This window comes from Paenibacillus sp. NPDC057934 (genome assembly GCF_042887565.1).
GTDB lineage: Bacteria > Bacillota > Bacilli > Paenibacillales > Paenibacillaceae > Paenibacillus_AQ.
In genome coordinates this window covers 230434-461119 of record NZ_JBHVPB010000002.1, presented here as the reverse complement: position 1 = coordinate 461119, position 230686 = coordinate 230434, and the positions used below count along the sequence as shown (strand labels likewise).

Genomic DNA, 230686 nt, shown 5'->3' with positions numbered 1-230686 from the left:
ATGAATGAAGAAGTTTTTGATAAAATCATAATTGATATAGATAAGAGAATAATAAAAAGAAACATAAATCCATTATACTTACAATTTTATTCTGGAGAGCAAAATGGGATTTCCATAATGGAATCACCGATAGCTCCCAAGAATAAAGTGATATTAGGAAAGGAGTATTCTTACTCTTATAAAATTTTAGATTTAAATCATATGATTACTAATGATATCCGAGCAGAATTGATTTACCTTGATGAAATAAGGAACTTTATAGAAATAGTGAATGTGAAAGTTAATCCTGACATATATACAGAAGAGCAAATAAAGGAAGAGTATAAAGGTAAAGTGGATGAAGAAAAATTAAACGGACTAAAGATTTATGAAATCCAATGTACATATATCATAAAGAAACAAGGGAGTATAGTTTTTCAACCGGAAATAAAACTTTTTTTTGATAAATACGCACACAGTTTAGCACCCTTAGAACCAATCAGTTTTTTCAATTTTGTCGATGCACAATAGAATATAAGATTGGAGAGACAAGCTAATGACTGTAAAAAAACGGTTAACTATATTCTTAATATTTTTAGTCTTATTAACAGGTTGTAAAGGAACTAGCTCCGATGTTTCAAGTGATACAGAAGTACCAAATGATAAAGAGTATAATTTGATGATTACTAATAACAGTCCATTATTTTTGAAAAGTGTAGTTGTAACTGTTGATGAAAAAAATAACAATCCGATTAATTCTTTAATTGATAGTAATATCAACCTTGGAGAGGCCGCGAAGTTCAGTATTAATAATGGAAAACATGCGTTTAAGATTACACTTAATCCAAAAAAAAATTACTCAGTAAGTAAAGAATTTCGCGAAGAATTTGAAAAAGACAAAGTTGTTGAGTATCAAGTGAAAATTGAAGAAAACGAAGTAATTATTAAAAAAAAGGATAATTAACAACTCAGCTTTGGCAGAGCAAGAATTGAACGAACTGACAATCCAGTTCGTTCTTTTAATATCAAACCCATACGGTGCATAACTCGTTCATGCGGCTTTTCACTCAAAAACAAACCTTACTCGCTGATCCCCACTCCACTTTTCTCTCACCTGATCATAATCAATATCAACATCATTATAGATGATGTCCTGATATTGATTAGCCAGCTCGGGATGGTGTTTATGGATGAAGCTCTCCAAGGTTATCGCAGGTTTGGTGTCTTTTTTTAATCTGACCCTATCCAGGAATACCGGTATGTCTTTATCTAAAGCATTCATCATTAACTCCACATTAGTGATTCCAGGCAAAATCGGAGTAATAAATGCCCAGACACGAATTCCCATTCGATGTAACTCATTTGCTGTATGTATATTGCTTAATAGCCTATAGTCATCTATTGCCTTCAATTGCTGGAGATTAGATAGCCCTAAGAGCAGAGTGAACTTGTCACCCATCGCTTTTATGACATCGAGGTCTCTATAAATCAGCTTGGATCCAGACTTCGTTGTCACCATACACTTTACGTTTAGCTTGCCTAATTCGATTAGACATTTTCTGGTTAATTGATATTTCCGGTCAATCTCCATATAGGGATCACTTTTGCTCCCCAGATACACCGTCTCTTCTTTATTCCAGTTCTTCAGCTCAACGTGGAGAATATCAGGAATATTGAGTTTAACCTTTAAATCAACATTCCACTCTTCATCTTCTAACTGGAAACAGTATGGACAAACCAACTGTACATCCATCATAAGGATCAATAATCGGAACTGTTCCCCCGTCAGGCGGATATTCATATGTCATTGCATCGCTAACAAGTATTTCTTTAAGTATTTCCCCATCCTCATCAATCCATTTATAGGAAAATGGTACATCTATTCCTGAAAAAAAATATAGACTTATATTACCTTATTTGTTATGATTTTGAATAAGGTCTTTGTAAAAACACCTATACAAATTACACATCCCTGGATCACAATGATCCAGGGATTTTCTCTAAAAAGATCATCATACTCGCCTTCCCGCTGGAGAATTATGATGGATTATGAGTAGGCCTTCCGTACCCTTGCTGGGTTGATATTTCCTGCATGCCGTCCATCTGCTGTCCATCTTCCATGGCCATTGTATGGGTCGTCGAAGATTCGTGCAATGGAGTTCAGGCCACCAAATCCACAGGCATGCAATGCATTGGTTATCGTCATCCAGGCTCAGAGAACCGTGATTTGTCCAAGTCGGTTCTGCAAGAAAAAAATACCCAAACAGCTTCAATTCGTAGGAATTGGAACGGTTTGGGTTATTTCTATTGCAACAGTTGCTTAAAAAAGAAACTTTAAGATTGCAGCGAGCTTATCCGCAGTATTTTTTCATAACATGCGTATATTTGATTATCCACTGGTTTAAAAGGCAAAATGATGTCTCCTCTATGCTCAAAGCCCCTTTTCGTATAGAACTTTAAGGCAGCCTCGTTCTTAGAAAATACATCAAGCCGAATCCCATCATAATGTCCTTGCACAGCCGTTTCCTCAAAAAAATCCAGCACTCTCTTCCCTAACCCTTTTCCTTGAATCAGCGGATTAATAAACAAAGCATGCAAGAGGAGATATTTACCCTTCTCATACCGCCACTTCACCTCTCCCCACTCGGGCATCGCATGTTCGTCCAGTACAAATGATCCTGCTATTTCGTCCTCATGTTCAATTACGTACAGTTCTCTATGATTTAGTTTCTCCAAAAAATAGGCTGTATTAGGATACTGATCATTCCATTGGTATATCCCCTTCTGTTCCAGATCACGTTTACATACAGACAATATCTGTTCTATTTGCTCTAAATCCTCAGTAATAGCCTCTCTAATCTCTACTCCATTGGTTGTCATTTACATGCTCTCACTTTCTCGCTTAGTCTGTATATGGAAGAACCTCTACTGTTTCAATAATAGGTTGTGTCTCTATAGAGACATTTCCCGCCACGGCTCTGGAGATCATACAGGACTCTTCTGCCTTATGTGCCAGCAGCTCTGCCTTGCTCAGTTCAGCCTCTGTTGCATCGCCCTTGAGGACAATTCGTGGTTTGTGTACGATCCGTTCGTACGTAAACACGTTATTCGTTACATCTACAATCGCTTCAGACTCCAGTGTCAAATCCTGTGGTGTAATATTCGCACGCTCAAGCATCGCTGCCAGAGTAATCAGATAACAGGTAGATGCTGCTCCCAAAAGCATTTCGTCAGGATTAGTACCCGTTCCCGGACCTCCCATCTCCTGCGGAATCGAAATGATTGTTTTTAACCCGCCTGCATCAATATGTCCTTCACTGTTACGCCCACCATTCCAGACCGCTTTCAGATGAAAAGGATGCTTCATCTCATTCATTCCTTTCGATAATCTCCGATTTAGACCCGGATACATTCTATAGCTTATTTATTCAAAGTGCAAACCAACTGCTCGTTTACGCCCAGATCGCATAATAGCTTTTGCAACGCTGCTGAAATACTACCTCACGCAGAAGTACTAGGTTTAATAAGGATTAGAACTGAATTTAATCGAGACATAAAAAAGGCTGCCTCAATGAGACAGCCCTTTGTTGTGATTTAGAATACTTTTGTCGTCCACGATTCGCAGTTCCACGTTTCCGTCACGATATCTTGATAAAATTCAGGTTCGTGGGAAATCAGCAAAATGCTTCCCTTATACGCTTGAAGTGCACGCTTCAACTCGTCCTTCGCATCCACATCCAAGTGGTTGGTAGGCTCGTCAAATACGAGTAGATTCGACTCGCGGTTAATCAGCTTGCACAAACGGACTTTAGCTTTCTCTCCGCCGCTTAGGACCGCTATCTTGCTTTCAATATGATTGGTCGTCAGACCACATTTAGCCAGAGCCGCCCGAATTTCAAACTGTGTGTAGGACGGGAACTCGTTCCAAATTTCTTCAATGCAGGTGTTGTAGTTCGCTTCCTTTATTTCCTGCTCGAAATAACCAATGTCTAGAAGGTCTCCAAGCTTGGCGGAACCTGAAATCGCTGGAATTTGGCCGAGAATGCTGCGCAGCAGCGTGGTTTTACCGATTCCGTTCGAGCCGACAAGCGCGATTTTTTGTCCACGCTCCATACTCAGGTTCAAAGGTCTGGACAGCGGTGAGTCGTAGCCGATTACGAGATCCTTTGTTTCAAAAATCATCTTGCCCGAAGTGCGTCCGGACTTGAAGTTGAATTGCGGTTTCGGTTTCTCCTTGGAGAGTTCGATAACATCCATCTTATCCAGCTTCTTCTGCCGGGACATCGCCATATTCCGGGTAGCTACGCTGGCCTTGTTCCGGGCAACGAAGTCCTTCAAGTCCGCAATTTCCTGCTGCTGGCGTTTAAAAGCAGATTCAAGCTGTTGCTTTTTCGCCTCATATACTTGCTGGAAGTAATCGTAATCGCCCACATAACGCGACAACGTCTGATTTTCCATATGATAAATCAAGTTGATAACGCTGTTCAGGAACGGTATATCATGGGAAATCAGGATGAAGGCATTCTCGTATTCCTGCAAATACCGCTTCAGCCATACGATGTGCTGCTCGTCAAGATAGTTGGTAGGCTCGTCAAGCAACAGAATGTCCGGTTTCTCCAGCAGCAGCTTGGCTAGCAGCACCTTGGTCCGTTGACCACCACTGAGATCATGGACGTCCTTGTCCAAACCGATGTCTGTAAGTCCCAGCCCACGAGCCGTTTCATCGATTTTGGCATCGATCATATAAAAATCCTGGTTCGTTAACGTATCCTGAATCGTTCCGACATCTTCCAGCAGCTGTTCCAGTTCCTCCGGGGACACGTCGCCCATTCTGCCGTACATGTCGTTCATCTCTTGCTCCATATCGAATAGATATTGGAACGCCCCGCGCAGAACGTCGCGCATAGTCTGTCCTTTTGTAAGCACAGCGTGCTGATCCAAATAGCCCGACCGCATACGTCTGGCCCATTCGACTTTACCTTCGTCCGGCTGAAGTTTGCCGGTGATAATGTTCATGAAGGTGGATTTACCTTCGCCATTGGCACCAATTAGACCGATATGCTCGCCCTTCAGCAGGCGGAAGGATACATCCGTGAAAATTGCACGATCTCCAAACCCGTGACTTAATTTTTCTACATTTAATATACTCATGAATTAACACCTTTTCCTTTATACTGTATACTCGTCATATTATAAAGGTTATAGCGCCGCAACTCCATACAGATATTAAAAATTAAACAAAGAACCTGTATATTTTTACATCCAAGTCCATGGATCTCGGCATTTATTGGCGGTTTATCTTGATAATCCGTACAGCTCTTTAACCGGTAGTGGTGGAATCTTCGTCATTTTTATATTCTAAAATATCGCCAGGCTGGCACTCTAAAGCTTTACAAATCGCTTCTAATGTGGATAATCGGATCGCTTTTGCCTTTCCGTTTTTCAATATAGAGAGGTTAGCCATTGTGATTCCCACCCTCTCGGAAAGTTCGGTTACGCTCATCTTTCTCTTCGCCAACATCACATCAACATTGATTATAATTGCCATTGTTTTCACCTCAGACTGTCAAATCGTTTTCAGATTTTATAGCTATAGCTTCTTTTAAAAGCCTTTGGAGAACAGCAGCAAACACAGCAATCACCATCGAGGCAAAAATTATGATTACTCCAATCGCTGGCACTCCCGGGGGATCCACTTTCTGCGCGATAAGATAGAACAGGGGCAAGCCAAGCACATACAAACCACTGATTGTGATTGCACAGTATTTTATTTTGTTTAACACGCTTACGGATAACTCAGAGAACGCTTCATTCTTGTCAATATAGCCCAAAAGCTTCAAAGCTTGATACAGCGCAATGTAAAAAGGAATCGCCGATCCATAAAAAACGAAAAAGAAAAGATATTTGATATACGCTATATCCGGATACAGCTCAGCTGCAAAATCCCCGAACTTAGGCAGCAAAAAGATGCACAAAGCAAGAACTGGAATTGCAATTAGAATCACCGCTATCTTTAAAAAAAGTGTTGTTCCAAGTTTCATACAAGTCCCTCACTTATCATTGAATTTATTTAGACTTTAACATGCAATTTATCGTTTTACAATAAATACTTTCTGATTTTAGATATATTTTTATTGCTTTAATTAAAAAATAAAGACAACCGTGTAAGGTTGCCTTTAGAAATATTCATGAGCTGAACGTTCGCCAGCCTAAGCAGATACTTAGAAACTAAAACTTATAGTACCAAAAAATCTCCTTTTCATTAGCTGTAGAGAAATTTGAGTAGAGCATACTATCCACTCCGCCGATGATAAAATTGTTTCTTGCATAAAAATCACAAGCAGACACATTGATATCTTGCGTTTCAAGCATAAGACCCATCAGGCCATTTTGCTTCGCTCACGCTATAGATTTTTCTAATTACTTGGTTCCAATCCCTTGATGCCGCCATGCCTTGATACCCCAATATCCTCAACAAGAACATATTCGTTCCAATTAGCATAAAGTCTAAATCATTGCTCTTTACTTTTAATCGTAAAGCTGCGGACCTTCATCCATTTGCCCCCAACCATCTCATCGATTGTTCCTTTTTTTGTTCTGACACAAAATTTATGCTCAGTCCCTCTGTCGAAGCCCGTGGCCTCATACAACAAATCATCACCGGCTTGTCCTTTATAATATACCTGCTTCAATCCGAGTCTGTTTAACAACTCCAGCTTTACACTTTCAATATAGTTACGTGAATATTCCTTTGACATCATGATCCTCCTGAGAATTCTTTTTCTATGTTTCTGTAATAAATTACTTCAAGCAAATGTATGTCATTTGTTACTAACTCATAATTTTAACTTATTATAATTAATATGAGCAATATATAAGTTTCGATAAGGTAGAGTTTCCTGAACACAAAGAAATACCCCGCCATCATTGGTAGGGTAGTATACTTACATCGGCCTTAAGTAGGCGTTCGCCAGCTTATTCATGGCTTCAGACCTAAAGAAGATAGAAATTATCATTTCGGACTTTAATTCTATTCGCTGCTTTCTACACCCTACAATCAAATTTAGTATATGGGATTATGCTCTGAAGTTAGTCGACGACCACTTTGTTCCGTAATGTGATAAAAAAAATAAAAAGGCACTCAGCAGAACATTTACAATAACCATTGTTGAGGGAGCAGTATGTAGAATAAAGTATCTAAAAAAGTATTCCTCAGCAAAAGGAATTGCAATTAATAAAACGATTATATAAACTCTTCTCCTTGTGCTCTGGTAAGAGTTTAAGAGGATAAAATCTTTGGAGTATGCAATTCTCCATTCCCTCCATTTAGGTAAAATGCATAAAATCCCAAGCAGGATACCTCCTACCAACCATCGATAATCCTTTATATCAAGGAAATCCAACGTTCTGACTTTTAACAAAGGCATTAAAAATGGAATAACATAAAGGGATCTTCGAATAACAAAAAAGGTTTTCTCGTAGGGGGGTAATATAACCATCTTGCATTTCCAATAAGTAATATAGTAACCAACCAAAAGAATAAGATATCAAGATATTCATAGCCAGCAACAAACGATAATATCAAAATAAAAAATACACTTAACCATTGAAGTAACTCATTTATTTTCATGTAATTGTTTGAACTAATTTTTATCACCCATTTTGAACATGATGTTATAGCAAGGTAAATGTCACCTTCTCATTTACCTTGTTATCTACATTACTTAAAGAAGTTCATGCGCCAGAGCAGCTGGAATTTGCACTTTAACTGCTTTAGGTTTTTGATACTTTTTCATATTGTCACCTCCTTCGATCTGATTATTCATAGTCAAGCAAAAAGCCTTGGCTATCTTAATTGGAGACCTTACTTTAATACGTTAATGCAAGTTGAACAATCGGGAATATTCAATATACTAATCCATTAATTCTAAAAAAACCACTACATAATTTGTATTTTAATGTCTCATTATGTATTAATATCCCATTTTTTTCACTATTTTTTTGTTTATTCGGATATTATTATAACGACCGCTTCTTACAAAATATCTCTCTGCACTTTAAGGCGATGCTGGATGACAGAGATGTCTATATTTAATTTTGTAATATAAAATGATTACTAGAAAAATAAAGAGCCCTTAGTCCCATTTGATTAGGACTAAAGACTCTTTAAATGTTATATTGTACTGTCTAATTGGCAGGTGCGAAGCTCTGTAATCCGTAACCATACGGGAACAATGGATTGCCGTAGTTCGTGGGTACCGACTGATTGTTATTAATATAACTGCGAATCTCGGCGCGCTCCGCTTCAGTTGCCCCTAGGTCATAAGGAATATCCCATTTTTCGAGCTGATTGCTAACATCATCGGTTCCAACCTGACTAATCGAACGAGGAAGCTGGAAGGGAAGCTTGCCGGTTGGCAGATAATCGCCGAAAAGTAACTCAGATGTTGCCAAGCCTCCACCGTTCCCTGGCCGATACACAACCAAGACAGCTGCACATTTGTCTAAGATATCTGTCAAGACATAGGGCCTTGGCATCACAACTACAGCGACAACAGGAATTCCTTTGTTATGAAATTTTTCAATCTCGGCAATCTGATCTGCAGGAAGCGTTGGCCGTTTATCCGGCCATTCTGTTCCGTGAGTATAACTTCTTTCGCCAATCACTACAACAGCAGCTTTGGCTTGATTGGCATCATTCAGAACGACGTTGACACCCGTCCCCGCTCTGTCTTTGATGCCCTGGTAATAGCTTTTTGCCGCGGGGTTATCATGATATATCGATTGCCAGATCACATTGGCGATATTATCTTTTGCCATATCGTCACTGGTCGCACGCGGGCCTGCTACAACGAGTGTGTCTCCATTATTCACTTTCAGCGGAAGAATGCCGTTGTTCTTCAGCAGTGTAAGCGATTGGCGCGCGGCATCATTAACAATATTGTTGCTTTCAGTGCTATGCCATATGGTCGTTGGATAATCGGGGTCACCATAAGGATTTTCGAACAGACCCAATTTGAACTTGAGCTCCAGCACTCTGCGCACCGCTTCATCGAGCCGTGTCCAGCCTACCGCACTAACGAGTTCATTAAAATCAGTTCCCGAGGCGACCGCTCCTCCCATCACATCGCTGCCCGCCCGAATACTGTTGACTGAAATATCTGTTGCTGCAGCCAACCAGTCAGTCATGACTACCCCATTGAATCCGATCACGTTTCGCAAATAGTCCAAAGTGGGTTTGCTGGTCCCTGCCCCTTCTCCGCTTGGATCGAGATACGGCGCGTTACCATAACCTGGCATCACAGTCGACGGATTGGCATCCATTGCAGCATACCAGGGCTTCATGTGCCATTTAATAGTCGTGCTATCATATACAATAGATTGTTCCCCGCCGGCACCTTGACTTGGCCAATGCTTGACGGATATCATCATAGATTTTGGATTCACCTCAGGACCTCCCTGCATACCAGCAATCATCGCACGCATCATGGCGGCTGAATACTCCGCATTCTCACCGGTACCTTCCTGAACACGCGGATACAGTACCTTGGTGTTGACCTCAGCGATTGGAGATAGTGTACCTGTGAATCCCCAAGCTTTGTGCTCTCTGCGCTGTAAATCTCCGACCTTCCAGGCCGTATTCAAGTTCCGGGTAGCCGCAAGCCCTATTCCTGTAGGAAAAACTGTTTGCCAGCCTTGAATTTTGTCACCAGTAAAGGCAATAGGAATCCCAAGCCGCTGCGTATTCGCTACTTTGATTTGCGCTTTGGTGATGAAATCGGTGGTGCCGTAAGAGAAGACAAAACCCGCTTGCTCATTAAGCCCGTCTAACGATTCCGGCGAAAAGAACAGTTGATTTATTTTCTCCTCATGGGTCATTCGTGACATCAGATCATCTACGCGCACGGAAATCGGATTATGCCAGTCTTCATAAGGTTCGATGGAACCATTCTTATTCAAATCCCGAATTCCACCAATAAGGTTCACCCCATCAGCTACTTGCTCCATGTAGGGAAGATACACGCTGAACTGTCCGATACTGGACTGACTTCTGTCTCCATTCCCTGCTATGGCGACTACGTACCATTTATAGGTCCAGCGATCCACTAAGGATGGAGCATTAACGTGCGTCTCTGTGACCTCTGCAACTTTCGTGTAACGATCCAAAAGATTTCCCGAGGCATTCCAGTCATAGTCTGTTCTTGAAAGATTCACCCATACCTCATACTTCACTGCTCCGGCCTTCGCTTCCCACGTTAGAGAGGGTGTTCTGGTATTGGTGATCATCTGACCGTTAACCGGCGCTAATACCTTGAATGCAGAAATTGTATAGCTTGCAGTTGCGACTTCCGAGTCCCTCATTTCCGGATGAGTGGCTATTGCTTTAATCGTAGAGGTTGATGTCACAGGGATAGGCCCTGTGTAGGTAGTCGATGCTGCATTAGGGGTTGATCCATCTGTTGTATATTTGATGGTGGCACCTGCGGTTGCACTGCTTAGAGTCACATTTTGTGCCGATGTGTAGGTACCTGATGCAGGAGTAAAGGCTGGTGCTGCCACCTTAGCCGGTAAAGGCGCCGTTTGACCATATACTTCGAATTCAAACAAGGAATATCCATACGGCGTATTCCGCTCTGTGCCGTTCATTTTTACATAACGAGCCACTACAGGATCAAAGGTGATGTTTTCTATATTTCCTGTTCCTTTGGCCTGGGCATGCACCTCCGTCCAAACGTTTTCATTGGTTGAAACCTGAATGGTATAAGCTTTTGCACTTGCCGCTTCCCAATGCAGCTTAGCGCCCGTTACCGTGTGGTTCTCCCCAAGATCTACATAAATCCACTGCGGATCTTCGAATTTAGATTCCCAGCGTGTATCAGGGTTGCCGTCAAATGCGTTACGAGCTGTGTTACCTCCGATGTCCGTGAACGCCACCGCCCTTTTGTTTAATGCAACGTTCACTGGAGCTGAATGGATAGTATATATAGCAGTCGAGACTGCTGAATCCGCCAAGCCCGGCTTGGTCGCAATGGCTTTGATTGTTGTCGACTTCGTCACCTGGATAGGTACGGTATAGGTTGTGGATGCTGCATTAGGAATGGAACCATCCACTGTATACCTGATAATGGCTCCTGGCGTTGAACTCGTAATCGTCACATTTTGCGCCGATGTGTAGGTTCCTGAATTCGGTGTAAACACAGGGATTGCTGTGGTCACCCGGTCTGTGATATCGACATTAACCGCTGAGTTGGCATGTACCGTGAAGGTTAATGGATTGCCTTGTAGCGGATTGCCACTCTGGTCGGTTGTTCTGAATTGCACCTGCTTTTGCTCTACCATGTAATTTACGCCAATGGTTACCGTGGCTCCAACTTTGTATTTCATGGTTTGATTAATCGCGGTGTTCTGTGATTTCAAGGTCGTCACCTGATTCAAGTCCCCTGGGCTGAGGCCCATCTCCAGATACTGCACATAGGGGCCTGTAACCGGAATATTCACCTCGGTCTGATCTGCGTTGACGGTATACGTGGCAGTTGACACCACCGAGTTGGTCATTCCTGATTTGGTGGCAATCGCTCTGAGCGTGGTTGTTGAAGATACATGAATTGGCCCTGTGTAGGTCGGGGATTCACCAGTAGGGGTGGAGCCGTCCGTCGTATATTTGATAACAGCGCCTGGCGTGCTACTGGCAAGGGTTACATTTTGCGCAGATGTGTAGGTACCAGCCGCTGGAGTAAAGGTTGGCGCTGCCACTTGCTCCGAAGGTGCTGCCGATGTAAAGCTAAGCCAGTTCAAATTCCATCCGTTCGTGACTGCATAGACGCGTAAAATCTGAACACCGGCCGACAAATTTACCGATGCAGCTACCGTCTCCCAATTTTGGTATCCCCCCGTATTGGGAACGGTTACCGTTGCCAGATTCGTGTCACCCTTTTGAAGCTGCAACTGTGTTCCCGTATAGGGACTGGCTAATCTAAACTCCACAGTATAGACTCCTGATCTCGGAACGTTGACCTCGTAGTCCATCCAATCCCCGCCATCTACATAGGCCACATTTAAGCCACCTTCAGAAGATTCTTCCGTCTGAATGCCACTCATCGCAGAGAAATTTTCCGCTTCAATCCTTCCAGGGTCATCAGGTGCTGCTATGGTAGGACCAACGCTTGAGAACATACTTACGATCAGGATCGAAATCAATAAAATAAACATGATTTTCTTTTTCAACATACACTCATTACCTCCAATTCGATTTTCTTAGTGGCAGGTAAAAGTCGTCATGTCAAAGTCCTAAGCTGATCCCTCAATACTGTCGTCGTTCGATTACTTCACGTATAAGTTGCTAGGAATTATTCGAAGCCGACAGTTTATTAAGCGCTTTCAATGGATTAGAGCAAATTATACAATCAAATCCACCAACTCCTTTCCATACAAAATAACAACACAAATCTACACAAAATCTTGGTAGTCGCGTGAAATGCTTTACCTTTAGAAGTTGTATGAAATGTGGTGGTCAACTCTGTTGGATATAAGCGGCAAATAATGAGTGTTGAAAAGAGAAACCAGTTTGATCTGGTTGATACAACAAAGGGGGCAAACTTAATCATCGGTCGTTAAGGGGTTCATTCGTTATGTAAAGCAAAGTACATTGCCCATTCGCATATACAATAAATTATATAACATTTAATGGTAAATATGATTTTTCAAAATTATAATTCTAACTAACTCTGTTCCATCTATATGTACATCTCATCAATGAGAGATACGTAGGAACACCCTAAAATCTGATTCCTGATCCCAGCCATCTGCAAGTGGTAAAGCCAGCTAAAAGGCGGAAATCAGGAACCATACTCTTCAGGAGAACTATTTAAATTATGTGCGGCGCATATAAGCGCGGACGGTAACCGGAACGAAAATGGCCACAATGACTGCGGCGCCGACTAGGGAATAGACAAGATCGCTGCCCACGGTTCCATGGTTGACCAGATTGCGGACGGCGGTGACTAGATGCGAAATCGGATTGATCTTAACAAACCATTGGAGCCAATTCGGCATGGTATCGACCGGTACGAAGGCATTCGAGAGAAACGTGAGTGGAAATAGGACGATCATCGAAATCCCTTGTACACTGGAAGCAGTACGTGCAATCACGCCGAAGAAGGCAAATATCCAGCTAATTGCCCACGAACATGCAATGACAAGAAGTCCAGCAAGTGCAACGTATCCAAGGCCACCCTCTGGCCGGAAGCCCATAATATAGCCCATGACAAAAGTGAGTACAGTCGCTATGGTATACCGAACCGTATCCGCGAGCAGAGCTCCGGCGAGCGGAGCGATCCGGGAGATCGGTAGTGATTTAAATCGGTCGAACACGCCTTTTTCCATGTCCTCACGTAACTGTACGCCAGTGACGATGGAGGTCGTAATCACGGTCTGAACAAGGATGCCGGGGATGATGACGGGCAAATAACTCACTACATCTCCTGAAATAGCCCCGCCAAAGATATAAGTGAACATTAGGGTGAAAATGATGGGTTGAAGCGTAACATCAAACAGTTGTTCAGGGGTGCGCCGGATTTTAAGCAGCCCCCTGTAGGCCATAGTCAACGAATTGCGTACCGACTGACCGAAGCTGGTATGGTTTTTTAATTGGCGCTCTGCACCTGGTTTTATTAAAGTACTCACGCTGTTACCCCCTTGGTATTCTTCGATTGTTCTGACGCAAGTTGTGCGTCCTCCTTCACTCCATCGCCTGTCAGAGTCAGGAAAACTTCGTCAAGTGTTGGTTTCTGTACACTCATCTCTGATAGTGGAATCCCCGTCTCGCGGAGAGCAAGCAGCAGGTCGGTGACCCGGTCAACGTTCCCCATTGGGGCAGTGATTTCCCCTGCTTCCACCGATATATTAGTACGAACCTTAAGCACCTGTTCAACAGTCTGACGGGCATTTTTCAAATCCTGCGTATTCTGAACCTTTAAATGCAGCGATGAAGTACCAACGGATGCTTTCAGTTCATCTACGGTACCTTCGGCGACGACATGCCCTTTGTCAATAACCGCAATCCGGTCAGCAAGCTGATCCGCTTCTTCCAGGTACTGCGTAGTTAACAATACCGTAGATCCAGTGCTTACGAGCCGCTGAATGGTGTCCCACATCTGATTACGCGTCCGCGGATCAAGACCAGTTGTTGGTTCATCCAGGAAAATGAGCGGCGGCTGAGCAATGAGGCTTGCCGCTAAATCCAGACGGCGGCGCATACCGCCGGAGAAATTTTTAAGGGGACGTTTCGCCGCTTCGCTTAGTCCAAATTCCTCTAGAAGTTCTGCAGATTTTTGCCGTGCTTCGGCCCGCCCCAATCCAAGGAGTCTGGAGAAGATCACCAGATTCTCGATCGCGCTGAGTGACTCATCAACGGACGCATATTGACCGGTCACACCAATTAATTGACGCACAATCTGAGGCTCCTTAACCACATCATGTCCAAAGACACGCGCTGAACCCCCATCCGGCCGCAATAACGTTGCCAGCATGCGAATTACGGTTGTCTTCCCTGCCCCGTTCGGACCTAGCACACCATAGATCATCCCGGTACCTACATTCAGATCCACACCATCAACAGCACGGTTGCTTCCATACGTTTTGACAAGTCCTTGTGCTTCGATAGCCCAGTTACTCTTGTCATGTGCTGCTTTCGCTTTTTGAAATTGATTCACGTTCTACTCCTCCTGAACAATAGATTATATACGGATGGTAACCCACGTTTATAAACTGAATTTAAACTCGTAACATAATGATTCAAAATAACCATCACACTACGTCAATAGCGCTTTCTCACGATTTATTAAAACAAAAATCCGATCCTTGTGGATCGGACTGGAGATGTATCCTTTAATCATTCTTTAGATCTGCTCAAGCCTTTTTTCGCTGCAATATGTTTCGTTGCATATGCTTTTCCCTTGATTCACTTCTGAAAATGAAAAAGACGCTAACCAGATAGATTACATCCGTTAACGTCTTCATCGGTCAAGTTTAAAATAAACATTATCCAGCTCATCAAAGCTTAGGAGCTTATGTCAGTTGCACGTAAGGAAGCCAATACGAGCTTAACGATATGGTCTGCGGTCACTCCAGAGTCATAGTTTGTGTTCTCTAGCAGGCTGCTATGCGCGGTATGAATCTTGAATGAAAGAGCGGCTCCAATGACAAACATCAGCGTATGATCCAGTGAATCGAAGTGGAAGAAGCCTTCATTGCGACCCCGCTCCAGCAGTTCCCGTACCTTCTTCCATACTGGTTGGACATAGATACGCACGATATCAGCACGTGGAGAGGTGAGTTCAATTTCCTGCTTGATGATGTTGCTCAGTTCTGAGTCCTCTAGCCCGAAGAAAATAATCTCCCGGATCAGCAGTGTCAGCCCCTCTACAGGATGACTCAAGAGATCGCCACTGTCCTTTATCCGATTCCCTGAAAAAAACTGTTCAAATATAGCGCGCAGCAAATTCTCCTTGCCGCCAAAATAATAAGAGACGAGCGCCACGTTCGCTCCTGCTTCCTCGCAAATTTGTCTGACACTGGTACCGTCATAGCCTTGTCGCGCAAATAATTTCTTGGCTGCTAGCAGGATGCGCAGCTTCATGTCGGGATCAGCTGTAGTCATGATTCAATCAATCTCCTCGCATGATCATATAGAACCTATTATGGATGCTCTATTACGGATAGGCAAGTTTCTCACAGAGACCTTTTATTCAACAGGAACCGCGACAGGTGCTACCGCACGCTCAGTTTGTTTGCGAAGTCCTGTCACAGCCAGGCTCACGAAAAACGAAGCTGCGAGGATCGCCACCAGCAAGAGAACGTCAGAGGCAACGCTTGGACCTCCGAACAATAGATTCATCAAGCCGTCCACGGCATACGTCGCTGGCAGATAGTGACCTAACCCTTGGTAAAATTCATTTAGTAATTCCCTTGGAACCATCGCCCCTGAGGAAACTAGTTGCAACGACAATAAAGTCATATTGAACAGCATTCCAGCCATACCGAAAACGATCAAGAACATCTGAGCGAAGAACATAAAGGTCAGAAGGAATAATGCTTGGAACAACCAGACGGAAATAAAGCCTCCTGCATGCTGGCCCCCCAGCCCGGCGATCAATGATGATCCGATCAAAGAGACGACGACTGCGGAACTAACGTTAATGACGACTCTAGCACCAAACTTGCTCCATTTTGAAATGCCAGATCCAATCATATCCGTCGCCTGCTGAAAATTCATCCCCATGATCATGGCGCCAACGAACGAGGCGAGCACCATCATCATCGGCACCATCTGGTTATTCATACCCTGAACAGGGTTGGTAAATGTCACATTGGAATTGACTTTATCTACGACGCCTTGTGCGATACCCTGCGCTTGAGCTGCCGGCACATTTGCCTGCTTCAGTACAGCTTCCGTTCCTTGAATCGTAACTTGCTTACCCACGGTTGCTGTAATTTGAGCTGCGACGCTCTGCATCACACTCTTAATCATCATTGGATTGGATTCATTGATCGTGTAACGAAGCTCTGCTTGTTGCCCCTGGCTTTGGAGTTGTTGAGAGAAATCTGCAGGCACCTGCAGTACCATCTGCACCTCGCGCCGTTCCAGACTTCCTTTCGCCTCTTCCAAACTCATCCCTGTTACCATATGAAACGGAAGGGACGCTGCGAGCTGTTCGCTGATCTTTGCACCAGCCCCTGGGTCTTCATTGACTATTGCAATCGATAGTTTAGTCGTATTCTCATTAATTCCTTTGTAACCCGTCATCCAGATGATGCTAAAAATAACTTGAAACATCAGTAGCATCACAACTCCGACGATGGTCGCCGGTTTCTTCAGATAAGCTTTTAAAGCATTAAGCATAAGTATCTCTCCTTTTTTGTAACACGACCAAATCAAATGATTGTTTAAATTAAACGTTTGTTTTATTCTAGATCGACCTTTACCCGCTGTCAACTATTTAATAATAAACACAGGACAAAGCAGGTAAATAAATCCATTAGGATGAACTAGTGATCCGGTAACATCTCTTCCAATAACACAATATCTTCTCCTCGCTGTTGCCTCATTTGAATATTTTCTTTGCCCCAAGAACACATGACATCAACGATTTTATTGGCAGTCACACCATATTCCGTGAGGCTATACTCAACTTTTGGCGGCATCTGCTGATATACGTGTCGGCTTACAAGTCCATCCTTTTCAAGCTCACGAAGCTGCTGGATCAGAACCTTTTGTGAAATGCCGTGAATATTCCGCTGTAATTCGCTTGTTCTCTTCACACCAGACATTAACAAGCATATGATCAGAGCTTTCCACTTACCGCCGATGATTTCAAGTGTGGCCTCTATGCCCAGATTGTATTGTTTCATATCAATAACCTCTCATTCATGACAACTGATAAATTTGCTAAAACTTTATTTTCGCATACATCTTTTTTCGAGTCCAGTACTTACTTTGAAGTAACCCTCTTACTTCATTGTGTGTATTTTCTTTTTTTAAAGCCTACAACATAATGAAGATATTCAAAAAATGAGGTAAGACACCAGAGGCTGCACTCTTTGATATGGGCCTGAGAAAGGAATTTTCATAATGAAAACACTAGTGATTATAGCACACCCGAACCTTGATAATTCAAGGGTAAACCAGAGATGGAAAAAAGAACTGCTGCAATATCCAAACGATATTACCATTCATGAGATTTACAAAGAGTATCCTGACTGGAACATTGATGTTCCTAAAGAACAAAAGTTATTAGAAGCACATAACCACGTGATCTTTCAATTTCCCTTGTATTGGTACAGTTATCCGTCGTTATTGAAAAAGTGGTTTGATGATGTGTTTACTTATGGATGGGCTTATGGTTCAAACGGTAACAAGCTTAATGGGAAAAAGATGGGGCTTGCCATGTCCATCGGTGATAAAAAAGAAAATTATGTGCCAGAAGGCTCTGTTTCTTTTACCGTGGATGAAGTGACTGCGCCTTTCAAAGCCAGTACAAAACATGTGGGCGCAGTAGCACTCCCCTACTTTGCTGTCTTCGGGGCTTCATTTCAAGCAAGCGACGAAGAGATCAATAACAGTGCGGCAGAATATATCAACTACATCTTTAAGTATAACAATGACACCGACTGGGTCCAATAAATAAAGCAGCGACAGAACAAGACTTGACAAATTAAGTCTTAGACTGTCGCTGTTGTTGTTCAATTATCGTTTCCCATAAATAAATTACTGAACATGTATTTCCGATTTGATATCATTTTGACTTAAAAATCTCATTAAATCATTACTCAGCTGCACAATCTCATTGTTAGCACTGTTCGCATAATCCGGCAACATCATATCCCTAACCATTTTAGTTCGTAGCCATGTCATAAAGAAAAGATCCAACAATAAGTTTGGAATTTTAAGCATCATTTTAAGCATTGGCGGATCAATTGAGACGCCGGCTTTTTGTATTGCCCTTAGATACGCTTTTAAAGTGACTGTTATTTTGCGTGCCGTCTTTCTGGTTCTGGCTGTTTTTGTGTCAATGATCTTATTCTCTGAATGCAAAAAGCTCAACATGGCAATGTCTGATACGGAATGTGTGATTAGATACGCTTGCATATCCTTTTTAATAACGTAAGGAAGCTTTGCTGTTTTAAATAATTTTGCGAGGTTTTCAATGCGTTCTGTCACTACCCCATTAATTTCTCCAAATGCAGTTGCCGCTATAAACTTTGGCAGAAATCGAGCATGCAATACGCCATCTTTAATCTGTCCGCCGAAGCCGGGAAATGCTGGTAAAAGTCTATCCCCTACGATATCCAGCCACGAAGAAAATCCAATTGAATTATTAGTCATCGTAACTGTATTTTTGCTTTGATTATCTTTTAGCGCTAACAACGCTGATTCGGACCGATCATAACGAACGGTAACGAAAATAAAATCGTATACATCGTCATTTTCGAGCGTCTCAATGACATTCACTTGTATCGACCTAACTGTACCTTTTTCTATATATTGCAGGCCATTTTCTTTTAATGATTTATATCTATTAGAATGTGCAAACAGGCTAACGTCAAACCCTGCTTCAATAAGCTTTATTGCGTACATGCTCCCGATGACACCTGCACCAAAAATTAAAATTCTATCTTGTTTCGTTGACATTAATACCACCCCTACTTATTAACATTTCCTTTTGATTATCCGACAACATGTTGTATGATGTGATTATAAATCTTCATTATTCCTTGATCAACCATCAGTTTTTTATGATTTGTCGGATGATATTCTTATTCGCTAATAGGAGGGAAACATGAAAAAGCAACCCCAAATCACGGAGATAACAAGACAAAAGTTTGTAGATGTTTTTTGTGAGTTATATAGCCAAAAGCCGATTGAGAAGATTTCGGTTCAGGAAATTGCGAATAAGTCAGGATATAACCGCAGCACCTTTTATCAATACTTTACTGACATGTACGAATTGTTAGACGCTGTTGAAAATGACTTATTGAATGAGATGAAAAAAGAATTGGCGAATAAAGAGCTATCGATGCATACGGTTCAAGATACGCTCTTTTGTCTGGATAAAAGAGAACATCTCCTGGTTCTTAATGCCCTTTTAGGTGATTATGGAAGTGCCCATTTTTTAAAACGCTTAAAAAATGAAATCACGTTGGAGCAATTAGAATTAAACGTTCCGCAAAACCATTCCTTAACGCCATACTTCGTTGAGTTTTACCTGACAACTTCTCTTTCTTTATTTCGTCTTTGGCTCCAGCGTCAACAGGATTTATCGTCAGAAGAATTTTTCAAGCTAGTGGAGAACCTACATTCAAGAGGGATTACACCCTATTTTAAAGAGTGAGTCTGTCATTCAAACCAAATCCATATGTTGAATAACAATTTAAACAAAAACCCACTCCTTTGTTAACGGAAGTGGGTTTTTGAAGGGACTTGCCTTTTATTACACTATCATTCATCGTTAGTTCAACAGGCTACCAACTGTGTAACCTACCAATGAAATCAACAATTGTTTGTTTTCATCTCATAATCCAAAATGCTCACGAACTAATTTAAACTGTTCTTCAACACTCATTTCGGGTGTTCTTTCCAGTGTTTTGATGCCATTTCGAATGCAAGCGCTTTTTACGTCATGTGAAAATCTCACCATGTTTTTATTACCATTTGCGATTGTTGCCGCTGGATTTGATGTAAGATTAATAACATCCAAAATCATCTTATGGTCTTCTCTAAAGAAATATAGCCTTTCTATTTCTTCGTCAGAAGTATAGAGGCAAATCATTCTTTCTTTTGGAATAAAGGGTAATATACGCTCGGGCATAATTCCTAAGTCTATAATGATTGGTTTATCAGTGGGCATTTTTAATAAATCCGTAACAAAAAATTCGATCATCTCTTCGACAATTTGAAAAAGCCAATGAACATGTTCATCATTAGGTTTATTGAACCATTTATCCCAATCTAAACCCGAATGAGGATACTGTAAGGCAGGGTATTCAACTGGATTTGTGAATGGTCTGTACTTCATCACGTTATCTTCCAGTGTTTGAAATCCTAACTCTTTAACAAATTTCTTTGTCATTGTGGACTTCCCTGCACAACAACCACCATTTAACCAATATACATGCTTTAATTGTTCCTTCAAATAATTATCATTTATTTTCATTGTAATCCTCCTCAATTTTTTTAATATTGAGGGAGGTGACGGATTCTTATTGGTTTTCTGTAGCTGTAAAACCACATAGCAAATTCCCCTTTCAGTATCTTAATCTATCGTATTCGACATATTTTGGTTAATTCCTTCCTTCTCGTTATCCTGTGCCGTTATTTTCACTTCAAATCTATTCGGGAGGATGGTTCTCTCCAGCAACTACTCTTTCACAGCCCCAACCACAATCCCCGTTACAAAATAACGTTGCAGGAACGGATATACGAGTAGTATAGGCAGCGCACTGATAAAGATCTGCGAAGCCCGAATGGTACGTTGTGACAGATTGGCAACCGCTGACGGATCGAGCTTTGACATATCTGCCTGAACGATGATCGTCTGCATAAAGGTGGCCAGCGGCAATTTGTCAGAATCTCTAATATAGATGATACCGTCAAAATATGAGTTCCAATGCCCGACCATCAGGAATAGAGAAACCGTGGCGATAACGGGTAAGGATACCGGTAAATATATGCTCATAAAGGTCTTAAAGTGTCCTGCCCCATCAATAAATGCAGCTTCCTCAAGCTCCTTAGGAACAGTCCGGAAGAAATTAAGCAGTAGAATGATGTTAAATACTGCAACTAAGCCCGGCAGAATCAGTGCCAGCAGAGAGTTCATCAGTCCAAGCTTTAGAATAAGGATGTAGCCTGGAATCAGTCCACCGCTGAATAGCATCGTCACGACAAAATACCAAAGGTAGATATTCCGCGCACGGAAGACCCGTGTCTCCTTGGAGAGCGCATAAGCTGCAATTGTATTGACCACCAGTGCAAGTCCTGTTCCAAGTACGGTCCGTTCCACAGACACCCACAAGGAGGAGAGGAAATTGGCGTTATTGAACGTCTTGGCATAGGCCTCCAAGGTAAATCCAATCGGCCAGAAGGTGACCAATCCGGCATTAGCAGGTGCCGAGGCGCTAAGTGATACCATGAGCAAGTGATACAAAGGTAATAAGCAGAGTACAGCAAGGATCGTTAAGAACACGTTATTAAATATGCTGAATATGCGATATGGGATTGTTTTATGATACATTCGTTCTCATCCTTTCTAGAAGATTCGGTACCCTGCAAACCTATAGGCCAGTCGGTAAGAAATCACGATTAAGATTAAGCTGATCACCGATTTGAATAGATTCACTGCGGTAGCGAAGCTGAACTGCCCGCTAAGAAGGCCTTCCCTGTACACAAAGGTATCAATGATATCCCCTTGCTGATAGATCAACGGACTGTAGAGGTTAAACACCTGATCGAAGTTAGCGTTGAGCACATTGCCTAGAGCCAGAGTCGCGATCACGATCGCAATTGGAATCAGCGCAGGTATGGTAATATACATCGTCTGCTTCCAGCGCCCCGCTCCATCCACTTCAGCAGCTTCATAGAGTGACGGACTAATCCCGGATAATGCCGCCAGGAAGATGATCGTGTTAAAGCCAAACTCCTTCCAGACATCACTCGCAATAATCGTAAACCTGAACCAATTTCCATCCCCTAGGAAGAAAATCGGCTTGATGCCGAATACAGATGATATGAACTGATTAATGAGACCTGTCTGGGCCAGAATATCGATCAGAATGCCTGACAGTGTAACCCAAGACAAGAAGTGTGGAAGATACACGAGCGTTTGGATGGTTCTTTTGAGCGCCATCTTCCGTACCTCGTTCAATAATAAGGCGAAGATAAAGGGAATAATCAGGTTCATCACAATTTTGGAACAGGCAAAAAACAGCGTATTCCACGTGATTTGCAGGAAATAATCATTTTCCCACATGTACCTGAAATGCTTCAGTCCGACCCACTCCGAATTAAAAAAACCTAGTGCAGGTTTATACTCTTGAAACGCCATGAGAATTCCAGACATCGGAATATAAGAAAAAATAAACACCATAATGACCGCTGGCAATACCATCAAATGGAGAATCCATGACTGGTTAAAGCCCTTTTTTCTTTTTCTATTCGGCTTACTCCGGGTGTTCGCCTGCGGTATCGAGTTGACCTCCATATTAGCCTCCATAGCGCTCTCCTGTTCCCAAAAAAATATTTTGTGTGTAATGGGGATCTCTGCTATAAATAGTATCAGGCCTTTCTCAGGTCTGACTATATAACATTGTTAGGCTTGATATGGTTTTATTAGGGCATCATCTGGAGGAGTCATACATGAATATATGGAAGCGCTTTACACTACTAAAGGAACAGGCACGGTCCCGGTTTAGCCTCTTTGCCAAAATCAATTGTCTGATCATTGTCTTGTTCATCCCGATTATTATCGTGTACACCTATTCGAACAACGTCACATTCGATGTCGTTAGCAAAGAGTTGCAGGTCTCCAATACTAAACAGCTCACCTTTCTATCCAGTCAAATCGATTCTAGAATAAATCAGATGATGGATTTCAGTCTTATTCTTTCGAGAGATCCCAATGTCAGGGCATTCAATGGTTTGAATATTTGGGATGATCGTTATGATCAGATGCAGACCCGCTATGTCATTCAGGAGAAAATGGTACTGCAGTCCGGGGTGACCGATATTTGGCCCACCAGATACGCTGTGCATTCACAGCAGAATAAAGATGTCATCGCCAACTACAATCGTTCGACTGGATATGATGAGAATTACTTAAAGAGTAATATGAGTGGAAAATGGACCTATGGTGATCAAGGGGGAGAGTCACAAAATAAGCTGCAATCCTTTTACTGGTTCTTCACGGATTCCTTGGCCCAGCCGGGGATGTTGACGGGCAGCAATCTGGTGATTGAAGCCAGCTTCAGTTATGAGAACATTCAGAACATGCTGGATAAGTACAAGGAAGGTGGACAAGGCGATCCCTTCTTTTATCATAAGGGCAATTTACCCATTCTGAATCGTAGTGCAGACAAGCAGCTATCAGAAGAACTCATTCGTTATCTGGATAGTCACTCTCCTGAGAATACAACCCAAGATGTAGTGAAGCTGAATGGGAAGAACTATCTAGTCAGCTCAGTGAAATCTTCTTATCTGGATTGGCATTTAGTAGATGTGGTCCCACTCTATCAAATTCTTCAGCCGATTTCATTCAGCCGAGACTTGTTCTATATCTCGATGATTTTGTTGTTTGTAGTGGGCATTTCGGCTTCGATTTTACTATACAGAAACGTGCAGTCTCCTATCAAAAAGCTGATTCAAGGCTTACGGCGCGTGCAGCGCGGTGACTATTCCGTGCGTCTTCATAGCAAGGATCAGAATGAGTTCTCATTTCTGTTCCATCGGTTTAATGATATGTCACATCAAATTCAAGACCTGATAGAGAATGTGTTCAATGAAAAGATTAGGGCCAGAGAAGCTACGCTAAAGCAGCTACAAGCGCAGATCAATCCGCATTTTCTCTATAACTGCCTTGGTTATATTATCAATATGGCCCAGATGAAAGAGCAGGAAGCCGTCATCTCTATGGCTTATAACTTAAGTGCGTACTATCGCTATACTACCCGAATGGAACGGGAGACCGCTTCTCTGAATGATGAAATCAAATTACTCGTCAATTACTTGGATATCCAAAAGCTGCGCAATGGCAGAATAGATTACCATATTGATATCCCTGAGCCTATGCTTAGCCAGTCTGTGCCACGCTTAATGCTGCAGCCGATTGTGGAGAATTCGGTCATTCATGGAGTGGCGAAGTCCTATTCATCGGGTGAGATCCGAATTACCGGCGAGCGTGCGAACGGTTTCTGCAAAATTTACGTTGATGACGATGGACCCGGCCTGAACCCGGAGCAGCTAGAAGCTTTGAATCGGAAAATGCAGCAGCCGCTGCAAGAGGAAATGGGCTGTGGACTCTGGAATACGAATCAGCGGATCATTCACCTGTTCGGCAATCAATCCTGTCTTATATTTGGCCCCTCCCCTCTCGGAGGATTCCGCACAGAGATCATCTGGGAAATTCCAACTGATCAAGAAAATACTAATTATTTAAGATGACCAAAAGAAAATAACAAACGCGAGAAGGAACGAAGGGGGAAGTTTGGAACTGGAGGAGCGTAGCGTTCGTCTTTGTCGATAGATTTCAACCGCTAGAAGCGGTTTTAAATAAGAAATCTGGGGACAACAGCGACCGGAAGTCCAAACATTCCACCGTAGTGACGATAGAGCCTTACGTTAGGAGCTTAAGTTCGTCTTATATAACAAACCATCAAGGAGACTAACAACATGCAGATGATCATCGTAGACGATGAAGCCCACTGGGTAGATAACCTTTCCATGACCAAACCCTGGCATACGCTGGGGATTGAACAGGTGCATAAAGCCTATTCGGCGCATGAAGCCCTAGAAATTATCGATACCCACCCCATAGATATTGTGATCTCGGATATACAAATGCCGGAAATGACAGGAATTGAACTGATCGAGCGGATCAAAATACGTGATAAAAAAATAAAATGCATTATTTTATCCGGCCATTCCGAATTTGATTATGCCAAAAAAGCACTCCAGTTCGAGGCCGTTGATTACTTACTCAAACCACCCACTGACGATGAATTGATGGGCGCAGTGAAGACTGCCATTGATCAATTAAACACCGAATGGGAGCTTGTAAGCTCCCTTACACGAACTCAGTTTACCCTTCGGGAAAATCTGCCGCTGTTACGCGGTCGACTGCTCCTGGATGCCCTACAAGGACATCGATTCCAAGCCGGCGAATGGGAACGAAAGCTTGTGAATTACGGGTTGCCCTTCCACGCCGGGGATTGCGCGTTAATGCTTGTACGAATGGAAGAAGAGTTTGGACAATACAACAACAACGACCAAACCTTGATCGAATATGCCATTATCAATATGGCGGAAGAGATACTGGGCGAATTTATGGAAGTCTGGGGCGTTAAGGAGGAGCACGGCTATCTGGTGTTTCTGCTGCAGCTGAAAGAAAAAGGAGCCGACATCGGAAAAGAAACCATACTAGAGAAACTTTCCGTGCAACTTCAGTATAAGGTCAAGCAGTTTTTGAAGGGTTCCCTCTCCATTGTTATCACTGAGTGGTTCCCTTTCCCTGAGCAGCTGTCCAATCGTTTCCGTCAGGCTACGGGTTATTTCCGGCAAATTGTCGGCGACGAGCGCGAATTCGTAATGCGGGTTAGTGATGTCGAACCATCCACAGTGCATGGTCCCTTGGACGCGCTCTATACCCCGCCCTCTTTGATTCATTTGCTGGAAAGCGGGCAGTGGGATACTGCAGAAGAGAAATTACTTGCGGTCTGCGCGGAGCTGGATGAGAAATGGTCTGAATCCTGGGAACATTGTATGGAGGCTGGATTTTTGATTACGGCTTCGTTCACGAATCTCGCCCACCGTAATGGACTTACCCTGGCTAACTTAATGGGGAGCGATATCGAGGGACTGCGAAGCGGGGATGCTTTTACCACAATTAGTAAACTTAGAAAATGGTCACTCACTGCCCTTGGCAAACTGCAAGAAAGCACATCCAACGATATCAAAGACATACGTTCAGAGTATGTGAAGAAAATCCAGGATTTTACCGATAAAAATCTCCATCTTGATGTTTCCTTGCGGGTACTGGCTGACCATGTTAATCTCCATCCGACCCATTTGTCTAAAATTTATAAGATCGAAACGGGCGAGGGCATCAGCGATTATATCTCACGCCTGCGCATGGATCGTGCCTGTCACAAGCTGAAGACGACCTCCAAGAAAGTGTATGAAATCAGCATGGAGATTGGATATATGGACCCTGCTTATTTTATCAAAGTGTTCAAACGGCAGTTTGGGGTTACGCCGCAGGAGTACAGAGACAATAATAAATAGCATGATAGAGTCCTATCGAAACTAAAAAACTCATATAGATGCCATCCCCGACAACTTGTTAAAGTTACACTTGTAAAGATCATACACAGTAGGGGGAATTGAAGAATGATCAAATTCAACAAAATGTGGTCGATGCTCACAGTCACTGCACTTATCACACTCACAGCCTGTGGCAGTGGCGGAACTTCGAATGAAAACGCTAAATCAGGCAATGCCACTACAAGTTCATCCGAAGCAGATGCTGCTTTTGAAAAAGGTAAATACGATCCACCTATCGAGTTCAGCTCGGTGTTGATGCCGAAGAAATATGTGCAAGGGGATACCAAAGAAAACAACGTTCACGACCGCTGGATGCTGGAGACGCTGGGCATGAAGCATAAAGATACCTGGTACCCTGCCAATGACGATCAATACAGACAAAAGCTGCAGCTGGCCATTGCATCTGGTGAGAAGCTGCCTGATTTCGTGGCTGTACCAACCAACGCGGTATTGACCAATCAGCTGATTGATTCCGGTCAGTTCATTGCTATTGATGAGCTGTTTGACAAATACGCCAATAAAATTCTAAAAGACCATGCGGCAGCGCATCCTGAACTGTGGTACCCGTTCACCAAGAACGGTAAGAAATACAATATGCCGATCCTTGAATATACAGATAATGACGACACGTTGCTGTGGCTGCGCGAAGATTGGATGGAAAAGTTGCATCTTGAAGCGCCCAAAACCATCGCCGATCTTGAGAATATCATGGACAAATTTAAGAACGAAAACCCTGACGGTCTAGCGCCTAAAGATGTTTTCCCACTTGCGATTTCTTTGAAAAATAACACAAACACCTGGATGGGCCAACTCGACTGGTTATTCGGTGCTTACGGTACGATTGAAGAACAATGGAATAAAGATGCCGACGGCAATCTAGAATACGGTTCCATTAATCCTGGTGCTAAACAGGCTTTAGCGAAGCTTAGTGAATGGATGGATAAAGGCTATATTCATACGGATTCCGCACTGTGGGATGAAGGTAAATCTGCGGAGAGCTGGACAAAAGGCGCTGCAGGAATCCTGCCAGGCGCGAACTGGGTGCCGGACTGGCCTGCTCCCGATCTTTTGAAGAATGTCCCTAGCGCGAAGATTAAAGCTTATCCCGTTCCAGCCGGTCCAGACGGATTCATTGGTACGAAGTGGCAGAACTCCGGCGTCAACGCCAGTATCATGATTAACAAGGATGCCAAGCATCCTGAAGCGATTTTCTTATACTATAATTATTTACTTGATAATTTAGCTAACCCTGCAGCAGGCAGTGAATTCGAATATGGCTTTGCTAAGGGTTACGATTGGGACATCATTGATGGACAACCGACCAGCGATAAAGAGAAGATTAAAGACTTTTCCAACGAGTTCCCCTTCTTGACTGGCCCGGCGCGGATTCCTGATCTGTACATGAAGACACTAGTTAAACTTGCTGATGGCGTAACACCAGAAACGCCTTATGAAAAACAAATGGCGGAGTTCCGCAAACCGGAAAACTGGGCAGCCGCCAAAGTGGTGATGTCGCAATTAGATGTTCGCAAGCAAAACTACTTCACAGGTGCTGCGACACCAACGATGGTCTCCAAATGGAACCTGCTTCGTCAGTCCGAAATGGAAACGTTCAACAAAATTATTTACGGTAAATTGCCAGTGGATGCCTTCGACCAATTCGTAACCAATTGGAAGGCTAATGGCGGTGACCAGATCACCAAAGAAGTGAACGAATGGTTCAAGTCCGTATCGAGTAAGTAATTGCTAATTTGTACATGGGGCAAAGTGGTCATTGCGGAAAAGGTTTGGACTTTCGGCCGCTGTTGTCTCCAGATTTCTTCAGATTGTACCGCATTCGCGGATAAAATCCGGAGACAAAGGCGGACGCTGTCGCTCCTACAGTTCCAAACTTCTCCTCCATTCCCTCCACCTAATATTAAATTATTTCAATCTATATAAAAGCCAGAGCGAATTCGCTCCGGCTTGTTTTATTTCATGTAATCTTAATTCGCATCTCAAGACTGAGAAGGTTAATACTAACCCGTAAATTCTTGAACCCACTCTTTGTTATAGTAGCCAATTCCAATTTCGGTGAAGCTGCTATTCAGGATGTTCGCACGATGACCAGGACTGTTCATCCATTGGTTCATCACTTCCTCCGCGCTTGTCTGGCCGTTGGCGATATTCTCCCCTGCTGAATTATAGGTGATCCCAAATGCCTTCATCATGTCAAATGGGGAGCCATACGTCGGAGATTGATGGTCAAAATAATTGTTGTCGTACATATCCTGCGCCTTGGCCAAAGCCATTTTCGAAAGCGCACTGTTTAAGTTAAGGGATTTCAATCCTGCTTTCGTTCGTTCTTGGTTTACCAGATCCAGCACTTGCTGCACAAATTGGGATGAATCGCCGGATGCTTCCGGATTGGCAGACTGCTGTGGGTTAGTTGACTTCCCTGGGTAAGCCGACTGCTGTGGACTAGCGGACTGCCCTGGATAGGCGGACGGTTCCGGATTAGTGGCCGATTGCGGATAAGCAGTCTGCTCCGGTGTTCTCTCTGTCGGTGTATTGTTGCCTAATAGTCCACCCAGCAAATCCGAAACATCACCAGGTACTTGTGCTTGTTTAGCTCTAAGGATTGAATCCTTTGGAGCATCTGTTGAAATGGAAGAAGCTTGAGTTAAGGTTGACGCGGAAGCACCATGACGAGCACGAGTCTCAACTTTCGTTTGTTTAGTTGTGATTTGCTTGTCAGCCGAATGATTATTCGAACAAGCCGTAACGAGTACTAGTGCTGCAATTACAATCAACGGTTTTATAACAATCCCTCCTGAATGGTCAAAGTAGTGACGTTATTCAGTAAAGTTTTTGTTTAGTTCCCTTGATTTATTCATGACTTACCTTAATCAGATTACATTATCAGCGGCTGCTTTAAGCAAGCTTTTCCAGCGCCTTACGGATCGCTTGCTTTTCTTTTTTAAGCACAGCGGTATCCAACGCCTGTTCTAACAAGTTGCGGACCTGCTGTGCCTCCACATCACTATTGAACAGTACGTAATCCTCCGGCAAGATGGATAAGGCCGAAATGACGATCTGACGCTGTACATCCTTGGCGCTGAGCCAGTGCACGATGTCGGATACGGATGGCTGCGAATGGACATACAACGTATCCCAACCACTATAAGGAAAAGACACCTTATCCTCCATCCACTCCAGCACCCTGCGGCTACCAAAAGGCTGAAGCACCGAGTTCGCTTCATAACCACTCAGCTTATTCTGTTTCGCAGATGCGTCCAACATTTCCAAGACTCGTTTAAGTCCCTCACCTTCCGGCAGACAGCGTGCAGAAAGATAAGCACGAATAGAGTGGCTCACATTAACCGCTGGAGCTTCCGACCACAATGATCGCACCAAATCAGCTGCGTTCTCCTTAAGAATATCACCTGCACAGCACATTAAAGCATCTATTTGATTGAGATCTTCCTCTGCCTTGGCTCGCTTCAACCAGGCTCGTAGCACTTCCTCTCCATCATAGCGGGCAAAGGCTGCTCCCACCTTCTTGTCCACCCCGTTCATCTCTGTATAGGTGATGAGTAGCGAAAGTTCCTCCTGGGCCTGTTCCAATGTAAGCGTTAGGTATTGATGCAGCCATGCCTTCCAGCGCCTGCTATTCTCGCTCTCCAGGTCCAAGCCGAATTCCCCGCAAAAATACGGATACTGCCATTCCTCCGCTCCGACACAACCCAGCTCTGTTACCCGGTCTACAAAAGCCGTCATGGTTGGCGCAAGGAGCCGGAATTCTGCCGTCTCATGTGCCCAATGCACAACGGAAGTTCCGGAAGGGCTGCTCAGGTCCAACAGTAATTCATCCCCGTTTCCGGCCACATGAAAGGTAAGATACCGCCGTTGCGCCTCCATTTCCTCATCGGCAAAATCGGAGAAACAAAGCTGATCTGTACCCCAGCCTATTTCTCCACTCACATCAAAAGGTTTAATCGTCTCACATGGCAAGCTCCAGTATACTAATACTTTGCCGGAGCCATCCATCAGCAGTGAACGGAACTCCTCAGGTAGCTGGATTCTGAGCCGGGATTCAACTTCAGCAATTTCCTGCTCTTGTGCAGGGGGATCAATGGAAATAAAGGTGCTTGCCCCCTTCAGCTCCAGAGCCTGAACAAGCCACAGCCATCGCCGTTTCCAGCTGTCCATTTTCTGTTTCATTACACTTGCTGCCTCCCTGCCTATGTTCTACTTATAACATCAACTAGCTGTCCATCTCCTTACAACTAAACGTGGTTCACCAAATGGGCTATTTCCTTAACTCTTTCCATTGTAATTCCATCTCTTTGTTCAACTGCAAGGGGATGGTCTGTTTGTTCTAATTCGATTAGCGGAACCGCACCCACTTCTTGTGTATGTACCATGGTCTTCAAAGACAATGTCGATATTGGATATATTGAAAGTTCAGTCGACAACCAGCCGAAATAAGGTTCTTCCGCTTCTCTTCCTTCTACTAGTAATAATTCATTCGATCTGAAAAAATTCTCTTCACTAAGAGACACCCATACACTCCAAATAAACTTTTCATCACAATCCACTATTGGGATTTCAATATGTCCTCTAATAAAGAAATGCTGTTCATCAATTACGCAAAAATCACCAGTTAATTCTGTTCTTTGCTCTTCTGGTACCAAATTAAAGTAATGTGGTGCTTCAATTCCATAACATAATGGAAGTTCACTTAATTCGTTGTCACAGTGAGGACATTTCATAGTTTTGCTCCTTATGATCAATATCTATTTCACTTCTGCAAGTAGTTCTGACATCATCTCATAATTCATAGCGCCCCGCACCTTCTCACGAACGACTCCATCAGCATCGAGTACATAAGTTGTTGGGTAAGCCACGATTTGATAAGTTTGCATAAGTTCCCCGTCTTCATCCAATACAATCGGGAAAGTAAGTTTCTGCTCTTGAACAAATGGCTGGACATCTCCAAGCGCCTTTTCCGTTAAGGTCATATTCACACCGAGGATGACTACATCTTCCGATTCATAATTCTCATAAATGCTCTGCATATGCGGCATCTCTACCCGGCAGGGAGGGCACCATGTAGCCCAGAAGTTGAGCATTACTCTTTTCCCCTTGTAATCTGATAACCGCACTGGATTCCCACTCAAATCTTGCAAAGAGAAATCAGGAGCTACTTGCCCTATCTCAATTCCAACATCACGACTTTCCTCTTCCGAGCTTACACTTTGCAACGGCTGCTGAGAAGACTTATTAAAGTATTCATATCCCCCATATAGTACTAATCCAATGATAAAGATGATAGCAATGACGTTTTTTTTCATTTTAACTGCCTCCCGTCTATTAAAAAGTAATATCCCATAAAGTATATTTAGCCAGCCAAGCACTCAGCTTTTGCAGCTGCCCTGTGAACAGGAGAAGTCCCATTCCTAGGAGCAGTACCCCATTCACCTTCGATAAAAGAGGCATCCATTTATTCATTTTTTTCAGCACTTTCATAGAGTAAGTTAGCATCCAGGAAATCAGCAGAAACGGTATACCGAGACCAAGGGAATAGACTGCTAACATGGCTATACCGCTCCATAATGTATCAGATGAGCCGGCCATAAGTAGGATCGAGGATAAGGCCAGTCCAACGCATGGGCTCCAACCTGCTCCGAATGCAAATCCAGTAAGTAAAGAACGAATGGCTCCACGGCTTTGCCCCCCTTTGGAATCCCAGGTTTTTCCAGACATTAGAAAGGACAGATTGAGCAAGCCCATCATTTGCAGACCAAAAATAATAATGAATAAGCCGCTTATTTTCTGAACCAGCTCTCGTTGCTGAGCAAAAAATTGGCCGATAAAGCTTGCCGAAGCGCCCATGGCGATAAAAATTAGACTAAACCCCAGAATAAAGAAGAGCGATTGGGAGAACAATCTCCCTCTATGTACCACAAGCTTGCCGTCCTGCAACGAGGAACCTGTCAAATGGGATAGATAAGCAGGAATCAATGGAAAAATGCAGGGAGATAAAAAAGACAACATTCCTGCGGCAAAAGCTACTACAATGGTAATGTGATTCATATCCTCATCCTTTCTCGTTCTTCTCTTGGAAATAGGACCATACGGTTAGTGCTGCGGCTATTGCAATACAAATGATTTGCAGCCGGCTAAATGACAGCAGCCACAACGTACGGTCAGGCAACAGAAACTGAAGAACTACATGTCCAATTAGAAACCAAATAGCATATCCACCCCGGTCACCAAAGCGGGAGGTTCTCCTTGTCAGGAACAGGATCAACATGAACACCCCTGACCATAAAGCGCTGAACTTATCGTAAAAAACAAGCTGATGCCCGGCTATAACCTGCAGGATGGGATAGGCTAACCAACATCCAGAGATGAACCATAGTCCGATATCCATCCATATTTTCACGGGCAAATTATGTTTTCTTGATCGTACCCAAAGGTAAACAATTGCAAGCAGGCTTGCCAGCCACATCCCACGTTTGCCGCCGTCAAAATACAGCAAGCTTATAGGCGTCTCTATAAATTCAATGGGATATAAAAACATAAAACTCCCTTTCCATACCAGCAGCCATATCCAGAATGCATTGCTTGCATAGGAGGTGAAGCGCTCTTGCTCTGGAATATGCCGTAACCGATAATGCAGTACGAGCCACCCGATTACACCAAAAGTCATGTACATCACAAGTCGTCCGTTTATTAATAATGATCCGAGCTGGATATTATCCATATCCTCGGCCCTCCTTTCTCACCTATTCAGTGAAATGATTTTTCAGGTTTTGCTAAGTTTGAGCGGTATCGTGATTGAAAAAGAATGCTTATCCTTGTCTGAAGTCAGCTCTACCTGACCTCCAAGTTTCCCCATTATCTCCTTCACGATAGTTAGACCAAGTCCGCTACCCTGCATCCCTTCTCTACGCTGTCTGGAACCATCGGCTTGGAAAAAACGTTCAAAGACCAACTCCCGCTGCTCCTCTGACAACGACTCCCCCAAATTACATACTGTAATTCGGTAGTCATCTACTTCCACTACTCCTGATATCCAAACCATATGTCCAGAATTATAAGTAATTGCGTTCTGGATCAGATTAGTTAGTACCTGTCGCAAGCCATCCTCATTACTAACAATGACATGTGGTTCAAGAGAAATATCTAATGTGATCCCTTTGCGCTCTAGCTCTAGTTGAAAAGATAGCAAACTACGTGTAATGAACTCGTCGATGGGTATCTCGCTAAAAACCATACTGTCAGCTCCCCTGTCCTCCCAAAGGGATAGTTGGTGAAGCTGCTCCACAAGTCGCGTAATATGCTGCGACTCTTCCAACAGAGATAAATACAATTCCCGGTCTCCCTCAATCACACCATTACTTAACGCCTCTAAATAACCATTCAAATTGCTAAGTGGCGTTCTTAAATCATGTGACACATTGCTGAGCATTACTTTGCGATTCTGTTCCGTTCGCTGCAGGGTTAGGGTCATAGCATTAAAGCGCTTCGTCAATTCCCCAATCTCATCCCCAGCGGATACTTGGATGGGTTCAGGATAGGATCCTTCCATTAACTGACGAGTTGACTCTGTTAATCTTTTCAAAGGAGACAGAATCTTCTTAATAAAGACAAAATGAATAATGGCAGCCACAACAATGGCAAGCACACTTGCCCTAATAAGATAGAACTGCATGGTGCGCTCGAAAAAATCATTTTTGACATCGCCCACAAGCTGATACTTGGCTACCAATACACACGCGAAGTCTTTGACAGATACACCTACTATCCAGATCACAACGAGCATCACCAGCACATTGACCCAAATCAATTTCCAAGCGACATACTGCTTCCATATTTGCAGTTTCTTAATAGGCAACAAAGCGATACCCCATTCCACGTACCGTTTGAAAGAAGGACGGTGTCTGGCAGGATACTTCAATCTTCTCCCGCAGCTTGCCAACATGGACGTCAACCGTACGGTCGATCACAGACTTCTCATCATTAGGATAAAGCTCATTTAATATTTGCTCACGGGACAAGATTTGATTAGGATGCTTCATAAGAAAGTGCAGCAACTTAAATTCATGCTGTGTTAAGGCAATATCGACTCCGTTATACTTTACCTCACATGATTGCGTCTTGATCATCAGCCCCCGGTAACTAATCTTGCTGCAGCGATTGACCATCCGCTTGAGAATCGTATTCACCCGCACAACAACTTCTTGTGGACTGAATGGCTTGATGATGTAATCATCCGCACCCATTTGCAGACCTGCGATCCGTTCGGATTCCGTGATTTTAGCTGTGAGCATCATAATAGGAATATCGCTTTTCTGTTCATTTCGAATCCACCTGCATAATTGTTCACCGCTAAACTTCGGCATCATGAGGTCAGTAATTACGAAACAAGGCTCTTCCTGTTGAAACATCTCTCTGGCTTCTTCCCCGTTCTGAGCCTCCATTACGCTATATCCTTCTTTTTCCAAATATAATCTTAAAAGCTTTCTTATTTTCATATCGTCTTCGACGATTAAGATGTCTTTTTGCACTTTGTTGACCCCTTTCTTTACTATATAAGACGAATAGAAGAAAGGAACAAAAGCGAGAAGGAACGAAGGGGAAGGTTTGGAACTGTAGGAGCGAAGCGTTCGCCTTTGTTGACAGATTTCAACCGCTAGAAGCGGTTTATAAAGAAGAAATCTGGCGACAACAGCGACCGGAAGTCCAAACATTCACCGCAGCGACGTCCGAGCTTTACGTTCTTATGTTAAGTTCGTCTTATATAGTAGTCCATTATACAAGACGAATTTAAAGAAATGTTAAAGATGGATCGAACAGCTGACAATTTATCCTTATACAGAAGAGTGCATAATCGCAGATAAAAAGCAATAATTGCACTTCTTTGGGGCCTTAGTCTTTGAAAAAAAAGGATTGCCTAAGCTCACAGAGATGATATATAGTATTGTGATTATTGCGAAACGTAAGGATGGTAGCGATGTTGAAGAAATTAACGCACGATTTTTTTTACTTAATACTTGGAGCATTTCTGTTTGCCTTAGCAGTCAATGTATTTGTCATTCCCAATGAACTGGGAGAGGGTGGAGTTACTGGTACTTCCATTATCTTGTATTATCTATTTCAATGGTCACCCAGTATAGTCAACTTAGTAATCAATGCTTTATTGCTGATTTTCGGATATCGATTCCTGGATAAGAAGATGATTATTTATACAATTATCGCTGTGTTGCTTCATTCGATGTTCCTCCATCTGACCCACGATTGGAGAATTCAATCTAATGAATTAATAGTGAATGCGATATTTGGCGGCATACTCGTCGGAACAGGTATTGGGCTGATCATTAAGGTCGGCGGCAGTACTGCGGGTACCACTATTCTCGCAAAGATCGCTAATAAATATCTTCATTGGAATATTAGCTACGCCCTGCTATTCTTTGATTTGATCGTTGTATTTGCCTCTTACTTCATTATCGGGACAGAGAAACTTATGGTAACCATTATTATGCTCTATGTCGGTACGAAGGTGATGGACTTTATTATTGAAGGACTGAACCCTAAGAAGGCAGTCACGATTATCTCCAAGCAGCAGGATAGAATCGCTGAGCAGGTCAACCTGGTCATGGACAGAGGCGTAACTGTGCTGCAAGGAAAGGGTTACTATAGCCAGGAGCCCAAAGAAGTACTCTACATTGTCATTAGCAAACAGGAAGTGTCCATGCTCAAGAAAATCGTTGAAAGTGCAGATAAAGACGCCTTCCTAACTATTCATGATGTAAGAGATGTGTTTGGAGAAGGTTTTGTAGAATTGTCTAAGTAAAATGACCTATAGTCCTTTTATCGCCAAGTTATCGCCCATGTCGGGCGCACAAAAAGAAGCCGGCAGTTTCCCTCTTACATGGGAATTGCCGGCTTTGCTATTTTACAATTAGTTATGATTTCGAAGCCTGAAAATACGCGGATTGACCAACAAAGCTGATGATTTCCTCTGCATCTGCGGTAATACGGAAAAACTCCCTTATGGCCGGTTCTGCCTTCATAAATTCAGCTGTGACTTCATCTTGTTCTTCCGGGGTAAGCCCCATTCGCTGGCACCAGCTCTGGAACTCAAAAGGCTTCTGAAAGCAAATCAAAGCATCCAGTTGGAAATGCGTTTGTTCTAATTGCTTAATCCATTCTGATTTGGACAAGGCGCGAACATGACTGCGATCACGCAATCGCTCAACCTCATTATAAAACTCCCCCAAACGACCATCTTCCGGAGATACATTATCAATCAGTTGCAATTTGCCTCCTGGTTTCAAAACTCTGTACGCCTCTCTCAAGAAAGCAGGTACATTAGGGAAATGATGAGCGGCAATTCGACAAGTCACAATATTAAAGCTAGCATCTTCAAAGGGTAACTGCTCCGCATCCCCCTTCACAAATTCTACATTACCGTGACCGTTCCCTTGGATAAACGCCTTAGCTGAATTCAACATCTCTTGCGTTAAGTCCACAGCTGTGACCTGCTTGACAAGTGGGGCAAGCGCATTCGCTACATGGCCTCCTCCTGTCGCAATATCAAGGACAGTCATCTCCTTAGTAGCCTGCGCTGCTGATACCAGTAGGGTCAAATCCTCTCCTTTGGCATGACGAGTACTTGTTACATACTTCTCAGCGTTCTTGCCAAATTGCTGTTGTACGCGTGTCTTCATTTCCTCAGACATACATTAGCTCCCTTCATTAGTTTCATTAGATGAAACTTAATGCCATTAGATAAAACTACTTGATTTTAAATTATCATATTTAATAACAAAAAACAAGCCAGAGCACATGACCCATCATGTTCCGACTTGTTCGGTCAAACTTTTATATAGAGTATTTTCGAATCTCTTCTTTAAATACATTAATAGGTTTTTTATAGTCAATGGGTTTATGTATCGTTCTATTCAGCCATTTGATCCGCTCTTCTTGATCCGCAAATTTATCTTGCGTTACGTCACAATACATTGTTATTTCTTTCATTGTCCCTAAGACACTTCTACTGTTCGTTTTGGAGATGTTCGTTTCGAGTCCCTCTTTCAAATACGACTCTATTCCTTTCTGCTCTATTCCTTCGCTTACTAAGTATGCAAACAGTGTTGAATGAAATTTATCTAATAAAATATTTAACTGCGAAGTTCTAACGCCATCAATGATGATACTTAGCCGACTAAGGTCATTGACAAATATAATGTGTTTTCGTTTATTCAATCGAATAATATTAGCATGCCAACTCAAGAATGGTGAAATATTTTCGTACTCTACAGGTGTAATTTTCATATCTTTCAATAAAGTTTGGGTAAATCTTAAAACAAACATTCTTTTGTTCATTCCTTTCCTTGTTCTTGCACAACTTTCGTCTAACAGTAGTTTTATTATTTATTATTCCCACTCAAATTAAATTTGTACACCTTACCATCTCGTACATATTCGTTTGTAAATAGCAGAGCATTGCCTTCTCGCTTCACAAACTTTAGATTGTCCCCAAAGAAGGGAAGATCATTGTTTTCCGCGAAGTTTTGCTGTTCGGAATCCAGCAGTTCTTTGTAAAGCAACGTTTTGGTCCCTGTTTTACGATCTATTAGTGTGAGGAAACCTTGTTGATTGGGCCGGATCAGTAGAAAATCATCATCCATTCCTTCCACCAAATAGGTGTCAGAAACACCACCCAGCTTGATTAGGTCAAGGGTCTGGGCAACGTTTCCCGTTCCATCTTCGATCAGTCGCAATGTTTTCCCATCAGTTAGCAAGAACTGATTCCCCGCAATTTTGACATTGTTACCATATCGCATAAAGTATCCTACACTTGCTTGGCGAATGACCCCTCCGTCCTTGATAATCAACGTATACCATTTATTATGAATATGAGGTTCCCCGTAAACATCTGTCAAGGTCAGATAAATTAGGCCCTTCGCTGTCTTCTGAAAATCAAACTCCACCATATCGTACAGCTCCGATCCGAGGTTCGCCAGCAGGCGGGTACTCCCGGAAGAATCTGTGACATATAAGCGCCCAACCTTTTTATCTACCTCGTACGTATAACCGCCGAATTGTGCGCTGGCACTGGAAAAGGTCTTTAGTTCTTTTGCCGTATAGATTCTCTTGGCTGCATCCCAGCTGACGGTTTCGCCTTCTAATGACTTCACAAGGAAGTCAGCGGGTACATATAATTGTCCATTGGTTTCAAAAGGGATACCTCCCAGACTGACCAATTTCCCATCTAAGACTCCCGTTTTGCTTCCAATGCGGACGGCTATCTTTTTCCCCCATCCTGTAAACTCCACTCTCTTGTGACCCTGGTCCCACACGCCCCGAAGTCCCGCTGCTTCCCAGTTGCCGGATGAAACATAAGCAATGCCATCCTTAATCAGCGCTGAGCTGGTAGCCTTGCCGCCCCCATCTGTAATGTAGATGAAGTAAGCTGGCGTAGCCGCATTAGTTACTGGAGCCACAAGCAATGACGCGGCAAGAATAGGAGCTAATATCCATTTTTTATCCATGAATTGACGAGCCTCCCGTGTTAGAGAACATTAACCTACGTAATCTTTAGACGCAGACTACTGCGGAAGGTTGCTTGTTTATTCCATTTTTTGATACCTAGTCCATTACCGCCGGGAGGATACATTCCTTAATCAGAGTCCACCGATCAGGGGAATTCAACATAAGTTCCGAAGCAATAGCCACGACCAGATCTTGATCTGGAATGCAGCAAATGACATTGCCGCCATCACCCAGTGCGGAGTAGACAGACACTCCGTCCTCCTCACGCAACCACCATAGATAACCATAATGATGAGCGTTCATCGCTGTTGCATCGTCAATCCATGTCCCTGGAATGATCTGAGTCTGTTCCCAAAGACCACGATTCAGAGGATAGCGGAGAGCAGATGCGCCCCTGCGGAGGAATATTTAAAATCGCCAATACGCCCCTGCTGCCCCAGTATATCCAGCGTATATTTTACCCAGTCAGGTGCCATACACATCTTGTCCAGCGGTTCGTGCCAATCCTGAAAGAGATACGGCGCTGTCATCGTAAGCAAATGTCGGATCGTAATCTCGCTTTTCTGCGTATCTTCAACAGGGGGAACATATTCCGAGAAAAAATCTAGCACCTTCTGATCTACATTGTTAATATAACCTGCATCTATAGCAATGCCGACAAGGGCAGATAGGATGCTTTTTGTTACAGAGGCCACATGATGCTTATGATCACAGCCGTAACCATTAAAATATTTTTCATAGGCGATCTGTCCATGTCTCATAACAACGATGCCGTTAATATTGCTGTATTCGGATTGAATACTTGGTTCAAGCGCCACAAGCCGTTCCCGAAGCTTCGCATACACCGAAGTCAATTCTGAATAGGCTCCTTTGACAATTGCCTTGGCACATAGGCCCCCAGGAAAATCTCTCGTTCCTTTTACAGCCTCTTTTACCGGGATGGCGAACTCTGCATCATTGCCGGCAGGATTGTAGTCCTGGCTGTGATAAATCGTCATGGGGGTACCCAATAAGGTGAGTTGGTCGATAGCTATCTTTTCATAGAGGTGGCTAAAATACGATCCATATCCTAGGGTATACTCCTCCCTACTCATCATTTGACGCGTATAGAGAATATTCATCGACTGGACTTCAACAAGCTGCACTTCAATTCGGTCAAGGTAGGCCAGCATCGGTATTCCATTCTCTACATTTAGAATGTCATTGTTCATTTGCTGAAGTGTGTACTCAAAAGCCTGTATCTTGTTCTCGATCTCTCTTCGCTTGAGATGAAGGGCAGCGCAAAGCTTCTCTTCGTATTGATCCTGCTCAACTTCCAGAAGGGCTCTAATTTCCGCCAGAGAGAAATGATACGATTTCAAGCGGTTAATCAACAGCATCTATTTAAGCTGCTGGATCGAATAATACCGATATCCGTTCTCTGGGTTAACCTCATCCGGGGTTATTAAGCCAATCTCGGCATAATACCGAAGCGTTTTGGTAGAGACTTCGCAAATCTTTGAGAATTCACCAATCGAGAGCATAAGGTCACCTCCGTTATCCCTGTTTTAAATATGTACAGAATGCTGTGAACATCAAAGCTTTGTTCTTCATCCAATATGCACCTTGCCCTAAGGGCAAAGTAAACTTCGACATATACCTTCTCTCATAGTAAAATAATGGAATATCATTTCTGGTCAGACTCTATTAAATGAAAAATAAGGGGGTGTGCCAAAAGAAGAACACCATTTTTTCCACTCTAAAGTCTATGCTATTTACCTTTTATCCGCTATAGATTTTATCGACATCAATAACATAACTTTGCTTTCAGATGGAGATGTAGTTACCGAGATCTCTGGTGTCGAAAATATCACAGTAAATGATAAACATATGATTCCCTTCCAGTTAACAAAGAAATGTTCATTATCAATAAGCATTTCAAACAATGGAATGGTTCCATACTATACACGATTAAATTCACAAATGTGGATGGAGCAAATGTCGAATTTTCAGTACCCGAAACGATAGAAAACATGGCAACACTAATTCAGCAGAAGACCATTAAACAGAAAGCAGACAGTACCATCTACGAGTTCAGTATTGAGATACCTAAGAACTATTTGGCAGAGAAGAAATTGGCCGGATTAAGCTTTGAGTTAAGAGCAGATCAAATCCTTACACATTTAAGAAAAACCATTATCCAATCTTTCATTCCCGTCACTATAGAAGAATTTAATTCGAAGGCACCTTAGAAGGATTGGTCCAGTAATCTATATGACCTCCGTCCAATGAAACTGGCGCCGGACTATCCTCGGTACGCTCTCAGTCCTCAATGACCATGTAACAATAATTATGAAACGAGTAATGCCGCGTATTTCGATTTTTCGTTGAGTAATCGTGCGTTGCTTTGTCCAGGTATATATAATTTCGATAGTTTGCCCGGTCCGCCGCCCCCAACTTCTGGGTGATCACTCTCTCACTGATGATGGTACCCTGATGTGCATCAACCAATCGGATAATCGCCTCTAGGCTTGCCTTTTATCCACATTTATACCTTTCACACTTTACTTTTAAGGAATATCTTATAAGGCATTCCTTATCAGTAAAGGAAAGGGGGATTAACCATGAACTTTCGCAAACAAGCTAAATTATTACAAGGAAAAACCGTGCAGGTGACAACCACCGGGGGTACTTATACTGGGACCCTCTCATCGGTTGGCACAGATTTTCTTATTCTAAGTTCCATTATTAGAGGACGTAGAAGAAGACGCATCATAAGATTGGCAGAGATTATTCTGCTCTCAAGATTATTCGGCTAAAAAACTATTAGATGCAGAAGCATCTCTTAGAGTTTCCTTGTGCGTAATGCGAACTTCGCAAATCTTCAAGAATTCTCCTATCGAGAGCACAAAGGTCACCTCGATTATTCCTCTTTTAAAGATGTACGAAATGCTATATACATCAAAGCTTTGTTCTATATCCACTATGCACCTTGCCCTACGGGCAACGTCAACGGGGAAATGCAGCGAGAATAAAGTCTGGTGCTATCCCTGACAAGCTATCATACTCAGATAAAAAACAAGCCATCCCCTTCAAAATACGGGGATGGCTTGGCTGCTTATACTTCGTTCTTTTGCATTGTCCTCTAGTTTATTCATACAACTCTAACTATACCGCCTCCGCCGATCTCACAGCGCCGCGATCCGATCCTTAATACGCGGGAACAGTCTAAAGGCATTCTCGTAGAACACTTTCTCATGATGTTGCTCCGGCACAAGCCGGCGCACGAATTCCGCATACAGGTCAATCGGCGCGAGCGGCCAGTCGGTTCCGAACAGCATTTTCTCGTAATGATCGGAATACACCAGTGCCCGGCGGAAATGATCCATGAACAGTGGTTCATTCATGAACCGTTCAAAGTGCGGCCGGTCACCGACGACTAAACCGGATAGATCAGCGTAGACGTTAGGATTTTTGGCCACCACCTCGGCGGCGTCCATCACCCACGGATCGCCCAGATGGCAGATCATGAAGTTCACCCCACGCTGCTGGAGTGCCAGTTCATCTACGGTGAGCGGATGTGAATACTTGAGCAAGCCGTTCATCGAATAAGTGTCGCCGGTATGAATCACCACAGGCACTTCATATTTTGCAGCCAGCTCATAGATTGGGCTGTAGATTTTGTCATATACGTAATGGTGATAGTATCCGGCATACAATTTGATTCCTGCTACCTCAGGAGCTTGCAGCCGTGACTCGATCCGATCCAGCTCTTCCAAAGACTGCTTACCGACGAGCATGTTCGGATTAATACCCACGCACTCCATTAGGAATGGTGGTACGGTCTCTTCCAGGTCGAGGGGCATCGGATTGGGGGAACTGGAATCGGGAAAAGCGCCCTTGCTCTGCTCTGTGACACCCATTCCGATACCGAGAATGACATCGTTCTTGTCAAACTCCGCCTTGAGGCCAGCAGCGCTATAATCGACTTTGGACAGATCTTTAGCGGTTTGATGAAAGCTATCAATATCCGACAGATGAATATGAATGTCAATGATCGGCATATTAGTTCTCCTTTGTGTCAGTAGGGCTAGTAAAGGTAATCTTCTGAAGATCCCGGACATCCTCCGGATGCAGAGCCATTCCACCCAAGATCAGGAAAGTCGGCTGTGTCCAAGCGGTTTCTCCATTACGAAGGGAAAGATGATGATTCACACTTTGACCGAACACTTTGTTGTTCACGTACACTGAAGCGTTCTGATTGTCAGAATTATTGACTATATGCAGTAAGTCCTTACGAGAAACCGCACCGATTCGCAAAAGGCCCTTCGAATCAAGACCTGCGCCCAGCTTTCCAACAAGGAATTTCCCTTGCTCGGGAAGCTCCAGCCAACCTTCAGAGAAGACCGGCGAAGGGTGGAAGTAATTAGCGTCTGAGAGTGAATAATTCAGCAGAACCACGCCACTTTCGTTGGTCACGGAATGCAGCACACAGAGAACAGGGACACCGGGCAGCATTAGGTAATGCTGGTGGATCGTAATTCCTCGATTCGCCTCCTGTTTCTCAATCACAGTCGTCAATCGAAGGCCCTTCCAGAGGTTCCCGTGACTATCTGTTCTCTCCACCCAAGCCGCACTTCTCGGCTCCTGTTGTAGGCTAAACCCACCCATGCCAGGAATATCTACGCCGAGTCCACCGTACCAGGGATTCCACCAGGAACGCGGGGCCGCTTCCGGATAAGAACTGTCAAGCCACTCTGCGTTCTGGTACTTCAAGGAATGCACGACGCTCCCAAAACCAGGGGCAGCTGCTATGGTGAGAACTCCATTACTCACCGTGTAAATAGGACCCGCTGGTCCTTCTTCCACTTCGCAAACAACAGCTGTTTCCTTCTGAGGGAACCAGAGAGCTGAACGCGCCTGAACTCGATCCTCTCCACAATAAACGGCACGGACTTTCCAAACGGATTCACGATCACTACTTTCTGTTCCTTCCGCTTCCTCAGGAGAGAATTCAAAACCTGCAGAGCGCAAATCATGTTCTCTGTGCAACTCAATGTCAGCGACTTTCGACTCTGCTTGGCCATCGTTTTGCACATACAGTTCGAGGCTACCAGCAAGTGGAATCATCTTTCTTTCAATGAGTTCTGCATGAAGCTCCCCAGGTGAGAACAGATTTCCGCCTCCCAGCGCCAGTTCGAGATGATCAGCTAACGCGGATACAACCGGCTCATACTGCTTCCGGGCAAAAGAACGGAAATCCGACCACTTCTTGAAGGTGTTCAGAGCAAACACAGTTGTCTTTGTCCGAACGACATCGCCGGCAGGAATTCGGCCCAGATCATGTTCCAGCCCAAGCGGGTATTCCGGGCGCAGCAGCTTCAGTGAAGGGTCCCAGTAGATCCCACTAGCCCCGTTCTCTTCCTTGCTGAACAGCCAGTTCTCCGTAATTTGTGCACTGTCCCAATGACTTGGATCACTAGAGTAGGCATCGCCCATATCTACAAACTGCCCCTGGTAAGGCAGAATGAGTCGTTTGCCGAAGAAACCGAAGTTGGTTTGCAGAAATAGGTTCTCTTCCAGCTCTTGACTGGTGGTGTTGCAGATCTCGTGATGAAATTCAGCGATACCGCTGGCGAACAGTTTGGCTACCGACTTTATTTCAAGGCCAGGGAAAGCTTCCGACTCATAAAGAGTTTCAAGAATTTGACCCTCACCCTCAGGGTAGATCTTCACTTCTTTGGCCTGCTTCTTGGAGAATTCGTCGGCGAACGGCTTACCTAGCTTCGGATAGGGCCACCAGAAGCTATGGTGAGATTCCGGATATTCGATCCAAATGTTATTATCGTTTTTGCTCTGATGCAGGGAGAACGCTCCATTCACGGCAACCCACTGATCCCCATTCTCGCCACCGAAACGGCCATGTGTGCCCTTCATCAAGACAGATAAATTGCTCGTGAAGGATACCGACTGACTATCACCCGGACTTGCCGTCACTTCAACCTCTTGCGAATACAATCCGTATGACCGAAGCGTGAAGGATACCGCAATCGCTGCTTTACCCTTAGCTGGAACCGTGAAGCAGACGTTACGCTCGGCCCATTCTATACTCTCATCTTCCGGCAACTCCAGAGCAAACTCCGCCTCTGAGGCAAAGTTGTTCTCTACATTCAGATACAGCTCACTCGAAATGCCCGGGAACAACGCCTTGGCTGGCTGCGCAATCTTCATCTTGAGCGGGAATTTCGGAGCAATACCGATACGGAATTCGGCCCGCTTGCCCCCAATCAACCACTCACTTCTGACAACCGGATGGGTTTTCTTGTCATTCTGTTCCTCCCTAATCGGGTCAAGTTCGAATTTTCCTTCCACGATAACCGATTCTCCAGGAGCAATGGTATGTGTAGCGTCCAATGCAAATCGGATATTCTTGTCATCCTGGCCCTTGATCTCAATGTCCAACTCAGCAGTTGAGCAGTTCTTGATACGGTATCGAACGTTGTAGGTGGAACCGAATACAAGATCATGATCAGCGATTTCGGTGGAGATTGTATAATCTGGTGTATCAAGAGCAGTTAAACCTCGACCAGTCTTTTCAAATTCTGCTCGCAGGGAGAGTTCTCCCTTGCCCCAAGTGTACTCCATAAAATCGAAGCCTCGTTCCCGGCGGCCATCCGGCTCAACGACGAGCTCACGGGTACTGTCCCCGTACCAGTCCAGCTCCTCAAAATAAGGGGCAAGCGCTTCCGTCTGCAAAATGGTGGGGATGAAGTTCATCAGGTGAACGTAGTCGTCATTTTTTTCCCAGAAGAATCCGCATTTCTTGTACATCGGCACTGCCTTCGTATTGCCCGCCCAAGTGAAGAGGTCCAGCCGCGGCCAACCTGCTTCCACCGTCTTACGAACCGCATTCAAAATCAGATTGCGACCGACCTTGTAACCGTGATAATCGGGTCTTACATTGAGCAGTGGCACATACAGAGCCCCTTCGTCGTGGCGGTAGTGGGCGAAGCTGCAGAAGCCAACAACCTCCCTTCCATCGACGGCGAGGAATGCATGAAGATTGGACGACGTCTCCATCTCCCGGCGCACCGTGTCCTCCGTTCGTTGGTTAGTACCGCCTCCCCAGCTTTCGTTACTGAGATTCCACATCTCAGCAAGTGCCCCTGCGTAAGAAGGATCATATTCGATAATACAGATTTGCTCCGCGGTGGTATTGATTGTCATGCTCTCATCTCCTTACTTCTAACTATGAGTATGTATGGGTAACCCTAAGCTAATCATAACATTAATTGGAAGGGTTTTACGAATTTAACGCTGCATTCGTTAAACATGTAAAAAGCCACAATCAAGTGGCTTTTTACGAAGAAATATCCAGGACTTCTTCCATAGTCCTCTCTTTATCATGTTAATATTTTTATACCTTTTATATCTAGTAATTGAGATAAGAGCTCATCTTCCTTTTTAATTAACCTGGTTAATAAAATCAAAATATTCTCTATGCATTGTTTATTTTTAGTTAATAGATATTTAAGTCCTATATTACGAAGGATCAAGGCCTCTTGTTCGATTTCTTTAAAACCTTGAATTAATTCACTATCTATTTTAAAAATACTACCTAGGATATTTAATCTAAGAATCATTAATTTCTTGTGTTCGTACATAAGATGAAAAGATCTAATATCCATACATTCTTCTCCTAAAGCAAAATAGAATGGAATAAGTTCTAACATAATTCTATAAGCATCCAACCCATAGACATTATTAAACATATTATTTGTCCCTCGTAATACCTGTTCATGTGGACAAATCGATAATTTGTATTCTTTAATTGACTTGATCACATGATGAAGGTCAAAATTATACTGATTCTCTCCCTTCTGAATTAAGCTTACTTTAGACCAATCTCCAGGAGGAACATTTTCAAATCCCAATCTGACCTCTTCAAAACTTGCTTTTTCGAAACTATAGAAACCTTCAAAGAAATCAGCAATAAAAAAACATTGTTCAATTAAACAATATCCATAAATCAATGTCATATGAGGCCTATGTATTGTCTTATAATATGGTCTGTGTTTGGGAATATAGAAACTATCCAATAATGTTATGATATAGGTGTTATTATCAATACAATCCATAAGCGGCTTTAACACATCACTGAACCATCTTGAAAAGGTTGATTTTTGAACTTCTTCAAATTTGGTTATCCTTGATTTATGTATAAATCCATCATCAAGAAAACGTATTAATAATTTATCATTATCCACCACCGCTTTCTGGTCGTGAAAAACTTGAATTAAATTGCTAAATATCCAATTTTCATACGATTCATGCGCACTAATAATAGATAGGGCATGCGCATGTTCTGGCATTACTGCAATAATTGGTTTGTTCACTTCCAATACTTTCATAGGAATGCTCCCTCCTCAATAACCAAACCATTAATTAACTACTATACCTTTATTTATAACTATAAGATATCATATCCACCTAAAAAAATACATATATTAGTTTATATTGGATTTTTTAAAACTAACTAGATGAATATATTATCTGAAATAGTAGAAATTGGTATTTCGGAGGTTAACTCACAAACTTCACGCTATATGATCACTCACCTGACACAACCAAACCATATGCGCAGAACCAGGTCCCCAGTAGTCAATCGCTACTTTATAAGGCTCTCCAAATTTCCGCTTCCATCTCGACTGCGCGCTGCTGTAGCCACTGTCCAGACAAAATTGCTCCGTCCCTTGCGACACCAGATAAGTTATTAACTCCTTAATTAATGCCGAACCCACACCTTGGTCTTGATAGCTTGGCAATACATATAGACTACCCAGTTCGCCCACGTCATCTAGCTGATTATCAGATAATGCACGAATAACCTCCCCACAGGGGGCAAAGGAAATCGTGCCGACGACCGTTTCATTGATTTTAGCAGCAAGAAAATAGATATCTGAATGCTCCGCCAGAGATGCCAGAGCCTTCTGTTGTTTCACTTCAATTTCACTGTGCAGATTATCCGTTAAATGCAGTATTCCTTCTTTTTCAAAAGTGTTTGTGATTGAGGATGTAAAAAGTTCAAATGCAGATTGTATATCTGCTTGCGTAAGCCGATTTATGGTCAGTTGATTATTCTGTGTCACGTTCTAAGACTCCTCTTCATCTGTTTAATTGCATTCAATCGTATCGTTATTACTTATTCGCTCTCATGAATGCCCGATCCTTTTCTTTTAACCGCGGACATTCGTAACAATAACCAAATTCGCCATCCAAGCAATACGCCAGACAGCACGCGGTTTTCATCCTAATTTTAAGATCAGGGATACTAGGGTGCTCAATAAATCTCGGTTTCCTGTTAAGCGGGTTGCTACTTAGTCCGAACGAGCTAGGATCGAGATCTTGTGTTAGCCATTCATATAAATAAACCATTCGATTTCTACTCTCTTCATCAAAGGCTGCAGCCAACGCTTCTTCAAGCTGAGCATATAACGGATTACCGATTTGTCCCCATAAGGCAGTAGCACGGGTTGGGACTAGCTCTGACAGTAGCTGAATTATTGGTGTTACCTGTTCCTTGTAAAAAACATGTAGCGTTCTCTTGTACTCTTCCTTAAGGTCCGCTGCTGAAACGTCGCTAAACTGTGCCTCATTGATTTTAAAGGAAAAAAGAGGATACTGTCCATCTATGTATAATTGTACGGTCAAATTAGACAATGACAAATCCAAAATGACCTCATTGCCTTGATATAGCATGTGCTGCAATGCCCCGCATACCCCCGCAAACCAGCTAACAAAAAAAGCTGCCGTAGCAGCAGGTTCTCTAGCTTTGATAAGCGAGCCATAAGTGTCGATTAGGTGTTGCATATGTTCGGCTATTAATAAATCGCTCGCAGGGATAGTAAGCACGGTGTTCTCAAGCTCATGCAGAGTCAGGGCGAACTTCTCTTCTAACTGTTGAAAATCAACCGTGCCCATTGCATACCCTCCCATGATTAATGTCTATTTTTCAAAAGCATGAATGACATCGTCAATCGCATGATCGTCTGCCAGTGGAGACATGCCCAGACTGAACCATTCTTTGCCTCCCATCATATGTACCTGATTCTTCTTCACTGCGGTCATGTTCTTCCATAAGGAACTGCTGAGCATATCTTCATATCTATTGCGTACTTCTTCGCTGGAATCATCATCTAACTGCAAAATGAGATGGTCGGGATTATATTGCGGTATTTTTTCCAATGAAATAGATAGGCTGATTTCTTCCTGAGGGTATTCTTTAATCGGCTTTAGGCCTAGTGTTTTATGGATGAAGCTACCGCGGTCACTTTTTTCGCCGTAAATTACGATTTCCTTCGCCATGATCATCATGTAGAGCACGGTCTCGTCTCCGGCTAGAGTCTGGAGTTTCTCCTTGGCCTCAGCTTCTTTGGACTGCAAATCTTGAATCACCTTATTTGCTGTTTCTGTTTTGCCGAGAACCTCGCCGATATCCCGCAACTCATCGCGCCAATTATCACGCTGTGGCAACAGCACTGTTGGTGCTATCTTGGAGAGCTGATCATAATCTTTATCGGACCACCATGTAGGAGCAATAATCAGATCCGGCTCTGAGGCCAGAATCGCTTCAAAATTAGGAGCTTGGCCAAGTCCCATCTTCAGCGTATCTTTGAACGGTTCTTTCAAATAAGAAGGGAACTCCGGATGATAATTCTGAACCGCAATCGGTGTAACGCCAAGTGCATATAAAAACTCCGGATATACAACCGAAAGTCCAATAACTCTCTTCGGATCTGTTGGAATCCTTAGGTCCCCCTTTAGAGTTGAAATCACACGTTGTTCATCGGTAGTTGCTTCGCTCTTTTTTTCAGTATTTGCTGTTGTGTTCCCACCCGTGTTCTGTGCTGTATTTCCAGCGTTTACAACATTATCTGCTTTACTCGTTCCGCAAGCCGTAATTAACATGACTAGCATTACGAGGATTAAGCCTGTAATCAAACTGCGTTGTTGCTTCATTCTTCGATGGCCCTCCTGATATTTTGATGGTTGGATGACAATCTCTAATTAAAATTGATTATCATTATCATATATAAGGAGTATAGAGGAAGATGTATTGTCAGCATATTGACGATAGCGACTTTATTTTATGCACGATCCCGCCAAATCTTTAATACTTCATCCAGCAGTAGCTCATGGGTGAACGCCGTATACTCAACCCAAGGATAGGATGGCAGGAATTCTACCTTCTTACTTCTCACGGCCTTGAGATCATTCCAGAGCGTAGTGTTCATGAGTCTCCGCCAGCTTAATTGCGATTGAGTATCCTCATCGACGATCAGCAATAAACGGTCTGGATCTATATCTGCCAGCTCATTCGGCGTTAACTGCTGATCTATCCTCAACAGATCGAGACCTTGCACAGGCGCGACCTGCAAATCATCATAGAATACCGTGCCTAGGCTTCTTTTGCCCAAAACACTGTACCGATCACCGGTGATATTCAGAATGAGGAGACTATCCTCCTTGAATACGTTCTTCACTTGCTCTCTTACAAAAAGGGCCCTTCGGTCATATTTCTCCAGCCATTTCTCCGCTGCTACTGCCTTGTCCATAAATTGTCCAATCAAGCGTAGATGCGTACGCCAATCATTGTCCACCCACGGTACAAAATAGGACGGTGCGATGCCTTTCAACAAGTCCTGCTCCTCCGAAGGGACCAGAATGTCGATACCAATAATAAAATCAGGTTTAGCCTGACGGATTTCCTCTCGCTTGATCGACTGATTTGAGCTTAGCGACAGTAAGGTATTCAACTGATACTTTCGTCTGTAATAATCCGTCCATGGGTGATCGGCTGGTGCGGCATAAGGATTCAGTTGCAGCGCAATCAACTGGCCAATGTTCGGAAAATCGTAGGCCACTACTTTTTCCCTGCTGTTCTTCATAAATGTGGCTGGTGGCACACCTGAGATCTGTTTGAATTTTCGCCGAAAATAAATATCGTCGTGGTAGCCTACATGCCGTGCAATGTCCCGCAGGCGATGCTGCCCACCTGATCTCATCAGCTGCTGCGCCCGTTCTATTCGATACACTGCCAAATAGTCGATTGCGCTGTAGCCGTATCTTTTTTTGAATAAACGCATAAAATGACGGGTGCTAATTCCCGCCACTTTAGCTAAATGATCGATTGTGAGTTCCTGCTGATAATGCTGCTCGATATACTCTTTAACGAATTCTAGCGCTGTCTCTGAGTCGTTGCCCTCTACAGGATGAGCATCCTGCAGGATCGTATGAAGCAATTCCAGAAAAAGGATCTGGGCGCGAAACCGTCTCAGGCAATCTTCATCCTGTATGTTTTGGCAAATCGCATTGCACAACGTATGGACAGAAACCGGTGACGTAACGATAATTTCTCCTTTAGCTGGAAACGGGCTATTCCTCGTAATAATCTGCATGGTGTGCCCTGAATCTCCTTCATCTTCCATAACATCAAATCTGATATGATAGAACCCCCGCTCATCAAGAGTGTTCACTTCCGCTTCCACTAATTGACCTGGCGTACATACATACACGCTGCCTTGTCGAAGCTCGGTGAACTTTCCATCAATGGTTAGCCAACCTTGACCACTTGCCGCCACAAGAATCATATGCGATTCAATAAATTGCAGCCGTAGCTCCCACGGGTTCACTTGATGCTTAATATGCTCCATCTCTCGAAGCTTGAAGCACAGCCCATCCAGTGATGCATAATCTTTCTGTCTAAAGTTGTTATCTACATCAACCAAGCCATTCCACCGCCCTCATCCTAGCTAACCACATTCTAGCTCACAATGTTTATTGTCGCAATTTGCATATGCCAACGCAAAACGATTTGAGCCACCGTCTTCTTGTGATTCCGGGCAATTCTTTTTAATTCTGGATGTTCTAATAACGCTTTATTGCCTTGACCCAGTGGAGCCCAGGCTTCGTGCAGAATCTTATATTTTTTAAGATAATCATGTAGCTCATGCTGCGGAAACTCCGGATGTGTCTCAATCTGATTGATCATCGGTGGAATGTTGGCGTGTTTTATTAATTTCTCAAGATGCTGAATCTCAAAATTCGTAACCCCAATCACTTTGATTTTACCCTCGGTATACAACTCTTCCATCGCCCGCCACGTGCCCAGATAATCTGGTGAGGCAAAATGGATCAAGTACATGTCAAGATAATCCACATTCAGCTTGCTACAGGTTTGTTCAAACGCCCTTTTGGTGGCTTTATAGCCGTGATCGGTGTTCCATACTTTAGAAGTGATAAAAAATTCCGCACGGGGTATCCCGCATTTCTGAATCTCCCTTCCTAAAGCCTGCTCATTCCCATAAATTTTAGCGGTGTCAAAATGCCTGTAGCCTGCACGAATAGCCTCACTGATCGCTGTCTCAAACTCTTGCTCTTTAGTTATTTTGTATACTCCAAAACCTAGTTGAGGGATCTGAACGCCATTCATCGCTTCTATTGTTTTGTTTTCTAATTTCATAATTTACTGCTCCTCTCATTTACGAAAATAATACGTTGAACAAAATATATTAGATATATATTATATTTAGTTAATTCAAAAAAAGAGAAGGTCACCGCTCTCTTAGTCCAATAGATCGGTTAACCTTACTTCTTTCAGTGAACGCTGCATAGCCAGCTCAGCTGTCTGTAGACTAGCAACAATCTTCTGTTTTACTTCGTCAACTTGCTCTCCTTGCAGAGCTACATCTGTGTGGAGTTTGAATAACGCTTTCCCAGGTTCAACCGCTAGAAAAACATCCAGCAACGTCATTTCAGACAGTGGCCTCGCCAGCAGGATGCCCCCTTTTGCCCCTTCCTTGGCAATCGTCAGCTTGGCATTGTTCAAGTTCCGAATGACCTTAACGGTTGTAGGAACTGGAATGTTCAATTGTTCAGAGATCACTTTCGTGGATAAAAAGTTAAAGCAGTCCTCTTCTGCGAGGCTGTGGATATAGAGTAATATTGAAATTCCTTGCGATAAGGCTGTAGAGTATGCCATGTTCCATTCATCCTAACTATGATTTCTTCTGAATAAACTATATATCTTTTATATTTAGATTCCAAGGACAGTCTTTAAAATCCCCCAAAAGAATAACCTGATTCGGCACGAAAAGTATCGTAGCTGAATCAGGTTATTTTTTGTGCGATGCAGAGAACTCCTTTTGCTTGAATTACTGCGTCAGGCGCTCAGATCAACGGGTAGTTAAGGACGATTTGCGGATTAGTATAATACGGCGGTCTAAGCTCGATGACTGGTGCTGGCCATGAATGGTTCGAAGCATAGTGCATATCCACGTATCCATTGTCATGCTGTATAAGCAAATAATACACCTGCGGGCTAAAATAATAAGGGATCATAGGACCTCCTGGCATGCTTTTTTGTTACCAATGTACGTAGGATCTGCTGGATCTGAGCCAGTACTGTGGAGATTTTAAACAATGGGCTGAAATCACCACAAATGCCTATTGCACATAAGATAACCTATGAATTCATTCGGGAGGCAACGATGGACAATAAACAGAAGATGGAGCAATTGGAGCAGTCTCAGCAGTATTTTGCGGATCATTTAAAAACAGAGCCCTACCCTCTGTTCCCCAATTACGGGAGGATCACGAAATATGAAGAAGTGCCGCTCAACATGCCAGAACAACGACAGTTTCGCCAGCCAGGTGTGGAGCGGCTGATGGTGCCCATGCCGCTGGTAGAGAACCCTAATTATAAAGGCAGCGACAAGCTGTTAGATAAGGTTGCCCTCATCACTGGGGGAGATAGTGGCATGGGGGCAGCAGCGGCCATTGCTTTTGCCAAAGAAGGTGCTGATGTTGCAATTTCCTATCTGGATGAACATGAGGATGCGAAGCGAACACAGACAAGAGTTGAACAACTGGGGCGGCGCTGCTTGGTGTTACCGGGAGATTTGAGAGATAAGCAGCATTGCGTAGCCATTGTCGAGCAGACCGTGAGATACTTTGGCAGGCTGGATATTCTATGCAATCATGTCGGCATCCAGTTCCAGCAAAACAGCCTGCTGGATATTACTGATGAACAGTTCGATGACACCTTTAAAGTCAATATTTATTCGCATTTCTATACTACACGAGCTGCGCTGCCGCACTTGAAGCCTGGTAGTTCGATCATTAATACCTCTTCTGTTGTCGCTTACAACGGGGAAACGCTAATGATTGATTATTCAGCTACCAAAGGAGCGAATGTTGGATTCACACGCGCCCTTGCACACAATGTGGCGAAGCAGGGCATTCGGGTTAACGCTATTGCTCCTGGGCCAGTGTGGACGCCACTTATCGCGGCGAGCTTTACCGCAGACAGAGTGGCCTCATTCGCCGCGTCCAATCCAATGCAGCGTCCTGCCCAGCCGTTCGAGGTCGCTCCAACTTTTGTCTATCTGGCTTCGGATGACTCTCGGTTTGTGACCGGACAGGTACTGCATGTGAATGGCGGCCAAGCGACAAGTTCGTAATTTTAATGAAAATCTAAAATAAACGCCGTCTTGTCATCCGTTCGGGATGTTAAAAAAGAATGGAGCGGGATGACTTCCCGTCCATTCTTTCGCTTAGTTTTGTAGATACAACGGATGATTTTTCTCCTCCGCTGTTTGATTTAATGTTCGGTAGCTAGAGCGTCCCACATAGAGTGGGATTTCCACTTTCGTAAGATCAGGCAGCCCATTTTCCAAGAAACAATCCTTGTCCTGATAGGTCTGCACGATTTCCCCTGCGATCCATTCATGATCCCCGTAGGATGTGATATTCATGGTTTTACATTCATAAGCAAAGTATGCCTCTGTTAGCACTGGAATATCTGCTTGGAGACCTTCTTCATAACCGATGTTGAACTTATCGAACTTGTCCATATTTCGCCCACTGAATGTACCAACAGCCTGAATCATCTCTGAGCATCTCGCCGGCATAAAATGCACACCAAAGACACCACTCTGCTCTATCAGCTGATACGTATAGGTCTCCTTGCGAATGGAGATTCCATAGATTCCTGGCGATGATCCTATGTACGTATGCCAGCCGGAGGCCATAATGTTCTGCTGCCCGTTGTAACGTGAGGTGACGATCGCCACCATCCCAGGGTAAGAATACCAACCCGCTTCATTTATCGGTAATCTCATATTAGTGTCCACTTTCCAGGGGAGGATCGACATGAAGGTCTTGGTCCGGTGCTGTGAAGTCCCAACGAGTGAACGTGACCTCAAAGCCTGCACGGGTTGGTGAACAGGTGTAAGGACCGGCCTGATTCCCGGATTCGTATGGAAAACGAGCTACACGAATCGTACGCCATCCGTGATTCTCCGTCCGTGCCCGAATAATCACAGCATCTTTCATAATGGAAGCGCGCAATGTAACCTCTTCCCCAGCCCACTCTGGTACAGCTGCGAGCGACCAGTCGGAATATCCATCGGTTACCACTGCGGATAGCTGGGGAATGCCGTCATTGATTTCGATTCCCGTTTTTATCCATTGCTCTGGACCATGATACAACAATATGCCTGCCTGATCATATAACTCCGTAAAGGAACCGAGTTGAAACGACACCTCTACCGCAGTGTTGTTATCCCACTCCTTCAACAAAGCAGCTCCATCTTCAAATTCAAAACCATATAAAGTCTTTTTCCAGAAGTCCTTTCCCTTCTCAGGTACAACCTTCAGGAATTCTCCTTCTCTTCGGGCAGACTGTGGTGTATTGATCCATGTCCCTGCATCCCAATCCATTCTTTTCGTTTTCATCGTTGAGATCTCCTTGTCTCTTATTATTTTACTTGCGAGTATTATCAAATGCAGTTATCATAAGTAACAAGTCTTTTTAAATCATTTTTAAAAAGATATATAATAATAGAAATATAATGAGAGTGCTGTTAAAAGTCAAGAATAACTTTAGAGCATTCTTTGAATCAGGAGGATCTTATGAACGAAAAGGAAAAAGCAAAAAACGGGTTGTTGTATGATGCGAACTATGATACTGCATTGATGGAGGAACGCACATGGGCTAAGGATCTCTGTCATGATTACAATCATTTACGTCCTTCGAACATGACTGACCGTAAAGCGCTTATTGAGAAGCTGATGGGAAAAACCAGCAAGAGCTTTCATATTGAGCAGCCATTCGTGTGTGATTACGGGTACAACATTGAGATTGGTGAGAATTTTTATGTTAACCATAACTGCGTTATTTTGGATGCAGCCAAAGTAACGTTTGGAGATAACGTATTCATTGCTCCGAACTGCGGCTTCTATACCGCCGGACATCCACTGGATGTTGAGCAGCGTAACCAAGGATTAGAGTATGCCTACCCGATTACCGTAGGTAACAATGTGTGGTTTGGTGGCAATGTTGTGGTCTTGCCGGGTGTAACCATCGGGGACAACACCGTCATTGGAGCGGGCAGTGTAGTCAACCGGGATATCCCTTCAGGCGTAATCGCTGCCGGAAATCCTTGTCGGGTCATCCGATCCATCACTGAAGAAGATACGAAGAAGTATTGGAAAGAGTAATTAAGGCGAATAGTTTTAAAAGAACAAAAAACGCTCACCCTCTCATGCAGAACATGAAGAGGGTGAGCGTTTTGTATGCACAGATACAAATAAATTATGGCTGTGCAGTGGGTCTGATTACGATCTCGTTGACTCCAGTATCCTCAGGTTCATCGATGGCATATGCAATCGCTCTAGCGATACTGTAGGGCGATATAGCTAAATTTGAGATATGCGATGCCATGGCTTGAACCTCTGGACTGTTCACCGTATGGAGCAGTTCCGATTCCGTCATTCCTGGAGCAATGTTCGTGGTGCGGATATGGGAAGTTGGAGACTCCTCTTGACGCAACCCCTCTGTAATGGCTCGAACCGCAAACTTGGTGGCACTATAAACGGATGAAGTGGGACTGATCTCATAACCCGCAACAGATGAAATGTTGATAATGTGCCCTGCTTGCTGCTCTCTCATGACCGGCAGGACTGCTGCAATGCCATACAGTACACCTTTAATGTTCACATCGATCATCTGATCCCATTCGGAGGTTCTCAGTTCATTAAGCCGAGAAACCGGCATCACCCCGGCATTATTAACCAATACATCAATCCGGCCATATTGCTCCAAGGCGAACTGTGCCAGCTTCTGCATATCCTCGGTGGAGACGACATCTGCTTTGAAATAAACAGCTTCCCCACCCGCATTTTTAATTTCTTGCACAATGCCCTGCAGTCGATCTTCTCTTCTAGCAGCCAAGACTACCTTTGCTCCTTTCTCTGCCAACAACCGGGCAGTAGCTTCTCCGATACCGCTGGATGCACCTGTGATGATAACTACCTTGCCTTTAGTATTTCCCATCGGTAATCTCTCCTTATATTGAACAATTGTATTTTATTGAATACTTGTTGATTATTTAACGGCCGTTGAATAATATTATATAGAGAAGAATCATTCATTCAATCGTTAATACAGGCGTTTTTGTACGATATACAACAGGTACCTTGAAATTGTTGATTAACTGGAGGAGATACTAGAAGAATGGAGACCACAACTAAAACAGACCGCCGGATTGTTAGGACAAAAGAAGCCATTAACAAGGCATTTCTGGAGCTTTTTTCCGAAAAAGAACTGGAGCAAATCACCATAAACGATATCGCAGAGCGAGCCAACGTCAATCGGGGAACGATCTATCTGCATTATAGTGACAAATATGATCTGCTGGATAAATGCATAGAGGAGCATTTGCTCCGACTGATCAACTTTTGCAGTACTAATGAATCGGGTCAAGGCATAACATTCCTGGTGACCGACCTGGCCCCTGTATTTCATTATTTTGAAGAAAACTATCTGTTCTTCTCTGCCATGTTTACCAATCATCGAACTTCCGTGTTTCGGGGTCGCCTGCAGCACTTTATGTCTGCCAACCTTAAGGAGAAGCTCGCCAAGCAGAACCTACAATCGGGGATCGACACGGAGCTGAATGCGGAATTTATGGCCTCTGCGTTCATTGGCATTCTGGAATGGTGGATTACGAACGACAGGCCTCATTCATCGCAGTATATGGCTGAGCAAGTCCGCAAACTATATGAGAAGAATGAAATTTTTCCTGTATAAGCACCCTACTGTCAGAACCTTTCCGCATAGTTTCCTCCCCTTAGGGAAAAGATGTAAATGCTTCAACATCTTATTTCTGATAGGAGAACAGCATGCGGAAACGGACCAGCCAGACAATCCCTTCAACCAACCATTCATCACCACATTCCGCCGAAGGTGTGGATTCATCCAGTGATTCATCGTCCCCTGCCATTTCTTCAATCCTGGGAGAGAATTTGAAGACAATAGAAGACTCTTTTGCAAACTGCACCGATTTAAAAATCCTCACTTGGAACTATGGACCGGGGCTGGAGCAAGCGGCCATCTCCGTATATTTCGACACGTTAACCAAATCTACCCTGAACCATTTTGTGAAGGACACGCTGCAAAATCTCGTTCCTCACGAGCTCGGGCCTGCCAGGGCGGTAATCATTGACGATGTCATCGATTTTTTCGAGAACAAGGGCGTGGCTTCCCCATATGTTGAACTTATGGATGATTTTCAGCAAGTCATTAGCGGTATACTGGATGGAAAAGTCGTCATTTTTTTCAACGGCTGGTCCAGAGCAATTGCGTACTATGCTCTTGATGTAGAACAGCGCCAAGCCTCTGAGCCCATCACAGAATCAACTGTACAAGGCCCTCATGTGAGCTTTATAGAAAGTCTGGAACGCAATATCGGGGTCATTCGAAGTCTGATTAAATCTCCCAATCTCAAATTCGAAATGTTCGCATCCGGCGAGCAGGTTCAAAGAACAGTGTCTTATGGTTATCTGAATGGCGTTGTTAAACCTGAGACGTTAACTGAATTTAAACAACGCATTGACGGCATCGTTAAGGAAGAAATTATCGAGGTCTCTTATCTTGAGGAGTGGATCAATGATTCCCTCTACTCCCCTTTTCCGCAGGTTCGATATACGGAACGTCCAGATACTGCTGTTAACGCGCTGCTTGATGGTAAGATCATCGCAATGGTGAACGGGAGCCCCTCGATTCTGATCTGCCCGGGAAATTTTATGGAATTCTTCACCATCAGCGAGGATTACTACTATCGAACGATTTTTTCGTCGTTAATCCGGTTGATCAGGGTCGCTGCCTTCATCATAGCGCTCATGCTGCCCAGCACCTATATTGCACTATCAACCTTCCACTCGGAACTCATTCCTACTGTTCTTCTGCTGGCCATTCTTAACACGCGTGAAGGCATTCCGTTCCCTGCGTTAATTGAAGCGCTCATCATGGAGTTCTTTTTTGAGCTTTTGAGGGAGGCTGGGATTCGATTGCCTAGGCCGATCGGCTCGGCCGTCAGCATCGTCGGCGCACTGGTTATCGGACAAGCAGCCATACAATCGCAGATTGCTTCACCGGTTATGGTGATTGTGGTTGCCCTTACAGGCATCGCCTCTTTCGCGCTTCCTCAATACAATATGGCGATCGCACTGCGGATTCTGCGCTTCCCGTTGATGTTTCTCGCCGCAACATTCGGTGGACTTGGCATTATGGTCGGATTTATCCTGATCTATCTCCACCTGACGACACTACGCTCTTTGGGAGAGCCGTACCTCGACTCAGTGGCTCCGCTAGATCTCAAGAGACTACGCGATGCAATTTTCGTGGTGCCTAGACGTCTATTGGTGCATTCGCCACGGAGTCGGCACTTCTATAAAAAGACTTCGGGAAAGAACAAAATCACGTGAGACGGCTTTCTTCTATCCTACTATCCCTCATTGTACTCAGCCTGACTAGCGGATGCTGGGATAATAACGAGTTGGATGAGTACGGATACGTCCAAGCGATAGCTATAGACCAGAGCGAAGACAAACGCATTGAGATAACGACCCATTTCTATAATCCCTCCAGTAAAATGGCGGCTGGCGATACGGCTAGTGCTGCATCAAAGGGAACTAATATTCGTACCAGCGGAGAGACTTTTTTTGAAGCCATACGAGAGATTCCTGCGAAGTTCGGGAGAAAGGCCAAATGGGATCATATGCGCGTGATTCTTATCGGAGAGCAATTGGCCAGAAGCTTAAGCATCCGGGAAGTCCTTGATTTTTTCTCCAGAGACCATGAACCACGGGGTACGATCCTTCCCCTTATTGCCGAGCAATCAGCCGCCCGATTTTTAAACATTAAGCCGTTTATTGAAAACACCATTGGTCAACAGTATAAAAAGATGGAGACGACCAGCGCTCACTATTCTGCCAAAACCTCTGACATCCCGCTGTATGATCTGGCTATGCAATTGAGCAGCCCTTCCAAAACTTCGGCCATCCCCTACCTGCATAGAAGCAGTTTAGATAATGAGGCCAAAATCTCCGGGGTCGCTTTAATTCAGGATGGTAAAATGGTAGGCCTTCTGGGGGAGCCGGAAACGGAAACGTTCATGATGCTGACGGGCAGTTACAGGTATGGGGTACTGGAATTCTCTTGCATGAATCATGCGAGCAATCAGCCTTACAAAAAAGAAACCCTTGAAGTTCTTACTTTCAGCAGCAAGCTTACACCAACAGTGAAGGACGATAACGTCTTTGTCGACGTAGATGTTGCATTCGAAGGGACGATTGGTGAGCTGCGCTGCTCACACTTAAAGACGACTAAAGATATGAGCCGCTTCGAGCAGACCATTAAAGAGCAGGTTGAGAAGCAACTGGAACATACCCTCACAACCTTCAAGACGAACAAAGTGGATGCACTCGGGATTGGCAATCAGATTTACAGGAGGAATCCTAAGCTCTGGAACCGGCTCGAACCAACTTGGGACCAAAAGCTCGCTCGAATACAATTTAAGACCAATGTCAATGTCAAAGTATTAAGTACCGGTATGAATACAGGTACCATCTTCGGGACAAAGGAGAAATAGAGGTGCCAGGGAAATTCATCACTGTCTTGTTATTAGCTTCCGCTATGATTGCGCATGACCTTCCGAAATTCAGAAAGGCCCGTTCTCGCGATCGGCTTGTATATGGAGCTTTTCTCGTGCCTTTGCTGTATCTGGCATTCATATTTGTAACGGCGAGGTCATGGCCCAATTTAGACATGATCTTCAATGTAATCAGGGGACCGGCCCAGCAGTTCATACACTGGCTAAACCCTGTTAATTCATGAGCTTATAGGATCAGGAGGAACGTATGAGAAAACAAGAACGTGTCAGCTCTTTGCAAATGTCCATGCTGTTCCTCTTCTTCATGACAGGCTCCTCCATCGTCATCGTCCCTGCACCACTCACTAACATTGCCGGCAATGGCGCATGGATCTCTCTTCTGATTGCTTCCGTGCTGGGTATAATTCTGTTATCTGGCATTCTTTACTTAAACCGGCGAGCACCAAATCTGTCACTAGTGGAACAAAGCCGCTCCGTACTGGGCAACCTTCCGACCCTCCTGCTATTGATTCCGTTCACGTGTGTATTATTCTGGAATATAGCGGGGATTGTGCTGGAGATCGGAACCTTCTTCAAGAGTACGATGCTGAAGGAAACCCCTACTTATGCCGTCAATTCGATGTTCTTTGTGACGATTGCTTTAACGGCTTTGGCCGGAATCGAAGTGATCGCACGCATGGCTACTCTTTTCTTCACACTGATGTTTGGCTGCATCGTCCTGGTCTGGATTCTGGTTGCTGGCTTGTATCATCCGGAATACCTGCTCCCTGTGATGCCCGATGGAATCAGACCGATCCTCAATGCTGCCTATGTCGTCTATGGATTTCCCTATTCCGAGCTTATTGTCTTCTCCATGATCTTGCCGTTCGTGAAAAGTGAAGACAAGCCCAGGCTCGGCAAGCATATGTATCTTGCGCTCATTGTCAATGCTATAACGTTGATCGTGTCAGTCCTTAGCAGCATTATGGTATTGGGCCCTCTTTCCGGGGATTTGAAATATTCATTATATCAACTAGCCAGACTGATCTATTTTCAGGAGATTATAGAACGGATTGAGTCTGTTATTGGTTTTGCGCTAATCATCGGTTTTTATTTCAAAGCCTCGATTCTCCTGCTGATCCTAATAAAAACCCTTAAAGACCTTCTGGGGTTGAAAAATGAACGCCTTTTAGCCTTCCCCGTTGCTTTCATTTGCCTGCTGCTCTCTGTAACGACTTACACCAAGGAGGCCGAACTTGAGGAACTCGTTAACCTCACGTGGCCACTGCTCAACAACCTGGCATATGTTCTGCCGTTTCTCCTGATTCTGGGGGGCACGTTCATTCGATTTCATTTGAAAAAGGGCAACAAACAACCGCTATAATGACCACTTGTCCATTCATAGCGAAACCCCCAAGTTCTCGCTTGGGGGTTGGTTTGCTTTTCCTCAATCATTTAGTGGTTTTTAAGCACCCAAGGGCCTATCAGATCTGCTGTATCATTCAGGATGGTTAAATGCTTTTCGCCTGGCACAATCTGTGTTAACGACTGGTCCTTCTCCTGCTTGGCATTGCCTGCAAAATCAACAAGCTTCTGCGGATTCATAATCTCATCGTCTGCCCCAACCCACAAGCCGAAAGGCTTGTCAATTGCCGCAACCTCCTCCGCAGGATGGCGAGGGTTTAATGCCAATGACATATTCACGGTGTTATTTTGCACCAGTCCAATATCTGATTTCAACTGCTCTTCAGAATAATTGTAGCGTACCCCTACAGCATGTCCCTTGAACAATCCACCTGTAAGTCCATTAACGATATAAGCCTTGGTACATACCGTTGCGAAGTTACCATTGCCTTCATACGTTGTCTTCGACCGTAATCCAAAGTCTGGCGCAACGAACACATAGCCGTTCACTAACTGGTGTCCAGGAGAATTAATGTAGTTGATGATTAACCCTGCTCCTGCAGAATGACCACCCAAGAAGACGGGCAAACCGGGAAATTCTTTATGCGCGTTATCAATCAACAGACTCACATCATCGTATACCTGTTGCAGACTCGGCGCATCCCCTCTTGGCCCCCCGGACAGTCCATGTCCCCGAATATCTGGCAGATAAGTCGCTACTTCATACTTCGTGCTAAGTCCTTCTCCGATCGGTTCATAACCTGCCGCACTGTTAGCCCCTGATCCATGATAAAAAATCACCACCGCCTTCGCTTTAACCGGAGCATATTTGCGATAGGCTAACCGCACATGATCACTGGCCTCTGCATACTGGACATGTTCGTTGACCAACCGATTTCCTGTTGTCGATCCGGTTCCCCCTACACCCTCAGAGGATACGTCGGAGACCACATGATCATTAAATTGGCAGGACGAGAGCGGCGTAGCGGCATAAATAACTCCGCCTAGCACCAGTACACAAACTATGGAAAGCAGAATCAACAGTAGCTTTCTAATCCGTTTCATATTTGCTATCTTCCTTTCTAGCCATCTTTTATTATCATTATGTTGAATTTGAGAAATTCTAAACTGAACATAACAGATCAGACCTTAGCAACGGTTGGACGGTTGGACATGAGCGACAAGCTATACACTGATTGTAGCGGAATGCTAATGGTTTAAAGTCCATCCACAGATTGACTTCCCTACTCCACCCGGAGATGGACCAAGGAAGGGTCAGACCGACCTCGATGTAGCATTACATCCGCTTAGCTCCCCATTTATCCATACTAAAAAAGACAGCCTTTAGGCTGTCCTGGAAGCAAAAATATTTAATGGAATCACATAGGCACCTATCTTACATCCCACTAATATAGTGTAGGAAAGAAAGGTGGGAGGCTGATGGGTTACATGAATATTCAAGAGCAATGGGCTATCTTTCTAGCTGCAATCTGCGAACAGGCCTATGCCCAATACACCAACCCGGACGGTTCCTTCGTCGTTCCAGTTAATTATTCGATCGTGGATACGATTCAGGCGAAGTCTATCAGCAATGCCTGGGAACGATTCGGGTTTATTCTGGAATCAGAGCAAGATATTATTATTGCCTTTCGAGGCACCATTTCGACGACCAATTGGATTTCAAATGCCATGGCCACTCAAATAAAACCCACTTTCATTAAGGAAGACTGTCTGACACATCGCGGTTTCACTAACATCTATTCTTCGGCCCGCGAGGGGATTCTCTCTACCCTGGACAGGATGTCACCAGAAAAGACATTATACATTACCGGACACAGCCTCGGCGGAGCATTAGCGACATTGTGTGCTATAGATGTTGCAGCAAACACGAATCACACCAGCCCCAACCTGTTTACATACGGGTCTCCCCGTGTAGGTGATCCTGAGTTCGTGAAAGCTTTTACGAAATATGTGCGAAAAAGCTCCCGCTATGCCAATCTCTTCGATGTCGTTACCTATGCCCCGCCTACCGTCTTCAAGCTGCCCAAACAGGTTAGAAAGTATTACTATCAACATGTTCAGACTCTAGACTCGTTGTCTTTCCAGAACGGTTCCGTGGGGGAAAATCATATTATCAGCAGTTATTTCGCAGAAATCTCCAAGCTCCGACCCCAATTCGCTGGAGAGTTATGTTTGACTAACCCAGGCTTCTGCCCAGTTCCTGAGGTGAAAACAGTGCAGCCGGTAAAGTGATGTGTTTTGTCGTGGAGAACACCGGAGAGTAAAGCTTGACTATTCCTTGAGCCCTAGAAGTTATTCTACAGGCTCGTTTTGCTGTGGATTTCCCCATCAAAGTCAGGTTTCAATCCCCCATTGCTCTGACCTTGAACATAAAAGACAATCCCCAGGTCATAATAAATATCCCCGTTAGCCGGGTCAAGAACTATGGCCTTTTCAAAAGATGCAATAGCTTCATTATTAAACTCAAGTTTATGTAAAAGCTTTGCTTTGTTATAATGCGCCCCGGAATGATCAGGAACGCCTTCGATAGCTTGATCATAGGCTGCTATGGCTTCGTCAAATCTACCTTGCTCTTTTAATACGTTAGCTTTATTGAAATGAGCTGATCCAAATGAAGGGTTTATTTCGGTAGCTTTTCCATAGCATTCTATAGCTTCATCCAACCTGCCCAGGCTCACCAGTGAATTAGCTTTATTGTACAAATAATATGGTTTCGCTAAAATCTCAATAGCTTTATCATAGAAGTCAATGGCCTCATTATGCCGATCCAAATCCGCCAATGCATTGGCGATAAAGGAATACGGAATTGAATGTTCAGGGAATAATTCCACCGCCTGCTGGAAAAACTCGATAGCCCTCTCCGGGTTGCCACCTTCCGCAATAGCCACTCCTTTATCAAGAAGGCTGTGATAGTGTTTGTTCTTAAAATCCATAACTCACTCGCTTTCATCACTTAAATAAGTTTACTCCGCTGATACTCCCTAAGACTACTCGGAATATGCCCTGCCGCCAAAATAACACTGAAGATCAGCATATATACAGAGTGCAAAACCACAGAGGCGCACAGAAAATAAACAATCGGACTAATCGCTAATGGTACAGGAATACCCAGCAGTGGCGAATAGAGTAGTTTATACTCCCTGCCATTCCTAAAGTACCTCTCCCACCCCAAATAGTACAGAAAAATGGACAATCCCATCCCGATCAGTGAAATGATTTCGTACGTTTCTTGTAGATGTATTGTAAAAAATAGGGGGACTAAGATCACCCCAAACCTTCCAATCCCTTCAGCTATCGTAAAGAGGAGGTTCGTATTCTTCTCACTGGGCATATTTCGTGGTTCTAATCTAAAGAAAAGAAGATTGGGCAATAGTATCAGCAGCGGTATCACAAGACTCCACAGATGAAACACAGCTGTCCCTCCCTTTATTCAATTTATTACCATTCTAATGCCGGGGAACGTTATTATTATATGAAGAATTACACATATACTTTTTAGAGGTCGATCCACTTAAAATCAAAAAAAAGCACCTTTGTGATCTACAAAGATGCCCTCTCTCCAATTACTCTTATAGACCTAGAATTTGCTTCTTCTTTGCCTCGAATTCTTCTGGGGTAATAATACCTGAATCCCTAAGCTCAGCGAGCTGCCGCAAATCATCAATCGATCCGCCAGAAGCCGAAGGTGCTGAACGCTTGGTTTGACCTGATTTATAACTTGCGATGTAATCACGGATCTTCTCTGCCGTTTTCATTCTTCCTGGCTGAATGAGTACAACGTTAGCGTCTGCACCTTTCAGGTTATCCTTTTTAGAGGTTTCCAGGTTGGGCGTAATAACTTGCAGATAAGGCACCTTTAAAAATGGCTTAACAATACTGATTGTTACTACGGAATCCAGGGGAATGGTCTTAGTCTGTCCATTCAATTTCTGTACATTACTTGGCTTTATTATGAGGTAATCCTCATATAGTTCAATTGATGATGTACCCCCGCTAATCTGATGCAACATATTATTCACCTCATTTGGAATGATAGCTCTATCTTAGCATATATTCTCAACTTTCTTCTACATTTTTCCTCCTTTATCGACATGCTTCCCTTATCTGGTTCTCACAGCAATGCTATTGAAATTACTACCGTTAGCGCAGTTAGCCTGGAATACTAAAAGACACGGTTGTGCCCTCACCCTGCTTGCTTTGGATCTCCATTCCTTGCCCATAGAGTCGTGTCAGACGGCTATGTGTGTTATACAGCCCGATTCCCCCGCCATCTTTTAGTGTCGGAACCAGTAACTTGGTTATTTGTTCGTCATCCATACCAAGCCCCGTATCTCTGATGCAGAAATCCAGGCTGTCAACTCTCTTCTCGATGACTATGGACACCGTGCCGCCCTTCGCTCGTTTCAATATGCCATGCCGCACCGCGTTTTCCACCAAGGGCTGTACGGTAAGCGGGGGGATCAGCACGCCAAGATCTGCGTCCACTTCCCACTTCACCTTTAGCCGTTCCTCAAAACGCTGCTGCTCGATATACAGGTAATGTTCCACCAGTTGCAGCTCCCGCGACAGCGGCACCAGCTTGCCAGCCGTCAAAGAGTCAAAGCTGATGCGCAGATAAGAAGTGAAGGCTTCGGCAAGATTTTTCATTTTCTCTGTATCAATCTCACTCAGAGCCATAATGGAGTTCAATGAATTAAAGAGAAAATGCGGGTGGATCTGGGCCTGCAAATAGGCAGCCTCCATACGCAAACGGTCGTTGACCGCTTGCTTTAAGGAAGACAGCGACGAGGCGCGATACTTGAGCTCCATTGCATCCACAGGCTTAGTGACATAATCATTAGCTCCGGCAAGAAAACCTGCATAGATGTCTTCTGGCTCCCCGCGTGCGGTCAGCAGAATAATCGGCAGCTCGTACAGCATAAACCGCTGGCGAATAAGGCGTGTCAATTCGTAGCCAGAAATACCTGGCATCATTACATCAGCAATAACTAGATCCCACTGCCCGTGCTGCAGCTTATCCAAGGCTTCCTGTGCCGATAGCGCAGTTTCGATCTCGTAAGAATCGGTGGACAAAATATGAACCAGAACCTTTAAATTGATGTGATCATCATCGACTGCCAGTACACGAATCCGTTGATTCTCTGTCGTAGGAATCCGGACAAGATCAGCGTCATTCATGGCATAGCCGGCTGCTACCATAGCAGGAGTTTCGGTGGCAAACTGAGCTCTGATAGATTCCAGGGAGTCCGAGCTCTGTATCCTGGCAAGTGGAGCAACAGATTGAAGCTTCCCGTCGAACAGGGGTAATGAAAAGCTGAACACACTGCCTTCACCGGGCTGCGATTGCACCCGAAGTTCACTGTCGTGCAGTTCGACCAGTTCCTTGCAGATACTAAGCCCTAGACCGATCCCCCCTCCATCAGAGGCTCCTTGCTCATAGGGCTTGAATACTCGTTGTAACAAGTCTTTATCCATCCCGCGTCCCGTATCCCTGACATAGATCCAGACTTCCCCGTTGACGGTTTCTACCGTCAGTTCAACACTCCCTGCTTCTGTATACTTAATTGCGTTATGCAGCAGGTTAATCAGGATTTGTACCAACCGCTCTTCATCCGCGTAAACGAATGGCAGACCGTCCTGTACATTCATACGTAGTTCAATCTTGGTTCCATCTGTTAAAAAGCGCAGCATATCCATTACACCTGCAGCCAATGTCTGCACCTGAACACCTGTCCGCTGTAGATTAATCCGCTTATCCTGCAATCTCACCACATCCAGAAGATCATTCAGCATATGTGACATCCGGCGGCTTACCATGATCAGTAGCTCCATGTCGCTTTGACTTTGTTCATCCAGCACATTCTTCTTGCGGGTTAGCACGCTCTGCGCAATATTCATAATGCCATGCAATGGCGTACGAAGCTCATGCGACGTATTGGCCAGAAAACGGTCCTTCTGCCTGCCCGCCTCAGCCAATTGTGTATTTAACAACACAACTTCATTAGAGTTATGAAAATATCTTCTAAACCAATAGGCAGAGAAGCTTGTTATCGCAGCAAGCAAATCTATAGGGTAGAACATAAACTGCGAGGCTCCCGCATAATACACAGACCCCCACAGGATATTATTGATAACACTGCATACAGAAAACAAAAGAAATAAGGCACCTTCCGCCCTGTGGATCACCATTTTGAAAAAATAATATGTACTCCAGAATAAAGGCAGGTAATATAGCACCATGAAGTGATCTTGCTCCAGAGAATTGAGCAGCAGCTCATGCGGAGCGAAGAGAATAAAAGAAGTGTAGGAAATCAACAGGAGAATGTAACTGTAAAACAGCCGCCCTCTTCGTTTAACACCAGTAAGCTTTCTCCCCATCATTAAGAGGAAAAAGGCAAACCAGACGTATGCCAAAGCTTTCAGCTTCAGCATCCAAGAGAAGTCAGCATCAATCCACAAAAATAAAAGTCCATTATGATAGACGGCAATTGTCAGTGAGGCAGCCACCATCATCAGGGAGAACAGAATAAACTCTATTTTTCGCATATTCATTAAGTAAATGATCAGTGCATACAACGCATGGAGCAGAAAAATCACACATACAATCAGCTGTAAGCCAGCCGATATCATGAATTTTTGGTTGATGTCTTTCTGTGTACCGAGCTGTACAGACCTGACGATCCCGCCTTTTTGCGGAGATTCATCATTCTTCACTCTAACAAACAGATTCAGCTCGGTTTGATCGCTTTGCATATAGGTCACTAGAAAAGACTTTGTTTCAGATGCCTGCCCCTGTCCTTGTCCTTGATTGGCAAATACACCATACTTCGTAAGCACCTTACCATTGATCTCGATTTCAGAAGCCGTATATATCGATTGAAACCACAGACTAAGCGGCTCAGACATGGGATGATCCAGCAGAATGCGAACATGATAGGTTCCATATCCATAGGCCTTATTATTTACAGATTTAATGGCGTCCTTCCAATTGCCGGGTACCTGTATTTTTTGTCCACGCGATGCTTCGTTGATATTGGAATTCCCTATCCGTTGTCCGGGATAAAAGTCCCACTCCCCTTCTATGGGGAAGGAGCTTGTATCTTCCAGTGTAACGCCCCGCAAATCCAGTAGGCCTTGTTCAACCTTAGGCGGATCGGATATCGACACATGGTCATGCCAGCTCCATCGAATGGCAATCAGTATAAGAATGAACAATATCAAGTAGATCACATGGCTTCGTTTAAAATTGTTCTTTAAAGTTGTCATGAACGCCTCATCCATCAATAAATTCATTGCAAGCGCATACTTCATCTCTATCTTTTCACTAGTTAAACATACTCTACAACCCCGCTCCCCGCAACAAAATAAAACAAGCCATATTATGAAGAATAAAAGAGAACCAATCAAAAATTAGCGGTTGATTTTTCAGTGCAGTAAACGATGTCGATTACAATCTATCAATAAACCTGCTTTGTAGCACTTGCGGTTCCATGTGAAATAATCGGAATTGGTAGGCATTAACTCGACTATGCCCCCTCCACCATGGCGTTCGTCCAGCGGCGACGATTTCACTTCACGATCTCCTACCAATTACTCATGGTTTGTAAGGTGCTTCGCACAGCAGAAAATGGTCAATTTACTTACTTTGTTCCAGCTAACGTATAAAACCGAAGCTGGCTACGTCGACTCTTGATGAACAGTTATACCACTTGGTAAAGGTTTCCTTCCATTCCCAAATGCTAGCGCGTGCAAACAAGACATAAAGATGAAACATGCAACTAGCTCTTTTTTGCCGAAGAGGTCTCTAACCTCCTCAACTGCTAATTTTGGCTTTGACCCCTTTTTTCCGTGCAAAGTGAGGTTTACACATGCACAATAGACGGCAAATGCCACCTTTCATATTGGGAGGTTTTGTTCTTTAATCGAAACGCTTCCATCACATGAGATCTCTTTTTATACATTTCAACTAAATAATGCATAAATTGACCAAATATATGAGATTATTATACATTTCCATATAATAGATGTTATAGTGATCTTGTCAAGAAGAATTGGAAGAATCGAAAGATTCTTGACAAAAATTGATTCATATGTTGTTTCCGCTTTTTGATACATTGAGAGAACCATTATCAGGTGCTTTGGCTCAAATTGGCTAACAATGGTTTTGGTGATCCGAACTCTTTGTTTTACAAAGAAGCAAATCTCTCAATGTAATCACGAACGTATAACATATGCAATCAATTGTGATATGCTGAAAAAAACAATTTCTTTCTTAGCAATTTTGACAATTTCAAGTAGTCTTTCTCTGTCAGCGTTTGCAGCTCAGCAAGATGAAGAGAATATTACCTTTGGTACTTGGTCAAGAGGAGAGATAACACAAGATTCCGTTCCACCTTTTAGTGGAACTATAACAGACTCCTCTGGAAATACTACCACTTTAAGTAGCTCACCGTTTAATAGCCGTAATATTATCTCAAATGAACAAATAGTTAGTACTTCCCCTGGCAATGGTTTAGTGTCAACTAATAATTGGTGGAATGGCAATAACACACTTTACTATGAGTATGTCAATAATAGCTTCACACAAACAAGCTACTCAAACGACCCATACCATTTTTTGGTTGGACAAACGCAAACTTACAATGGCACTTCAAGCAATTCAACGTTGGCTTATACACAAGCAAACACCGTAACTTCAACATGGTCTGTAACTGCTCAAGTCAGCTCTACAGCAGAACTCAAATCCAATTACTTCACAAAACTAAATGTGACATTGGGAGGATCTTATACCACTTCTAATACTACTTCTTCGAGTACCACCATACTTAATTCTATTCAAGCCAGCCCTGGTAAAACGGGTTATATAAAAGCTTATCTACCAGGTGGCTACTCCTACGGCACTGCGAAATATAAGGAATATAACTATTATTCTTCCACGGGGTCCTTTGTCGCAACTGGAAACACTGTTACAACCAATGAAGGCGGATGGGCTCCTCCCTCATCCACTAGTTACACCGTTTTGAACTTCTCAACGGGACAGAATTAATTTTAACAAGTAAACACTAATGAAATGATTAAAAATATTAGTCATTTCATTAGTGTTATTTTCACTAAAGGGTGGTTTTTGTTATGAAGATAAATCGTCTCCCAATTATGGTTCTAGTGTTGCTCATAGCTTTAACCGCTTGTAAAAGCTCTGACAAAGCAAATAAAAGTATGGTGTCCTTAGGAGAGACAAATGAACAGAATCAGCAAGCTTTGCTTACTTATGGGCAATTTGTAAATATGGTAAACTCCGCTAAAGAAAAATTGGTTTTCCAAACCATTCCAATGAAATTAACTAAATCAACTTTGGAAAATCCGTCTATTATAATAGTCAATGGCGATATGTCTTTTGGAAAAAAAAATTATTTATCTTTAAAGAATGAGGTCAAGGATTCTACACAGTATTTTTTAACCTATGAAGATGCTGAAAATGGATATAAACTGACTACGGGATGGATATATACCGAGGTAAACCAAGGCGACAACCTTATATATTTTAAACCAGATGTTGAGGGGAATACAGGAGACTTTAATTCTATACTATCATTTAAAAATGTACTCATACATCTGCAACTTACATATACAAAATCCTCGCCACCATCTTCTGATGATTTTGTCAGGGAAAATGAATCTACACTCAAAGATGTTGTGCATTTTTTAGAGACAGATGTCTCGTACTAAATCATCTTACGTGAAGCAATGAGAAGGAATGAAGGGGGCAGGGCTGTGGAATCGAAGCGCTTGTCTGTAAGGTTAAGGCTTTAGGAGGCAATTCTAATTGCCCCCGCCCTTTCCCGGTTTTCTACCCGTGAAGAGGGGCGTCCTTCCAATTGCCGGGTACCTGTATTTTTTGTCCACGCGATGCTTCGTTGATATTGGAATTCCCTATCCGTTGCCCGGGATAAAAATCCCACTCCCCTTCTATGGGGAAGGAGCTTGTATTTTCCAATGTAACGCCCCGCAAATCCAGTAGGCCTTGTTCAACCTTAGGCGGATCGGGTATCGACACATGGTCATGCCAGCTCCATCGAATGGCAATCAGTATGAGAATGAACAATATCAAGTAGATCACATGGCTTCGTTTAAAATTGTTCTTTAAAGTTGTCATGAACGCCTCATCCATCAATAAATTTATTGCAAGCGCATACTTCATCTCTATCTTTTCACTAGTTAAACATACTCTACAACCCCGCTCCCCGCAACAAAATAAAACAAGCCAAGCACATCATTTACTCATGCTCTGGCTTGTCTTTTTTCAAATAAATATTCAATCCCTTTCTGGTGTCAGTCCAGCTGCAAATATTCTCTAATTCCTGCATGAATAGCAGCAGCAACCGATTGCTGGAAGGCAGAGGTCCACATCATCCCCTCATTCTCCGGGTTCGTCAAATATCCCAGTTCCAATAGTGCTGCAGGCATAGTTGTCTCTCTTAGCACAAAATAACTTGCTTTCTTGACCCCGCGATCCTTAAATCCTGTAGCCTGTGCAACATGCTTGTGAATGACTTCGGCGAATGCCAGAGATTCCTCATGATAATAGAAGGATTCCGTACCAGACACCGCAGAATCATCGAAGGTATTGCCGTGAATGGAGATAAACAGATCGGCGTTCAGCTCATTAGCTAACTTAGGCCTGTACAGTTCCTGAGTAGATATAAATGTATCATCCGTTCGGGTCAGCTCGACCTGTATTTCTGGGTCTTGCTCCAGCACGTCAACAATGGCTTTAGACATGCTTAACGTGAACTCCTTCTCAAAGTGACCATTAACAGCGGTAGCCCCGGGATCTTCGCCCCCATGGCCCGGATCAATTACCACTTTATATACTTTCCCTGGTTTATTAACGGTCTGCCCGATGTCAGTGATTCTCTTGGTATCCATCAATTCCGAACTGGCTGGAGCCTTGGAGTCACTGCCTCTCCCTGTACTTGTTCCAATGGATTCCGTCGCATTACTACTACAAGCAGACAGAATTACTAGTAATAGAAAACTGTATAGGATAAGACCCATTCGATTGCTCATCTTGTCAAGCTCTCTTTCCAGATTGGAGTCTGCTCATTCCCGGCCATCTGTAGTTTCTTCACGGGATTGACAGGATGGCAGCGGTTATAGCAGTTGAAGCTGTATGGCTGGGTGTCTGAACTAATTGTCTGCGTTGTAAATCCGTTCTGAGATAGGAACTTCAGCAGCGCGGGCAAATGCTTGGCCGTCTCCGGCTTGTCATGCATCAGTACAATGGGGATGATACCCGCCGAGATCTGTTTTTGAATCTGATGGATCGTTGTGGAGAGGTATTGACCGTTCGACCAGTCGCTGCTGTCCACGTTCCAATCCCATAATTTGAAACCCTGCTTGTCCAGCGCTATCCGGTACGAATCCATCAGGTAAGGGACACTGCCGTATGGGGTACGGATGATCGTGGAGTGGACACCGGTAAGCTTCTCAAGTGTCCCCTGAGCCTGTGTCATCTCATGGATTGCGGTTTGTGGTGACTGGTAGAACTTATATTTATCATGGGTGACACCATGCAACCCTGCGCCATGATCCTCTGTAACGATTCTTTTGACCATACTTGGCCACTCTTTCATCTTAGGCTCCAACATGAAAAATGTCGCCTGTGCATCATAATTCTGCAGTGTATCCAGAATATTCTTTGTTGCCATGCTAGGACCATCATCAAATGTTAGATAAATAATCTTCTGTCCCGGCTTTTCTTTAGGAGGCTCTGGCACAAGTCGCTGCGGGTTCTGAGGGATCGAGGAAGCATTGGCTTCAGCATCCGCATGATTCGAACTTGAATCTTCTATTGAGGCGGCATTGCCTAGCACAGCTGCTGGTTTAACAGCCGGAGTGTTAATTGATAGATTTTTGCTGCAAGCAGATAAAAGAATCAGGCATAATATAACTATACTAAGAGTGTATTTTCTCATTATTGCGATTCCTCATTTTCATTGTCATGATGTTCTAGGATGTTTACATGCGAATCTTGTCACCCTCCTGCAAGGGTTCACTACTTTCTAGAATGATAGGCTCCTGATCAAACAACCCGCCGGTGACGGCAGATTGCGACGCATTGGCATCATCAACCGTAATGTATACTTTCCGAACATAGAAGGCGTTGCCGAGCGGTCCATCCTTTTGCTCAATGCCAAATACATATTTCTTGCCGCCTTCATCATGAATCGCCGCATTAGGTACGAGCACCACATCCTCCAGCGTTTGGGTCAGATCGACCTGTGCTCCTTCCCCTTCCTTAACAGCAGGGTCTTGAATGGAGAGCAAGAGCTTCTTCATGAGAACGATGGAATTCCCGGTTGTACTTTCCCCGGAATCTGAATTTACAGGGTCACCCTCCTGAATGCTCTCAATCTGCCCCTTTACTTGACGGGCTTCCTTGCCATTCACTTGCACATCCAGTTTATCCCCAGCCTTGAGCTGGGCAACTGTCGGAGCAGGCAGCGATACCTCTAGCGAGAGACCCAAGCTTTGATTAGATATCGTCACATCCGGGCCGCTGGGAGGAAAGCCTTCCCATGCGTTAACCTTGGTTACGATCCCTGCAAAGGGGGCGACCAGCTTCGAATTCTCCTTTAGGCTGTCCTGCAGTTTTTGAACGCGCCGCTGCTGGGTCTCGATATCAATCTCATGGCTTTTATAGGCGTTTGTTGCGTCATTGATTGTTTTTTCATCTCCGCCCTGCATCGCTTCCATTATGGCATATTGTAAACTGCCCGTGGACAGCTTTATTTTGGCAAGACTGCCTTGTTCGTCCTGAATCTGTTGTTTGATGTCCTTGCTGTCATATGTGATCAGCGTCTGCCCTTTTTGGACTACATCGCCTTTCTTGACCGCCACCTTCTTCACTTTCCAGCCAGAGGCGCTGCTTAATGCAGTCTCCGCCTTCCATGTTAATACGCCAGAGCTCTGAAATTCATGACTTAGATCACCACGGCTTACTGTAACCAGCGCTACCTTCGGCAAAGTCAACGACATTAACGTATTACTGAACAAGGTGAATAAGATCAACAGCCCGAGGAACACCCCTGAGATTACAGCGATTGTTTTCTTGCGCCTTGCATATTGCACTTCCAAATGTGATCACCTCATGAATGAACTACCCTTTAATCCCCGATAATTGAATACCTTCAATAAAATACGACTCCGCATATAAAAACAACAACACCATAGGAGCCATATACAATGCCGATGCAGCAAATGCCACACCGCGGGCGCCCTCATTAATGCGTGACAAGTATAGGGACAACGGCTGCTTGAAGACATCTTCTAAAAAGATCAGCGGCTGCTCCACCATGTTCCAGTTGTCCACGAACAGCAGTACCGTCAGGGCCGCTATACCCGGCTTGATAAGCGGAAGCATGATGGAATAGAAAATCCTCAGCTGTCCGGCCCCGTCCATTTTAGCAGCTTCAAGGTACGAATACGGAATATGCAGCATGAATTGCCTCAGCATGAACACACCGAACGCACTGAATATTCCCGGTAAAATAATCGCAGCCGTGCTGTTCATCAGCCCCAGCTTGTCGGCAATAATGTAATTGGGAACCAGCGTCACCTGAAACGGCATCAGCATCGTCATTAAGTACACCACAAACAGCTTTTCCCTCCCCCAGAAGCGGAGCTTAGCAAAGGCATAGGCTGCCAGTGATGCTACAACTACCTGCCCGGTGATAATCGGCAGCACGATAAAGACAGAATTCCAGAACATATGCAGGAATAACGGCTTATGCACCAGCACTTCTCCATATTGGCTCAAAGAAACCCAGTCGGGAATCAGCTTCAGGTTAATAAAACCGTTCTTCTCCCCTGCTGCAATGTTGACCATTTTCCCAATAAGGTGATAATTATAGTCAATTTCGCTCTCCGCCATTAAAGAGTTCGAGAATGTGATCAGGATGGGAAACAGCATAGCCAGGGCGAAAATGCTCATCATCAACGTCAACGCCACTTTGCGAAACAAAACCAATATACCCACGGTCCTTCCTTATTCCATAAAGCTCCGGAAGCGGCGCTCCATCATCAGCATGATGCTGACGAAGAGGAGAATACCGCCAACCATGAGCGTCGCTGCCGCTGTCAGCTTTTGCACATCCAGTGACATGAACATGTTATTCATATAATGCTGAAGCATATAAATGCGGTCATGCGGATAATCGCCAGCAATCAGGTACGTCTCCCGAAACACTTTGAAAGAGTTAATGATCGACATCAGGGTCACGAAAAACATCGTTGGCGTCAAATAGACCCACGTGATGTGCAGCCACTTATGTAGCCCACTCGCACCTTCTATATCCGCAGTCTCGTAGTAATCCTTCGGAATACTTTGCAGGCCTGCGAGAAATAAAATAATGTTGTAGCCGATGTTCTTCCATATATACACCACCACCAGTACCACCATGGACCATTCCGACTTCATCCAATCAATCCGTCCCATGTGCAGATGCTGCAGCCATACATTCAAGGTCCCGTTCCAATCAAACAGGATCTGCCACATCATCACGATTGAGGCTACCGGAACCACCAGCGGCAGTACAAAAGCAGTCTGGAGCCAGTTCCGGATAAACAATCGCCGATTGAGCAAATGTGCAAAGCATAGGGATAGCGCAATAATGAGCGGAACACTTACTCCTGTAAAGAGCAGTGTATTAACAGCCGCCTTGCGGAACGAGCCACTGGATAGCACTGCCTGATAGTTGTCGAAGCCTACAAACGTACCGTCGATCGTACTATCTTGGAAGGAGTAAAGAAGCCCTGTGGCAAACGGAATGAGATAAAATATAGAAAACCCGATCAAGCTAGGTGCCAGAAAAAGCAGCGCAGTCAGCCATTCTTTGCGGAGCAGTTTATTTCCCCTGGTTCCCTCACGCGCTCCTGTCATCTGTCAAGACTCCTCCCCTTGCTGCTAATGCTAATCATTCAGACTGCTACTCGTTCAGATAGGTAGTTACTCTATTCTGAATGAGCTTGGCTACTTCATCAGCCGACTTCTGACCGGTGAAAAAACCCTGTGCCTCTGCGGTGATGATCTCGTCAATCTTAGAGGGCTTGAATTGTAGCGGGTACGTCGCACCGTTCAGGAATTTGTCCAAATCATCAATATCCTGCTGCGTAATCTTGAAGCTCTTGCCTTTCATCGGCCCGATCGGTTGATCAGACAGGATGGACCCTTTCTGAATCAGCGCTTGCGCTTTTTTCACATAAGCAGCTTTATTGAGCGGAAATCCGGTACCGTCAGGTTTACTCTGCATTTCTTCCGAGAGCAGAAACTTCAGGAAATCCCAGGCCTCGGCTTTTACAGCAGAACGTTCATTCAGCCCAATCGTCTGGTAGGTACGGAAGGAACCACCCGGATGCTGCGGATCCACATTTGGACTCAAATAAAGCTTCGAGGTATAGGCATTGCCACCTGGAATGAATTCACTCATTCTGAGCTCCCGGATATAATCGGTTGGCGAGTTGATTTGAGCTGTACTGAACAACGGGAAGCGTGCATCTGTACCGACTACTTTTTCATCGAACAATGTTTTGACCTGTTGAAGCAGGCCCGTAAAGTCGCTGGATACAAAATTGGCAGTCCCCTGCTCCTGATTGATGAAGGTCGCATATCGTTCATTCACAAATTGTGTGGTCATGTACTCTGGCATGCTTCTGCCCAAAGCATATTGATGGTCCTTGTCGGCCCCTTTAGTCATGGCCTTGGCTGTCTTGATGAACTGCTCCCAGTTCCACTTGCGGTCATCGAAGGTCACGCCACTCTTCTTAATGGCATCTTCATCGCCAACCAGGCCGTAGATAAAGAACCCGATCGGCAAGCCATACATTCCACCGTTAACCTTCATCCCGTTCAGGATATTGATGAAATACTGTTCTTTTGTAAAATCAGGGTCATGGTCCATAATGTCGCCCAGATTGGCCAGCATTTTTCTCTTCACATAGTCACCTGACGGCAGCTGGTCCATCTCGATCAAGTCTGGGCCTTGTCCTGAGAGCATCGCAGTCCCCGTGGTCTTCACAAATTTCTCCAGATTCTCTTCCGAATGTGCATCATCCGTCTCAACCGATTTCAGCTCAATCGTAATATTGGGATGCTTGGCTTCATATTTCTTCTTGGCTTCTTTAAAGTAGTCACTTGGGAAAAAGGTAGAGAACACCACGGTTTTCTTCTCCGTAGTGGATGGTGCGCCGGGGCCTCCTGGCTGACCTGATGAGGATGCCAATTGATCCGTTGGCTGCTGCGCCGACTTCACTTCACCACCACCGGCGTCGTTACTATTCCCTGTACTGCTAGCTCCCCCGTTATTTCCATTGGCGCTCCCTGTGTGATTTCCAGTGCCAGCACTGCAAGCAGAGAGGGTTAATACGAACATCGCTGCGAATATCACCAGCATGACTTTTTTCATTAGTTATACTTCCTTCCGGTTTCTTTAATAGTGTTATTAGCTATTGTTGGCTCCCCTTTGCCGGGTACTCTAACAGTATAGAGAGACGATATATCATAAGTGAGATAGAGTTATATAGAAGTTGTAAAGTTTGGAGCACGGGCGAACGCATGCAAAAAAAAGGCTGGTTCCAAGCCATTTTCATGACTTTGAACCAACCTTTTGTACAGATTAACTCTACCGTTTGGAATTATAACTTAGCAGCGCCATAACATCCTTACTGAAGCCTACGACTTCATTGCTGCTGTAATTAATCACGACAGAATACTTCAGCGTCTTGTTATCTTTACTCGTATAATACAACTCCACATTGGAACCCCAACGGGTCAGATCAAGCTGCTGGGTTAACTCAGACAACGGATAACTTCCGTGTTCTTCCACATAACGATCCGCAATATCGAATACCTTTTCTTCCGAATTGCGCGGCATGGCTCTGCTTTCCCGGTAGGATCGCAGAATCTTCAACACATCGCCATCCTTGGCGTTCAATACAATATCATAAGAATCCTCTGGAACCTCCGATGACGTCAATGTCACATAATATAGTCCTCCGGTAATCTCCTGGATATCGCTTGTGAATTGCATGGTTTGCTGCGCCCTGCCTCCATCCATGACCACCGGCCCGGGCACATGGCTAGTCTCTTTCAACAGTTCTTTCAGCTTGTTCTGATCGACGGCCATAATCTCAAACTGCGCATGATCCAAGGTCAGCTTTTTATCCAAAAATTTATTCACCGCTTGTACGCTCAGTGTCTTCACCGCATCCTGGGATAGGACCCCTTCGTACTCGATCTCAGTGTTCTTATGCTCCTGCACTATTTTTTTGACCATCACGGTATCCTTGGGAATACTGTTGAACCAGCTTTGGCATCCTGTCATCAGCACCAGTAAGGCCGAGTACAGCATAATTATCATATATTTTCTCATGAATGTAACTCGCTTTCCGCATCATGGTTAGACGCAAAAACAACTTCCACCGACGTCCCTTGCTGCACATTGCTATTCACCCGAATAACAGCACCGTGTATGCCGGCAACATTTTGACAGATCGCTAGTCCCAGACCTGCGCCGTTATTACTTCTGGTTCTGGATTTATCCCCCATGTAAAAGGGTTCAAATATTTTATCCTGATCCTCCTGAGCAATTCCGATACCCTGATCAATAACAGCAAGAATATAATTCTTGTCCTGCCAATACGCACGCAGTGTAATTGTCTGATCCGGCGAAGAGGCTTTAAGCGCATTATCCACGAGATTAAAAATCAACACCTTGATTAGATCGCGCTCCAGGGGCAGCTCCCCTTTTTCACAATCCAGTACAATCGCCACGCCCTTCTCCTTAGCCATAATCTCTAGCGCGGGCTTTATCTCCGTAATAATCTCACCAAGATCCTGTAGTTCCATCTGAAACTGTTCCTTCTGCAGCAAAATCAAATCCATCAGCTTCAGCGACAGTGACTCCAGCCGCTTCCCTTCGGAATAAATGACATTCAGGCCGTCCACGAACAGCTCTTCGTTGTATTTGGTCGTCCGCAAGAAATTGGCATACCCGATAATCGAGGTCAACGGTGTTTTTAGCTCATGTGTAAAATTATTGATGAACCGTTGTTTTTCCTCGTTGTTACGCTCCAGCTCATTGATTTTATCTTCGACGACCTCCGCCATCTCATTGAAATTAGACCCCAGAATGCCGATCTCATCCCTTGATTTAAGAGTAACACGCTCCGAGAAATCCCCTTGCGCAATAACTTTCGCCGTGCGATTCAAGCGGTCAATGGACCTTGTCAGTCCTCTGCTCACGAAGAGCATTATCACCATAAACAGGAGACAGGCGGCCAGATCGACCTTGGCAAAAAAGCTGTACTGGTCAATACGGTCCTGATATACCGGAGTAACATCCTTCATGTAGGTGAATACATATTTTTTATGATTAATATCTGTAATGTTCGAGGTAAACAGAATCGTCCGGGCATCGATCTCCCGCAAAATATAATGAATGCTGTCATCATCCAGATGGTTCAGTTCGCTTCGTTCCGCAGGCATTAAAAAATCGGAGTTGTTGAACACCTTACGCTGCGAATCATCCGTAATATCCATATAAATGCCCTGATCGCTGTTCTTATCCACAAATTCATTGGCAATCCGCGTCAAGACCGTCTTCTCGTAATCGATCGAGTCATAGATTCGCAAAATCGGCACGATGGCGTCCACGCTGGAATGAATGCTCATGTTCTGGCTTAGGGCCACGTTGATCGCCTGTGTTAGCATCTTGTTGTGACTACGTTCAATAACCATAATGGAAGCGACGTTAAAAATAATAACAAACACGAGGATCGAGAACAGATATATTTTCTGCCAAAACTTCATCCATCAGTCCTCCAGCCGGTACCCGATTTTGTAGATGGTCTTGATCTGCTCCTGCAAACTTAGCTTCTTGCGCAGTGACTTGATATGCATATCGACCGTTCGGGTCTCCCCGTAATAATCGCCACCCCATACTTTATCCAGGAACTGTTCCCGCGTTAGGGCAATATTCTTGTTCTTGAGCAGGACCACCAGCAGATCGAACTCCTTCGGAGTCAGTTCCACAGGTGCTCCCTGGATCACGACTTCTCTTTTATCAAGATCCACTTGAACGTGCTGAAACTCCATCACCCTGTCCTCATGACCATATCTGCGCAGCACCGTCTCTATCCGGGCCAGTAGTTCAATGGCTTCAAAGGGCTTGACCATATAATCATCAGCGCCCAGCTTCAGACCGTTCACTTTATCGTAAACCGAGTTTTTCGCCGTCAAAAATATTACCGGGATGCCGTAAGGCTTGATTCTCTCCATCAGTTCAAACCCGTCCAGATGGGGAATCATCACATCCAGCAATACAAGATCGAACTTTTCCTGCTTGAGCACGTCCAGCGCTGCGAGCCCGTCATACACCTCCGTAGTGGCATAGTTCACGAGATTGAGGTTCATCTTGATTATTTTGGATATATGAACATCGTCTTCAACGATCAGTATCTTCTTATTCATCTGTATCATTCTCCTGAAGAGTTCTATAGTCATAATTCTACCTGATTATATATGATTAAGCCCGCAACCGAAACAACACCCATGGGAAGGATTATGGTAAAATAATGGAAATGGTTCACATTAAGGGAGGTGACTCTTTCAGATGAACAAGAAAACTTTCTTGGGGATTGCGGCGCTTTTGGCTGTTATGGTTATCTTGTCAGCCTATGGTCATAAGCTTGAGCGAGGTAGTGATAATGTAATCTCCTTGCACAAGTTGCATACGTTGGCTCAAAAAGGAGAGCAATTAACGTGGTCGGATTTCGAGAACTACCCTTTTGAAGATATCGGTTCCGGGTTATATATCCGTAAATATGAAGTGGAAGGCGGAAGTCATTTATTGCTTAGCGGTGGAAACATAAATCTTGCTCCAATGAGCATTAATCTGGTCAAGACAAGCGGGGAGCGGATCGACATCCGGTATGAGGAGATTAGAGGTTGATAAAGTTATTCCTTAATAGGAGGTTTGCCTTATGAAACTCAAAAAAATCAGTGTCGTCTTACTTGCTGGTGTATTAACCCTAGGAATCAGTGCTGTTGCCTCTGCTAATGGTATTATTCCTAAAAATTCTGTAAAACAAAAACAAGTTAATACTTTAGACAAAGGGTATAAGTTAGTTAATGGAAATGTTTATGACAAATACGGAAATCTATTGATAGTTATGAAAAATGGATTTACGCCAGATGGCTACACATTATCACCAAATTTCAGTGTAGTTTATGGTGATACTACAATTGAGGATACAGCTTCTTCAAGAGTAGCAGCCACCGGCACTGATATTTTTAACGGTACAAAAGGCGTACCTAAGAACACTAATGAAACTCAGGGTGTTAAAGTTGGTTCCGATTTTTCAATTACAAGTAGTGAGCCTGATCTGTACCTAGAATATTCATCAGGCACAGTGGATCGTGTTAACTTCAGCTTAACCAATATTACGACCGGACAAGTGGTTACATGGTTCTCAAACGTTCAGGCTGGTAAATCTAGAACATTTACAGGAGTTTATAATTCTTCAAGATCTGGGGATACATTTAACGTAAAAGCTACTGGACAGGGAGGTTCTGGCAACGTTACTTTAACTGTGAAAACTGTTCCTCATAGCTAACTGTGATTCATTAAAAAGACGCTCTTGCCGGAGTGTCTTTTTTCTTTTTAGAACAAGCCTAATTAAGGATGCTGTAGCCATAGCTCAATTTCAACGATTTTTTCCGCATATCTTCTAATAGCGGGGAGAGAATAGAATGACTAAATAGGAATCTATAAAATAGACAAAATAATCTTATATATAGCTACTTTGAAAATATATTGATTTAATTCCGCTTCTTATTTAAGATTATAGAAAAAAATCCCTGTTATTCCCTTTAAATGATTTATCTAGGAGGAAATATGAATCGTAAAAACCGAATACCTTAATAGGGGTTGCAACTTTCATAATTGTATATGGAGCTGGTATTCTTATTTTTCAGGCCTTATCTTACACAGGCGGGTTTTTTGCTGAAAAAATCAAGATATGGTAATACTTTATACGTTCTTCACAGTTGTTGCTATTCTGCTTTTTATAGCACTTTGGATCAGAACTGAAAAAAATATCATTATTATTAATACAATTATCGCAGTATCCCTGTTCTTCTTCACCCCAACCATTGTAAACACTTACTACACAGCTTCAGATGATATTCGAATCTTATTCCATTCAGATCACAAAAACGATATACAGGTGGTTGAGAAGACTATTCAAGATCAAAACCTTCCTTTTTCTCTCTACAAAAAAGAAAGTCTTCAAAGTTCAAAACATCACAATTTTCTTGCTATCCTAGTAGTTAAGACCTCATATAGTAAACTTACTACTGAGGAAATATACTCATTTATTGCTAAAATGCCTAAAAATAAAATGTCTATATCGTTTAGTGACAAGATAAGCGGACAAGTAGTCATTGTTGAAACAGTTGAAAACGGAAGCATAACAAATTGTTTTCCAGAAGAAACATGTAGCATTCTTCAAATCTAAGTCCGGCATTTCCTTCTTGCGTAGCACTCACTTCTCTACTGGCCATCAGTAACTCCTTCGGATCCTCGATGTTCTTATCGATCATTCCCCCATCATAAAAGACATTCACATTGTTAGTCCAGTATTAAGCATAGGGAGAATTGACGGCCAGCTTATTGCCCACAATGGCACCACGGAAGGAATCCAGAAGACTCCACTCCTCCGCTGTCAGGTTGTCTGCGGAAAGACCGATGAACGTCCATCCGGCCGTCTTTTATCTGGCTGAACAGGCGAGTCGTCAGATTAGAAGCATCGTCCTTATGGGCCTTTGAGTATGATCTTCTCTTTGTAATCAACACTAGTCATCGAGACTATGAAGAATATCTCATAGTTGCTGTTGATCAGGCGGTGGCGCTTGTCATCGGTGGATGCGACTAGCAGGCCGGTTGGGGATCGATTGCCGTCGGAGAAACGTAGATAATCCAAATTCATATCTCCTTTCGGGAGGAAATTATTCTTTAACAAAATAACCCCCAGCGATCCCTGAGGGTTTAGTGAAAATCAGTTTTGTTTAAAGAAACGATTATATAATTTCCCTGAAATTTCGATCCCTTTCTTGTCCACATACTTGTACATCAAATATGATAGGATAGCCAACAGAGGTATGGATAGAATAATGCTAATGAAGACCGAAATAGAATAAGCCATTCGTTCATTCAATAGGACGAAAATATAACTTGTAAATGAGCCTATAACTATGACATGTATCAGATAAAGAGAGAAAGAAACTTTACCTAAGAAATTAAACACTCGATAAGAAAAAAATTCCTGTAACTTTACTGAATTAAGTAGTACTAACATTACTAGAAGTGCCCCTACAATATGATAGATAATTACTCCTTGTAGGTCTACAACTTTGATGTAATTGTAAATTGAATCATCAACAACTGCTCCCATAGGATAAGAACCTAGATATAATCCCAGAGCCAGCAAAATCATTTTAAACCACCCGAGATTTTTAGAGGTTTTATTAAAATACCCATTGCTATTCAGATCACTCAAAATCATTCCTAGAATAAAGGCCAAGTAGTACGTTTTGAAAAATAAGATAATGATCAGAATATAAAATAAATACCTATTACGTGTTTTACCAAATAAGGACACGAATCCAAATACTAAAAAAGATCCGTACATTTCATAGGTCATTGTCCATAGCACAGTGTTATATTGATCGTTATATTCAAAAATCGCTTCAAATGTTGCATATTTAATTGCGTGCAAGAAAGATTCATCAAAGTTCCAAAAAGTCCCTAGCCACCATTCGGAAAAACTCAATTTTCCAGCTTCGGTGTTAGAGAAAAGAGAACATTTCATTAAGAGAAAAACTAAAAAAACAGTAAAAAATATTGGTACTAATAATCTAAAGTACCTCTTCACTGCGCTGGCCACCAGTGTTTCATTATCTTTGGTTGAAAAAAATTTATAGCTTAATACATATCCACTCAAAACAAAGAAAATGCAAACAGCGAAATTTCCATTGTACAATAAGTTAAGAGGACTTTTTGCAATATCCAATTCAACTGCTTTCGCAGTATGAATTTGGCTAACATCACTGGTATACAACGCAGGATAAAAAGCTACAACAAAGTGGCTAAAAACAACGAATAACGCAGCTAATCCTCTTAGTCCATCTAGGTATTTTATTTTCTGCATACTTCCCTCCCAATTAACACAAGAAGTATTATGCACGAAATCTATTAATTTAACAATTATAAATCAATAGATTCCCATAACGAGAACAACATGAAAATCATGTTCTTTATATCTGTGTAATTTAGAATGCATTTCTGTTTTCACTTTTTCCCAAGGAATTTAACTAGACCTAACAGCTTCTTTCGAAGTAGATGGGATTTGGGCAAACGTATTATCACCGTATATAATGAGCGATGCCATAAGAATAAGCATTTTTCTTCCACCTTCTTTCCCGGGTTTCAATAGAAAACATAATGAAAAGCGGCCAATTATTTTCGCCGTAGGCGGATGCGCTACTTGATACTGTATCCATAGTACAGCCACTTCTGCCTCAGTACGCTCTATCATATTGTCGCCAGACACATACTACCGCGGGATGACACCGTTATACCAGAGATTCGGATTAATATGCCCGCTCCCTCCAGTCCCCAGGATTATTGATCTTCATAATTCCCTCCGCTGACGCTACTCGACTGTCGTCTGGCACTAAGGTTCTATTGTCATCTCCCCAACAAATACGATATGATGACAAAGATTACAAATATATTGGGAGGTAAAATGGAAGATATTATACTGTGGCTAAAATACTTGTTTCTAGGAATTGTTCAAGGGGCAACAGAGCCCATCCCCGTTTCTTCAAGTGGACATCTGATTATCGCACAAAAACTATTAGGATTAAAACAGAACGGATTGTCATTTGAAATCTTGACGAACACGGCTTCACTGATCGCGATTTGCTTTATTTTCCGAAAAGATATTGGAAGACTCATCGGCGGGTTCTTTGGATTCATTCGCACTCGCAAACCAGAATACAAATCGGATTTCCTCTTCTCTGTGTATGTTGTCATCGGCACTGTGCCCGCGGTAATTGTGGCCGCATTGTTCAAAGATCAGATTGAGGAGATTTTCTCCTCCGTGCGCACCGTTTCCATTGCGTTGCTCTTTACAGGTGTTGCTCTGTGGCTGATTCGTAATCTTCGCGGCCGCAAACAAGATGGTGACTTAACAGCGCGGGATGCGGTACTGGTTGGTCTTGCCCAAGCTGTCGCTCTTATTCCTGGCATTAGCCGTTCTGGTGCAACCGTCATCTCCTCCATCGCTGTTGGGATGAAGCAGGAAACCGCATTAAGATTTTCGTTTATGCTCTACATTCCCGTCAGCTTAGGCGGACTGGTGTTGGGTGTATCCGATATTGCCCATGATCCGAACCGCTCAGCGTTGGCTATTCCCTACATCATAGCGTTTTTCACTACGCTAATCGTAACTTATTTCTCGATGCGTTGGTTTATGGGGATTATGGCCAAAGGGAATTTGAAATATTTCTCATATTACTGTTTCGTAGCCGGTATATTATTCCTTATTTTCTTGTGAGTAACTCTCCAACTACAACTTCGACCCTCATGCAGACCCTTGTGATCACAAAGGCCTGCATGAGGGTCGGTTGTTTATAGGCGTGTTTTTTTATAATTGAGATGAGCTGGGTAGCCCATTATTGAGACTGTTTTATCTTTCCAATATGCGCTGCTCTTAATGCGGCATCTTGAATATTTGCATTAGCAATACTATCATAAATCTTCTGAATCTGATCAGTTGTAACTACAGGTGTAGCGGATGTCTGACGAAGTCGATTCATCTTGCGGTCAATAAACTCGGAAAGCTCTGTATCGTACACAATTAATTCATTAGATTCTATTTTTCTTAAATCTGGATCAATACTAAATCGGCAGCGCATCGTAAAAGAAATCATAGATATGTAAGTTAACCCGGGAAATCCTTGCAAGATCAACTCCAGAGCCTTTATGTGTCCATAATTCTGCCTCAAGGGATTGTACATGTTGAATCTGTTGCTTACACGCCAATACTTGTCAGACCGGGTTCCTTTGATCTCTCCATTATAGTTTTTAGTCTCAATGACGAAAAGACCGTATGGGGAAATAACAACATGGTCGATCTGGGAGTACCCTGTCTGGGATTTAGGATTAATGATCATAATATCGCTGATATATTTCGTCTCCTTAGGCAGTTGGTCCAGCTGTATGTTGATCTTATATTCCCCTAGTTCACCTATTCTGGAGGCTTCGATGCTCCGGGCTTTTGACGCGTTTGCCCTTGTGGATACTTTTGGGTTGGATGCCTTCTGTGGGCTAGTCGCTTTACTGGACGGTTTGAACCATTGCTTTAATTTAGTGAACATATCGGGGATCCCTTCTCTTACACATGGTTTAATATGAAAATTATACCACATCATCAAATGTGACAATGCCCATAAGCTTGTTGTCAGGCGTCACCACAGGAACTGCGAGCAGGCCGTATCTTTTAATAATTTCCACAATCTCTGCGCGAGGTGTATCCGGGGATGCCGCGATCAGCTTGGAGCTCATAAGATCCAGAATCAATTGCTCCGCAGAAGCAACGATCAGTTGCCGCAAGGAGGCCACACCCAGCAATCGCTTGTTATGATCCGTAACGTACAGGTAGTAAATTGTCTCCGCATCGCTTGTCATTAATCGCAGATCATTCAATACTTTCATTACTGTATCTGCTCCGTCAATCGTATAGATATCGGTTGTCATTAAGGAACCCGCTGATCCTTTCGGATAGGCCAGCAGATGCTTAATGTCCTCTGCTTCTTCCTTCTCCATGCGATCAAGGAAAAAGTCCGCCTGTTTATGTGACAGCAGACCGAAAAAATCGGTAGCATCATCCGAAGGTAAATCATTCAGCATCTCAACAGCGTACGTTTGATCCAGCTCTTGAATGATGTTCTTTTGCCGCGTCGGCGCCAGTTCACTGAAGATTTCCCCAAACTCAGCAGGCGATAATAAAGTATAGATCCGCTCGCGTCTCTGATGATCCAGGGTGAGGAAGAAATCAGTCTGATCCGAGGGATGCAAATTCAAAAAGTCCTTGCGAAATCCTTCCCGTTCGCCCTCTTTCAGCGCTTGAAGCATGTAATAAGTATATTCCTCACGGAATTTGTATTGATGCAGCTTGAGCATGTTCATTCCCCCTGTTCACTTACAATTGTTCTACTTCTACACTTTGTACATGATCGATCTTCTTAATGAAGTAATAGATTTCCGTGGTGTATTGCTTATCGGGCACAGACAGCGTCAGATCAATCAATTGGCATTGATTATCGAGATCCTTCAGCTTCATATAACGGATTTTGAATTCACGCTTGGCGGACAATGATTCTTGGTCCTTGCCCTCGATCATCTGAATCAATTCGGTCATCCGGTAGTTGGGCTCAACTACAATTTTGACCCCCACATCATGCCGACTCAGCGCTTCTGGACCGAGTGATTTGATCAGCATAGGGATGACATTAACCGCGAGAATCAGCAACATTACGCCGGCAAAAGCTTCTGTATAAAATCCCGCCCCAATAGCAATCCCCAAGCCTGAGGCCGACCAGATCAGCGCTGCAGAAGTCAGGCCGGAAATAACCTCATTGCTTCTGCGAAGAATAACGCCGGCTCCGATAAAACCAACACCGCTTACCACCTGGGCCGCTAGTCTCATCGGGTCCATATTGGGATGGTTCGGACCGCCAAATTTGCTAAATGCCTGATTGGATACAATAGTGATCAGACAGCTGGCAATACAAATTACCATGCTAGGCCGCAAACCCAGTTGTTTGTGCTTGATCTGTCTGTCTATACCAATAAGCATTCCGAACAGCAACGCCAGGCCAAGCTTCATAATCATTTCCAGTTCCATCATCATGATCTTCACTTCCTCATATACGTATTTTTCGGGAAAACAAAAAAGCCCTTCAGTTAAGAAGAGCTTCGAACGGCCATTTGAAATTCACTAGATTTGCATACCAAATAAACCTGTCAGCACGATACTTTCCTTTCGTTAGATGAAACGAAAAGTTCGAACCAACCAGGGACACATGAACGCAGCGCTAGTGAACGGCCAGTCTTTTTTCTTCTTAAAACCAAGTAATGCTCCATATAAACTGCTCCTGAACACCTGCTACTGTCCATGACATATCCCCCCTTTTCATAAATAAAAAACCCTCTAGATCAACTAGAGGGCTGCATAAGCGTAAGCACGCAAAAAAGATTCCGGCTCCCCCTGGTTGAGTTTTGGCACTATACAACGTAAAGAAAGTTCATCATTTCTTAGCTGCCTTATGGAAAGCCTTATGCCGACAATCCCTGTTCTACCCGTAGGCATCTTTCGATGTTCCCGGGCAGCAGCCTGTGTTTGTATAGGAGCCTCGCCTAACGAGGACTATTAGATTACTAGGTGGATTTTACGCTCGCAGGGTCAGGTTGTCAATAGGCATTTCACTATCAAAATAGTAATCACACACGGTGCTACGAACACATACATATATAGCGTACTGTTTCAAAAAAACCTCTTGACTTTAATACATTACAAGGCTTACTATTGCAGAGGAATTGAATATGTCCTCGTTAGGTGAGGCTCCTATATGAACATAGGCCACTGCCCAGAAATATCGAAAGATGCCCATGGGTAGAACAGGGATTGCCGGATTAAGGCTTTTCATAATGTGGCTAAGAGTGTTATCACTCTTTACGTTGTATAGTGCCAAAACTCGACTAGGGGGAATACGCTGTTTTTTTGCGCGTTTTTTTAACCCTCTAGTTCGTTTAGAGGGTTTTTTATTTGATCAAATAAGGGGGGATACCACATGGATGGCAGTCCGAGTTATAGGAGAATCGTTGTAAATCAAATGTTAGTACAGAGAGAGCACCGCGTTCTCTTTACGCTCCAATCATTACACTGCTTCATTCCCTGCGAAAAAAGTATCTCCGCCGGGTTTGTTTAAGTATGCGTTTTTGACATGTGAGTGTAAAAAGAAGCGGTTGATCTAAAGCTCTCTCTGCTATCAGGGAGAGCTTATTTTGCATTTCATACCGCTACAAGCCGCAGACTGTAACTGTTTGCGCAAGGAGGAATTTCACATGTTCAAAAACACAAAAGGTAAAGACCAAATGACTCAAACCATTGCAGAACGTCTCATTCAAGCTTCCATCTCCTCACAAGAGGATCTTATGGAGGATTACAGCACTCATCAGCATGGACTAACAGAAGATGAAGCGAAACGGAGACTGGAGAAATACGGGCAAAATCAGATCGCTCATGACAAAACGCCTGCCTGGTACATCCAACTGCTGGCCTGCTTCAAAAATCCGTTTATTCTGATTCTGCTCTCACTCGCAGCCTTTTCCTATTTTGTCGACAATGATGTTCAAGCCGTTATTATCATCGTTACTATGGTTACTGTTAGTACAATAATCACCTTTACACAGGAATTCCGCTCCTCACGAACCGCTGAGAAACTCAAGGCGATGGTCAAAACGACCGCCACAGTCACCCGTAAATCAGAGCAGAAAGATATTAATATGGAGTTGCTAGTCCCCGGCGACATTATTCATCTTTCAGCAGGCGATATGGTTCCGGCGGATGTAAGACTGATTGCTTCAAAAGATTTGCATGTTGGTGAATCCGCCCTAACCGGTGAAGCCATGCCAGTGGAGAAGCTTGACATCCTTCCTCGTGGATCTATTTCTCAGTCACGTAAGCAAAATAAACCTCTGAATGCGCTGGAACTTAGAAACATGTGTTACATGGGCACCAATGTCATCAGTGGTACTGCTTCAGCTGTGGTAGTAGCAACAGGTTCCGACACTTATTTTGGCTCCATGGCTGGCACACTGCTTGGCAAATCACCTCTTACCAGCTTTGATAAAGGTGTGAAAAGCATTACTTTTGTGCTGATCCGCTTTATGCTGATCATGGTGCCGATAATCTTTGTGGTTAATGGCTTCACCAAGGGAGATTGGTGGGAAGCCTTGCTGTTCGGTCTCTCTGTTGCCGTTGGCTTGACTCCCGAGATGCTTCCGGTCATTGTAGCCGGCAATCTGGCCAAGGGTGCCGCAACGATGGCCCGCAACAAAGTTGTGGTCAAACGTCTGAATGCTATTCAAAACTTCGGAGCCATGGACATTTTGTGTACCGATAAGACCGGAACGCTAACACAAGACAAGATTATTCTTGAGAAGCATCTTGACGTTCATGGTCAAGAAAACAGCAAGGTACTGGAATATGCCTTCTTGAACAGCTATTATCAAACCGGACTCAAAAACCTACTGGACGTTGCCGTTCTCGAACATGCCGAGCTCACGCCTACACTGGGCGCAGAACAAAACTATCGTAAGGTCGACGAGATCCCCTTCGATTTCAATCGTCGTCGCATGTCTGTAGTTCTTGAAACAACGGACAAAAATCACCTTCTGATCAGCAAGGGTGCAATGGAAGAGATGCTCAGCATTTGTACGCATGTCTCGGATGGAGCTAAAGGCAAAATCCCTCTCACTGCCGAGCTCATTGAGGAAGTTCATGCTCTGGTACAGCAGATGAATGAAGATGGCCTGCGGGTGCTAGCCGTGGCAATTAAGGAAAATGAAGCGAAAGAGGAGCTTTACGGAATCGCTGATGAGCAAGAGCTTACGCTGGTCGGATATCTGGCATTCCTTGATCCACCAAAAGAAACCGCTAAAACCGCCATCCGTGCGCTGAAGGAAAGCGGCGTGGACGTCAAGGTAATTACCGGCGACAACGCTGCCGTAACGCGGAAAGTTTGTAAGGATGTCGGCATCAAGGTTAATGACATTCTGACCGGTAGCTTCATTGATGACATGACGGATGAGCAATTGGGTGCAATCGCTGAGAAAACAACTGTTTTCGCTAAAGTGAATCCTATGCAAAAAGCACGCATCGTACGTGTGCTGAAAAGCAATGGTCATACGGTAGGCTTCATGGGGGACGGCATCAACGATGCCATTTCCCTGAAAGAAGCAGACGTCGGTATTTCTGTCGATACAGCTGTCGATATTGCTAAAGAATCTGCTGATATTATTTTGCTTGAAAAGAGCCTGATGGTGCTGGAGCAAGGTGTCATTCAAGGCCGCATTACCTTCGGCAATATGATTAAATATATTAAGATGACGGCCAGCTCCAACTTTGGCAACATGTTCAGTGTACTCGTAGCCAGCGCGTTCTTGCCGTTCCTGCCCATGCTGCCGATCCATCTGCTGATCCAAAACCTGTTCTATGATGTTTCACAACTCTCCATTCCATGGGACAAGATGGATAAAGAATACCTGCGGAAGCCGCAAAAATGGGATGCTAAATCCGTCAGCAGATTCATGGTGTTTATTGGCCCGATCAGCTCCATTTTCGATATCTCGACCTATGCTTTGATGTGGTATGTCTTCTCGGCAAATTCCGTTGATCATCAAACGCTGTTCCAGTCGGGATGGTTTATCGAAGGCCTGCTCTCGCAGACGCTGATCGTACACATGATTCGCACCGAAAAAATACCATTTATCCAAAGCCGGGCCAGCGCGCCTGTCATCATCTTGACCAGCATCATTATGGTGCTTGGCATCTATCTACCTTTCAGCGGATTCGGCGCCAGCATCGGCCTTCAGCCTCTGCCATTCGCCTACTTCCCTTGGCTGATTGCTACGCTGTTGGCATACTGCGTGGTGACTCAACTCGTTAAGAAATGGTACATTCGTAAGTTCCAAGAGTGGCTGTAAGGAACCAACTTCTATATATATAACTCAAATGCCCCCACAGAAGCTTGAAGCTATCTGTGGGGGCATTTTATTTTACTTAATTTCGAAAGAAATTCGCTTTATTTGTAGACATTCAGCTCAGAGATCGACCACCAGTAATTCGAAGGGCCTGTGAGCTCAATTCTGAAGTATCTAGCCTGCTGCTCCGGGAAGCTCAACTTTTGAACAGCAGTGCTGCCTGTACCAGAAGTGATTTCTGTCCACTCCTTGGCATCTTGGGAAGCATATACCCGATAAGCAGCAGCATAATCGTCTGGTCTGGAAGAAGAGTCCAGTTCAATTTGCTTGAAGCTTGTAATGCTGCCCAGATCTACTTGGAGCCATTGGCCTGCCGCTTGTGGCGCACCAGTGGTCCAGCTTGTATGCTTGTCCGCGTCTAGAATATTCAGCAGACTTGAGTCTCCATAAGTAGAACCTGTAACCGTCCATGCCGCACGATCCAGGACGATCGGAGCGTCATTCTCTGGAGCTTCACTTGGCAAAGCTTGTCGCTTGGCAATTCCGGAATTACGAATTTCAAGATCTGCGATAGACCACCAGTTGCTGGTCTGCCCGGTTTGAAGTATCTTGATGTAACGTGCCGTTTGCTCCGGCAGTGTTATACGTTGATAACCTTCGGTTCCTTTTCTGTTGGCTACAGGCTGGCCCCAATTTACACCATCGTTCGATACATAGATTTGGTAGCCCCGGGCGTAATCCGAATTAGAATGGCCGGAATTCAACAAGAGCGTATTAAAAGTCTGTTTCTGTCCCAGATCAACGCTCAACCACTGTCCATTAGTCTGCTTTTTCCCAGTGCTCCAGCGGGTAGAATTGCTACCGTCTACCAGATTGGCTGTCACCTCTGTACCGTTGCTGGAAGAAGCCGTAATCTTCCATTGGGAACGATCCTCTAGAGGAATGGCTGGAGTCTCCTGCAAGGGTTCTTTTCCTTTATTGAGTTGGGCGGCCGAAATTTCGGATACCGACCACCAATTGCTGGAAGAGTCGTTCAAGGCTACTTTAACATATCTTGCAGTCTGCAGTGGGAAAGACAAAGCCATACTTGGAGCTGTACCCAAGCCGCTAGCTATTGGCTCGCCCCAATCTTCTCCGTCCTCGGAGGCATAAACAACATAACTGTTAGCATAATCACCATAGTTAGTACCTGAGTTAACGAAAAGAGTATCGAATTGTTCCGTTTGTCCCATATCGACTTGAATCCACATCTTGTCGCTTTGAGCCGTACCACTGGACCAACGGGTATCCAGCTTGCCATCGAGCATATTCTCAGGCCCTTCACCGCCTGCACTGTTGGATGCCTTAGCTGTCCAGGCTGAACGGTCGAGGTAACGAACACCAGTACCAGCTTCAGGGCCGGTAAGCTTGGTTACTTTGGTTGGATCTACAGAAACGATGGCAGAAGGATATACGGTTGCCGTGCCCACTTTGCCAGTTGCATTATAGAAGTTGACTGTTTTATCCACTCCAGATGGATTCCACACTTGTGCAGTATACTTCGTTCCGTCGTAGTATACGGTTGCTGCTGGATCATCAGCCCAGATATCAGTGGAACGATTTCCGAGCGTTGCCATGCTATTAACGAACCAATAGGTATTGAATACTTCATTCTTCTGCATATCTTTCGGATTCCATTTTGCCAGAACGGCTTGCGGCTCGCTCAGACTTTGGAATGGCCAAATGAGATGCTGCCAGACGTCCTCAGGTCCGTTGTTGTCAATCACCAGACCATCGTACAGCGCTTTTGCTTTTTCCGGCTCACGGCCATAATAAGTCATCCACTCTGCGGTCGGCAGCCAGTGAATACCGTAAATATGCTGTGGATTTCCAGAGAAGAAGGTTCCATACAAGTAGGAGCTGCCATAGACTTGTCCTACAATGTGATGCGGATAATCCGACAACCAAATGTCTTTATCATAGTTGAACCAGTACTGTTCTACTGCTTTCTCTTCAGTGGTAAAGCCCCAAATTCCCGCATTACGATAAGTGTCGTTGCCGGTAACCTCGCCCCACATATATTCACCAACCCAGCCGAACAGCGACTCTCCGCCGGCTTCGAGGTTGTTACCACTCTTGTTATCGGCATAGCCGCCTGCCCAGGAGTGACCTTCATACGGATCAAAGTTACGGAACCATGGGAAATCACTGTCTGTACGCGAAGGGTTCGCGTAGTCACGGATCAGTGTCTCTACCATCGGACCATAATCGCTTACGAATTCCTTATCAAATTGCCCCAGAACCGCAGATGCAAAGACATAATACCCGTAAGTAAAGTGATGATCCGTTAAGCCTACATTCATACCGAAACCGCTATGGTAAGGCATGAGCGCGCCCCACTCTGGTGAATAGTGGAAGTAGTAGGAATGCTTCGGTTCATCCTCGGAGTACGTATACCAGTCCGTCAGAATCGTTTTGATCCAGCCCAAATAACGATCTCTTCTCTCGGTATCGCCAATCTGGTCACTGATCAACGCTCCGACTGCCAGCGGGTGAAGTTTCTTGCCCTGCCAGTAAGGATCGAGCAGCATCAGGCCTCCGGCCATATCTGCATCCAGCATATCCAAATAAGCGATAAGTTCCGAACGGGAATAGCCAGCACCACTCGGCTCCGCAAATTGCGGCACAATCCCGTTAAATCGATCTGTCGTTGTAAAGACATTGCCCTTATGCACCTTGAGTTCGCCTCGAATGGAAGGATAGGACAAGTCAGTAAGCGGCGAGTTCGTGATCTTCCATTGATGAGGCAACAGTGCTTCAAGCGTCTCGTTAGAGAAACCTGGACGTTTCAACTCGGTTACCGCAGTGAAGCTGGTGTTCACAAGCGCTTGATTTTGATCATAGTTATAGTCTACCTGTGTATCGGTGACAAAAGCATAACCATGCTGATAGTACAAATTCAGGTCGCTTGCGGAAGGCAGTGTAGCGAGAGACAAGTAATCTCCTTCGCCAAGTTTGATCTTCAGCATGCTGCCGATTTTCGTAAATGTCGTGCCCGGAGGAACGAAGACACCATAATTACGGACAAAAGTCTGCGGCTTAGGCGCCTTATCTTTGTTAGTCACAGTAATCCCGATATGATCAGCAGTCCAGCTCTCGCCGTCTTCCACTTCCAGCGGCTGACCCTGGTCATCGAACAGTCCTGTAATTGCCGGTGACTGAAGAATAACGGCGTCCGGGTTCTCGAAAGTGTTGTAAATATAAGGCGAACCTTTGACAAAGGTCGTTTTGATTTTGGCCGTTTCGTCATCACTCAGAATCACACTCGCCGAATAATCACCGTAGCCGGAGATTTTGGTCTTCATATTCGCCGGGCTGATGTTATTGGTACTGAGATAGAGATCCGGATCCCCGTCCGCATTCATCGAGCCGCCATCGCTAGAAGTAAATCCGGCACCTGGATTCAAAATCGCCAAGCCCTGCTTCGTGTAATTGTTCTTAAAAGGAAGCGTAATAAGGCTATTGCTATCGCCCAAATTAGAGATCAGAATACTCTGCCACCAGCCGTTAGACGGGATTGGTGATTGGATATCCGCAGTGCGGTATTTCGGAGATTTTGGCGACAATTGTGTAATATCGTTAATCTCGTAGCTTCCCGCACCTACCTTGACGGCCGATGGAGCCAGAATCTCGGGAATCTCATGTACCGGCTTCACGTCCCCGTCCCGGTATGCATGCACCTCGAATTCAAATAGTGAGTAGCCAAACTCTGTGGAGCGGGCATGCCCGAGCATCCTCACATAACGTGCATCGGCATAAAGATCTATCGTTTCTTTGCCGCCGAAACCATTCATCTGACGGTAGATGGTGGTCCAGTTCTTCGCATCATCGCTTACCTGAATGTCATACGCACGTCCGGAAGCTCCTTCCCAATCCAGAACAACGCTACCGATTTCACTTTTCTGACCCAGATCCACGTAGATCCATTCCGTGTCCGTATGCTTGGAGGACCAGCGTGTATCACGGCTTCCGTCGGTTGCATTATTCTTCAGGTAATCCTTCTCTGGCAAACCTTCCTTGCCCTTCTCAACATTCTCTTCCGAGGAAACCGTTACAGGTTTGTTCAGAGCAATATTGGGTGCAGCAGGCTTGGGAGGCAAGTTGACTCCACCCGTTCCGTATACCTGGAATTCGAAAATCGAAATACCATAGGCTGGCTGTGACCGCTGTGTGCTGTATAAGCGCACATAACGTCCCTTGGCAGAGAAGGACTCATCTGTCTTTGTACTCTGATTATTCTTAGTGGAGTACACAGGTGTCCATGTCTTCTCATCATCAGATACCTGAATTTCAAATGCTTTGGAGTAGGCATTCTCCCAGTCGATGGTGACACGTGAGATCGAAGCGCTTGCCCCAAGGTCTATGTAGATCCACTGCGGGTCCACACCCCAGATACTTTCCCATCTGGAGTCCTTGTCGCCGTCAACAGCCAAATCAGGCGTGTGCGCACCTGATGATGAAGAGGCATATACAGGACGGTTTAATGACATGAGATAATCCGCCTGCTCCGCTTGCTTATGTACCGCTTGTGCTTGCACTAGTTGTGGCTGAAGTTCGAAGGAGCCTGTGACTGCAAGTACACTGATTAATCCTGCACAAACTGCCTTTTTCAAAGTGTTTTTCCTCTTCCTGTGGTACGAATACAACATAACTTCTCTCCTCTATGCTAGTAATATATCCCACCAAAAAAATTATTTGGCTATACTAATATCGGACTCAATTTTTAATTTTTAACCTGCTTTTCAGCGGGTTTTGCGATCTTTCCGTCCCGAAAATTATATGAAAAACCCAGGTATATCAAGCGTTGATAACGCTAACAATAATTGAAAGACACCCCGGGAAAATCCAACATCAGAACTACAAAAACATGCCAAAAGGCCCCAGCCTACCGACAGGTCAATCACGAGAGAGTTCCCCCTAAATTACAGATGCTACTTTCGCCCTCTTTTCGCGTATCTCAGCAACTAAGGCAAAAAGGCTGCTTCCTGTAGCATACAAGGAGGCAGCCTTAGTCAAGTTGTAGGTTTAGTTGAAGCGACTTACTTTTTCAGATAGATTGGAGCGCCGAACGGAGAACCAGCCGCACCGCCATCTACGCTGATTTCAGTTCCCTGGATATAGGAAGAGTCATCGGAGGCCAGGAACAAAGCAACATTAGCAATCTCCTGCGGCTCACCGAGACGGTTAAGCGGGATCGAACGGGACAGGACAGACTCCAGTTGATTCATCCCTTGGGTAGTAGATTGTCCCCAAATCGGTGTGCGAGTGGCTCCTGGGGAAATGGTATTCACGCGAATCCCACGTGGTGACAGTTCGGAGGCCAGCACTCTTGCCATGCTGCCTACTGCCCCTTTGCTGGCTGCGTATGCGGCATATCCAGGACTTCCGGCTGTAGCAAGCACGGAACTATTCAAGATGATGGAAGACCCATCTTTTAGGTGAGGTACAGCCGCTTGAACGGTAAAAAAGACCCCCGTAACGTTAACCTTTAGTACCTCTTCAAAGACGGAGAGTTCGGTCCCACCTGTTGGTGTTTGCGCGGTGATACCGGCGTTAGCGAATACAATATCCAATTGGCCAAATTTCTTCACTGCTGCTGCTACTGCTTGCTCGCCACTTATTGGATCTGCTGCATCCGCCTGAACGGCTAGACTATTCTCACCCAGTTCTGCTGCTGCCGCGTCCAATGTGGCCTGATTACGGCCGGTGATTATAACCTGGGCTCCTTCTGCGATGAATAGTTTTGCCGTAGCCAATCCAATGCCGCTACTTCCACCTGTAATCAATGCTACTTTCCCATCTAATTTACCCATTATTATTCGCTCCTTTGTGTATGTGTAGTTTCAATATGAATACCGATTTTTATTGAGAATGATCATTCTCATATATAGTAAAATTTTTTATATTTTCTTTAGTGCTCACTTTCTCTTGTCTTGCCTCCTCTCAAAATGATATTAACATATCGGGAACGATCGGTAAAGAATTATTTTTACTGTTCGTTCTCAAATAAAAAAAACAGACAATCTATTCAACTTTCGTTGGATAAGACGATCTGTTTTTCTCATATTATTCCTTCAAATTATCCCGCAATAAAACTAGATTACAAATTGCACTCCTGTATATTTCTCGCTCAGCGTCCATAACCCTACGGCCAATTCTGGATCGATTGCCCAAGGGCGCACACCCGAAGGTTCAAGGCTGTCAGCGGGAACGGCTTTTGCTATATCCACATCTTCACAATAGACGCCGCCAAGCCCGTCCAATTGTGTACTTACTGCGCACCATACACTCGTAGCTGCACCTTGCTCAATCGTCTTAAAATGAGCATTTTGTTCATTGGTTAGAGAGCGGCCCTGCTCGTCCTTTACTGGTCTTGGGCCAATTTCTTCAGCAGTCAAATCCCGGCCCAGGCCAGTATCGGGGATCAGTCCCGGATGAACTGAGAAGGCGCGGACACTTCGGGATTTCCCCCGTTTATCGAGTTCCAGCGCAAATAGTATATTAGCACTCTTGGATTGACCATAGGCTTTCCATTTATCGTATTCTCTATGCTCAAAATTGGGATCATCCAGATCAACACTGCCAAGCCGGTGCCCCCGTGAAGAGACAGCGACTACCCGTGCCCCATTCTCCTGTTCTAAGGCTGGCCACAGTCTTGCCGTCAATTGGAAATGTCCAAGATGATTTGTGGAAAACTGCGACTCATATCCGCGGGCATCGCGTCTAAGTGGAGTAGCCATAATGCCTGCACTATTAATAAGGATATGCAAAGGTCTCCCTGTGGCGAGAAATCGCTCGGCAAAAGAGTCAACAGATGCCGGGTCCATCAAATCCATCGTATCCAGCTCTACACCAGGAATACCGCTTAACGCCGCTTGCCCTTTCTCTATGTTTCGCACCGGAACAAGCACGCTGGCGCCAGCATTCGCCAGAATACGGGTCGTCTCAAGTCAATCCCGGAATAGCCGCCCGTTACAATGACGACCTTGCCCTTCAGATCCACATTCCCGATGACCTCCTGCGCAGTCGTAGTGGCACCAAAACCCGACTGAAGGGGCACCTGCGTTATATGTTCACTCATACTCCTCATTCTCCTTTTAATTTAATCCACTCACCGTCTGCAAATTATCCAGCAAAAGGCCTAGTCTTAGCATACAACTTAAACAGCACTTTAAGTCAACAACCATCATTGCAACTAAAAGAGCCTGTAAACAAAGGCCGCAATGGCTTTGGTCTACAGGCTCACCAGAAATAATGCTATTCATACAATTACGGAATTTATTTAACTTCGGTAGCTCCAGTCACTTTACCGTCAATAGCAGCCGATGCTTTTACATCTTCGCTGGCAAAGTACAGATTACCATCAATCGTTGCGGATTCATGTAGGTTAAAGCCTTTGGCTTCTACATATACATCGCCTTTGATCGTACCGCCTTGCACTCTCAAATTCTCACTTTGCACAGTCAGCTTAGGTACTGTAAGTGTATAGTTAGCTGTAATATTGTGATCTGCATCTTGTGCATACAATGCGATTTTGCGGTAGATCTTGCCGTCAGCGGCACCTTTATCACGGAATTCACCAGCTACAACCACATCCTGATCAATAGCTACATCTTTTAAAATAGCAATAATCCAGTTACCATCCTTGCTCACAGCCTTCGTGAATGCTGCACCTTCATTAACGATCGAAGCGGTAGTTACTGCATCGGTTTGTTCAGCAGCCGGTTTATTGGCCGTCTCTTCTTTCGCTCCACAACCCGCCAACAATACAGCCGCTACCCCTGCTACCAACAAGCTTTTCAGAAGTTTCATTTCAATTCCCCCTGTTTCTTATTATGAATTAATTATATATTAAAAATTAATCATAACTACGTGATAAATTTCACAAATGTGTGAATACAAAAATTAAATTATTCTACTATAAAATAGAATCACGAAAACCATAAAGACGGCCATTTCACGCCGCGCTTTATGGTCTATACAGATTGCAACGCCCGGCTGTAATCGTATCAGGGAAAGACAACCTAAGAACAAAGCAACAAATGCTGCAAGGTCGTTAGCTTATAGCTTAACGGACCTCACGGCGTCTTGTTTTTGCGTGTTGACGGTCAGTTGAAAAATATCCGGACGGTTGTAGTGCCCCACCACATCCAGATCAAACCGGCTCTGTACCACTTGCGACAGATCCAGCGTTGCATATAGTATGCCTTCTTCATCATACAGAGGTTCTGTTACATACTCGCCAAGCGGACCGACAATGGCACTTCCACCTCGGCTAAGAATCTCGGCATCTTCCTTGAGGTCTTGATGACCAGCGAGATCGGCAGGATAAGAAGCTTTAGTAGCGAATTGATTGCAGGAGATGACATAGCAGCGGCCTTCGCAAGCAATATGCCGAATCGTAGACTGCCACGTCTCCCGCGCATCTGCAGTAGGAGCGATGTATATATCAATACCCTGTGCATACATGGACATGCGGGCTAGCGGCATATAGTTCTCCCAACAGATCAATCCGCCGATTCTGCCAAAAGGGGTATCTATGACGGGCAGGGTGCTACCGTCCCCTACTCCCCATAAGAGCCGTTCGGAGCCCGTAGGTACAAGCTTGCGGTGCTTGCCCAGCAGTTCTCCATCTGGTCCGATGTAAATCATGGAGTTATACAAGGTGCTCCGACTGAACTCGTGATCCCGCTCTACCGCACCAATCACCAGATACACACCCAATTCCCGGGCCAGATCGCAGAGAACTTGCGTGTCAGGACCTGGAATGTCAATGGAGCTGGCCCAGTATCGTTCCCAGTTCTTCCTGCCGTCTACTGTCCGGCTGCCCACTCTTGCGCCGAAGCTCAAGCCGCGCGGGTAACCCGGAATGAAAACCTCGGGATAGACGATCAGCTTAGCTCCTTGGGCGGCAGCTTCCTTGGCTGTTACAGCAATCTTGTCCATCGCCGATGCTTTATCGAATAAGACTGGGGCCGCTTGAACGACAGCTACCTTCACTTGTGGTTGACTCTGATTCATTCCATCCTCTCCCGTCCTGGTCGCTGTCCTTATTCTTTATCAATATACTCGATGTTAAATGGTTTGTTGGTAATAAACAGAACCGTAGCTCCTCCTTCAGCAACTGCACCATGTTCAGCCACAATGCCCTCAGGGAACCAGACAAAGCTACCCGGACCGTAAGAACCCTCATGCGTATATAACGTTCCTTCCAGCACATAAATACCGTGAGCAAGATCATGATGAATATGCCATGGTGTTACGAAGCCTTCCGGGTAATGACAGTAATTAATCAGCATGCCTGTATCCGGATCATTCAGCAGCTTCTTTTCTATCATCTTTTTGCCCGTACGTTCACTCACCAGTTCATCCCAGGGCATGTCGTTAATGTCTTTGACAATCGTCTTCATTTCATTCATAGCTCGTCCCTCATTTCATTAATGATAGAAGCTTAGGGTCATGATAACATTGGGATTAGCATCGGTAACCAACCAATCTTCTGGTTTCTCAGCCAACCACTTCACGGAACCATCCAATTAGTGCAGCATGCACACCATCCATGTTCAAGGAATCGATAAACAATTGTCATGGTTAAGATATCACGGGCAGATTTAATTTTAAAATTCGGTGGTATGATAAAAATCACAATATTTTTCCGACGCACAAAGTGAGAGTGGTGATAATCATGTGGAAACCCGACCGACAAACGAAACAACCTTTATATGAACAAATTGCCGATCATCTGGAGCGGAGCATTTCATATGGTGAATATCCCCCAGGGAGCCTGCTTCCCTCGGAACGAAAACTGGCAGAGCAACTTGGTGTGAATCGAAGCACCGTCATTCTCGCTTTCGCAGAGCTACGGTCTATGGGCATCATCGAAAGCCGCACAGGCAGTGGGACAAGGGTCAGCCGAACCAAGTGGGGGGCGTTGCCGAAGCATACGCCGAACTGGAGCCGATATGCAGAAGGCGGCAGCTTCCTGCCGAACTTACCGTTTATGCGCAAAATCCGCGAAGCACTGGCTCAGCATCCTTCTTTGATTGATTTTGCAAGCGGAGAGCTAGCCCCGAATTTGGCACCTATTGAAGAGATTACAGCACTCATGCAAAACCATCATTACACCTCTTATCTGGGCTATGACAGCCCACAAGGTTATACTCCGCTGAGAGAGGCGCTCGTCTCCTACCTGGAGTCCTACCGAGGGATTCAGACGACTGAATCTTCTATATTAATTACTTCCGGTTCACAGCAATCATTGTATTTGATCACGCAGTGCTTGTTGTCGCCGGGAGATGCAGTGGCTATAGAAGATCCTTCTTACTGTTATTCACTGCCCATGTTCCAATCCGCAGGACTCCGGTTGTTCCGGCTTCCGGTGGACCAGGAGGGCATCCGCCCCGAGGATATCCGCGCATTATACAAAAAGCACCGCATCAAGATGGTGTTCATGAATCCGAATTTTCAAAACCCTACGGGTGCTGTTCTAAGTAACGAGCGACGCAAACAGCTGTTTGCTATCACTAGCGAATTGGGACTGCCCGTCGTAGAGGATGATCCATTCAGTCTGACAGCGTACGAAGGAGCCCCTCCGTTCCCGCTCAAATCAGAAGATACGAACGGCTCCATCCTCTACATTGGCTCTTTCTCCAAGATTGCTGCTTCAGGACTGCGCGTCGGCTGGCTGGTTGCCCCTAACTCCATTGTCGAGCGGCTAGCCGATGCCCGGCAGCAAATGGATTTCGGACTAAGTATTATTCCCCAACAGGTAGCTGCGCAGTTCATCAAATCCTCCTACTTTAAGCCCCATCTGGAACGCCTGCAGGCGCAGCTGCATTTCAAGCGGGACCTCGTGATTGAAGCTTTGCAAAAGGAATTGCCGGGACTTGTTACGTTCACAGCTCCCCGGGGCGGGCTGCATTTGTGGTGCAAGCTACATCACGACGTCTCCGATGGCAGACTACTGGAAGAATCCATTAAACGGGGCGTCGTCTTTGTACCGGGGAGCGTTTATGGTTCAGATGCCGGCTTTGTGCGCTTCACATATGCCAGGGCCAAAACTGAGGATATCGGCCCCGGCATTGCCAAGTTCGCTGAAGCGCTGCAGGGATTGATCCGTTGAGCGCCGGTTGCCAGGCGACTCCTCTATAACATGCAAACAACCGCTGAGCGAAAGCTTCAGCGGTTGTTTTTTATGGACACGATTCATATATTACAACTTACCAAAAAGGACGTCCCGGCGTATCCAGAATCATAATTAAAAACACAAGCATTAAATAATTGACCGAGAACAGAAAGTTGGTTTTGGCCCAGGACTCATGGTTGCCGGTTGTCGTCCCGCGCAGTGTGTGCCAGCCCCAAGCCGCAGTAGCCAGCAAGGATACGGTCAGAAAGACAATCCCGGCATAGTTCAGCGAATAGAGCAGAATGACTGTCGGGAACAACAGCAGCACATATCGAATCATCTGCAGTTTAACCACATCGTATAAATGACAATATACACGAACATTCCGATCAGACCGAGCCAGCCGCACGGGCTGTTTACTTTCCAGAAGAGGATCGTCTCTCCGGCAATTCCCAGCAGACATGCGAAGATCCATGCGCTAGAGCGCTTGATTCTTCCTGTGCCCAGCGGCCGATTCTGCGTGCGGCTCATTTTCAGATCCAGCTGGTAATCCCAAATATTGTTGAGGACACAGGAGGAAGCCATCGTAAAGGTGGTTCCCAGCAGCGCCCACAGTAGCACACTCCACTCCACGGTCCACTGCGAGGCCAGCCAGTAGCCCCCAAATGCAGCAAAAAGATTCAATTGCAAAATCCGGGGCTTGGTCAATCCAATCCAGTCCCTGTAGAGCGCCTGCTGGCTCATGTAGCCACCATATTGTAGAGCATAATCCACATCGATCCGGCAACGATGATCAGCAGAATGATCAGACCGAGAATCAGAGAGATCAGATTGTAGCGCGGCTTCTTCTCTTCCTTCAAGTGCATGAAGAAAAACAGCTGAACGATCAACTGCAAGACGCCCGCTGCCATTAACACCACAGCTTTGGTCCGTCCCTCCAGCCAGCCTCCCATGACGATGGCAACCGGAATGATCGTCAGAATGATGGAGCAGAGAAACCCAAGGGTATAGGAACGCAGCGAGCCATGGGTTTCTTCTCCGGTATGAGCGGATTCCACATGTGACATCTTAGCTCACCCCCATTAAATAAACTACAGTAAAAACAAAGATCCAGACCACGTCCAGAAAGTGCCAGAACAGGCTGACGATCTGAACTTTGCGTTTCGTTACAGGCGTAATCCCCCTGCGTTTCAATTGAATCATTAACGCAATCATCCAGACCAATCCAACCGTCACGTGCAGACCATGCGTACCCACCAGTGTGTAAAAAGCAGACAAAAATGCGCTAGTGCTCATTGTTGCACCTTCATTCACCATATGGGCGAACTCGTTGACCTCCAGCCCGATAAAGACAGCTCCCAGCAGGGCTGTCACGCCGAGCCAGCCGATCAGGGCGCGATGTCTGCCCTTGTTCATCGCCAGTACCGCCAAGCCGCAGGTATAGCTACTGGCCAAGAGAATAAATGTGCTGGCGATCACACCGCTAAGCTCGAATAAATCAGCGGGCCCCGGGCCGCCATTGGTGCTGCCGCGCAGTACAATATATGTGGCAAAAAATGTGCCGAAGATCATGATATCCGTCATGAGATAAATCCAGAATCCGAAGGTTCGCATCTCCTCCAGATCGGGATGACCCTGATGACTTGCCTTTGTATCTTCAGTCAAATGAGTTGAACTCATGATAAGGTTACCCTCCTTGCGGCCGTTTCCACACGGCTGATTTCGTCCACGGGAATATAATAATCTGTATCATAGTTGAAGGAATGGACGATCATACATACGGCGACACCCACTAGTCCCGGTATGATGAACCAGAGCCAATGGAACACGAAGCCAAACCCTGCCAGGAACCAGAAGCCGGCCATAATGATCGGGATGCCGGAATTTTTGGGCATATGGATCGGCTCCAAGATTGCTGTGGTGTCTGGTACAGAGGTACCTCTGCCCTTGCGTTCCTTGCTTGCCCACCAATCGTCCATCTCCGACACCTGCGGAAGCACAGCAAAGTTATACAATGGTGCTGGTGAAGGAATCGACCATTCCAGCGTGCGTCCATTCCATGGATCGCCCGTGGTGTCCAGATTCTTCCGGTGATGTTTGATACCATGCACGATCTGCCACACCTGGAACACAAAGGCGATACCCATCAGCACTGCTCCAACTGTGGAGATCAGGTTAAGCTCCCACCATCCTTTGTCCCAGCTGTACGTAACCACACGCCGCGTCATGCCCATAAGGCCAAGCGCATACTGCGGCATAAAGCAGACATAGAAACCGATATTCCAGAACCAGAACGCCCACTTGCCAATCCGCTCATTCAGCTTGAAGCCAAACAGCTTAGGCCACCAGTAATACAGTCCGGCGAAGTAGCCAAAGACGACACCGCCGATGATCACCTGATGGAAATGCGCAATCAGGAAGTAACTGTTATGGTATTGGAAGTCTGCTGGAGCCACGGACAGCAGCACCCCGGTCATCCCCCCGAGCACAAAGCACGGAATAAAGCCCACCGTCCACAGCATCGGTGTCTCAAACGTAATTTTGCCCCGGAACATGGTGAACAGCCAGTTGAAGATCTTCACCCCTGTGGGGATGGCAATCAGCATCGTGGTCAGCGCGAAGAAGGCATTAACGTCCGCTCCAGAGCCCATCGTGAAGAAGTGATGCGCCCACACCAGAAAGGACAAGATACTAATAATCATCATCGCGTACACCATTGATTTATAGCCAAACAGCTTTTTCTTGGAGAAGGTTGCCACCACTTCGGAGAAGATACCGAAGGCTGGCAGGACAATAATATACACCTCAGGGTGACCCCACATCCAGATCAGGTTGATGTACATCATCGGGTTCCCCCCGCCGTCCAGCGTGAAGAAGTGAGCGCCCGCGTAACGATCCAGGAACAGCAGTGCCAGTGTCGCTGTCAGGATCGGGAACGAGAAGATAATAGCGATACAGCTCGACAGCACAGACCACGGGAACATCGGCATTTTCATCAGCTTCATCCCTGGCGCACGCATTTTCAGAATGGTGACGATGAAGTTGATCCCAGTCATCAGACTCCCGATCCCGGAAATCTGGATGCCCCAGATATAGAAGTCCTGTCCGACGCCGGGATTATACATCAGCTCCGAATACGGTGGATAAGCAAGCCAGCCCGCATCCGGCGAGCCACCGATGACAAAGCTCAGGTTGAACAGCATGGCCCCCGAGAAGAAGAGCCAGAAGCTGAGTGCATTCAGGAACGGATAGGCTACATCCCGTGCCCCGATCTGCAGCGGCACCACGACATTGAACAATCCGAACATGAACGGCATCGCCATGAACAGAATCATAATCACCCCATGGGTAGTGAAAATCTCATTGTAGTGATCCGGCTGCAGGAACTGCAATTCCGGCACAGCGAGCTGCGCCCGCATCAGCAGCGCATCCACCCCGCCGCGGAACAGCATTAGAAACGCCGACAGAATATACAGAATGCCGATTTTCTTATGATCGACGGTCGTCAGCCACTCCCTCCACAGCCACCTCCATTTTTTGAAATAAGTCAATGTAAATAGAATGCCGACAAGCGCCAGACCGATGCTGACATCCGCCCCATAAATCATTGGATCACCGGTGACGAAAAAGTCGGAGGCGAAATCTTTGATCTTGTCCATCATGATGCTATTTGCTCCTTTCCTGAGAATCTACTTGTGACTATGCATATCCTCCATATCCTTGTTTTGCATGTTCGTATTTTGCATATCCATACCTTGCAGGTCTGTACGCTGCACATTCGTTTCTCGTACATCTCCAATTGGTGTATCCGATTCGTCCGTACCCTGCGCATGCTTCCCATGCTGATGGGATGCCGCATATTTGGTAACCGTTCTTTGGAACAGCCCTTCCGGGAAGGAGGAATACGTCAACACTTTAGAAGCTGAAGGCTCAGCCAATGCATTATATCCAGCCTGCGTTAGTGCCGGGGAGTCTCCTTTAACACCAGCTACCCATTCCTTAAATTGCTCCGGGGTTACAGCATCTACATCAAAATACATCTTCGCAAAGTCTGTCCCGGTAAAATTGGCTCCGGAGCCCCAGTATTTACCTACCTCATCGGCCTGCAAATACAACGTCATCGCCATGCCGGACATCGCATAGATTTGCCCGCCAAGCTGGGGAATCCAGAAGGAATTCATCGGAGAATCAGCCGTAATCTCGAACCGGACAGGTACCCCTTGTGGAATCTTCAGTACATTCACCGTGGCAATTCCCTGCTCAGGATATTGGAACAGCCACTTCCAGTTCAGTGAGGTGACCTGTACGGTTAACGGCCTAGCCTCTGATTTCAGCGGCTTGGATGGTTCCAGCGCATAAGTATACCGGACAGTGATGGCTGCAATCGCCACAATAATAAGGATCGGAATCCCCCACCAAATAACCTCCAGCCGTGTGCTGTGCGCCCAATTCGGTGTATACGGAGCTTTCCTGCCTTCTCTATCCCGATAGCGCCAGATAATGATAGCCGCAAGTATAAGGACGGGAATAATGATAATGGCGCAAAGCGCGGTTGAAATAAACATCAGATCCCGCTGCTGCGCCGCAATGGGTCCTTTCGGGTGAAGAACGCTGACGTCAGAGCAGCCGGTTGCGGTAAGCAGCAAAGCAATGAGCACGGATAATGATGACAACCAGCGCAGCGTTTTGGGTACATTCATTGTTTCAACTCCTGTGTTCAGTTTGACATGATTTAGACACAATTCAGTAACGTGAGGTCTATTTTCGCCGATAGATCCATGATTGAATGGCAATATCCGTCAGCAGACTGAATAGTATCGTCGCAATGATGTTATGAAGGAGACTGACGAACAGAAGCTCGTCCCCCCGATCGAGCGCAGCTGTGAGCCAGGCCCCACTCATAATTTGAAAGAGAATACATAGCAGCAGATAAGAGACGGCCGTTCCCGTCCCGGAAGCCTGATTTCTGCGTTCTGCCCGCCGTACGAGTAATGCCCAGATTGCCGTTAGAATGAACAAAAGAACGGCTGCCAAACGGTGCGCAAATACAACACCAGCCACTTCGTTAAAGTCAGGGACCAGCCTGCCATTACAAAGCGGCCATCCTATGCAGCCACCTGCTGCTTTTCTGTGCCGGATGAAGGCGCCCAGATAAATGACACCATAGGTGAACACCCAAATTCCCCAGGCCCAGACTGCAAAGCCCGGCGGTGTCTGCACACTTTGGCGGTCCGTTTGTTTCATGCGGTAGATCCATAAGACCAGCATCATACTGCTTGACACTGCAAGCAGCGAAATGCCAAAATGCAGAGCCATCACGGCCGGCTGTTGTGGCCATTTAACTGCCGCCGCGCCCATCAGCGCCTGAATGACAGTAAATAGCAGCGTGCCACCCGCATAAGCGTATGCTTCGCGGTGCTCCCTGCGATGAAACCATGTCAGAATGAAGGTCAGTAGCACCAGCAATCCGACAATCCCCGTAATCATACGGTGGGAATACTCAATCATAGATTCCAGTGTATAAGCCGGAATGAATTTCCCGTGGCATAAGGGCCAATCGCTTCCACAGCCCCGGCCAGAACCGGTCTGGGTCACAATGGCTCCCGCCAGCAAAACAAACAGCATGCCCACGAACGTACTCCAGGCCAGAATGCGGTATCGCCTTGATCTCATTTCTCCCCCGCCTTCCACCAATCTCGGAACCATGGGCCTCTATCAGCCTTCCAGCCCTTCTCTAACTTCCTGTTAATCTCTGACTCTCCCCTTCCTCGCTAGAAATCAAATCCGAATATAACGGTTCTGCCGGAGCACGTAACCATCCATTTCTTAAATTTTAAATACCAGCCGATTTTGCCCTAGATAAGCTGAACTTAAGAATCACTCAATATAAAAAAGCGGTTTGCTCAAAAAAAGAGGCAAATGGCTGGTTACTTTTCCGGGAAATCATCCTATATTCAACATCAAGACCCGGAAGACAGGAGTTGAACGCTGTGCTTACAGAAAAGAGCCTGCATGGCATTATCGTCCCCGTTATTACACCGTTCGATGAACAGGGCAATCTGGACCGGCAGTCCTTTGCAGAGTTGATTGAGCGCCTGGCCAGCAAAGGCATCCACGGGCTTGTTATTAATGGAATAACCGGGGAAGCTCCTGCCATCAGAACGGACGAGTTGAAAACAATGCTCCTGACCGCGCGTACAGCGATAGGAAACATCCCGCTCATTGTTGGCATTCACGCCACCAGCCCTGCTGCCGCAGCCAGAAGGATATCCTGGGCCAAATTACTCGGAGCCGACGCCGCTCTTGTAGCCGCCCCAGCTTCCAGCCGCTCTTCACAGCAAGGCATTATCCGCTATTTTGAGACTTTGGCTGAGGCGGAGCTGCCCATCATTGTGTTGGACCGGCCGTATCGCGCCGGAGTTCCGCTGGAACTTGCAACCATACAAGCCATTCTGGCGCTGGACCATGTGATTGGCTTAAAAGAAAGCACTGGCAACATCCAGCGGGTGTTCAAGCTTTCACGCTTCTCGTCCAAGCCGATTCTCTGCGGGGAGGATGAGCTTTTGTTCGCTTCCCTGTCCTGTGGCGCTAAAGGGGGCATCCTGGCCAGCGCCAACTTGGACAGCGAGCAGTTTGTAGAGGTGTATGAGTCGTTTCGGTCCGGCAAAATTGAGCAGGCTCACCAGCGGTTCGAGCATTTGCTGCCGCTGATCCAGTTCCTGATCACGGAGCCGAATCCCGCTCCCTTGAAATGGCTGCTCGCCGAACGCGGGCACATCCGTTCCGACCATCTTCGCCTGCCAGCGGCGGCGGTCAACAGTGAAACCGCACAAAAAAGAGCCTATCTGCTGCAAAGCGCGATGGGCTGAACGTCCCTATGATACAGGAGCCCTTCAGGCTCCTATCTGCTGACCTGCTAATAATGTGTAGCTTCAGGTTAGCTTGATAAATCTCTAAAGAGTCATCAAGTCCTCACTCCTTTAATTGGTTATTTATGTAATAATCAAGAAGATAGATCTCTTTGAGAGGAGAAAAAAACTTGCCAACCCAGCTAACAGGGATTATAACAGGCGGAGCTTCCGGAATTGGACGTGCTATTAGCAAGGAGCTAGCAGCCAGAGGGATTTTTGTGGTGATTGCAGATATTAACGCCAGCCTCGGCGAAGATCTGGTTTTAGAAATTCATGCAAACGGGGGCAAATCAAGGTATATGCCAGTGGATGTCACGGACGCATCGAGCGTACATAATGTTATTCATGCCGTGTATCAAGAGTTCGGAAGGCTGGATTATCTCTTCAACAATGCCGGAATATCTATGTATGGCGAGTTGGATCAGATGAGCCTGGAGCATTGGAAAAAAATCATGGATATCAATCTGTGGGGTGTAATCTATGGCGTTCAGGCCGCTTATCCGCTTATGAAACAGCAGGGATTTGGACATATTGCCAACACTGCCTCGGTGGCAGGACTTGGCCCGACCCCCACCGCCTCAGCTTATAGCACGACCAAACACGCCGTTGTCGGGCTGACCACCTCGCTTCATTATGAAGCAGAGGCCTTCGGCATCAAAGTCAGTGCCATTTGCCCAAGTCACGTTGATACCCCCATCTTCGACAACGGAGAAGCTATTAGCCTAGATAAGAACAAGATCAATGAACAGGTCAGAAAACAAAAGATGATGAGTCCTGAAGCCTTCGCGATCTTTGCATTGAAGGGTCTGGAACAAAACAAGCCGATCGTCTGTCCCGTCCCGTTAAGAAGAACGATGGATGCTGTGTTCGCGCTTTTTCCGTTCCTCCAGAGAAAGATCATGCGCATGGTGTGCAGAGTGGTGCGGGAAACCTCCGTCGTAAAATCTGACGATTCCCCAGCCTTGCCCGTTCATAAAAATACACCTTTCTGAAAACATTTCAATCCGGGGTGTTTTCATCGTAGCTTGCAGCCTGAATTAAACGTGAAAAGCCCTGGAAACCTCTTTTATAATAAGGAAAACCCCAATGATTCTTAGGATTACTCTGGAGGTTCTGTCGTCTTTTCTAAAAAGGAGGTTAGTCGGCATGAAGCATACCGCTAATCTCATCTCACTAAGCCGGGTAGTTCTCACACTGTGCATGTTGTTCTCCTTCAGCCACGTATGGCTCTTCACCTTGTTGTACCTGCTCTGCGGGCTAAGTGATGTGCTTGATGGATATATCGCGCGCCAAACAGGCACCCAAAGTGAATTTGGAGCCCGTTTGGATACGTCAGCGGATTTGCTATTTTATACACTGATCATCGTATTTACCGCAATCTGGCTCGGCCCTGACACGCTGATCTTTTTGCCTTGGATTATTATCATCGCCCTGATTCGGATAGCAAACGCCATCATCGCAGCTTACAAATATCATTCATGGGTTATGTTGCATACGTGGGGAAACAAACTAACTGGGGGGCTTCTTTTTCTAGCACCGCCACTCTACCTCATCCTGCAGAATCCAATGGTATTCTGGCCAGTATGTATAGCCGGGGTGCTATCATCAGTGGAAGAAGGCGCGATACACCTCACCTCTGCACAGCTCAATATTGATAGGCTGAGTATTTTCAAAGCGGAATAAAGCCCGGTCGCTACAGTTCCAATGTCCCCTTCCATCCACCGACCTTACCACCCCTCCACGATCTTCTGCAATAATCGACTCTTCAAAAGCCCATGTTCATCAGCCAAGCAGTCAACTTCTCCTCCCTCGCCTTGAGGTCATTATTCCTCTTCTCGTACCTGCCGAGCCGGTGTTCTGCGGCAATGCTTCCATCGAGCATATACAGCACTCGTTCTGCCTGGGCAGCAACCTTAGTATCATGCGTGACCAGTAGAATCGTTGTTCCTGTCTGGTGGATCTCGGCAATAATCTCCATAATCTCTCCGGCTGCCTTGGAGTTGAGCGCACCCGTTGGCTCATCGCCAAAGAGAATATCGGGTTCGTTGATCAGGGCCCGGCAGATGGCTGCCCGCTGCATCTGACCTCCGGACACCTGCGTGATATCGCGTTCTGCTAGTGCAGCAATGCCGGTTCTTTTCATTAACTCAGCAGCTTTTTTATTGATACTTCCGCGTCTGTTCTTGTTCGCCCGGTACGCCGGTAGGATGATGTTATCACGGATATTCAGATTTTTTAACAGATGCAGTTGCTGAAAAATAAAACCCATCCCGTGCAACCGGAGTTTCGCCAGCTCCTCCTCCGCAAGGCCGCTGATCTCCTGCCCCTTAAAAATCACCCGCCCCGCACTAACCCCATCCATGCCGCTGATTGTATAGAGTAACGTGGATTTCCCGGACCCGGAAGGCCCCATTACCGCCACGAATTCCCCCTGCGCTATCTGAAGCTGGATCTCTCGCAACACCAATTGCCTGGCACCTTGTCCTGTGGAATACGCTTTAGATAATCCGCTGGCCTCTAATATGTACATCTCGTCATCCCCTCTCATTCTGTACGCCCGCTATCTCTCTCATTCACTCATCTGTGCCGCAATACTGGATTTTCTAATGGACATTGTACTCACGAATGTTGTCATTCCGACAAACAGAACAAAGACTAGTGGAATCCCCCCATACACTGTCATCGGTTGAATTACAAACTGAATCTTTGAAGCTCCCATCATCGCTCCAATCACCCGAACCACACCTTGTCCAAGGGTACCTGCCGCAATAGTTCCCAGAAGAATGCCCACTCCGGCTGTCAGCAGCATGCGGACCAGATACTGATGACGAATGTCCCCGAGCGAGAACCCAATACTGCGCAGAATGGAAATTTGCGAGGCATCCTTTGCCAACATCATTTTCAGAAACAGTGAGGTAATCAGCACGGTAATAGCTAAGGAGACAGTAACAATCAAGAGAGTGACTAGCTGTAGTTGTGAGATCATACTCCCTAGAGTCTGGGACAGATAGCTGTCCAGATGTGTGATTTTAGCAGGGTAAAAGAGTTTGGCATATTGATCCACCTTCGCACTTATCCCAACACCCGACTTGACATCTATAGCCACTACATACCACATAGCAGTCTTAGGATCGTAGGGTAGTCGCGCTTTTGCCGTTCGGCCACCGTTCGTGATATCCTGATAGATTCCGCTGACGGTCATTTTTCGCTGGGTTCCACCTAAGACCAATAGAAGTTCTTCCCCTAACCCTTTGTTCAGATCTCTGGCGTTCAGATCCGAAAGCGCAATTTCATTACTCTTTTCGGGAGCCGTACCTTCAATGTAGGACAACGGGAAGATGGAGAAATCCCCACTCTCAACATTTAAACTCTTCCATACCCCATCACTCCCCATCACCTTAAAACGTGAGGTCACCAGTGGCGAGAACTTCGCGATGTCTTGATCCTTTTCAAGCATTCTCAGCATAGATTCAAACTTGCGCTTGGTAGATCCCGATTGCTGCAAGTCGATCCGAATATCGCTCTGCCCTATACCCATATAAGTAATGAACTGTGGAGACTGAAGTGTATGCAGCAGATTCACCGGCACAATGATGATGAACGTACAGATCATAAGAATAGACAGTAATAATCCGTACATTTTGAAACGTCCCACCACATCCTTGATCCCGAGAAAAATATTCACGTTCATCCATTTGCGCCGGCTAAGTGGAATGATAGTAGTGTTATGCTCAGCCGCCCCGGCAGTGCCGGACCGTAATGCCTCAACCGCCGTGATAACATTCACTCTTCTCAGCATCAGCTTGCAGAAGAAGACAACTGCGGCAAATACAAGACCTACTACCAAAACAGGAACAAGGTGCTGCAGCAAGCTTGGTGAGGCTGTTCCCAGATATAGGCTGATGTTGGCCGTGAAAATCCGCATCACGGCTAAAGAGGCCAAGTATCCCAGTAGGGAAGACGATGCTGCCATGACGATGTATTTTGCCATATAGATCGCTCTGATCTCAGCCTGTGGAATCCCGATCGCCTTCATGACCCCAAGCTCCCTATAATCCTCCTCTAACGCGGCAATCATCGTGAACCTAAGGCATAACAGGGCAATAATCATTAGCAGAATACTGGCAAGAATAATAACGAGTGCAATGACACCATCAGTCAAAGCATTCAGCGCCTTGAATAAGGCATAGTCGACCGTCGGACCTTTAGCGGGTAGTCCTGAAGCCTCATAAGCACTCCGAAATTCACTGAGTTTGCTTCGATCCGTAAGTTGAAATTCGATCAGATATTCAGATTCCTTGAAGGTTTTCTTAAGGGCTGTATAGTCTATGTCACTCACCACAAAACGCTTGGAGCTGACAAGAGCCGGATTCATCTGCACATCCCGAGCGAAATCAACGATGGTGAATGTAGACTGGATAGCCCCAGCCGAAATGGTAACGGGATCTCCGATATTCAGATGGTTCTGCTGTCTGTAATAGATGGGAACGGCGATTTCGCCCTCCGATAGCTGGATCACCTCATTGTCCAAATTGAGCAAGAAATCAAACGATGGATTCTGTCTCACAAAGCCAATGTCCATCACACTATTGGTTTCTGTCTTTGATAGCTTGCCTAGTGTGATATTAGAGCCATCAATACGCAGCATCTCTACCGTCTGCTCTTTTTTCACTAATGGATTGGCCGATACGAATCTTTGGATCTCAGTATTATTGATTGGGCCTTGGTGCATCTGAACAAAGTGGGGAGCTTTCGATTTAAGCAGCAGGTTGTTCAAAGATCCCGATAACTCCATGATGATATGGGAAGCACTGGCCACAAGCAAAGCCGATAGCATAATGAACAGGAAGAGTGCAACTGTAACGATTTTATTACGCTGAAAATCTTTTAAAGCAATCTTCAACAACATGTTTCCCTATTCCCTCCTCTTCTTGATTAGAATCAGCTATTATCTATCCAATGAACGGATGGATTTAATACTAGGAATCAAGAAGGCAAGGACTACAATCAGCAAGCCGCATACGATAAATAACAGACCAATCCCGCGTCCTTCTCCGATGCCGATCACTCTACCCACCGTAGTAGCCAGCAGCCCTCCTTCCCGTAACATCGGGTTGAAGATACGATCCGCAAGCATACCAGCCAGCGCGTAAGCAGCTACATAACCTAGCTGGGACAAGATGCCAATAATTCCCCAGGCCCGGCCCTGAGCTTCATTCGGAATATGGGAGCGGATCATTACATCAGCACTTGTATTAATGAAGGGTATAGCCGCGAAGAAGAGAAAGGCTGCTCCAGCAATAAAATAAATATTCGTCGTCAAGCCCACCGCAGCGTAAAACCACCCGGCTACCCCCAGCCCGATCCCCAGCAGTTGGATATAGTTGCTCTTCATACTGGAGATTCCGATGATCAGACTTCCGACCAGCATTCCGACGGCACTTACAGACATTACTGTGCCAAGGGTTCCTGAATCTGTGAGAGGTAAAAGCATGGGAGTAAATAAAGTCTGGAGAAAACCAATGTAGAAGGTTACCATCGACAGAATAAAGGTCAGAGAGAGCACGCCCTTGGTGGAAGTCAAGACACTCCAGCCCTCCTTAAGTTCCTTGACGAAAGACGATGGTTCCTTTACATGGAGAGTTGTTCCGAGGGTTCTTTTCACAGCCAGTATAGTCAGTAACGTCACTAGAAACGTTAAGATGTCTATTAACAACACGACCTTGATGTCAAAAAGAGACAGTAGAATTCCGGCAATAACCGGGGAAAGGAGATATTTAGAGGATGCCGCAAGCTGAACCAGCCCGCTGGCCTTGGCAAACTGCTCTTCGGTCAATAGGTCCGTGATGGTCGCTTTGTAGGCGGGATCGAGCAGAGAAACAAAGATTGAACTAAAGGTTACACCCACACAGATCTGCCATAACGGCGGATCACCCAGCAGCATGGCCAACAGAATAAATACAAGGCCAACAGCAGAGAACAGATCACCCACCATCATCAGCAGTCTGCGGTCAAATCGGTCTGCGAGTACCCCGCCGATCGGTCCAAGCAAGATAGACGGGAGAAAAGCACATAGCGTCACTAGCGCTACACTTGTGGCTGTCCCGGTCATTTGGTAGACATAAACACCGAGTGCAAAGGCAGTCAGTCCGCTGCCAATACTGGAAACCCACTCCCCTGTCCACAGGATCAGAAAGGATCTAAATGACTTACGGCTTGTTCTCCCCATTCTTTCTCATCTCCTCATCCTTATGGCCGTTGATCAAACATCTGCGCCACATAAGCGAAACTGCCTTTGTCCGCACCCAGCATCGTCTCCATGATATAAATGAACGCCTCAATCTTCTGCCGGATCTCCTCCGGCTGCCATTGGAAGATCCCTTCATCGAACAGAAACTCCGAGGTGGTCAATAGAAACTCTACCGATTCCTTGGGATATGGCGTATGGAACAGCTTCTCCCCAATTCCTTGCTCTATGACCTCTGTCAACACAGGTGTCAGGTGAAGAATGGTCTGGGCCAGGCTTTTCTGATGAATCTGGGCATTAGCCGGCTGGTGGAACTGCTCAATCATATGTTCCTTTAGGGTCTCATCTGGTTTCTGTGCCATGATGATGGACAATAGCTTCTCATGCACAGTCAGATCGGGATTGCCTGCAATCTGCTTGGCTGATGTCAACCCTGCCTCGATGAATCGCATAACTACCGCATCCATAACCTCTTCCTTGGATTTAAAATAATAATAAAAGGTCCCTTTAGCGATCCCGATTTCCCGCAACATATCGTTTACTGTCGTTCCAGCGTATCCTTTGGTATAAAAAAGCTTCTCCGCCGTATCCAGAATTTCATTTCTACGTTCTTCAGGTTCTTTCGTAATTCTCATTCGATGACGCCTCCATTCCCTCAATCGACCGACCGTCGGTCTATAATAGATTACACCTTGATCCAAATAATGTCAACCTTTGGCAAAGAGGGCCTAATATCATACTATTAAAAAAAACAGGAGCTTATCCCTCCGTAGAAAAATCTACTTCCGGGATAGGCCCCTTTGTCTAATTTCATCAAGATGTTGTCACAATCTCTTAGCCCAGCTCAGTATCAATGATGGCTTCTGCTTCTATTTCGACCAGCAGCTGCGGGTCTATTAACGCCTTTACCTCCAGCATGCTCGCCACCGGCTGAATATCTTTAAAAAATTCACCGTGCGCTTTCCCGATTTCTTCCCATCTGGAGATGTCCGTAACAAACATCCGGGTTCGTACTACATGCGTTAGGTCAGCCCCCAAATCGTTCAGAGCCTTTTCAATAGTTTCCAAGATAAACTTCGTTTGTGCATAAGGATCTCCTATGCCGATAACTTCTCCATCTTGCATCGCTGTTGTGCCCGCGACCTCAATTCGGTTGCCCACACGAATAGCGCGGCAATATCCTACGATCGGTTCCCAAGGGGATCCTGTAAACACCTGTTGTCTGCTCACTTTGTTCTTCCTTTCTTTCCTGCAAAAAAAGATAATAGCTTCTTTTAGTATACTTGGAACATTCACTTGTAGTTGAAGAATTTTTGTCATCTTGCGATTTCTGAACACGTGCTTGGCGTTAATATTTTTTGTATATTCCGAAAACACTCTCATAATCAAAGTTCTTTATGATTTGGTTGATAGTACAAACATTAGGAGGGAACATATGAAATCACCGAAAAAGTATGGAATCAAAACTGCCGTTGTAGCTACCGCCGCAACTGCTCTGTTCGCTTCAAGCGTAATCACTGCACAAGTCACCAATCGTGCGGACGCCGCTCCTTCCAAGACTAAAAATGTTATTCTGTTTGTCGGTGATGGAATGGGGACAGCACAACGAAATGCCATCCGGTTAGCTACTGTTGGTGAAAAAGGTAATCTTGCTATGGATTCCATGCCCTACGCGGGTCTGATCCATACAAGTTCCACCGTTCCGGTTACGGATTCGGCGGCGTCTGCCACAGCTTATGCCAGTGGTGTGAAGACTTACAACGGTGCCATCGGCATGGATGCCAACAAGAAATCGGTACCTACTATTATGGAATATGCCAAAGAAGCCGGTAAATCCACTGGCGTCGTTACGACCAGTCAGATTACGGATGCCACCGGAGCTGCTTTTGGCGCGCACGTGGAAGACCGTTCCAAGCAAAGCGACATCGCACTGCAACTACTGACGAAGAGTAAAGTCGATGTACTGCTTGGTGGAGGCGAGGATTTTTGGTACCCGGCAGGCAACCCAGGTAAATTCCAAGATGAGCCTGCAGAAGACCCTTCCGAGAAAAGCAAAGGAACTCAAGGTAATCTTGTAGAAAAAGCTAAGCAATTGGGCTATAACCATGTCTCTTCCAAAACAGAATTGCAACAAGCAAAGGGTGGCAAGCTGCTTGGACTGTTCGCTAATGAGGAAATGTTCCAGCAAAAGCCTGAAGGTGAAGGCGATATCTACAACCCTGTCGTCTCCCTTAAAGAAATGACCACAAAAGCCATCGACACCCTTTCTAAGAATAAAAATGGCTTCTTCCTGATGGTTGAAGAAGAGGGCACGGATGAATTTGCACACCAAAACAATGCGAAAATGACGATTAAATCTGGTCAAGAGCTGGATAAAGCTGTTCAAGTTGCCAAAGATTTTGCCAAGAAGAACCCGGATACGCTGGTTCTCGTACTAGCTGACCACGAAACCGGCGGCTTCTCGATTGAAGAAGTGAACGACGGCGACGAGTCCGGCGATGGCATCTCCAAGGAAGACGGTCCATTCGCTATTGCCAATTCCAAAGCAAACTTTGTGGTAGATTGGACGACCTCTGGCCACACTGCGGTAGATATTCCTATTACAGCTATGGGCAGAAATGCGAATCTCTTCACAGGCATCTACGAGAATACGGAAGTATTCCACAAGCTTATGGATTCCATGGGACTTAAAGCAAAGAAATAATCTTGATCTTGTGAAACGTTGTTCACAGGATTAACGTAACAGGCTTCCCGTCAGGTCACGAGACCCGCGGGAAGCCTTTATTTTCATTGCTACCTCCCGAGTGACTCGTACTCCACACGGGCTATGAGAATCATCGGAAACGATGCCGCAATATTATTCGATGCAACGTTGTCCAGCAGCATCTCATTCACTGGACCATAGGGAGAATCATTGCCGTAAACCAGCACCACCGAATTATAAGGGGCGAGGCGAGCTTCCAGGTCAGCTGGCAATTGTTCCGCAAACTCACTATCCTCTATATACTCATGCCGCAAGTAGGTCACCAAACTCCGCCGCTCTTCCCCACTCCCCGCATAATGCCGTTCCATAAAATCCTGATCTAGCCCCTCTATTCCTGCATCATCCATGAAGTTACCCCCTGTCACCCCATCACCAGAGGAACCCTCCGTGTAGCTCATAAGCTCTTCTTCAGAATTGAAATTCCCCGCCCAGATCGCTACCGCATTTCTCATCTTCGCTCTCCTCTGCCCAGTTATATGAGAATGACAAGCCTTGTACTTAAAGTTTACCCAATTGTAAATCGAAAAGTAACACTATATAAGAGAAACTTAGAAACCAAACGTTAAGCTCAACGTCACTACGATGGAATGTTTGGACTTCCGGCCGCTGTTGCTCCTACAGTTCCAAACTTCCTCCTTCGCTCCTCTTCGCTTTTCGTTACTGTCTTTTATTCGGCTTACATATACATACCTAAATTTGCCCCTTACAATTGTAGCCGCCCGCCCTGCTGCTGGACTACTTTACCAGCTATGACATTCCCCAGCTCACAGGCCTGCTGCAGAGAATAGCCTCTGGCAAGTCCCGCGATAAAAGCGCCGGTATGCGAATCGCCTGCCCCAATCGTATCCACAACCTTCACCGGCTCCGTCTCGGCGATCCCCTCTTCGTCACGTGAGTAATACAGGGTGCCATCTCCACCCAAGGTGACGACGACCGCTTCGCCCGTCCGCTCAGTCAGCTTGGCTGCTGCTTTCTTGGCATCATCTTCTTGCATGATGGCCTGAATCTCGTTCTTATTCACGTGCACAATCGTACCCATACTAAAGATTCTTTCCAGAATTGATGGTTCCAAGAACTCCCCGCGCGGGCCTGGATCGAAGACAATTTTCCCGCCTGACTTGCGCTGGCTCAGGGCATCCAGAATGACAGGGCCTGAGGGTCCCTCCAATTCGTAACCGCTGACATAAATATAGTCATAGCTAGCCAGATCAAGACTCTCGAACCAATGAGCAGCCCATCGTGTTTCGATTCCGGGAATAGTGATGAAGGTCCGCTCGCCATCATGCTCTACGATGGAAAGATTCCAGCCGTTATCTCCAGACAGGTCCTCTAGGAGCACGGGTACACCGTCCTTTTGCAACTGGGCTTTGACGATATCGCCATAGCTTCCTTGTCCCACCGGGGCGAACAAACTGTAATTCACATGTAGCTGGTTCAGGATATTGGACACATTGTAGGCGCAGCCGCCCACAATCGTTTCTTTATGCTCAGCCATGACATCCTCAGCCGTTCTTGGCAGTCTGTCGAGTTGGATGATTACATCCACTACGGCTGCACCGATCACGAGGATTTTGCGACTTTTATCGGATTTCACACGATCCAGAATATTTTCACTCATGAGGTACCCCTCCTTGCATGGACTTTCTGTGCATCTGACTCAAGATAATGGTTGTCACGGCACTTGCCACAAAGGCCAGCAGCACACCAAGGCCACTATCTTTAAAAATCCCTACAGCAAACGGACCGCTGAAGAACGGAGAGTTAGTGAACAGAAAACCTGTAACTACCCCCATAATCCAGCTGATTACGCCATTGTAATTAAATGCCTTGCCTGTAGCATTGTCCAGCAATCCTGCGTCATAGCCAGTCTTGCTTCTCAGCAGCACATAGTCGAACATAAAGGTCGCCGCCCAGGCTGCCAGGCCAATGCCGAGAATACCCAGGAACAGCTGGAAGTTCATCAGGAAATCCTCTGAAACAAACAGGACGTAGATCGGAATAAGGATCATAATTAGCGCGTGAATCGCGATAGCGGTTTTATCGCTGACCTTGATGTTCAGCGTCTCCATGTTGACACGAGCCGATTTCAAGCTGATGATACATTGCGGAATCAGGCCGCCAAGCGCTGTGATGAAGTAGACCACCGTCATCCATTTCGGAAGCGCATTTCCAATGGCCTGGATCGGGTTGGAGGCAGATACCAGATCCGGAACAGAAGTGCTGAGCAGAATCCCCACGCCCATGATGAAAAACAGTGGAATGAAGGCGCCGATGGTCACACCCGCGAATACCTTTTTGCCGGAATTGGCCGGGTTCTGATAAGCGCTGTAGTCAGCGGCGGCAATAGACCAACTGATTCCCGTTCCCGCAATGATGATCGAGAGCGCCGGCAGAAAGCCGTTTAGCCAGTTGCCGTTGCTCATCTTGAGCAACGCTGTCCAGTCTGTCTGGGGAATGAGAATGACCAGGATCAGGAAGGTTAACGCCCCGAATACATAGGTGAAGAAGGTCTGTACTTTGACCAGGACATTTTGCCCAAAGAGATTCGATGTTAGAATGAGCACCACGAACAACGCCAGACTTATCACCGTCAGCACCGCCGATTGACCGATGCCAAACAATCCGAACAGTGACATCAGGGTGAGTGTTCCCGTAATCACGTTCACTGCTAACCAGCCTATTAGACTTAACCAACCAAGCAGATTCGGAATATAGTTTCCTTTGACGCCAAAGACCGCTCTAGACAGCACGAAGGTAGTACCGCCCGACTTTAGGCCTGACAGACTTAGATAACCCACAAGTGCAAATGACAACGCACCTGCGGCTGCCGCCAGGACGGACTGGATAAAGCTCAGATGATAACTCACAATAAGTGCGCCATAAACTACGCCGAGAATTCCTATATTGCCAGCAAACCAGATGAAAAAAAGTTCCTTGGGACTTCCGGTTCTCTCATCAGACGGGATAAACAGTTCAGACTTCGAATTGGACATGTTCTTCTTCCCCCTATAATGAATCAGAATGAATTAATGTTGTGTTCTGAACGCAAGAATATGATCGGCATACTGACTGAGATTCACACCATTGGCCTCGTCGATCAATGCTCTCCAAGCGGGATCAATAGCGTCTGCTCCCGATTTGGCACCGCAGATGGCAGTCGCCATCGCACCGATAGTGTCTGTGTCACCGCCCAAATTTGCACACAATAGGCTGCATCGTTGCGGTTCCTTGGCGTAATACGCAATAGCGAGTGCTGCTGGAACAGATTCGCTGGTGATTACGCCGCTGCCGATGACATCGTAAATGACCTGCAGGAATCTTTCGTCCTGACCTTCGTACTTCTCCGCGTATTCCAATGCGAGCTTCAGCCGCGCAGGGAGCGATGCGCTGTACGTCTCTGCACCGTAATCCTTCGCTTCCAGATAGGCCGAGACCGCATGGGCCATAATATCCTCCCAGGACTTGTCGACTATAGCAGCTCCGACTGCTGCGGCAACCATCGCCGCTCCACCTACAGCCACATCCGTAGAATGCGTCACCTTGCTGATGTCGTACACAAATTTGGATAACTTCTGGGCTTCTGCAGGCAGGAATAGCCCACCAACAGGCGCGATCCGCATCGCAGCTCCATTGGTTTCGGCCTTAGAAGTAAATTCCACTGCATCCTTACCTGCCTTTAGAGCGAGTAACGCAGCCTTGGAGCTTGGCCCGAGAATGTTGTTCTCAAAAGCATTCAGTCTATCCGCCCATTCCAGCAAGTGCCGGCCAATCACAGCCGTATCCGGGACGAAATCGCTTTCAATAAGAGCATCAAGGATCAGCAAAGCCTGTGAAGTATCATCCGTAAATTGACCACGAGTGAAGTTGCACGCCACATCATTTTCCTTAGGTCCATCCAGAAAATCCGTTATCGTTCCAAAATACGCCTTCACCTTGTTTCTGCCCCACAACTCCGACGGCATCCCCATCGCATCACCAATGGCCATTCCATATAATGCACCAAGAATTTTGTTCTTCATAAAAATCTGTCTCCTATCCTTAAGGTTATACACATACGGTTGTACGTATGAGTTGATCTAAAAATAAAGCCGAGATGACTCGGCGATTAAATATGGGTAACCACTTTGAACTCGACACTCGGCCCGTAGATAACCTCTACTTTTTCCACTTCGATCCCCTTCTCATCCAGTACGCTTCCCTTGGTCATGATTAGCGGGAAATCTCCTTCATATTCAAACAGTTGTCTTGTTCGCTTGCTGCTGTTAATGGGATGAATGGTCAGCGCTGCATTCTGCGGATAAATACTGTAGCGTTGATTCATAATTTGGTACAGAGACTGCTCGGAGAAATCATATTGATCAATATTCGGAAAAAGAGCCAACGGAACATAGGAAGTGTCTAAGGTCAGCCACTTAATACTGCTCTCCCTGCGCGTCCCGCGAAGCCGAACCAAATGCATGTAAGAGCCACCTTCCAGGCTGACAATCTCCTTCTTCAGCACACGCGAGACAGGAATTTCATTCTTCTTCCGCGCTGATTCGGTAAACCCGCTGAAGTTCCAGATATTATGCTTCATCTCCCGCAGGCACACCATCGTGCCCTTACCGTGCATCTTCACCAGAAGTGCTTCATCGACGAGACCGTCAATTGCCTTGCGGATCGTGGTCCTTGTGACCTGGTACAGCTTCATCATTTCCGTCTCGGAAGGAATCATTCCCCCTTCTGTGTACTTTCCATTGATGATCTCGCTGCGGATAATGTTCTGCAGTTGGATGTACAGCGGAACACTGTCATGCTTGTTAAGCATATCTGCCTCCTTACACGCAATCACGGGATGGCCAGCCAGGCTGTACCGTCCATTCTGCTCAAGTCAACTACTGCAGGTGATTTAGCGCTTTCATCTCATGATGTCCTGCCTGTCGTTCACTCATACGTATGAGTTGAGTTCAATATATCAGGTTCATGATCCTTTAGCAATAGCTATTCGGAGGTTGGGACAAAATACCATTATAATGACTTTAGAAGAATCAGTATGGCGTCGTTCAAGTTCTGTTAAAGTAAATATGATACGATGGAAGTGGGTGAAGAATATATGACAATAATGAACGATATAAAAATCGTCATCGTAGATGATGAATCTTCGATTATCACTATGCTTCAAATGGTGCTGCGCAAGGAAGGGTTCCAGCACATCTATACTGCCGCTACGTGCCGGGAGGCGCTGGAGGTCGCCCAGCGTGTCCGTCCCGAAATCGTACTGCTCGACATTATGCTCCCTGACGGCAGTGGGCTGGATATCTGCTCACGTATTCGAGAATACGGCAATCCCCATATCCTTTTTCTAACGGCAAGAGCTTCAGACCTGGATGTGCTGACCGGCTTTGCCATGGGTGGGGATGACTATATCACCAAGCCTTTCAATCCTCTGGAAATCGTGGCCCGGATTAAAGCTCGTTTGCGCCGTCAGGATGCCGAGAACTCATCGGTGACGCATATTCCCCCCCGCTCTGAAGCTGTGAAGTACGAGTTCGGACATTTCGTCGTCAACGAAGCAGAAGGCGAGCTGCTGGTAGACGGACAACCCGTCTCTTGCCCGGCCCAGGTATTCCAACTGCTTCTCCATTTCTGCAAGCATCCAGGGATCGTCTTTACCCGCACCCAGCTCTATGAAGCGGTATGGGGGATTGACGGACTGGGGGATGACTCCACAGTACCCGTGCATATCCGGCGGATCCGGGAGCGCATCGAGCTAGACCCTGGAAACCCCAAATATTTACTGACCATCCGCGGTCTCGGTTATAAGTTGGCAAAGGGGCCGCAGGAGTCATGAAAATTAGACGGCGTATTGCCTTCCATCTTACCTATCAGTTTATTTTATATGCCCTGCTTATACAGGCCATTGGTCTGTTCTTGCTCTTTATGTTTCTGCAAAAAACCATTGACGATGACTTGCGCCGCAATTTTCCAAATGGGGCCTTGACCAGTATCACAACAGAAGTCTCTATGCGTAACGGGGAGATCAAGGTCCCCTCACACTGGACTAATCTGCTCAAGGAGCGGGGGATGTGGTTGCAGATTATCAATAAGGACGGGAAAGTGATCTATGACATTAACTCGGCCATTGTCCCATCACTTCCCTCCTCCTACTCTGTGGCCCAACTGTTAAACATACAGGAATCAGGCAAGTACGAAGATTACTCGGTGCATTCTCAAATGGATTTTAACCTTTCACAAACCCAGCTTTTTCTCCTTGGTTATAAGAATCCTGACCTCGATCTGCTCATGAATCTGTTCAACAGCTATCAGAGCAATGGGCTGGTTAGCAACTTGAAGCTCTCCGAACTATCCACTCAGTTGATGGAAAGCGGAAGGTATTTGCAAATCACTGACGAAGCCGGGACAACCGTTCAGAGTGCCGGGAAGAGCAGCGCTTTTTATCCAAACAAGGCGACGCTGGAAATTCTGGAAATGCAGCAGGCTCCAGCCAATACGGATAGGAATATTGCAGTCTACCGGAATCCGTATTCAGCAACAACCTGGATGTTATACTCACCAAACGCGGTGGAGAACATCCCCAAGCAGCCTGTCGTCCAGAGTCTTGTCCGCGCGATCTACTGGCTGGCCATATTCATCTTTGTTTTCTCATTAGCTATTTCCCTCTGGCACGGCTACCGCTATGGTCAGCCTCTTATCCTCTTCGTCAGTTGGTTCCAACGATTGAGCCAAGGACATTATGATCAAGTACTGACGGAGAAAGACAAGCGCAAAGTCTTCAAGCGCAACGGGAAGCTGAAAATCAGCTACAAGCTATACAGCGAGGTCATTCAGACGTTCTACCATATGGCCGAACAACTGGCACATACGGAGAAAGAACGCAAACGGCTGGAGAATGCGCAGGAAGAATGGATGTCTGGCATATCACACGACTTACGCACACCACTGGCTACTATTCAGGGGTATGGCTACATGCTGGCGAACCAGCCTGGGCAATGGGATCAGGAGGAGCTTCAGGTCATGGGCACGATGATCCGTGAAAAAGGCGACTACATGCTTGAGCTGATCACTGACTTCTCGCTCATTAATCAGCTCAAGCATGGCGCTTCGCTCATGAAAGTCCACAAGCTGGACCTGGAAGAGCTAGTACGCCGCTCTGTTCTTAAATATGTGAATGATGCAACCATGTCAGACTGTGATTTCACATATGAAGGTACAGATCAAGCCTTATATGTTCTGGCAGATGACAATTGGCTGCAGCGGCTGATGGACAACCTGTTATCCAATGCGGTGAAGCACAATCGGCCTGGTGTAACGGTTAACGTCTCCGTAGGCTTAATGAATAACATCCCCTACATCAAAGTAGCGGACAATGGAAGCGGAATGGATGAAACCACCCAGCAAAATCTGTTCAAACGCTACTACCGGGGAACCAATACAGAAGAATCCACAGCAGGCTCCGGTATCGGGATGAGCATTGCCAAAGCGATTGTGGATGCACATAATGGTGAAATCAAAGTATACTCAGCATTAGGCCAAGGGACAGAAATCCTGATCCTGCTGCCCCAGAAGCAAAATTTGTGACAAAAAAAGAATCTTCAGCCCTGCGACTTTCCAGGGCTAGAAGATTCTTTTTCATGTTCATATTAAGCTTGCTGGAGAAGCCACTGCTCTGCTTCATCCGTGTTATCAAACATTCTGAATTGGTTTCCTTTATTCGATTCTGAAGCTAGCTCCTTGAACCTGCCTTCTGTAATCATTTCATTCAGGACCAACGCTGTTGTCACATGATAATTGATGAGCTTCTGCATCATTCCGCCTGCCAGACCTGTTCTGAGGTTGAAGAAATCTGCGGCGAGCACTGCGCTATGAAGCATCAGCAGCTTGGTATCATGCTCTGAGCATAAGGCGATGAGGTCCAATGCATCCTGTTCTCTGCTGAGCGGCGTCTCGGTGGAAAGGCATGCTACATAAGCTACATTGCTGTTACTGATCACTTGATAATTCATTCTGTTCACTCCTCTGATTGTTCGCGTTCAATGTCCTTCTCTGCCAGGCCTTGGCGCAATTGCTGCACCCATTGCAGCTCCTGCTCATAAGAGGCGATAATATTCTTATCAATCATTTTCCAGAGATAACTTTCACGGGAGGTCCGATTAGGGGAAAAGAGACCTCTGCGCATCTTCTCCTGCTCCAGACTGATCTGTAGAATGATTTCCTGCTCATATCCTGACAGTAGCTCTTCCAGCTCTGTAGGATTTAACTGATCGGCCCACGCAAGCTGGGTCAGGAAACCTTTCTTGATTTCCGGCAGCTCAGGCGGTGAGAGAACCCAGCTTTTCAATTCAGCCCTGCCCTTTTCGGTAATCGTATAAATCTTCTTCGAAGGCGAGCTTTCCTGATGCTGTACTTCATTCGTAACGAGCTCTTCTCCGAGAAGTTGCACCAGTGTCTTGTAGATTTGATTGTTGTTGCCTGACCAATACATCGCTGAGGAGTCCTCGATGATTTTTTTCAGATCATATCCAGTGGATGGCTTCCAGCTCAGGATGCCCAAAATCGCCAGTTTGATTGACATTACAATTCACCCTTCATCGAGTAACATGTGTTAATAGTAACATACGTTACTCGAAATGCACAAGCACAGAAAAAAACCTCCTTTGCTAAGGATGAGATTGTGTAATCACCCACGACAAAAGAGGAGTTCTTATTAACTATGTATAAATTCCCTATCCAATATTGAATAAAAATACTGGTCTACCCAGCGCCCCTGCCAGTTCAGCTCTTCCTTGAAAATCCCTTCCCTAACCATCCCGCTCCGTTCCATCAGCGCCGCCGATCGCTCATTATAGCTATTACACATACCTACTACTTTATGGGCCTTCAACTGTTCAAAAGCAAATTGCAGCAGCAGTTTCACTGCTTCACTCCCGTATCCTCTCCCACTGTATTCTGGTAGCACGGCATATCCAAGCTCCCAACTGCTGCGGTGACCGACATAACTCCAGAGCTCTGCAATCCCAATTGCTGCACCCTCAGGGTCTGTCGTTCTACGAATGACAAAATCATAATGTTCCTTGTCGTCGGTATCTTCAATCCTACTCCGATATTTCTCGCATACTTTCTTCATGTTATCTTCTACACTTTCTTCGTAATACCACAAATCTTTATTACAATTGATACTGCTGATGAAGTCCAAATCATCAATGGCTAGACTGGACAGCAGCAGCTGTTCGCCGCGAATTTGCATACTCTAAAAATCCTCCTTATCTTGGGTAAGGTTATACCAGAATATAGGGTAGCTAAAATCTAAAGACAAGCCTGCACCTTTAGCCAGCCGAATCGACCCCATATTATCAGGAGAACAATCCCAATAGGGCTGGAGATTATGTTGACCGCATTCCTTAATAAAAGCCTTAACTGCCCCTGCAGCATAATACTGTCCCCGGAACTCTTCCACAGTCTCTACATCCGCCGCATGGGTACTCCCGGCTACGAAACCAGAGAAACACACACTGGCCACCTTGTCGTTACACTCCGCAATATATCCAATGCCATGTTGTAGAAACTCTTCTACCGAGTTCCAGTAGTGAAGAATCTTCTGCTCCAAAAAGGTATGATTCTTATACCTTCCCGGTCTTAATATCTCCTTGTCCATTCTGGTGATAGTTAACGATGAAGGGACCCTTTCCAGTGCCGGAGGTACATTATCCTCTATGAGTCCGAACACATGCTGAATATCATGGGAGAGATGACGTGGATGAAAGATCTCTCGGATCGTCTCCCCCCACTCTCTGTTCTCCGGCACAATCTCTACCCCATGAATATTCTGTTGTATTAGTTCAGGCTCAAGCGTTGTCCTCATATAGGAATCGAGCCCCTGCAAAAAGCCTTGGCTTCGCGGATTTCCGACAATCTGAAAATCTGACTGGCCCTGAATCCAGATTAAAGCCGCTTCTGGTTCATCAGGATGATCTGTGTATACCCGCCCCGGGTTGATCCCTTCAGCAACAGCCCTTACCTCAATGTTATTGCAGGGGTCCGTTAGATGTTTTATTTTCTTAAAATCCTGCGGCTTGAGCTCTGAGATCACATGTATCCCCTCCATCACAATAGTAGTTAGAGTATACTGCGGAATGGGATTATATGGATTGTAAAGAATAATTATAACCAACTATAACATCAGTCTGAGCTATTACTGTTAGCCGAAACTTAACATTAGCAATCGCCTTCCAAATCATAATTCCATGTAAATTGTGCATAATAACCTGGAAATATCAAGTCAGACTCCTCTAAGGATGTAATTATGTTCAGATGGCTTTTTAGGAAAAGCAAATCACAAAGAAAGCGGCCGACCTCTCATTTATCCCGGGAAAATTCCCCGAAGGGCCCTTCACTAAGCGGTAATTTCGAAGCCGACATGACGTTCTTCAAGGAGAACTTTGACCGTTCGAGCGATATCGTATTCAAGGAATTGCTGGTCTGCGATGGATACCGCGGCATTATTATTTTCATAGACGGATTAGTCGATGTGTCTCAAGTGGACATGCACATCATTGCTCCCTTGCTGCACGGACGCAGTCAATTGGAATACAAGCTGAATGAACAAATCAAGCATCATGATGTCCAAGCGATCTTGCAAAAAAGCATTGTCTCTGCCTGCCAGAGCAAGCTAGAGAATGAGATGCATACAATTGCTTCTGCCATAACGAACGGCGACACGGTACTCATTCTAGAGGATTCTCCCGAAGCCCTGATCTTCGACATGAAAAAGCGAGAAACACGTGCGGTGGAAGAAGCGGCCTCTGAGCCTACCATTCGCGGACCCCGGGAGGGCTTTACTGAGAAGCTACGCACGAATACCAGTCTTCTGCGCACCAGACTCAAGACGAACAAGCTCAAGATGGAGCCACTAACCATTGGCGATGTGTCCAATACGGACATTGTAATCGTGTATTTAGACGGAGTAGTCAAACCAGAACTATTGGATGAAGTACGCACACGGCTTGCACGAATAAAAATCGATGCGATTCTGGAGAGCGGATATATTGAAGAATTGATCGAGGATAATACCTATTCGCCGTTTCCACAAGTCCTTAGTACGGAACGCCCGGATCGGGTAGCTGCGGCTCTGCTAGAAGGTAAAGTCAGCTTACTGATTGACAATACGCCGTTCGCTTTGGTGTTGCCAATCACTTTTCTCGGACTGCTGCAATCGCCGGAGGATTATTATCAGCGGTACATGATATCGACGGCCACCCGGTGGCTTCGATACTGGCTGGCGTTCATCGCCCTGACCTTCCCTTCTCTTTATATTGCAGTAACGACCTTTCATCAGGAAATGGTACCGACCAACCTGCTACTAAGCATTGCCTCCTCACGTGAAGCGGTTCCTTTTCCGGCCATTGTCGAAGCGCTTCTCATGGAGATTACCTTTGAAGGACTACGGGAAGCTGGTATCCGCATGCCCCGTCCCGTGGGACAAGCTGTAAGCATCGTTGGCGCACTAGTCATTGGACAAGCAGCGGTGCAAGCGGGCATTGTCTCGGCGATCCTCGTGATTATTGTATCCTTCACAGGAATTGCCTCCTTTATTTTCCCTTCTTATAGTCTGGGGATCGCTGCGCGGTTGCTGCGCTTTCCGTTAATGTGCCTTGCCGGGACTCTGGGACTTTATGGTATTTTCCTGGGTCTGCTGGTCATATGCATCCATCTGCTTCGGCTCCGGTCCTTTGGCGTACCTTATCTCTCTCCTGTAGCACCGTTATCCTTAAATAATCTTAAGGATACCCTCGTTCGGGTACCCTGGAGGAATCTGATTCATCGACGCAGAGGGATTGGCGAATAAGAATAAGCCAAGCTATCTGTTACAATGCCATTCATAAGCTTTGTTCCAACAATAAGATGCGGGGTGAGAAAAATGCAGGTGAAACCAGTAACCCTGTTAATGATGCTCTGCCTGATTCTTGCTCTGTTAACGGGCTGCTGGAGCAAAGTGGAAGTAAATGATGTGGCCATGGTTACTGCCGTCGGTCTCGACAAGACAGACAATGGGAAAATCCAGCTCTCACTGGAACTCGCCGTCCCTCGTTTGCTAGGTGTGACCAATCAAACCGGAGGCGAAAAGCTAGAGGCCAAAGCAGGCTGGATCTTGTCCGCAGAGGGAGAGACCATTATGGAGGCCTACAGATACATTCAGCAAAAGGTTCAGCGTAGGATTGTTTTTTACCACAGTAAGGTGATTGTTATCGGGGAGAAGCTGGCGCGCAGCGGCATGCTGCCGGTCCTTGATTTCTTTGAACGGTACAAGCAATCGCAAATCAAGAGCCATATTCTGTTTACCAAAGGCGATGCAGTGGACATATTGGAGTATAATCCGGTATTCGAAAAACTATCCTCCGAAATCATGCGCGAAGAAGCCAAATCCAAAAAGAATGTAAGTGTCCGTCTCCTGCAATTTATGGACATGATGGTCTCCCCCGGAGATACGCCCATGGCAGCACGTGTACAGCTAATCCCAGCTCAGACTGGAAAAAATAGCGACGAGTCTGATCCCGGCACATCCAAAATTAGCAGCCTATCCGTCAGAGGTGCAGCTGTGTTTCATAAGGATCAGCTAATCGGCTGGCTGAACGAGACAGAGACTAGAGGTGCTATGTGGCTAAAAAACCGGATGAAGGATGCGGTAACTACTGCCGAGGTTCCTGCGGAAAAAGGCGGCGGCCGGATCAGCGCACAAGTTCATACAGCGAATACGAAATACCATACTCTTGCAAATACTAAAGGAATTATGATAAATGTGGATACCTATGCGGAGATTTCAATCTTTGAGAACGCCTCTAAGCTGGACATGAGTAACCCGAAGGATCTGGACTATGTCAAAGCTTTGGTTGCAGAAGATGTCAAGGCCAGAATTGAATTGGTCTGTCATAAGGCACAGCAAGGTTATAAAAAAGATATTCTAGGGTTCGGACATAAAATCTACGCCCAGCACCCGAAACAATGGAACAAGAGCTATGCCAAGGAATGGGAGAAACGCTTTCCGGAAGTACCGATAAACATTACTCCACACATTACAATAACGCAGGTAGGGTTAACCAATAAATCCATGAAGATGGAGTAAAAGGCTGAAAGGGAGGGATCAGGATGGTCAGGGTATCGGGATATCAGCTCTTTGCGACTACGGTGTTGTTTCAGCTTGGAACGACAGTGATCTTCGGGTTCGCCTCTCCCGCCGGACGTGATGCCTGGATTGCGATGCTGCTCTCAGCCCTCATTGGAATGTGCATGATCCTGGGTTACACCGCTCTTATGAACATGATGCCTGACTTATCCTTGGTGGAATGGTTCCCCAAGCAATTTGGCCCCTGGCTGGGCCTCCCCATCGCGTGGTTCTATCCCATGCTGTTTATTTATGACGCAGGACGGGGAATCAGTGATCTGAAGGAGCTTGTCCCGCTCACCCTGCTGCCAGGTACGCCGACATGGGTCATCCTTGGTTCCATGATGCTTGTTATTATATATTTGCTATCCAGTGGTGTCGAAGTGATCTTTCGGCTCGCGGGGTTACTTTTCCCGATTATATTCTTCTTCTTTGTCATGGAGCTCCTGCTACTACTGGGTTCCAGAAGTGTTCATTTCGACAATCTGCAGCCCCTCTTAGGCGAAGGCTGGGGGAGAGTCTGGAAAACGGTCTGGCCCTTTGGCATTCTGCAGACCTTCGGCGAAACCATCGAATTCGCGATGTTGTGGACCTTTCTGAGAAAACCCGGGCAACTAGCCAAAATAAATATCATAGCCGTGCTGGTCTCCGGCGTTACTATCGCCGTGTTTGATATGTTCGCAATTATGGTGCTGGGTGAAGGTGTCTTCCAGCGTAATATCTATCCCCTACTGGTACTGCTGAAGCAGCTTAGCATCAGTAATTTTCTGGATAACCTCGATGCCCTGGGCGTGATGTACTTTATGACAACCATCTTTTTAAAAATGTCCCTTCATCTGATGGCTGCTGTTCTGGCTATCCAGAAGCTTACCTCCTCCAAATCACTACGTCTGCCGATTCTTATCGCCGCCGTAATCACATTATGGATCGGGAGCAATATGGCGCGGAATGTGTCTGACCACATCTTCGTAGGGACCCGAATTCTTCCCTACAGCTTATGGATTCCCCTCTTTATCGTCATTCCAGCTATTCTCTTGATGGTCACCTGGATTCGCAAGAAAGCGGGGACAACATTATGAAAGGATACATATGGCCTTGGCAGTCTCATGTGATCATCATGCATCCTTGGGCACTCTCTATGATGTTCATCATTTTAGCGTTACTCCTGTCGGTGATTACGTGGTTTAAGAAAAAGAAATAGAGGGTGTGTTTGACCTGGGGGATCATGCGGACTGCGAGTTGGAAGCTTACATAAAAGCAGTAGAATCTTTAGGACAACCACTAAGCCCCCTCAGCATTATAGCTGAAGGAGCCTTTGGCAATCATTAATATTTAAAGCCCCTTACCGCTGGCTTCTATGCTTTAAGATTGAGGCATAATTCTGACTTTCAATCTGCTGAAATTGCACGGCTGCTTCCGGTCCTTCAAGTTCCAAGTCCGGTTCAAGGCCATCCCCTAGACGTTCAAGCTGCATATTGAACCATGGCAACGTATAAATTACATTAATGTTATCCTCAGGGGTCAAGGCACGCTCCAATTTCCCTTCCAGCAAGTGCTTCGCGGTCAATGGATCGGCAATAAAAGGTCGTCCGATACCGACGATATCCAGTTCTCCATTATCCAGAGCCTCGTTCATCCCCGCCGTAGTCCGGAAATTCCCTGTAACCATGACCGGCATCTCAGCAACTTCACGTACTGCTTTGGCATACTCAATAAAGTAAGCTTCGCGTTTGATGGTGCTTTCCCGGCGGCCATCTACTCCCTCATCTTTGAAGGTCACCCCAACCACCTTAGGCTGTTCCAGTGACCCTCCCGAAAGCTCCAGCAGATCCAGGCTTGTCTTATTGAGCAGTTTAACCAATTCAATACACTCCGCGTTAGTAAAGCCTCCCTTCTGAAAATCGGAGGAATTCAGCTTGATTCCAATTGGAAATTCTTTACCCACAACCTCGCGAATGGAGCTGATTACCGTAAGCAGTAGCCTAGCTCGATTCTCCAAAGACCCGCCCCAGCGGTCAGTTCTGCGATTGGTTAACGGACTCAGGAATTGGGAAAACAAGTATCCATGTGCCGCATGAAGCTGTACGCCTGTGAACCCTGCCTCGCGGCTTTTGCGGGCCGCATATACGAACTGTGCAATTACTTTTTCAATATCCTCTTCAGTCATTTCCACCGGTACGGCAAACGTAAGACCTAGCTCTCTTGGTAACTCAAGCTCTACAGAAGACGGAGCTAGCGGGGCTGGGTTAATCAGGTTCGAGACTTGTCTTCCTGTATGACCGAGCTGCACCCAGAAATGGTTACCTGATGAGGTACCTGCTTTCGCTAAAGCCGCAAGTGCTGCCAAATTCGTATTTTCATCCAATACCACGTTATTCGGACGTTCAAGATGCCAGCGGTCTACTTGCACATTCCCGGATAACAGAAGTCCAGCTCCACTGGCAGACCAGGTGCGATATAAAGTTTCCAAACGAGGTGTGGAGTCATTACCGGCATCGGCCAGCCCTTCGCTCATTGCACCTTTAGCAATACGATTGGAAAGTACAGCTCCACTTGGCAGGGTAAGCGGAGAATTCAGTAAATTTGTCATGAATAAGTTCCTCTCCTGAAAGACAAATTGTCTTTTTATTAAACAACAACGTTCGTTGTCGTTAATAGTACAATAATCGTTGTCGTATCATTTGTCAACATGCATCTTATCCTTTAAAATTAGAGAATCGAATAGGTATGAACAACAGTTTGGAGGATCATTGTGAAAAATTGGTCAGATGATAATCCGAAAGCTTCCCTGATGAAGAGGAAGAGAGCGGCAATTGTAGATGCAGCATTGCAAGAATTTCTGGACAGCGGTTATGCGCAGGCCTCCATGGACCGGATTGCGTCCGCAGCGGGGGTATCGGTCAAAACCGTCTACCGTCACTTCGAGAACAAAGATGACCTGTTCAGCACGGTGATGAAAGCAGCTTGCAGCGTTAATGGTCTGGAAGAATTGGACGGACTGGATGAGCAGCCAGAAGATCCGGCAACCGAGCCAGATAAGCCTTGGCTGTCCTTGCCTCCTGAACAAGCACTCCCACTCGCGGGGATTGAATTATTGCAACATGTGTTCTCCAAAGACCAGCTTTCGTTATATCGTGTAGTCACCCAGGATGCTCATCGTTTCCCTGAACTGGGCCAACGTTATCGGGAGCAGGTGACTGAGGGAATCATTGAGCACTGCATCCGATACCTGGAGCGCTGGGCCGATACAGAGAAATGGAAGATTGCAAGCAAACGGAATGCGGCCTTCGTTTTCAGCGCTCTTCTTCGCGCAAATCTCTTCGAAGAAGTCCTCCTTGGACTACGTATACCGGATGAGAATGAGATCAAGGCGCAGGCTGATACTGCTGCTAAGAACATGCTGATACTCTTAAAAGCAGGCGCCTTGTAGATTTCATACGCAAAAAAACGGGTAAAACCAAGAAATTCACTTGGTCTCACCCGTTTTTTTGACTGCTAATTTCAGAATAAATGAATAGAATGCTTGTTTTTCCCGATCTAGAATCAACTCAGCTTTTTAATCAGCTTCTCCACCCGTTTTCGCTTGGTGTCTTTTTCAATCTCGTCGAGTCGTGAAATCAACGTCTCTGTGAAAAAGGCTTTGTTCTTATCGTTAATGATGGATATTGCATTCTCCGCATACATCGGAAGTTGATTTGTCGGACATTTCTTAAGCTGTTCAATAAGTAACCTGAATGCATGATCAGCATATTGTTCGACAGAGCAAAGTTTTATCAGAATATTTACTGCGTGATCTTTGGTGATCACCGATCCTTTGTCAGCAATTTCAACAATCTTTACAAGTGATTCATAAATGGTTGCCGGATTTTCAAGAATTATCGCATCTAGTGCTGTCATAGCCCCCCAGACAAGTCGATTGTTCTTATGATCAAGCAATGTTAGAAACTCTTTGCTGTATTCAACAACTAATGACGGTTTTATATCTCCAATTTCATAGAGAACTTTAATACAATCGCTTTGAATATTCTTGTCGCTGTTATGCAAGTTATCAACTAGCTCTTTCACAGCTTCCTTATCCTCTCGGTCGGCAATATATTTCGCCAGTTCCTGATTAGGACCTTCGTCTTTACGGTTGAGTGAGGAGGCTAATTTACCGATAATAGTCATCTAGTTTTTCTCCTTTAGGTTTAGGGATCTTAATTTATTTGCAATGATTGAACTGAACAATACTAAGATACCGACAACAGCAATCGAAAGCAATACACCCAATCGAGCCGTTTAAACTCGCCTTAGATTTTTTCGCTGTAAATATTTCAACTAAAAAAAGCTCAGGTGGTATCTCCACTTGAGCTCTGCAAGTTATATTTTTAAGTACATGTGGCATTAATTAATGCTTTCTATCTCTAGCTCTACACAGCACTCCACATCAAGGTCCACCAGGATCGTCCGAGTTTGTTATTGTTATTTTACTTGCTCTGTTGAACCAACATTTTCAGTAGGACTGCTACGGCTTCAGCCCGCGTTGCATAGTCTTGAGCAGCGAATTGGTTTCCACCTTTACCTTGCACAATACCTGCTCGCTTCACATCAGCAACACTGCTTTTCGCCCACGCAGGAATATCCTTGTCGTCAGCGAAGTCAGTTACGGCTTTTCCTTCGGTAGACAAGCTCATAGCGCGAGCTATCATCACTGCCATTTCCGCACGTGTAACTTCTGCATTCGGACGGAATGTGCCAGCATTATCACCTTTAATGATGCCAGCTTGTACTGCTTGCACAACCGCCTTTTGCGCCCAAGCTCCGATCTCCGTAGAATCTGTGAAGGCAGTTGTCACTCCTGACTCTTGCGGCTTCAACGTATTCATCAGCATTACAGCAAATTCCGCACGTGTCACAGCATGATTCGGCTTAAATGTACCATCCGGGTACCCCATGACGATTCCACTACTAATTGCTTGCTTGATGTCTGCTTGTGCCCAGTGCCCAAAGATATCACTAATATTAACTTCCGTTGACGTTTCCGCTAGGTGATTCGTTACGGGCATACCCGTGGCTTGATCTACGACGAATATCGCAAACTTTCCAAACTGACTAACTTCCACACTAATGCGGTTGCCGTCGATCTTACTGCCAGAAACAGCCATCCATTCTTTCTTCTCATCTTCATAACGGAAGACACCCACCGATTGATTACTCTTCAGACTTGCAGGATTAAATGTTAGAGTGATCGTTACCGGTTTACTGAAGTTTTCCGGGAAGTTTTTCAGAACTTCGAATACCGAGCTGCCCAGGACCTCTTTATTATTTAGGAGATTTTGCGGGTTTAGGACTTTCTCTATCGTTAATTTCGATTCTTTATTTGTTACATTGGCTGGAACTGAGAGCCTGATGATATCTTCCAAACTAACCTCGCCCATTTTACCCACAGGAAGCGTTATTTGACCATTCGTTGAGGTTATCTTTTCAAAACCAACCTCGCCTACTTTATCTGTAGAAGGTCTTGGTTGACTATTTGTTGGCGCCTCGCCCTCTTTATCCGCAGGAGGCGTTGTTTCGCCATTCGTTGGCGCCTCGCCCTCTTTATCCGTAGGAGGTGTTGTCTCGCCATTCGTTGGTGGCAATTGTTCTGATGGTGTTTCCGGTTCAGGTGGCAGTGTTATGCTAGCAGTTCTAGCTTCCACCAAATTGGAGGCCATTCTGTAACCTGGACCAAAATTGGCGCTGAGGCGAAACTGATAATTTGTACTGTCAGTCAATGGTTGAATCGTTGTCTGCGTTTCATTGGCAGCCACGGTTTGTTGGCTCCAGCTTTTCCCGTCCTTCGACCACTCAAGCTCGAGATCCGTTGCTCCCTCTACCTCAGGCCATGTGACGGTCGCTTGGTCTGAAGTGGTCACGATTTGCGGGCTGTCCAAAGTAAGTGAGAATTTCTGCACACGGCGCAGCATAGAGTCATCTACATAGATATTTCCAGCATTGTCGGTGGCCACACCGAATGTAACCTCAAATTCTCCAGGAGCTGAACCTTCCTTACCCCACATTCTGATTGATTTTCCATATGGATCAAGCACTTGGATGCGATAATTCTTCGTCTCCATAACATGCAGATTTCCGTAACTGTCAAAGGTCAGCGCCTGTGGAAAACTGAATTGTCCCGGTTCGGCGCTTTCCGCCTCTCCCCATTGTCCAAGATAGTGGCCTGCGGAATCGAATTTCTGAATGCGGAAGTTGCCAGGATCAGCGATAAAAATGGTGCCTTCGTGATCGATCGCGATGCCAGACGGCGCATTGAATTCCCCAGGACCGGCTCCACGCGCTCCCCATGTCAGCAAAACTTGTCCTGTCGGATCATATTTTCGTACCTGATGCAATCCGGCATTCGATACATACACGTTACCCTCCTGATCGACTGCCATCCCCAATACACCAGCATTCAGAAAATTCCTGTCAATAAAACGTCTTAGTTCGGTGCCGTCTGACTGAAATATCCGAATGTTGCCTTGCCCATTATTCACATAGACAAGCCCACTATGATCAACCGCAATGGCCCGTGGCATTCCATAGACCATTCCGTCAATATCCCATTGTTGCAAAAACTGCCCATCTGATGTGAATTTCTGCACACGACTATTCATTGTATCTGCTACATAAAGATTTCCTTCTTGGTCAATGGCCATCCCTTGCGGAAAACTAAATTGCCCCTCTTCCTCGCCATCTTCTCCCCATTGACTAAATACTGGAGCAGCGAACACTTTCTCTCCATATCCAACGAATAGCGTGGACGTCATCACAGTAGTTAACAAAACAAATTTATAAAATATTGACATGCTTTTCTTCATGGTCTCACTTTCCTTTTCACCATTCTAGTTGTCATAAATCAATCTGTAGTTCCCAAACCCAAACCTTGTTACTCACAGCTCCCCTCAAAATAGCTCATTATTATGATAATGATATTCATTATCAATTATGTAGTGTTGCTATAATAGCAATAAAATAAATTTCTTGTCAATTTAAATATTTTATCCGTGTCGCATCTGCATCCTTTACCAGCAGTTTGAGACAAACACAAACAACGCGTGCCGATTAAATATTAGCACGCGTTGTTTGTATCAATATTTTCACTAAAAACCACGTAAATGCAGAGTTGCCCTGCCGGGATATCGCCTGCATCGTAACCCAAGAGAAACGGACTGTCTTTTTCAAATTCGAGCCAGCTCAGTACTAACTCATTCACATCTTCATCGGGATTGGCCTCAGCGATCAGGTTGAGTTCTTTATTACCCAGCTCGCCAAATTGTTCCAACGCAAGCTTAACATTGGGCGACAACCGTTCCATATCAGCTTTGGTGGAGATGTTCGCTTGAACAGGAAGCTCGATCCCCTGATAACTAAGCGTTGCTGTATAGCAAGTGAGTGAGGTCTCGTAGCTAAGTGTCCCGGTCCATTCGACCGTATGGTCTGGTTGGGTAAGGAGATTATTGGAACAATTCAGCTCCTGCTTGTGACAGACTCCCAATCCATTTGTGCCATGACATCCTGATGGATTAATTATGTTTAGAACTACCAACAGCTCCTTGCGGGTTGCGACGTTTCCAGTCCCGGTAACGTTCGGTAATAATCGGTTCCATGATCCCATAGTTTTCAAGTGAATCTTCCACATGATAGATGGTCGGCAAGCCAGCCGCTAATTCGTTCGTGAAATCAACCGCCATATAAAGATCGTTATGGATATTGAGGTACTCGCAGGCAAATTCATCCGCTTCATCCGACAATTCCTTTGAGCTGAGCACGCCATCCCAGTTCTTCCGGTAAAATTGAGCACCTGTCATTTCATCCCTTCTAACAAGCTCGATTTCCAGGGCATCCTCTTTGCGACTTTGTTTGCTGGACAGATCATTTTTAAGCAACCAGGTAATGAACATGCCTGTCGGGACATAGGCTTGTGCGTGATCCAGTTCTTGTGGAAAGTCACCCTCATAGTGCCATTTCGCTTTGTCGAACACGTAGATTTCTTTTTCGGCGATCTGAAACAAGATGTCCCTCGGCTCTTCAGCAAAACCCTTGTCTTTCAGTTCATCTGCCAACTCATTCAGCCGATCGATGGCCTCCTGTTTGGTGGAATATGGCTCATATTTGGGATTCATCGTTTTTCTGTCCACATACAGCCGGCCTTTAATAATATTCAGGATACAAACCTCTGTAGCTTCCGTAATGGTCAAATGTCGATAATCTTTAAAAATCTTCCCCTGTTTCGTCAATACCGTCTCTATCTTGCCCATGTTGTCACCTCGCCGTATCGTCAGTCAGCTTGCGGTTTGCAGATTTAAATCCGATTTCTAGGCACCTCATCAACTTTATTATAGCTTTCCAAGATGCAAAGAGCAGCGGACTTTTTTCCTGCTTACTTAGGTAATAAACGTGAGATCAGCCCGATTTTTTCGTAATAACGTATAGTGTCACAGCTGAATCCGGTCTTCTTGGAAATTAAACTCCATGTCAAAGAGATGATTCGAAAGAAACAACAAAGAAGACGCACAGGAGATTCCTGGCGTCTTATAATTGCTGTAGTTAGAGATTCAAAATAGCGCTTAACAACGTACATGCTTGCGTTTAAACCCGAGCTCCCCTTTATCTATCGCCTTTTGAAGGCGTTCAGATGCAACTAGAACTTTGCTTTTTTTCTTCGCAAGATCAACTTCAACCGGACCTACTGCTTTAGCAGTTTCGAACGCTTTATCATGGAGAGGCACATAGGACACCCCTACTGTGTAGATAAAATTATTCATAGCGAATTTTGCGCGCTCGGGAGCAGCATGGATCGTATTTTTCACAAGATCAAGCATGTTAGCAATTTTGCTCTCGGAAAATTCAGCGTCCGGGCGATTTCCCAGCAGCCAGCAATAGCAGCTCCAGCCCGCAGACATTCTCAGTTCATCGCCGCTTGAAATCCACTTGTCAGCCACTTCCTGAGCAATATCTGCCTCTGCCAACGTTACCGCCACCACAAAATCGGACAGCATATAGAAATAAGCGCCGGCGATCCAACGTTCAAAGTCTGCTGCTGTCATCGCTTTGGGATCGGCAATAATTCCGGCAAAATACATGGCGTCGTAGTTCCCCGTTGCATAAAGTTGCTCAGACAACGCTTGATTTATTTTTGTTTTTCGGAAAATAGGCTTCATTTGACCTGTAGCCACACCAAAAAGCGGTTCATGTGCGCCGTTCGACTGGTAGATTTTCTTGGTTCTTTCCTTGCCAAGCGCTTCAAGCTCCTGCATTACCATTTCAAAATCCATTCTTTAACACTTCCTTTGGGTCTTTTATCAAAGATAACGGCGCTCAATGAGGAAATTCTGCGATTTCATGCACATTACCAAACGGATCAACGAATGCAGCATATCGCCCCTTTACTTTTTTAGAATACCATTTTGCTATATTAACATAGAAGGATCACAGAAACATTTTAAAAAAAATGCCTTCTAAGTTATTGTAATATTTATATGGGTTGCCTTGTTTGTTGAATAGTCTGTACACTCTAACGCAAAAAAATCCACTTAAGTCTCTCCTCAAGTGGATTTTTGCAATGAATTTTATCTATTAATTGTGTAATTCAAATATATGCCGTTAGACTCTAATTTTCGAACTTCTCTTAATATAAATCGTGCCGCTGGTTGTTTCACCAGAGAATCTGGTTTGGCAAATAAGGCTTGTGTACTTGTATCCCCATCGGCTGTTGGAGTAATTAATAAGCTTAATTCATCAACGAGTCCCTCATTTAGAAAAGTACCGTTCAAATAAGCTCCCCCGTCCAACATCATTTCCTGGACACCAAGCAAGGTATGAATCTTTCTTAATACTTCATGCAAATCCAGTTGTTCTTTACCGCCAAAAATATAAGAAATCCCTAAATCGCGTAAATATGTTAAGTATTCATCTGCTACATCCTCAGTGATCACCACTACAATATGTGATTCCACTTTTAACTGAAACGATGTCGGGATTGTGTTTTGAGTCCATCTTAATTTTCCTTTAGGGTCTACTGCAATGACATATCTTTCAGCATGAGCATCTGCAATAAAATCTGTCCTTGGTACTGCTAAGGTGATACCTCCCTTAAATTCCACCTTTTCTCCAAAGGCAAAATTCCCTTCCATAGTCACCCTGCCGCACATCCAAGCCTTAGGATTATAGCTTTCCTGGATTTCTACATATTTCAAATACAAAGATTGTGCTTCTTCTGTCTTCATGTAATCGCCATCTATTTTTCCATCCAAGGATGTCATCATGTGGCAGACAATATGAGGTCTATTCATATTTTCCTCTCCTTTATCACTACAAGTTTTCATAACAGAAAAAATATCTTTTACAAAAATCCATTCCGATCCTTGTGTGTATTAATACTCTCCTGTATATTTAATTTAAAATAGAATGATGGACAAAACAATTACCACATTTACGAATTCATGTAGTAATACTCATTTATTCTAAACTGTGTATGAAACGGAGTTTGATATGGAAGAAAAATTAGATCGAAGAACCAAAAAGTCCAGAAAAGCAATTCAATCCACATTTTTGACACTTTTACTTCATGATGGATTTGATAGTATTACTGTGAAGACTCTTACTGAAAAAGCTGATATCAGTAGAAAAACCTTCTACTTGCATTTTACTGATAAAAATGACTTATTAGATACAATCGTTCAAGAACAAATCAGAGAGCTCAAATCTACTTGCGCCGAAAGTAAAGCTAGTGATTTTATAGAAAGTACAATCATTTGGTTTCATTACTTTGAACAAAAAAAAGATTTTTTCTATGCTTTATTTAAAAGTGAAAGCACTGTATCTTTTAGAAAACAGCTTCTCAATTGTCTCATGGAACAAATCGGGGGAGAAATTCCTACTGTCGATATCACTCAAGATCGAGACCTTACAATTCGTTTCCTGAGCACAGCCGTTTTAGGTATTGTGGAATCCTTTGTTATGGATGAAATCAATTCTGACTGTGAACATATAGCCAGACAAGTCGGGAAATTACTAGAAGAGAATCTATCATCTATTTCAAATCACTAACACTGCATTAACAAAAAACGGAGAAACCTATGTCATGTCAGACCAGGTCTCTCCGTTTTCATATTTCACAACTCTGTTTCCGCCCCCAGATGAATTATTTCTGCATATTAGCCGAAGTGACATCCTTCCAATTGCTATTCGTGACAATCTCCGCATCCTTGCCTACAAAAGCGCGCTTGGCCTCAGCATCGCCCATGAGCTGGTATCTCATCCATGCTGTCAGATACCCTCTATGCTGACCGCCATCCTGTTCAATGGCTGTATGCGCAGCCCCTTTGGCCATCGCCATCATTACCGGAAGATCCGGCTTAGCTTTGCTGATCTCCAGCTTGTTGGAGGAGGCAGGCGAGATAATAAAATCACGGGTGCCGCTCAGCACCAAAAATGGTACCTTCAGTGCAGAGGTATCGTAGACATCCTTTGGATCGCAAAATTCCAGCTTCGGAAGCGCGATAGATACGACTGTTTTGATCACTTTTCCACGATCATAATTCGTATGAGCATTAATGACGCCGGTAGAGCCTTGGGAATGACCAGCCGCACCTATTCGATCAGACTGAACCCTGTGATAGAACTGACTTTTGGGGTCATTGTTCGCAGCCAGCATATATTCTATCGAGGCTAGAATTTCTTTCCCTGTTCCGGTCGTTGTGCTATAGCTGTCGATAACGATAAATCCCCAGCCTGCAAGGTGGCGGAACAGCGCATCGTATTGTTTGGGCAGAGCTCCCGTACCGTTACCCCAAGCAATCAATGGATGTCTGACATCTTTGGACTCTGGGTAGTAGACTTTGTATAGCTTTTCTCCCTTCGTCCCGGTGATCTCCGCCGTTTGGACTGCATCCTTTCCGGGTAACGCATATTTCTCTTCGATACTCCCCGTTTTGTAAGCAGCAGATACCGAGTTCACCAGTAGAAAAGATACTGTAGAGAAAGCAATAATCACAATCAGAAAAATACCGGCTACCCAATGAAACCAGCGGTTTCTGAGCACTCTCTTGATTTGTGGCATACAGGCACCCTCTCCCACGAAATATACATTGTTGTTTTGGGAACTAAGCATATTATATGGTTGTTAACACAATGTTACATCTAAGTATTTTCTACTCAAACCGTTTTCCACCCAGCTCAATTTGGCGGTTGATCTCAGCCTGGATTTTAGGCTCTGGTGCGTGGTCACGCTCCCAGTTGTCCGGTTTAATGACCTTTCCTACTTCGTTGTAATGTGGCTTGCCGTCAGGGAAGATTTTGCCCATATTCGCAGCGTGGACGATATCAAAGATCGGTTCAGGCTCCACACCTGCTTCTACGAATCCACCATTGGCGAAGTACAAAATATCCGTGAACGCATCCATCTGCCCAATCAACTGGTCGTCTGGATAGGATTTCTGCAGTTGCTTGCGGTAAGACTCAGCGGCACGGGTCATAAGATCCTCGTAAAATATAGCGAAACGCTCGTCATTTCCGGCGGTAGCATGCAACAGCTCGATTACCTCTTCCATAATAAAAGCAGCACGGTTAACCCCAAGCTTGTCTGATAGTTTTTCCGGTGCCTCAGGGGCTGGGCAGTTAAAGCCAAGGTGGAACTCTCGTACTTGTTGGAATTGTGTCTTATTCTCTGTTTTCTCTGTCATGTGTATAATTTCGCTCCTCTGTTTCTTGAATCTTCTACTATTATAACGACATCCTGCATGTTGGTCATGGAAATCATCAAATTCCTCCGCAAAAAAAAGAGCTGCATCGCACCCTGAAGTGCGAAGCAACTCCTTATTCTATCCTTAGTTCGCCTTGCTGAACAGACGCGTACGCTTACGATAGCGCCAGCATAGCGTTCATGTCTGCCTCGGCCGTTGTAATCAGCTTCAGCCCAAACATTTCAACAAGCACGTCCAGCACACCCTCCGAGATAAACTCAGGCGGCTTCGGCCCGATGCGGATATCCTGTATGCCGAGACTGAACAGCCCAAGCAGAATGGCTACTGCTTTTTGCTCAAACCAGGACAGTACAATGCTGACCGGAAGCTCGTTCACGGTGCAGCCGAAGGCATCGGCGAGGGCCAGTGCGATTTTTACAGTGGAGCCTGAATTATTACATTGCCCAAGATCTATATAACGCGGAATTCCCGTGTTCCCTACCGTCCCGTAATCTACGTCGTTGAAGCGAAACTTACCGCAAGAAGTGGTTAGAATAACCGTATCATTCGGCAGAGAGGTAGCCAGCTCACGGTAATATTCTCCCCCTTTGCCTGGTGCGTCACATCCTGCAATCACGAAGAAACGGCGGATATGACCGTCCTTTACTGCCTGAATAATCTCAGGCGCAAGCCCCAGCACCGTTTCATGATGGTACCCTGTGGTAAGTACAAGATCCGAATCCACGTTCGCCACTGGCAGCGATAACGCACGCTTAATCAGCGGGGCGAAATCTTCGCCAGTGATTTTCTCCACACCTTCCAGCCCTGCTACTTCATATGAGAAAAAGCGGTCTGCATACGTCCCTTTAATCGGCATCACACAGTTCGTAGTCGCCAGGATGGCGCCGGGAAACTGTTCAAATAATCTACGCTGGTCATACCAAGCTTTACCGATATTGCCCTTCAGATGACTATACTTCTTCAGTGCCGGATAGCCGTGGGCAGGTAGCATTTCAGAGTGGGTGTAGATGTTGATCCCCTTGCCTTCTGTCTGCCGCAGCAGCTCTTCGAGGGCATACAGGTTATGCCCAGTCACCACAATAGAATGGCCCTCGATTTTATTCTGACTGACTGTAACTGGCTGAGGGATGCCAAAGCGATCCGTATGCGCGCGGTCCAGCACATCCATAATTCGTACTGCCGCATGGCCAACCTTCATCGCCATTTCCAGATGCTCCTGCACATTAAAGTTGGAATTGGTCAGGGTCATATACAACGCTTCATGAGTGATACGGTCCACCTCAGGATCGGAGTATCCCAGTTGTCTTGCATGAGTCGCATAGGCAGCGATGCCTTTTAATGCAAAAATCATCGTGTCCTGCAAGCTCGCAATCGTCTCGTTCTTGCCGCACACCCCAACGACGGTACACCCGCCGTCTGGCGTCTGTTCACACTGATAACAAAACATATCATTATCCTCCATTCATAAATCATCAATCGTCCGTTTCAGCGTACCAGAGCGCCAAGACTCAAGGTGTGATTACACACACAGGATAATCCAAGATTCTATGTACATTTCGGAGGCCTTACCTTGCTTACTCCCACTTCCTCTACTGGCTTTATGACCACATTATGACTCGTTATAGTTATTTCTAACTTTGAAAGGTGATGACTACTGGGCAGAGGTCATTTACCAGGCAATTGGACCCTTATCATCAAAAAAACCGCCTGTTGGCCCGTTCTCATCCAGTGTCGCCAGATGGATCGCAATGGCCGCCCCTTCCTCCGGCGTGCGGGTTCCGCTGTGCCCGTTGAAATCTGTCGCCACATGGCCGGGTGCACCCGCATTAACTTTGATCGGTGTATCCGCAAGTTCTCTAGCATAGTGGACAGTAAGTGCGTTCAGCGCTGTTTTGGATGAGGAGTAGGAGATCGAAGGCTGTCCGGTAAAAGCACCCTCCGCGCCGAGAGAGCCGCGCAGACTGGAGATATTAACGATCCGGGCCGCCGGTGCTTGTCGCAGTAGTGGCAATAGCGCATTGGTGACGGCCACCACACCGAACACATTGGTCTCGTATACTTCACGGAACTCTTCCAGGGTAGCAACCCCTGGCTTGTTGCGTGAGACATTAGTTCCTGCATTGTTGATTAGAATATCTAGTTTGCCATACTGAGCAGCAATGTGTTCAGCCGCAGCCTGAATAGATGAAGCATCTGTGACGTCAAGCTGAAGACTATGGACGATTCCCTCTTGGGCAAGCTCAGCTGCGGCCACGGCCCCGCGTTCAGCATTGCGCGAACCTATCAGGACGATGATTCCTTGTTTAGCTAATCCTTCGGCGATGGCTTTACCGATGCCTTTATTGGCTCCCGTAACCAGGGCTACTTGTGAAGATGGATTCATTGATGATCTGCTCCTTTTGAGTTGATGTGTCAACCTGAATTTCAATTTGAATTATAAACCTCTTAAGTTGATGCGTCAACCAGGTGTGTAATGCTTGTTCATCTTGTCACGGCTATGATACTATGATTCACATGAACACTAACTTAAATACGGATGAACTGAATATATGGCATGCTTGGAAATCCATGCACACGGCTGCGATGAATGCTATTGCCCAGGAAATTGCAGAGCAAACGGGACTCTCTGAGGGTGATTTTGGCGTACTATCCCGCCTGAGTGAGCTTGGCGAGGGCCAGCTGCGCCAACAGGATCTTGCAGACTCTATGAAATGGTCCAAGAGCCGATTGTCCCATCATCTTACGAGAATGCAGAAACGGGGCTTGATTGAGCGGAGGCCACTGGCTTCGGAGCCAGGGGTATTGGTCGTTATCACAGCGGTAGGCCAATCGGCGATTGACAGTGCCCGCCCTATTCATGCGGCAGCCGTGCGCAAGCATCTGCTGGATCAATTAACTGTAGACGACAGGGAAATGATCCTGGCGTTGGCGACTAGACTTGCAACCTCTCCAGAGGTTAAAGAGTAACGAAAGAAGCGTCATCGGCAGCATTTGCTCGCCGAGGACGCTTTTTTATCAAGAGTATGCCCTGCTTTTTGTCCTGAATATGCTCTAGTTAGTGTTGAGAATGCAGCCCCCTGCTCCTCCACTCCCTGTAGCTAAAGAAGACGCAGAGCACAATATTGATCAACAACAGACTGCGAGAGGAATACATTCCGATGACGACCACTAGGAACAAGGAAAGTATAGCTCCCAATATAGCAACCACTCTGCTTTTTAGCAGCTTAATCCCTGCCAGTATTCCGATCAGCGCGTTCATCCCCAGAAAGCTATTCGCGATCAGAACCAGCACGCTAATATCATAAGCCCCAAGCTGCATGAACAGAATAACCCCTGCATTCACCAATCCGATGATGCCAATGGCCGCAAAAGGGGTATTGTGCTTCGTGCGTTGTCCAAGAAAAGCCGGCAAAATCCTATCTCCAGACAAAGAAGCAGTCAGCCGCGATATTCCTCCTACATATAACAGATAGGTAGAGGCACAGAGGAAGACGCCAAGCCCGGCAATGATCTGCTGCCCCTGCTCTCCGAACAACGGATACATAATTCCTCCAAGGGAATGTCCTCCCCCATCACCGGCCGGGTCACTCCACTGCATAGCCGCCGCCACTACCAGATACACACCAGCAATAACGATAAAGCTTAGACTCATCCCTCTGCGGGTCGTCTTGCGGATATCCTTCACCTCGTCCGTGTAATTCCCGATGATATCCCACCCAAAGACCGCCCAGAAGAGAATCAACACCGCATACCCGAAGGATTGAGGCTGGAAATTATCCGTAATAGCGAAGACCTTAGGATGATTGGACAGGCTAACGACTGAACCCGTGAATAAGACCACGGCAGAGACTGTCGACATCAGCAGCGATATTTTTCCAACAAAAGTAATTCTGCAAAATAGCAGCAGCACACATACCGCAGTCAAACCGTATCCGATATAAAAGGGGTCTCCCCATCCAAGCTGTGACAAATACTCACTCGCTGTCAATAAGACAGCTGCCGCTCCGACTGACACACCCGTAATCAAATACAAGGAAGACAATACTTTGATCTGTCCTCCGAACGCGCTGTTCACCGCATTGGCAATACCCGCATCGCCGGGATAACGGATACTGATCGCCCCGAAAATATAAGCCGTCAGCAAACTGACCCCGATTATGATCAGCCAAGCAACAATCGCCCACTCCCCGACCAGTTCGTAGATTGTAGGGGGCAGCATCAAGATACCCGAGCCCAGAATGGGACCGATAATCAGACCGCTGAGTGTCCAGACGCCAAGCTTTTTCTCCTTCTCACTATGTTGCCTATTCATGCCGTACCATCCTTTCCCGCTCCAAGCCTCAGTGTTCTGAAAGATACCTTTCAGCCTGCTGCTCATGTACAAGAAATTATAGTCGGCCTCTTCCTCTATAGGGTAAATCCCAATAACTATGGTGTTCCATAGCAAAAAACTATACCTTAAAGCAAGCATAGCCATTTAACTTTTCTGCACGCGCTAGACCAGGTCCTTGACCATACACTGTAATTCTTCCAAATATCGTTCTCCAAGGCGGCTCAGATTCATATTCTTATGCCTGATGGTCCCGATCTGTATCTCCTCCTCCACTTCCAGAGGGATCGCGATAAAATCATCGCCATGAATCTCCTCCCCGATAATCCCCGTCGAAATTGTGTACGCATTTAGCCCGATCAGTAGATTGACAACCGCCGCCCGGTCGGTCACTTTAATGCTCTTTTTGCGTTCCAGGTTGCTCAGAATCTCTTCCGAGAAGTAAAAGGAATTATTGTCGCCTTGCTCAAAGGACAGGTAGGGATACTCCTCCAAATCCTTAATCGTCACGCTTGTCCGTTGGGCCAGCGGATTCTGAGTGCTGATAAAGATGTGTGGCCGAGCAGTGAACAGCACGGAGAAGACCAGATCGTTTTCTTTGAGATGTTTTAGGATAATCCGGGCGTTGAAAGTGTTGATATATAACACACCGATCTCGCTGCGCAAGTTTCCGACATCATCAATAATGTCATAGGTCTTCGTCTCTCTGATCGTGAACTCATATTCATCAGCGCCATGTTCCTTGATCAGATTCACAAATGCATTAATAGCGAACGTATAGTGATGCGTGGATACGGAAAAATGCTGTTTGGCTGGCTTCGAGTGCAGATATTTCTCTTCCATGAGCTGATAATGCTCTAGCATCTGCCGTGCATAGCTCAGAAACTCCGCCCCCTCCTTCGTCACGCTGACCCCTTTATGGGTACGAATGAAGATGGAGAGATTAATCTCCTCCTCCAGTTCCTTAATGGCGTTGGAGAGGCTGGGCTGGGAGATGAACAGGCTTCTGGCGGCTTCACTAAAAGAGCTTTTATCGGCAATCTCCACCGCATATTTGAATTGCTGTAATTTCACGCAGGGCTTCCTCCATCCCAGGGTTGTTCGTCCTCAAATGATTTAAACATAAACAGCAGGTATAGAATCGTCAAGTCTCTGTGTGAAAAGACAAAGACAGGCAAGGCCCCTCATGGGTCTTTGCCTGTCTAGTCTACTCCCTCAACTAACAGCATTTTTGTGCCTTATATTTCTTGAATAGAGGTAAATCAAGAAAATAAGAGCATGAAGTATCATATTTTCCAAAAAGCGTGCTAAAAGGGGTATTGCAGAGTATTTAGGGTACAAAAATGCCGTTAATTGCATTTCGGAAATAGGTTCCGGGCTTTGTTTGTTATTGTAATGCGTATTATAACGATGCTCCACTCACTTGATCAGGATATCGACCTGATACCACGCTTAGACGCTCTTTCACTTTTCTCTACTAAGGGTGTACGTACCTCTACCCTAATGCTCCACCAGCGAACCGTCGATATGGTGGCGCAGCTTGATCGGGATTTCTCTGGGGGGATGTTTCTCCTTAAGATCTGGGGCAAGGGCAGTGCCAAGTCCGGGAGAGACAGGGACAGTCACATAGCCAGCATCGAATGTCGGAACCGAAGTAACCATGGAGGCGCCGCGCAGTGACGTACTGAACGTATGGTCAATATAGCTCGCTGTCGGATATTCGAGAATCAGAAAATTCGACAGCGCCGCTGCGGCATGCAGATTAGCGTTTAGCATAACCGGTGAGAACGGATTGTGCGGAATAATCTGCACATCGTAAGCTTCCGCCAGCGCAGCAATCTTGCGCAGCCCGGTAAAGCCGCCGCATAATCCGATGCAGGGCCGGATATAGCGGGCACCCCCTGCTTGAAGCAGCCGCTGGAACTCATGGAGCGAGTAGATCCGATCACCAGTGGCAATCGGTACGCCAATCGAACGCTGGACCTCAGCCATGGCCTCTAAGGAATCGGGCCGGATCGGGTCTTCGAGGAACAGCGGCTGTACGGATTCCAATGACCGTGCGAAGCTGATCGCTTCGCCGGGTGACAGACGGCGATGCAACTCGATGCCGAGGTCGAGATCATCGCCTACAGCTTCACGTACAGCGTGCAGCACCTCCAGTGCCGAGGACATCCTCTTGGCATAAGTGGCGTTCAGCGGAATGTCCGAGGAAGCGTCCAAGAACGGATTCAGATGTCCTACAGCTGTGAAGCCCGCTTCCTTAAGGGCCGTGACATTATTTATCACTTCTTCCTGGTCTGCTCCTCTGACCTGGCCGTACACTCTGACGCGGTCGCGTAATGCGCCGCCAAGCAACTCATGCACAGGTACCCCAAGTCGTTGTCCCTTCAGATCCCATAGCGCGATATCAATCGCGGATACAACCCCCATCAGAATGGAGCCGTGATAGCTGCCAAAACGGCTTAACGCCTGCCAGTGATATTCAATCCGGTCAGCACTCTGCCCGGTCAAGTAATGTCCAGCCTTCTCTGCCAGTGTAGCCGCGGCTTCCAGATGTGACCATACCCCAATCTCGCCAACGCCGACCAGGCCGTTTGCCGTCTCAATTTCCACAAAAGCATGCATATCCGCCAGAATCGGTTCCACCCGAACAATCTCGTGGTCCCGATGTGCCGTCGTCTTGCTCATTTCTCCACCCTCCAACGCGTATTTCAACTATTCGGTGCCAGTCCCCATGTATTTCATTAAACTGTGATTCTTCAGTCTTTTCTTTGTTACAACCGTGACCACCCGTGCCTTTAAGATATCAAATACCGACAGAGCCTCACAGCTTCACCTGGTAAGGCGCTAATCGGGTCTCGTCCGGTGTACACCCGTTGCCCACAACCTCCGGTACTTGAAGACAACCTTCCGTATCCAGAACAGCCCCTTCCGTATAAAAGCTTGCCAGCATGGGATCGAACGCAGCCGGATAATATTCCATCCAGAGCCCGCAGGAGATCGAGGCCATCAGCGGCAGATTGATCTGGTGATCGCCATGCGCCGAAATGGCCAGCCCACTGGCTTCAGCCATAGCAGCCACTTTCCTGAACTCCGTAACTCCACCCATCCAGCGGACATCTGGCTGGAGAATGCCGACTGCGCCGGTCTCTATTAAATCCCGAAAACCGTATTTGGTATATTCCTGCTCCCCGGCAGCCAGTGTGATGCTGGTATGCGCAGCAATCTTTTCATACCCTGCATAATCGTCAGGGGCTACCGGCTCTTCGAGCCAGAAGAGATCATATTCTTCAAGACGTTTAGCTATCTGAATGGCCTCAAAATAACGGTACGAGGCGTTGGCATCCACCATAAGGGCAATGTCCGGCCCTATGGCTTCGCGTACAGCACGCACACGCTGCACATCCTCACGGATGGACAGGCGCCCGATTTTCATTTTCACAGCACGTGCACCTAGCTCGACATAAGATACCATCTCACGCTGCAATTCTGTGATGCCCTCGCCGTCCATATAGTAGCCTCCCGTGATGTAGACAGGCATCTTGTCCGTGTAGCCCCCAAGCAACCGGTGCAAGGGCAAACCGGCGTATTTGCTCTTAATGTCCCACAATGCCATATCAATAGAGGACAGTGCAGCGGTCTCATGGCCCCGCCGTCCATTCAGCTTGCTGTCCCACAACGTGGACCAGATTCGCTCGGTCATTAGTGGGTCCATCCCGATCAAACGTACGGCGAATGCCTCACGTAGCTGCCGTTCTCCGTCTGAAGCGCTGCCGATACCGTAGCCGGTGATACCTTCATCCGTCTCTATTTTGAGTACGCAGCGCACCACATCGCTCCATGTATGCGAACCGTTCGATATTGGCCGTGCGCGGGGCCAGGAATAGTAGTTAGCCGTTACGCGTGTAATTTTCATACTCCACCTTGGCTCTGCTGACGCAAGCCTTTCGGCGTATGAACGCTGACCTCTTTGAATTCCACAGCATTCAGATTCAGATTCACATTCATTGCCATAGCCAATTACCCAACCTTTCCAGTAAAAATACATTAAGTTAATGAATGTTATCGGGAGTTATACACAACAAAAAGATCTCACTCTCCCCATTGTAGGGAAAATGAGACCTCCGTTTGTCAGGTCAGTCTCTATATTATTATCATGTGATAATTTAATATTATATTGAAATATTATAATTGCACCATAAGGATGTCAATTATTATTTTTAGTATTCCCATTGGAATTAAGAAACCATATTCGCTCCACCAGGATTCCACTTCGCACAAGGGCAACAAAATTTCGACTTTGACAGGATAATTGAGAAATATTATCATTCATTAGTAGCTTATCTCGAAAGGCGGACCTCACTTGAAAAAACAGCTTGATTATTCACCCGTCTTACGTAAATTGCTTCGTGCTGCCAGACTAAAAGGCGACCTGGCTGCAACCACGGGCAACCTGCCAGTCCCAGCCCCTTCTGTCGACATGCTTCTTGTCGTTACCAAATCCCAGTCCTCCCGGTGGCAAGGGAATACAACCTATTTTACCGTACTAGATACCCAAAGTATCGACTCGCTTCAATCTGCTGGCGCGTCGCTGGAGGGTTACCTTTTTCTAATAGAGCAGGAAGACAACCCGGTGAAGTGGTCCATTACTCTTCCAGCAGCAGCCTCATATATAAGACTTTGTGAACATGTCGTAGAGCTATCCGAAGCGAATGATCCACTGCTGCAATTCCGTGGCCAGATATACTTTCAAGAGCTTTTGTATGAGCTGTACCGGATTGATCGACAAGCTGTTCACGATGCCAGAACCGCAGTGGAGCATACCAGAGAGTATATGGAGAGTAACTATGCAGAAGTCATGTCTGTCAAAAGCCTTGCCGAAATGGCAGGCATCAGCCCTTCCTACTATTTGGAGCTGTTCAAAAAAATTGTCGGCAGAAGCCCGATAGAATACTTGACCTCCGTACGGATCAATGCCGCCAAGCGGCTGATGGAGCAGACTGAAGCGCCCACCCATCAGATCGCAGAGACGGTCGGTTATAAAGATCCGTTCTATTTCAGCCGCCAATTCAAGCAAGCGACGGGAATGTCCCCCTCCCGCTATGCTGAGCGGGATCGCAACCGGATCGCAGCCTTCCACTATCCCATGACCGGACAAATGCTGGCACTGCAAAATATCCCTTACGCGGCGCCACTTGACCGGGAATTCTGCCTCTTTTATAAACACAAATATGAGCAACAAATTCCAGTTCACCTCAAGGACCCTTCCATGGAGAATAATATGCTCTTCAATCTGGAGGCATTGCAGGCGGGCAGACCAGATCTTATCATCGCTGGTGACTGGCTGCCCGAAGCTGGACGGGGAGAACTGGAACGAATTGCTCCTACACTTTATGTGCCGTGGTGGGAGAAGGATTGGCGGCAACACTTACTCATCGTTGCCCAATTCCTCGGGGAGACCGTTCAAGCGGAGCGCTGGCTGACCCAATACGAGATCAAGGCGGCTACGATCCGCAGCAAACTGAAGGAGCGACTTCGGGACGGGAGTATTCTGGCGATTCATATACTGAATGGGTCAATTCACCGGTTCGGCGGTCGCAATCTAGGTGCTGTGCTTTACGGGGACTTGGGCTTAAGGCTTCCCGACTCGGAAAGCACCGAACCTGCCTACGAGATATTATCCATTCAGCAGCTGATTGCTCTTAATCCCGATCGCCTCCTTGTAGCTATTGGTTCCGATCCACAAGCCAGAACGCTTTGGCAAGACCTTACCCAAATGCCCGAATGGCAGTACATGACCGCCGTCCGCAATAGACATGTACAGCAAATCCAGCCGGACCCGTGGTTCGACTACTCGGCGATGGGACATGAGCGGATACTCAGAGCAGTAATCAAGTTATTTTCCTTGGATCGTCCATCCTAATTCCTAGCATTGACTATGGTCAGTTTGCAGGGTAAACGGGTATGCTGTTTTGAGTGATATTGATTCTCAGTCTCAGGAGGGAAAGCATGTTTTATACTAAAAAATTTCAGCTAGCCACTGTAGCTCTACTCTTGTCTGTGGCGTTATACGGCTGCAGCAGCACAGACCCTGCTTCTACTGCAGCCAAGGAAACCGCGACACAGACAGAAGCTACGAGCTCAGCGGTACCAGAACCCAGCCCGGCAACAACTAATTCGTCTACGGATAACGCTCCCCGCACGGTCAAGGACGACTTGGGTTACAACGTGGTCATACCTGCCAACCCTCAGCGTATTGTTGCTCCCTATCTGGAGGACGCGCTACTGGCCCTTGGCGTCAAGCCAGTCGCTCAGTGGTCAGCGGGTGATTTGCTCCTGAAGTATCTGCAGCCACAACTGCAGGATGTACCTAAGCTGGACTTTGTCAGCCTGGACCCCGAAGCTGTATTGAGCTTCACACCGGACTTGTTCATCGTGCCGTTCGCGGTACGGGTACAGGATGGAGCGTATGATAAATACGCGAAAGTCGCTCCGACCTATGTCTTTCAAGACGCGACCAAAGACTGGAGAAAGACGCTTCTCACCCTTGGCGATCTGTTGAATCGAACCACACAGGCCAAAGAAGCCCTGCAGGCATACGATACCAAAATTGCTGAGATTAAGTCCGCACTCCAGGACCAAACAGCCGGCAAGAGTGCAGCCATCATGCTCATCTCGGACAAGTCCTTCTCGCTGATGCAGGAAAATACCTATAGCGGTAAGGTCATCTATGATGGTCTGGGCCTAGAGGTACCTCCGGGAGCACAAGGCAACGACTGGAAGGATATCTCCCTCGAGAGCCTGCCTGAATTGAAAGCCGACTATATTTTTCTCATGCAAGTTGACGGTGCCGATCCGCTGAAGAACCAACAGCTGGCTTCCATCTATGATACATCCGTGTGGAAGAACCTTGAGGCCGTCAAAGCCGATCATGTGTTCAGCGTGGATCGGGATTACTGGATTAACACAGGTCTGAACGCAAACCTGAAGGTGGCAGAGGATGTGCAGAACCTGTTAAACCGTCCATAATAAAAAATCTAAGATACAATAGCCGGAGCGGGGAGATCACCACCTTGCCCGGCTGTTTGTTGTGATCAGGTCACAGTTGCACTCTAAAATAATGCATAAAGGAGATTCATCAGTTTTCATTGCACACATTGTGTAATCATTTATCTTCATGTATACTCATTCCAAGGAGTGATACAGATGAGGAAATTGGCCAAAATCACAATTTTTACTGGGGTTGGCTTGCTGGGTTTGATTTTGATCGCTGTAGTGATCATCAGCGCTTTCGTGATCAAACGGCCGACAACCATCCCCGAGCTTGCAGATGTTAAGCCATACAAGTGGAATAAAATGAACTTGGATGGAAATGTGATTTCCAGTGACGGTTCCGAATATTTTCTATGGAATAAAAAAGGAGAAAATAATAACTGGATTATCTTCTTCTCCGGGGGTGGAGCAAGCTGGGATGCCAAGAGTGCCGCGCACCCCATCAAACTCATGAATTTTATTAGAGGCGGAGATACAGGTAATTATTTTCCAAACATCCCCTTCTATATGCTAAGTCTGCTGCAAGGAATGATGGATACTGATAATCCCGCCAACCCCTTTCATGGATGGAATGTCGTCTACCTCCCTTATACAACCGGTGATTTTCATATCGGCAACCGTAGCGCTGAATATACTAAAGAGGACGGCACTCCCTTCACGATGCATTATAATGGGAGCAACAATGTACGGAGTAGTCTGGACTGGATCTATGCCAACGTTGACAACCCCGGCAAACTGCTGATCGCAGGCGAAAGTGCGGGCGGGTTCGGCTCTGCCTTCTGGGCAAAGGAAATCGCCTCCCATTACAAGGACTCAGAGATTTATCAGTATTCCGACAGCTCTTTCCTTCAATCGGATAAATGGCCCAACGTGGTTGACCAGGAATGGCATGCAGACTTCACCAAAACCTTTGGGTATAAGGCTAATCCGGATATCATCGGGGCGGCTTTTACAGCAAACGGCCATCTTTTACCTGACAATGCAGTATTATTGCAGTCCTATTCGTTGTTTGACGAGGTCCTGATTCACTTTCAGAACAAAATCAATGATTACTCAGGACCGCTGGATCAGCAGAACATAGATGCATGGTCACGACAAATGCGGACCTCTGTCCGTACGCTGGCGACCTCCTTGCCGAATTACTACTACTATCTGACCGACTACGGACTGGATAAGGAAAAAGGTACCACCCCGCATACGTTTGCCACCCGGGACACCTTCTATCAGGCCGAACAGGATGGGATTAAACTTCTGAATTGGCTGGGTGATGCGGTCAACCACCAGAAACGCTATTCGGTCGGCAGCGAGTTCCTTGAGAAATAGGAAGAAGTCCAGTACGATTGAAAGGAAGGTATTCTGGAAAGAGGCAGGAGAGAAACGCTAATGAAGCTGCGTGAAAAACAGATGCAAATGACGCGGGAGATGATCAAGGGTGCAGCGCTGACACTATTCAATGCCCAGGGCATTGAGCGCACCGATATGGCTCAGATTGCCGAAGAAGCTGGCATCTCCCGGCGCACCTTGTATCATCACTATAAGGATAAGGAAGAATTGGCTGTCCAAATCTATGTTGAGAATCTGGAGCGGATGTTCGGACAGCTGCTGTTTGACTTTAATTTTGAACACCCCGAGCAGTCCCTGGAGGTCATTCTGGACAAATATTTGGCGCTAAGAGAAGAGAACGAATCATTGATTTATTACGACGCTATTTTCGGAGTCTATTACAGCACCCTCTCCAAGAATCCCGCCGAGTTACCAGATTTTCAGAAAGCTATGCAGGGCTGGTCCGCAAGGCTTCTGCAACCGGAAACGGTGCCGGTGGCGCCGGAAGACAAAACAAGGTGGATAGACATCCTACTGAAGTCCACCCACCTGTATTTCATGTATTTGCAAAAAGCTGTGATCATTACCCGCCAGCGCGGGGGCCAGATTACGGAAGAGGATCGGACCACCGACCGGCAATTCAAGGATTTCATCATGCACGGCGTTCGTCATTCCCGCTGACACCGGGCACTGAGAGGGGCAGTCTGACGATAATCGCCGTGCCCTCTCCCACTCTACTGTTCACCTCGATATTCCCCTGGTGCAGCGCTACAATCTTCTTAACGATCGCAAGTCCCAGTCCGTTGCCATTGTTATTTCCGTTCCGCGACTTGTCGGATTTATAGAATCTTTGGAATACAGCACTGAATTCCTCCGGGGAGATCCCGATGCCGCTATCGCTTATGGTAACGGCTATTTCTGATGCACCGACGTCAATCCTAATACGAATATTCCCACCTTGTGGGGTGAACTTGATGCTATTGCTAAGCAGATTCATCCATACTTGCTTCAGTTGATCTTCATCCGCTTCAATCATGACAGCCTCCGGCAAATCAAGATCAATGAGGATGCCCTTGGACGACCATTGCGGCTCACAAGTCACAACAATGGTGCGGATCTGCTCATCAAGATGAAAGGACACCGGATTAAAGGGATGATGCTCGGAGTCGAGTGAAGCTAGCTTCAGCAAATTATCACTGAGGCGTGACAGCCGTCCACTTTCCGCTATGATAATCTCAAGGTATTCATTACGCTCTTCTTCCACGATCAGATCATGACTTTGCAGGGCCTTGGCAAATCCGGAAATCGACGTAAGCGGGGTCTGGATCTCATGCGAGACATTGGATACAAAATCTTGCCGCATCTGCTCCAACTGCTTAAGCTCCCCGGCCATTTCCACATAACTTCGTGTCAATTCCCCTATCTCGTCTACCCGATTGACCTTTAGCTCTACCTCAAAATCACCCTTGGCCAGCCTTCTTGTCGCCCGGGTCAATGCTTTGATTGGCTCCACCAGATATCTGGCAGCAATGAGAATACAGAGGCTTCCGAGCAGCAGCACAAGCAGCAATACAAAAAACATCATCCGGTTGACGATATTCTCGTTCTCGGCGGAATACTGCAGGAACATTGCCTGCCACTCCCCTTTTAACAGAAACGGCATGCCGATGAACGTATCATGATCTTCAGTGGTGGAACGGTAATACTGTCCTTGCAGCACTTGTTTAACGGCTTCGGGATTAATGATTACAGCCGGATTATCTTTAAGTCCGTAAAAGATATGTTCGCCGGAATGATTGAACAAATGAATCGGATGGGCAGATACCTTTACCATACTCCTCAGGAACTCATCCGTATCAGTGGGCTTGGCGTCATCATAGCGATGAATGATCTCTTTGCCCACACTGATCATATCATTCTGCCCCTCGTAACTGATCTGTTGCTGAAAAACGTACAGGCCTATTAATAAGGAGCATAGCAAACTGAATATTATAATGGCCAGGAACGTGATAATAACACGCACATACAGGGTCTTGATCATGGCTGCAGAATCAGCCGGTATCCGAGACCCCGGGCCGTTTCAATTTGAAAGGGTCCATCCTTAATGGTAAACTTCTCTCGCAGTCGGCTGATATGAACATCCACGGTCCGGCCGTCTCCATCATAGTTGAGTCCCCAGATTTGCTGAATCAGCTGTTCCCTTGTGAAGATTTGTCCGGGATGGCTCGCCAGCAAAAACAGTAGTTCGAACTCCTTAAGCGGCATATTGACCCATTCGTCTCCGCGAGTAACCTCAAACGTGCGGCGGTTGAGAACGACACTGCCAACCTGCACTAGCTGGGAAGTGACCACCAGCGAACGTTTAAGCAGTGCTTTTACCCGCATGACCAGCTCAAGCGGATCAAATGGTTTGCTCAGATAGTCATCTGTCCCCAGTTGAAAGCCTTTTACTTTATGCGCGGTCTCGGATTTAGCTGTCACCATCAGGAGGGGGAGGTTGGCATCCCAGCGCCGAATTTCCCTGCACAGATCCCAGCCATCCAATCCTGGCATCATAATATCGAGAATAACGAGATCTACCCGTGAGTTCTCCACAATGGACAGCGCTTTGGCACCATCGTTCGCCTCTTTGATCTCAAAGCCCTCTTTTCGTAAAAACAAAGACATTAGCTTGCGGATGTTGTCATCATCATCTGCGATAAGGATAATCGCCACACCATCCCTCCTCTCTCAAGCTTCCATTATAAATGTTTTATGTCTGGTAAGAAATGGCCTTAACCGAACTGCCAGCCCAGCAGGTTCCAATGGTAGAAGAACACAACCAGCGTCACTGCTGAAAGTGTCACAAGCGTATAGTGAACACGCCCGAAAGTTGTCCAGTACCTGTTCTTCCAGACTAATACACTCCCTACGAATAAAGCCAGCGTCAGACCCACAAACAGGATCGGCATAGCCAAACTGAGATAAAGCGTGGTACTGATGCCGCTAAGCTTCGTCATAAGATCCGCTGACATCACCACCAGGAATATCGTAACGAAGGAGAGTACCCCCCAGCCTGAAGTCGCCGCCGACAATCGGAACGCCCACTTCTCTGGAGCCGACATCGCCTTGATCCTGCGTCTGCCAAAGAGAAATCCTAGTACTGCTGTGATGAAAATAAATGCTGAAATCCCGAGTAAGATGAACCAGAATCCTGTCTGATCCATTAGTGGCGTACGCTCCAGCGGCATATCCGGAGCAATTCCTAAGATCATGTGTGTGACCTTTCCAGAATCATCGGTGCGGAAGGCAATTTGTTCGGTGCCTCCTACACGCTGGAACAAACTCTCGCCAATAGGCGTGTAAAGTTCTTGTTCACTGCCGCTGCCCAGGGACAATTTATTATCGGATACAGTGACATTGAGCTTTACAAAGAAATTGAAAAATTTATCGATATCACTGAAATTACGGCGTGTAAATTCATAGGAACCTGCATACTTTTGAACCGATTCAGTAGTACTAGAAGACTCTACCGGTGCCTCTAGGAGGGGAGCAGGATAATATTTGTTGAAAAAGGCCTGAAGTAGGCCTGCTGCCGACTCACTTCCCGAACCTCCATTATAGGAGAGGAATATACCCATATTTTTAGCAGGGACCAGGTATAATTCTGTATTAAACATCGGATCGGAACCGCCATGGGTAACGAGGGTCAGACCGTTGACCTTCCTCTGGGCAAAGCCAAGACCTGTGCCTGGCATACGTTTATCGAATTGGAACGCTGTTGCATGCATCAGCCTTGCAGTGTTGGCACTCAGGATTTGCTTGTCCCCATATCGCCCATTCTGCAAATGAGCAATCATGAAATGTGCCATATCCACCGCTGAAACTGTACCGGAACCAGCCGGACGGAAGCCAGCTTCAAATGTTGGCGTACCGGGAGTAAAGCTGCCGTTATCACTGTTGTATCCCACAACTGCGTAAGGCTTGAACGCTTCCGGTAACGGTTCCTGTACCGTCGCATATTTCATATCCAGTGGATCGAAGATATATTTCTTAATGTAATCATCATAAGGGATGCCGCTTACTTCTTCCACGATCAGACCTGCCAATGTGGCGCCATAGTTAGAGTAGGAACTCATTAAACCAGGTGGCCGCACCCGTGCCAATCTATGTTTTTCGAGTGTCTCAGAGATTGAACCCGGCAGTTTAGCAGGGTCTGTCGTGATCTGATACCCTACTCCCCCCTCCTCAAACCCCGCTGTGTGTGTCATCAAATGACGCATCGTTATCGGCTCGGGATAGGTATCCGGCACCTTAAAGCTTTTCAGATAAGTATTCACATCGGTGTCCAGATCAATCTTACCTTCCTCCACCAGTTGCATGACGGCCGTCCAAGTGAACAGCTTAGTCGTTGAGGCGATCCGGAACATGCTGGTCTTGGGATCAACCGGTGCAGCTTTCTCCAGATTGGAACTGCCATAACCTTTCGCCAAAATAATCTGGCCGTCTTTTACGATCGAAATAACCGCGCCCGGGATATGTAGCCGGTTCATGTCCTCTTCCATGATTCCGTCCACAAACGTAGTCAGACTCGCGGTATCATCCAGATTGGCAGGGGCTTCAATCTGATGAACCAATGGCTTAGCTTGCCTGGCTTCTGCCGAGACCGATGTCCGCGGAAATGCCAGACTAGATAGAACTCCACTGCCCAGGACAGCCAAAATGATCAGACAAGCAACAATTCTCTTTTTCAGGGTTGTGAACATGATTATCCTCCATATGATCCGTTATACATTGGGCGATCAGCCGCTCCAACATGTTTAGAGATTATCAGAGGTTTGTGAATAGAAAGTTAACAACACTTAATCTTTAAGCTACACCAAACTTCCTTACATTTTATGTAGGACAAGTTTTGATTATCAAGAATTGAAATGATACAATATGAGCGATCCATTTCAATCTGAGGAGTGAAGAACTTGGCCATTGACGTTTATCTTAATTTTGAGGGAAATTGCCGTGATGCTGTAGAGTTTTATGCGAAGACTTTTGAAACGGGACAACCGCAAATTATGACCTTTGGCGATACACCACCAGATCCGAACTTCCCTCTTCCGGAGGAGGCGAAAAATCTGGTCATGCACGCAAGACTGAGCATCAATGGCAGTAACGTCATGTTCTCGGATACGTTCCCAGGAATGTCGTTCATCCAAGGCAACAATATCAGCCTGTCCTACAGCAGCAAGAATATCGAGGAGATCAAGTCCCTTTTCGGTAAGCTGGAGGATGGCGGCACGGTAGGCATGGAACTGCAGGAAACGTTCTGGAGCAAGTGTTATGGCAACCTCACCGATAAATTCGGCATTCAATGGCAGTTTAACTATGACAACGGAGAATTCCAAGGGTAGTTTCTTTCTTTTGGAAAAAACAATTCAAGTGAAAACGGCCTGTCGCAGAGTTGCGGCAGAGCCGTTTTTTGTTATTCATGTCGCTGACCGATACCATTGCCAGCACTCAAGCTCTGAACAGGATGATCAACTCGGTAAGCAGGATCAGCCCCGCTGTGAAAATACCGAGAGAATGCACCAGAGTCAGTACTTCGGTATAGCTCTCTTTGCGGAAATGTGAGGTGATCGCCACAGTCCATAGCACGCCGAAGAAGAACGCTGCCATGCCGGAGATGTCTTCAGTCCGCACTTTACGGCTCTTGTAGAAGAACCCTGCAAGACCGATGATAGTGTAGGCAATATAGATGACAAGTTCCAGGGTAGTAATGGTGGGTGTAGGGCCGGACGGAAGCACATGCAGAAGACTGTATTGGAGGCTAAGCCCTAAAAATACGAGCAAGTTAAAGGGGATTTTCTTTAAATGCATAGCCGTTCTCCTTTGATATAAATTGTATTAAACATTAAGATAACGCTTACATTGTAATTGGAATTCCATCCTTTTACAGTGATATATGTCTGCTCATCTTATCGAACTTGAACACAAATAGGCCGAAACATAGAAATCATGCCCCGGCCTGTTTATCATCTATCTGATTACGTTAGTGGTACTCCCATTATTTCAGACCTTTAAAGAAGGTCTCGATCTGGTTTCGGTGATGTTTGTCATGCGGGAGGAACCCCCGCAAATGCTTACGGATGCTGAACTTCTTGCGGTCTCCGTCTTTGTATTCCTGTATGTATTCCTCTTCGGTTAATCCGGTAATTGTATCTAAAATGCGGGTTCGTTGCAAAATACAATCTTCTGCCACCTGCAGCGCAGATAACGTTTTCGCGTGCTCAACGGCATTGGCATTAAATTCATTAAAGTCCAGATGTCTTGATGTCAAGGGCTGGCCCAGCTTGATCTTCTCAATAGCTTCTTCGTAAAAGTACTTGTCCCACAGCATAATATGACAAATAATATCTTTCACTGTCCATTTCCCTTCACCGATCGGTGTATTCCAGTGTGCTTCAGGGGCTTCTTTCAAAGATTCCACGAAAGGAAGAAACGCTTGAAATTCGAGTACCCTCTGCTCATTGGTTTTGACTGCCATACACATAACCTCCAGTTATATTGTGAGCAATTCCGGTCTTCTATTGCTTGGCTTCGGGTTTAATTGTACCAAAATTATCAGGTAAATAAATACAAACATCCCAATTCACCAAAATAAAACTTACTTACTAAAGTTGAGAAACATTAAAAAGTATAGTAATATAAAATTATAAATAAGGAGGCGATTGCAGTGGCTGAAACAGCAAACCGCATTGAAATAGGAATTAGTACTTTTCTGGAAACAACTCCCGATTTGAAAACGGGTGAAATTATGAGTCATGCGCAGCGGATGCGCAACGCTGTAGAGGAGATTGTCCTGGCCGATCAGGTCGGCCTGGATGTATACGGTATCGGCGAGCATCACCGGGCGGATTATGCGGGCACCGCTCCAGAGATTGTGCTTGCGGCAGCAGCCTCTGTAACGAAACGTATTCGGCTGACCAGCGCCGTGACCGTGTTATCCTCGGCCGATCCGGTCCGCGTCTATCAGGCCTTCTCTTCGCTAGACGGCCTCTCGAACGGCCGGGCAGAGATTATGGCTGGACGCGGATCGTTCACAGAGTCCTTCCCGCTCTTTGGCTACAGCCTGGATGACTATAACGAGCTGTTCGAAGAGAGTCTGGAGCTGCTGCTGGCTATCCGAGCATCCGAGAAGGTCAACTGGCGCGGCGGACACCGCCCGGCCATTCACAACCTCGGTGTCTACCCACGCTCGGTTCAGGACCCGCTACCGGTCTGGATCGGTACTGGTGGCAACGCGGAGTCCGCCATTCGCGCAGGCGTACTGGGCTTGCCGATCGCCTTCGCGATCATCGGCGGCATGCCAGAGCAGTTCGCGCCACTCGTCCGGCTGTACAAACAGGCAGCAGCACAGGCCGGCCATGATCCTGCAAAGCTGCAAATTGCCACTCATTCGCACGGCTTTGTCAGCGATACGACCGAACAAGCTGCCGAGCTGCTCTACCCGCCGATACAGGCCCAAATGAATGTCATTGGGCGTGAGCGTGGCTGGAGCCAGCCTTATAGCCGGTCGACCTTCGATGCCGCCCGCAGCTTGCGCGGCGCCCTGTATTTGGGCGACCCGGAGTATGTCGCAGAGAAGATCATTCTGCTGCGCAAGAACCTTGGCATTACCCGTTTCTTCCTGCATTTGAGCGCGGGCACGCTGCCACATGAAGAGCTCTTGCACGCGATTGAGTTGCTAGGCACCAAGGTCGCGCCCATTGTACGCAGAGAGTTAGCCCGCATCGAGGGCTGGGAATAATCGAATTGGTTCCAGACTTCGAATTGGGATTGCAAACGAGCTGCCTCATTATGAGCGCAGCTCGTTTTTTTACACCAATAGGCTGTATAGATTGAACTGAAAAATAAAGGGAACGGAATAGAGGGAAAGTTTGGAACTGAAGGTGAGATAGCGACCGCCTAAAAGCTTTCCTTCGGAAAGCTCGCACCGAAAGCATAAGCTCTCCGGATTTTATCCGCGAATAGTGGTACAGCTATGCGCTTAAATCCTTCTTTTCCTCTTTGGATTCCAGCTTCTTGTGCTCCCATTTCTCAATCCACCCGCCTACACGGATGAAGAAGAAGGCCACTACTATTGAAAATGTTACAATCCCGAAGAAGCCTGCCCCAGTTCCAATGCCAACCCCGCCTGCGAACAAGATCATCGCAGCGGACGTCAAGCCTTTCACTTCAAAACCAGCCTTCATGATCAGTCCTGCACCGAGAAAACCGAGACCGGAGACAATCTGTGCCGCCAGACGCATGGGGTCCATCATCGTCCGGTTATGCAGCTGACCGTATACTTCGACACTTTCAATAGATACGATTGTGATTAAGGCAGAAGCAACCGTGACGAATGTGTACGTCTTCACACCTGCCGGCTTGTTCTTGTGGGTCCGGTCGAACCCGATCAGCAGCCCCAGAACGGCACTAATTAGAATCCGAATATAATATTCAAAAGGTACGGCATAGCCAATCGATGTAATCGTTGTCATTTGTTACCTCGCTAACCTGGAACGCCCGGTTACGTCTTATCGACTGGAGCGCAAGAGTCTCTCTCAATAAATTTGCTAGGGACGGTCCAATGATTGTCATATTCCCCCTCCAGCACACCCAGCTTATGCATAAGCAGTCTTACCGACTGTACCCCAAGTTCAGAGGGTTGCAGATCCATTCCTGTCAAAGCGGGCCTTACCTGATGCATCATGGATAAATCGCCGCAGATCACGAATAAAGAAATATCCTCCGGTACAGAGAGGCCGGCTTCGTTGATCGCGTTTAGCGCACTGAGTGCCGAACGGTCATCATCGGCGATGATTGCTGTAACGCGCTCAGGATGATTCTTCAACGTACGCATCGTCTCATCGTACCCATATTTTATATACTCGTCAGAGTGAATATCCGGCTTGCTATAGATCATCTCCGGCTGTACAGTTATTCCGTGTTCCTCCAAAACCCGTACAAATTCCTCCATCCGCTCAATCCCCACGGTCATTCGATCCCCAGCATTCAGGAACATAATATTATGGTGACCCAAACCGATCAGATGCTCACAAATATATCGAATGATTCCCTTGTTGTCGTTGTTGACGGTAGATACATCCTGGATTCCCTCGTTGATGATTCTGCCCACGGTAACGAACGGAATTTCATTTTGGTGCAGGAGATTTATCCGGTCATCCTCTTCCGTTGGGCCGAGCACAATCGCCCCATCGATAGGGTAACTGGCTAGTGAAGGCGTTTTGACCTCACCCGTCGGAATCATATCCAGCAGCACACGGTATCCGTAATTGGAGGCTTCCAACAACACTCCGTTGATAAATTGGTTATGGAACATGCTAAAAAAGAATTTACGGTGCGGAATCATAAGCCCGATCGCCATTGTTTTCTTGGTGACCAGGCTTCTTGCTATATGATTCGGCACGTAATTCAGTTCTTTCGAGACCTGAAGCACTTTCTCCGTTACCTTCTTGCTCGTCGGTCTCTTCTGACTGAATACGTTGGATACCGTTCCTTTGGATACACCCGCCAGGCGGGCCACATCGTCAATCTTCGCCATTTTAGGAATACCCTCTCTTCAACACTAGTTCAATTGCAACTCGTCAGACTCTATGGGAACACCGCGAAGCTGAAGCTTCTCTGCATAATGACATGCAGCAAAATGATTATAACCTACTTCACGAAGCTCAGGCACTTCCTGGATACATTTCTCTGTCTTGTAAGCACAGCGGGGGTGAAAATGGCAGCCGCTTGGCGGATTGGCTGGATTCGGCACTTCTCCCTCCAGAATGATCCGCTCCTTCTTGAATTCGGGATTCGGCTGTGGTACAGCTGACATTAGAGCCTCCGTATAGGGATGCTGAGGATGTCCGAATAGTGATTCCGTTGACGCCAGCTCCACGATTCTGCCCAGATGCATTACGGCTACCCGGTCAGAAATGTTCTGTACGATCGAAAGATCATGTGAAATGAAAATATAAGTGATCTTGAATTGCTCCTGCAGATCTTTGAGCAGATTGATAATCTGGGCTTGAATCGAGACATCGAGCGCAGATACGGCCTCATCACAGACAATCAGCCTAGGCTGTGTAATCAGCGCGCGTGCGATAGCAATCCGCTGCCGTTGTCCCCCGGAGAAGGCATGGGGGTATCTTTTTAAATAACCTACATTCAGTCCGGTCTTCTCGGCAATCTCCGTGACCTTGGCTTCCACCTCATCCTTGCTCAGCTTAAAATTGGCAATCAGCGGCTCGGCAATAATATCAAACACGTTCATCCGCGGACTGAGTGAGGAATATGGGTCCTGAAAAATCATCTGAATATCTTTACGGTAAGCCTTGATTCCTTTACGGTCAAGCTTAAGATAATCAACGGCCTTTTTGTCCTCTGCATGATAGACAACACTGCCCGACGAGGCACTCACACCCCTGACGATACAGCGTCCGAGCGTCGTTTTCCCACAGCCGGATTCTCCGACAATACTGAGCGTCTCCCCTTCAAGTAATTCAAATGAAATATCATTCAGGATATGAACAGGCTTTGGCTTTTTGAACAACGTCTTGTCGGATTTGACTTGAAAGCTCTTGTTCAGCTTGAGGACTTCAAGAATAGGTTTGGTCATTGTGCTTCTCCTTCTCTCTGGTCCGCGTACAGGAAACATCTAACCATGTGCTCGTCGGAAATTGTGATTTTGGGTGCTGATTGCGCATTACATACACCTTCGATCCGGTCCTTGCAGCGGTCATAAAATCCACACATCGGCGGCATGTTAATTGGCATTGGAACGGAGCCTTCAATGGAATCCAATCGTTTACTCTTGTTCCCGCCTAGTCTCGGCATAGATCGGAGCAAGCCTTTAGTGTAAGGGTGCTTCGGATTATTGAAAATTTCTTTCACCGGTGCCTGTTCCACGATTTTCCCAAGGTACATCACCGCGACCTCATCGCACATCTCGGCGATAATCCCCAGATCATGCGTAACCAGCAGAATCGCCATGCCGAACTCCGCCTGCAGACTTTTCATGAGCTCCAGCACTTGCGCCTGAATCGTCACATCGAGCGCTGTCGTCGGCTCGTCAGCAATCAGAATCTCCGGGTTGCAGGACAATGCCATAGAGATCATCGCCCGCTGGCGCATCCCTCCCGAGAATTCGTGCGGGTATTGGTCAAACCGTTTCGCCTGATCGGAAATGCCGACTTTGCTGAGCATCTCCAGCGCGATTTTCTTGGCTTCCTTCTTATCCTTCGTCTGGTGCGTTCGAATCGCTTCCATAATCTGATTCCCGATCGTATACATTGGCGAGAAGGCCGTCATTGGCTCCTGGAAGATCATCGAGATTTTCCGGCCACGGATAGAGCGGATCTGTTTACCAGTAGGCTTAAGAGATAAAAGATTTAGATCCTTCAGCGCCGACTCCGATTCCGAATTGTAAGTGATCGTTCCACTCGTTTCACATTCCTTCGGATTAATGCTGATGATAGAACGGCTGGTTAAGCTTTTACCGCAGCCTGATTCACCGACAAGGCCCAGCGTTTTGCCTTTGTAAATATTGAAGTCTACCCCATCCACGGCATTCATGATGCCACTTTCCATTTGGATCTTGATCTTTAAATCCTGAACGGACAGTAAAGGTTGCTCTTTATGAGCCGCTTGAGTTGCCATGCTATCCCCTCGCTTGCCTAGTATTTGTGACATTATTTTTTGTACGGGTCAGCCGCGTCGCGCAAGCCGTCACCAATGAAGTTATAGGTCAATACGGTCAGAATGACTGCACCCAGCGGAAGCAGCTTCCATGGATACAGGGCCACATTCTCGATCTTTTGGGCCTCCTGCAACAGTACACCCCAACTGGTCGCCGGCGAACGGACACCGAGTCCGAGGAAACTCATGGCTGTCTCCCCCAAAATCATGCTGGGGATTGCCAATGTCGTCGCTACGACTAGATAGCTCATAAAGCCAGGCAGCATATGCTTTACAATAATTTTCGTATTACCTACGCCAGCAATTCTCGCCGCTACCACATAATCTTCATTCTTGAGCGAGATGAACTTGCCTCTAACGACACGTGCCAGATCAGTCCATCCAATGAACGCAAAGATGATAACGATGTACAAATACATGGTCACCACCGGAATACGCGGCGGAATCGCAGCAGACAAAGCCATCCACAGCGGCAACGTAGGGAAGGAACGAATAATTTCGATTACACGTTGAATCAGGGAATCAAGCCAGCCCCCAAAATAACCGGAAATCCCACCGATAATTAATCCCAGAATAAAACTGATGCCTACGCCGACTAAAGGAATACTGAGCGAGATTTGACTCCCAAGCACAATCCGGGAAAACAGATCACGACCCATGCCATCCGTACCAAGCAGGAAGATTCGCCCCGGCTCTTCTACTGCGAACAAATGGGTCGACATCGGAATCAGGCCCAAAAGTTTATATTCCTGTCCTTTCACGAAGAACTTGAAGGAGTATTTTTTCTCTGTATCATGAACAAATATTTTACGTAAAGTTTCCGGGTCGCGCTCCGTTTTCAGCTCATAAACAAACGGTTTGATGTGAAACTTGCCTTCCGCGTCGACAAACCGGAGACCCATAGGCGGAGCATTGACGTATTTACTGTCATAGCTTTGCAGATCATATGGCGCGATGAATTGTGCAAACAAAGCTACGAGGTATAGCAAACCCAGAATATACATACTGATCCGAGCCAGTTTATGCTTCTTAAATTTCTGGTAAATCAGCCGCCATTGCGAGCTGTAAACCGTGTCTTTGGGTGCCGCGGTGACCTGGGCTGCCGGTTTTTGACCTTTGAATAACGGTAGTGTTCTCATGATTAAGATCCCCTGAACTCTGTACGGATTTTTGGATCAAGCCAAGCCAGCAGAATATCGGAAATCAGGGTTCCGAGTACAGTCAGTAGGGCCATAATTAATAGGAAGGTTCCGGCAAGATACATATCCTGTCCCAGTAGGGCGTTATGCATGACCGGACCTTGAATCGGCAGGTTCAATACAATTGCTGTTATGGTCGCGCCCGTAAAGATCGAGGATAAAGACCAGCCAAAGGTGCTCACAATCGGATTCAAGGCTGCACGTGTCGGATACTTGAACAAGATTTGCATCTCTGACAAGCCCTTAGCGCGGGCAGTGACCACATTCGGTTTATTCAACTCGTCAAGCATCTGTCCCCGCATGATCCGGACCAGATCTGCGGTACCCGAAAGTCCGATGACGATAACAGGGATGACCATATGCTGCATTAAGTCTTTAACTTTGTCCATCGACCACGGCGCATTTACGTATTCAGGCGAGAATAAGCCGAGTAACGGGTTGCCGAACCATTTATAGGACAGGAACATCAGAATAATCGCCAGCAGGAAGTTCGGGGTAGCCATCCCGATAAAGCTCAAGCCCGAGAAGACATAATCTCCTACGGAATACTGCTTGACTGCTGTGTAAATCCCGATGGGAATCGCAACGATATAATGAAAGGCCATAGTAACCAGGGAGACGACCAGCGTCAGACCCATATATTGCTGAATGACGGCCATAACCGGCTTGTTATAGTTAAACGAAAATCCGAAATCGCCATGCAGAATGATTTTTTTCATCCACATAAAATACTGCTCATAGATCGGCCGATCCAGGCCCAGATTTGCCCGCATCTGATTCATTTCCGCCTGACTCATAATATCGCCGGAAGCGGACATTTTGGCCGCGTAAGAGGAGACATAATCTCCAGGCGGCAATTGAATGATATAGAAGACGATGAAGGAGATTAAGACCACCACAGGTATCGCCAGCAGAATTCGTCTGATAATGTATTGAAGCACTTTGCAATCCTCTCCTCTACAACACTTAATGATACAAGTAGAAACGGCTTTGCCGTCCTCTAAGGGACGGTATCCGTTTCAGTGAGAAATATAAGAATGATTTATAGCGTAAAACCTATAAATCCTTATATTTCAAAAGGAAACAATAGCGGGGATGTGATCCCCCGCTATTGCCACCAGAACGCTTCAAAGCTTATTGCTTGATAAAGAATTGCACTGGATGTCCTTGGCCCAAGGAACGATATTCGTCAGACCAGATGGCGTCAGTAGGAATGTTGTGAATTTTATTGCTCGCAACAATCAGCACTGGCGTTGGTCCTGCATAGCCGATCACCCATTGGTTCTTCTGATGCAGCTTCACGATTTCATTGCTGTAATTGTTGATATCCTCAAGTGTTTTGCTTGATTTCACTTTATCCCAGTACTCTAGGATTTTCGCTACATCACCTTCCGGTTTAACGCCTTCTTTACCGCCGGATTGTGTGTAGAGCCCGTAATGACCCAGCCATGGCGTCATGACACGAAGCGGAACGAGAGTATCCGGACGGAAGGCTACGTTAGCGACAGAGATATTCTCGGTATGCATTGGAATCTGGTTAGCGTACTTCATGTCGAATTGGGTAGTTCCATCTACGATTTTCACATTCGTTCTAAGACCCATTTCTTCATAGTACTTCTTGAGCAGCTCCAGAAATGGCGCATTGTCAGTCGTACCTTCGACAATGGTCAGCGTCAGCTCCGAACCGTCAGCATTGGTACGGAAATTATTCTTATCCCGCTTGGTCAGACCCAGTTCATCGAGGATCTTGTTCGCGCGTTCTGGATCATATTCAGCCCACTGTTTATCCCAGCCTTCCTGATACCCCATAATCCCTTTCGGAACAGAAGCCTGAATCGGCTCGCCAAGTCCGTTGGTTACGATCTCAGAGACTTCGTTCCGGTCAACCCCGATCGAAAGCGCTTCGCGGAATTTGATATCCTGGAACAGCTTGCGCAGGTTCGGATCTTCTGTCGTCTGGTTCAATTGAATACCCGCACTGGACCAAGATGGCTGTGTCCATGGAATGATGCGGAAGTCGGCTTTTTTCTCATTTTCCTTCAGAACTGTGAAGTCCTTGGAATCAAAAATGGTCAAGTTATAATCACCAGAAAGTGTACCTAGCACCTTTTGGCTCGGATCTTGAATCTTGGTTGCTACAATCCGGTCAATGTAAGGCAGCTGTTTGCCTTCTGAATCTGTTTTCCAATAGTAAGGGTTGCGTTCCATCACGAATTGGTCACCGTTAGGATCATTCGTTGGTACCCAAGCACGAAGTGTCGGGATTTGGTAGTGCAGCCAGTCCGTATATCCGGTCTCCATAAGGAAGGTTTTCGGATCTTCATAGCCCCATTCCTTGGTGATCTCCAGTGTCTTCGCATCGCCTACAAATTCAGGCAGGATTGTCTTATGGAAGTGTGCCGGAGCAAAGAACCACTTGTTGTCGATAGCTACACGTTCCAGGAAGAGTACGCTTGGATACTTGTGAGTCACTGTAAAGGTGTAATCATCCACCTTCTTGACTTCTGCCAGCGCTCTGTCGCCGGTTGCCGGATCGACGGAATAATAAGCATCGTAAATCTTTTTACCGAAAGTCTCTTTAGTTAGCATGTGCTCCCAATAGAAGAGGACATCATCGGCTGTGAAAGGAACACCGTCAGACCATTTCATGCCTTCCCGCAAATGAATGGTGAACACTGTAGAATCCGCGTTAACTTCATAGCCTTTGGCTACGTTGGGTTCAACCTTATTGCCTTCCTTATTGAAGCGGAATAGCGCTTCTTCAGTCGGTTGGCCAACTGACCACTTGTCAGCAACACCATTCCAAGGCATTTTCCAGTCGCCGCCATACTCTCCGATTTCATCAACGACATTCTCAATCATAATGTCCTTGGCAGCCGGAAGACGCTCTTCCAGCTTAGGCAGCTTTCCTTCAGACACCAGCTTAGCCAGATTCGGCGACTCTTTAGTGTTATTAGTCTCTTTGACGATCGTTTCTTTCACATCCGGCGATTCCTTAACCTTATCAGCTACGTTGTTAGAAGAAGAGAACGAACATCCTCCCAAGGCCGTAGTCATAAGGATAAGGCCAATTAACAATTTGCTTCCCCTTTTCAAGTTAACCCCTCCGTGTTTAGATTTACGATTTGTCTAGCGGAACTTGCTCTAGTTGTCTCCCACCTCCCAAGTGGAATTAAACCGATTTAACATAAATATAGAGTGCTATGTAAAATCAATATTAAACCGGTTTAATAAGAGCTTTAAAAAAATAATGGGCCTGTAACCTAACCCCATATTAAACCGGTTTAAATATCGTTAATACCAAAATGAAAACGCTTTATTTGTATAATACATGGAATTAAGCGCTTAATCAATACACAATTAACAGAATGTTCAATATTATTTTAAAATATAAGGATATATGTTTTACACGATAAATCATCCTTATATTTCTCGCTGAAACGGATACCGTTCCCTTAGAGGACAGCAAAGCCGTTTCTACTTGAGATGAATAAAAGAGGGCTTTACCTTATTTGCAACCCGCTAATCCCTCTTACTTGTCCTATTATAGGACTTAAATGTACTAGGATTATTAGCTGATCATCAAATTTCGGTAAAACCCCTGCTTATTTCCTTTTATTTGAGATTGGAATGTGTGTTTAGACGGAAGCGGAACTTCGCGTCATCTCCGTACCACATCGGGAAGTTTGTTCCCCATTTGTTGTTGTGGAGATTGAAGTGCCATCCACCTGCCAGCGAAACAAAGGTATTGTCGAACTGCAGTAGTCTTCTCTGACCAGGTGCGACCAGTGCAGAATCCAGTGCTGCAATCGAAGCTCGGCCGTCTGCCCCTTCATAGAAAACACCACGATCTATGGCATGCAGATTACGGTTGCCATCCTTCACGACATTCAGAGGTGAGATTGGACCACCGAGCTTATCCATCATCCACAGATTCGGGTTATCCACCTTCAGGCCGCAGCTGAACCAGCTGGCTTCCGGCAGGCGATTGGCATCTTTTCCGAACCACTGCAGACTAACGTCCACTCCACCGTCTCCGGCAAAGGTGTAGATCAGCTCCAGTTCCTTCGGTGCTCCGTATACTTCATGAGCTTCCTTAGGCATGGACAGACGAAGCAAGTATTGATCTCCGTTCGCACCACTTGTCTTTTGCAACTCCCGGACAATCGGCTTGTATATGCCATGACTTGGCAGCGGACGCACGAATTCAAAACCCGGCTTGCTGAAGTCGGCATCTGCCCACGGATGTGTTAAAGGCAGGTTCTGCATGTACGTACGGAAATATCTGTTGTAATCATCTGTACCGAAAGTTTCGTAGATGTATTCACCAAACGGATGCTGGGTATCCACCCAGTTCTTGCCGTTGCTGTCGATCAACTGGATCAGAGCGCCGTTCTCATTGAAGGCAACCTCATAACCGCCGCTGTTGTAGGCCGAATGGCTGACAAATGCAGACGACCCGGACAACTCATTCTTCACTGGCTTCAATTGTTCAAAAGCTGCCCGTGCTTCGGCTTGTTTATCTTCGCTCAATGCAGCGACAGCTGTGTCCAGATATCCACGCTGCTCCGCCCAAGAACTCTCGATCATCGAGTACGTGCGGCGGCTGGTCTCGGAAGCGAATAATCCGCTGGAATGCTTGTCGAACTCGTCCATGGCGAATGCACCGATGTATTGGAATTTGGCCGGGATATCATTCACGTCGATATCGTCAACTTTCCGCGCCTTATTAAAGTCTGGCTTCGCGTAGTTGCGGAAATCCGGTAGCCATTTCTTCACATCAAGACCCCACGTATGCTCTACAACAAGCAGCAAGGCGTCACTGAAACCTTTATATTCAGCGCTTGCGATATCAATCCGGCCCTCGGCCAGCCACTTGTCTCTCAAACGCTGCAGCTCACGAAGCTTAGCAACCTTCAGCGGATCAGTAGCTCCGCCGTGAATCCAGGTATCTCCAAGCTCTTCACGTACTACAGGCAGTTGGTCGCTAACTGTAAGCAATTGTTCAGCAAAAGCGTCCAGCGAAGAAGCAATAATCTCTGCATCCGGGTAACGCTCTTGAATATGCTCAAACTGCTCACGAATCTCTTCTGCACTTGGCGGCCCGCAATTGTCACCTGTATGCGCGAACAGCAGGATATCGTCAAGATCGTCCAATTCTACGGCTTCACCGTAAGTTCCAGCATAGTTAACAATAATTTCGCTGCCGTCTGCCGCTTGCCATCTGAACAGCTTTGGCACATCTGGACGCATAGAGGCCGGATTCACGCCAAGGTGCATATAGCGAATGCCTGCTTCGCTCATGTATGGCACCATCGACAGGGTGTGGCCTGGTACGTCTGTCATTTTCGAAGCAATTGTCTTTTTGCCAAATTGAGCATCCAGCTCTTGACTGATCGACAGACCGTAGCGGAATAAGGCCGGGTCCATTAGCTCGGTATGCGTTGTGAATGGTAAGCCGTGCCAGACGATGTGACCTTTGCGGATCGCCTCATCCATAGCTTTCTTGCCTTCGTCAGACGCATGATCCAAGTAATAGCGAATCAACCAGGAGCCTGTGGTCCATACGAAACGCTCTTTACCACCTTTGGCTTCAAGCTCCGCAGCTAGCGCGATTGCTTTTGGAATATACTCCTCCATGTACTGCTTTACTACATTTGCTGCCAGATGGGTAAAACCGATATCGAGGTGGGTCTTAAAAACAACGTGTACTTTTTTTCTGCTAGTCATGGTTGTATGCCTCCGTTTTAAATAAATTAGTCGAGAACTACATCGTTCGTAAGCGCGCCTTTTTCTTGCGGGCCGGTAGGTCCGCCAGCCAGGAGCGGCTGTCCAAAGAAGGAGCCTTGCGCAGGATTACCAAATTTGTACACCGAGAGACTGTTCGGATTGCTATAATCTCTGTCCAGCCAGGACGGCCACGCATTGCCGAGGCCATTGCCTGTCAAAGAGTTCGGGTAGTACTGGAATGCCTGAATATTGTTCCATGTATCCCATGCGGTTCCTTGGTTCGCCACATCAATCAGTTGTGTAACGACCAACTCTTTATACACATGATTGCCTGGATCTTTCCACATTCCGTGGGAGCCAAAAGCGGAATAGGCTACCGGATGGGTGTTATTCACTTTATCTACTTCATTCCAGTTGTATGTTGTGCCGAAAGAATGGGCACCATAATAAACTTGAACCGGTTTAATAAAATTCGTGCCTTGGTCCGCGAATTTAGCCAATCTTACTGTTACACGTTCCCAATCCCCAACGTGATCGCCTACTTCTGTACCGAATACGGTCTTACCAAGATCATAGGCGCTGTACTGGAAGTATACCAGATCGACATTGTTATACTCTTTCTCTACCCAGAAGGCATAGATTGGAGCAGTGGCCAAATCGCCTGAGAAATGAGGGAGCTTCAGTGTGTATGGGTTGAGTTCCGTTTTAGTTTTGAATTCATACAGTCCGGAGCTAGGATTTATATAACGGTCCAAGTGCGGCAATGTAAACTCTACAGAAGCTGGGAAATACGTCTCTCCTTGGGCGAACCAGATCCTTGGCGCAAAGGTTTGTAAAAGCTCACGTTTGGCCGTATCACTGTAAGCATTGCCTGGCACCGCTCTGGTTGTGGAATCCTGTGGTGAAATGGCCTCCACCTTCAAGCTGGATACCGAATCATTGATGTCACTGCCTACATAGATCGCATCTGCGGTCAGAACCTTGGAGGTACCAGAGTAGTTATAATCTTTGAATAGTGTAACCTTATAACCCGGTGCTATACGAATTGCAGAAATAGCGTCATTTCCCACGCCAGCCTTCAGATCATCCACATTGTAATTGCCAATATCAAACTGCTGCTCGAATCCGCCATAAGGAGAATTGGAGTAGGCAATAACCGGCTTGTTCGGACCGCCAATCTTCTCAACCTTGAGGCTGGAAGTAGCATCGTTGAAGTCATCCAGCCAGCTTGCATCGCCGGTTAGCTGCTTGGTGTCACCGGAGAAATCCTTGTCCCGATACAAGGTCAAGCGATAACCCGATGCTACCTTGACTGAAGAAATTTTATCGTTGCCGACGACATTTAGCTCGTTTACATTGTAAAGGCCAATCCCAAACTGCTGGGAGATGCCGCTAAAGTCGCCATCCCTATACACTGTTACCGCATTATTATCTGCCGCTAGTACTGACTGATTTTCTTCCGCCAGTGCTGATTGAGCTTCTTCCGCCAGTGCGGGCTGTGCTACCGGTAAGATAAGAGATACTGCCAAGAACGATGTTGCAAGCAAAGATTTGATTGTCATATTCGGGCTCCTCTTCGAATGATGATTTCATTTTCTGCTAACATTCATTTCTTCAGGCTTCTGTAGGTCTGATCTCAGGATGTATGATAACGCTTCCTAAAAGGTCCTCCTTTCATGATTAAAGATAACTATACCCTCAGGGTAATCTATGTCAGTGACATATACAATAACAAAATCAATTTTGCTATGTAAATTTTTTCGAGGATATATTCCATTATTAGACTATATTTTACAATATTATTGCATATTTTAGGGATAAAGATAACACTGATAAGATTTATTTTCCAATCTCAAGAAAAACAAATCTATGTGTCACTGACATACAAAGAAGCCTATACGATCACAAACATGTGATAGCATAGGCTTGTTAGCTAAAAACCCCTATTACATTCAAAGATGGAGATCACGCACAGAGCTTCGTTCGATAATGGTCGTGTTTACCTTAATCGATACCGCCCCTTCCTTGGAATTCTCCATACGTTTGCAGAGAAGATTGACTGCTGCCTGACCCAACTGCTGCGTGGTTTGTCTGGCTGTAGTCAACGGGACCGGCAACAAACTGGCAAGCTGGATATCAGAAAACCCGATGATGGACAGATCATCAGGAACCGCCTTGTCGATTGAAAGAGCTGTGTTCAAGCAAGAAGTCGCCAGATAATCATCCGCACAGAGGACCGCCGTCATGTCAGGATTATTTTGCATAAAATCAGCCAGTTCCTGATTGGAGCCGTTCAGGTTCAACATGTAATCCTCTGCGCAGTTCAGGTTAATATTACGCCCATTCACAGGTAGCTCATAATCCAGCATGGCCTGCATATATCCTTTATAACGGTCTTCCCGGCTTGTCACTCCATCAAATGGCATAGAGAGATAACCGATTTCCCGATGCCCCCTCTGTATCAAATATTCCGTCAAATTATAGGCACCTTGATGGTGGTCATGATAGACACAATCAATGTTAACCTCGCGAAAAATCCGGTCGATGATCACCAGCGGGTAGTTTAGTAAATTAAGCTCCAGTACCTTCTCACTGCAATGTGTTCTACCTCGAGGGTATAGAATAATTCCGTCCACTCCGTCATCATATAACTCCTGCAGGCTGCTGCTCTCATCCTCTTTATCGGTAGTCATGCGAATAAGCAGGTGACAACCGGATTGGCGGGCTTCCCGCTCAACGGATGCTATAATTCTGGCCACATAATCATCCACGTTCGGAAACACAAGAGCGATCCTCCGCTTGACCGGCGTCTTGCCCCCATCTGCTTGATCCGCTGCAATCTCCCTGTCGGGTCCCGAATAGTCACCTGACATAAAAGTACCCCGGCGCGCCAGTCGGTATACAATTCCCTGTTTCTCCAGAATCTGTAGCGCCAGTTTTGCTGTCATGCGGCTGACAGAATACAGCTTGGCCAGCTCTGCCTCAGACGGCACCGGATCATGCGGCTGCAGCTTGCGCTTGCGAATTTCCTCCAGCACTAGATCAGCAGTTTGCAAATATAACAGCGGTTTCCGATCCGACTTCTGTTGTTGTTCTTCCATGTAAGCATCTACCTCAATTCCGTATTGCTGTCTTTCTTTTGTCATTCTCTCATGAAAAAGATAGTTCGATACAGCTATTGTACAATCCTGTTCAAGAACCGCCACTTTTATCGCTAAGTAAGACGAACTTTAGATCCGCACTTAAAGGCTCAGTTGTCACTACGGTGAATGTTTGCACTTCCGCTCGCTGGTTGTCCCCAGATTCCTTCGATTAAACCGCTTATAGCGGTCGAAGACTGGCGACAGCTCACACATCCAGCGTGATGAGCTTTACTCCGGGGATTGCTGCGGTGGCTTCCTGCGTAGGCTTCCTGCAGAGGTTTGACCACCGCCTTGGGCCAAGCACCCCGTGCCGGGAAGCGCACGCGGTGCGAAAAAAATCTTTCAGGCAAGGGCTACGCTCCTATAATTCCAAACCTTCCACCTAGAAGAAATAGGGGGCAACAGCGGCCGCAGTCCCCACTTCACCGGAATATCCGTCTGAGCCCACATTCGAGCTTAGGAAGAGTTTGATAACAGGAAAATATACCGTTAATTGTTTCTTTCCACCTTATTTACGATAAATAAAGGGAATTCCTCCAGTTAAATATCTATTTTTTCCTTCAATGATCTAGATTTGAGGTAATTAACGGGATATTTTCCAGTTATATTTAGGAAGGAAGAGAATTTAATCAGAATAACAGGAGTTATTCCCGTTATTGCAATGCCCTATCGAGTGAATTTGAGCTTTTCGGCACATTTGTCACTTGATGGAGTGAAATCCTTGTGAACTAAGCATTCAGAAGAGTTCATTTCTATTATGTACCCTTAAGCCAAGAAAGTCGTTATTTAGGCGCCAGTGTCATTTTCAAGATCACATTGTGTTTTAAATGCGTTCTATATAAAAATATAAAAAAACAGCCCTTTGTCCGAAGAATGGTTAGTAACCCATCCTTCGGACAAAGGGCATGCATAGATTGAACTTGAAATTTTCAACGTGGGACAGGTGTCCCTATCCCCCATTGATATTTTCGAGCACAATCTATACAACAGGCAATCTGCCTTATTATTGCAGTTCAGCATTCAGCCGTTCAATGAGCTCAAGCAATTGCAGCGGTTCACTGACGGTGTGTGTCGGCCGTTCGGATTCATCCGCCGGCTCGTGAGGATAACGCGGCGTCCAGCTCTGAAAGATGCTGGTGATGCCAAGTGCGTTGGCTCCCTTCATATCACGGCTCAGGTTGTTGCCGATCATGACGGTCCGGGAGAAATCTTGCTCAGACAAGTCAAGCGCACCGATTGCGGCCTTGAACATCCGAGGGCTAGGTTTGATCGCTTTAATATTCTCAGAAATGATCATTGCGCTGAAATAATCGTGAAGTCCATGCTGCTTGAATACGTTCTTGAAAGATTGTGCGTCACCATCGGCTACCAAGGCCAGCGTGTAGCCTCTCTCGTGCAGCGTTTGAATCGTGATATCTGCTCCAGGAATCAGATCCGCACTGAGAACGATGCCCTCTTCGTCCCGAATCTCAGTCGATTCATCAACAATAGTATCGCCGCTGTCAAAAAAGATAATTAACTTCTTGTCGTCCATATTCTTTATGACCATCCTCTTCATTCGATTGGCGGACTGCCTGTGGACTCCCGAATGACCAGTTCTGGCTGCATGACAATTCTCTGCTTGATTTCATCCGCATTATCCAGACTGCCGATCAACAGATCGAACGCCAGCTTCACCATTTGATCCATGGGCTGGGCAATGGTTGTCAGCGTCGGATTCGTCACGGTGGACAGTATGGTATCGTCAAAGCCGATGATCGAGAGCTGTTCCGGTACGGATATGCCCGCTTCCTTAGCGGCCTGCAGTGCGCCGATAGCAAGCAAATCGTTGCAGCAGAACAATGCCGTGGGACGTTCCGATCCGCGAATAATCGCAGCGGCTGCCCGTTTGCCGTCTTTAATATTCGACTCACAGGACAGAATCTCCTCCGGGTTCAGTGAAATTCCCGCTTCGAATAATCCAAACCGGAAACCTCTAACCCGCTCAAAGCTGCTGCTGACCTTGAAATTCTCCGAAAGAACCGCCACTCGCTTATGGCCCTTACCCAGCAAATACCGGGCAGCAAGCTCGCCACCTCTGAAGTCGTCCGTTAGGACACTGTGCACCGAAATACCTGCCGCCTCACGCGCAATCATGACGATCGGAAAGGATTTCTCTGCGAGCAGCGCCAGAATCTCTGCATTCTCCAAGCCGGTTCCGATCAGGATTCCGTCAACGTTCTTTTGCTCCAGCAGCCGGATGTATTTCTCCACACGCTCATCCCTGTTGTCGGTACTACAAACGATGACACTGTAACCTCCGGAATGCGCCAGATCCTCTACCGTTCTAGCAATCTCAGAGAAAAAGGGGTTGGAGACGTCTGGAATCAGAAGACCTATCGTGTAGGTCTTCTTCCCCATCAAAGCAGACGCAATGACACTGGGCTGATAATTCAGTCGCTCCATCACCTGCAGAATTTCTTCACGCCTTTTCTTGCTTACTTTCCCTTTACCATTAATTGCGTTGGAGACGGTGGCAATCGATACGCCCGCTTCCTTCGCAACATCATATATCGTCGTTGCTTTCATGGCATAGCCTCATTATTATCGGATTGTTAAGGGATAGCTTGTCTACGGTCAAACCCCTATCCCGTTATTATCCGATGAATATACTCTTTTTGCAACACTCATTCACTCTCCGTTGGAGCAGTGGTGCGAGGTTGTGCAAGCCATTCGTGATCTGGATCATTGTGGAATTTCCAGATCCGGGTTGGTCCAGCCATCACGTTCAGGTAGTATACATCATAGCCAGGAGGCGCCGAGACAGGGTGATACCCTTTCGGTACAAGCACGGCTTCGCTATCTTTGACAGCCAACGTCTCGTCGAGAGAACGGTCATCCGTATACACGCGCTGAACGGCAAAGCCTTGTTCAGGCTTCACATGGAAGTAATACGTCTCTTCCAGCAGTGACTCGTTGGGTAGGTCATCCCGGTCATGCTTGTGTGGAGGATAACTCGACCAATGGCCCTGCGGTGTGAATACCTCGACCACCAGCAGACTGTCTGCCGGTTCCTGCTCCGGTAAAATATTATGGATGAACCGCTGCGTAGTTCCTTCTCCTCTAACCTCAACGCCTACATCACTAGGAGCGATCAGACGTGCGTCATGGTTTCCGTGGCCTGGGGCCTTGCATACCGCAAGCTCCAGTTCAGTAACAGCTGTCACCTTGAAACGGTTGTCGTTCGGGACATAAACAGAATAAGGAGGAATTTGCTCGAACACGCTCATTCTCTGTCCGATATTAAGCCAGGAAGCATTGGCAGTCGCGATGTCTGCTCTACCACTCAGAAGCACCAGACATACTTCGTTCCCGTCTGTAGACTGGCTTAACGTCTCGCCCGGACTCAGTCGATAGACCTCAAAGCCTACATAGGTCCAGCCAGCGGACTCCGGTGTTACCGATAGAGCGGGATGATTTCCTGAACGTTGTGAATCCGGACTTACAATCAGCTTGCTCACGCTTTTCACTACCTTTCCTTATTGTAATTCCGAGAGTTTTACCGGACGGTTCTCTTGCAAAGATAGCTTCGCTGCCCGGGCAATTCTTTCCGCCTGCCAGCCGTCATTTCCGTTGACCGAAACTGCCTTGCCCAGTAGGAGGGTATCAATAAATTGCTGAGTTTCATCTACATATGCTGCATTATAACGTTCCAGGAAGAAGTGCAGCGGCTTGTCGCTTTGGATGCCGTCTTCTGTACTCAAAACAGCTGTATTCGGGAAATCATTGGCAGCTGTCACAGAACCCTTCGATCCGAACACCTCCACACGTTGATCATAACCGTAAGCCGCCTTGCGGCTGCAATCGATGACGCCAAGCGCACCGTTCGCGAAACGGAGGGTCACAATCGCGGTATCCACATCGCCATATAGGCCGAACACAGGATCAATCAGTACGCTACCTTGTGTGTATACTTCTTCAACTTCACTGCCCGAGAGGAAACGCGCCATATCAAAGTCATGGATCATCATATCCATGAAGATGCCCCCAGAGACCTTAATGTATGCTTCTGGTGGCGGCCCAGGATCCCGGGAGGTAATCTTGATCAGTTGGGTGTCGCCAATGGCACCGTTCTGTACATGCTCACGTACCCGCTTGAAGTTGTGGTCGAACCGGCGGTTGAAGCCAACTTGCAATTGTACGCCTGCCTTAGATACGGCTTCGATAGCTTCTTCCGTCTGACGGATATCCATACTGAGTGGCTTTTCACAGAAAATATGTTTACCCTGCTCTGCTGCCTTCTTGATCAAAGGGACATGCGTATCTGTGGAAGAGCAGATAAATACAGCATCAATCTCTGGGTGGTTCAGGATCTCTTCACTGTCTTTAGTGACGATGGCAATGCCTCTGGAGGCCGCCCATTCTTCAAGTTCCGGACCTGCGAACAAGTCGCTCACAGCTAGAATCTCTGCCTCTGGATGTCTGATCAGGTTGTCGGCATGGATTTTTCCGATTCTGCCAGCGCCGATAATACCGAATTTCAGTTTCTTCATAGTCGTCAGCCTTTCTGTAGTGGGGTGTAAATTCGATTCCGGTTTCTCTTCTATATGGATTCAGTCCACTCCATTATTCCCCGGCCCTAAGCCGGGGATCTGCTATTTCGTTGTTGTAAGGCTGCTATTGTATATTACCAGCGAGCGGTAACCATCTTTTTGCGGGTAAAGAATTCCACGCCATCTGTTCCATTGGCATGCAAATCACCGTAGAACGATTTCTTCCAGCCCGAGAACGGGAAGAAAGCCATTGGAGCGGGTACGCCTAGATTGACACCGAGCATGCCTGCATCGATAGTTTCGCGGAATTGGCGCACGCTGCTGCCGTTGCTGGTGAACAAGCAAGCCCCGTTTGCGAACTCTGAACGATTGGCAATAGCGATTGCATCCTCCAGCGTATCTGCACGCATCACGGACAGAACCGGTGCGAAGATTTCATCTTTCCAAATCTTCATTTCGCTGCTCACCTTGTCAAAAATAGTCGGGCCCACGAAGTAGCCGGAGTTCTGAACAGCTTCATCCTTGCGTCCGTCTCTAACCAGCAGACCGCCTTCAGCTTCCCCGGATTCGATGTAGCCAAGGGTTCTTTCCTTGTGTCCGCCACGGATAACAGGACCGAGGAACGTACCGTCTTCCAATCCGTTACCGATGGTAATCTGATCGGCAGCGGCAGTCAGACGCTCAACAAGCTCATCAGCAACATCACCGACAGCGACTACAACCGCGCAAGCCATGCAGCGTTCGCCAGCAGAACCGAATGCGGCATTAACGATTTCTTTAACCGTCAAATCCAGATCCGCGTCAGGCAGAACGATAGAGTGGTTCTTCGCGCCAGCCAATGCTTGCACGCGTTTGCCATGCGCCGTACCTGTTGTATACACGTATTCCGCAACGGGTTGTGAGCCAACGAAGGATATCGCCTTGATCTCCGGATGCTCCAGAATGCCGTTCACGACATCATGTGCGCCGTGTACGATGTTCAGCACGCCGGCAGGCAGACCTGCTTCATGGAACAGCTCAGCCAGACGGTTCGCCAGAAGCGGCGTACGCTCGGATGGCTTCAACACAAAGGTGTTACCAACGGCAATCGCCAGTGGGAACATCCAGCAAGGTACCATCATCGGGAAGTTGAATGGTGTAATACCGCCGATCACGCCGATAGGATAACGGTACATACCCGATTCTATGTTGGACGCAATATCCGGCAATTGTTTACCCATCATCAGGTTTGGTGCACCTGCAGCAAACTCGACGCATTCGATTCCGCGCAGCACCTCGCCACGCGCTTCGCCGAGGCTTTTACCATTTTCCTTCGTAATCAGGGTAGCCAGCTCATCCCAGTGATCCACTAGCAGCTGCTGATATTTGAAAAGCACGCGTGCCCGGCGCGGAACCGGTGTCCGGCTCCAGCTCTCAAAAGACTTGCGGGCGGCTTGGACCGCTGAATCTACGTCACCCTTAGAAGACAATGGCACCTGCGCCAATACTTCTTCCGTAGCAGGGTTGTACACATCATCGTATTGTGCAGCGGAAGACTCCACCCATTCTCCGCCGATCCAGTTCTTTAACTTCGTTGTCATCGTAGTCCCTCGCTTATAGTAGATTTAGCGGCTTTGCTTAGCCAGCTATGATTTCGCCGCGGTTGCAGCGTTCAATATAATCTTCAACTTGTGCTACAGTTGGCATGGCATCTGAACAGCTATGGCTGGAAATGACGATACATGCGGCCGCGCTGCCAAATTCCATGCTTTTCTCAATAGTTAGACCGGACATCAGTCCGTGAATGAAGCCAGCCGCATAAGAGTCACCCGCTCCAAAAGTCTTGATAACCTTCGCCGGATAGGATTTAGCCCGTTGCTCCAATCCCTCTGCGGTGTAAGCGATGGAACCTTCCTTACCGTGTTTGATAATAACGAGTTTGGCGGAGTAGTTGAACCACTTGGAAGCTGTGAAGCTGTCGCTATGCTCGTGATTATTCTCAAACCGTTCCATGCTGTCGAATTCTTCTCTTGTGCCAATAATAATGTCACTTTTCTCTGCCGCCAGGTTGTAATATACCGCTGTTTCTTCGGCAGAATTCCAAGTATACGGACGATAATCAATATCTAGAATGACTGTGGTGCCATGCTTGCGGGCATAATCCAAGGACAGAAGTACAGCTTCCCGGGAAGGACTGGCAGCGAGCGCTGTACCCGATACAAGCAGGGCCTTACTGTTCGCAATCAGTTCCTCATTCACTTCAAGCGGTCCTAGCTTCAGATCAGCTACATTGTCGCGATACATCAGAATGCTGCATTCGCTCGGGCTCTTGATTTCGGTAAAAGCAAGTCCTGTAACCGCACCCGTCTTGTCTGTAACGACATTACTGGTATCAATATCTTCTTTCTCCAGGTACCCTTGGATAAACCGTCCCATCTGGTCATCGGCAATCTTGCCGATAAATGCTGTTTTATGGCCCAAACGGCTCATGCCAATCGCAATGTTAGCAGGTGATCCGCCAACGTATTTGGTAAACGTCATTGTCTCTTCCATAGGCCGATTAATCTCATTCGCATTCAAATCGATGCACAAGCGGCCAATCGCAGTAAAGTCAAACTTCCTTCCGGAAGGAAAAATGTAAGACAATAGGTTCACCCTCCTTCGTTTATAGTAAAGATTCCAAGTAGCGGAGTGCCTTCTCTGCATATTCACGTGCCGGATGCTCTCCCGGGTCTTGCTCCCCTTCAAGCAGTGCCCAGCCTGTATAGTTTCGGCTCACAAGCTCGCCGATAATCGGTGTGAAATCAATACATCCATCACCAGGAACCGTGAACACGCCTCTGCGAATGCAGGTGACGAAGTCCACGCCATCTGCTCTGGCCTGTTCCAGCAGCGCTGGACGCACATCCTTCAGATGCACATAGGCTACCCGATCATAATGCTTGCGCAGGACATCCAGCGGATTCGCCCCGCCGTATAATGCATGACCGGAATCGAAAAGCAGATATACAGCTTGTGGATCTGTCAGCTCCATCAGCTTGTCGATTTCTTCCGGGCTTTCTACAGCAGTGCCGCCGTGGTGATGGTAAGTTAGCTTCAAGCCATACTCTTGAGCAATTCTGCCCGCAGCGTTTAGGCCTTCTACCAGGCTGGCCCAACCCGCTTCATCCAGACGAATGACTTCACTCTCATTTGGCGTCCGTCTCGGATCGAAGTGCAAAGAGCCGCCTACCTCGCAAGTGCTGATAACTTTGCTGCCCATGCTCTGCAGGAATTTGGCATGTTCCCGGAAAGCTTCCAGTTCCTGCTCACGATAAGCCGGATCGGAGAACAATACGGATTTCCACTGGGAGACTAGCTGAATATCACGCTTCGCCAGCTCTTCCTTCAGCAATGCGAGATCCGTCGGGAACTTTCTGCCCATCTCTGTGCCCTTAAGACCCAAAGATTGTATATCGTCCAAAATCTGCTCGTAAGTGGTATCATTGCCATGCTCTTTAACATCTTCGCCAACCCAGTTGATTGGGTGAACGCCTAATTGAAATGGAAACCGTGTCATCACTTAGTCCTCCTAGTAGACTCTCGCCTGAGATAACTTCTCGTTCATTGCCTGATGCGCATCCGTAACTTTAGTGCTTGAGGAAACGGCGGGAACCCCTACATTCCACCAGGATTCATAACCGTCGGTATTTGTACCGGCAAGAACCGGAATTTCAATTAATGTAGTGCGTGTTTCTTCCTTCGCAGCCTGGAGGGCCTGCTCAAGTTCTTCTGGTGTAGTCGCTTTGTATGCGGCTGCGCCAAGGCTGCGGGCATGAGCTGCAAAATCAATCGGAAGCGGCGCCCCTGTGTAGCGGCCAGTGCTCTGTTCACGATAACGGAACTCGTTGCCGAAGCCGTCACTGCCATGTCCGCGCTGCAGGTTATGAATACATTGATAACCATGATTGTCGAATAGCAACACTGTAATCTTGCGCCCTTCCTGGAGGCTTGTAACCAATTCCGAATGGAGCATCAGATAACTGCCGTCTCCGACAAAGGCGTACACCTCACGTTCCGGCTCTGCAAGTGCAACGCCGAAAGCCCCGCTGACTTCATATCCCATACAGGAGAAGCCATATTCCATGTGGTAGCCGCTTGGCTGTCCGACCCGCCACAGGCGGTGAAGGTCGCCCGGCAAGCTGCCTGCCGCACAAACAATAACGGCTTCGTCGCCAATCGTCTCGTTGATGACACCAAGTGCGCGCGTCTGAGCGAAGCCTTCTGGATGTTCCAGTTCGTACAACCGGTCTACCTCGTTCTTCCACTCGGTACCGAGGGCTGCGATCTGTCCGTCAGCATAAGAACTGTTATAACCTGCAGCACTCAAGCCTTCCAAGAGCTGAAGGATGACTGTCTTCGCATCTCCCGTCAAGGCTACACCGTCAAGCTTGGCGCCATCCATACGGTTGATGTTGATATTCAGGAACTGCGCTTCTGGATGAAACGCTGATTTGGATGAGGTCGTAAAGTCGGAATATCTTGTTCCGATGCCAATAATCAGGTCTGCTTCTTTGGCTACCTTGTTGGCGGCCAAAGCACCAGTTACGCCAACTCCGCCAACGTTGAGCGGGTGGTTCCAAGGCAAGGAGCCTTTGCCTGCCTGTGTTTCCGATACCGGAATGCCAAACTTCTCTGCAAATTCAGCAAGCGCTTTCGTTGCCTCTGAATATTTAACGCCTCCACCGGCGACGATCATTGGCTTGCGTTTAGACTTCACAAGGGTAATCGCTCTCTCCAGAGTCTGGGGAGCCGGTTGTTGGCGTTCTACATAATGCACACGCTTCTCGAAGAAGGATGCTGGATAATCATAAGCTTCAGCCTGCACATCCTGTGGCAGTGCCAGAGTAACCGCGCCAGTCTCGGCCGGATCTGTAAGCACGCGGATCGCGTTCAGTGCCGAAGTCATCAGTTGTTCAGGACGGACAATGCGGTCCCAGAATCTGCTCACCGGCTTAAAAGCGTCGGCTGCCGAAATGGTATAGTCATGACCGGCTTCAAGTTGCTGCAATACCGGGTCAGGCTGTCTGGAAGCAAAGTTGTCACCCGGAAGAAGAAGCAGCGGAATGCGGTTGACCGTTGCCGTTCCGGCTGCAGTAACCATATTCAAAGCACCGGGACCAATGGAAGTGGTGCAGGCATAGATTTGTTTGCGATTGTGTTGTTTAGCGAATGCGGTGGCCGCATGTGCCATCCCCTGTTCGTTCTTGCCTTGGATGAAATTCAGACTGCCTGAGCTACGCTCCAGGGCCTCACCAAGACCGGTTACATTACCGTGACCAAAGATTCCCATTACCCCAGCAACAAATTTTGTTTCGACTCCGTCGCAGGAAATGTACTGTTGATCCAGAAATCTTAATAGGGCCTGTGCCATTGTTAAGCGGATAGTAGTCATTGTATCCTCCCTATTTGTGAGTTAAGCGCTTATCAAAATTAAATAAATGTAAATGCAATCATTTTATATTCATTGTATAGGTAAAGCGCTTAATCCAATGTTACAATGAATAGGACAAAAAAATCAATCATTATTTCTTGGAGGTTTTGCTAATGCCTGTTGTTGACCATCTTCGTCCCTTTTGGGACACTGTACTTCGTGTTGCACCATTACTATATTTGGACCGCCGGGAGCCCTTCAAACCGCATCGTGTCGGAGTCACTGTGTTTGAGACGACCGCACCTTCAGTTTCTTTTGACCGGATTGTCCATGTCGATACCAGCAAGTATAGCCTGGTCATTGAGTACGCTATTTATTACGATTATGACATTCAACATATTTATGACCTGGAGCATGTTTGGGTATACCTGAATCATGACGGTGGCATCGAGTACGCTGAAGTCAGCTTCCATGGCCATTTTCTGGTAGGATTAATGCGCGACCGCAGCAATTTGACGGAGGATGGTGTGATCAAAATCTATGTTCAGCCCGGCAAGCATGCTATGGCCGCACATGAAGAGTTGTTCCGGCTGCTCCCGAACGTGGAGAGATGCTGCCTGGAAGAGACGGGAATCGAAGGCGTGCTGGAGCCGGACATCTTCAGAGGTGAGTTCAAACCAGGAGTACATATCGATCCGCCAGCCGAAGCGCATTTACGAACCTTCAGTTTCCAGCCTTCGTTCGAATATGTTCCTTATCAATTGCCCCAGGAAGCATTCGTCTCCTGGCCAGAGCTACGCGAAGAGATTCCGGTACGCATGAAGGCTCTTATTTCCACGATTAGGTAAAAAATATTTACTTTATGGAAAATAAAACGAAGAGGTGTCCCCAAGCCGTGAATGGCTGGAGATACCTCTTCATGTGTAAATTACTTTGTTGATTTATTACTTAGCATTTAGCCTTTAGATAAATAGTATTGATGCTGGGTATTGAGTAATTTAAGAATCTCTGGAAGCTCTTGATGTGTGACTGGCGGCAAACAAATTAATTCGCTACCGCATCTAAAATAGGCACGACCATCCCCATATTTGTATTCATATCCTTCAAGTTTGTCAGCTTCATCAGCAAATTTGGAGTATAACAACTTATCCTCGTCAGACATGTATTGGAAAAACTCATCAAGAATTATCTTAATCACCCCATTAGTTCGTACCAATAATTTTTAAAACCGCGATCTTAAGTAATCTTTGAATTATCTAAGTGTAAGTAGTGTGAATTTATGTTATTACTTAATTTTTTTCTCTTGTATATTTATTGGGTAGCAAGTCACTTATTATAGTCTTTATATATCCTTCTTTGTCCTTTAAAATCACATTTGTTCCTTCCCCATAGTCGCTTATTAATTCACGACAAATACCACAAGGGGATACAACTTCTATTCTTTGATTCTCTTGAGTTGGGTCAGGATGCCTAACAGCTACGATGGTATCAAATTCGCTTTCTCCTTCTGAGATTGCTTTTCCTAATACAATTGCCTCCCCACATACAGTAATTTGCTCATGATGATCCATACATACGAAGAGCAATTTATGTTTTCAAAAAACATTATTCAAATAAGAAGGCAGTTAACCCTTTGAAAATGGAAAAAGACAGCCCCTTTCTAGGAGCTGCCTTCTTAAAATATAATCCTTGTTATTTTCCCTGCATGCGCACATAGGGTTCATATGAGGAGATTTCAACCAGATTCTCATCAGGGTCCCTGATATAGATAGAGTACATCGGCCCAAGTGCGCCTGTACGCTCCACCGGACCCAATTCAATCTTGACACCCTGCTCCGCCAAATGCTTTTTCACATCATTCAGTGAATCACTGGTAATCAGACAGAAATCGCCCGACCCCATCGTCGGCCGCTTAGCTTTCGGGTCAATCTCCTGGCCCACCTGCTGGAAATTGATCTTTTGCTGTCCAAATTTTGCTGCTTTCCTGTCCTGTCCGAATGAGATGACCTCCATCCCAAGAACTTCGCCATAAAATCGGCAGGAAGCCTCTACATCACGGACAGTCAGCACCAAATGATCGAATCTGGCGATTTTCACATCTCTCACTCCCAGTAACTTAAAATAGCATATGCTGTGCTGTTATTCAGCCCCGGCGCGCTCACGAACAGTAGTCAGCACCTTATGGAGCCAGTCGATGTCCTTGTGATACGTTTGGTTCGCATGATCCATAATCAAGCTAACGGCCTCCCGTCTCTCCACCGGAATAATGGCGAGTGCAGGATCGGTTCCCTCTATGAGGCTGACCTTTTTGTTCAGCTTTTCGATGGCCTCCTCAATGACATAAGCAAGTTTATGGGGATCGACCTTATCCAGAAACAGCAACGAGGAATACAATGATCGGATATCGCTGAAATTTTTGAAAACATCATATATTTCCTCTTCCAGCATGAGCCGTCCCTTGTCCGTGATACCGTAGGTGGTCTTCTCAGGACGATTGTCAGTTTGCACCACCTTGAGCTTCTTAATCAGCCCTTTCTTCAACAACACCTCGAAGTTATAATACAGCGTCCCATCGTTGATGGATACCGTGTTGTCCAATGGCTTGAGGTTCTTCTTAATGTCATAAGGATGATGCTCGCCCTCACTCAGCATACCAAGTATAAATATTTGAAGCGACAATAGTGTCCTCTCCTTCATGCATATTTAAAAGGGGCCCACGAGGAGATTTCAGAGCCCACTCTTATTATTTTACATGAAAAGAGGCTGCGGTGCAGGCTCGATTGCTTCTTTAGGCTGTTTTACTGTCTTGAACAGATGGATCAGTGTATTAATCAATAGCGCTCCAAGACCCACCAGCACTAGGCCCGCGAGATATCCTCCCGTTTTTCCGCCGCCAAACAGCAAGTTGTAATCCAGATGCAGCGTATAGAACATTGGGGAAATATGGCTGATAGCCTTGAATACTCCACTCATCATTTCCTGTGGAATCACAGACCCGTTGGCAATCGTCTGGGTCAGTAGAATCGGCAGATTCACAATCATCCCCGCTTGCCCCAGCAGCAGACAGCAAATACTCGTAAACTCAATGGCGACGAACATTTCCAGCGAATGCACCATCCACACTTTCATAAATGTCTCTGCGCCATAACCATGAACCGCGAAGTACAATGAAACGCCAACAAGTGGGGCAATCAAGGACAGCAACACATTAACACCTTGCAGGGACAGGAAAGCTTTCCACTTGCCTAAACGGGATCTCAACTGATTCAAAGCACCAATACTCATCATGGAATAGATCATCGCGCCCACATAAGAAGACATCGTCAGGAACATTGGAGCCATCTGATTGTGCATTCCGACTGGCTGTGGATTGGTCATCACAACATTGGCATCTACCTTATCCATTATACCAGCAACCATCTGCTGCGCCTGGGCTTCAGGCACCTTCATGCCTTGCAGAATACCATTGAAGCTCTGGGTCTGTAATTGCGTACTGATCTTGTTCGTGATCTGAGTGACAACATTCTGCATGGTACTACTTACAGTAGCGGGATTGGATTGGTTAATGAAAAAATCCAGTTTCACCTGTTCTCCCTGCGCAGACAACTTCTGCGTAAAATCCTGCGGAATATGCATCACCAAATGAGCGCTGCGATCTTCCAGCTCTTGCTTAGCCTGTTCCAGGGACAGACTCGTTATGACATGAAAAGGCATTTGCGCCTGAATTTCCTTCACAAACGTTGCCCCAGCCTGCTGATCCTCGTTGACAATGGCTACAGTAAGCTTGTCGATATCCTTAGGCATCGAGCTATACCCGCCCATAAAAATCCCGATCATTATGATCTGATAAAAGATCATCATAAAGACGCCACTCAAAATCCCTTTGTGCTTCAGAAATGATTTCATAATCCAGCTCCACCTTATACTTTATTTTAAATACTCTAATTAAAGTAATACAATCAGAGTTTAGTGTCAATGGGGAACAAATTAAACAAAAACAGGTTTACAAAACTGCAGCAGCAATTTTATAAACCTGTTAAGTTTTTTAACATCGTCTATTCCCTGATTTGGATGACCACTTTGCCGTTGACATGACGGGCTTCACATCTCCAGTGCGCCTCGGCCACTCCCACCTGCGACAGTGGAACAACACCGTTAATATGAACTTTCAGTTTATGCTCCCTAACCAATTCTTCAATCTGTGCGAAATCCCTTAAACGGGGCTGAATGAGTGCAAATTTTGCCTCCACATCGTTCCGAGAAGCAATTCCCGTAATAGCCGGGTTAATCAGCGAGATCAGCTTGCCCCCCTCCTTCAGCACTTTAAAGCTCTTCTCCTCAACCTCACCACCAATCGCATCAATAACGAGATCCACATCATGTACAACATCAGTAAAATCAACGGCTGTATAATCAATGACCTCATCCACACCCAACTGTCTGACAAAATCATGGTTTTGCGAGCTTGCCGTTCCTATGACATAGGCCCCTGCCCATTTGGCCAATTGAATCGCGATGTGCCCTACACCACCTGCTGCGGCATGAATCAGTATGCGTTCTCCTTTCCGGAGTTGCCCGTAGTGAAACAGTGACTGCCAGGCTGTAATCGAAACTGCGGGTAAAGCTCCTGCTTCAGGAAAAGAAATATCCAGGGAGATGGGGACCACAGCAAATTTATCCACTCTTGCATATGCTGCGTAGCTTCCGGAATTCATGAGACCGAAGACCCGGTCCCCTGGTCGTACATGATCTACATTCTTCCCTGCAGCCTGTACAATTCCAGCAATATCAGTACTCATGGATGATTGGAATCACAACGTCCTCTTCTCTTAGCACTTCCGGGTCTCCGTATTCATTAAAAATTATGGCTTTCATTGGTTGTTCCCCCTGTCGATATTAGATTGAGCCCAAGAGAAGTTCGAAGAAATCACAATCAACCAAATCTCTGAACGGGCCAACCTTAACCGCGGTACGATATACTTGCATTATGTAGATAAATATGACCTCTTAGAAAAATGCATTGAGGAGCATTCCGAAGTGCTGCGAGGGCTGTGTGTCCCGGAAAATCACGAAGATCGCCATCTACCGAGCAGAGATTCGCTGCTGCTGGAGCGAAATCAGGTGCAAAAAGTAGAGATTGTGTAAGGATATAAGTGACTTTCTTTTCAACACGAAAAAAGGATTGGAACCTCCGGCCAGGGCCGAATCTGTCCAATCCATTACATACATGCTCAAATCTTCGCCTGGCTTATATTACCGACCACTATGTTGCTCCGTGAAGGGGAAGAAAAGAAGGGGGAATAAACGCCTGCGGACGCCCTCTCTTACCTGCCTCTATGTTGCTCCGTGAAGGTCTCGAAAAATGGCGTCGTATCCCGCTCCGCCATCGTGGACACGGAATCCCGGCTCCAACCGATCTCGGCCCGCCAGCTTCCTAGCAGCCCGGCTGACACCAGTTCCTCCTCGTTCACTTCGACGGAATGCTCCCCCTGAGGCGCCACATACAGCGCATCCACAGGACAATAAGCCTCGCACATAAAGCAGGTCTGGCAGTCCTCCTGCCGGGCGATGACCGGCAGCTTACCTTGCATCTCGAATACATTGGTGGGACAGACCTTCACGCACAAGCTGCACCCGATGCAGCGGTCCTTACTGACTAGCTCGATCATATCACCTGCTCCTCCTGAAGTCTGCCCAGCTCATGAGCGTGAGGCACGCTCTCTGTGCTGGTGCGGATCTGATCGATGCCGGAGAGAATCAGCCGGTGAGTCTGGCGCGGGTCCAAGGCGGGATATTCCGCCAGACTCTGCAGGCCCCGGCTCTCCTTACGAGCCAGGGCAGCGGTGTAGATCCACCGGCCGACGATTAACATGGCGGCCGCTTCCCTTGACTGCACGGTCCCTTGCACCGACGGTGCGATTCTCCCGTGCAGGCTAGGCATGAGGTCCGTCAGCCGCTGCAAGGCGGACTGGACGACCGGCACGCTGCGGAAGTAGTTAATCTGCAGCGGCAGGATTTCCCGCTGGACAGCCGCAATCAGCGGCTTCGCTTCCAGCGCCCTGCTGTGGGTGGCGCCAGCCGGCAGACCATAGCGGCCTGCCGCGAGCAGCCGCCGGCTGTCTGCGCCTCTTGGCTGGGCCAGCGCATACTGCGCGGCGCCCTGCCCGGCCCAGCTTCCGCTGCACATAGCCCAGGAAGCGTTGTAGGCTCCGCCGCCGGAGATCGCGCCGGTCACCTTCTCGCGCGAGGCGGCGTCCCCGGCGGCATATAAGCCGGGGACAGTGGTGGCGCAGTCGCTTCCGGTGAGACGCAAGCCGCCCGTTCCCCGCATGGTCCCTTCGTAGCGAAGGGTCAGCGGGAACTTGTGCCGGAACGGGTCAATTCCGGCCCGTTCCAGCGGCATGAAGAAGATCGGGTGGGCCCGGCGCAGGAACTCCCTTTTCTCCGCCGTATCGGCCAGATCAAGGCAGGCATAGACGGGCCCTTGCTTCATTAGCTCCGGCAAGCTGCCAAAGGTACGGTCTCCCTTGTGCAGCGGTTGTCCGCCCGCATCATACAGCGTGGCCCAAGCCAGCATGCGCCCGCGAGTGACGGTCCCGTCGGCGAAGCTTGGTGCATATTGGCGGCTGAATTCCATGCCGGACAGCTCCGCACCCGTCTCGACAGACATCAGCAGACCTTCCCCGGTCAGCACGTTACAGCCTAAGCCTTTGCTGAGAAAGGCGCAGCCGCCGGTAGCCATAACGACGGCATTGGCCCGGATCTCCCAGCTCTCGCCGGTCAAGCGGTTGATGCCGCGTGCACCGCCGACACCATGCTCGTCATGCAGCAGTTCAAGAGCTGGAGACTGGTCCATAATTTTAACCCCGGCCTTCCTCACGGTTCTTCGCATGATTTGCATATACTCCGGCCCGTGCAGATGCGTTCGGAGCGCTTTGCCCTCCCCATCCTTAGGGAATGGATATCCCCACTGGGCCACCAGTTCCAGATTATGCTCTACCTGATCGAGCACCCGGTGAATCCAGGCATTTTCGGACAAATATCCTCCTGCCCGAAGCCGGGCCTGAACAGCCTGCTCCCTTAAGTCCGCCACCGGCGGAATAACGAGCAGCGTAGTGCCACCAGGCGCAGTTGCACCGCTGGTACCAAGATAACCTTTGTCCGCCAGAATGACCTTGGCTCCTTGTGAGGCGGCTTTCCAAGCTGCCCAGGCTCCTGCCGGTCCGCCGCCTAACACCAGCACATCCGCCGTCCACTGTTGATCCTGCTGAGACATTCGGTTTCCCCCTTATTTACAGGCCATGTCCCATAGACCTTCTGTTCTTGGTGATATTGAGTGATATTTGAGTGATATTGAGTGCTATTTGAGTGCTATTGAGTGCTATTTCAGCTGCCAATCACTGATCTTGAAATCTTTTTTAGCAAGCTTCTCTTCCACCAGGAAGTTCTTCGTGCCTTCCAGCAGCTTCGTGCCTTCCTCCGTAAACGCGGTATCCTTGATATCGCTGATCGGACTCACTTTCTTCACCAGCTCTGGTGTTGTATTACCGATATCCGCAAGGAATTGATAATATTCATCCTCATGCTGCTTCAAGTCAGCCAAGGCTTTCTCGCGCGCTTCATTCCATACCTTCGGGAAATCAGGGAACTTCGCCAAGTAGTCATCAGACGCTACGGTTGCACTTGTACCTAGAAGGGTTGGGTGCTGGGTGGCATCGTCCAAAAGGGTATAGCCTTCATCAATCAGCTTAAGTGCAGGCACACCTGTATTGGTGATGGCATCCACATCTCCGCGGGCCAAGGCAGCTGTTCCATCAGGAGTCAGCATATGCACAAGCTTAACACCTGTCACTCCCTCTTCCTTCAGCAATCCAGCTATATAGCGGTGCATGAAGGAGCCTTTTTGGATGGCGATGGTCTTGCCTTGAAGCTCCTTGACAGTCTTAGCACCATTCTTCTTGCCAATCAGATAACCTACGCTATGCGCAGAGGATTGGGAGATGAGACGTGTCTTTGCTCCAGAGGCATACGCTATAATGGCAGGTGTATCACCAAGGCTTCCGGCATCCAGCCGGCCGCTGATCAAGGATTCCGTTTGGTCGGGTCCGTTCGGGAAGCCGGTAAGCTTCACTTCAGTAATGCCGTGTTTCTTCAGCTCTTCCTGGATAATTCCCTTGTGAAAGCCCCAGCCTTCTGCTCCGCCCGGAAGATTCAGCTTGTTGGAACCGATATAGCCAAAGTTAAGCGTCGCAGGCACATTTCCCGATGCCTCGCCGCTCGCAGCCTCAGCCTTCTCTCCACCTGCCGGAGCGGATGCTTCCTTGTTACCGGAACCCGTGTTGTTGCCGCACGCCTGAAGCACCATCACAACCATGACTGCACTTGCGATGAGCAGCAAACGCAGCCGTTTGCTCTGTCCCCCTTGATTCTCTCTGAATGCCTTTGCCATTGTTGCTTCTCCCCTCGATGTTGAATATTGGAATGAATATGAAGAAATATTGCCAATAGGATTTCCAGACACTCTCTCAGCTTTGTGAATCTATACAGCTATATAGAACGCATTAAAAATAACAAACAACGCCTAAAAACCATTTCCAAAGTGTAATTAACGGCATTTTTGCACCCTAATTATTCTGCATCAAAGGGTTAACGGAGATTAAGTGCAATAATGTACCTTAAATCTTCTAGAATACCCGTCCAGCGTGATTTTTCGGAAAATAAGATACAATAATGCCCTTATTTCCCTCATTTTCCTATATAAAAGAAAAATAAGGTGCAATAATGCTGTTAGTTTGGAAGTTGGCCCTTTTTTTTACTCTTAAGAAGACGCGTACCTCACCAGAAAAACGCCTGGTTTCTGGTTTCTGGTTTCTGCTTTCTGTTTGAACCTCAATTTCAGTTAATATATAGAACTTTAAAACCCCGCTCTTCGCGATAGCTGATACATAAAATCATGGCCCGCCACCGGCTTTCGGCCTCTGCCCCAGCCCACCTTTTCACGGTACCCGCCAAGTAGTCCCCGCTCCTGTAGTTCTGCCTCGGTCACGCCTGAAATGGCTTCGGCATCAGGATCTACATACAGTGCATCCACCGGGCAGTACAGCTCGCACATGAAGCAAGTCTGGCAATCACTCTGCCGGGCAATGACGGGAATTCCATCCTCCACCCTGTCGAATACATTAGTCGGGCAGACCGCTACACACTGGTTGCATGATATACAACTATCTGCACTTAGGACTTCAATCACAGAAGAACACTCTCCTTCGCTACCTCTTCCCGCTTGACCCATACGTCATCCAGGCCACCGCTGATGAGGCGATGATGCTGCTGTTGATCCATCTTTAGATAATCCTCCCGCTTATGCATTCCGCGTGTCTCTGTTCGTGCAAGTGCAGAGCTATACATCCAGCGTGCTGTAGCTGTCATTGCCTGAACTTCCCGTGCTTTAACCCCTTCAGGTGTACGCTGAATTTCCGTATTACGCTGTTCTTTCCACAATCCGCCCAGACGTTCCAGCGAAGAAGTCAGCCCCTTCTCGGTCCGGAAAAGATTGATGTCATAAGGCTTCACTTCCGCCTGCACCGCTGAGACAAGCTCCGCTGTCCGGGCCGCTGTTCCCGGCTTCACCTGCTGCTCCACCAGTGATGAGGAAGACAGACCCGATGGCGTGCGGTCCTCCGCATGTCTGCCCAAGCTTAGCGCATGGTCAGCAGCGCCTTCCCCGGCAAAAGAACCGGAGGACATTGCCCAGGCGGCGTTATGGCTGCCGCCGCCAGTGAAGCCGCCGCAGATCAACTCACGCGTAGCCGCATCACCGGCTGCGTAGAGGCCGGGGACGCCTGTGCCGCAGCTCTCATCCGTAATGCGGATGCCGCCTGTGCCTCGCACGGTGCCTTCCAACCGCAGTGTAACCGGGAACGCATCCTTAAAAGGATTGATCCCGAGACGGTCAAAGGGCAAGAAAAAGTTCGTCTGCGCCACCCGTAGAAGCGGCTGCAGATCTTCCGGCGCTCCATCCAGTTTGGCGAACACCTGGCGCCCGGCCAGCAGGTTGCGGGCAATGACCGACCGGCCTTTCTTCGAGCCCGCTCCTTCAATCACACTACCATCCTCATAGTAGAAGCTGGCATAGTTGTAATAAGCCGTCTTGGTAACCGAGGAAAAGGTAGGGCAGATCGCGTAAGCATTCGAAAATTCCATTCCTGACAGGGCTGCCCCCGCCTCAGCTGCAAACAGATACCCGTCTCCGGTCAGGACGTTGCAGCCCAACGCCTTACTCAGAAAAGCGCATCCTCCAGTGGCAATCACCACTGCCCCTGCTTGCACAGACCAGGTCTCACCGGTCTGCGTCTGCACACCAGCCGCACCGGCAACGCCATGACCGTCAGCCAGCAGTTCCAAAACCGGACTATGATCCAGAATCTTGACCCCGGCCTTCTTGACCAGCTTCCGCATTAAGCGCATGTATTCCGGTCCTTGCAGACTCCGGCGGTGCTGGTTACCGTGCTCATCTAGCGGAAAAGGATACCCTGCCACACCGAGGCGATTCATATTCTCGTACGTGCGATCCAGCACCCGGTTCATCCAGCGGTCCTCTGCCAATCGTCCACCCAATTCAAAGCGGCTGGCCTTGGCATCTTCACGCAGCTTCTTGTCTGGGTTCACATACCAAACGCCGGTGCCTGAAGGAGCCGTTGCGCCGCTTGATCCGCAGTACCCCTTGTCGGCCAGCACAACTTTAGCACCTTTAGCGGCTGCTGTAAGCGCCGCCCAGGTTCCCGCCGGACCTCCACCAATCACCAGAACATCTGCTGTCAAATACAACGATCCTTTTTGTGCTACTACGCTCATATGCATAGACCTCCTCAAATTGTTTAACCTTGGTAGCTTTCGCGCCAGAACAGAAATTTCCGTTCAATAACCTTAAAAAGAGAGTCAATCAGCTTACCAACAACCGCGAAAATAATAATGCCTACAAAAATGATTTCCGTATGGGAGTTCTGCTTCGCTTCATTGATAAGGAAGCCAACCCCTGATTGTGAACCGATCAATTCGGCGACGACGAGACCAATCCAGGCAACAGCTAGTGACAGACGTAGGCCAAGCAGAATACTGGGAAGTGCCGCCGGTAAAATCAGTCGTAGCAGCTTTTGAGATGGACTGAACCCAAGCACACGGGCCACCTCGAACAGCTTGTTATCCACACCACGAATACCGGCAAATGTATTAATGTAGAGCGGAAAGAAAGAGCCGCTCATAATAATAGCTACCTTGGAGACTTCTCCAAAACCAAACCAAAGGATAATTAGCGGCGCTATCGCAAGGTGCGGAACAAGGCGCAGCACCTGTACGCTCGGGTCCAGCACATATTCCGCGCTGCGGAACAATCCGGTTAATACGCCGAACAATAGCCCCAGGATACCGCCGATCAGAAAACCAATTCCCGCCCTGCCGATACTGACGCCTAGATGATGCAGCAGTTGGCCGCTGGCGAATAATTCGACAAAAGACCTCGCAATGGATAGCGGTGTGGGCAAGAACTCACTCGAGATCCACCCGGCGCTGCCAGCCAACTGCCAGACCGCCACAGTTACGACTGGGATCAAGGCACCAACCCCTAAATCAGACAATAGCGGTCTCCAAACAATGGGGGCCTTTTTGGTCTTCTTTTTGGACCATATGGGTGCCGTTCCGCTATAATCGTGGGCCTCTCTGACTGCTTTGGCCTGATTGATAATAATTTCTACACTATCGCTCATGCTGCACTCCTCCTATCCTTGAAAGTTGTCTTTCCATCTCAATAGCCTGCGCTCGATCAAGCGGACGACGGTATCACTCAGCAGCCCGGCTACTGCGAAGACCAGAATCCCCACGAATACCACCGGCGTGTCGGCAAATTGGCGGGCATCCGACATCATATAGCCGATACCTGAGCTTGAAGCAATAAGCTCCGCCACCACCAGTCCAAGCCAGGACAATCCAAGCGACAGGCGTACGCCAAGAATGACATTTGGCAGTGCTGCGGGAAGCACCAATCTGGAGATCTGTTTCAGCCGACTGTAACCTAACACCCGGGTGACCTCGAACAGCTTGTTGTCTACACTGCGGATGCCTACAAATGTATTGATGTAGAGCGGGAAAAAAGCGCCTTTGGCAATTAGCAATACCTTAGATTCCTCGCCAATACCGAACCAAAGGATGAACAGCGGCACCACCGCAAGGCTCGGGATCATCCGAATCATCTGCAGCGATGGGTCGAGCAGCTTCTCCGACCTCCGAAACAGGCCGACCAGAAGACCTAGTAGCAGCCCAAGCCCCCCTCCAAGTGCAAACCCGCTAAGTGCCCGGGCCGCACTGATTCTCAGACTGACCCACAGATCGCCTGAAACTGCCAGATTCCAGAAAGACTCGCCAATGGTATACGGTGTCGGAAACAGCAGCTCGGAGATGATTCCATAATGACCTAATGTCTGCCACAGAATCAGTACACTTCCCGGGAGCAGTAAGGCCAGCCCTAATGTTGCCGCCTTTCCTGGTCCTCTTGCTGTGTGTACTGCTGCAGTGCGGTTGCTCATGAATGCTCTCCCCCTGTTCTTTACCAATCCTCTTCAGCTATAAAAAAAGAGACTCCCAAAAAATATTTTTCAGGAAGTCTCCAAGTGGTATGGTCGACTTATAGTGATACTTCAGTGATACTTCAGTGCTGCTTCAGATATCTGCTTCAGATCCCCGCCCCATCCGTGAGCTCCAGTTCATCCACCTTCTCGAACTGATTCAGCACGCGTAGCCGCAGCTCCTGAAAAGATGAAGTGGTCTTCTTGCGCGGATACGGCAGATCTATAGGGACAATCTGACGTATTTTTCCTGGCCGCGGTTCCAGAATAACTACCCGGTTACCCAGGAATACAGCCTCGTCGATGTCATGGGTCACGAAGATCATCGTCGTCTTGTTGGTGCGCCAAATGTCCAGCAATACCGATTGCATATGCGCCCGGGTGAAGGCATCCAGCGCCCCGAACGGCTCATCCAGCAGCAAAATCTTGGGGCTGCGCAGCAGTGCTCTGGCAATCGCCACACGCTGGGCCATCCCGCCGGACAACTCACGCGGATAAGACTTCTCAAATCCCTTCAGTTTCACTAGCTCAATCAGTTCATCCACTCTCTGCCGGACTTCTTTGTTTCTTAGAGACAAATCGGAAGCGATATTTTTCTCCACAGTAAGCCATGGAAATAGCCGATGCTCCTGAAAAATAAAGCCCTTATCAATCCCGGGGCCGCCAATTTCGCTACCCTCCAGAGTCACATTGCCCGTATAGCCGCTATCCAGTCCAGCAACGATACGGAGCAAGGTGCTTTTGCCGCAGCCGCTGGGACCAATCACTGTAATAAACTCCCCTTGCTGAACATGCAAATCTACATTGTGAAGGGCCTGAACAGGCCCGCTCGCCGTCTCAAACCGTTTATTCAGATTTGTTATGGACAGTAAAGCCTCTCCCATCCCAGCTCCCCCTTTAAATGTGAGAATAAAAAAACAGAGGGTTCACGCTTCACTTAAGCGCAACACCTCTGTCTGAACAGTCGGCTATTCAATTAATTCAAAGTATTTATATTGGAATTTGTGTTTTTAAAATATCATCTATTTTATGGGTTGTCAACGGTCTTTTATGCGCATTTGTCTAATCCTATCCTCTCGAAGACATTGCTGAACCCCACTGCTGTAGAGCACCTTTGAAATCTGCTCTGAATAAACAAAAAGTCCAATATACCCTGTAAACACAGGATTCTTGGACTTTTTAACATTAACTTTGTACTTCGGAGTTCCGAGCAAAATTTGGATTATACCTGCGGCTGACGCTGCATGGCCGATCTCAGGTAGAGCACTGCACAGCCAATGGATACGATGACGATGATGGAAAGACCCCAGTAAATATTGCTATAGGCTATGCCCATTGGCAGACTCTTTTGCATCGCTAGTGCACTGGCAGAAGCAGCAACCCCCATGGCTCCGCTGCAGAACTGCAGTAGCTGGTACAGCCCCATCCCGGAGCCCATCTCAGCCGGCAGCAGAATACGGGAGATTTCGTTAGATACGCTACTCGACAGAATTGTGAAGCAGGTGCTCATCAGCATGTAAATAAAGATAATGGCTACATATGAGCTTCCCTCAAATAATGCAAACAAGACAACGGCTGCCAAAAAGAACAGCGGAATAATCCGCAAAATCGGGCTATTGCCGCGAGAATCAATAAACCGGCCGACCCGCTGGGAGACAATCATGGCCAGGAACGATCCCGGGAAAATCACCATACCCGCCTGGATGGCGCTTAGACTGTACTGTTTCACCAGAATCTGCGGCATCAGGAACAAGGTCGCAAAGCTGCAAAGATAAGCAGCGATACCAACCGCAGACAGGATCAGATAGCGGCGGTTCTGGAACAAGGACGGCAAGACAAACGGTTCCTTAGCTGAACGAATCCGGGCAGCGAACAACACAAGCGCTACAAGACCTACAGCCAGACCAATCCAGGAATGATTCGTTAAGGCGATTAGCAGGCCTGTCGTGCCCACACTTATGAACAATGCGCCCAGGAAATCGAAGGACCCCTTCTGCACACGCTCTTTTGGAATAAAAATAACGAACAGCGGTACCAGTAGTACCGTAACTGCAGTAACTACAAACAACATATGCCAGCCTAAATACTCAACAATAGCTCCGCCAGCAACCGGACCTAATCCAAGGCCCATCGAGACGGAAGACATGGTTATACTCATCGCCTTGCCGCGGCGCTCAACCGGAATGTAGCGGGAGTTCAGAACCATTGTCAATGCAAGGATTGAGCTTGCACCAGTGGCTTGAACAAGCCGCACAATTAAAAGCATTATAAAGCTATTACTGAACAGCCCTACTATCGCTGCAAGACTCAGCGACAAGATACCTATTATGAACAGCCTGCGGATCGGTACAAAATCGGCAAGACGGCTGTACGTGATAGACGAGACGGCAAAAACGATCGAATAGCCTGTGACAATCCACGAAGTTAACGCAGGTGTCAGATGAAAAGCTTCTGCAACATCAGGCAGAGCCAAATTGAACATCATGGTATTCATGATGACTAGCACGATCGCTACACCTAGCAGGATACCTACTGCCCGTTCATTTATCACAGCCGATTCCTGTCCGACAGATGCGGCAGGGACTGGTTGTTTATTCATTTTCTCCACCATCCAATATTTTTATTGTTCGATTATAATCGAAATTTGAAAATAATATATCACGACTTGTGCTATAATGCAATCATAAGCAAAAAAAGGAGGCACTCCCGTGAAACTTCTATATCATCCCGATCAGGCAGATATTCATTTGTCCACGGTTCTGGATGCCCTAAGCGATCCTATCCGTTTATTAATTGTTTCTGAACTTCATAACGTAGGTGAACGCGCCTGCGGAGACATTAATGTCCCTGTGGTGAAATCTACAGCATCTCATCATATCCGTACCCTTCGTGAATCCGGTATTGTCAATGTACGCGTTCAGGGCACACAAAGACTCGTATCCATGCGTACTGAGGATTTGAATATACGATTCCCTGGGCTGCTATCCTCCATACTCGAGGCTTTTAAAAATTCTGAAGAGAAAAGAAAGCTAATGAATCCGGAGTAATTGCTGCGCTGCGTAAGGTAAGAAGCAGGCTTTGAAACACGTAGAGAGATACGTAAGATACAAGTAGAACCGAACGTAGTCATACATGAATCAAATATAGTGCCAAACACGAACCAAGCATAGTTCCATACCCGAAATCAAAAACAAACAGCGTGCCAAGAACAATCTGGCACGCTGTTTGTTTTTTAAGTTTTACATGAGTAGGATCCGCACCGAGGTCTTCAGACACCTTTGGATACAGGGAAGCCGAATGTGATCATCGCTCCGCCTTCCTGGCGGTTAGCAGCCTGAATCAATCCACCACAGCGCTCTACAATAGCGCGGGCAATGGCTAAGCCGAGTCCGGACTCGCCGTCCTTGCCTTTAACGAAACGGTGAAACAAGGTCGGTAGAAGTTCCTGCGGGAAGCCGGGACCATCATCTGTGACGGTCAGCTCCACTTTTCCTTTTTCAATACTTCCCGTGATATGAATATATTCCTTCGCATATCTTGCCGCATTCGTCACGATATTGAGCAACGCTTGTAGCAGCTTATCACGATCGGCCATAATAATCAGCGCTTTGTTATCCGGACAGTCAATGCGGAGTTTTAGCCCTTTTTTCACAAGCATCGGGTTAACACGCTCGGCCATTTCCGTCAACAGCTCATTCAGGCTCACCTCGGAAGGTTTGAAGATATCCTCTTCACTATCCAATTTCGCTAGCAGTGTCATTTCCGTTACGATTTTGCCCAATCTGCCGCTCTCCTCCAGAATTACATCCAGGCCCGTGCGAACACTCTCGCCTTCAAACACGCCGTCCCGAATACCTTCCGCATACCCTGCGATGGACATCAGAGGCGTCTTCAGCTCATGGGATGCATTCTGAAAGAACTGCTTCTGCACTTGGTTGAACCGATTCAGTTCTCCTGCCATTTCATACACAGTTTGCGCCACAGCGCCTATCTCGCCTCCGGCTCGGATCAGCTTTACATCGGTGAAATGCCGCTCTTTGACCTTCTTCAATTCCTGCTTCAAATTCATTAACGGCTGGATTAGTTTTTTTGTAATGAACAAACTGAGCAGGAACAAGATCGCACCTACAACGAAGATCACTAGAATTAGTCGCCCTAAGAGCGCCTGCTCAATGGCCTTAATCTTGCTTATTGGAGTCAGGAGCGTTAGGGTGCCTTGGGGAATCGCGCTTACATCCATCACATAACGCCCATCCTTCCCATTCCATAGCTCCTGAAGACTGGATGTAACAGGCTTGACCTCCTGCAGCTGTGCGGGCGTGACTGCTGAGAATGAGCCATCGGTTGCTTGCAAGGAAGTTGCATTCAGCGGCATTGGACCCGATAATACTTTCCCGTTAAGATCAGAAACGAAGACTTCCACGCCAGCATAACTAGCCGGGATCGCACTTGTGACATCAAGGATTGTACCTCTAGTCGTCTTGCTCGGTTCTACAGCTACTCCAGCCACATTTTGCAGGGTACCCATATCCTGGATCTTCGCTGAGGTAATATTCTCTCCCGCTTGGGTTAAAGACGCGGACATCGCCGCGCTTAATGTCTTGAGATCATCTTTCTGTGCCCCGATGAAATGATCCAGCAGCACATAATGAATCAACACCGCCGTTATTGAAAGAATCAAGGCCAATGATAACCCGAAGGCAAGATTAATCTGGTGAACGAGCTTCATCTCAAGTCTCACTCCTGTCTGTACGCATACGATATCCGTGTCCCCATACGGACTCTACCGGTAATTCCTCTATTTTTTTACGCATCCGCTTAATTAGATGATCGACTGCACGATCGGAGCCGAAGTAATCGTCTCCCCAGACGAACGTCAATAGCTCGTCCCTCGTGAATGCCCGGTTCGGATGTTCTGCCAATACTTTAAGCATAGCAAACTCCTTGCTAGTAAGATCCACTTCTTCGCCATGCCATATTGCCCGTCTCTCTTCTAGTAGCAGCCTGAGCTCGCCGATGTCGATTCGGGAAGACGCTGACGCTGTTTCATTAAGGGCTGCCCGTTCTTCTGCATTTGTGATCCGGACCCAGCGCTCCAGCTGCCGCTTGATTCGAGCGACCAGTTCACGCGGACTAAAGGGCTTGACGAGATAATCGTCGCTGCCTAGTTCAAGACCGAGGATTTTATCCACTTCATTATCCTTCGCTGAAATCATAATAATAGGAACCTCTCCCTCATTGCGGATGCGCCTGCATAATTCATAACCATCCATACCAGGAAGCATGATGTCCATTACCCACATACTCGGTGGACTTGTTCTATATAATGTCCAGGCATCCTCAGCGCTCGCGAGGCCAACTGTTCGATAATTTTCCTTGTGCAGATATGCCTCTATTAAAGTCCGGATATTCTCGTCATCGTCGACTACCGCGATGAGATAGTTGTTATTCATGAAGTGGTCCTCCTGTGTCTTTTCTCTTTAGTAAGTATACCAAAGCTAGATATAGCATAAGGGCGTTGCCATTGTTTTTCCACAATTCAACCAATATTGTGCCACACTCCTCCTGTAAATTGATAACTGTAAGACAAACCAAACCACAAGGAGTGTTACGAAATGAACTACAGTCTCAAATTCAGAAATGTTGCCCTGTCCGCACTACTGCTCACTGCCATCTCCGCACCGATTGTCGCAAATGCCGACAGCGACGCTAAGGAAAACGCTGTTAAAAACGGAACAGCCACCTTGAAAGAAGTAAAATCCTCCGTTGCAGCCTTTACAACGGCTAATCCAGTGGATCTGGCAAAAAAATACTCGCCCGATACCGTGAAAGATTGGGAAAAAACGCTAGCCAATTACAATAAGCTTCTTTCGCAGACTTCTACAACCGATGGAATAGCGACTTTGGTTGCTGTTGACGTAGATCCTGACCAATTGCAAAAAGCTATCGAGAATGCAAAACCAGGTGAGGCCTCGAAGGTTGAGGGAAGTAAGCTTAATTCCATCGAGGGAGTTAAGGCTGATAAATTACCTAATTCCGAAGAAAAGAACACGCTGACTTTTTCCAAAAGTTTTAGCAGTGCCGAGCTACAGAAATTAATTGAGAATGCAAAACCAGGTGAGGCAATTGCCGTCAGTCCCGTAAAACTTGACGAAAAAGCAAGCGGAATAACGAGTGCAGTTATCGCTAATGCAGAAGCTTATCAATTAAATGATGCAACCACAGCTACTAATGCCTTCTTTTCAGCCCAGCTTAAATTGAATGATGCTGTAACTTCTAAAGATACTGCTGCAATCAAGTCTTCCCTTGCCGAACTTCTGGAGCAATATAAAACAAAAATTACCGAGCTTAAAGCGGCTCAAGATTAACCCTAAATACATTCCACGCTTTAACTGCACCATTAATCAAGACTGGCTATCCGCACACTCTACTGAATGACCGGACGCCCAACAACCAGCAAGCTTCCTTTTGGAAGCCTGCTGGTTGTTGTTTTATTTTCTCTGACCTAGGGTTCATCGTTTAATCTCCCTGAGAAATCATAGATATTCTCCCCTTTCATCCCCGTCGTCTTGAACATGCAAATCACCGTGAAGATAAATCAATGTACATTCCTTTTTATCCGCGGATATTTTGTCACCTGCCATTATCTTTCCATAATTGCTCCACCTTTGTGCCATAGTTATTCGTTAAATTAATAACTGTAGCATCCCACCGAACATCAAAGATCACTTTAAGGAGTATTCATATATGAGTTATCGCTTGAAAATCAAACCCCTTGCCCTAGCCGCCCTGCTGGTTGCAGCCGTTGTTGTCCCTCTCCTTGTTCATGCGGACAAGGAGGTAACCAATGAAGCCTCTGAATTCACAAAAAACACCGCTGAAGGGAAGGTGAAACACACCTCATTTAGCCCATCTATCCTGACCTCAAGCCCTGGTACAATTTCTGGTATAAGCACAGGTACAGGTTATCTACTTAGCAAAGTTAGTCCCTGGTCAAAAATAGTGGCGAAGGCAAAACAATTCCTTGGTCTCACCTCTGTTCCTGCTTTTTTGAAAGTTAAATCGGTCCCCCTGAACCTTATTCCTACTTCAAAAGCAGACTACGAAAAAAAGAAGGGCTCCCAAAACCCGAAGGAAAACACCCAGTTAAAAGCAGAAATTGTCAAAGGGAGATTCAAGGCACAACCCGGCTTATGATTCCTCTCGTACTGAAATCTCCACCCCCTGAGAATTTCCTCTGGGGGTGTTTTTGTTTGCCAAAAACCGTATATTTGGCAGCATATTCTCATAAAAATCTCTTGTATGCCACTCCGTTCGACTCAATATCAAAGCTATTGCAGTATGAAGATATAAAGAGAGGAAGATGAGTTCATGAATCAGCATCCCTCCAAATCTGCCCATATTCCACAACCGATCCGCAGTGACGGAGCCGGAAATGTGGACAATGGGCCCCGTGATATTTTGCGGGATCGGCAGAATCCAGATATGTTCGTCCCCCCGGTTACGGATAACGGACTAGTTCCAAATCTGCGGTTTTCTTTTTCCGACACTCACATGCAGTTAAACCATGGCGGCTGGTCCCGGGAGGTGACCGTTAGAGAGCTGCCCATCGCCACCACGCTAGCCGGAGTGAACATGAGCCTGACCCCTGGGGGTGTCCGGGAGTTGCATTGGCATCAGCAGGCGGAATGGTCCTACATGCTGCTGGGCAGGGCCCGGATTACAGCGGTCGACCAGAACGGAAGAAATTTTATTGCGGACGTCGGTCCTGGGGATCTTTGGTACTTCCCGCCAGGCATTCCCCACTCCATTCAAGGTCTTGAAGAAGGCTGCGAGTTCCTGCTCGTTTTCGATGATGGCAGCTTCTCGGATCTGAACACCCTATCCATCTCCGATTGGTTCGCCCATACCCCCAAAGAGGTATTATCCGCCAACTTCGGTGTACCGGAAAGTGACTTCCAGTCCATTCCTGACGAACAGGTGTACATCTATCAGGATTCTGTACCGGGACCGGTCAGCAGCCAGGCGGTAGAGTCCCCGTACGGCTCCATACCGCTGTCCTTCAAGCATGAGTTACTCGCCCAGCCTCCGCTCAAAACCTCTGGCGGCAGTGTGCGCATCGTTGATTCCACTAACTTCCCGATCTCCAAGACTGTAGCTGCTGCACTGGTGGAGATAGAGCCGGGCGGCATGCGGGAGTTGCACTGGCATCCCAATAATGACGAGTGGCAATATTATCTCACTGGGCAAGGCCGGATGACGGTATTCGCAGGCAACGGAGCAGCGAGGACGTTTGATTACAGAGCCGGGGACGTTGGCTATGTGCCCTTTGCTTTCGGACATTACATCCAGAATACCGGTACGGAGAGTTTGTGGTTTCTGGAGATGTTCAAGAGCGACCGCTTCGAGGATGTATCGCTGAATCAATGGATGGCTCTTACGCCCACTCAACTGGTGGAGAGCAATCTGAATGTGGGTCCAGAATTCATCTCCAAATTGCAAAAGGTTAAACATCCGGTTGTCAAATACCCTCAGCACTGGCAGGGTAAAAAATAACTTACTGAAAATTCGCATTCAGCAACGGTTAATACAGTGGAAACTAGCTAAAAAACCCTTGGAAAATCCTAAAGAACCAGACGTTTCCAAGGGTTTCTATTTTCAGGAATTTCGGGCTATATCCAGTTTTAATCAATTTATCAATGCGCTTACATACATAAATATGTTTTAATTAAAGAGACACTGCCAATCAATCCACAGTAAAGGAGAGTTCACACCGATGGAAATATCCTCTTTTTTGTTGCCTAAAGACCAGGTTGCTTATATTACCACCTCAATGTCCATGCTGGAAGCCATGGAGCAATTGGAACAGCATCATTACACAGCGATCCCAATTATTGACGCCGAGGGGAAGTACGTAGGAACTCTATCGGAGGGCGACCTGTTGTGGAAGTTGAAACGAACGCCCGGACTGACGTTTGAGACCATGCGTGAGGTGCCAATCAGCGATATTCAGAAGCATGTGCGTAATGAGAGTGTCTTTGTGAGGGCCCAGATGGAGGATATGCTGACCCTGGCGGCGGATCAGAACTTCGTTCCCGTGACTGACGAAGCAGATTTATTCATTGGGATCATCCGCCGTAAAGATATTATTGAGTATTATACGAGCAATATAACCGATTAATAACCATCAATACCCCCGGATGCTCTTCACTATAAAGTGAGGCGAGCCGGGGGTATTGTATGGTTAGTGCATTATAGTTCTGTGAGGATAATCGTCCCTTGTGGCGTAATCGCCAGGGTATGCTCGTATTGAGCAGACAAACCACCGTCAATAGTGCGGGCTGTCCAACCGTCTGCATCCACTTTCGTACGATAGCTTCCGGTATTCAGCATAGGTTCAATGGTAAATACCATACCTTCTTTCAGACGAGGTCCCTTCCCTGCTGGTCCGTAATGCGGTACCTCAGGCGCTTCGTGCATATCTGAGCCAATACCATGTCCGATAAAATCGCGTACTACCGAATAGCCGCTGGATTCAGCAAAAGTCTGGATAGCATGTGCTACATCCCCGATCCGATTACCAGCCACCGCCTGCTCAATGCCGCGGAACAACGATTCCTTCGTGGTATCCAGTAGCTTCTGTGCTTCATCGCTGATGGTTCCCACGCCGTAAGACCAGGCTGAGTCAGCCAGCCAGCCGTTCAGGTTCACCACCATATCGATGGTCACAATGTCGCCTTCCTTCAAAGGCTCTTTCCTAGGAAAACCGTGGCAAATCACATCGTTGACCGATGCACAGGTTGCATAAGGATAACCATGGTAGCCTTTTTGTTCAGGCGTTGCCCCTTGGGACAGGATGAACTTCTCTGCAAACTCATCAATCTCCCAGGTAGTAATACCGGGCTTAATAATTTGCGCAATCTGCCGATGGCATTCGGCAAGAATCTTGCCGGCAGCCCGCATCTTCTCGATTTCTTCCATTGTTTTGATGATAATCATATATTCGCCTCTTTTTTTGTACAGGACCCATTACTGATCATAATGGCTGTTCGTATGGTTTAATAGTACTCCCCTTATATTATGAAAGAAAAACGGAAGAAATCCAAATTTTTTATGATTACATTTAGAACAACTTTTATTTAAAACATGGAATAACTAGATCGTACGAGTGTTCGTGGAACTTTCTTTGGATTAGCACATAGGATATTAAAATCCAAAAGTAAAGGGATGTTTCTCTTGCCTCTAGAAGATATTCCCAACATCACGCCTACCGTTCTCATCACGAGAGATGAAGCGCTTAACCTATTATTGTCATCAATAGCTATTGAAGAATTAGGATTAGGTCATCTCATTAATGCCGAAGCGGAAAAAATTCAATATGCCGTTGGAACCCTACCAGGGTTGACTAATCCCCCTTCTATAAGTGATCTGATCGCTATTAATGAAAGTGTTCAAAATACGATGCAGGAAATTATTAAGAAAGAAATACTCCTTGTGTTTAAAATGAAATGCATCTTAGCAGCCCCTTCATTAGTTGGGCCAACTGGACCAACCGGTCCTACGGGGCCAGCTGGTGGACCCACTGGGGCTACTGGAGGCACTGGGGCTACTGGAGATACCGGGGCTACCGGGGCGACTGGCGCGACAGGAGACACAGGGGCTACGGGAGATACTGGGGCTACCGGGGCTACCGGGGCTACCGGGGCTACCGGGGCTACCGGGGCTACCGGGGCTACCGGGCCAACTGGGGCGACTGGCGCGACAGGAGATACCGGCGCCACGGGCAACACCGGCGCCACGGGCACTACCGGCGCCACGGGCACTACCGGCGCCACGGGCAACACCGGCGCCACAGGTACGACTGGCGCCACGGGCAACACTGGCGCCACGGGTACGACTGGCGCCACAGGTACGACTGGCGCCACAGGCACGACTGGCGCCACGGGCAACACTGGCGCCACGGGTACCACCGGCGCCACAGGTACGACTGGCGCCACAGGCACCACTGGCGCCACGGGTACGACTGGCGTCACAGGTACGACTGGCGCCACAGGTACGACTGGCGCCACGGGCAACACCGGCGCCACGGGCAACACCGGCGCCACGGGCAACACCGGCGCCACGGGTACCACAGGTACGACTGGCGCCACAGGCACTACTGGCGCCACAGGCACGACTGGCGCCACAGGCACTACTGGCGCCACGGGCAACACCGGCGCCACAGGTACGACTGGCGCCACAGGTACGACTGGCGCTACGGGTACCACCGGCGTCACAGGCACCACCGGCGCCACGGGCACTACTGGCGCCACAGGCACTACTGGCGCCACGGGCAACACCGGCGCCACAGGTACGACTGGCGCTACGGGTACCACCGGCGCCACAGGTACGACTGGCGCCACGGGTACGACCGGCGCCACAGGTACGACTGGCGCCACGGGTACGACCGGCGCCACAGGCACCACTGGCGCCACGGGCACGACTGGCGCCACGGGCACCACTGGCGCCATAGGTACGACTGGCGCCACAGGTACGACTGGCGCCACGGGCACTACTGGCGCCACGGGCAACACCGGCGCCACAGGTACGACTGGCGCCACGGGCAACACCGGCGCCACAGGTACGACTGGCGCTACGGGCACTACTGGCGCCACGGGCAACACCGGCGCCACAGGTACGACTGGCGCCACGGGCAACACTGGCGCCACAGGCACGACTGGCGCCACAGGCACCACCGGCGCCACAGGCACGACTGGCGCCACAGGCACGACTGGCGCCACGGGCACCACCGGCGCCACGGGCACCACTGGTGCCACAGGCACGACTGGCGCCACAGGCACCACCGGCGCCACAGGCACGACTGGCGCCACAGGCACCACTGGCGCCACGGGCACCACCGGCGCCACGGGCACCACTGGTGCTACCGGCCCCGGGGCGATCATTCCGTACGCATCAGGTGTACCAATCACTATGACTACTATTGTTGGTGGATTAATCGGAACAACAAGCCTTGTAGGATTTGGCAGCTCTGTAACTGGTGTCAGCGCTTCAGGTGGGACCATCGATTTGACCGGCTCTTCAGGCACCCTACTAAACTTTGCGTTTCAATGCCCTCGGCCCGGAACAATTACGAGCATCGCCGCTTTCTTTAGCACAACGTCTGGACTTTCACTGGTCGGCTCAACGATTACAATTACAGCACAATTATACAGATCAGCTACTCCTAACAATACCTTTACGCCGCTCGCTGGAGCGAGTGTTATTTTGGCTCCCGCACTCACAGGAATTATCCCTGTTGGTCAAATTATTAACGGAGTCTCATCTGGTCTATCCATAGCTGTTTCAGCCCAAGAAAGCCTGCTCTTGGTCTTCTCCGCAACAGCTTCAGGTCTAAGCCTGCTGAACACCATTGGTGGATATGCTAGAGCAGGTGTCACAATCAGCTGATACATTCATAATATTTGGATCTTTAATGATCCATTAACAATAGAGCTGGTCCAAAGATCTAACAAGATCCGCGGACCAGCTCTGTTTTGTGTGCAGCGTAGTTAATTTGAAAAAAGCTCATATTTAAGCATCCAGGGTATAGAAATTATAGTAGCTCTATTCTCCATATACCCCTCAAAGGAGATGCTTAAAATGACCACCGTATCGCTTTGTATGATTGTTAAAAATGAAGAGAAGAACATCGAACACTGCCTGGCAAGCGCGAGGCCGTTTGTGGATGAAATGATTGTCGTCGATACAGGCTCGACAGACCAGACAATACAGCTCTGCCAGTCAGCCGGAGCTCAAGTCTATAGCTTTGAATGGAATAATCATTTTGCAGAAGCTCGTAATTATAGTCTGGAACAAGCGACCAGTGATTGGATTCTATGGATGGATGCTGACGAGGTACTGGATGTATCTGCCGCTGGAAATTGGAAAGAACGCTTGACAGCAGGAAACGAACCGTTGTTCAACGTTCGTCTGGTGAATTATATTGGGGAAACTCCCGACCCGAATGAGACATTTCATATCGCGCATACCCGGCTGTTTCGCAACGGAATTGGACTACGTTTTCTGTACCCAATTCATGAGACGTTAAATGTCGAAGAAATACTAATCGATGAAAAAGCACTCCGGAGCATCGAGCAAATTGAGGGTCTGATCATCTACCACTATGGCTACCTTCAGTCCTATGTTACAGCGAAGCAAAAAAACGAGCGCAATCTGAAGCTTCTACTTCAAGAATTCAATGCCGAGAACAGCAATCCATGGACGGAATACCATCTAGCCAGTGAATATTATCGAACCGGTCAATACGAACAAGCCTATGATTTTGTGAATTTGTCCATTGCTCGCTTTTTGGAGAACGGTAAATTACCCCCTTCCCTGTTGTACAATCTAAAATACTCTTGCCTTATTGCTGTAGATAGTCTTGAGAATATTCCAACGGGCATTGATAAAGTCATCCAGCTGTACCCTGATTATATCAATTTGTATTTTTATAAAGGAATCGCCTTATTCCAGAGCAATGAATATTCGTCAGCCTTAGAACTGTTCGAGCATTGCATTTTCATAGGAGAAGGCAACATCGCTCACTTGACCTTAAAAGGTTCCGGAAGCTTTCACGCCTGGTATTACAAAGGCAGATGTCTGGAACAATTGGCGAAGCCCAAACTGGCTGCAGAAGCTTTTGAAGAAGCGTTAAAGCTCTATCCAAATTACGCCTCGGCACAAGAAGCGTTAACCCGATTAATCCTCTGAATTCTTGTTTTTCAAAATAAATGCGCTCATAAAAACAAAGCTCCGTCACAATGTCCGGAGCTTTGTTAATTCCAAATTCTATTCTATTTTTCTTTTATACGGTGTGAAAATTAAGCCCTGATGTTACCGCCTTGACATATCCGGTACGGATCACAAAGTCGCCAAAGTGCTCGCCCGAATGACGTTCTTTGGCATAACGGTGAAGCATCGGCGTGAGCAGTGAAAGAATCTCATCCTCGCCGATATTTTCCCGATAGAGCTTGTTCAGCCGGTCGCCGGTGAAGCCTGCGCCCAAGTACATATTGTATTTGCCCGGTGATTTACCGATGAACGAAATCTCACCCAGCGCAGGACGCGCACAGCCATTCGGGCAGCCCGTCATCCGGATAACGATTTCCTTGTCACGCAGACCCGCCTCGTCGATCACCAGTTCCAGCTTATCCAGCAGCAGCGGCAAATAACGCTCGGCCTCGGCCATCGCCAGACCACATGTCGGCAAGGCTACACAAGACAGAGAGCTTCTCCGCAGTGCCGAATGATGGGCACCATCGGTGAGTCCGTATTGCTGAGCCAACTCCATAATTTTACGCTTCTTCGCTGTAGTGATGTTGGCTATAGTCAGATTCTGGTTCGGGGTCAGCCGGAAATCGCCGGTATGGATCTTGGCAATCTCCCGGAGGCCAGTCATCAGCTCATAACCTCCCTGATCATGAATCCGTCCGCTCTGAACATAGAGCGTCAGGTTCCAGCGGCCATTGCTGCCTTTGATCCAACCGTAACGGTCGCCGTTATGCTCAAAATAAAAATCGCGTGCTGCTTCGAGCTGCCAGCCCAGCCGGTTATACAGCTCTTCAGTGAACCACTCGATACCGTGGCGGTCGATGGTGTACTTGAAGCGGGCGTTCTTCCGTACAGAACGGTTGCCATAATCGCGCTGAACCGTCACCGTCTTCTCGGCGACATCAATCATCTGCTCCGGTTTACAGAAACCGATGACCCGGCCTAGCTGCGGGTAAGTGCTGGTATCGCCATGGGTCATTCCCATCCCGCCCCCCACAGTGACATTGAAACCGACCAACTTGTTATCTTCAATAATAGCGATGAATCCCAGATCTTGCGAGAAAACATCCACATCGTTGGAAGGCGGCACAGCCAGGCCAATCTTGAATTTACGCGGCAAGTAAACTGGACCATAGATCGGTTCTACCTCACGTTGGTCAGCAAGACTATCCACTACCTTTTCCCCGTCCAGCCAGATCTCATGATAAGCCTTTGTGCGTGGGGACAGATGATCGCTGATCCGTCTTGCCCATTCATAGACCTCACCGTGTACATCCGACTGATATGGATTGGGGTTGCTCATGACATTACGGTTTACGTCGCCGCATGCCGCCAGTGTGGTCATCAGCGAATCATTGATGCTTTTGATCGTCTTTTTCAGATTCCATTTCAGCACCCCATGCATTTGAAAAGCCTGTCTCGTCGTAATACGCAGGGTGCCATTGCCGTATAGCTGGGCCAGTCTGTCCATCTCCAGCCATTGGGCCGATGTCGCCACCCCGCCGGGAGCTACGACCCGCAACATAAATTGGTAGGCCGGCTCCAGCTTCTGGCGCTCCCGTTCGTTGCGCAGATCCCGGTCATCCTGCATATAGCTGCCGTGGAACTTCAGCAGACGGTTGTCATCCTCCGGCAACCCTCCGGTTATCGGATTCTGCAGGGTCTCCACCAAGGCGCCTCGTAAATAATTACTCTCACTCTTTATATGCTCAACATCGCTTGGCGGACCGCCAATAGGCGTTACCGATACTTTATTCGCCAATGCTGTCATCTCCTCTCGCAGATCATCCCGGTGCCCTCACGGACCCTATATCTCAATACACATCGCGTTGATAGCGTTGTTCCTGCTGCATTTGCTCCAGATAAGCGCCAGCATCCTCGGGGCTAAGTCCGCCCTCCTGCTGAATGACTGTGATTAGCGCAGTATGGACGTCGTGCGCCATATGCTTCTCGTCACCGCACACATAAACATGTGCACCCTCTTGGAGCCATTGATATAGCTCACGGCTCTTCTCCAGCAACCGGTGCTGAACATATACCTTCTCCTCTGTATCACGGGAAAATGCCACGTCCAGCTTCGTCAGCACACCGTCCTTCAGCATCCGCTGCCAGTCAGTCTGGTACAGGAAGTCCGTCACAAAGTGACGATCTCCGTAGAACAGCCACGATTTCCCTTCAGCACCAAGCTCTTCACGCTCCTCCAGAAACGAACGGAACGGCGCTACGCCCGTACCTGGTCCAATCATGATGATCGGGGCGTCGCCACTAGCTGGCAGCTTGAAGTTGGGGTTGCTTTGGATATAAACCGGCAAAGTATCGCCTGGTTGCACCCGTTCTGCGCAATGTACAGAGCATACGCCGTACCGGTCCCGGCCATGGGTCTGATAACGTACTGCACGGACGGTGAAATGAACCTCGTCTGGATTCGCATTATAGCTGCTTGCTATGGAATACAGACGGGCTGGCAGCTTGCGCAGAATCGGTACAAGACTGCGGGCTGGTGCCTGCCAAGGCCCAAAGTCTTGTACCAAATCCAACAGGTCACGGCCATGGATATATTCTTTCAGCTCCTGCTGGCGCTCTGGCAACAGCAGTTCCTGAAGCTGACTACCGGTGGAGAACTGTACTGCCTGCTCCAGCAGCGGCTTGGTCAGCACCGTAATCTCATAATGATATTTGAGCGCATCTAGTAAAGAACCTTCGTCGCCCTTCTTATTGAAAGGAACCTTCTCTTCCGGATTCCAGCCGAATGCTGTGATAATCTCGTCAATCAGCTGTGGATGATTCTCAGGGTAGACACCAAGGGAATCTCCTGGTTCGAACTGCAGATTAGATCCGGCAAGCGATAGCTCCAGATGCCGTGTTTCACGATCTGAGCCGCGTCCGTTCAGATTAATATTCTCAAGTATTTCAGCTTGAAAAGGATTGCTGCGTGAATATTGCGATGTCTCTTGCCCCGGTGCTTTGTCAGCTACCTTTACGGCCTCCGTAGCGATGGCTGAGGGATTAAGGCGTTCTTGAAAGGATTGCAGTACACCCCCGATCCATTCCGCCACCGGTTCATCATAATCCAAATCGCAATCTACGCGCGGGTACAGGCGTTGTCCGCCAAGTTCCTCCAGACGCTGGTCGAAGTCTTTACCAGTCTGGCAGAAGAATTCGTAGGAAGTATCGCCCAAAGCCAGGACAGAGAAGCGCAGATGCTCAAGTCCCGGTGCTCTCTTGCTGTAGAGGAATTCATGAAACGCACGGGCATTGTCCGGCGGGTCTCCTTCGCCATGCGTACTGACCAGAATCAGCAAATTCTCCACTTTCTTCAATCCATTCGCCTTGAAGCTGTTCATGGAAGACTGCGTGACCTGGAATCCTTGCTCCTCCAGCTTGCGGGATAGACTACCGGCTAGTCGCTGGCAATTCCCCGTCTGGGAGCCGAACAATACTGTCACCTCTCGGGAAATAGACGGCTGACTGACCGGGGTAGCACTTTCTTCAGCCAGAACAGGCGTGGATGACAAAACCACAGTTGCCGGTACCGCTGTCTGGAGAGCGGACAAGTAGCCGCTTAGCCATATCTGCTGCGAAGGCGTCAAGGTTGGTAGCAGACGGTTAAGAAGCTCTGCCTGCTCCGGGGTAAACGGACTGTTAGTGACTTGTAATTGCAACAATATCCACCTCTCCTAAACAAGAAATCTTGCTCCGTACAATAGGGCTGATGCAGCCTCATATCCTCACATCATGGATTCAGGCTAACACAATAAATGGAAACGGGCAATGAACCGTATTTCCGCTATTTTTTGTATAATCATGCAATATTGGCTATTAATCGCTAAAAAACGATTGAAATCACAGTAAATCACTCCGTTTTCCCTCACTTCATTACAATAAGTAATAAGTTGTATTAGATAAATTGATAAAGTGATCTATCCGTTAACACTCCGAAAATATAAACAAGGATAGGCCGAGGCCTACCCTTGTTCGTGATAATTATATTAATGTCACCTATCTGTTAGGACAAGTTAATTATTCAGCACTGGCAAAAGCACTCTTGTTCGCTGCTAGTACTGCCTTCAAGCCAACCGGTGCTTGCCCTGTAAAATCCTTCACAGTCGTTGTGACTTGTCCATATTCACCTTTAGAAGAAGCAGTCTGGAACGAAGCAAAGACCTGCGCCGCACCATTCGGCAATCCGGCAGTTTCATAGATGCCTACCAGTTCTTCCGTTGTCAGTGGAACGAATTCAATAGCTCTGCCGGTGAAGTCGCTGGCGATTGCAGCGATATCCTTGCCAGTCAATGCTTCCGGCCCTGACACATCCAGCGTCTGGTTCCCCGAAACAGCAGCTATGAGTGCCGCTGCCGCAGCATGGGCACAGTCTTCGCGTGTAACATAGGCAGTCGCACCGTCACCGGTAGCAGCGGTGTATTGCCCGGACGCTACCGCTTGCTGCAGCGCAGGAATCAGACTATGAGTATAAAGGTTATTGCGGAGAATGGTGTAAGACAAGCCGCTACTCTTGATCTTCTCTTCCGTAGCATAATGATCTCCTGCAAGCAGGCAAGCTGTACCCGGTTCTGGGCTAGGTAGTGAGGTATATACCAAATGCTCCATACCCGCTTGGACTGCTGCATCTACAGCATTGAGATGCTGCTGCACACGCTGGCCGGGAACACCCAGTGCATCAGTGCTAATCAGCAGCAGGCGTTTGGCACCGGCAAAAGCTTCCGGCAGCGTCTCCGGCTGGTCAAAGTCCGCCTGACGGACAATCACTCCACGTTCCGTAAGACCAGATAACTTCTGCGGATCACGGCTTGTGACAATGATTGGGCCCTGATGGTGCTCTAGCAGCCATTCAATGGCCAATTGCCCGAGTTGTCCACTTGCACCTGTAACCAATATCGCTTCATTCGCTTTACTCATGCTCTATTCCTCCCGAATAATGTTTAAATAACTAACCTGTAATCATTATAGTTACAGGTTGATTGAATGTCAACTCTGTTCAAAAAAGAGAAGCCCCGCGCTGATTTATTCTAAAATCGGCCCAGGTGACTTCTCTTATTGATGATATTATACTGCTTTTCGATTCAAATAATCCGCTTCAACTGACCTACAATCATATAACAAAGAACCAGTACAACCCCGGCATTGATGGCCACATCCGCAATATTGAGGATGCCATTGCTACCGCCGAAGACTAAAAAATCCGTTACCTTGTTGAACATCACACGATCTATAGCATTGCCAATTGCCCCGCCGACCAGGAATCCAGCAGCTGCGTTCAGCACATGGCCACTAATCTCGCCTTTGCGGCGATAATAAAAGATAGCTACGACAAAACCTACTGCGACAATGACAAAATATCGACCAAAGCCCTGAAAGGAGCTGAACGCTGCGCCACTGTTTTCATAGAATGTGAATTTCAGGAGATGGGCCCAGAACGGGATCGTCTCCCCTACTTCCATATGAGTGCGCACCAGCCATTTTGACACTTGATCAACAAGAATGACGAGTACAGATATCAAATAAAAAATCACCGGCTGTTAGCCTCCTTTTTAACCTCTATTGATAGCCAGGTTTTACTCTGATGTGCTATCTATAAACTAATCGCATCCCGCCTAAAAAACAAGCCTCTCCATTACTTTCTAGTCAGATTGCAATGCTATTTCTCACCATTAGACTGTAGATTGCCTTACACTCAATCATCTATTGTAATCATCGAACAACAGCTGTACCCGTTTGTTTCTAAAAAAACAAGCCTCATCAGGGCTTGTCTTCTACATTTTCCGTGCTATTGTCCGGGAACAATACTTCGCCGCTGGCCTGTCTGATCTTCACGATCTCTTCGAGTGTATGGGACAGCTCTCCTGGCGGATACGGCTTAGTAAGGTATTTTTGAATAACGTTATTAAGTGCGTTTTTATCCGATTTATCTAAGGCCGAGGATATCACTAGCGGGATCGTCTCGGTTCGCTGATCTTCCTTGAGCATACGGATAAGATCCCAACCGTCCAGTTCGTCACCAAGCATCAGATCAATTACGATGGCTACGAATGGCGTCTTCAGCGCCTGATCAAATGCTTTTTGCGGATGGTAGTGATGGGTGACCCGGAAGCCTTTACCCTTCAGTTCCTCCGACAACAGCAGCGAGAGGCTATAATCATCCTCCACGATCATGACATTGGGCTTGGCTTCTTTGTCCGGATTCCATCTGCCCCCGTCTTCTTCATATTGCTTTTGCTCGGAGTAAAGGTTCGGAAGACTGAACCAGACCGTAGTTCCTTTGCCTTCGACAGATTCGATGCCGATCTCGCCCTTCTGCTTGTCGATAATCTCTTTGCAGATGGCGAGGCCAAGCCCTGTTCCGCCAATTCGCTTCGAAGCGCTATTGTCCACTCTTCTGAATTTCTGGAATAAGTGTCCGATCTGATCCTTCGGAATCCCCAGACCATGATCCTGGATTCTGACTACGATACGGTCTTCCTCATTGTGCAGGTGAACGTTCACCTCATTGCTATCCGGCGAGAACTTGATGGCGTTGCTCAGCAAATTCGTAAGCACCTGAATGATTTTGTCCCTGTCTACTTCCACGTCGGAATTAAACGCTTCGTCTACCAGCAGCACATTATGCGAACCCAGCTTGTATTGGTCCAGTACGCCCAGCACGATCTCACTCAGGTTCGCAGATTCCGTCACATATTGCTGCTTGCCAGACTCCATGCGCTGCAGATCCAGGAAATCATTGATCAGCTCAGTTAAACGCTTCGCTTCCTTATGAATCGTCTCCAGATATTTAAGCTGCTTCTCCGGCTTCATCGTTCTGGCCAGCAGCAGCTCCGTGAACCCCAGTACGCTTGATAGTGGTGTTCTCAGTTCATGACTGACTGTGCTGACCAGTTCGGATTTCATCAGATCCAGCTCATATTCCCTTGTAATATCACGGTGTACGAACAAGGTACCGATCCGCGCGTCACGACGAAATACCGGAATCGCATATACATCAATATGTTTCACAGACTCGGTTCCGATCGAATACCGCATGCTGGCTGATTCTGCCGCCTCTTCACCCAATGCATTCTGGAAGAAACCGCGGATGTCGCTTGATTCGTTGGCAGCCTGCATGAAATGGGCCATCCACTCTTCTTTGGATTCATGGCCACCTTCTGTCCATGTGCTGTAATCGGTCATTTGACACAATGCTTTATTAGCATGCAGCATCGTACCTTCGGTATCCACGAACTGGATACCTTCATTCACATTGTTGACGATATCCTGGTTCAGCTTACGGGCATGTTCGATTTCTTCATACATAAATAGCCGCTCAATGGCCAGTGACACCCGGTTCATCAGACCCTGGACCTCATTCAGCTCTTCGTCACTGAAGGATAGGCCGATCCGGCTGCCACAGAGGACGGCGAGAATCTCATCCTCGGCATTAACTACTTTTGTATAGAAATCATAGCAGTACATCTGATTCGGTGCGATTCCCTGTTCCGCCTGGGTGGCCGGTCGTTTAATGACATAGGAGTTTTCTGTTTGCAGGCGATGCAGCATTTCGCCGCAACTGCTTTCCACATAGCGCTCGATCCGGTCCTGGGGAATACCTTTGGCCGCATAGATTGAATCCTTGGTAAGCAAGAAAAAGCTTGAATCAAAGGAATATAGCCGGTTCATAAAATGTAAGAACTTTTCGGTAAATTCATTTTTGTTAAGCGTATAGGAAATATCATGATTCAGCTGATTGTTAAGCTCGAGCATAGCCTTCGTCTGTTCCGTCGCTTTAAGCGTAAGTGCCAGCTCCTGCTGTACGCTTTTTAATGAAGTAATATCGCTGGCAATCAGAATATACTGGTAGATTGTGCCTTCACTATTGAGGTAAGGAACAATCGTCAGATTCAGCCAGGTTGTGGCACCGGATTTCGTTTGCAGCCCGATTTCATGGGTCCATACACCGCCACTCTTCAGCTTACGGTACATTTGCTGCATGTCATGCTCCAACATATCCGGCATCTCGAACAGCTTGTACGTAAAGCCGATAATCTCAGAGTTTCGGTAGCCCGTATAACTGCTCAGATTGTCATTGGCATAAGTAAAGACACCTTTAGCAGAGAGGATGCCCACGGCTGCCGATTGATCCAATGCCTTCATCATGCTTTCAATCTCACTCAGCGAGCGCTGCAATCTATGCTGCTGATCATGAAGCTCATCCTGCTGGGCGTGCAGTTCTTCATTCTGCATCATCAGTTCTTCTTCTTTATCCTGAATGCTATGAGCCATATCCAGGAATGCATTGTAGAGACGTCCAATCTCATCCTTTTGATGCAGGGTCCCGAGCAAAATTTGTTCCCCGGCTGCCAGAGAATGAGTTGCTTCTTCCAGCTTCAGGATGGGAACAATGAGATTCCTGAGAATTCTCCATACCAGCAGAGTGAAGAGGAACAAGATCCCCGTGCTGAACAGGAAAGCGACCACCGTAAACTCATTGGCCTTGTGGATAGAGTTCTTAGCCAGCTCATTCAATGAAGCGTCCGCACGCTGTTGATAACCTTTCGTGTAATCAAGAAACTCATTGACTTTAGCCGTGGTACCCCCTCCCGAGGTCGCCCTAAGCGCTTCATAATTTCCTTCTTCCGCCAGTTTAAGTGCTCTTGGCAGAAGTGTGTACTTGTACTCGGTGTAAAAAGCCTTCAGGTCATCCCGATACTTCGATTCTTCTGGTGACAATGTAAGCTGGGAATAGTCTTTCAACACACCGTCAAAATCATGAAGAGCTTGATTCAGCAGCATCAGTTCATTTTCATTTTTCAGCGCAATAAATCCTCTGGCCCGAAGAAAGATCTCATTAAGATTATCCGAGAGCTGATTAATCGTCTGGGTCTTCTTGTGCAGCGTATCCCTGTCGTGACTCAGCTTCTCCTGCTCTTGGTTGATATACAGGAAAAAGGCCATGCCACACAGGATGATCAGTGCGAAGACACTCGCAATGATGCGAAAATATCGGTTCTTCAAGCTGGTGCTGCCGAAGCGGTTCGCTTTGGTCACTTCAGTATCCCCTCCACGACTTGCAACAGCTCCAGCGGGCTGAACGGCTTGGGCATGAAGTAGCGCACACCCGCCTCAATCGCCCGGTTGCGGTCCACCTCCTGTGCCTTCGCGGTCAGCATAAGAAACGGGGTATTCTTTTTCTTCTCATCATCCACCTGTCCAAGCACTTCGATTCCCGTCATCTTCGGCATCATATAATCCAGAATGACCAGATCATAGGTATCTGCGTCCAGCTTCTCCAGCGCATCCTCACCATTCTCCGCCGTAAAGATCTCCACATCCTCCAGATCCTCCAACGTGTCCGTAATCAGCATGCGCAATACTTCTTCGTCGTCTACCACTAGTACTTTCTGCATCCTAACCTCCATTTGTTTAGCTTCTTCGTTGTCATCGCTTGCTACCTGCCTAGAACAGGAATCGGAAAGCCAGACGCTCAATACGCAGCATCAGTTCATTCATATCAAACGGCTTTATTACATAATCATCGGCACCCATCTGCAATGCATGAACAATATCCGCCTGATTATTTCGCCCGGTCAGCATAATCACGACAATATTCTCCTGCGGATAGTTTCCACGAATGCGTTCCAGCACCTCAATTCCATCCAGCTCAGGCATAATGCCATCCAGCAGCACAACGTACTTCTCTTCACTGCTATACCAGTCTGATTGCAAAAACTCGGGACCGCTGGCATAACTGCTGATATTGACCTTGGCCATGTTGGAGGGCTTCCAGTCGGCAAATTCGCTGGTCACAATTCGGCGTACCAACGCATCGTCATCTATGATGATCACATTAAGCACAGAATCAAATTTAGTGGCGAGCAATTGATGAGTGTATACTGTTGTCTGATTTCTGCCCCCATGCTTGCTGGCATAAAGCGCCTTATCGGCCTCTTCCACCAGCTTTACGGCGTGCTGCTCTTCCCCAGCTTTAACTTCCGTAACACCACTGGAGAAGGTCACATTAAAGACATGCTTCTTAGTACGGAACTCTTTTGCCGAAAAACGCCTCTGAATCCGCTCGACCACCAGCTTAGCGGAAGAGGCATCCGTATTGGGCAGGAAAAGAGCAAATTCCTCCCCACCGTAGCGGCAGAACACATCCTCCAACCGGATGGAAGCCTGTACAAATTCTGTGAATGAATGTAGAACCTCATCCCCTGCCAAATGTCCATATGTATCATTAATCGCCTTGAAATGATCAAGATCTATAAGCACGAGCGAGAATACCCGGTTTGTGCGTCTGTAATCCGACAGTAGCTGCTTCATCGTCTGGTTGAAATGCTTGCGGTTAAAAGCACCTGTCAGCTCATCAACAATGATCGACTCCTGCCATTCTCTCTTCAGTTCAAAGCGATTTTGGATCAGAGTCAGGAAAATATCAATATCCACCGGCTTCTTGATAAAATCCATGACCCCAAGGGAATAGGCATGCATCTGTACCTCCTTGGAGTGCTCCGCACTGATCATAATAATCGGAATCCGTTCTTTTTTGGCCTTACCGATAATTTGATTCAGCACTTCAATCCCGCTCTGATCCGGCAGCATAATATCGAGAAGGATCATGTCCGGTTTGCTCTCGTAAAAGATCTTCAGGCCCCGTTCCGCAGACAATGCAATGCTGACATAGTACGGATTCCTTTCTAGCGACTCTTTCAGGTAAGCTACAAGCTGCACATCATCATCAATAATTAGGATCTCGTTCTGCGGGCGGGCGTCCTCTGTCTTATTTCCATCAGACAAACCCAAGGGTTTTATAGTAGAAGCGGCTTTGTCATTAAGCAAGGTTAGCAGCGGGTACAAATGACGTCCCCATTCATCTGGCGACCACTCTCTTCGGCTATCATCTCCGAACAAGGGTAGCGTTTGCTCTGCCAACTCCTCAATCTCTTTGAGTCCTACCGTTCCGGCAGTTCCTTTCAGGTTATGCAGGAAGCGATGGATATCCTTTTCTTCCACTGAAGGCAGTTTTGACCATTCCTCCAAGGTCTGTCTGGTTCTCTGCTCAACCAGGTCTTTATATTTACGTGTTGTCATAGCAACTCCTTTAAATACGGACATTTCACATCATGCTATTCCCAATTTTTGAACCTGTCAAAACTCCAGTTCATCATATTTTTAATGCGTTGTCAATTAATATCCTTTGTAAAGAACGTGTAAGGATTAAAAAGTTGATCAACCTGACAAAAAACCTTTGGTTGAAGCTTGTAACATCATTTGCCATAATGATTGAAATGGTCATTTCCGTCCCCCAGTGGCGGAAGAACACTGACATATAAAGGGAGGCTGTTTCGATTGAAGGGGATCATAACGGTATTGGGGAAAGACAAGGTTGGGATTATCGCCAAAGTATGTACCTATCTTGCTGAACACAACTTGAATATTCTGGACATTTCGCAAACCATTGTTCAGGACTATTTCAACATGATGATGATCGTCGAACTTACCGGGGCTACCAAAAGCTTTGAGGTAATTGTAGAGGAGCTGCAGCTGATCGGCACCGAAATTGGCGTCGAAATCAAGCTTCAGCATGAAGATATCTTCAATATAATGCATCGAATTTAGGAGGAGTAAGCACATGATCTCACTTGTTGAAGTACAAGAAACGAATAAAATGATCCGCGAAATGAATCTAGATGTGCGTACCATCACCATGGGAATTAGCCTGATGGATTGCGCACATACGGATCTGAAGACCTTTAACCAGAACGTATATGACAAAATCACCCGCTCCGCCGAGAAACTCGTCAAGACCGGTGAAGATTTGGAAAAACAATTCGGCGTGCCGATTGTCAACAAACGGATTTCGGTCACTCCAATTGCCATTGCTGCTGGCTCTGTTCACACCGATACCTACGTACCGGTAGCTGAGGCGCTCGACAGGGCCGCCAAGGAAGTTGGCGTAAACTTCATCGGTGGCTTCTCCGCTCTCGTACAAAAAGGCTGTACAAAGGGTGACCGCATTCTGATCGACAGCATCCCTGAGGCGCTGGCCGTGACGGAGCGCGTATGCTCCTCAGTCAATGTGGGCTCTTCCCGCAGCGGCATTAATATGGATGCGGTGAAACTGATGGGTGATATCATTCTGCAGACCGCCGAGCGTACCAAGGACAGAGACTCTATCGGTTGTGCGAAGCTGGTTGTCTTCTGCAACGCTGTAGAGGACAACCCCTTCATGGCAGGAGCCTTTCACGGGGTCGGCGAGCGTGAATGCGTCATTAATGTAGGGGTTAGTGGACCGGGTGTAATCAAGAGAGCGCTGGAAGAAGTCAAAGGCCAGGATTTTGAGACCCTGTGCGAAACCATCAAACGGACGGCCTTCAAGGTTACGCGTGTTGGGCAGCTCGTTGCCCAGGAAGCCTCCAAGCGGATGGGCGTTCCGTTCGGGATCATCGATCTGTCCCTTGCGCCCACCCCATTGATCGGGGATTCCATTGCGGAGATCTTCCAGGTGATGGGACTAGAAGAAGCTGGCGCACCGGGAACAACCGCAGCCCTGGCAATCTTGAATGACAATGTTAAAAAAGGCGGCGTCATGGCCTCCTCCTACGTCGGCGGACTTAGCGGTGCGTTCATCCCGGTCAGTGAAGACCATGGCATGATTCAGGCTGTTCAGCGCGGTGCATTAACGCTGGAGAAGCTGGAAGCCATGACCTGTGTCTGCTCGGTAGGTCTGGATATGATTGCAATCCCCGGCAGCACGTCCAAAGAGACGCTCTCGGGAATCATTGCTGACGAAGCAGCGATCGGCATGGTCAACAACAAGACCACTGCTGTGCGCGTCATCCCTGTCATCGGTAAGGACGTTGGCGAAATGGTCGAATTCGGCGGCCTGCTGGGCTATGCGCCTGTGATGGCAGTCAATTCTTTTAATTGTGCGGGCTTTGTGAACCGCGGCGGCCGCATTCCAGCGCCGATTCACAGCTTCAAGAACTAAAGCTGTGCAGTGCTGATAGGGGCAGTCCATTGGGGAAGTGTTACCTGAGAAATGCTACTTAAGGCAGCACCAGTGTTCTATTTTCACGAAAGTAACAGCATGCCTTCAATTTAGATAACACAAAAACCCAGTCGATCTCAAACCTAACTGTTCTACTCAAAAAGCAAAGTTTATCCTCTATCTCAAGCAACCCGTTCATGATTTTTCGTACATTCTAAGTACACCGTCTCTCCACGATCAATTCCCCCGTCTGGAAGGTCGAGGGTTTTGGAATAGATGCAAAAATGTACCTTAATTTCCATTAATGAATGCAATGTAGGGAATTCAGAGTAAAATTGCAGTATTTTCGAGCACGGAGGTACGAGACGCGTGAGACAGAACTATGTGCCGCCGAGTGGCGAGCCACGTTCGGAGGAGCGATGAGCCACGATCTACGACTGCAATTGCCATCTCACCACTTCACCACACGATCATGGGCTCGAATCATGCAAAA

209 protein-coding genes, 4 pseudogenes and 2 riboswitches (1 of these 215 cut by a window edge) are annotated in these 230686 nt (G+C 46.6%); of the genes and pseudogenes, 54 read left to right on the top strand and 159 right to left on the bottom strand.

What is annotated here, in order from left to right:
- Positions 1 to 510, top strand: partial view of a hypothetical protein gene (locus ACFVRY_RS06600; RefSeq protein WP_387498530.1) — the 3' portion only. Its footprint begins 279 nt before the window's first position; the window shows 510 of its 789 coding nt (coding positions 280-789); its start codon lies beyond the left edge, outside the window; it ends in the stop codon at positions 508 to 510.
- 25 nt (positions 511 to 535) lie between these two features.
- Positions 536 to 943 (top strand): hypothetical protein, encoded by a 408-nt coding sequence (locus ACFVRY_RS06595; protein ID WP_387498528.1) that lies wholly within the window; start codon positions 536 to 538, stop codon positions 941 to 943.
- A 99-nt stretch (positions 944 to 1042) separates the two neighbouring features.
- On the opposite strand, the gene ACFVRY_RS06590 is transcribed toward ACFVRY_RS06595, so the two are convergent.
- From ACFVRY_RS06590 to ACFVRY_RS06515, 16 genes and pseudogenes are all read right to left on the bottom strand, one after another.
- Positions 1043 to 1780 (bottom strand): radical SAM family protein, encoded by a 738-nt coding sequence (locus tag ACFVRY_RS06590; RefSeq protein WP_387498526.1) that lies wholly within the window; start codon positions 1778 to 1780, stop codon positions 1043 to 1045.
- A 246-nt stretch (positions 1781 to 2026) separates the two neighbouring features.
- Positions 2027 to 2185 (bottom strand): hypothetical protein, encoded by a 159-nt coding sequence (locus tag ACFVRY_RS06585; RefSeq protein ID WP_387498524.1) that lies wholly within the window; start codon positions 2183 to 2185, stop codon positions 2027 to 2029.
- A 128-nt stretch (positions 2186 to 2313) separates the two neighbouring features.
- Entirely contained in the window at positions 2314 to 2859 is a 546-nt protein-coding gene (locus tag ACFVRY_RS06580) for a GNAT family N-acetyltransferase (protein WP_387498522.1), read from the bottom strand.
- 22 nt (positions 2860 to 2881) lie between these two features.
- Positions 2882 to 3346 carry an OsmC family protein gene (locus ACFVRY_RS06575; RefSeq protein WP_387498803.1) on the bottom strand — a complete coding sequence of 155 codons (465 nt, stop codon included), beginning with the start codon at positions 3344 to 3346 and terminating at the stop codon, positions 2882 to 2884.
- 227 nt (positions 3347 to 3573) lie between these two features.
- The gene (locus ACFVRY_RS06570) at positions 3574 to 5130 is read right to left on the bottom strand and encodes an ABC-F family ATP-binding cassette domain-containing protein (RefSeq protein ID WP_387498520.1); all 1557 of its coding nucleotides are present in this window, start codon (positions 5128 to 5130) and stop codon (positions 3574 to 3576) included.
- Positions 5131 to 5299: 169 nt separating this feature from the next.
- On the bottom strand, positions 5300 to 5527 hold the full coding sequence (locus tag ACFVRY_RS06565) for a helix-turn-helix domain-containing protein (protein WP_387498518.1): 228 nt from the start codon (positions 5525 to 5527) through the stop codon (positions 5300 to 5302).
- Between the two features lie 10 nt (positions 5528 to 5537).
- Entirely contained in the window at positions 5538 to 6020 is a 483-nt protein-coding gene (locus ACFVRY_RS06560) for a DUF2975 domain-containing protein (protein ID WP_387498516.1), read from the bottom strand.
- 187 nt (positions 6021 to 6207) lie between these two features.
- Positions 6208 to 6488 (bottom strand): annotated as a pseudogene (locus ACFVRY_RS06555) (GNAT family N-acetyltransferase); the annotation flags it as partial.
- Between the two features lie 3 nt (positions 6489 to 6491).
- Positions 6492 to 6737, bottom strand: coding sequence for a hypothetical protein (locus ACFVRY_RS06550; RefSeq protein ID WP_387498514.1), 246 nt, complete (start codon positions 6735 to 6737; stop codon positions 6492 to 6494).
- 318 nt (positions 6738 to 7055) lie between these two features.
- The gene (locus ACFVRY_RS06545) at positions 7056 to 7406 is read right to left on the bottom strand and encodes a CPBP family glutamic-type intramembrane protease (RefSeq protein WP_387498512.1); all 351 of its coding nucleotides are present in this window, start codon (positions 7404 to 7406) and stop codon (positions 7056 to 7058) included.
- A 760-nt stretch (positions 7407 to 8166) separates the two neighbouring features.
- Positions 8167 to 12207: a chitobiase/beta-hexosaminidase C-terminal domain-containing protein gene (locus ACFVRY_RS06540; protein ID WP_387498510.1), complete on the bottom strand. Its 4041-nt coding sequence runs from the start codon at positions 12205 to 12207 to the stop codon at positions 8167 to 8169.
- A gap of 642 nt (positions 12208 to 12849) precedes the next feature.
- Positions 12850 to 13662: an ABC transporter permease gene (locus tag ACFVRY_RS06535; RefSeq protein ID WP_387498508.1), complete on the bottom strand. Its 813-nt coding sequence runs from the start codon at positions 13660 to 13662 to the stop codon at positions 12850 to 12852.
- Positions 13659 to 14690, bottom strand: coding sequence for an ATP-binding cassette domain-containing protein (locus ACFVRY_RS06530; protein ID WP_387498506.1), 1032 nt, complete (start codon positions 14688 to 14690; stop codon positions 13659 to 13661). The genes ACFVRY_RS06535 and ACFVRY_RS06530 overlap by 4 nt, the downstream gene beginning before the upstream one ends.
- A 347-nt stretch (positions 14691 to 15037) precedes the next feature.
- Entirely contained in the window at positions 15038 to 15637 is a 600-nt protein-coding gene (locus tag ACFVRY_RS06525) for a TetR family transcriptional regulator (protein WP_387498504.1), read from the bottom strand.
- 84 nt (positions 15638 to 15721) lie between these two features.
- Positions 15722 to 16879, bottom strand: coding sequence for a YhgE/Pip domain-containing protein (locus ACFVRY_RS06520; RefSeq protein WP_387498502.1), 1158 nt, complete (start codon positions 16877 to 16879; stop codon positions 15722 to 15724).
- Positions 16880 to 17025: 146 nt separating this feature from the next.
- Positions 17026 to 17388, bottom strand: a complete 363-nt coding sequence (locus ACFVRY_RS06515; RefSeq protein ID WP_175372568.1) for a winged helix-turn-helix transcriptional regulator — start codon at positions 17386 to 17388, stop codon at positions 17026 to 17028.
- A 220-nt stretch (positions 17389 to 17608) separates the two neighbouring features.
- Here ACFVRY_RS06515 and ACFVRY_RS06510 point away from each other — a divergent pair, with 220 nt between their 5' ends.
- Positions 17609 to 18160, top strand: coding sequence for an NAD(P)H-dependent oxidoreductase (locus ACFVRY_RS06510; RefSeq protein WP_387498499.1), 552 nt, complete (start codon positions 17609 to 17611; stop codon positions 18158 to 18160).
- An 84-nt stretch (positions 18161 to 18244) separates the two neighbouring features.
- Here the strand turns inward: ACFVRY_RS06510 and ACFVRY_RS06505 are convergent, their stop codons facing one another.
- Positions 18245 to 19168: a ketopantoate reductase family protein gene (locus ACFVRY_RS06505; RefSeq protein ID WP_387498497.1), complete on the bottom strand. Its 924-nt coding sequence runs from the start codon at positions 19166 to 19168 to the stop codon at positions 18245 to 18247.
- A gap of 148 nt (positions 19169 to 19316) precedes the next feature.
- Here ACFVRY_RS06505 and ACFVRY_RS06500 point away from each other — a divergent pair, with 148 nt between their 5' ends.
- Positions 19317 to 19868 carry a TetR/AcrR family transcriptional regulator gene (locus ACFVRY_RS06500; RefSeq protein ID WP_387498495.1) on the top strand — a complete coding sequence of 184 codons (552 nt, stop codon included), beginning with the start codon at positions 19317 to 19319 and terminating at the stop codon, positions 19866 to 19868.
- A gap of 180 nt (positions 19869 to 20048) precedes the next feature.
- Here ACFVRY_RS06500 and ACFVRY_RS06495 read toward each other — a convergent pair whose 3' ends face one another.
- The 3 genes from ACFVRY_RS06495 to ACFVRY_RS06485 form a co-directional block, all read right to left on the bottom strand.
- Positions 20049 to 20690, bottom strand: a complete 642-nt coding sequence (locus ACFVRY_RS06495; protein ID WP_387498493.1) for a hypothetical protein — start codon at positions 20688 to 20690, stop codon at positions 20049 to 20051.
- 204 nt (positions 20691 to 20894) lie between these two features.
- On the bottom strand, positions 20895 to 21767 hold the full coding sequence (locus tag ACFVRY_RS06490; RefSeq protein ID WP_387498491.1) for a carbohydrate ABC transporter permease: 873 nt from the start codon (positions 21765 to 21767) through the stop codon (positions 20895 to 20897).
- 15 nt (positions 21768 to 21782) lie between these two features.
- Positions 21783 to 22733 (bottom strand): ABC transporter permease, encoded by a 951-nt coding sequence (locus ACFVRY_RS06485; RefSeq protein WP_379464744.1) that lies wholly within the window; start codon positions 22731 to 22733, stop codon positions 21783 to 21785.
- 155 nt (positions 22734 to 22888) lie between these two features.
- On the opposite strand from ACFVRY_RS06485, the gene ACFVRY_RS06480 reads away from it, so the two are divergent.
- The 3 genes from ACFVRY_RS06480 (at position 22889) to ACFVRY_RS06470 (ending at position 28309) form a co-directional block, all read left to right on the top strand.
- Positions 22889 to 24688 carry a cache domain-containing sensor histidine kinase gene (locus ACFVRY_RS06480; protein ID WP_387498489.1) on the top strand — a complete coding sequence of 600 codons (1800 nt, stop codon included), beginning with the start codon at positions 22889 to 22891 and terminating at the stop codon, positions 24686 to 24688.
- A gap of 228 nt (positions 24689 to 24916) precedes the next feature.
- Positions 24917 to 26527 carry a response regulator transcription factor gene (locus ACFVRY_RS06475; protein ID WP_387498487.1) on the top strand — a complete coding sequence of 537 codons (1611 nt, stop codon included), beginning with the start codon at positions 24917 to 24919 and terminating at the stop codon, positions 26525 to 26527.
- Positions 26528 to 26632: 105 nt separating this feature from the next.
- Positions 26633 to 28309 (top strand): type 2 periplasmic-binding domain-containing protein, encoded by a 1677-nt coding sequence (locus ACFVRY_RS06470; protein ID WP_387498485.1) that lies wholly within the window; start codon positions 26633 to 26635, stop codon positions 28307 to 28309.
- 28 nt (positions 28310 to 28337) lie between these two features.
- On the opposite strand, the gene ACFVRY_RS06465 is transcribed toward ACFVRY_RS06470, so the two are convergent.
- The 9 genes from ACFVRY_RS06465 to ACFVRY_RS06425 all read right to left on the bottom strand — a co-directional run bounded on the left by ACFVRY_RS06465 (position 28338) and on the right by ACFVRY_RS06425 (position 35124).
- Positions 28338 to 28469 carry a hypothetical protein gene (locus tag ACFVRY_RS06465; RefSeq protein WP_387498483.1) on the bottom strand — a complete coding sequence of 44 codons (132 nt, stop codon included), beginning with the start codon at positions 28467 to 28469 and terminating at the stop codon, positions 28338 to 28340.
- Positions 28470 to 28584: 115 nt separating this feature from the next.
- Positions 28585 to 29358: a CAP domain-containing protein gene (locus tag ACFVRY_RS06460; protein ID WP_387498481.1), complete on the bottom strand. Its 774-nt coding sequence runs from the start codon at positions 29356 to 29358 to the stop codon at positions 28585 to 28587.
- A 121-nt stretch (positions 29359 to 29479) separates the two neighbouring features.
- On the bottom strand, positions 29480 to 30769 hold the full coding sequence (locus tag ACFVRY_RS06455) for an SMI1/KNR4 family protein (RefSeq protein ID WP_387498479.1): 1290 nt from the start codon (positions 30767 to 30769) through the stop codon (positions 29480 to 29482).
- A gap of 65 nt (positions 30770 to 30834) precedes the next feature.
- Complete coding sequence (locus ACFVRY_RS06450) at positions 30835 to 31320, bottom strand: DUF2199 domain-containing protein (RefSeq protein WP_387498477.1); 486 nt, start codon at positions 31318 to 31320, stop codon at positions 30835 to 30837.
- Positions 31321 to 31344: 24 nt separating this feature from the next.
- Positions 31345 to 31902, bottom strand: coding sequence for a peroxiredoxin family protein (locus ACFVRY_RS06445; protein WP_387498475.1), 558 nt, complete (start codon positions 31900 to 31902; stop codon positions 31345 to 31347).
- Between the two features lie 19 nt (positions 31903 to 31921).
- Positions 31922 to 32644 carry a cytochrome c biogenesis CcdA family protein gene (locus tag ACFVRY_RS06440; protein WP_387498473.1) on the bottom strand — a complete coding sequence of 241 codons (723 nt, stop codon included), beginning with the start codon at positions 32642 to 32644 and terminating at the stop codon, positions 31922 to 31924.
- A 4-nt stretch (positions 32645 to 32648) separates the two neighbouring features.
- On the bottom strand, positions 32649 to 33317 hold the full coding sequence (locus ACFVRY_RS06435) for a hypothetical protein (protein WP_387498471.1): 669 nt from the start codon (positions 33315 to 33317) through the stop codon (positions 32649 to 32651).
- 42 nt (positions 33318 to 33359) lie between these two features.
- Entirely contained in the window at positions 33360 to 34451 is a 1092-nt protein-coding gene (locus tag ACFVRY_RS06430; protein WP_387498469.1) for a sensor histidine kinase, read from the bottom strand.
- On the bottom strand, positions 34441 to 35124 hold the full coding sequence (locus ACFVRY_RS06425; RefSeq protein ID WP_387498467.1) for a response regulator transcription factor: 684 nt from the start codon (positions 35122 to 35124) through the stop codon (positions 34441 to 34443). Before ACFVRY_RS06425 ends, ACFVRY_RS06430 begins: the two co-directional genes overlap by 11 nt.
- 446 nt (positions 35125 to 35570) lie before the next feature.
- On the opposite strand from ACFVRY_RS06425, the gene ACFVRY_RS06420 reads away from it, so the two are divergent.
- Positions 35571 to 36410: a YitT family protein gene (locus ACFVRY_RS06420; RefSeq protein ID WP_387498465.1), complete on the top strand. Its 840-nt coding sequence runs from the start codon at positions 35571 to 35573 to the stop codon at positions 36408 to 36410.
- Between the two features lie 112 nt (positions 36411 to 36522).
- Here ACFVRY_RS06420 and ACFVRY_RS06415 read toward each other — a convergent pair whose 3' ends face one another.
- From ACFVRY_RS06415 to ACFVRY_RS06395, 5 genes and pseudogenes are all read right to left on the bottom strand, one after another.
- Positions 36523 to 37299: a methyltransferase domain-containing protein gene (locus tag ACFVRY_RS06415; protein WP_387498463.1), complete on the bottom strand. Its 777-nt coding sequence runs from the start codon at positions 37297 to 37299 to the stop codon at positions 36523 to 36525.
- Positions 37300 to 37441: 142 nt separating this feature from the next.
- Positions 37442 to 37945, bottom strand: coding sequence for a DUF6933 domain-containing protein (locus ACFVRY_RS06410; RefSeq protein WP_387498461.1), 504 nt, complete (start codon positions 37943 to 37945; stop codon positions 37442 to 37444).
- 44 nt (positions 37946 to 37989) lie between these two features.
- Entirely contained in the window at positions 37990 to 39114 is a 1125-nt protein-coding gene (locus ACFVRY_RS06405) for a copper amine oxidase N-terminal domain-containing protein (RefSeq protein ID WP_387498459.1), read from the bottom strand.
- Positions 39115 to 39211: 97 nt separating this feature from the next.
- Positions 39212 to 39960, bottom strand: a pseudogene (locus ACFVRY_RS06400) (serine hydrolase domain-containing protein).
- Positions 39940 to 40638: pseudogene (locus tag ACFVRY_RS06395) on the bottom strand (MerR family transcriptional regulator); the annotation flags it as partial. The pseudogenes ACFVRY_RS06395 and ACFVRY_RS06400, both read right to left, overlap by 21 nt.
- A 489-nt stretch (positions 40639 to 41127) precedes the next feature.
- Here ACFVRY_RS06395 and ACFVRY_RS06390 point away from each other — a divergent pair.
- Positions 41128 to 41346: a hypothetical protein gene (locus tag ACFVRY_RS06390; protein ID WP_387498457.1), complete on the top strand. Its 219-nt coding sequence runs from the start codon at positions 41128 to 41130 to the stop codon at positions 41344 to 41346.
- A 372-nt stretch (positions 41347 to 41718) separates the two neighbouring features.
- Positions 41719 to 41913, top strand: a complete 195-nt coding sequence (locus tag ACFVRY_RS06385) for a hypothetical protein (protein WP_387498455.1) — start codon at positions 41719 to 41721, stop codon at positions 41911 to 41913.
- Between the two features lie 369 nt (positions 41914 to 42282).
- On the opposite strand, the gene ACFVRY_RS06380 is transcribed toward ACFVRY_RS06385, so the two are convergent.
- From ACFVRY_RS06380 to ACFVRY_RS06335, 10 genes are all read right to left on the bottom strand, one after another.
- Positions 42283 to 43158: an amidohydrolase family protein gene (locus ACFVRY_RS06380; RefSeq protein ID WP_387498453.1), complete on the bottom strand. Its 876-nt coding sequence runs from the start codon at positions 43156 to 43158 to the stop codon at positions 42283 to 42285.
- Between the two features lies 1 nt (position 43159).
- Complete coding sequence (locus ACFVRY_RS06375; protein WP_387498451.1) at positions 43160 to 46321, bottom strand: GNAT family N-acetyltransferase; 3162 nt, start codon at positions 46319 to 46321, stop codon at positions 43160 to 43162.
- A gap of 176 nt (positions 46322 to 46497) precedes the next feature.
- Complete coding sequence (locus ACFVRY_RS06370) at positions 46498 to 47505, bottom strand: cysteine peptidase family C39 domain-containing protein (protein WP_387498449.1); 1008 nt, start codon at positions 47503 to 47505, stop codon at positions 46498 to 46500.
- Between the two features lie 186 nt (positions 47506 to 47691).
- Positions 47692 to 48243: a GNAT family N-acetyltransferase gene (locus tag ACFVRY_RS06365; protein ID WP_387498447.1), complete on the bottom strand. Its 552-nt coding sequence runs from the start codon at positions 48241 to 48243 to the stop codon at positions 47692 to 47694.
- Positions 48244 to 48292: 49 nt separating this feature from the next.
- A complete protein-coding gene (locus tag ACFVRY_RS06360; RefSeq protein WP_387498445.1) occupies positions 48293 to 49075 on the bottom strand; it encodes a hypothetical protein in 783 nt (260 codons plus the stop codon).
- A 24-nt stretch (positions 49076 to 49099) separates the two neighbouring features.
- The gene (locus ACFVRY_RS06355) at positions 49100 to 50113 is read right to left on the bottom strand and encodes an ABC transporter substrate-binding protein (protein WP_387498443.1); all 1014 of its coding nucleotides are present in this window, start codon (positions 50111 to 50113) and stop codon (positions 49100 to 49102) included.
- 128 nt (positions 50114 to 50241) lie between these two features.
- Positions 50242 to 51882, bottom strand: coding sequence for a helix-turn-helix domain-containing protein (locus ACFVRY_RS06350; protein WP_387498441.1), 1641 nt, complete (start codon positions 51880 to 51882; stop codon positions 50242 to 50244).
- Between the two features lie 35 nt (positions 51883 to 51917).
- Entirely contained in the window at positions 51918 to 52616 is a 699-nt protein-coding gene (locus ACFVRY_RS06345) for an aldo/keto reductase (protein WP_387498439.1), read from the bottom strand.
- Between the two features lie 102 nt (positions 52617 to 52718).
- Entirely contained in the window at positions 52719 to 53135 is a 417-nt protein-coding gene (locus ACFVRY_RS06340) for an RrF2 family transcriptional regulator (protein ID WP_387498437.1), read from the bottom strand.
- Between the two features lie 188 nt (positions 53136 to 53323).
- Positions 53324 to 53494, bottom strand: coding sequence for a hypothetical protein (locus ACFVRY_RS06335; protein WP_387498435.1), 171 nt, complete (start codon positions 53492 to 53494; stop codon positions 53324 to 53326).
- A 167-nt stretch (positions 53495 to 53661) separates the two neighbouring features.
- Here ACFVRY_RS06335 and ACFVRY_RS06330 point away from each other — a divergent pair, with 167 nt between their 5' ends.
- Complete coding sequence (locus tag ACFVRY_RS06330) at positions 53662 to 54615, top strand: SDR family oxidoreductase (RefSeq protein ID WP_387498801.1); 954 nt, start codon at positions 53662 to 53664, stop codon at positions 54613 to 54615.
- Between the two features lie 93 nt (positions 54616 to 54708).
- Here ACFVRY_RS06330 and ACFVRY_RS06325 read toward each other — a convergent pair whose 3' ends face one another.
- Positions 54709 to 55275, bottom strand: a complete 567-nt coding sequence (locus tag ACFVRY_RS06325) for a flavin reductase family protein (RefSeq protein WP_387498433.1) — start codon at positions 55273 to 55275, stop codon at positions 54709 to 54711.
- A gap of 1 nt (position 55276) precedes the next feature.
- Positions 55277 to 55891 carry a DUF1349 domain-containing protein gene (locus ACFVRY_RS06320; RefSeq protein ID WP_387498431.1) on the bottom strand — a complete coding sequence of 205 codons (615 nt, stop codon included), beginning with the start codon at positions 55889 to 55891 and terminating at the stop codon, positions 55277 to 55279.
- A 177-nt stretch (positions 55892 to 56068) separates the two neighbouring features.
- Between ACFVRY_RS06320 and ACFVRY_RS06315 the strand changes: the two genes are divergently transcribed.
- On the top strand, positions 56069 to 56656 hold the full coding sequence (locus ACFVRY_RS06315; RefSeq protein ID WP_387498429.1) for a sugar O-acetyltransferase: 588 nt from the start codon (positions 56069 to 56071) through the stop codon (positions 56654 to 56656).
- Positions 56657 to 56750: 94 nt separating this feature from the next.
- On the opposite strand, the gene ACFVRY_RS06310 is transcribed toward ACFVRY_RS06315, so the two are convergent.
- Positions 56751 to 57491, bottom strand: coding sequence for an SDR family oxidoreductase (locus ACFVRY_RS06310; RefSeq protein WP_387498427.1), 741 nt, complete (start codon positions 57489 to 57491; stop codon positions 56751 to 56753).
- 180 nt (positions 57492 to 57671) lie between these two features.
- Here ACFVRY_RS06310 and ACFVRY_RS06305 point away from each other — a divergent pair, with 180 nt between their 5' ends.
- Positions 57672 to 58247 carry a TetR/AcrR family transcriptional regulator gene (locus tag ACFVRY_RS06305; protein WP_387498425.1) on the top strand — a complete coding sequence of 192 codons (576 nt, stop codon included), beginning with the start codon at positions 57672 to 57674 and terminating at the stop codon, positions 58245 to 58247.
- A gap of 70 nt (positions 58248 to 58317) precedes the next feature.
- On the opposite strand, the gene ACFVRY_RS06300 is transcribed toward ACFVRY_RS06305, so the two are convergent.
- Positions 58318 to 58440 carry a hypothetical protein gene (locus tag ACFVRY_RS06300; RefSeq protein ID WP_387498423.1) on the bottom strand — a complete coding sequence of 41 codons (123 nt, stop codon included), beginning with the start codon at positions 58438 to 58440 and terminating at the stop codon, positions 58318 to 58320.
- Between the two features lie 22 nt (positions 58441 to 58462).
- Between ACFVRY_RS06300 and ACFVRY_RS06295 the strand changes: the two genes are divergently transcribed.
- The 3 genes from ACFVRY_RS06295 (at position 58463) to ACFVRY_RS06285 (ending at position 62473) form a co-directional block, all read left to right on the top strand.
- Positions 58463 to 59923 carry a spore germination protein gene (locus ACFVRY_RS06295; RefSeq protein WP_387498421.1) on the top strand — a complete coding sequence of 487 codons (1461 nt, stop codon included), beginning with the start codon at positions 58463 to 58465 and terminating at the stop codon, positions 59921 to 59923.
- Positions 59920 to 61089: a Ger(x)C family spore germination protein gene (locus tag ACFVRY_RS06290; protein ID WP_387498419.1), complete on the top strand. Its 1170-nt coding sequence runs from the start codon at positions 59920 to 59922 to the stop codon at positions 61087 to 61089. The genes ACFVRY_RS06295 and ACFVRY_RS06290 overlap by 4 nt, the downstream gene beginning before the upstream one ends.
- 268 nt (positions 61090 to 61357) lie before the next feature.
- Positions 61358 to 62473 (top strand): GerAB/ArcD/ProY family transporter, encoded by a 1116-nt coding sequence (locus ACFVRY_RS06285; RefSeq protein ID WP_387498417.1) that lies wholly within the window; start codon positions 61358 to 61360, stop codon positions 62471 to 62473.
- A gap of 71 nt (positions 62474 to 62544) precedes the next feature.
- Here the strand turns inward: ACFVRY_RS06285 and ACFVRY_RS06280 are convergent, their stop codons facing one another.
- A complete protein-coding gene (locus ACFVRY_RS06280) occupies positions 62545 to 63558 on the bottom strand; it encodes an alpha/beta fold hydrolase (protein ID WP_387498415.1) in 1014 nt (337 codons plus the stop codon).
- A gap of 384 nt (positions 63559 to 63942) precedes the next feature.
- Here ACFVRY_RS06280 and ACFVRY_RS06275 point away from each other — a divergent pair, with 384 nt between their 5' ends.
- Positions 63943 to 64746, top strand: coding sequence for a lipase family protein (locus ACFVRY_RS06275; protein WP_387498413.1), 804 nt, complete (start codon positions 63943 to 63945; stop codon positions 64744 to 64746).
- A gap of 65 nt (positions 64747 to 64811) precedes the next feature.
- Here ACFVRY_RS06275 and ACFVRY_RS06270 read toward each other — a convergent pair whose 3' ends face one another.
- The 3 genes from ACFVRY_RS06270 to ACFVRY_RS06260 form a co-directional block, all read right to left on the bottom strand.
- A complete protein-coding gene (locus tag ACFVRY_RS06270; RefSeq protein ID WP_387498411.1) occupies positions 64812 to 65447 on the bottom strand; it encodes a tetratricopeptide repeat protein in 636 nt (211 codons plus the stop codon).
- Between the two features lie 636 nt (positions 65448 to 66083).
- On the bottom strand, positions 66084 to 66524 hold the full coding sequence (locus ACFVRY_RS06265) for an SHOCT domain-containing protein (RefSeq protein WP_387498409.1): 441 nt from the start codon (positions 66522 to 66524) through the stop codon (positions 66084 to 66086).
- 139 nt (positions 66525 to 66663) lie between these two features.
- Positions 66664 to 69780 carry a hybrid sensor histidine kinase/response regulator gene (locus ACFVRY_RS06260; protein WP_387498407.1) on the bottom strand — a complete coding sequence of 1039 codons (3117 nt, stop codon included), beginning with the start codon at positions 69778 to 69780 and terminating at the stop codon, positions 66664 to 66666.
- A gap of 982 nt (positions 69781 to 70762) precedes the next feature.
- On the opposite strand from ACFVRY_RS06260, the gene ACFVRY_RS06255 reads away from it, so the two are divergent.
- Together ACFVRY_RS06255 and ACFVRY_RS06250 are read left to right on the top strand one after the other, a co-directional pair.
- Positions 70763 to 71560, top strand: coding sequence for a hypothetical protein (locus ACFVRY_RS06255; protein ID WP_387498405.1), 798 nt, complete (start codon positions 70763 to 70765; stop codon positions 71558 to 71560).
- Positions 71561 to 71643: 83 nt separating this feature from the next.
- Positions 71644 to 72240, top strand: a complete 597-nt coding sequence (locus tag ACFVRY_RS06250; RefSeq protein ID WP_387498403.1) for a hypothetical protein — start codon at positions 71644 to 71646, stop codon at positions 72238 to 72240.
- 121 nt (positions 72241 to 72361) lie between these two features.
- On the opposite strand, the gene ACFVRY_RS06245 is transcribed toward ACFVRY_RS06250, so the two are convergent.
- The 10 genes from ACFVRY_RS06245 to ACFVRY_RS06200 form a co-directional block, all read right to left on the bottom strand.
- Positions 72362 to 72667, bottom strand: coding sequence for a hypothetical protein (locus tag ACFVRY_RS06245; protein ID WP_387498401.1), 306 nt, complete (start codon positions 72665 to 72667; stop codon positions 72362 to 72364).
- Positions 72668 to 72843: 176 nt separating this feature from the next.
- The gene (locus ACFVRY_RS06240) at positions 72844 to 73581 is read right to left on the bottom strand and encodes an N-acetylmuramoyl-L-alanine amidase family protein (RefSeq protein ID WP_387498399.1); all 738 of its coding nucleotides are present in this window, start codon (positions 73579 to 73581) and stop codon (positions 72844 to 72846) included.
- Positions 73578 to 74489: a polysaccharide deacetylase family protein gene (locus tag ACFVRY_RS06235; protein WP_387498397.1), complete on the bottom strand. Its 912-nt coding sequence runs from the start codon at positions 74487 to 74489 to the stop codon at positions 73578 to 73580. The genes ACFVRY_RS06240 and ACFVRY_RS06235 overlap by 4 nt, the downstream gene beginning before the upstream one ends.
- A gap of 43 nt (positions 74490 to 74532) precedes the next feature.
- The gene (locus ACFVRY_RS06230; protein WP_387498799.1) at positions 74533 to 75645 is read right to left on the bottom strand and encodes an efflux RND transporter periplasmic adaptor subunit; all 1113 of its coding nucleotides are present in this window, start codon (positions 75643 to 75645) and stop codon (positions 74533 to 74535) included.
- A 28-nt stretch (positions 75646 to 75673) separates the two neighbouring features.
- Positions 75674 to 76510: a carbohydrate ABC transporter permease gene (locus ACFVRY_RS06225; RefSeq protein ID WP_387498797.1), complete on the bottom strand. Its 837-nt coding sequence runs from the start codon at positions 76508 to 76510 to the stop codon at positions 75674 to 75676.
- A gap of 51 nt (positions 76511 to 76561) precedes the next feature.
- The gene (locus ACFVRY_RS06220) at positions 76562 to 77455 is read right to left on the bottom strand and encodes a carbohydrate ABC transporter permease (RefSeq protein ID WP_387498395.1); all 894 of its coding nucleotides are present in this window, start codon (positions 77453 to 77455) and stop codon (positions 76562 to 76564) included.
- 46 nt (positions 77456 to 77501) lie between these two features.
- Positions 77502 to 78977, bottom strand: coding sequence for an ABC transporter substrate-binding protein (locus tag ACFVRY_RS06215; protein WP_387498393.1), 1476 nt, complete (start codon positions 78975 to 78977; stop codon positions 77502 to 77504).
- A 216-nt stretch (positions 78978 to 79193) separates the two neighbouring features.
- Positions 79194 to 79931 carry a hypothetical protein gene (locus ACFVRY_RS06210; RefSeq protein ID WP_387498391.1) on the bottom strand — a complete coding sequence of 246 codons (738 nt, stop codon included), beginning with the start codon at positions 79929 to 79931 and terminating at the stop codon, positions 79194 to 79196.
- Between the two features lie 8 nt (positions 79932 to 79939).
- Entirely contained in the window at positions 79940 to 81382 is a 1443-nt protein-coding gene (locus ACFVRY_RS06205) for a sensor histidine kinase (protein WP_387498389.1), read from the bottom strand.
- 3 nt (positions 81383 to 81385) lie between these two features.
- Complete coding sequence (locus ACFVRY_RS06200) at positions 81386 to 82042, bottom strand: response regulator transcription factor (protein WP_387498387.1); 657 nt, start codon at positions 82040 to 82042, stop codon at positions 81386 to 81388.
- A gap of 142 nt (positions 82043 to 82184) precedes the next feature.
- Here ACFVRY_RS06200 and ACFVRY_RS06195 point away from each other — a divergent pair, with 142 nt between their 5' ends.
- The 3 genes from ACFVRY_RS06195 to ACFVRY_RS06185 all read left to right on the top strand — a co-directional run bounded on the left by ACFVRY_RS06195 (position 82185) and on the right by ACFVRY_RS06185 (position 84090).
- Positions 82185 to 82523 (top strand): hypothetical protein, encoded by a 339-nt coding sequence (locus tag ACFVRY_RS06195; protein ID WP_387498386.1) that lies wholly within the window; start codon positions 82185 to 82187, stop codon positions 82521 to 82523.
- Positions 82524 to 82554: 31 nt separating this feature from the next.
- A complete protein-coding gene (locus ACFVRY_RS06190; protein ID WP_387498384.1) occupies positions 82555 to 83187 on the top strand; it encodes a hypothetical protein in 633 nt (210 codons plus the stop codon).
- A gap of 405 nt (positions 83188 to 83592) precedes the next feature.
- Positions 83593 to 84090 (top strand): hypothetical protein, encoded by a 498-nt coding sequence (locus ACFVRY_RS06185; protein ID WP_387498382.1) that lies wholly within the window; start codon positions 83593 to 83595, stop codon positions 84088 to 84090.
- A 297-nt stretch (positions 84091 to 84387) separates the two neighbouring features.
- Here ACFVRY_RS06185 and ACFVRY_RS06180 read toward each other — a convergent pair whose 3' ends face one another.
- Both ACFVRY_RS06180 and ACFVRY_RS06175 read right to left on the bottom strand, forming a co-directional pair.
- Positions 84388 to 84555, bottom strand: a complete 168-nt coding sequence (locus ACFVRY_RS06180; RefSeq protein ID WP_387498380.1) for a hypothetical protein — start codon at positions 84553 to 84555, stop codon at positions 84388 to 84390.
- Between the two features lie 75 nt (positions 84556 to 84630).
- Entirely contained in the window at positions 84631 to 85782 is a 1152-nt protein-coding gene (locus ACFVRY_RS06175) for an acyltransferase family protein (protein WP_387498378.1), read from the bottom strand.
- Positions 85783 to 86379: 597 nt separating this feature from the next.
- Here ACFVRY_RS06175 and ACFVRY_RS06170 point away from each other — a divergent pair.
- Positions 86380 to 87192 carry an undecaprenyl-diphosphate phosphatase gene (locus ACFVRY_RS06170; protein WP_387498376.1) on the top strand — a complete coding sequence of 271 codons (813 nt, stop codon included), beginning with the start codon at positions 86380 to 86382 and terminating at the stop codon, positions 87190 to 87192.
- A gap of 118 nt (positions 87193 to 87310) precedes the next feature.
- Here the strand turns inward: ACFVRY_RS06170 and ACFVRY_RS06165 are convergent, their stop codons facing one another.
- From ACFVRY_RS06165 to ACFVRY_RS06155, 3 genes are read right to left on the bottom strand one after another with little or no spacing between them, the layout of a single operon-like run.
- Entirely contained in the window at positions 87311 to 88015 is a 705-nt protein-coding gene (locus tag ACFVRY_RS06165; RefSeq protein ID WP_387498374.1) for a nuclease-related domain-containing protein, read from the bottom strand.
- 40 nt (positions 88016 to 88055) lie between these two features.
- A complete protein-coding gene (locus ACFVRY_RS06160) occupies positions 88056 to 88820 on the bottom strand; it encodes a magnesium transporter (RefSeq protein ID WP_387498372.1) in 765 nt (254 codons plus the stop codon).
- Between the two features lie 19 nt (positions 88821 to 88839).
- Positions 88840 to 89550, bottom strand: a complete 711-nt coding sequence (locus tag ACFVRY_RS06155) for an MgtC/SapB family protein (protein WP_387498370.1) — start codon at positions 89548 to 89550, stop codon at positions 88840 to 88842.
- Positions 89551 to 89896: 346 nt separating this feature from the next.
- Positions 89897 to 90071: riboswitch (M-box (ykoK) riboswitch) on the bottom strand.
- A 169-nt stretch (positions 90072 to 90240) separates the two neighbouring features.
- Positions 90241 to 90413: riboswitch (M-box (ykoK) riboswitch) on the top strand.
- 351 nt (positions 90414 to 90764) lie between these two features.
- Here ACFVRY_RS06155 and mgtA point away from each other — a divergent pair.
- Positions 90765 to 93407, top strand: a complete 2643-nt coding sequence (mgtA, locus tag ACFVRY_RS06150; RefSeq protein ID WP_387498368.1) for a magnesium-translocating P-type ATPase — start codon at positions 90765 to 90767, stop codon at positions 93405 to 93407.
- A 98-nt stretch (positions 93408 to 93505) separates the two neighbouring features.
- On the opposite strand, the gene ACFVRY_RS06145 is transcribed toward mgtA, so the two are convergent.
- From ACFVRY_RS06145 to ACFVRY_RS06115, 7 genes are all read right to left on the bottom strand, one after another.
- The gene (locus ACFVRY_RS06145) at positions 93506 to 98056 is read right to left on the bottom strand and encodes a discoidin domain-containing protein (RefSeq protein ID WP_387498366.1); all 4551 of its coding nucleotides are present in this window, start codon (positions 98054 to 98056) and stop codon (positions 93506 to 93508) included.
- A gap of 426 nt (positions 98057 to 98482) precedes the next feature.
- Positions 98483 to 99256: an SDR family NAD(P)-dependent oxidoreductase gene (locus ACFVRY_RS06140; RefSeq protein WP_387498364.1), complete on the bottom strand. Its 774-nt coding sequence runs from the start codon at positions 99254 to 99256 to the stop codon at positions 98483 to 98485.
- 282 nt (positions 99257 to 99538) lie between these two features.
- Positions 99539 to 100342: an SDR family NAD(P)-dependent oxidoreductase gene (locus ACFVRY_RS06135; RefSeq protein ID WP_387498362.1), complete on the bottom strand. Its 804-nt coding sequence runs from the start codon at positions 100340 to 100342 to the stop codon at positions 99539 to 99541.
- Positions 100330 to 100524, bottom strand: a complete 195-nt coding sequence (locus ACFVRY_RS06130; RefSeq protein WP_387498361.1) for a hypothetical protein — start codon at positions 100522 to 100524, stop codon at positions 100330 to 100332. The genes ACFVRY_RS06135 and ACFVRY_RS06130 overlap by 13 nt, the downstream gene beginning before the upstream one ends.
- 197 nt (positions 100525 to 100721) lie before the next feature.
- Positions 100722 to 101255 carry a hypothetical protein gene (locus tag ACFVRY_RS06125; RefSeq protein WP_387498359.1) on the bottom strand — a complete coding sequence of 178 codons (534 nt, stop codon included), beginning with the start codon at positions 101253 to 101255 and terminating at the stop codon, positions 100722 to 100724.
- A 249-nt stretch (positions 101256 to 101504) separates the two neighbouring features.
- Complete coding sequence (locus ACFVRY_RS06120) at positions 101505 to 102464, bottom strand: carbon-nitrogen hydrolase family protein (RefSeq protein WP_387498357.1); 960 nt, start codon at positions 102462 to 102464, stop codon at positions 101505 to 101507.
- Positions 102465 to 102493: 29 nt separating this feature from the next.
- On the bottom strand, positions 102494 to 102862 hold the full coding sequence (locus tag ACFVRY_RS06115; protein ID WP_387498355.1) for a cupin domain-containing protein: 369 nt from the start codon (positions 102860 to 102862) through the stop codon (positions 102494 to 102496).
- Between the two features lie 266 nt (positions 102863 to 103128).
- Between ACFVRY_RS06115 and pdxR the strand changes: the two genes are divergently transcribed.
- Positions 103129 to 104565: a MocR-like pyridoxine biosynthesis transcription factor PdxR gene (gene pdxR / locus ACFVRY_RS06110; RefSeq protein WP_387498353.1), complete on the top strand. Its 1437-nt coding sequence runs from the start codon at positions 103129 to 103131 to the stop codon at positions 104563 to 104565.
- Between the two features lie 97 nt (positions 104566 to 104662).
- Here the strand turns inward: pdxR and ACFVRY_RS06105 are convergent, their stop codons facing one another.
- From ACFVRY_RS06105 to ACFVRY_RS06075, 7 genes are read right to left on the bottom strand one after another with little or no spacing between them, the layout of a single operon-like run.
- Positions 104663 to 104923, bottom strand: a complete 261-nt coding sequence (locus ACFVRY_RS06105) for a UbiA prenyltransferase family protein (protein ID WP_387498351.1) — start codon at positions 104921 to 104923, stop codon at positions 104663 to 104665.
- Positions 104905 to 105342, bottom strand: coding sequence for a UbiA family prenyltransferase (locus ACFVRY_RS06100; protein ID WP_387498349.1), 438 nt, complete (start codon positions 105340 to 105342; stop codon positions 104905 to 104907). Before ACFVRY_RS06100 ends, ACFVRY_RS06105 begins: the two co-directional genes overlap by 19 nt.
- A complete protein-coding gene (gene cyoD, locus ACFVRY_RS06095; RefSeq protein ID WP_066362593.1) occupies positions 105309 to 105635 on the bottom strand; it encodes a cytochrome o ubiquinol oxidase subunit IV in 327 nt (108 codons plus the stop codon). The genes ACFVRY_RS06100 and cyoD overlap by 34 nt, the downstream gene beginning before the upstream one ends.
- Before the next feature lies 1 nt (position 105636).
- Positions 105637 to 106248, bottom strand: coding sequence for a cytochrome o ubiquinol oxidase subunit III (cyoC, locus tag ACFVRY_RS06090; RefSeq protein WP_387498347.1), 612 nt, complete (start codon positions 106246 to 106248; stop codon positions 105637 to 105639).
- A complete protein-coding gene (locus tag ACFVRY_RS06085; protein WP_387498345.1) occupies positions 106245 to 108230 on the bottom strand; it encodes a cbb3-type cytochrome c oxidase subunit I in 1986 nt (661 codons plus the stop codon). The genes cyoC and ACFVRY_RS06085 overlap by 4 nt, the downstream gene beginning before the upstream one ends.
- Positions 108231 to 108257: 27 nt before the next feature.
- A complete protein-coding gene (gene qoxA, locus ACFVRY_RS06080; protein WP_387498343.1) occupies positions 108258 to 109268 on the bottom strand; it encodes a cytochrome aa3 quinol oxidase subunit II in 1011 nt (336 codons plus the stop codon).
- 58 nt (positions 109269 to 109326) lie between these two features.
- Entirely contained in the window at positions 109327 to 110241 is a 915-nt protein-coding gene (locus ACFVRY_RS06075; protein ID WP_387498341.1) for a COX15/CtaA family protein, read from the bottom strand.
- A gap of 317 nt (positions 110242 to 110558) precedes the next feature.
- On the opposite strand from ACFVRY_RS06075, the gene ACFVRY_RS06070 reads away from it, so the two are divergent.
- The 3 genes from ACFVRY_RS06070 (at position 110559) to ACFVRY_RS06060 (ending at position 113162) form a co-directional block, all read left to right on the top strand.
- Entirely contained in the window at positions 110559 to 111437 is an 879-nt protein-coding gene (locus ACFVRY_RS06070) for a dihydrodipicolinate synthase family protein (protein ID WP_387498339.1), read from the top strand.
- A gap of 170 nt (positions 111438 to 111607) precedes the next feature.
- A complete protein-coding gene (locus ACFVRY_RS06065; protein WP_387498337.1) occupies positions 111608 to 112471 on the top strand; it encodes an SDR family NAD(P)-dependent oxidoreductase in 864 nt (287 codons plus the stop codon).
- Positions 112472 to 112625: 154 nt separating this feature from the next.
- Positions 112626 to 113162: a CDP-alcohol phosphatidyltransferase family protein gene (locus ACFVRY_RS06060; RefSeq protein ID WP_387498335.1), complete on the top strand. Its 537-nt coding sequence runs from the start codon at positions 112626 to 112628 to the stop codon at positions 113160 to 113162.
- Between the two features lie 82 nt (positions 113163 to 113244).
- On the opposite strand, the gene ACFVRY_RS06055 is transcribed toward ACFVRY_RS06060, so the two are convergent.
- From ACFVRY_RS06055 to ACFVRY_RS06035, 5 genes are all read right to left on the bottom strand, one after another.
- The gene (locus ACFVRY_RS06055) at positions 113245 to 114009 is read right to left on the bottom strand and encodes an ABC transporter ATP-binding protein (protein ID WP_387498333.1); all 765 of its coding nucleotides are present in this window, start codon (positions 114007 to 114009) and stop codon (positions 113245 to 113247) included.
- Between the two features lie 39 nt (positions 114010 to 114048).
- Entirely contained in the window at positions 114049 to 116388 is a 2340-nt protein-coding gene (locus tag ACFVRY_RS06050; RefSeq protein WP_387498331.1) for an ABC transporter permease, read from the bottom strand.
- Positions 116389 to 116427: 39 nt separating this feature from the next.
- Positions 116428 to 117708, bottom strand: a complete 1281-nt coding sequence (locus ACFVRY_RS06045) for an MFS transporter (protein ID WP_387498329.1) — start codon at positions 117706 to 117708, stop codon at positions 116428 to 116430.
- A 20-nt stretch (positions 117709 to 117728) separates the two neighbouring features.
- The gene (locus ACFVRY_RS06040; protein ID WP_387498327.1) at positions 117729 to 118361 is read right to left on the bottom strand and encodes a TetR/AcrR family transcriptional regulator; all 633 of its coding nucleotides are present in this window, start codon (positions 118359 to 118361) and stop codon (positions 117729 to 117731) included.
- Between the two features lie 199 nt (positions 118362 to 118560).
- Complete coding sequence (locus ACFVRY_RS06035) at positions 118561 to 118956, bottom strand: RidA family protein (RefSeq protein WP_387498325.1); 396 nt, start codon at positions 118954 to 118956, stop codon at positions 118561 to 118563.
- 205 nt (positions 118957 to 119161) lie between these two features.
- On the opposite strand from ACFVRY_RS06035, the gene ACFVRY_RS06030 reads away from it, so the two are divergent.
- Positions 119162 to 120430, top strand: coding sequence for an alkaline phosphatase (locus ACFVRY_RS06030; protein WP_066362649.1), 1269 nt, complete (start codon positions 119162 to 119164; stop codon positions 120428 to 120430).
- An 89-nt stretch (positions 120431 to 120519) separates the two neighbouring features.
- Here ACFVRY_RS06030 and ACFVRY_RS06025 read toward each other — a convergent pair whose 3' ends face one another.
- The 5 genes from ACFVRY_RS06025 to ACFVRY_RS06005 form a co-directional block, all read right to left on the bottom strand.
- A complete protein-coding gene (locus ACFVRY_RS06025; RefSeq protein ID WP_387498323.1) occupies positions 120520 to 120942 on the bottom strand; it encodes an immunity 22 family protein in 423 nt (140 codons plus the stop codon).
- Positions 120943 to 121193: 251 nt separating this feature from the next.
- Positions 121194 to 122108, bottom strand: a complete 915-nt coding sequence (locus tag ACFVRY_RS06020) for a PfkB family carbohydrate kinase (protein ID WP_387498321.1) — start codon at positions 122106 to 122108, stop codon at positions 121194 to 121196.
- A complete protein-coding gene (locus tag ACFVRY_RS06015; protein WP_387498319.1) occupies positions 122101 to 123483 on the bottom strand; it encodes a purine-cytosine permease family protein in 1383 nt (460 codons plus the stop codon). Before ACFVRY_RS06015 ends, ACFVRY_RS06020 begins: the two co-directional genes overlap by 8 nt.
- Before the next feature lie 33 nt (positions 123484 to 123516).
- Positions 123517 to 124509, bottom strand: coding sequence for an ADP-ribosylglycohydrolase family protein (locus tag ACFVRY_RS06010; RefSeq protein WP_387498317.1), 993 nt, complete (start codon positions 124507 to 124509; stop codon positions 123517 to 123519).
- An 86-nt stretch (positions 124510 to 124595) separates the two neighbouring features.
- Positions 124596 to 125297 carry a GntR family transcriptional regulator gene (locus ACFVRY_RS06005; protein WP_387498315.1) on the bottom strand — a complete coding sequence of 234 codons (702 nt, stop codon included), beginning with the start codon at positions 125295 to 125297 and terminating at the stop codon, positions 124596 to 124598.
- Between the two features lie 294 nt (positions 125298 to 125591).
- Here ACFVRY_RS06005 and ACFVRY_RS06000 point away from each other — a divergent pair, with 294 nt between their 5' ends.
- Complete coding sequence (locus ACFVRY_RS06000; RefSeq protein WP_387498313.1) at positions 125592 to 126320, top strand: response regulator; 729 nt, start codon at positions 125592 to 125594, stop codon at positions 126318 to 126320.
- The gene (locus tag ACFVRY_RS05995; protein ID WP_387498311.1) at positions 126317 to 128068 is read left to right on the top strand and encodes a HAMP domain-containing sensor histidine kinase; all 1752 of its coding nucleotides are present in this window, start codon (positions 126317 to 126319) and stop codon (positions 128066 to 128068) included. Before ACFVRY_RS06000 ends, ACFVRY_RS05995 begins: the two co-directional genes overlap by 4 nt.
- A 62-nt stretch (positions 128069 to 128130) precedes the next feature.
- On the opposite strand, the gene ACFVRY_RS05990 is transcribed toward ACFVRY_RS05995, so the two are convergent.
- The 4 genes from ACFVRY_RS05990 to ACFVRY_RS05975 all read right to left on the bottom strand — a co-directional run bounded on the left by ACFVRY_RS05990 (position 128131) and on the right by ACFVRY_RS05975 (position 130577).
- Entirely contained in the window at positions 128131 to 128493 is a 363-nt protein-coding gene (locus ACFVRY_RS05990; protein WP_387498309.1) for a DUF4180 domain-containing protein, read from the bottom strand.
- Between the two features lie 5 nt (positions 128494 to 128498).
- Positions 128499 to 129062 carry a PadR family transcriptional regulator gene (locus tag ACFVRY_RS05985; protein WP_387498307.1) on the bottom strand — a complete coding sequence of 188 codons (564 nt, stop codon included), beginning with the start codon at positions 129060 to 129062 and terminating at the stop codon, positions 128499 to 128501.
- 132 nt (positions 129063 to 129194) lie between these two features.
- Positions 129195 to 129734, bottom strand: a complete 540-nt coding sequence (locus ACFVRY_RS05980; protein WP_387498305.1) for a GNAT family N-acetyltransferase — start codon at positions 129732 to 129734, stop codon at positions 129195 to 129197.
- 3 nt (positions 129735 to 129737) lie between these two features.
- On the bottom strand, positions 129738 to 130577 hold the full coding sequence (locus ACFVRY_RS05975; protein WP_387498303.1) for a GNAT family N-acetyltransferase: 840 nt from the start codon (positions 130575 to 130577) through the stop codon (positions 129738 to 129740).
- A gap of 327 nt (positions 130578 to 130904) precedes the next feature.
- Here ACFVRY_RS05975 and ACFVRY_RS05970 point away from each other — a divergent pair, with 327 nt between their 5' ends.
- The 3 genes from ACFVRY_RS05970 to ACFVRY_RS05960 all read left to right on the top strand — a co-directional run bounded on the left by ACFVRY_RS05970 (position 130905) and on the right by ACFVRY_RS05960 (position 134725).
- A complete protein-coding gene (locus tag ACFVRY_RS05970) occupies positions 130905 to 132332 on the top strand; it encodes a spore germination protein (RefSeq protein ID WP_387498301.1) in 1428 nt (475 codons plus the stop codon).
- Positions 132333 to 132410: 78 nt separating this feature from the next.
- The gene (locus ACFVRY_RS05965) at positions 132411 to 133607 is read left to right on the top strand and encodes a Ger(x)C family spore germination protein (RefSeq protein ID WP_387498299.1); all 1197 of its coding nucleotides are present in this window, start codon (positions 132411 to 132413) and stop codon (positions 133605 to 133607) included.
- A gap of 23 nt (positions 133608 to 133630) precedes the next feature.
- A complete protein-coding gene (locus ACFVRY_RS05960; protein ID WP_387498297.1) occupies positions 133631 to 134725 on the top strand; it encodes a GerAB/ArcD/ProY family transporter in 1095 nt (364 codons plus the stop codon).
- A 263-nt stretch (positions 134726 to 134988) separates the two neighbouring features.
- Here ACFVRY_RS05960 and ACFVRY_RS05955 read toward each other — a convergent pair whose 3' ends face one another.
- Positions 134989 to 136236, bottom strand: a complete 1248-nt coding sequence (locus ACFVRY_RS05955; protein ID WP_387498295.1) for an NADH:flavin oxidoreductase/NADH oxidase family protein — start codon at positions 136234 to 136236, stop codon at positions 134989 to 134991.
- Between the two features lie 162 nt (positions 136237 to 136398).
- Between ACFVRY_RS05955 and ACFVRY_RS05950 the strand changes: the two genes are divergently transcribed.
- The gene (locus ACFVRY_RS05950) at positions 136399 to 137076 is read left to right on the top strand and encodes a TetR/AcrR family transcriptional regulator (protein ID WP_387498293.1); all 678 of its coding nucleotides are present in this window, start codon (positions 136399 to 136401) and stop codon (positions 137074 to 137076) included.
- 113 nt (positions 137077 to 137189) lie between these two features.
- On the opposite strand, the gene ACFVRY_RS05945 is transcribed toward ACFVRY_RS05950, so the two are convergent.
- The 6 genes from ACFVRY_RS05945 to ACFVRY_RS05920 all read right to left on the bottom strand — a co-directional run bounded on the left by ACFVRY_RS05945 (position 137190) and on the right by ACFVRY_RS05920 (position 143959).
- Positions 137190 to 137813 (bottom strand): hypothetical protein, encoded by a 624-nt coding sequence (locus ACFVRY_RS05945; RefSeq protein WP_387498291.1) that lies wholly within the window; start codon positions 137811 to 137813, stop codon positions 137190 to 137192.
- A gap of 299 nt (positions 137814 to 138112) precedes the next feature.
- Positions 138113 to 140473 (bottom strand): S-layer homology domain-containing protein, encoded by a 2361-nt coding sequence (locus ACFVRY_RS05940; protein WP_387498289.1) that lies wholly within the window; start codon positions 140471 to 140473, stop codon positions 138113 to 138115.
- A 263-nt stretch (positions 140474 to 140736) separates the two neighbouring features.
- On the bottom strand, positions 140737 to 141162 hold the full coding sequence (locus tag ACFVRY_RS05935; protein WP_387498287.1) for a hypothetical protein: 426 nt from the start codon (positions 141160 to 141162) through the stop codon (positions 140737 to 140739).
- Between the two features lie 28 nt (positions 141163 to 141190).
- The gene (locus ACFVRY_RS05930) at positions 141191 to 141925 is read right to left on the bottom strand and encodes a DUF7832 domain-containing protein (RefSeq protein ID WP_387498285.1); all 735 of its coding nucleotides are present in this window, start codon (positions 141923 to 141925) and stop codon (positions 141191 to 141193) included.
- Positions 141926 to 142234: 309 nt separating this feature from the next.
- Positions 142235 to 142942, bottom strand: coding sequence for a DNA alkylation repair protein (locus ACFVRY_RS05925; RefSeq protein WP_387498283.1), 708 nt, complete (start codon positions 142940 to 142942; stop codon positions 142235 to 142237).
- A gap of 294 nt (positions 142943 to 143236) precedes the next feature.
- The gene (locus tag ACFVRY_RS05920; protein WP_387498282.1) at positions 143237 to 143959 is read right to left on the bottom strand and encodes a RibD family protein; all 723 of its coding nucleotides are present in this window, start codon (positions 143957 to 143959) and stop codon (positions 143237 to 143239) included.
- A 199-nt stretch (positions 143960 to 144158) separates the two neighbouring features.
- On the opposite strand from ACFVRY_RS05920, the gene ACFVRY_RS05915 reads away from it, so the two are divergent.
- Positions 144159 to 144716 (top strand): TetR/AcrR family transcriptional regulator, encoded by a 558-nt coding sequence (locus ACFVRY_RS05915; protein WP_387498280.1) that lies wholly within the window; start codon positions 144159 to 144161, stop codon positions 144714 to 144716.
- Between the two features lie 94 nt (positions 144717 to 144810).
- Here ACFVRY_RS05915 and ACFVRY_RS05910 read toward each other — a convergent pair whose 3' ends face one another.
- The 4 genes from ACFVRY_RS05910 to ACFVRY_RS05895 form a co-directional block, all read right to left on the bottom strand.
- Complete coding sequence (locus ACFVRY_RS05910) at positions 144811 to 145728, bottom strand: poly(ethylene terephthalate) hydrolase family protein (RefSeq protein WP_387498278.1); 918 nt, start codon at positions 145726 to 145728, stop codon at positions 144811 to 144813.
- 91 nt (positions 145729 to 145819) lie between these two features.
- Complete coding sequence (locus tag ACFVRY_RS05905) at positions 145820 to 146350, bottom strand: pyrophosphohydrolase domain-containing protein (RefSeq protein ID WP_387498276.1); 531 nt, start codon at positions 146348 to 146350, stop codon at positions 145820 to 145822.
- Positions 146351 to 146525: 175 nt separating this feature from the next.
- A complete protein-coding gene (gene hcp, locus ACFVRY_RS05900) occupies positions 146526 to 147818 on the bottom strand; it encodes a hydroxylamine reductase (protein ID WP_387498274.1) in 1293 nt (430 codons plus the stop codon).
- A 222-nt stretch (positions 147819 to 148040) separates the two neighbouring features.
- On the bottom strand, positions 148041 to 148754 hold the full coding sequence (locus tag ACFVRY_RS05895; RefSeq protein WP_387498272.1) for an SDR family oxidoreductase: 714 nt from the start codon (positions 148752 to 148754) through the stop codon (positions 148041 to 148043).
- 131 nt (positions 148755 to 148885) lie between these two features.
- On the opposite strand from ACFVRY_RS05895, the gene ACFVRY_RS05890 reads away from it, so the two are divergent.
- Entirely contained in the window at positions 148886 to 149338 is a 453-nt protein-coding gene (locus tag ACFVRY_RS05890; RefSeq protein ID WP_387498270.1) for a MarR family winged helix-turn-helix transcriptional regulator, read from the top strand.
- A gap of 88 nt (positions 149339 to 149426) precedes the next feature.
- Here ACFVRY_RS05890 and ACFVRY_RS05885 read toward each other — a convergent pair whose 3' ends face one another.
- The 4 genes from ACFVRY_RS05885 to ACFVRY_RS05870 all read right to left on the bottom strand — a co-directional run bounded on the left by ACFVRY_RS05885 (position 149427) and on the right by ACFVRY_RS05870 (position 154617).
- Complete coding sequence (locus tag ACFVRY_RS05885; protein ID WP_387498268.1) at positions 149427 to 150683, bottom strand: APC family permease; 1257 nt, start codon at positions 150681 to 150683, stop codon at positions 149427 to 149429.
- Between the two features lie 183 nt (positions 150684 to 150866).
- Positions 150867 to 151775 carry a LysR family transcriptional regulator gene (locus ACFVRY_RS05880; RefSeq protein ID WP_387498266.1) on the bottom strand — a complete coding sequence of 303 codons (909 nt, stop codon included), beginning with the start codon at positions 151773 to 151775 and terminating at the stop codon, positions 150867 to 150869.
- Positions 151776 to 152201: 426 nt separating this feature from the next.
- The gene (locus ACFVRY_RS05875; RefSeq protein WP_387498264.1) at positions 152202 to 153389 is read right to left on the bottom strand and encodes a mandelate racemase/muconate lactonizing enzyme family protein; all 1188 of its coding nucleotides are present in this window, start codon (positions 153387 to 153389) and stop codon (positions 152202 to 152204) included.
- Positions 153390 to 153525: 136 nt separating this feature from the next.
- Positions 153526 to 154617, bottom strand: a complete 1092-nt coding sequence (locus ACFVRY_RS05870; protein ID WP_387498262.1) for a mandelate racemase/muconate lactonizing enzyme family protein — start codon at positions 154615 to 154617, stop codon at positions 153526 to 153528.
- 447 nt (positions 154618 to 155064) lie between these two features.
- Between ACFVRY_RS05870 and ACFVRY_RS05865 the strand changes: the two genes are divergently transcribed.
- The 4 genes from ACFVRY_RS05865 (at position 155065) to ACFVRY_RS05850 (ending at position 159758) form a co-directional block, all read left to right on the top strand.
- Positions 155065 to 156624: a helix-turn-helix domain-containing protein gene (locus ACFVRY_RS05865; RefSeq protein ID WP_387498260.1), complete on the top strand. Its 1560-nt coding sequence runs from the start codon at positions 155065 to 155067 to the stop codon at positions 156622 to 156624.
- Between the two features lie 86 nt (positions 156625 to 156710).
- Entirely contained in the window at positions 156711 to 157730 is a 1020-nt protein-coding gene (locus ACFVRY_RS05860; protein ID WP_387498258.1) for an ABC transporter substrate-binding protein, read from the top strand.
- Positions 157731 to 157907: 177 nt separating this feature from the next.
- Positions 157908 to 159077 carry a pectin acetylesterase-family hydrolase gene (locus tag ACFVRY_RS05855; protein WP_387498256.1) on the top strand — a complete coding sequence of 390 codons (1170 nt, stop codon included), beginning with the start codon at positions 157908 to 157910 and terminating at the stop codon, positions 159075 to 159077.
- A gap of 60 nt (positions 159078 to 159137) precedes the next feature.
- Positions 159138 to 159758: a TetR/AcrR family transcriptional regulator gene (locus tag ACFVRY_RS05850; RefSeq protein WP_387498254.1), complete on the top strand. Its 621-nt coding sequence runs from the start codon at positions 159138 to 159140 to the stop codon at positions 159756 to 159758.
- On the opposite strand, the gene ACFVRY_RS05845 is transcribed toward ACFVRY_RS05850, so the two are convergent.
- From ACFVRY_RS05845 to ACFVRY_RS05835, 3 genes are all read right to left on the bottom strand, one after another.
- A complete protein-coding gene (locus tag ACFVRY_RS05845; RefSeq protein ID WP_387498252.1) occupies positions 159730 to 160989 on the bottom strand; it encodes a HAMP domain-containing sensor histidine kinase in 1260 nt (419 codons plus the stop codon). The two genes, ACFVRY_RS05850 and ACFVRY_RS05845, sit on opposite strands and share 29 nt — an antisense overlap.
- Positions 160990 to 161114: 125 nt before the next feature.
- Positions 161115 to 161792 (bottom strand): response regulator transcription factor, encoded by a 678-nt coding sequence (locus tag ACFVRY_RS05840; protein ID WP_387498250.1) that lies wholly within the window; start codon positions 161790 to 161792, stop codon positions 161115 to 161117.
- Between the two features lie 59 nt (positions 161793 to 161851).
- A complete protein-coding gene (locus ACFVRY_RS05835) occupies positions 161852 to 163822 on the bottom strand; it encodes a serine hydrolase (RefSeq protein ID WP_387498248.1) in 1971 nt (656 codons plus the stop codon).
- 210 nt (positions 163823 to 164032) lie between these two features.
- On the opposite strand from ACFVRY_RS05835, the gene ACFVRY_RS05830 reads away from it, so the two are divergent.
- Positions 164033 to 164461: a VOC family protein gene (locus tag ACFVRY_RS05830; RefSeq protein WP_379464570.1), complete on the top strand. Its 429-nt coding sequence runs from the start codon at positions 164033 to 164035 to the stop codon at positions 164459 to 164461.
- Between the two features lie 106 nt (positions 164462 to 164567).
- Here ACFVRY_RS05830 and ACFVRY_RS05825 read toward each other — a convergent pair whose 3' ends face one another.
- Positions 164568 to 164927, bottom strand: coding sequence for a hypothetical protein (locus tag ACFVRY_RS05825; RefSeq protein WP_387498245.1), 360 nt, complete (start codon positions 164925 to 164927; stop codon positions 164568 to 164570).
- A gap of 187 nt (positions 164928 to 165114) precedes the next feature.
- A complete protein-coding gene (locus tag ACFVRY_RS05820; protein ID WP_387498243.1) occupies positions 165115 to 165594 on the bottom strand; it encodes a DinB family protein in 480 nt (159 codons plus the stop codon).
- Positions 165595 to 165783: 189 nt separating this feature from the next.
- On the opposite strand from ACFVRY_RS05820, the gene ACFVRY_RS05815 reads away from it, so the two are divergent.
- Complete coding sequence (locus ACFVRY_RS05815; protein WP_387498241.1) at positions 165784 to 166857, top strand: LLM class flavin-dependent oxidoreductase; 1074 nt, start codon at positions 165784 to 165786, stop codon at positions 166855 to 166857.
- A 232-nt stretch (positions 166858 to 167089) separates the two neighbouring features.
- Here ACFVRY_RS05815 and ACFVRY_RS05810 read toward each other — a convergent pair whose 3' ends face one another.
- The 19 genes from ACFVRY_RS05810 to iolD all read right to left on the bottom strand — a co-directional run bounded on the left by ACFVRY_RS05810 (position 167090) and on the right by iolD (position 190812).
- Positions 167090 to 167590: an MgtC/SapB family protein gene (locus ACFVRY_RS05810; protein WP_387498239.1), complete on the bottom strand. Its 501-nt coding sequence runs from the start codon at positions 167588 to 167590 to the stop codon at positions 167090 to 167092.
- Between the two features lie 29 nt (positions 167591 to 167619).
- The gene (locus ACFVRY_RS05805; protein ID WP_387498237.1) at positions 167620 to 168654 is read right to left on the bottom strand and encodes a LacI family DNA-binding transcriptional regulator; all 1035 of its coding nucleotides are present in this window, start codon (positions 168652 to 168654) and stop codon (positions 167620 to 167622) included.
- A 24-nt stretch (positions 168655 to 168678) separates the two neighbouring features.
- Positions 168679 to 169716: an ABC transporter ATP-binding protein gene (locus ACFVRY_RS05800; protein WP_387498235.1), complete on the bottom strand. Its 1038-nt coding sequence runs from the start codon at positions 169714 to 169716 to the stop codon at positions 168679 to 168681.
- Entirely contained in the window at positions 169713 to 170756 is a 1044-nt protein-coding gene (locus ACFVRY_RS05795; RefSeq protein WP_387498233.1) for an ABC transporter ATP-binding protein, read from the bottom strand. Before ACFVRY_RS05795 ends, ACFVRY_RS05800 begins: the two co-directional genes overlap by 4 nt.
- 32 nt (positions 170757 to 170788) lie before the next feature.
- The gene (locus ACFVRY_RS05790; protein WP_387498231.1) at positions 170789 to 171934 is read right to left on the bottom strand and encodes an ABC transporter permease; all 1146 of its coding nucleotides are present in this window, start codon (positions 171932 to 171934) and stop codon (positions 170789 to 170791) included.
- Positions 171935 to 171936: 2 nt separating this feature from the next.
- Positions 171937 to 172935, bottom strand: coding sequence for an ABC transporter permease (locus ACFVRY_RS05785; RefSeq protein ID WP_387498229.1), 999 nt, complete (start codon positions 172933 to 172935; stop codon positions 171937 to 171939).
- A 193-nt stretch (positions 172936 to 173128) separates the two neighbouring features.
- A complete protein-coding gene (locus ACFVRY_RS05780) occupies positions 173129 to 175051 on the bottom strand; it encodes an ABC transporter substrate-binding protein (protein WP_387498227.1) in 1923 nt (640 codons plus the stop codon).
- 558 nt (positions 175052 to 175609) lie between these two features.
- Positions 175610 to 177724: a DUF5054 domain-containing protein gene (locus ACFVRY_RS05775; protein ID WP_387498225.1), complete on the bottom strand. Its 2115-nt coding sequence runs from the start codon at positions 177722 to 177724 to the stop codon at positions 175610 to 175612.
- A 26-nt stretch (positions 177725 to 177750) separates the two neighbouring features.
- Positions 177751 to 179286 carry a Vps62-related protein gene (locus ACFVRY_RS05770; RefSeq protein WP_387498224.1) on the bottom strand — a complete coding sequence of 512 codons (1536 nt, stop codon included), beginning with the start codon at positions 179284 to 179286 and terminating at the stop codon, positions 177751 to 177753.
- A gap of 390 nt (positions 179287 to 179676) precedes the next feature.
- Positions 179677 to 180870, bottom strand: a complete 1194-nt coding sequence (locus ACFVRY_RS05765) for a GntR family transcriptional regulator (RefSeq protein ID WP_387498222.1) — start codon at positions 180868 to 180870, stop codon at positions 179677 to 179679.
- A gap of 104 nt (positions 180871 to 180974) precedes the next feature.
- Positions 180975 to 181217 (bottom strand): hypothetical protein, encoded by a 243-nt coding sequence (locus ACFVRY_RS05760; protein WP_387498220.1) that lies wholly within the window; start codon positions 181215 to 181217, stop codon positions 180975 to 180977.
- 653 nt (positions 181218 to 181870) lie between these two features.
- A complete protein-coding gene (locus ACFVRY_RS05755) occupies positions 181871 to 182401 on the bottom strand; it encodes an HAD family hydrolase (RefSeq protein ID WP_387498218.1) in 531 nt (176 codons plus the stop codon).
- A gap of 20 nt (positions 182402 to 182421) precedes the next feature.
- Entirely contained in the window at positions 182422 to 183435 is a 1014-nt protein-coding gene (locus ACFVRY_RS05750) for a LacI family DNA-binding transcriptional regulator (RefSeq protein ID WP_387498216.1), read from the bottom strand.
- Positions 183436 to 183533: 98 nt separating this feature from the next.
- On the bottom strand, positions 183534 to 184367 hold the full coding sequence (gene iolB, locus ACFVRY_RS05745) for a 5-deoxy-glucuronate isomerase (RefSeq protein ID WP_387498214.1): 834 nt from the start codon (positions 184365 to 184367) through the stop codon (positions 183534 to 183536).
- A gap of 18 nt (positions 184368 to 184385) precedes the next feature.
- A complete protein-coding gene (gene iolG / locus ACFVRY_RS05740; protein ID WP_387498212.1) occupies positions 184386 to 185399 on the bottom strand; it encodes an inositol 2-dehydrogenase in 1014 nt (337 codons plus the stop codon).
- A 134-nt stretch (positions 185400 to 185533) separates the two neighbouring features.
- Complete coding sequence (locus tag ACFVRY_RS05735; RefSeq protein WP_387498210.1) at positions 185534 to 186979, bottom strand: CoA-acylating methylmalonate-semialdehyde dehydrogenase; 1446 nt, start codon at positions 186977 to 186979, stop codon at positions 185534 to 185536.
- A gap of 37 nt (positions 186980 to 187016) precedes the next feature.
- Positions 187017 to 188024, bottom strand: coding sequence for a 5-dehydro-2-deoxygluconokinase (gene iolC, locus ACFVRY_RS05730; RefSeq protein ID WP_066362782.1), 1008 nt, complete (start codon positions 188022 to 188024; stop codon positions 187017 to 187019).
- A gap of 19 nt (positions 188025 to 188043) precedes the next feature.
- Positions 188044 to 188937, bottom strand: a complete 894-nt coding sequence (gene iolE, locus ACFVRY_RS05725; RefSeq protein WP_387498208.1) for a myo-inosose-2 dehydratase — start codon at positions 188935 to 188937, stop codon at positions 188044 to 188046.
- A gap of 12 nt (positions 188938 to 188949) precedes the next feature.
- Entirely contained in the window at positions 188950 to 190812 is a 1863-nt protein-coding gene (gene iolD, locus ACFVRY_RS05720) for a 3D-(3,5/4)-trihydroxycyclohexane-1,2-dione acylhydrolase (decyclizing) (RefSeq protein ID WP_387498206.1), read from the bottom strand.
- 152 nt (positions 190813 to 190964) lie between these two features.
- Here iolD and ACFVRY_RS05715 point away from each other — a divergent pair, with 152 nt between their 5' ends.
- Positions 190965 to 191639: a hypothetical protein gene (locus tag ACFVRY_RS05715; RefSeq protein WP_387498204.1), complete on the top strand. Its 675-nt coding sequence runs from the start codon at positions 190965 to 190967 to the stop codon at positions 191637 to 191639.
- A gap of 107 nt (positions 191640 to 191746) precedes the next feature.
- Here ACFVRY_RS05715 and ACFVRY_RS05710 read toward each other — a convergent pair whose 3' ends face one another.
- From ACFVRY_RS05710 to ACFVRY_RS05685, 6 genes are all read right to left on the bottom strand, one after another.
- On the bottom strand, positions 191747 to 191953 hold the full coding sequence (locus ACFVRY_RS05710) for a hypothetical protein (RefSeq protein WP_387498202.1): 207 nt from the start codon (positions 191951 to 191953) through the stop codon (positions 191747 to 191749).
- 127 nt (positions 191954 to 192080) lie between these two features.
- Positions 192081 to 192362 carry a cytidine/deoxycytidylate deaminase family protein gene (locus ACFVRY_RS05705; RefSeq protein ID WP_387498200.1) on the bottom strand — a complete coding sequence of 94 codons (282 nt, stop codon included), beginning with the start codon at positions 192360 to 192362 and terminating at the stop codon, positions 192081 to 192083.
- A 121-nt stretch (positions 192363 to 192483) separates the two neighbouring features.
- Entirely contained in the window at positions 192484 to 192888 is a 405-nt protein-coding gene (locus ACFVRY_RS05700; protein WP_387498198.1) for a VOC family protein, read from the bottom strand.
- Positions 192889 to 192930: 42 nt separating this feature from the next.
- On the bottom strand, positions 192931 to 193470 hold the full coding sequence (locus ACFVRY_RS05695) for a PadR family transcriptional regulator (protein ID WP_387498196.1): 540 nt from the start codon (positions 193468 to 193470) through the stop codon (positions 192931 to 192933).
- Positions 193471 to 193539: 69 nt separating this feature from the next.
- Positions 193540 to 194697 (bottom strand): YhgE/Pip domain-containing protein, encoded by a 1158-nt coding sequence (locus ACFVRY_RS05690; RefSeq protein ID WP_387498194.1) that lies wholly within the window; start codon positions 194695 to 194697, stop codon positions 193540 to 193542.
- Positions 194698 to 194846: 149 nt separating this feature from the next.
- A complete protein-coding gene (locus ACFVRY_RS05685; RefSeq protein WP_387498192.1) occupies positions 194847 to 195590 on the bottom strand; it encodes an NADP-dependent oxidoreductase in 744 nt (247 codons plus the stop codon).
- 127 nt (positions 195591 to 195717) lie between these two features.
- On the opposite strand from ACFVRY_RS05685, the pseudogene ACFVRY_RS05680 reads away from it, so the two are divergent.
- Positions 195718 to 195795: pseudogene (locus tag ACFVRY_RS05680) on the top strand (TetR family transcriptional regulator); the annotation flags it as partial.
- 320 nt (positions 195796 to 196115) lie between these two features.
- On the opposite strand, the gene ACFVRY_RS05675 reads toward ACFVRY_RS05680, so the two are convergent.
- The 9 genes from ACFVRY_RS05675 to ACFVRY_RS05635 all read right to left on the bottom strand — a co-directional run bounded on the left by ACFVRY_RS05675 (position 196116) and on the right by ACFVRY_RS05635 (position 206004).
- The gene (locus ACFVRY_RS05675; RefSeq protein ID WP_387498190.1) at positions 196116 to 196460 is read right to left on the bottom strand and encodes a 4Fe-4S binding protein; all 345 of its coding nucleotides are present in this window, start codon (positions 196458 to 196460) and stop codon (positions 196116 to 196118) included.
- Entirely contained in the window at positions 196457 to 198067 is a 1611-nt protein-coding gene (locus ACFVRY_RS05670; protein ID WP_387498188.1) for an FAD-binding protein, read from the bottom strand. The genes ACFVRY_RS05675 and ACFVRY_RS05670 overlap by 4 nt, the downstream gene beginning before the upstream one ends.
- Before the next feature lie 105 nt (positions 198068 to 198172).
- A complete protein-coding gene (locus tag ACFVRY_RS05665; RefSeq protein ID WP_387498186.1) occupies positions 198173 to 199240 on the bottom strand; it encodes an ABC transporter substrate-binding protein in 1068 nt (355 codons plus the stop codon).
- Between the two features lie 465 nt (positions 199241 to 199705).
- Positions 199706 to 200038 carry a 4Fe-4S binding protein gene (locus ACFVRY_RS05660; RefSeq protein WP_387498184.1) on the bottom strand — a complete coding sequence of 111 codons (333 nt, stop codon included), beginning with the start codon at positions 200036 to 200038 and terminating at the stop codon, positions 199706 to 199708.
- Positions 200035 to 201642 carry an FAD-dependent oxidoreductase gene (locus ACFVRY_RS05655; protein ID WP_066362823.1) on the bottom strand — a complete coding sequence of 536 codons (1608 nt, stop codon included), beginning with the start codon at positions 201640 to 201642 and terminating at the stop codon, positions 200035 to 200037. The genes ACFVRY_RS05660 and ACFVRY_RS05655 overlap by 4 nt, the downstream gene beginning before the upstream one ends.
- Before the next feature lie 23 nt (positions 201643 to 201665).
- A complete protein-coding gene (locus tag ACFVRY_RS05650) occupies positions 201666 to 202550 on the bottom strand; it encodes an ABC transporter permease (protein WP_387498181.1) in 885 nt (294 codons plus the stop codon).
- 12 nt (positions 202551 to 202562) lie between these two features.
- A complete protein-coding gene (locus ACFVRY_RS05645; RefSeq protein WP_387498179.1) occupies positions 202563 to 203366 on the bottom strand; it encodes an ABC transporter permease in 804 nt (267 codons plus the stop codon).
- 146 nt (positions 203367 to 203512) lie between these two features.
- Positions 203513 to 204289: an ABC transporter ATP-binding protein gene (locus ACFVRY_RS05640; protein WP_387498177.1), complete on the bottom strand. Its 777-nt coding sequence runs from the start codon at positions 204287 to 204289 to the stop codon at positions 203513 to 203515.
- A gap of 338 nt (positions 204290 to 204627) precedes the next feature.
- Positions 204628 to 206004 carry an MFS transporter gene (locus ACFVRY_RS05635; protein ID WP_387498175.1) on the bottom strand — a complete coding sequence of 459 codons (1377 nt, stop codon included), beginning with the start codon at positions 206002 to 206004 and terminating at the stop codon, positions 204628 to 204630.
- A 109-nt stretch (positions 206005 to 206113) separates the two neighbouring features.
- On the opposite strand from ACFVRY_RS05635, the gene ACFVRY_RS05630 reads away from it, so the two are divergent.
- A complete protein-coding gene (locus tag ACFVRY_RS05630; protein ID WP_379464598.1) occupies positions 206114 to 206452 on the top strand; it encodes an ArsR/SmtB family transcription factor in 339 nt (112 codons plus the stop codon).
- Between the two features lie 221 nt (positions 206453 to 206673).
- Here the strand turns inward: ACFVRY_RS05630 and ACFVRY_RS05625 are convergent, their stop codons facing one another.
- The gene (locus tag ACFVRY_RS05625; protein ID WP_387498173.1) at positions 206674 to 208134 is read right to left on the bottom strand and encodes a sensor histidine kinase; all 1461 of its coding nucleotides are present in this window, start codon (positions 208132 to 208134) and stop codon (positions 206674 to 206676) included.
- Position 208135: 1 nt separating this feature from the next.
- Positions 208136 to 208858, bottom strand: coding sequence for a response regulator transcription factor (locus ACFVRY_RS05620; RefSeq protein ID WP_387498171.1), 723 nt, complete (start codon positions 208856 to 208858; stop codon positions 208136 to 208138).
- A 162-nt stretch (positions 208859 to 209020) separates the two neighbouring features.
- On the opposite strand from ACFVRY_RS05620, the gene ACFVRY_RS05615 reads away from it, so the two are divergent.
- From ACFVRY_RS05615 to ACFVRY_RS05600, 4 genes are all read left to right on the top strand, one after another.
- The gene (locus ACFVRY_RS05615) at positions 209021 to 209773 is read left to right on the top strand and encodes a hypothetical protein (RefSeq protein ID WP_387498169.1); all 753 of its coding nucleotides are present in this window, start codon (positions 209021 to 209023) and stop codon (positions 209771 to 209773) included.
- Positions 209774 to 210152: 379 nt separating this feature from the next.
- Entirely contained in the window at positions 210153 to 210602 is a 450-nt protein-coding gene (locus ACFVRY_RS05610) for a hypothetical protein (protein ID WP_387498167.1), read from the top strand.
- A 174-nt stretch (positions 210603 to 210776) separates the two neighbouring features.
- Complete coding sequence (locus tag ACFVRY_RS05605) at positions 210777 to 211961, top strand: oxalate decarboxylase family bicupin (RefSeq protein WP_387498165.1); 1185 nt, start codon at positions 210777 to 210779, stop codon at positions 211959 to 211961.
- 220 nt (positions 211962 to 212181) lie between these two features.
- Positions 212182 to 212586 carry a CBS domain-containing protein gene (locus ACFVRY_RS05600; RefSeq protein WP_387498163.1) on the top strand — a complete coding sequence of 135 codons (405 nt, stop codon included), beginning with the start codon at positions 212182 to 212184 and terminating at the stop codon, positions 212584 to 212586.
- Positions 212587 to 212657: 71 nt separating this feature from the next.
- Here ACFVRY_RS05600 and map read toward each other — a convergent pair whose 3' ends face one another.
- Complete coding sequence (map, locus tag ACFVRY_RS05595; RefSeq protein ID WP_387498161.1) at positions 212658 to 213404, bottom strand: type I methionyl aminopeptidase; 747 nt, start codon at positions 213402 to 213404, stop codon at positions 212658 to 212660.
- Between the two features lie 228 nt (positions 213405 to 213632).
- Here map and ACFVRY_RS05590 point away from each other — a divergent pair, with 228 nt between their 5' ends.
- Entirely contained in the window at positions 213633 to 215852 is a 2220-nt protein-coding gene (locus ACFVRY_RS05590) for an exosporium glycoprotein BclB-related protein (RefSeq protein WP_387498159.1), read from the top strand.
- 192 nt (positions 215853 to 216044) lie between these two features.
- Positions 216045 to 217154: a glycosyltransferase gene (locus tag ACFVRY_RS05585; protein WP_387498157.1), complete on the top strand. Its 1110-nt coding sequence runs from the start codon at positions 216045 to 216047 to the stop codon at positions 217152 to 217154.
- 94 nt (positions 217155 to 217248) lie between these two features.
- On the opposite strand, the gene cysI is transcribed toward ACFVRY_RS05585, so the two are convergent.
- The 7 genes from cysI to ACFVRY_RS05550 form a co-directional block, all read right to left on the bottom strand.
- Entirely contained in the window at positions 217249 to 218976 is a 1728-nt protein-coding gene (gene cysI / locus ACFVRY_RS05580; RefSeq protein ID WP_387498155.1) for an assimilatory sulfite reductase (NADPH) hemoprotein subunit, read from the bottom strand.
- A gap of 52 nt (positions 218977 to 219028) precedes the next feature.
- Positions 219029 to 220876 (bottom strand): assimilatory sulfite reductase (NADPH) flavoprotein subunit, encoded by a 1848-nt coding sequence (locus ACFVRY_RS05575; RefSeq protein WP_387498795.1) that lies wholly within the window; start codon positions 220874 to 220876, stop codon positions 219029 to 219031.
- Between the two features lie 358 nt (positions 220877 to 221234).
- Positions 221235 to 222131 (bottom strand): SDR family oxidoreductase, encoded by an 897-nt coding sequence (locus ACFVRY_RS05570; RefSeq protein ID WP_387498153.1) that lies wholly within the window; start codon positions 222129 to 222131, stop codon positions 221235 to 221237.
- A gap of 164 nt (positions 222132 to 222295) precedes the next feature.
- Positions 222296 to 222745, bottom strand: a complete 450-nt coding sequence (gene lspA / locus ACFVRY_RS05565) for a signal peptidase II (RefSeq protein ID WP_387498151.1) — start codon at positions 222743 to 222745, stop codon at positions 222296 to 222298.
- A 226-nt stretch (positions 222746 to 222971) separates the two neighbouring features.
- Positions 222972 to 226250 carry an ATP-binding protein gene (locus tag ACFVRY_RS05560; RefSeq protein WP_387498149.1) on the bottom strand — a complete coding sequence of 1093 codons (3279 nt, stop codon included), beginning with the start codon at positions 226248 to 226250 and terminating at the stop codon, positions 222972 to 222974.
- Positions 226247 to 226609 (bottom strand): response regulator, encoded by a 363-nt coding sequence (locus ACFVRY_RS05555; RefSeq protein WP_387498147.1) that lies wholly within the window; start codon positions 226607 to 226609, stop codon positions 226247 to 226249. The genes ACFVRY_RS05560 and ACFVRY_RS05555 overlap by 4 nt, the downstream gene beginning before the upstream one ends.
- Positions 226610 to 226658: 49 nt before the next feature.
- A complete protein-coding gene (locus tag ACFVRY_RS05550; protein WP_387498145.1) occupies positions 226659 to 228293 on the bottom strand; it encodes a diguanylate cyclase in 1635 nt (544 codons plus the stop codon).
- Positions 228294 to 228551: 258 nt separating this feature from the next.
- Between ACFVRY_RS05550 and ACFVRY_RS05545 the strand changes: the two genes are divergently transcribed.
- Together ACFVRY_RS05545 and ACFVRY_RS05540 are read left to right on the top strand one after the other, a co-directional pair.
- A complete protein-coding gene (locus ACFVRY_RS05545) occupies positions 228552 to 228821 on the top strand; it encodes an ACT domain-containing protein (RefSeq protein ID WP_175373564.1) in 270 nt (89 codons plus the stop codon).
- Between the two features lie 16 nt (positions 228822 to 228837).
- The gene (locus tag ACFVRY_RS05540; protein WP_483875145.1) at positions 228838 to 230193 is read left to right on the top strand and encodes a DUF711 family protein; all 1356 of its coding nucleotides are present in this window, start codon (positions 228838 to 228840) and stop codon (positions 230191 to 230193) included.
- Positions 230194 to 230686: the final 493 nt, after the last annotated feature.

Excerpts from the sequence above, each read along its gene's own strand:
- ACFVRY_RS05955 (WP_387498295.1), bottom strand. The coding sequence starts at position 136,236 with ATGACAAATTTACTGAATTCTCCGCTTACCCTGCCAAGTGGAGCTGTA.
- ACFVRY_RS05770 (WP_387498224.1), bottom strand. The coding sequence starts at position 179,286 with ATGACAATCAAATCTTTGCTTGCAACATCGTTCTTGGCAGTATCTCTT.
- ACFVRY_RS06210 (WP_387498391.1), bottom strand. The coding sequence starts at position 79,931 with ATGATAATTATGCTGTACTCGGCCTTACTGGTGCTGATGACAGGATGC.
- ACFVRY_RS06055 (WP_387498333.1), bottom strand. The coding sequence starts at position 114,009 with ATGTACATATTAGAGGCCAGCGGATTATCTAAAGCGTATTCCACAGGA.
- iolD (WP_387498206.1), bottom strand. The coding sequence starts at position 190,812 with ATGACTACTATCCGCTTAACAATGGCACAGGCCCTATTAAGATTTCTG.
- ACFVRY_RS06520 (WP_387498502.1), bottom strand. The coding sequence starts at position 16,879 with ATGCTTAATGCTTTAAAAGCTTATCTGAAGAAACCGGCGACCATCGTC.
- ACFVRY_RS06280 (WP_387498415.1), bottom strand. The coding sequence starts at position 63,558 with ATGAAACGGATTAGAAAGCTACTGTTGATTCTGCTTTCCATAGTTTGT.
- ACFVRY_RS05710 (WP_387498202.1), bottom strand. The coding sequence starts at position 191,953 with ATGTCTGACGAGGATAAGTTGTTATACTCCAAATTTGCTGATGAAGCT.
- ACFVRY_RS06005 (WP_387498315.1), bottom strand. The coding sequence starts at position 125,297 with ATGCTTAACAAGCATGACAGTGTTCCGCTGTACATCCAACTGCAGAAC.
- cyoC (WP_387498347.1), bottom strand. The coding sequence starts at position 106,248 with ATGAGTTCAACTCATTTGACTGAAGATACAAAGGCAAGTCATCAGGGT.
- ACFVRY_RS06345 (WP_387498439.1), bottom strand. The coding sequence starts at position 52,616 with ATGAAATTAGAAAACAAAACAATAGAAGCGATGAATGGCGTTCAGATC.
- qoxA (WP_387498343.1), bottom strand. The coding sequence starts at position 109,268 with ATGAATGTACCCAAAACGCTGCGCTGGTTGTCATCATTATCCGTGCTC.
- ACFVRY_RS06575 (WP_387498803.1), bottom strand. The coding sequence starts at position 3,346 with ATGAAGCATCCTTTTCATCTGAAAGCGGTCTGGAATGGTGGGCGTAAC.
- ACFVRY_RS06000 (WP_387498313.1), top strand. The coding sequence starts at position 125,592 with ATGAACGATATAAAAATCGTCATCGTAGATGATGAATCTTCGATTATC.
- ACFVRY_RS06500 (WP_387498495.1), top strand. The coding sequence starts at position 19,317 with ATGAAAAAGCAACCCCAAATCACGGAGATAACAAGACAAAAGTTTGTA.
- ACFVRY_RS06470 (WP_387498485.1), top strand. The coding sequence starts at position 26,633 with ATGATCAAATTCAACAAAATGTGGTCGATGCTCACAGTCACTGCACTT.
- ACFVRY_RS06260 (WP_387498407.1), bottom strand. The coding sequence starts at position 69,780 with ATGACAACTTTAAAGAACAATTTTAAACGAAGCCATGTGATCTACTTG.
- ACFVRY_RS06130 (WP_387498361.1), bottom strand. The coding sequence starts at position 100,524 with ATGAGTGAACATATAACGCAGGTGCCCCTTCAGTCGGGTTTTGGTGCC.
- hcp (WP_387498274.1), bottom strand. The coding sequence starts at position 147,818 with ATGTTTTGTTATCAGTGTGAACAGACGCCAGACGGCGGGTGTACCGTC.
- ACFVRY_RS05635 (WP_387498175.1), bottom strand. The coding sequence starts at position 206,004 with ATGAATAAACAACCAGTCCCTGCCGCATCTGTCGGACAGGAATCGGCT.
- ACFVRY_RS05665 (WP_387498186.1), bottom strand. The coding sequence starts at position 199,240 with ATGGCAAAGGCATTCAGAGAGAATCAAGGGGGACAGAGCAAACGGCTG.
- ACFVRY_RS05715 (WP_387498204.1), top strand. The coding sequence starts at position 190,965 with ATGCCTGTTGTTGACCATCTTCGTCCCTTTTGGGACACTGTACTTCGT.
- ACFVRY_RS05995 (WP_387498311.1), top strand. The coding sequence starts at position 126,317 with ATGAAAATTAGACGGCGTATTGCCTTCCATCTTACCTATCAGTTTATT.
- ACFVRY_RS05800 (WP_387498235.1), bottom strand. The coding sequence starts at position 169,716 with ATGACCAAACCTATTCTTGAAGTCCTCAAGCTGAACAAGAGCTTTCAA.
- ACFVRY_RS06375 (WP_387498451.1), bottom strand. The coding sequence starts at position 46,321 with ATGACAATCAATACCACCGCGGAGCAAATCTGTATTATCGAATATGAT.
- ACFVRY_RS06475 (WP_387498487.1), top strand. The coding sequence starts at position 24,917 with ATGCAGATGATCATCGTAGACGATGAAGCCCACTGGGTAGATAACCTT.
- ACFVRY_RS06385 (WP_387498455.1), top strand. The coding sequence starts at position 41,719 with ATGAACTTTCGCAAACAAGCTAAATTATTACAAGGAAAAACCGTGCAG.
- ACFVRY_RS05940 (WP_387498289.1), bottom strand. The coding sequence starts at position 140,473 with ATGTCAATATTTTATAAATTTGTTTTGTTAACTACTGTGATGACGTCC.
- ACFVRY_RS05905 (WP_387498276.1), bottom strand. The coding sequence starts at position 146,350 with ATGACAGAGAAAACAGAGAATAAGACACAATTCCAACAAGTACGAGAG.
- cyoD (WP_066362593.1), bottom strand. The coding sequence starts at position 105,635 with ATGTCACATGTGGAATCCGCTCATACCGGAGAAGAAACCCATGGCTCG.
- ACFVRY_RS05685 (WP_387498192.1), bottom strand. The coding sequence starts at position 195,590 with ATGAGTACTGATATTGCTGGAATTGTACAGGCTGCAGGGAAGAATGTA.
- ACFVRY_RS06310 (WP_387498427.1), bottom strand. The coding sequence starts at position 57,491 with ATGGGAAATACTAAAGGCAAGGTAGTTATCATCACAGGTGCATCCAGC.
- ACFVRY_RS06560 (WP_387498516.1), bottom strand. The coding sequence starts at position 6,020 with ATGAAACTTGGAACAACACTTTTTTTAAAGATAGCGGTGATTCTAATT.
- ACFVRY_RS05640 (WP_387498177.1), bottom strand. The coding sequence starts at position 204,289 with ATGGGAGAGGCTTTACTGTCCATAACAAATCTGAATAAACGGTTTGAG.
- ACFVRY_RS06465 (WP_387498483.1), bottom strand. The coding sequence starts at position 28,469 with ATGGAGGAGAAGTTTGGAACTGTAGGAGCGACAGCGTCCGCCTTTGTC.
- ACFVRY_RS06195 (WP_387498386.1), top strand. The coding sequence starts at position 82,185 with ATGAACAAGAAAACTTTCTTGGGGATTGCGGCGCTTTTGGCTGTTATG.
- ACFVRY_RS06380 (WP_387498453.1), bottom strand. The coding sequence starts at position 43,158 with ATGCCGATCATTGACATTCATATTCATCTGTCGGATATTGATAGCTTT.
- ACFVRY_RS06160 (WP_387498372.1), bottom strand. The coding sequence starts at position 88,820 with ATGCTCAAGCTGCATCAATACAAATTCCGTGAGGAATATACTTATTAC.
- ACFVRY_RS06590 (WP_387498526.1), bottom strand. The coding sequence starts at position 1,780 with ATGAATATCCGCCTGACGGGGGAACAGTTCCGATTATTGATCCTTATG.
- ACFVRY_RS05960 (WP_387498297.1), top strand. The coding sequence starts at position 133,631 with ATGGTCAGGGTATCGGGATATCAGCTCTTTGCGACTACGGTGTTGTTT.
- ACFVRY_RS06240 (WP_387498399.1), bottom strand. The coding sequence starts at position 73,581 with ATGAGCAATCGAATGGGTCTTATCCTATACAGTTTTCTATTACTAGTA.
- ACFVRY_RS05795 (WP_387498233.1), bottom strand. The coding sequence starts at position 170,756 with ATGGCAACTCAAGCGGCTCATAAAGAGCAACCTTTACTGTCCGTTCAG.
- ACFVRY_RS06585 (WP_387498524.1), bottom strand. The coding sequence starts at position 2,185 with ATGACGATAACCAATGCATTGCATGCCTGTGGATTTGGTGGCCTGAAC.
- ACFVRY_RS06060 (WP_387498335.1), top strand. The coding sequence starts at position 112,626 with ATGAAGCATACCGCTAATCTCATCTCACTAAGCCGGGTAGTTCTCACA.
- ACFVRY_RS06440 (WP_387498473.1), bottom strand. The coding sequence starts at position 32,644 with ATGAATCACATTACCATTGTAGTAGCTTTTGCCGCAGGAATGTTGTCT.
- ACFVRY_RS05735 (WP_387498210.1), bottom strand. The coding sequence starts at position 186,979 with ATGACAACGAAGTTAAAGAACTGGATCGGCGGAGAATGGGTGGAGTCT.
- ACFVRY_RS06370 (WP_387498449.1), bottom strand. The coding sequence starts at position 47,505 with ATGAAAGTATTGGAAGTGAACAAACCAATTATTGCAGTAATGCCAGAA.
- ACFVRY_RS06250 (WP_387498403.1), top strand. The coding sequence starts at position 71,644 with ATGAAGATAAATCGTCTCCCAATTATGGTTCTAGTGTTGCTCATAGCT.
- ACFVRY_RS05645 (WP_387498179.1), bottom strand. The coding sequence starts at position 203,366 with ATGAGCAACCGCACTGCAGCAGTACACACAGCAAGAGGACCAGGAAAG.
- ACFVRY_RS06030 (WP_066362649.1), top strand. The coding sequence starts at position 119,162 with ATGAAATCACCGAAAAAGTATGGAATCAAAACTGCCGTTGTAGCTACC.
- ACFVRY_RS05790 (WP_387498231.1), bottom strand. The coding sequence starts at position 171,934 with ATGAGAACACTACCGTTATTCAAAGGTCAAAAACCGGCAGCCCAGGTC.
- ACFVRY_RS05810 (WP_387498239.1), bottom strand. The coding sequence starts at position 167,590 with ATGACAACGATTACATCGATTGGCTATGCCGTACCTTTTGAATATTAT.
- ACFVRY_RS06015 (WP_387498319.1), bottom strand. The coding sequence starts at position 123,483 with ATGTCCAATTCGAAGTCTGAACTGTTTATCCCGTCTGATGAGAGAACC.
- ACFVRY_RS06325 (WP_387498433.1), bottom strand. The coding sequence starts at position 55,275 with ATGAGATTACCGATAAATGAAGCGGGTTGGTATTCTTACCCTGGGATG.
- ACFVRY_RS05875 (WP_387498264.1), bottom strand. The coding sequence starts at position 153,389 with ATGAGCAAGACGACGGCACATCGGGACCACGAGATTGTTCGGGTGGAA.
- ACFVRY_RS05820 (WP_387498243.1), bottom strand. The coding sequence starts at position 165,594 with ATGGCAGTCAAAACCAATGAGCAGAGGGTACTCGAATTTCAAGCGTTT.
- iolE (WP_387498208.1), bottom strand. The coding sequence starts at position 188,937 with ATGACACGGTTTCCATTTCAATTAGGCGTTCACCCAATCAACTGGGTT.
- ACFVRY_RS06175 (WP_387498378.1), bottom strand. The coding sequence starts at position 85,782 with ATGCAGAAAATAAAATACCTAGATGGACTAAGAGGATTAGCTGCGTTA.
- ACFVRY_RS06120 (WP_387498357.1), bottom strand. The coding sequence starts at position 102,464 with ATGAATCAGAGTCAACCACAAGTGAAGGTAGCTGTCGTTCAAGCGGCC.
- ACFVRY_RS05690 (WP_387498194.1), bottom strand. The coding sequence starts at position 194,697 with ATGAAATCATTTCTGAAGCACAAAGGGATTTTGAGTGGCGTCTTTATG.
- ACFVRY_RS05605 (WP_387498165.1), top strand. The coding sequence starts at position 210,777 with ATGAATCAGCATCCCTCCAAATCTGCCCATATTCCACAACCGATCCGC.
- ACFVRY_RS06050 (WP_387498331.1), bottom strand. The coding sequence starts at position 116,388 with ATGTTGTTGAAGATTGCTTTAAAAGATTTTCAGCGTAATAAAATCGTT.
- ACFVRY_RS05615 (WP_387498169.1), top strand. The coding sequence starts at position 209,021 with ATGAACTACAGTCTCAAATTCAGAAATGTTGCCCTGTCCGCACTACTG.
- ACFVRY_RS06340 (WP_387498437.1), bottom strand. The coding sequence starts at position 53,135 with ATGGCATACTCTACAGCCTTATCGCAAGGAATTTCAATATTACTCTAT.
- ACFVRY_RS05890 (WP_387498270.1), top strand. The coding sequence starts at position 148,886 with ATGAACACTAACTTAAATACGGATGAACTGAATATATGGCATGCTTGG.
- ACFVRY_RS06390 (WP_387498457.1), top strand. The coding sequence starts at position 41,128 with ATGGCAACACTAATTCAGCAGAAGACCATTAAACAGAAAGCAGACAGT.
- ACFVRY_RS05775 (WP_387498225.1), bottom strand. The coding sequence starts at position 177,724 with ATGACTAGCAGAAAAAAAGTACACGTTGTTTTTAAGACCCACCTCGAT.
- ACFVRY_RS06565 (WP_387498518.1), bottom strand. The coding sequence starts at position 5,527 with ATGGCAATTATAATCAATGTTGATGTGATGTTGGCGAAGAGAAAGATG.
- ACFVRY_RS06155 (WP_387498370.1), bottom strand. The coding sequence starts at position 89,550 with ATGATGATGGAACTGGAAATGATTATGAAGCTTGGCCTGGCGTTGCTG.
- ACFVRY_RS05650 (WP_387498181.1), bottom strand. The coding sequence starts at position 202,550 with ATGAGCGATAGTGTAGAAATTATTATCAATCAGGCCAAAGCAGTCAGA.
- ACFVRY_RS05980 (WP_387498305.1), bottom strand. The coding sequence starts at position 129,734 with ATGCAAATTCGCGGCGAACAGCTGCTGCTGTCCAGTCTAGCCATTGAT.
- mgtA (WP_387498368.1), top strand. The coding sequence starts at position 90,765 with ATGTTCAAAAACACAAAAGGTAAAGACCAAATGACTCAAACCATTGCA.
- ACFVRY_RS06435 (WP_387498471.1), bottom strand. The coding sequence starts at position 33,317 with ATGGATAATATCCAGCTCGGATCATTATTAATAAACGGACGACTTGTG.
- ACFVRY_RS06190 (WP_387498384.1), top strand. The coding sequence starts at position 82,555 with ATGAAACTCAAAAAAATCAGTGTCGTCTTACTTGCTGGTGTATTAACC.
- ACFVRY_RS06140 (WP_387498364.1), bottom strand. The coding sequence starts at position 99,256 with ATGGGTAAATTAGATGGGAAAGTAGCATTGATTACAGGTGGAAGTAGC.
- ACFVRY_RS05555 (WP_387498147.1), bottom strand. The coding sequence starts at position 226,609 with ATGCAGAAAGTACTAGTGGTAGACGACGAAGAAGTATTGCGCATGCTG.
- ACFVRY_RS06495 (WP_387498493.1), bottom strand. The coding sequence starts at position 20,690 with ATGAAAATAAATGATAATTATTTGAAGGAACAATTAAAGCATGTATAT.
- ACFVRY_RS05670 (WP_387498188.1), bottom strand. The coding sequence starts at position 198,067 with ATGTCTCAGCAGGATCAACAGTGGACGGCGGATGTGCTGGTGTTAGGC.
- ACFVRY_RS06570 (WP_387498520.1), bottom strand. The coding sequence starts at position 5,130 with ATGAGTATATTAAATGTAGAAAAATTAAGTCACGGGTTTGGAGATCGT.
- ACFVRY_RS06165 (WP_387498374.1), bottom strand. The coding sequence starts at position 88,015 with ATGTTCACTAAATTAAAGCAATGGTTCAAACCGTCCAGTAAAGCGACT.
- ACFVRY_RS05590 (WP_387498159.1), top strand. The coding sequence starts at position 213,633 with ATGTTTCTCTTGCCTCTAGAAGATATTCCCAACATCACGCCTACCGTT.
- ACFVRY_RS05860 (WP_387498258.1), top strand. The coding sequence starts at position 156,711 with ATGTTTTATACTAAAAAATTTCAGCTAGCCACTGTAGCTCTACTCTTG.
- ACFVRY_RS06420 (WP_387498465.1), top strand. The coding sequence starts at position 35,571 with ATGTTGAAGAAATTAACGCACGATTTTTTTTACTTAATACTTGGAGCA.
- ACFVRY_RS06595 (WP_387498528.1), top strand. The coding sequence starts at position 536 with ATGACTGTAAAAAAACGGTTAACTATATTCTTAATATTTTTAGTCTTA.
- ACFVRY_RS05970 (WP_387498301.1), top strand. The coding sequence starts at position 130,905 with ATGACGTTCTTCAAGGAGAACTTTGACCGTTCGAGCGATATCGTATTC.
- ACFVRY_RS06455 (WP_387498479.1), bottom strand. The coding sequence starts at position 30,769 with ATGAAACAGAAAATGGACAGCTGGAAACGGCGATGGCTGTGGCTTGTT.
- ACFVRY_RS05990 (WP_387498309.1), bottom strand. The coding sequence starts at position 128,493 with ATGAATTATCAAGTGATCAGTAACAGCAATGTAGCTTATGTAGCATGC.
- ACFVRY_RS06415 (WP_387498463.1), bottom strand. The coding sequence starts at position 37,299 with ATGTCTGAGGAAATGAAGACACGCGTACAACAGCAATTTGGCAAGAAC.
- ACFVRY_RS06360 (WP_387498445.1), bottom strand. The coding sequence starts at position 49,075 with ATGGGCACGGTTGATTTTCAACAGTTAGAAGAGAAGTTCGCCCTGACT.
- ACFVRY_RS06405 (WP_387498459.1), bottom strand. The coding sequence starts at position 39,114 with ATGGATAAAAAATGGATATTAGCTCCTATTCTTGCCGCGTCATTGCTT.
- ACFVRY_RS05915 (WP_387498280.1), top strand. The coding sequence starts at position 144,159 with ATGGAAGAAAAATTAGATCGAAGAACCAAAAAGTCCAGAAAAGCAATT.
- ACFVRY_RS05835 (WP_387498248.1), bottom strand. The coding sequence starts at position 163,822 with ATGTTCACAACCCTGAAAAAGAGAATTGTTGCTTGTCTGATCATTTTG.
- ACFVRY_RS05625 (WP_387498173.1), bottom strand. The coding sequence starts at position 208,134 with ATGAAGCTCGTTCACCAGATTAATCTTGCCTTCGGGTTATCATTGGCC.
- ACFVRY_RS06300 (WP_387498423.1), bottom strand. The coding sequence starts at position 58,440 with ATGGCAGGGGACGATGAATCACTGGATGAATCCACACCTTCGGCGGAA.
- ACFVRY_RS05930 (WP_387498285.1), bottom strand. The coding sequence starts at position 141,925 with ATGGGCAAGATAGAGACGGTATTGACGAAACAGGGGAAGATTTTTAAA.
- ACFVRY_RS06450 (WP_387498477.1), bottom strand. The coding sequence starts at position 31,320 with ATGAAATGTCCTCACTGTGACAACGAATTAAGTGAACTTCCATTATGT.
- ACFVRY_RS05750 (WP_387498216.1), bottom strand. The coding sequence starts at position 183,435 with ATGAAAGCAACGACGATATATGATGTTGCGAAGGAAGCGGGCGTATCG.
- ACFVRY_RS06550 (WP_387498514.1), bottom strand. The coding sequence starts at position 6,737 with ATGTCAAAGGAATATTCACGTAACTATATTGAAAGTGTAAAGCTGGAG.
- ACFVRY_RS06115 (WP_387498355.1), bottom strand. The coding sequence starts at position 102,862 with ATGAATGAAATGAAGACGATTGTCAAAGACATTAACGACATGCCCTGG.
- ACFVRY_RS05845 (WP_387498252.1), bottom strand. The coding sequence starts at position 160,989 with ATGATCAGTGTGGGCAAAGAGATCATTCATCGCTATGATGACGCCAAG.
- ACFVRY_RS06170 (WP_387498376.1), top strand. The coding sequence starts at position 86,380 with ATGGAAGATATTATACTGTGGCTAAAATACTTGTTTCTAGGAATTGTT.
- ACFVRY_RS06305 (WP_387498425.1), top strand. The coding sequence starts at position 57,672 with ATGGAGACCACAACTAAAACAGACCGCCGGATTGTTAGGACAAAAGAA.
- ACFVRY_RS05855 (WP_387498256.1), top strand. The coding sequence starts at position 157,908 with ATGAGGAAATTGGCCAAAATCACAATTTTTACTGGGGTTGGCTTGCTG.
- ACFVRY_RS05920 (WP_387498282.1), bottom strand. The coding sequence starts at position 143,959 with ATGAATAGACCTCATATTGTCTGCCACATGATGACATCCTTGGATGGA.
- ACFVRY_RS06010 (WP_387498317.1), bottom strand. The coding sequence starts at position 124,509 with ATGAAGAACAAAATTCTTGGTGCATTATATGGAATGGCCATTGGTGAT.
- ACFVRY_RS06315 (WP_387498429.1), top strand. The coding sequence starts at position 56,069 with ATGAACGAAAAGGAAAAAGCAAAAAACGGGTTGTTGTATGATGCGAAC.
- ACFVRY_RS05600 (WP_387498163.1), top strand. The coding sequence starts at position 212,182 with ATGGAAATATCCTCTTTTTTGTTGCCTAAAGACCAGGTTGCTTATATT.
- ACFVRY_RS06200 (WP_387498387.1), bottom strand. The coding sequence starts at position 82,042 with ATGAATAAGAAGATACTGATCGTTGAAGACGATGTTCATATATCCAAA.
- ACFVRY_RS06025 (WP_387498323.1), bottom strand. The coding sequence starts at position 120,942 with ATGAGAAATGCGGTAGCGATCTGGGCGGGGAATTTCAATTCTGAAGAA.
- map (WP_387498161.1), bottom strand. The coding sequence starts at position 213,404 with ATGATTATCATCAAAACAATGGAAGAAATCGAGAAGATGCGGGCTGCC.
- ACFVRY_RS06020 (WP_387498321.1), bottom strand. The coding sequence starts at position 122,108 with ATGAGTGAAAATATTCTGGATCGTGTGAAATCCGATAAAAGTCGCAAA.
- ACFVRY_RS06545 (WP_387498512.1), bottom strand. The coding sequence starts at position 7,406 with ATGCCTTTGTTAAAAGTCAGAACGTTGGATTTCCTTGATATAAAGGAT.
- ACFVRY_RS05945 (WP_387498291.1), bottom strand. The coding sequence starts at position 137,813 with ATGACTATTATCGGTAAATTAGCCTCCTCACTCAACCGTAAAGACGAA.
- ACFVRY_RS05570 (WP_387498153.1), bottom strand. The coding sequence starts at position 222,131 with ATGAGTAAAGCGAATGAAGCGATATTGGTTACAGGTGCAAGTGGACAA.
- ACFVRY_RS06205 (WP_387498389.1), bottom strand. The coding sequence starts at position 81,382 with ATGAAGTTTTGGCAGAAAATATATCTGTTCTCGATCCTCGTGTTTGTT.
- ACFVRY_RS05765 (WP_387498222.1), bottom strand. The coding sequence starts at position 180,870 with ATGACAAAAGAAAGACAGCAATACGGAATTGAGGTAGATGCTTACATG.
- ACFVRY_RS06235 (WP_387498397.1), bottom strand. The coding sequence starts at position 74,489 with ATGAGAAAATACACTCTTAGTATAGTTATATTATGCCTGATTCTTTTA.
- ACFVRY_RS05550 (WP_387498145.1), bottom strand. The coding sequence starts at position 228,293 with ATGACAACACGTAAATATAAAGACCTGGTTGAGCAGAGAACCAGACAG.
- ACFVRY_RS05885 (WP_387498268.1), bottom strand. The coding sequence starts at position 150,683 with ATGAATAGGCAACATAGTGAGAAGGAGAAAAAGCTTGGCGTCTGGACA.
- ACFVRY_RS06580 (WP_387498522.1), bottom strand. The coding sequence starts at position 2,859 with ATGACAACCAATGGAGTAGAGATTAGAGAGGCTATTACTGAGGATTTA.
- ACFVRY_RS06075 (WP_387498341.1), bottom strand. The coding sequence starts at position 110,241 with ATGAGATCAAGGCGATACCGCATTCTGGCCTGGAGTACGTTCGTGGGC.
- ACFVRY_RS06040 (WP_387498327.1), bottom strand. The coding sequence starts at position 118,361 with ATGAGAATTACGAAAGAACCTGAAGAACGTAGAAATGAAATTCTGGAT.
- ACFVRY_RS05620 (WP_387498171.1), bottom strand. The coding sequence starts at position 208,858 with ATGAATAACAACTATCTCATCGCGGTAGTCGACGATGACGAGAATATC.
- ACFVRY_RS05585 (WP_387498157.1), top strand. The coding sequence starts at position 216,045 with ATGACCACCGTATCGCTTTGTATGATTGTTAAAAATGAAGAGAAGAAC.
- ACFVRY_RS06285 (WP_387498417.1), top strand. The coding sequence starts at position 61,358 with ATGAGAAAACAAGAACGTGTCAGCTCTTTGCAAATGTCCATGCTGTTC.
- ACFVRY_RS06485 (WP_379464744.1), bottom strand. The coding sequence starts at position 22,733 with ATGGAGGTCAACTCGATACCGCAGGCGAACACCCGGAGTAAGCCGAAT.
- ACFVRY_RS06225 (WP_387498797.1), bottom strand. The coding sequence starts at position 76,510 with ATGATGAGCATTTTCGCCCTGGCTATGCTGTTTCCCATCCTGATCACA.
- ACFVRY_RS06480 (WP_387498489.1), top strand. The coding sequence starts at position 22,889 with ATGAATATATGGAAGCGCTTTACACTACTAAAGGAACAGGCACGGTCC.
- ACFVRY_RS05805 (WP_387498237.1), bottom strand. The coding sequence starts at position 168,654 with ATGGCGAAGATTGACGATGTGGCCCGCCTGGCGGGTGTATCCAAAGGA.
- ACFVRY_RS05985 (WP_387498307.1), bottom strand. The coding sequence starts at position 129,062 with ATGTCAATCAAACTGGCGATTTTGGGCATCCTGAGCTGGAAGCCATCC.
- ACFVRY_RS06540 (WP_387498510.1), bottom strand. The coding sequence starts at position 12,207 with ATGTTGAAAAAGAAAATCATGTTTATTTTATTGATTTCGATCCTGATC.
- ACFVRY_RS06265 (WP_387498409.1), bottom strand. The coding sequence starts at position 66,524 with ATGTTGCATCAGATTAGCGGGGGTACATCATCAATTGAACTATATGAG.
- ACFVRY_RS06270 (WP_387498411.1), bottom strand. The coding sequence starts at position 65,447 with ATGGATTTTAAGAACAAACACTATCACAGCCTTCTTGATAAAGGAGTG.
- ACFVRY_RS05895 (WP_387498272.1), bottom strand. The coding sequence starts at position 148,754 with ATGAATCCATCTTCACAAGTAGCCCTGGTTACGGGAGCCAATAAAGGC.
- ACFVRY_RS06410 (WP_387498461.1), bottom strand. The coding sequence starts at position 37,945 with ATGAACAAAAGAATGTTTGTTTTAAGATTTACCCAAACTTTATTGAAA.
- ACFVRY_RS06185 (WP_387498382.1), top strand. The coding sequence starts at position 83,593 with ATGGTAATACTTTATACGTTCTTCACAGTTGTTGCTATTCTGCTTTTT.
- ACFVRY_RS05755 (WP_387498218.1), bottom strand. The coding sequence starts at position 182,401 with ATGGACGACAAGAAGTTAATTATCTTTTTTGACAGCGGCGATACTATT.
- ACFVRY_RS06215 (WP_387498393.1), bottom strand. The coding sequence starts at position 78,977 with ATGAAAAAAGTCATGCTGGTGATATTCGCAGCGATGTTCGTATTAACC.
- ACFVRY_RS06045 (WP_387498329.1), bottom strand. The coding sequence starts at position 117,708 with ATGGGGAGAACAAGCCGTAAGTCATTTAGATCCTTTCTGATCCTGTGG.
- ACFVRY_RS05850 (WP_387498254.1), top strand. The coding sequence starts at position 159,138 with ATGAAGCTGCGTGAAAAACAGATGCAAATGACGCGGGAGATGATCAAG.
- ACFVRY_RS06330 (WP_387498801.1), top strand. The coding sequence starts at position 53,662 with ATGGAGCAATTGGAGCAGTCTCAGCAGTATTTTGCGGATCATTTAAAA.
- ACFVRY_RS05825 (WP_387498245.1), bottom strand. The coding sequence starts at position 164,927 with ATGCATTTAAAGAAAATCCCCTTTAACTTGCTCGTATTTTTAGGGCTT.
- ACFVRY_RS06510 (WP_387498499.1), top strand. The coding sequence starts at position 17,609 with ATGAAAACACTAGTGATTATAGCACACCCGAACCTTGATAATTCAAGG.
- ACFVRY_RS05610 (WP_387498167.1), top strand. The coding sequence starts at position 210,153 with ATGAGTTATCGCTTGAAAATCAAACCCCTTGCCCTAGCCGCCCTGCTG.
- ACFVRY_RS06445 (WP_387498475.1), bottom strand. The coding sequence starts at position 31,902 with ATGAAAAAAAACGTCATTGCTATCATCTTTATCATTGGATTAGTACTA.
- pdxR (WP_387498353.1), top strand. The coding sequence starts at position 103,129 with ATGTGGAAACCCGACCGACAAACGAAACAACCTTTATATGAACAAATT.
- ACFVRY_RS06335 (WP_387498435.1), bottom strand. The coding sequence starts at position 53,494 with ATGATCCCTTATTATTTTAGCCCGCAGGTGTATTATTTGCTTATACAG.
- ACFVRY_RS06525 (WP_387498504.1), bottom strand. The coding sequence starts at position 15,637 with ATGACTACAGCTGATCCCGACATGAAGCTGCGCATCCTGCTAGCAGCC.
- ACFVRY_RS05870 (WP_387498262.1), bottom strand. The coding sequence starts at position 154,617 with ATGAAAATTACACGCGTAACGGCTAACTACTATTCCTGGCCCCGCGCA.
- ACFVRY_RS06245 (WP_387498401.1), bottom strand. The coding sequence starts at position 72,667 with ATGACAACTTTAAAGAACAATTTTAAACGAAGCCATGTGATCTACTTG.
- iolG (WP_387498212.1), bottom strand. The coding sequence starts at position 185,399 with ATGAAGAAACTGAAATTCGGTATTATCGGCGCTGGCAGAATCGGAAAA.
- ACFVRY_RS05655 (WP_066362823.1), bottom strand. The coding sequence starts at position 201,642 with ATGAGCGTAGTAGCACAAAAAGGATCGTTGTATTTGACAGCAGATGTT.
- ACFVRY_RS06515 (WP_175372568.1), bottom strand. The coding sequence starts at position 17,388 with ATGAAACAATACAATCTGGGCATAGAGGCCACACTTGAAATCATCGGC.
- ACFVRY_RS06490 (WP_387498491.1), bottom strand. The coding sequence starts at position 21,767 with ATGTATCATAAAACAATCCCATATCGCATATTCAGCATATTTAATAAC.
- ACFVRY_RS06125 (WP_387498359.1), bottom strand. The coding sequence starts at position 101,255 with ATGAAACTTCTGAAAAGCTTGTTGGTAGCAGGGGTAGCGGCTGTATTG.
- ACFVRY_RS05780 (WP_387498227.1), bottom strand. The coding sequence starts at position 175,051 with ATGACTACGGCCTTGGGAGGATGTTCGTTCTCTTCTTCTAACAACGTA.
- ACFVRY_RS06505 (WP_387498497.1), bottom strand. The coding sequence starts at position 19,168 with ATGTCAACGAAACAAGATAGAATTTTAATTTTTGGTGCAGGTGTCATC.
- ACFVRY_RS05675 (WP_387498190.1), bottom strand. The coding sequence starts at position 196,460 with ATGATCGAGCTAGTCAGTAAGGACCGCTGCATCGGGTGCAGCTTGTGC.
- ACFVRY_RS05925 (WP_387498283.1), bottom strand. The coding sequence starts at position 142,942 with ATGGATTTTGAAATGGTAATGCAGGAGCTTGAAGCGCTTGGCAAGGAA.
- ACFVRY_RS06220 (WP_387498395.1), bottom strand. The coding sequence starts at position 77,455 with ATGACAGGAGCGCGTGAGGGAACCAGGGGAAATAAACTGCTCCGCAAA.
- ACFVRY_RS06085 (WP_387498345.1), bottom strand. The coding sequence starts at position 108,230 with ATGATGGACAAGATCAAAGATTTCGCCTCCGACTTTTTCGTCACCGGT.
- ACFVRY_RS06355 (WP_387498443.1), bottom strand. The coding sequence starts at position 50,113 with ATGAAGCAACAACGCAGTTTGATTACAGGCTTAATCCTCGTAATGCTA.
- ACFVRY_RS05705 (WP_387498200.1), bottom strand. The coding sequence starts at position 192,362 with ATGGATCATCATGAGCAAATTACTGTATGTGGGGAGGCAATTGTATTA.
- ACFVRY_RS06320 (WP_387498431.1), bottom strand. The coding sequence starts at position 55,891 with ATGAAAACGAAAAGAATGGATTGGGATGCAGGGACATGGATCAATACA.
- ACFVRY_RS06275 (WP_387498413.1), top strand. The coding sequence starts at position 63,943 with ATGAATATTCAAGAGCAATGGGCTATCTTTCTAGCTGCAATCTGCGAA.
- ACFVRY_RS05910 (WP_387498278.1), bottom strand. The coding sequence starts at position 145,728 with ATGCCACAAATCAAGAGAGTGCTCAGAAACCGCTGGTTTCATTGGGTA.
- ACFVRY_RS06255 (WP_387498405.1), top strand. The coding sequence starts at position 70,763 with ATGCTGAAAAAAACAATTTCTTTCTTAGCAATTTTGACAATTTCAAGT.